Origin of the sequence: Serratia ficaria (assembly GCF_900187015.1) — a bacterium.
GTDB classification, from domain to species: Bacteria; Pseudomonadota; Gammaproteobacteria; order Enterobacterales; family Enterobacteriaceae; genus Serratia; species Serratia ficaria.
This window is the reverse complement of record NZ_LT906479.1, coordinates 1,642,936-1,873,621: the sequence shown is the minus strand read 5'-3', so window position 1 is coordinate 1,873,621 and position 230,686 is coordinate 1,642,936. Positions and strand designations below refer to the sequence as shown.

Here is a 230,686-nt window from a genome sequence, read left to right as displayed (position 1 = left end):
TGAATCTCAGGGCACCGAAGGCACCAAGACTCGTCTGGGCTTCGCGGGTCTGAAATTCGCTGACTACGGCTCATTCGACTACGGCCGCAACTACGGCGTACTGTACGACGTGGAAGGCTGGACCGATATGCTGCCAGAGTTCGGTGGCGATACCTACACCATCACCGACAACTACATGACCGGCCGTACCAACGGCGTTGCGACCTACCGTAACAACAACTTCTTCGGTCTGGTTGACGGTTTGAACTTCGCCGTTCAGTACCAGGGTAAAAACGAGAACGACAGCCGCGCTCTGAAGAAACAAAACGGCGACGGTTGGGGTATCTCTTCAACTTATGACATCGGCGAAGGCGTAAGCTTCGGTGCCGCATACGCGTCTTCCGACCGTACCGACGATCAGACTAATCTGTCTACCGCCAAAGGCGACAAGGCCGACGCATGGACCGTGGGCGCGAAATACGACGCCAACAACGTCTACCTGGCCGCCATGTATGCCGAAACCCGCAACATGACCCCATACGGCGAAGCTGATAACACCATCGCCAACAAAACTCAGAACTTCGAACTGACCGCACAGTATCAGTTCGACTTCGGTCTGCGCCCAGAAGTGTCTTACCTGCAGTCGAAAGGTAAAGACCTGGCTGGCCGCACCGCTAACGGCTCTCGCTTCGCCGGCGGCGACGCTGACCTGGTTAAATACGTTTCTGTTGGTACTACCTACTACTTCAACAAAAACATGTCCACCTACGTTGATTACAAAATCAACCTGCTGGACGAGAACGAATTCACCAAGGCTAACAAAATCGCTACCGACGACATCGTTGGTGTAGGCCTGGTTTACCAGTTCTAAGCTGTCGCTTAACGGCGGCTCACCGTCGGACAAGTTAAAAAAACAGGGCTTCGGCCCTGTTTTTGTTTTTACGCCATGCGTGAATTTTTATCCTGCCGATTTGCCCTTCCCCATCATTTTTCCTGCCTAATGCGCCGCCTTCGCAACATCGCGGTGTTTTTGTCGCAAACGGTTGGCAAAGCCGAAAACTGGCGCTACCCTGATGCCTCTGTCTGCTTAACTCCGAGATTTGGAAGCACCTGACATGTTTGAAAAAATCACTGCCGCACCCGCCGACCCGATCCTGGGCCTGACCGACATTTTCCGCGCCGACGCCCGCCCAAATAAAATCAACTTAGGGATTGGCGTTTATAAAGATGAAACCGGCAAAACCCCGGTGCTGACCAGCGTAAAAAAAGCTGAACAGTATCTGCTGGAAAATGAGACCACCAAGAATTATCTCGGCATTGAGGGCATCCCGGCTTTCGCCAGCTGCACGCAAGAGCTGTTGTTCGGCAAACAGAGCCCGATCGTCGCCGACAAGCGCGCACGCACCGCGCAAACGCCTGGCGGCACCGGCGGGCTGCGCGTAGCGGCTGACTTTATCGCCAACCAGACCAGCGCCAAGCGCATTTGGATCAGCAACCCAAGCTGGCCGAACCATAAAAACGTCTTCGGCGCAGTCGGCCTGGAAGTGCTGGAATACGCCTACTATGACGCCGCCAACCACGCGCTGGACTTCGACGGCCTGCTCAATAGCCTGAAACAGGCGCAGGCGGGCGACGTGGTGCTGTTCCACGGCTGCTGCCATAACCCGACCGGCATCGACCCTACCGCCGAGCAGTGGGCCCAGCTGGCTGAGCTCTCCGTGGCCAACGGCTGGCTGCCGCTGTTCGACTTCGCCTATCAGGGCTTCGCCAAGGGCCTGGAAGAAGATGCCGAAGGGCTGCGCATTTTCGCCGCCAAGCATCAGGAACTGATCGTCGCCAGCTCGTACTCGAAGAACTTCGGCCTGTACAATGAGCGCGTCGGCGCCTGCACCATCGTGGCCGCCGATGCGGAAACCGCTGACCGCGCGTTCAGCCAGGTGAAGGCGGCGATCCGCGCCAACTACTCTAACCCGCCGTCTCATGGCGCAGCGGTGGTCGCCACCATCCTGAGCAACGACGCGCTGCGCGCGCTGTGGGAGCAGGAACTGACCGATATGCGTCAGCGCATCCACCGCATGCGGCAGCTGTTTGTGAACACGCTGCAAGAGAAAGGCGCACAGCAAGACTTCGGCTTTATCATCAACCAGAACGGCATGTTTTCGTTCAGCGGCCTGACCAAAGAACAGGTGCTGCGCCTGCGTGAAGAGTTCGGCGTCTACGCCGTAAACTCCGGCCGCGTCAACGTTGCCGGCATGACGCCGGACAACATGGCGCCGCTGTGTGAAGCCATCGTCGCCGTGCTCTGACAATCGCCGCGCGGCAGCCAAGAAAAGGGGCGCTCAATGCGCCCCTCGTTATTTCTGCCGGGAAATAACCGTTACCAAACCGGCGGTTCTTCCTGCAGGAACGGGTTGGTCTGGCGCTCATGGCCGAAGGTCGACATCGGGCCATGGCCCGGAATAAAGGCCATGTCGTCGCCCTGCGGCAACAGCTTGGTGCGAATGGAGTCGATCAGCGCCTGATGGTCGCCGCGCGGGAAGTCGCTGCGGCCGACGCCGCCGTTAAACAGCACATCGCCCACCAGCGCCAGCCGCGCCTGCTCATTGATGAAGACAATGTGACCCGGGGTATGGCCAGGGCAATGCAGCACCTTGAAATGCATCTCGCCGACCTGCACCTCATCGCCTTCGGCCAGCCAGCGGTTGGGCGCCAGCGGCGCGCACTCTTCCAGGCCAAACATTCGGCTCTGCGCCGGCAGGCCATCCAGCCAAAAGGCGTCTTCCTTATCCGGCCCGTAGATCGGCACCTGATAGTGTTCGGCCAGCTCAGCGGCGGCGCCAACGTGATCGAGATGGCCGTGAGTCAGCAAGATCTGCGAAATTGTCACGCCCTGCTTCGCCACTTCAGCTTTGATTTTTTCCGCTTCGCCGCCGGGATCGACCAGCGCCGCCTGTTGGCTATGCTCGCACCAGATCAGGCTGCAGTTCTGGCTGAAGGCGGTAACGGGAATAATGTGGTATTTCATAAGGCTCCAACAACGACAACGGCGCCATACCCCACGGGCTGGCGCTGTTCACCTATCGGCACAGGCGATTACCAGGTCCGTACCGGGCCGGTATCGATGTGTACAAAGTTGCTACGTGGGTAATATCCTACACCACCGGCGCGCATTTTTAACGCCGCTTTGCGGATATTGCTCAGCTGGACGCCTTCAATATGGAAGTCCATCGCCTGGCCCTTGGTGTGGTAGCTGTGCTTCGCCACGCCGCGGCTATGCGCGCGCAGTTCATTATTGGTGTCCAGAGAGCGGTAACCGGAAATCAGCTGCACCGGCTTGCTGGTGCCCAGCAGCCCCTGCAGGCGGTAAAGATGGTCAAAGAGGCGAGGATCGATCGATTTAACCTTATTGGCGCGATAATCGCGGAACAGATGATTAAGCCGCACCAGCTCTTCTTTATTGTAACCTTTGCCGTCGAAAAACTCGGCTTTAATAGATTCACCGGTATGCAGGTTATTCAATACCAAAATACGCGGACGAGCGGTAGAAAGACTGGCGAACGCCTGCCCAGGGAGCAGCGCTATGCCCATAGCTGCGCCGCCTAGCGCCAGCCATTTACGGCGATGATGATCAATTTTGTCCATGACTCTGTTAAACCCGGCAAGAATGTCAAAAAATATGCACAAGAAAGCGCACTGTCCGAACCATAACCGCCTGCGTATGCTGAGTCAACCCGCGATACGCCTAGGTTTACGGGCCCCCGCGTAAGGGGGCCTGTGGTATAGCCAAACATTCTGACCGTTATTTATTTATAATTACTGCATTTATTGCATTAATTTTTCGGCCTGGGCCAAAATTTGTGCGCCCGATCTCACCGTATTATCATAATTGTAAATATCTGTACGGAATTGCGGCTGGCCGTCGTCAGAAACCCAAGCCGTCAGATAATACAATTTAACCGGAATACGCTGGCGAATATTCACGTAAGTGGTATTCCCCTCTTTCAGCGTGGAAGAAACGCGATTGTTGTTCCAGCCGGCGTCCTGCAGCAGCATATTCGCCAAATCAGACGCTTTGTTCACCCGCACGCAGCCGGAGCTGAGCGCGCGAATGTCTTTCTGGAACAGGCTGTGGTTCGGCGTATCGTGCAGATAGATGGCGTCCGAGCTTGGCATGTTGAATTTGAAGCGCCCCAGCGAGTTGGTAGCGCCCGGCGCCTGGCGCACCCGGTACGGGAAGTTGCGCGCGGAAACCATGCTCCAGTCGATCATCGCCGGGTTAATCACCTCGGCGTCGTTGCTCCAGCCGGAAAGCACGGTATAGCCGTGTTTCTGGAAGTAGTTGCCGTCGCGCATCGCCTTCGGCACGATATCCTCGCGCACCAGCGTAGTCGGCACGTTCCACGGCGGGTTGACCACCACGTTGTTCAGCGCGCTGCTCATCAGCGGCGTTTTACGGCTCGGCCGCCCCACGATCACCCGTGAAGACAGCACCTCGTTGCCGTTTTGGTAGTAGGTCAGCGAATAATTGGGAATGTTCACCATAATCCCGGTGCCGACGTGCCCCGGCAGGATGCGCAGGCGCTGGATATTCAACGCCAGCAGCGCGGCGCGGGTTTTCGGTGAAACATTCAGCCATTCGCGGGTGCGCGCGCCGATCACGCCGTCGGCGCTCAGCCCTTGCCATTTCTGGAAGCGCTTGACCCCTTCCACCAATTCGTCGGTGTACAGGTTATCGCTGACCGTCGCGGGCGCCGTCGGCTGCGTAATCAGCGCGGAGTTGGGCGAGGTGCTGAGATCCTGCACCGGCGCCGCCGCCGGGCTGACCGCCGCCTGGCTTTCGCGGTTTTTCTCTTCATCGACCGACAGACCGCCGTCATCGGGCTCATTGCGCGTCGCCAGCACCACCGCCGGCTCCGGCTGCGCTTCCGGCGCGGCATCGGTCAGCATGCCGGTGCGCTTGAGGATTTCGCGCAGCGCCGGAATGTCATTGCTCAGCTGGCCGGGGCGCAGGCTCGGGCCGTTGGCGACCTGCGGCCACGGCCGGTTATTGGCCAGCATGTCGCGCAGCGCTTGATGCATCTTGGCGTACTGCGGATGCTGCGGCGCCAGCGAATTGACGTAGCCCAGGGTTCTGCCCTGGCGCACCGCCAGTTGCCACTGGTTGATCACCGCGTTCGGCGGCAGACCGAGCTTGTAGGGAATATTGCTGTAGAGCCAGCTGTTGCCGTTGGCGCCGATGGCGGAAACGAACTGCAGATAGCCGAGCATGGCGTCGGACAACACAATGTCGCGCCCCACGTCGTTAATCGCCTGATCGGTGAGCATTTTCACCCATTGGGTGAACTGCGGCTGCACGCCGGACATCGCCAACTCGGCCAACTGCTGTTGAAACTGCTGCACCGCCTCGCGATCCTGCCACATCGGCTGCATATGATTCGCCGCGTAGAGAGGAGCCAAGGTTGAAAGGTAGTGCGGCGCCATGCCTCGCGGCAAGGCGGCCAACAGTTCCGAACGGCTTTGCGCAACGGACATGCCGGATGACGCCACCGGAAACGCCGGCACGGTTGCCCATGCGGGTAACGACGACGCAAGACCACATGCGATAGCGCAACTCAGCGCCAGACGCCGTATTGAGTTTCCATTTTTAAGCAACATCCCTTGCCCCCTGTATGCTCACAAAAAATACATCAAAAACTGCTTATGGTTTCAGTATACAAACAGAAAGGCCATTTCGCCCCGCAGAGCGCCGAATAACTGTTTATTTCATTAAGCTACCCGGTTTTCACCGGATAAAAAAGCAGGTCTATCATCCACGCGCACAAAAAAATAGCCACCCCGGGGCGGCTATTTTCAGAATATTAGCGCGTTTTTTTACGCTAAGGGGTTTCTACCGGCGCATTTCCCAACGCCGGCGGCTCGCTGGCGAAGCCGCGCAGCCCCACGACATGCACATGCTCATGGTTCTGGAACACCTTGCGCACCAGCTTGTAGGTGGTGCCTTTTTCCGGGCTGATGTTCTCCGGCGCCGCGATGATCAGCTGCATTTCCAGACGGTCGCACAGCTCGAACAGCGTAGCGATGGACTTGGCGTCCAGACGCGCCGCCTCATCGAGGAACAGCAGACGGCAAGGCGAGATGTCTTTGCCGCGCAGGCGACGCGACTCTTCTTCCCAGCTCTGTACCACCATCACCAGGATCGACATCCCGGTACCTATGGCTTCCCCGGTCGACAAGGCGCCGCTTTCGGCGCGCAGCCAGCCGTCGGAGCCGCGGAACACCTCCACCTCCAGCTCGAGGTAGTTGCGGTAATCCAGCAGCTCCTCGCCGATGGTTTGCGGCGTGCGCTGCCCCATGTCGATCTGCGGGTTCAGGCGCTGATACAGCTTGGCCAGGGCCTCGGAGAAGGTCAGGCGGTTGCTGTTGAACAGATCCTGATGCTGCTCCTGCTGCTCGGAGAGCACGTCCAGCAGCGTGGCGTGCGCTTCACGCACGTTGACGTTCAGCCGCACGCTCTTCACCTGGCCGAAGGAAACCGCCTGCAGGCCCTGGTTGAGCATACGGATGCGGTTCTGCTCGCGCTGAATGGTCTTGCGAATGATGTTGGCCACGCTGCGGGAACTGATCGCCAGCTTCTGTTCGCGGGCGGTCAGCTCTTCGGTCAGACGGCCCAGCTCGATCTCCATCTGTTCGATGGCTTCGACCGGATCGTCGGTGCGGATAATATCCTGGCGGATACGCTCGCGCAGGTGTTGGTAGACCGCAATGTAGAACTGGATCTTGCGCTCCGGCCGCTTCGGATCTTCCGACAGACGCAGCACGTCGCGCAGGTGTTCGTTATCCGCTACCGCCAGGCGCAGCGCGCCGAGCGCCTTGTCCGACATCGAGCGCAGCTCGTCGCCGTCCATATACGCCAGCTCGCGGCGGTGCAGGCGGCGCTCTACGCCGTTGTCTTTCACCATGCGCATCACGGCGCACCAGCCCGCCTTGGCGGTCACCACCTGCTCACGCAGCTGATAATAATCGCGTTCCAGCTTGCGCAGCTTCTTCTGCAGGCTGTCCATTTCCGCTTCGCAGAAGGTCAGCTGTTTTTCCAGCTGGTTGCGGCGCGCACGGTTGTTGCTCAGCGCCGCGTGCAGTTCGTCGCGGCGCTGACGCGCACGCGCTTCGGCATTGGCGTCGGCCTGCACGCCGATATCCACCAGCTCCTGGCTCAGCTCTTTCAGCATGTCGCGCTTGGCGTCATAGGAGCTCTTCAGCGAGGCCAGCACCTGGCTGTACTGGGTGAACTGGCTCTGGTATTGGCGCAGCTGTTCGCGCGCGCGCGCGCGTTCCGCCTCCGCCTGCTCCAGACGCTGACGCAGCTTGTCGTTGAGATCGTTGTTGGCGTTCTGCATACCGGCGGAATCGGTATAGCTGAAGTGCGCGCGGCGCTGCACCACTTCGGTGAGCGCAAACGCCTGCTGCTTGGCCTGACGCTGCACGCTTTGCGCCTGCGCATAGTCCTGCTGCAGCTGTTCGTGTTGCTGCGGGTCGCTCTGCAGCACCGACAACAGCGGCTCCAGCTTGGTCAGGGAAACGCCGTGTTGCTGAATGTGACGCGCGGCGTCCTGCGCCTCTTCCAGCTCTTCGCGGATTTCTTCCACCCGATCCTGCAGGGTTTCGTCGTTCAACAGCGAAACCAGCGGCGTCAGGCGGTTCAGCGCGGAAATGCCCTCTTTGGCCTGATCGTACTGCTGGCGCTGCTGCTGGTTCTGCGCCTCATGGTTGTTCAGCGCGCGTTCGATCTCGCCGCGGCGGCCGTTCAGGCTGCGGATTTCCGCTTCCGGATCGGCGTCGAACGCCACCGCCAGATGGGTGCCGATAAAGCGGCTGAAGGCCTGATGCGAACGCTGGGTTTTCTGTACGTCGAACGACAGCGTGGCGTAGCGCTCCGCCAAGGTTTCGCGCTCGGCGTGCAGCACTTCCAGGCGGTTTTCGCGCGCGGCGCGGCCGAACAGCGGCACCTCAGGATAACGCGAGTAACGCCACTGGCGGTCGGCGGTTTTCACCAATACCGCCCGCTCCTGCTCTTCGACGGCGAATACGCTGTCGTCGAACGACTGCGGGTCCCCTTCGATCAGGTAGAGATCTTCCGGGCAGTCTTCCAACCCTTCCAGCATCTCGCGCACCAGCGACAGATCCGGCACCACGATGGCGTGGCGCGAAGGACCGTACAGCGCCGAGAAGTACGGCGCGTCGTCGATGGTGACATCGTCGTAGATTTCAGACAGCAACACGCCGCCAAAGCGTTCAGCCAGGGTAACCAACCGTTGATCTTCGGCGCCGCCAGGCTGGCTGAGGCGTTCGATCTGCGCTTCGACTTGGCGTTTGCGCGCCGCCACTTCGTCGCGTTCGACGGTGGTTTCACGCTCGCGCTCCAGCAGCTGCTGCATGTACTCGGTGACCTGCTGGCTGCTTTCCAGCGCTTCGCCGCTTTGTTCACTGAGCTGGCTCAGGGAATCCTGCGCCGCCAGCCATACCGGCGCGCGCGCCGTCAGTTCGCGGATGCGCTGCTGAAGCTGCTCCAGCTCCTGACGCATTTCCATCCGGCGTTCGCCGGCTTCGCTAACGCTCTGCGACAGCGATTCCAGACGCTCTTCCAGCTCCTGCTGCAGCGCGTCGAGATCGTCCGGCTGATATTCCTGGCCGTGGCGCTTGCAGAACTCCTGCAGCAAGCGTTCGGCGTCTTGCTGGGAGCGCAAACGCTGTTCCAGCTCACTCAGGCGCAGGCGCAGCGGCTGCACGCGCTCGGCGAGGTGCTGCTGCGAAGGCCAGTCGCGCAGCAATTCGCGCGCGCACTGCCAGGCTTCGCTGCGGCTGACCTGGCCGGCGATTTTACCCACCAACTGATAGGCCTGTTCAAACTGACCGTGCGCGGCGTCGGCCACGCTCAGCTTTTGTTCCAGCATCAGCAGGGCTTCGGTCGCTTCCTGCTCGCGCGCCTGGAAGGTGTCCAGCCAGTGTTCGGCGTTGTCGGCGGTCAGCTCCGGCAGTTGGCACAACCCGCGGGCGCGCTCCAGCGCCTGCAGCGCCTGCTGGTACTGAATGGCGCGGGTCTGCTGCACGTCGAGCGCCTGCTGGTAGTCGGCGAGCTGGCTTTTCAGCTCATCCACTTCCAGCTCGGCCGCCTCGGCGCGCGCTTCGTTCTCGGCCTGCTGTTCGCCGGCTTCGGCCACCACCTCGTTCTGCTCTTCCAGACGGTAGGTCAGCTCTTCCAGATCGCCCTCATAGCGTTCGATCTTCTCCTGCTGCCGCATCGCCGTCTGCACCAGATTCAGGTGATCGCTGGCGGCCTGGTAGTCGGTTTCCAGATCGGATTCGGCGCCGCTCTGCTCCGCCAGCTCGCGCGCCATCTCTACGTGGCGATACTGCTCGGCGGCCAGCTGTTTGCGGCTGCCCAGCAGATCGCTGCGCAGCGCCAGCGCGCCGTCCAGGTGGATGCGGCGTTCGTTGGCGTGGCGCATGTAGTCCGCCGCCACATAGGAGGTGGCTTCGGAAATCAAATGCTTGAACAGGTCGCGGTCCGACTGGGTCACGCGGATCGCTTCCAGCGTCATGCGGTTTTCGCGCAGCGCGGCTTCCATATCCTGGAACGCCTTGCGCACGCCGCTGTTTTCCGGCAACAGGTAGTCGCGCAGCGAGCGGGTGATGGCGCTGGAGATGCCGCCGTACAGCGAGGCTTCGATCAGGCGGTAGAACTTGCTGCGGTCCGCGGAGGAGCGCAGGCGTTTAGGGATCACGCCCAGATCGAACATCAGGGAGTGGTAATCGGTGATGGAGTTGAACTGCTTGAACTGCACCCCTTCCATCTCTTCAACCCGCTCTTTCAGCTCCTGCAGCGACAGCACGCGCGCCTGACGCTCGCCCACCGTCTGGGTCAGGAGTTCGGTCGGCTGCACCGCGGTCGGCAGGCCCTGAATGGTGAACGGCTTGATGTCGACCTTGCGATCGCGCCCGGCCACCTGCTGCAGACGCACGCCCACCACCACGCGCTGGTGGCGCGAGTTGATCACGTCGAGCGTCGAATAACAGACGCCGGCGCGCAGCTTGCCGTGCAGGCCTTTATCGCGCGAACCGCTGGTGGCGCCCGCCTCGGTGGTGTTGCGGAAGTGCAACAGCGTCAAATCGGGGATCAATGCGGTGACGAAGGCCGCCATGGTGGTGGATTTCCCCGCCCCGTTGCCGCCGGACAGCGTGGTCACCAACTCGTCCAGATCAAAGGTGCGGGCGAAGAAGCCGTTCCAGTTAACCAGCGTCAGCGAGCGAAATTTACCGCGTTCAATCATTCCTGTTCATCCTCTGCACCGTCGGGAGCGTTATCGACCTGCTGATCCTCAGCGTCATTCTCATCGTTCAGCAGCAGGCTGTTCTCTACCGGCATCGCCTCGCCGTCGCGGATCATGCGCAGCTGCGCCTCGCGCGGATCGTCGCCGCTGCGCACATCGGCGCCAAAGCGGAACACCGCCTCGGTGATGCGGAACTTGCTGCTGTCGTTGCCCATGAAATAGACCATGCCCAAACGACGCAGACGGTTCAGCGAGGTGCGCACCTTTTCGTGCAGCTTCTGGCGATCGAGATCCGAGCCGGTGGAACGCTGGTTGACGAACTTCAGCAATTTGCTCTCGTCCGCCAGGCTCAGCAGCTCATCGTACAGCTCCTGATGGCTGAATATGCCCTCGTGCGCCAGGCGTTCCGGGCTGAGATAGAGGTAGCACAGGATCTTGCCGACCATCATGTCCAGCTCGGACAACACCGAGCGCGGGATCAGGGTGGTGGAGCGCGGGCGCAGATAGAAGAATCCTTCCGGCGCCCGGATCAGCTCAACGCTGTAACGGTTGTAAAACTCTTCCAGTTCATCCTGGAAGTCCATTAAGAAGGCATGGTTGTCCAGCTCATCGATACCGATGTGACGACCCGCGCGCAGTTGGCTATCCAGCGCCGGGAACAGCGCGTTGGACAGTGCCTTGGCCAGCTTGACTGGCATTACTTGTTCAATATTTGTCGATGACATGGGCCTGGACCTTGGCTCCGTAATCATTGATTGCCTGCCATTCGGCCGGCAACCCGGAGAAATCTGCTTCAGCCACACCGAGGCGCACCGCCTGGTCGACCACTAAACGCGCCACGTCGAAATGACGGGCACGCGGATATTGCGCCAGATAATCGCGCATCACCGCACCAAGATTGAGCGGCATCTGTTGTTCCTGATAAATCTTCAGCGCCTGTTCGATCATCGCCGCCAGCTGTTCGCGGATTTCGCTGAACTCTTCGAACTCCAAATCCGCCGGCAGTTCCCCGGTCACTTCCTCACTGCGCAGCGCCAGCTCTTCGTCACGCATATCCAGCAGACGGTCGGCGTTGGCGTGGGTCAGCGTCCACGGGTTGTCGAAATAGTTTTGCACCGACTGGCGCAGGCGCTGGGCGAACACGCGGTTTTTATCCATATCGATGGCGGTACGGATAAACTTGTGCACGTGGCGGTCATAGCCGATCCACAGGTCGATCGCCTGTTGGCCCCAGCTGATGATGCGGTCCAGCTTGCTCTGCAGATCGAACACCAGCTTGTCGACGAAGCCCAGCTCCGCGCCGCCCAGCGTCGCGTCCTGAATGCGCAGCAGGTTGGCCTGCAGCTTGTCGCCCGCCGCTTCCAGCGTATCCTGCAGCTCGCGCAGGGTGCCGGAGGTTTCAGACAGCAGCATCTCACAGCTGGAGATCGCCGCGCGCCAGTCCTGGTTCAGCAGCGCCGCGATGTCGTCCTTCACGCCCTGCTGCTGTTCGTCCATCACCCGTTGGGTCATGTCGATGCTGTCGAAGATCTCGGCCACCGAATATTTCAACGGCGCAAACACGTTGCGGTGCCAATGGAAATCATCCCCGCCCTCTTCGGCGGCGTCGGCGGCGCGCTTCAGCTCCTGCGCCACGATCGACAGCTGCATCGACAGCCGCAGCGTGGAAAATTCGCGCTGGCGAATATAGTAATCGGTAATGCCGATACCCAGCGGCGTCAGACGGTAGATCGCGTTGCCGTCCGCCAGTTCGCTGGTAAAGCGGTTCAACAGGCGCTGGCGCACCATGTCGTTGATCGCATTGTTGGCGCGGATGGCGACCGTTTCATGCGTCTGTTCGAAACCTTTGCTGACATGGCGAAATGCATCAACCAGCTCACCTTCGCTCATCTCGCCGTCCAGCCGCTCGCCGTTCAGGGTGGCGATAGCGAGCAGAAATGCGAGACGCTCCGTAGGGAGCGAAATAGAGAAATCATTTTTCCGTGCCCAGGCGACCAGTTCGGGTACTGTCTGGGAAAATTCACTCATAGTTCGTCCTTCAGGTTTGGTTTATGCGCCATGACGTGAATATAGCGCCCCAAACTCACGTACGGCTCCTGCCGGCAGTAGTGCTGTTCAAGCGCCAATAACTCTTCAAATTTTTGTGTCTGCAGCTGCCTGCTCTGCAGATAATCATGGAACACCCGCACGCCGGTTTTCCCGCCGATGCGCATGCCCATTCGCTCCAGCCAGCCGTACACCTGCGGCGGACTGTGCGGATACTGCGGCGACAGTGAACGTTTTCTGCGCCTTCTGACCTCGGGATCCACCAGTTGGAAATTACCCAACACCACGTTGCGCATCAAGAGGCCATTGGCGTTAAAGAACATCAGCGACAGCGCGCCCCCCGGCAGCAGACTGTCGAATAACGCCTGGAGCGCGGCTTCGGGTTCGGCGATCCATTCAAGCACTGCATGAAACAATATCAGATCGACCGGCTGTTCCAAATGTTGAGCGATATCCTGCGCCGAACTTTGTATGAATTGCATGTTCTGGCTCACACCTTTCTGCTCGGCCAGCTGCGAGGCGCGTTGGATCATCTCACCAGAAAGATCGCACAACAACACCTGATGTCCTAATTCTGCCAGTTGGCAGGCCATATGGCCTTCGCCGCCGCCGGCATCCAGAATGCGCAGCGGGCGCTGCGGCAACTGCGCCAGCAACGCGGTCAGATCCTGCCAAACCACGGCCTGACGGATCTTCCCTTTGGTGGTGCCGTAAATGTTACGCGCAAACTTTTCAGCAATATCGTCAAAATTGCGATCCTGCATGGACTACGGCTCCGCTGATCTTATCCTGCTGGGGGCAAAGCGCCAGCCCATTCAAACCTGCTATTTTGGCACAGACTGGCTTAGAATGTATCTTCTTGCGGCCTGTTTATGCCCGGATGCCGTTTTTTCACCCAAAAGGATCTGATTTCCGATGCTGTTCAACCTGAAAAAGTTCATCGGCGCCCTGTTAATGCCGTTACCCGCCCTGATGCTGTTGATGGGGTTGGCGTTGCTGCTGCTGTGGTTTACCCGCTGGCAAAGAAGCGGCAAGACGATTTTAACGTTGAGTTGGCTGTTTTTGCTGCTTTTCAGCCTGCAGCCGGTGGCCGATCGGCTGCTGCGGCCGATCGAATCCGAATACCGGACCTATCGCGGCAATGACCCGGTCGACTTTATCGTGGTGCTGGGGGGCGGTTATACCTACAACCCGGACTGGGCGCCGAGTTCGAACCTGATCGGCAACAGCCTGCCGCGGGTAACCGAAGGAGTCAGGCTCTATCTCGCGCATCCGGGCGCCAAAATGGTGTTTACCGGCGCCCGCGGCGCGAATACGCTCAGCAACGCCGCCACCGCCGCGCGCGTGGCGGAAAGCCTGGGCGTGCCGGCGCAGGACATCGTGATCCTGGATCGCCCGCTGGATACCGAACAGGAAGCCGGACAAGTGGCGGCGCTGGTCGGCGCGCAGCCGTTCATTTTAGTGACGTCGGCCAACCATATGCCGCGGGCGATGCGCTTCTTCGTCGCCAAGGGGCTGCACCCTATTCCCGCGCCGGCCAATCAGTTGGCGATCGCCTCGCCGCTGAATATCTGGGACCGCATCATGCCGTCCTCGATGTTCCTCGGCCACAGCGAACGCGCATGGTATGAAACGCTGGGCAGCCTGTGGCAGCGCCTGAAAGGCGCCGGCGAAACCGGCGCCGATTAGCGGACTCAGCCGGCCAGCCAGGGCAACAGCTGCCGCGACGCATAATCAAACGGCTGCCGCTCCAGCTTGCCGGTATGAATCAGGCGCCCCACCGCCTCCCACACCACATACAGCCAGCGCCGCGCCAGGAAGGACTCCGCCACCGGCGCGCGCTGCAGATAATGGAACAGCAGCTGGTTCGGCATTCCCGGCTCGCACAGCCGGAACAGATCGTATTCGCGCGGCGCCCACAGCACCATGCCGGGATTGAGCATCGCCAACAGCTGATCGCTTTTGGCATCCTTCAACATGCTGCGCAACGACAGGTTGCCGTGCACCAGCACGCAGGGATCGTCAAAACCGATAAAGAAATGGGTCAACGATTCGCGGGTGCGGTACAGCAAACGGCGATCGGCCATGGTCAACTGCGGAGTGTGAAGATTGACGATCGTCGACCACAGCACTTCGACCCGCTGCTGGTACCAGCAGAACCAGTCATTTTCCTGGGTGCTGTCGACGCTGCCGACGCTGCCGTGGCTGTCGATGCGGTGCCAGGTCAATATCCCGTCGACGATCTGTTCCATCAGCATCTGCCAGCGATCCGGCGTGCGCGTCGGCGCTTCGGCCGATACGCCGCGCAGCCGCTCAATCAGCAGAATTTCTTTATAGGGCGCCTGGTGGGTGTAGACCACGCCATAGACCGTCGGCAAACGGATATCCCCTTCGCGCGCCAGCATCGACAGCTTATAGGCCTCCTGCTGGGCGATGCCCTGGCAGACAAAGCTTTTCGCCATCAGGGGGATAGCGTTGCCCTGCCGATCGTACAGCGAGTACATGTGCGCGTAAGGCTGCTCGCTAATCCGTTCCAACCGGCTGATCGACTCACCCAGCACGATGCTCAGTTCAGCGCGTAACTGCTCCATAAGGCCATAACCTCAGGTTAAAAGGGGACGCGTAACATCATCGAACGGTGAGCGGAAAAATACTTCAACGCAGATCAACAAAACGGGGATCAGGCAGGGGCATTTCGCCGGCGCGCTGCGTGACGCGCCGGCGGTCAATCAAAGGCTCAAGGTTTGATGCTGTCGCGCACGCGCTGCAGATCTTCCGGCGTATCGACACCCACGGTCGGGATCGCCTTGGCGACCGCTACGTGGATCTTCTCGCCGTACCACAGCACCCGCAGCTGTTCCAACAGCTCGATCTGTTCCAGCCGGCTCGGCTCCCAGCTGACGTAACGGCGTACGAAGCCGGCGCGGTAGGCGTAAATGCCGATGTGGCGCAGCAGGCTGTCGCCGACGGTCTCTTGCGATTTGGCGAAACGCTCGCGATCCCAGGGTATGGTGGCGCGCGAGAAATACAGCGCGTAACCCTGGGCGTCCATCACCACTTTAACCGCATTCGGATTGAACGCTTCTTCCGCGCTGTCGATCGGCACCGCCAGCGTCGCCATGCCGGCGCTGCTGCCGGCCAGGTTCTCCGCCACCTGACGCACGATCACCGGTGGGATCATCGGTTCGTCGCCCTGCAGGTTAACGATGATTTGGTCATCGGCGAAACCGTAATGTTCAATGACTTCCGCCAGGCGCTCGGTGCCGGAATGGTGATCCGGGCTGGTCATGCACACTTCACCGCCCGCGGCTTCCACCGCTTTGGCGACGTCCGGGTGGTCGGTCGCCACGATCACGCGGCTGGCGCCGGATTCGCGTGCGCGCTCCATCACGTGCACCACCATCGGCTTGCCGTGGATGTCGGCCAGCGGTTTACCCGGTAAACGGGTCGACGCGTAACGAGCTGGAATAATAGCGATGAAACTCATGCGTGTTTCTCATCCACTGACAGCGCGCGCGCTTCGTTCTCCAACAATACCGGAATGCCGTCGCGCAGCGGATAGGCCAGGCCATCCACTTTGCAGACCAGTTCCTGGTTTTCTTTATTGAAATAGAGCTTACCGTTGCAGACTGGGCAGGCAACGATTTCGAGTAAACGGTGGTCCATGTTTCCTCCAGGGTGGAGATACGTCATCGGGAAAGTGGATGAGGATACCATAACGGCGGGCCGCAGGTTAATCACCGGCTGTTGCGGCCCGCCGATATTTGCCCGCGGCATTGACGAGAGAGCTTGAATCAGACGGCGCGGCGGCGTAGAATTTTGTGATGCACATCACACAAAAGACCCTCTGACATGATCAAACGTCTGCACAAAATCATCGCCCTGTTCGCTAATTTCAGCCACTGAGGCCAGACAATAACGAGCGGCGCTGCAATCCGTTTTACCCCCCGCTGGCAACGCCGTTCGTTACCCGAGCTCCCAACCCTCCCCCCACTCGCCGGCCAGCGCCGCCGGAACGTCGCCCAGCGCGACACGCTGCGCGCCATGCCATTTTGCGCTGCGGGTAATCGCCTGCCGGATGTCCTGCGCCCGCAGCTTGCCAAGCCGTACCTGCGGTTCGGGATGGAAACTGATGATTTCAAACACCTTCTGCCGGCGATGCATTTTCGCGTCGATACGCCCCACCAGCTCGCCGCGCTGCAAAACAGGCAGGGTGAAGTAGCCATAGCGGCGCTTCTCTTTTGGCGTGTAGCATTCCAGACGATAATCGAAATTAAACAGCTCCAGCGCCCGCCGGCGATCCCAAACCACCGGATCGAAGGGCGACAGCAGGCTGGTTACGCTGGACCTGAGCTCGCCCTGCTCGGCCTGCTGCAGCGCCGCCGTCAGCGAACGATGGACATAAAACTGCGCGTCCAGCCCCTCGACCCGCACCGGCAAGATGTCGCCCTGCTGCCGCAGCGACGCCAGCAGCGCCTTCGGCGCCACGCGCTTGAGCCGGTAATAATCCGCCAGCCATTCGGCCCGAAAAATGCCCAGATAACGGCAGCTGCGGCTCAGCATTTCCCGCCGCGCGGGCTCTTCCGCCAGGGTATGACGCCGGTCATCCCACTGCGGCAACAGGCGCTCGGTCAGGTCGTAGACGCGGTGGAAATTACGCCGTTCGGCCACCATCAGCTTGCCGGCGGTGAACAGGGTCTCGAGGTGACGCTTTTCCGGCTTCCAGTCCCACCAGCCGCTGCTGCCCTTTCCGTTCGCGTTGAAGTCGGCCGAGCGCACCGCTCCCTGCTCGGCGATATGCCGGAGCAGGTCATCCATCGCCGTTTGATGCTCGCGCACCCAGTCGATGGAATATTTCCAGCCCATGCCCTGCGGCTGCAGCATGCGATGGCGCAGCAGGCCAAAATCCTCAATCGGTAAAAAACAGGCTTCGTGCGCCCAATATTCAAACAGCCTGCGGCCGGCCAGCGCCTGTTCCAGCCATTCCGGCCGGTAATCTCCCAGGCGACTGAACAGCACCAGATAAGGACTGCGGGCCACCACGCTGATGGTGTCGATCTGCAGCAGCCCCATACGTTGAATGGCGGTGACTACGTCGTCGGGTCTGGCCTGGCGTTTGAGCGGAGAGAGCAGCCCCTGGGCGGCGAGATGCAGCGCGCGGGCGGAAGCGAGGGAAATAACCGGGGTATTCATCCTGACATCCATAGTGACCAAACAATCGCTTGATAATAGTGGATATCGAAAGATTTATCTTCGCCAGTGCCTGGGGTGGCGGCACCCGCACTGGCGAGGAAGGGGGATCAGAACGCGATAACGTCTGCTGCAGACAGCCCGTGAGAGCTGCGATAGATCGAGAACTCGACGTTCTGACCTTCGTTCAACGATTTATTCTTGGTATTGGCGATGGCATGACGGTTTACATAGATTTCGTCGCTGCCGTCTACCGGTGAAATAAAACCATAGCCTTCAGCCTGATTAAACCATTTCACACGGCCCATTTTTAACATAGTATTTTTAAACATAACTTATATCCTTTTACTTGAGCATCCGTAACAACGTCATTTTTATTATTGTTTGGACGCTACCAGCCCATCCTAAAGTTTTTCGTAACAAACCTCTCATGAGCAAAAAATAAAAAAACCCGCACTATGGCGGGCTTGTTGAACTTAATATCTTCCGCAATGAATCGGCTCGGCGCCTCTTCATGGTTGTATCAAGTTCTCTCTACGCGTTCCCTGTTTACTTACAGAGCAACTACGTTGGCGGCAGCCGGCCCGCGCGGGCTGTCCTGGATGCTGTACTCGACACGCTGGCCTTCAGCCAGGGTCTTGAAACCGTCGGTCGCGATAGCGGAGAAATGCACGAATACATCTTTGCCGCCGTCGTTCTGCTCAATGAAACCAAAACCTTTGCTTTCGTTGAACCACTTAACCTGACCCGTCTTCTTAGACATTACATTTACCTTTTAAATATATTTACAAAACCTGCCATAAGAGGCAATCGTGGCCGTTTTCAGAAACATTACTTATGGGAGGTACTTAGAAGGTTCGTCTTTGAAGCGGAATCGGATGATAACGTTTTTGGAGGAACTGCTTAACTCTAAACTCGAACATAAATAGGTCTGTATCACAGGCCGACTTTCATTTACTCATAAAACTGGTGAATGCACAAGAGCTTTGTCGAGTAAATTTCGTCAGCCCAGCGAATTAATTTTTATGTCCCTGATTGTGCATGAATTAATTTCCAAATTTTCGCTCGCCGCCGGCGGGATTTTTCTCGGCAAAACGGGGGTTCCTGGCTGCCGGGCGGCTGCAAATGAGAGCTAACGCATAAAAACCTAATATGCTTGCCCCACCTATAACAAATCCCAGGCGAGATGGCTAAACTTGAGGTGAAAACAAGGCGGATGGCCTTTAGGCCAGCACTTTTGCCGCCAAAAAAACAATTTTTCAGATTATGCTGAATCAAGGAGCTATGCGCATGACCGCCCAGCAGTTCGTCTCACCGAATGAAATTCGCGCCAGATTCTCCCATGCCATGTCAGACATGTACCAGAAAGAGGTACCCCTGTATGGCGATTTGCTGGAGCTGGTGGCGGAAACCAACCGACAGGTCCTGCGCGAAGACGCCGCATTGGCTCATCAGCTGCAAATTACCGGCGAAATCGAGCGGCTGGCCATGGAGCGCCACGGCGCAATCCGGGTAGGCACCCCTGCCGAGCTGGCCACGCTGCGGCGTTTGTTCCGGGTGATGGGCATGGAGCCGGTCGGCTATTACGATCTGGCCGTGGCCGGCGTTCCGGTACATTCCACCGCCTTTCGCGCGGTGCACGAGGATGCGCTGCAGATCAGCCCATTTCGAGTCTTTACCTCCTTGCTGCGTCTGGAGCTGATCGAGGATCCCGCACTGCGTGAGCTGGCGCAGCAGTTGCTGGCCCGCCGCCGCATCTTTACCGAACGGGCGCTGGAACTGATTGTCCTGCAGGAAGCGCAGGGGGGGCTGGACGAGGCGCAGGCGCAGGAGTTCGTCGAGCAAGCGCTGGAAACCTTCCGCTGGCACAGCCGGGCGACGGTCAGCGCCGCCGAATACCAGCGGCTGCACGATCAGCATCGCCTGATCGCCGACGTCGTGGCGTTCAAAGGGCCGCACATCAATCACCTGACGCCGCGCACGCTGGATATTGACCGCGTACAGCGCGCGATGCCCGGCCGCGGCATCACGCCGAAAGCGGTGGTTGAAGGCCCGCCGCCGCGCCGCCGCCCTATCCTGCTGCGCCAGACCAGTTTCAAGGCGCTGGAAGAAAGCGTCGACTTTATTGAGCCTGACGGCCACGCCGTCGCCGGCCATCATACCGCCCGCTTCGGCGAGATTGAACAACGCGGCGTCGCCCTGACGCCCAAAGGGCGAGCGCTCTATGACCGCCTGCTGCAGGCCACCAACGATGCGCTGCAGGCGCCGCCGAGCGAAAAAAACGCCGAGTGCTACAACCAACTGCTGGCGGAAAACTTCCAGGCGTTTCCGGACGACTACGCCACGCTGCGCGACCAGCAGCTGGCCTGGTTCCGTTATTACCCGACCGAATGCGGGCTGGCGGCCAAAGAGTCGCTGGATAAGCACAGCACGCTGGAGCAGCTGATCGCCCAGGAATATATTCGCTTCCAACCGTTGGTATACGAAGATTTCCTGCCGGTCAGCGCGGCGGGCATTTTCCAATCCAACCTGGGTGACAGCCGGCACGCGCAGTACAACGCGGCCTCAAGCAGAGCGGCGTTTGAACAGGCGCTGGGCGCGGAAGTGATCGATGAACTGACGCTGTATCAGCAAACGCAACAGCGCTCGCTGGAAGCCTGCGCGCAAGCCCTGGGACTTGGCGCGCTGGCGGAGTGAGGAGGATTATTTAGTCAGCAGTTTTTCAATTTTTTGCAGCAATTGCTCAGCCTGATCGGAGGGCAGTACCGCATCAACCGGCAGGTACCACCAGTTGGGCTGGGCAAAAGCGCGGCATTTCACCGCATCTTTTTCCGTCATCAGCAGGGTTTGCCCGGCGGACGTCAACGCCGCCAGCGTTGACAGCTGGTATTCCTGATGGTCGGCAAACGCCACTTCCTGCTCCACGGCGACGCCCAGTTTTTCCAGCGTGGCGAAAAAACGCGGCGGATGGCCGATGCCCGCCATCGCCACCACCTGCGGCAACGCTGCCGCCGGGCGGCGCTCGCCGCTGAGCAAGTTTACCGCCTCGCGCGCCTGCAAACGCATGGCGATCTCCCCCGCCTGCGCCACGCCGCCGTTGGCGACGCACGCGTCGACGCTGTTAAGGCGCGCGGCGCGCTCGCGCATCGGGCCGGCGGGCAGCCACCAGCCGTTGCCGAAGCGCCGCACCCCGTCGATCACCACCAGCTCGAAGTCGCGCTGCAGCGCATAATGCTGCAGGCCGTCATCGGTGATCACCAGATCCAGCGGCTGTTGCTGCAGCAACGCCTGCACCGCCTCGGAACGATTGGGTGAAATGGCCACCGGCGCCCCGGTGCGTTGATAGATCAGCACCGGCTCATCGCCCGCTTCGCGGGTGGTGGTATCCGGCCCCAATACCCGCGGATAAACCGCCGATTTGCCGCCGTAGCCGCGCGACACCACGCCGACCCGGTAGCCACGCTGCTGCAGTTGCTCCACCAGCCAGATCACCATCGGCGTCTTGCCATTGCCGCCGGCGGTGAGGTTACCCACCACCACCACCGGCACCGGCGCGCGCCAGCTCTTGCGCAGGCCGCAACGATAGCTGAGGCGGATCAGCGCGCTGACCAATCCATACAGCCAGGACAGCGGCAGCAGCGCCAAGTAAAGCAGCGAGCCGCCGGACCAGATGCGCTCAATCATTATTGACCAAACTGCATACGGTGCAGTTGGGCATAGGCGCCCTTGTGCTCGAGCAATTCGGCATGCCCGCCGCGCTCGACGATGCGGCCGTCTTCCACCACCAGAATTTCATCCGCTTTCTCGATGGTCGACAACCGGTGAGCGATCACCAGCGAAGTGCGGTTTTTCTGCAGTTCGTCCAGCGCCGCCTGGATAGCGCGCTCAGACTCGGTGTCCAGCGCCGAGGTGGCTTCGTCGAGGATCAGGATCGGGCAGTCGCGCAGCAGGGCGCGCGCAATGGCGATACGCTGGCGTTGGCCGCCGGACAGCATCACGCCGTTCTCGCCGATCACCGTATCCAGTCCGTTATCCATCTTTTCGATGAAGTCCATCGCGTAGGCCATGCGCGCCGCCTGTTCGATCTCTTCGCGGCTGTAGCGCTCTTCGCGGGCGTAAGCTATGTTGTTGGCGATAGTGTCGTTGAACAGATGAACGTTTTGCGATACCAGCGCCACCTGATCGCGCAGCGACGCCAGGGTATATTCACGCAGGTCATGACCGTCCATCAGGATCTCACCTTCCTGGATGTCATAGAAACGGGTCAGCAGGTTGGCGATGGTAGATTTGCCTGAGCCGGAACGGCCGACCAGCGCCACCGTTTTGCCTTCCGAAATGCTCAGGTTGATATCACGCAGCGCCGGCGTTTCTTTGCCCGGATAGTAGAAGGTGACGTTACGGAATTCGATATCGCCTTTCGCGCGCGCAACTTCACGGGTGCCGGTGTCTTTCTCTTGCTCCATGTCCAAAATCGAGAACAGCGTCTGGCAGGCCGCCATGCCGCGCTGGAATTGGGCATTGACGTTAGTCAGCGACTTCAGCGGGCGCATCAGCGCGATCATGGAAGAGAACACCACGGTAATGGTACCGGCGGTCAGGGTTTCCATCACGCTCGGGAAGCTGGCGGCAAACAGCACGAAGGCCAGCGCCAGAGAAGCGATCAGCTGAATGATCGGGTCGGAAATGGAAGACGCGGAGACCAGCTTCATGCCCTGCTGACGCATGCGGTTGCTGACCGAGTTGAAGCGTTCGGTTTCCACCTGCTGGCCGCCGAAGATCAGCACTTCTTTATGGCCCTTCAGCATTTGCTCGGCGCTGGTGGTCACCTGCCCCATGGTGTTCTGCATATTTTTGCTGATGTTGCGGAAACGTTTGGAAACCATACGGATGGCGATGGACACGATCGGCGCCAGCACGATCAGGATCACCGACAGCTGCCAGCTGTAGTAAAACATCATGATGAACAGGCCAATGATCGAGGCCCCTTCACGCACCACGGTAACCAGCGCGCTGGAAGAAGAGGACGCTACCTGCTCGGAATCATAGGTAATGCGTGACAACAGCGTGCCGGTGGACTGCTGGTCAAAGAAGGAAACCGGCATTCTCATCATATGGCCGAACAGGCGGCGGCGCATGTGCATCACCACCATGCCGGAAGCCCAGGAGATGCAGTAGCTTGAAATAAAACTGGTTACGCCGCGCATCAGCATCAGGCCGATAACCACCAGCGGCATCCAAATCAGCACGCTGCTGTCGGTTTTACCAAACCCATCGTCCAACAGTGGTTTAAGCAAGGACAGCATCAGCGCGTCCCCAGCAGCGTTCAAAACCAACGCAATGGCGGCCACAATCAGCCCGGTCTTAAAAGGAGCGATCATCGGCCAGAGGCGACGGAACGTCTGCAAGGTCGAGAGATCTTTATCATTCATCATGCAAATACCAGCATCGGAAGAAATAGCGGCCCATTTTACTCATTATCACCCTCTACGCCAAACCGCTGATGGTACCAACGGGGCATTAATTGTTCACGAAAGCCTTTAATTTGCCAATCGTTGTCGAAAAAGAGCACGGATAACTGCCCCGAGCGCGAAGTATCGCGCCATATGATGTCATTTGCCAGATATCTGGCGACAACTTTAACCGCCGGTAATCGCCATTTGTTGTAACGAGATGCGGAGGCCAGAGCCGCTTGAGGAGCAACCGCACGCAAAAACGGCGGCGTCGAGGACGTTTTGCTGCCGTGGTGCGGAACCTGCAGCACCGTGGCGGCCAACTGCCCGCGCCTCAGCCGCAGCAATTGCGCTTCCGCCTTCTTTTCCACGTCGCCGGTCAGCAGCAGGCTGTAGCGGCCATCATCGACGCGGACCACGCAGGAATCGTCATTGACCGGCCTTTTGAGCGCCTTCGGCGGCCACAGCACCTGGAATTGCAGCGATTGCCATTGCCAGCGCTCACCGGCAACGCAGGGTAAATGACCGCGGTCAAGCATCGGGCTGCGCACGCTGGCCTGCGGAAACGCCTGCCTTACCTCGGCCAATCCGCCGGTGTGATCCTGATGGTCGTGGCTGATGATAATCTGTTCGATAGCGATCCCGCGCCAGTTCAGCATCGGCAAAATATGGCGCTCAGCCGCGCTGCCCGTCGCCCAGCGATCGCCGGTGTCGAACAGGACTCCTTTGCCGTTTCGTTCGATGACGACCGCCAGACCATGCCCGACGTCCAGCATGTCGACCCGCCAGCGATAAGCGGGTTCCTTTTCCCGCCACAGCACGCAGCATATCGCCAGCGTCACCATTCCCGGCGCATAGCGCAGCCACCAATGAAAACGCCAGCAGATCACCAACAGCCAACCGGCGGCGCTGACCAGCAGCGAGGCGGCGCCCAGATCGACCCAGCCGCGCTGCAGATAATGCAGCGGCGTAAAAACCCACAGCAGCGTCATATCGGCCAGCCACCACAGCCCACTGCTCAGCGGCGGCAGCGCGCCGCACATCACCGCCAGCAAAATTAGCGGCACCGTCACCAGCGAGACCACCGGCACCGCCCACAGATTGGCCGGCAGCGAGCTCAGCGTCAGCCCGAGAAACAACGCGGCCTGCATCGGCACCAGCAACAGCGTGATGCCGAACTGCAAATGCAGCCAGCGCATCGGCGCCCAATACCAGGCCGCGCGAAAACGCGCGCTGAGCGGAGCCCATTCGAACCAAAAAATCAGGCAGGCGACCGCCAGCACCGAAAGCCAGAAGCTGTCCGACAGCACCGCCAGCGGGTCGCAAGCCACAATCAAGCCCACGCACCACAGCCAGACTTGCCAGGAGGTGCAATGTACGCCGCGCAGCCGCAACAGCATCCACAAGGTTAACCCCAGGGCGGTGCGCACCGCCGGCGGTTGTGCGCCGGCCAGCCAGACATACGCCAGGGTGCCGAGCCAGCTGACGACCAGGGGGAAGCGGTAACCTATCCAGTGGGCGGGGAAGAACAACTGCAGCGCGCGCAGCGAAGCCCAAATCAGGATGGCCGCCATCGCCACGTGCAGGCCAGAAATCGCCATCAGATGGGCAATGCCGGTTTTCAGCATCAGCGTGCGCAGCGCCGGTTCCAACGCGGTTCTTTCGCCAAACGCCAGGGCCAGCAACACCGATCGGTAACGCAGATCGCCCATGTGGCTTTCGGCATGGCTGATAATGCGTTGCCGCCAGCCGCAGCCGCCGTCCAGCAAGATGGCGTTTTTGACCAGCGCGGTCAGCGGCTGCCGCTGCGCCATTGCCCAGCGCTGGCTGTCAAAACCGCCTTCGTTCAGTTTGCCGTGCACCGGACGCAGCCGCAACCGCAGCTGCCAGCGCTGCCCGGCGCACAATTGCGTGTTATCCGTTTGCCAGACCGTGGTGAAGGCGATTGACGGCGCCAGCCAGCGGCCGTTGATCCTTTCGATACGCATCAGCGTTTGCTTGCCGGCCGCGGGCGTTAGGGTCACGCTGACAACCTGCACCACCGCCGTCACCTCCGGCCCGCGGCTCAGCCGCTCGACCTGCCCCGCCAGGCTGCCGGCGCAGAACACCGCCCACAGAAAACCCAGGGCGCCCCAACCGATGAATTGGCAAGCCGCTGGCCGAAAACGCAGCAGCAGGCAGACGGGCAACGCCACCAGCAGGGTCGTTAACCCGTCGGGCAGCTGCGGCAACACCAGCAACGGCAAAATACCGCAAACGACGGCGGCGACCGCCAGATCCAGTGAGGTTTTGATCGGCCTTCTCCCGTGCCTCCCAATCAGAGAGCGGATTGTTCACCCGCCGCCAGGCGGCCGCCAGCGTCCTTTTCATGCTATGCGCCGAAGGCTGCAGGTTAACGCTTCTGGTTTCACAGGGGGATGCTGAACTGCGGCACGGCGCACAGAGCAGGAAGGCGGCGTCAAACGAGGGCCAAAAAAAAACGGCGCCCTGAGGCACCGTTTTATATTCTTTACAAGCAACAACCCTATGGGCAGTCAGCGACTAGCCATAGATATTGGCGCGGTCACGCAACTCTTTGCCTGGCTTGAAGTGAGGAACGTACTTGCCGTCCAGCTCGACTTTATCGCCGGTTTTCGGGTTGCGACCCACACGCGGAGCACGGTAGTGAAGAGAAAAACTGCCGAATCCGCGGATCTCGATGCGTTCGCCATCGGCCAATGTGGCAGCCATATGTTCGAGCATCTCTTTCACTGCATCCTCAACGGCCTTCGCCGGAATATGAGATTGCTGGCCAGCAAGTCTTTCAATAAGTTCAGACTTGGTCATAGTTCCTCCAAGCTTTGCAGCTAAACTACCGTATCGGGGCGGTCAGGAACCGCCCCCCGTCATTACTCGCCTTTAGCCGCTTTGAAAGCTTCAGCCATTGCGTTAGAGAAGTTGCCTTCTTCCTGTTTGTTGTTAACAGTAGCGATGGCGTCTTTCTCGTCAGCTTCGTCCTTAGCACGTACGGACAGGCTTACAACGCGGTTCTTACGGTCAACGCCGGTGAATTTAGCTTCAACTTCGTCACCAACGTTCAGAACCAGAGTTGCATCTTCAATGCGGTCGCGAGAGGCTTCAGATGCACGCAGGTAACCTTCTACGCCGCCTGCCAATTCAACTGTAGCACCTTTGGCGTCAACTGCAGTGACTTTACCAGTAACAATAGTACCTTTCTTGTTCATAGACAGGTAGTTATTGAACGGATCTTCAGCCAGCTGCTTCACGCCCAGGGAGATACGCTCGCGCTCTGCGTCAACCTGCAGAACAACCGCTGCGATTTCGTCGCCTTTCTTGTATTCACGCACTGCTTCTTCGCCTGCAACGTTCCAGGAGATGTCAGACAGGTGAACCAGGCCGTCGATGCCGCCGTCCAGGCCGATGAAGATACCGAAGTCAGTGATAGACTTGATTTTACCTTCAACGCGGTCGCCCTTGTTGTGGGTTTCTGCGAATTGCTGCCATGGGTTGTTTTTGCACTGTTTCAGGCCCAGGGAGATACGACGACGTTCTTCATCGATGTCCAGAACCATAACTTCCACTACGTCGCCCACGTTAACAACTTTGGACGGATGGATGTTTTTGTTGGTCCAATCCATTTCAGAAACGTGTACCAGACCTTCAACGCCTTCTTCGATTTCCACGAAGCAGCCGTAATCAGTCAGGTTGGTTACACGGCCAGTCAGCTTGGTGCCTTCTGGGTAACGTTTCGCGATAGCAACCCATGGATCTTCGCCCAGCTGTTTCAGGCCCAGGGAAACACGAGTACGCTCGCGGTCGAACTTCAGCACTTTAACAGTGATTTCATCGCCAACGTTGACGATTTCGCTTGGGTGCTTAACGCGTTTCCAAGCCATGTCAGTGATGTGCAGCAGGCCGTCTACGCCGCCCAGATCAACGAATGCACCGTAGTCAGTGAGGTTCTTAACGATACCTTTAACTTCCATGCCTTCCTGCAGGTTTTCCAGCAGTTGATCGCGCTCTGCGCTGTTCTCGGATTCGATAACCGCACGGCGAGAAACGACAACGTTGTTGCGTTTCTGGTCCAGCTTGATGACTTTGAACTCAAGCTCTTTGCCTTCCAGGTGCAGAGTGTCACGTACCGGACGCACGTCAACCAGGGAACCTGGCAGGAACGCGCGGATGCCGTTCAGCTCGACGGTGAAGCCACCCTTCACTTTGCCGTTGATAACACCGGTTACAGTCTCAGCGTCTTCGTATGCTTTTTCCAGCGTGATCCAAGCTTCGTGACGCTTAGCTTTCTCACGGGACAGCAGAGTTTCACCGAAGCCGTCTTCAACAGCATCCAGAGCAACGTCAACTTCGTCACCAACCTGGATTTCCAGCTCGCCCTGTGCGTTTTTGAATTGCTCAGCCGGGATGGCAGACTCGGACTTCAGACCGGCGTCAACCAGTACGATGTCTTTGTCGATGGCAACTACTACGCCGCGAACGATGGAACCCGGGCGGGTTTCGATTTCTTTTAAGGATTCTTCAAAGAGTTGAGCGAAAGATTCAGTCATGTTGTTAATCTTCAGGGTTCTTTAGTTTAACGTCCATTTAGCGTCCCGCCGAATGGGGTTGTTTCACATACCCCGCCATTGGCTCCATGCCGACAGGGTTTAGGTTACAGGGGTAAAATTTTACCCGATATATTGCGATACTTCTATGACAAATATGACAAAAAGCCAATAACGCCGCCGCGCTTATTGCTGCGGCAACGCTAAAACTTTCTGTGCATACGTCAGCGCTTGCCGGATAACTTCCTCGATCGACATGCTGGTAGAATCCAGCACGAGGGCGTCAGAAGCGGGCACCAGCGGCGCGATAGCCCGATTACGGTCACGGTCATCCCGTTCCTTTATCTCGGCTAAAAGACGTTCAAAGTTAACATTAAAGCCCTTTTCCTGCAACTGTAGCATACGGCGGTGCGCACGCTCTTGCGAACTGGCGTCGAGGAAAATTTTAACCGGTGCGTCGGGGAACACGACGGTTCCCATATCGCGGCCGTCGGCAATCAGGCCGGGCGCCTCGCGAAACGCGCGCTGGCGGCGCAGCAGCGCCTCACGCACCCGCGGGAACGCCGCCGCCTGCGAAGCGGTGTTGCCGACGGTTTCGGTGCGGATCTCATTGCTGACGTCCTCACCTTCCAAAATCACCTGCAGCTTGCCGTCCTGGGCGATAAAGCGAACATCGAGATGTGCGGCCAGCGGAACCAGCGCGTCCTCAGAAGTGATATCCACCTGATGATGCAACGCCGCCAGCGCCAGCACGCGGTAGATCGCGCCGGAATCCAGCAAACGCCAACCAAGCGACTCGGCCAGCGCTTTACACAGCGTGCCTTTACCTGCGCCACTTGGTCCATCAACGGTTATCACCGGGGCTGTAGCCGTCATTTCTCTCTCCTTCAGGTAGAAAACCTCACAGGGACAACGCCGGCCCTCAGATGGGTGTGAAGGTCTGATTGCCGGCATCCCTGCCGTCTGCCAAATAGGGGGCAGATACGGTGGCGCATTATACGCTGCCACGCGGCGAACTGTTACCCTGGAACCGTCTGGTTGTTGAAAATAAGCGCACAACCGCGAAAAAGTATAGAAGAAACAGCGGGCGCTGAAAGGTAAAAACGATAAAGGCCCGCAAAGGGGCCTTAAAATAAACGATCTGACCGGTTACGCCGGCTGGCTGATCCGCGCCAGCTGCTCGAAATAGTCCGGGAAGGTTTTCGCGGTGCATTTCGGATCGAGGATGGTGACCGGCGTATCCGACAGCGCCACCAGCGAGAAACACATCGCCATGCGGTGATCGTTGTAGGTGCCGATCTCGGCGAACTTCAGCTTGGCCGGCGGCACCACGCGAATGTAGTCCTCGCCTTCGTCAACCTCCGCCCCCACTTTGCGCAGCTCGGTAGCCATCGCCGCCAGGCGGTCGGTCTCTTTCACCCGCCAGTTGTAGATGTTGCGGATGGTGGTCGGGCCTGCGGCAAACAGCGCGGTGGTGGCGATGGTCATCGCCGCATCCGGGATATGGTTCATGTCCATATCGACGCCGCGCAGCTCGCCGCGGCTGCACTCGATAAAATCCTCGCCCCAGGTGATGCGCGCGCCCATTTTCTCCAGCACGTCGGCGAATTTGGTGTCGCCCTGCACGCTCTTGCGGCCAATGCCGGTCACGCGCACGCTGCCGCCCTTGATCGCCGCCGCCGCCAGGAAATAAGAGGCGGAAGAGGCGTCGCCCTCCACCAGGTAATCGCCCGGCGAACGGTAGGTTTGACCGCCCTGAATGTGGAACACCCGGTAGTTGTCGTGGCTCACTTCAACGCCGAAGCTGCGCATCAGGTGCAGCGTGATGTCGATGTACGGCTTGGACACCAGCTCCCCCTTGATGCGGATCTGCGTGGCCTGCGGCGCCAGCGGTGCGGTCATCAGCAACGCGGTCAGGAACTGGCTGGAGACACTGCCGTCGACGGTCACCTCGCCGCCCCGGAAACCGCCGCGCAGTCGCACCGGCGGATAGTCGGTCTGCTCCAGATAATCAATCTGCGCGCCGCCCTGGCGCAAAGCGTCCACCAGGTGACCGATCGGCCGCTCTTTCATGCGCGGTTCGCCGGTCAGCACCACGTCGCCATTGCCCAGGCACAGCGCCGCCGCCAGCGGGCGCATCGCGGTGCCGGCATTGCCGAGAAACAGTTCCAGCGGTTGGTCGGCCACCAGCGGCCCGGCGACGCCCGTCACCTGGCAGGTGGTGCGATCGGCGGAAAGCTGATAGCTCACGCCCAGCGCCTGCAGCGCATTCAGCATGTGACGCACGTCGTCGCTGTCCAGCAGGTTGGTCAGCGTGGTCGTTCCCTCCGCCAGCGCCGCCAGCAGCAGAGCACGGTTGGATACGCTCTTGGAGCCGGGTAAGTTGACGGTGCCATTGACCAGGGCGACCGGTTGTAACGTCAGGGAATCCACCATGTGAACAAAACTCTCCAAATTCTGATAAACGAAACGGCCCCGGGGATAATGCCGGAGCCGCTTTAATGCAAAAGGACAACAGCGGTGGCGGCCCGCGCAATGCGGGCGCCTGGGCTTAACCGTGGCGGCGCTCGAAGTCGGTCATAAACCCGGTCAGCGCCTGCACGCCGGCCAGCGGCATCGCATTGTAAATAGAAGCGCGCATGCCGCCAACTACCCGGTGGCCTTTCAGCGCCTGCAGGCCGATGGCCTCGGCTTCGCTGAGGAACACCTTGTCCAGCGCCGGATCGGCCAGCTGGAACGGCACGTTCATCCAGGAACGGTTGGCCAGCGCCACCTGGCTGCGGTAGAAATCGGAATTGTCGATGGTGGCGTACAGCAGCTCGGCCTTGGCCTGATTGCGCTTTTGCATCTCCACCAGGCCGCCCTGCTCTTTCAGCCACTTGAACACCAGGCCGGACAGATACCAGGCGAAGGTCGGCGGGGTGTTGAACATCGAGTCGTTCTCGGCCAGCACGGTATAGTCGAGGATGGAAGGCACTTCTCGGCGCGCCTGGCCCAGCAGATCTTCACGCACGATCACCAGCGTCAGGCCGGCCGGGCCGATATTTTTCTGCGCGCCGGCGTAGATCACGCCGAAGCGACTGACGTCCAACGGGCGAGACAGAATGGTCGAGGAGTAGTCGCCGATCACCACCTTGTCGCCGAAGTCCGGCGTTTCATCGATGGCCACGCCGTCGATGGTTTCATTCGGGCAGTAATGCACATAGGCGGCGTCATCGCTCAGCTGCCACTCTTTCATCGGCTTGATGCCGCTCAGGCCGTCAACGCGGGTCTTCACGTCGATGACGTTCGGCGTGCAGTACTTCTGCGCTTCGTTAATCGCGCTGTGCGCCCAATAGCCGCCGTCGATATAGTCTGCGGTGGCTTTGTCGCCCAGCAGGTTCAACGGCAATGCGGCGAACTGCGCGCGGGCGCCGCCGTGGCAGAACAGCACTTTGTAGTTGGAGGGGATTTTCAGCAGGTCGCGCAGATCCTGTTCGGACTGCTGTGCAACGGCGATAAATTCTTTGCTGCGATGGCTGATTTCCATCACTGAAGTACCCAGACCGTGCCAGTTGCACAGTTCCTGTTCCGCACGACGCAACACTTCAACCGGCAGCATTGCCGGGCCAGAGCTAAAATTATAAACCTGAGTCATTTCCCCTCACCACATTCACTATACGCCGCGCTAAGCGGCCTGCCGAAATACGCCCGAAGTTAACTCTCATGTTAACCAACCTATCGGTTTTATCACTCACGTAACGCGGCTGCAATGCTTATTCGCCCGCGGGCGGCAAACTGGCGCGGCGCAGAATAACAGGCTCTGCCAAGGCGAGGTTTTTTTGTGCGATAAAACGCTGTGTCATCGGGGAATTCAGTGGGTTAACGCGGTGTTTTATGCTGTATTCAGTCGGGAAGGCTAGTGGGGGCCTCCCGCCCCCCGGAGAGAACAGCCGGCACTCAGTACTGATTGAACATCTGTTGGATCTGCCCGGCGTCTTTGGTCTGGGTCAGCGCCAACTGCAGCAAAATACGCGCCTTTTGCGGGTTCAGCGTGCCGGCGGCGACGAAGCCGTACTTGGCGTCGTCCACTTCCGCATCCTCGGTAGTGGCGCCGGTCGGCACCCGCGAGGAGCGCACTACCGCCACGCCGTTATGCGCCGCCGTCGCCAGGGTGTCGAACACCGTCTTGTACAGATTGCCGTTGCCGACGCCGGCGCTGACGATGCCCTGATACCCCTCGGCGATCAGCGCCTTGGCCGGCGCGTCGGAAGCGTTGGCGTAGTTGTAGACGATACCCACCTTCGGCAGCTCGCTCAGCTTGCCGACGTCAAACGGCGTATCGGTGGTGTGCTTGCGGTGCGGCGAGCGCTGATAGTCGACCTTGCCGTTATGAATGTAGCCAAGCGGGCCGAAGTTCGGCGACTGGAAGGTCTGCACCGAGGTGGTGTTGGTTTTGGTCACGTCGCGCGCGTCCAGCACGCTGTCGTTCATCGCCACCAGCACCCCGCGGTTGGCCGACTGCGGATCGGCCGCCGTCACCACCGCATTATACAGATTGAACGGGCCGTCGGCGCTCATCGCCGTCGCCGGGCGCATCGCCCCGACGATCACCACCGGCTTGTCGCATTTGACCGTCAGATCGAGGAAATAAGCAGTTTCCTCCAGGGTGTCGGTGCCGTGGGTGATGACAAAACCGTCGGTTTTGCCGCAGTCGCCGTTGATTTTTTTCGCCAGCGTCAGCCACACCTGGTCGTTCATATCCTGCGAGCCGATATTCACCACCTGTTCGCCCTGCACATTGGCGATGTTTTTCAGTTCCGGCACTGCGTTGACCAACGCCTCGACGCCCAGTTTGCCGGCGGTGTAATTGGACTGAGTGGCCGAAGACCCGCCGCCGGCGATGGTGCCGCCGGTCGCCAGCAGGGTAACGTTGGGCAAGGCCAGCGCCGAGCCGCTGCCCCCCGCCAGAAAGAGGGCCAAAACGCTGAGTTTCACTGATTTCATTAGATTTCTCCGTGACAGATAACTCGCTGAATTATGGCCCTTATCCGCAAAAAAACTGTGACTTTGCCACCGCTTTAGGAATACGTGGAGCTTGGGCGCAAAACCCCGTATCATTGCGCGTTTTTAGTACGCTCAAAAAGTGAAGACAATGACGCAAACTTTTATCCCCGGCAAAGACGCCGCACTGGAAGACTCCATCGCCCGTTTCCAACAGAAGCTGAGCGATCTCGGTTTTAATATCGAAGAGGCCTCATGGCTGAACCCGGTGCCGCACGTGTGGTCGGTTCACATCCGCGATCGCGATTGCCCGCTGTGCTTCACCAACGGTAAAGGCGCCAGCAAAAAAGCCGCGCTGGCTTCCGCTTTGGGCGAATATTTCGAACGTCTGTCCACCAACTATTTCTTCGCCGACTTCTATCTGGGCAAGCAAATCGCCGAAGGCGACTTCGTGCATTACCCGAATGAAAAATGGTTCCCGATCCCGGCGGACGACACGCTGCCGGCCGGCATTCTCGACGACCGCCTGCGCGCGTTTTACGATCCGGAGCAGGAGCTGAGCGCCGGCGATCTGATCGACCTGCAGTCCGGCAACGGCGATCGCGGCATCTGCGCCCTGCCGTTTGCCCGCCAGTCTGACCAGCAAACCGTGTATATCCCGATGAACATCATCGGCAACCTGTACGTTTCCAACGGCATGTCCGCCGGCAACACCGCCAACGAAGCCCGCGTTCAGGGGCTGTCCGAGGTGTTCGAACGCTACGTGAAGAACCGCATCATCGCCGAATCAATCAGCCTGCCGGCGATCCCGGCCGAGGTGTTGAACCGCTACCCGGGCGTGGTGGAAGCCATCGCCAAGCTGGAAGAAGAAGGCTTCCCGATCCTGTCGTATGACGCTTCGCTGGGCGGCAACTACCCGGTTATCTGCGTGGTGTTGTTCAACCCGGCCAACGGCACCTGCTTCGCCTCGTTCGGCGCGCACCCGGACTTCGGCGTGGCGCTGGAGCGCACCGTGACCGAACTGCTGCAGGGCCGCAGCCTGAAAGACCTCGACGTGTTCACCGCCCCGACCTTCGACGACGAAGAAGTGGCCGAGCACACCAACCTGGAAACCCACTTCATCGATTCCAGCGGTCTGATCTCCTGGGACATGTTCAAACAGGATGCGGATTATCCGTTCGTCGACTGGAGCTTCAGCGGCAGCACGCAGGAAGAGTTCGCCACCCTGATGAACATCTTCGACAAAGAAGGCGCGGAAGTTTACATCGCCGACTACGAGCATCTGGACGTGTACGCCTGCCGCATCATCGTGCCCGGCATGTCCGATATCTATCCGGCGGAGGACCTGCTGTTGGCCAACAACAGCATGGGTGCGCACCTGCGCGACACCCTGCTGGCCCTGCCGGGCAGCGAGTGGCAGCCCGAGGAATATCTGGCGCTGATCCAACGGCTGGACGACGAAGGGCTGGACGACTTCACCCGCGTGCGCGAGCTGCTGGGTATCGCCAGCGGCAAAGACAACGCCTGGTACACCCTGCGCGTGGGCGAACTGAAGTCGATGCTGGCGTTGGCGGGCGGCGATCTGGATCAGGCGCTGATTTGGGCAGAATGGACGCAGGACTTCAACTCTTCGGTGTTGAGCCCGGCGCGCAGCAACTACTACCGTTGCCTGCAGACCCTGCTGCTGTTGACGCAGGAGCCTGAGCGCGATCCGGCGCAGTACTACGGCGCCTTCGTGAAGATGTACGGCCAGGAAGCGGTCGACGCCGCCTCTGCCGCCATCAGCGGCGAAGAGCGTTTCAACGGGCTGTTCGCCGTTGACGGCAGCCTGAAAGCGCTGCCGGCCCACCAGGCGCTGCTGGCGGCCTACGAAAAACTGCAAAACGCCAAACGCCGCCACTGGGCGCAGGCGTAACCCCGCATTACCCACGCCGGCGGCGCGTCCGCCGGCGTTACTCCTAAAGAAGTATTCGATTGAATTTCCCCGCCGCCGCTATTATTTTGTCGCTTCATTCGCCGTATTTTTTACCCTGAATAACGCACTTAAACGCCAGAAATACAAATAAAACGGCAATTGTTACCGGGCGGTGAAATAATAATTAACCGACAATTAAACTTTAACCGCCAAATAGCGACAACAAGCCTGAAAATTTAACCTTTCCGCCGGCGGCGAGGTCACCACTTTCAAAATTTTTTGTAAACATTAAAAAATAGTTTTTCCATAAAAATCATAAAATTAAACCATAAAACCTTGTTTTTTATACGGCTTTTACCCGCTTTACTTCCCCGCCTTATGATCCAAATCAAATTTTACCCTATACTGCTTTGCTAGTATCTCATTGCGTTGTTTTAACCCTTAAGAGCGAGAGTTAGTGTGAAAACTGACAACCCCTTCGATCTGATACTACCTGCGGCAACGGCGAAAATCGCCGAAGATGCAGGTGTTTATAAAGCCACCAAGCATCCGCTGAAAACTTTTTATTTGGCGATCACCGCCGGTGTCTTCATTTCTATCGCGTTTGTCTTTTACATCACCGCGACTACCGGCACCGCCGGCGTGCCTTTCGGCCTGGCTAAACTGGTCGGCGGCATCTGCTTCTCTCTGGGGTTAATGCTGGTGGTGGTCTCGGGCGCAGACCTGTTCACCTCCACCGTGCTGATCGTGATCGCCAAGGCCAGCGGCCGCATCAGCTGGTGCCAGCTGGGGGTTAACTGGCTGAACGTGTATATCGGCAACCTGGTCGGCGCGCTGTTCTTCGTGGCGCTGATTTGGTTCTCCGGCGAATACATGGTCGATAACGGCCTGTGGGGCCTGAACGTGCTGCAAACGGCGGATCACAAACTGCACCACACCTTTATCGAAGCCGTCTGCCTGGGCATTCTGGCTAACCTGATGGTCTGTCTGGCGGTATGGATGAGCTACTCCGGCCGCAGCCTGATGGACAAAATGTTCGCCATGATCCTGCCGGTCGGCATGTTTGTCGCCAGCGGTTTCGAACACAGCATCGCCAACATGTTTATGATCCCTATGGGTATCGTGGTTAAACACTTCGCCACGCCGGAATTCTGGCAAGCCGTAGGGGCAACACCCGAGCAATTTGCTCATCTGACCGTAAGCAACTTCATCATCGACAACCTGATCCCGGTGACCATTGGCAACATCATTGGCGGCGGCCTGCTGGTTGGGTTGACTTACTGGGTAATTTATCTGCGCGGTGGTGAGCAACAGCACTAAGCTGTTAGTTACCGCGCGCCGGGTTTACAAAGAAATCCACATTAGAAGGTAGGTGTACAATGACCGAACTTAACGAAAAGTTAGCCAAAGCTTGGGAAGGTTTCAGCAAAGGTGACTGGCAGAATGAAGTCAACGTTCGTGACTTTATCCAGAAAAACTACACTCCTTACGAGGGTGATGAATCCTTCCTGGCGGGCGCGACTGAAGCCACCACCACCTTGTGGGACAAGGTTATGGAAGGGATCAAACTGGAGAACCGCACCCATGCGCCAGTTGATTTCGACACCAACGTCGCCGCGACCATCACTTCTCACGACGCAGGCTACATCGCCAAAGAGCTGGAAACCATCGTCGGCCTGCAAACCGACGCACCGCTGAAACGCGCCCTGATCCCCTTCGGCGGCATCAAGATGGTGGAAGGTTCCTGTAAAGTCTACGGCCGCGAGCTGGATCCGCAGCTGAAGAAAGTGTTCACCGAGTACCGTAAAACCCACAACCAGGGCGTATTCGACGTTTACACCAAAGACATCCTGAACTGCCGTAAATCCGGCGTGCTGACCGGTCTGCCGGATGCCTACGGCCGCGGCCGCATCATCGGCGACTACCGCCGCGTCGCGCTGTACGGCATCGATTTCCTGATGGCCGACAAGCTGAACCAGTTCAAATCGCTGCAGACCAAGCTGGAAAACGGCGAAGACCTGGAAATGACCATCCAGCTGCGCGAAGAAATCGCCGAACAGCACCGCGCTCTGGGCCAGATCAAAGAAATGGCCGCCAAATACGGCTACGACATCTCCGGCCCGGCCACCAACGCGCAAGAAGCGGTGCAGTGGACCTACTTCGGCTACCTGGCCGCGGTGAAATCCCAGAACGGCGCCGCCATGTCCTTCGGCCGCGTTTCCACCTTCCTGGACGTGTTCATCGAGCGCGACATCAAAGAAGGCAAACTGACGGAAGAGCAGGCGCAAGAGCTGATTGACCACCTGGTGATGAAGCTGCGCATGGTGCGCTTCCTGCGTACCCCGGAGTACGACGAGCTGTTCTCCGGCGACCCAATCTGGGCGACCGAATCCCTGGCGGGCATGGGCGTTGACGGCCGTACCCTGGTGACCAAAAACAGTTTCCGTTTCCTGAACACCCTGTACACCATGGGTCCGTCGCCGGAACCGAACATGACCATCCTGTGGTCTGAAAAACTGCCGTTGAACTTCAAAAAATACGCCGCGAAAGTGTCTATCGACACCTCCTCCGTACAGTATGAAAACGACGACCTGATGCGCCCTGACTTCAACAACGACGATTACGCCATCGCCTGTTGCGTCAGCCCGATGATCGTCGGCAAACAGATGCAGTTCTTCGGCGCGCGCGCCAACCTGGCGAAAACCATGCTGTACGCCATCAACGGCGGCGTGGATGAAAAACTGAAAATGCAGGTTGGCCCGAAAGAAGCGCCAATGATGGACGAAGTGCTGGACTATGACAAAGTCATGGAACGCATGGACCACTTTATGGACTGGCTGGCCAAGCAGTACGTGACCGCGCTGAACATCATTCACTACATGCACGACAAGTACAGCTACGAAGCCGCGCTGATGGCGCTGCACGACCGCGACGTTTACCGCACCATGGCCTGCGGCATCGCCGGTCTGTCGGTCGCGGCAGACTCCCTGTCCGCCATCAAGTACGCCAAAGTCACCACCATCCGTGACGAAGACGGCCTGGCGACCGACTTCAAAATCGAAGGCGAATATCCGCAGTTCGGTAACAACGATGCCCGCGTCGATGACATCGCCTGTGACCTGGTGGAACGTTTCATGAAGAAAATTCAGAAACTGCGCACCTACCGCAATGCGGTGCCGACCCAGTCGGTGCTGACCATCACTTCCAACGTGGTGTACGGCAAGAAAACCGGTAATACCCCAGATGGTCGCCGCGCAGGCGCTCCATTCGGTCCGGGCGCCAACCCGATGCACGGCCGTGACCAGAAAGGCGCAGTAGCCTCCCTGACTTCCGTAGCCAAACTGCCGTTTGCCTACGCCAAAGACGGGATCTCCTACACCTTCTCCATCGTGCCGAACGCCCTGGGCAAAGACGACGACGTGCGCAAAGCCAACCTGGCGGGCCTGATGGACGGTTACTTCCACCATGAAGCCGCCATCGAAGGCGGTCAGCACCTGAACGTCAACGTGATGAACCGCGAAATGCTGCTGGAGGCGATGGAAAACCCTGAGAAATACCCTCAGCTGACCATCCGCGTATCCGGTTACGCCGTGCGCTTCAACTCGCTGACCAAAGAGCAACAGCAGGACGTAATTACCCGTACTTTCACCCAGTCGATGTAATTGCCCCTCCCGGGCGGGATTTCCCGCCCGGCACCAACGTCGGGGCCGGTTCTTCCGGCCCTTTTATTCAACCGCACTCCCCTCTGACTCTCCGCGAGTCTGTTTTGCCGGACATCTATACTGAATGGATATCCGGCAAAACAGTTATCCGGCTACTGGCCGGCCGACAGGCATCGTTCCACCCCGGCGGCGGGTTCTTCTCCCACCGCTGCATCGCAGATACCTGGCCGGCGGCTACGCGCCTATTTTTAGACTGCGTTTGACAGTCAATATTGGAGAAAACCCCGCAATGTCAGTGAAAGGTCGCATCCACTCTTTCGAATCCTGCGGCACCGTCGATGGTCCCGGGATCCGTTTTATCGTCTTCTTCCAGGGCTGCCTGATGCGCTGCCTGTATTGCCATAACCGCGACACCTGGGATACGCACGGCGGCAAAGAAGTCACCGTGGAAGAGCTGATGAAAGACACCGTCTCTTACCGTCACTTTATGAACGCTTCCGGCGGCGGCGTTACCGCCTCCGGCGGCGAAGCCATTCTGCAGGCCGAGTTCGTGCGCGACTGGTTCCGCGCCTGCCATCAAGAAGGCATCAACACCTGCCTGGACACCAACGGCTTTGTCCGCCGTTACGATCCGGTGATCGATGAGCTGCTGGACACCACCGATCTGGTGATGCTGGATTTGAAACAGATGAACGACGACATTCATCAAAACCTGGTCGGCGTTTCCAACCACCGCACGCTGGAGTTCGCCCGCTACCTGGCGAAGCGCAATCAGCGCACCTGGATCCGCTATGTGGTGGTGCCGGGCTGGTCGGACGACGACCAGTCGGCGCACATGCTGGGCGAATTCACCAAGGATATGACCAACATCGAGAAAATCGAGCTGCTGCCTTATCACGAACTGGGCAAGCACAAATGGGTGGCGATGGGGGAAGAGTACCGGCTGGACGGCGTTCATCCGCCGAAGGCCGAGACCATGGATCGCGTCAAAGGCATCCTGGAGAGCTACGGCCACAAGGTGATGTACTGATCGACCTCAGCACGATAAAAAACCGGCGCGATTGGCCGGTTTTTTTTATCGTCAGGCTGCGGCGAACGGCGTGTGGTGGCGGTCCGGCTTTTGCTTTTTCAGCAGCATCACCAGATACACCATGGCCACGGCGGCAATCATCACGAACAGCACGCGATCGGAATAGTTCTGCATCAGCAGCGCCGTCATCGACGGGCCGAGCAGGCTGCCGATAGTGTAGCTCATCAGCAGCGCCTGGTTCATCGCCACCAGCTCGTGCGGCAGCGCCTTTTCGCAGGCCCAGGACATCGCCACCGGGTACAGCGTAAAGCCGGCGCAGCCGAGGATAAACAGCGACGGCGCCATGGCGTAGTTGCCCAGCATCGCCACGCTGGCGAGGATCACCACGAACACCTGGATGCGCAGCACCAGCAGCCGGCCATAGCGATCCGCCAGCCGCCCGACCGGCCACTGGCCGACGATGCCGGAACTCACCAGCAGCGCCATCCAGTAACCGACGTTGGCGTCGCTCATGCCCTGATGGGACAAATACAGCGGCATCAGGCCGTACAACGATCCCAGCACGATGCCGGAGATAATGCAGCCGTTGATGCCCAGCCGCGCGCTGCGGCGTTTCAGCATCGGCCATACCGCCGCCTGCTGGGGTTCGTCATGCTGGCTGTTTACCCGGGCGAACAGCATCGGCAGCATGGCGCAGATCACGACGCTGGTTACCCAGGGCACCACGTTCAGCAGTTCGGTAGACACCATGCTCAACAGCAGCTGGCCGGTTACCGTGCCTAGGTAATAGACCATCATGTAGGCCGCCAACAGCTGGCCGCGATTGCTGAGGTTGCCGCTGCGCAACAGCGCGCTTTCCACGATCACCCAGATCCAGGCGCAGCCGACGCCGGCGAAGAAACGCCAGCCCAGCCAGCTCCAGAAATCGAGCGACAGCGCCATGCCGGCGGTCGCCGCGGCGAACACCACGCAGGAGAGATGGTAGCTGCGGGTAAAGCCGATGCGCTGGATCAGTTTTCCCGCAATCAGCGTGCCCGCCAGGTTGCCGGTAAAGTAAGAGGAACTTACCATTCCCACCTGCCAGGTTGACAGCTGAGCATGGCTTAACCACAGCGGGACCAACGTATTCAATACGGCGATGGAGACCGTAAGCAACAACAAGCCGCAGAGCAACAGGAGCACTGGGCGGGAGTATGCGGACATAGTGAAATTGAAACCGAACGCGCAAGAGAGAGTGCGCGCATCATGCCACTGGCGATAAAAAAGTCAATCGGCACTTATCGATGGATAGCACGATTTGTTGGCCGGCCATCGCAGAGCCCGTATCGAGGCAAAAAAAAAGCGCCCGCGGGCGCTTTTTTCAACGTTTGTCCGTTCAGCCGATGTATTCCAGGCCGCCCATATAAGGACGCAGCGCCTCAGGCACCTGAATGCGGCCGTCGGCCTGTTGATAGTTTTCCAGCACCGCCACCAGCGTGCGGCCAACCGCCAGCCCGGAACCGTTCAGCGTATGCACCAGGCGCGGCTTCTTCTCGGTTTTGCTGCGGCAGCGCGCCTGCATGCGACGCGCCTGGAAATCCCACATGTTGGAGCAGGAGGAGATTTCACGGTAGGTGTTCTGCGCCGGCAGCCACACCTCCAGATCGTAGGTTTTGCAAGCGCCGAAGCCCATGTCGCCGGTGCACAGCAGCACTTTGCGGTAAGGCAGCGCCAGCAACTGCAGCACTTTTTCCGCGTGGCCGGTCAGTTCTTCCAGCGCCGCCATGGAATCTTCCGGGCGAACGATCTGCACCATTTCAACCTTGTCGAACTGGTGCATGCGGATCAAACCGCGGGTGTCGCGGCCATAAGAGCCGGCTTCCGCACGGAAGCATGGCGTATGCGCGGTCATCTTCAGCGGCAGGGATTCTTCTTCCAGGATCTCGTCGCGCACCAGGTTGGTCAGCGGCACTTCCGCCGTTGGGATCAACGCGTAGTTGCTGCTGTCGGATTCCTCTTCCAGCGGCTTGGTATGGAACAGATCTTCACCGAACTTCGGCAACTGACCGGTGCCGTACAGCGTAGCGTGGTTGACCAGGTAAGGTACGTAGGCTTCCAGGTAGCCGTGCTGTTCGGTGTGCAGGTCCAGCATGAACTGAGACAGCGCGCGGTGCATGCGGGCGATCTGCCCTTTCATCACCACAAAACGCGAACCGGTCAGTTTGACCGCCGCGGCGAAATCCAGGCCGCCGGCCATTTCACCGAGATCGACGTGATCGCGCACCGCGAAATCGTACTGGCGCGGTTCGCCCCAGCGGCTGATTTCCTGGTTTTCGCTGTCGTCTTTACCGTTCGGCACAGAATCGTCAGGCAGGTTCGGCAACGCCAGCGCGTAGTCGCGGATTTGCGCCTGCAGCGCGTCCAGCTCGGCCTTGGCGGCGTCCAGCTTGTCACCCAGCTCATTCACTTCGCGGCGCAGTGGCTCGATGTCTTCCCCGCGCGCTTTGGCCGCACCGATGGATTTCGATCGGGAGTTGCGTTCTGCCTGCAGCGTTTCAGTTTCTACCTGCAGAACTTTGCGGCGCTCTTCTTGCGAACGCAGCAGATCCAGATCGAGTTTAAAGCCTCGGCGAGCCAGTTTGACGGCGACTGCGTCTAGCTCATTACGCAGCAGATTGGGATCGAGCATGCTAATCCTGTGCTTGTTGTTATTGAAAGAATATTTGTTGTCTTATGCGGCTGATTTATAGCCGTATAAAAGGAAGAGTGATACCCGCTAACCTTACCGCAACGGCAACGCTAGCGGTAGCGTTTTGTCTGGCTATTTTGATCCTGCTCAGCCAGCCATGCCAACTTTTCGCCGATTTTGCCTTCCAGCCCGCGCGAGGTGGGCTGATAGTAACGCGTATTGGCCATTTCAGGCGGGAAGTACTGCTCGCCGGCGGCGTAGGCGTTGGGTTCGTCGTGCGCGTAGCGGTATTCCGCCCCCAGCCCCATTTCCTTCATCAGCTTGGTCGGCGCGTTGCGCAGGTGTTCCGGCACGTCGTAATCGGCCCGCTCTCTGGCGTCGCGCATCGCCGCTTTGAAAGCGGTATACACCGCATTGCTCTTCGGCGCGCAGGCCAGATAAACGATCGCCTGCGCGATGGCGCGCTCGCCCTCCGCCGGCCCCACGCGGGTAAAACAGTCCCAGGCGGCAATCGCCACCTGCATGCCGCGCGGATCGGCGTTGCCGACGTCTTCCGAGGCGATCGCCAACAGGCGGCGCGCCACGTACAGCGGATCGCCGCCGGCGGTGATGATACGGGCATACCAGTACAGCGCGGCGTCCGGCGCCGAGCCGCGCACCGATTTATGCAGGGCGGAAATCAGATCGTAATAGCGGTCGCCCTTGTTGTCGAAGCGCGCGCTGCGCTCGCCCGACACCTCTTTCAGCAGCTCCGGCGTCAATACCCGCACGCCTTTGGCGTCGATTTCGGCCATGTCCGCCATCATTTCCAGGCTGTTCAGCGCCCGGCGCGCGTCGCCGCCCACCAGTTCCGACAACATGCGGCGCGTCTCTTCCGGCAGCTCGATGTTCTGGCCGCCGAAACCGCGGCCGCTGTCGTTCATCGCCTGGTCCAGCACCTGGCTGATGTCTTCGGCGGTCAGCGCCTTCAGCAAATAGACCCGGGCGCGGGACAGCAACGCCGAGTTGAGCTCAAACGAAGGGTTCTCGGTGGTGGCGCCGATAAAGGTGATGGTGCCGTCTTCGATATGCGGCAGAAAGGCGTCCTGCTGGCTTTTATTGAAGCGGTGCACCTCATCGACGAACAGGATGGTGCGCCGGCCGGCGTCGCGGTTTTGCCGCGCGCGCTCGATAGCCTCGCGGATCTCTTTGATGCCGGAGGTCACCGCCGAAATGCGCTCCACGTCCGCCTGGCCGTAACGGCCGATCAATTCTGCCAGCGTCGTCTTCCCGGTGCCCGGCGGCCCCCATAAAATCATCGAGTGCAGTTGCCCGGCCTCTATGGCGCGCGGCAACGGCTTGCCGGCGGCCAGCAGATGCTGCTGGCCGATGTACTGCGCCAGCGTGGTCGGCCGCATACGCGCGGCCAACGGCTGGAACTCGTTCTGGGAAAAATCGAGCGACATATTACTCACGGGTACCTCACTGGCGCTGGTCGTCCAGCGTCACCCCCTTCGGCGGGGTAAATTTGAATTTGGCGGGATCGGCAGCGACGTTCTGCTGGCTTTTCAGCGCATACGAGCTGCGTTGGCCGTCCTGCTCTACCGCGGCGAAGCTGCGGATGGTGCCGCTGTTGGTCACGGTAATGGCGAACTGTTTCAGGTTGCCGCTGGCGGATTTTGGCGTCAGCTCAAAATCGTCGCCCTTCTGCTTGACGTTGTACTGTTTCCAGTCGCTGGCGTTGTTGCGGGTGATCAGCATGAACGGCGTATTGCCGGTGGCGTTCTTCAGCCAGGTCGCCGTCACCTGCTCAACGAACGGGTTGTAGAACCACAGGGTCTGGCCGTCGGAAACCAGCACGCTCTCATCCGGGGAAGTCATGTGCCAGTTGAACAGGTTCGGACGCTTGACCCACAGCTCGCCTTCACCCTGCTGCACCGCAGCGCCGTCGCCGCTGGTGACGGTCTGAGAGAAGCTGGCGTGGAAACTGTTCACTTTCGCCAGACGACTTTGCAAATCCTGCGCGGCGTCGGCCAGCACCGAGGTGGACGCGAATCCCGAAAGCAGACAACAGGCAACTAACAGTTTTTTCATTATTCCAGATACCTTATGAAATGCGTTAACCGCAAGGCGGCGCCGTGCGGGTCAAATTAACCCTTAACAACCGTTACTCTACCCGAAGGCGACGGCCGTCAGATAGGCCAATGTTCCGAGAAGAAACGGCTTTACGCTTCTTTGCACAAGGGCCGCTAAGCGGCCCTTTATGAGTGAATAACAGCGGTTAAACCAACGTCAATCATGCCGCGGCGGCGCCAGCACCTCACGGTTGCCGTTGTGCCCCTGCTCGCTGACGATGCCCTGCGCTTCCATCTGTTCGATGATGCGCGCGGCGCGGTTATAGCCGATGCGGAACTGACGCTGAACGCCGGAGATAGAGGCGCGGCGTTTATCCACCACGAACTCCACCGCCTGGTCAAACAGCGGATCCAGCTCTTCATCGCCTTCCATGCCGCCGCCTGCACCGCCCTCGCCGTCTTCTCCGCCGCTGAGGATCCCCTCTTTATATTGGGGCCGTTCGCGCGCTTTCCAATCCTTGACCACCGCGTGCACTTCCTGATCGCGCACAAAGGCGCCATGCACACGCACCGGGATCGAAGAGTTCGGCGCCAGATACAGCATGTCGCCCATCCCCAGCAGCGATTCCGCGCCGCCCTGATCGAGGATGGTACGCGAGTCAATCTTGCTGGATACGGTAAAGGCGATCCGGGTCGGGATGTTGGCCTTGATCAGGCCGGTGATCACATCCACCGACGGACGCTGGGTCGCCAGCACCAGGTGAATACCCGCCGCACGCGCTTTTTGCGCCAGACGGGCGATCAGCTCTTCGACCTTTTTGCCGACCGTCATGATCAGGTCGGCGAACTCGTCGACCATCACCACGATATACGGCTCTTTCTCCAGCACCGGCGGCGTGATGTCCATGCTGTCGGTCGGTTTCCAGAACGGATCCGGGATCGGTCGGCCCATGGCTTCAGCCTGATCGACGCGCTCGTTGTAGCCGGCCAGGTTACGCACGCCCAATGCAGACATCAGCTTGTAGCGGCGCTCCATCTCGCCCACGCACCAACGCAGCGCGTTGGCGGCGTCTTTCATGTCGGTCACCACGTCGGTCAACAGGTGCGGAATGCCCTCGTAGACCGAGAGCTCCAGCATTTTCGGGTCGATCATGATAAAGCGCACTTCTTTCGGCGTGGCCTTATACAGGATGCTCAGGATCATGGCGTTGACCCCGACCGACTTACCGGAACCGGTAGTACCGGCGACCAGCAGGTGCGGCATTTTGCCCAAATCGGCCACCACCGGCTCGCCGGAGATGTCTTTACCCAACACGATCGACAGCGGCGACGGATTGTCGCGGAAGGCCGGGCAATCCAGCACTTCGCGCAGGTACACCGTTTGGCGTTTGACGTTCGGCAATTCCAGCCCGACGTAAGGCTTGCCGGGGATCACTTCCACCACGCGCACCGCCGAGGTCGACAATGAACGCGCCAGATCGCGCGACAGGTTGGAAATGCGCGCCGCCTTGACGCCCGGCGCCAGATCCAGCTCGAAGCGGGTGATCACCGGCCCCGGCAGAATATCCACCACGTCGGCTTTAACCCGATAATCGGCCAGGCTGGCCTCCACCAGACGCGCCTTTTGCTCCAGCGCGAAGGTATCCACCGGCTCCACCTCTTTCGGGGCTTCGGTCAGCAGATCCAGCGTCGGCAGCGGCGTGGTCGGCTTCTGCAGCGGCTGATCGTTACGCATCAGGAACGGGTGGATCAGGCTGTCCATCGCCGGCTGCTGCGGTGCGGCCGGGGCCGGTTGCGCTGCAGGCTGCTGATAGGATGGCGGCTGAGCCGGCTGCTGAGGCTGTTGATACGGTTGCTGCTGCGGCTGAGCCGGTTGTTGATAGGCTTGCTGTGCCGGCGGCGTTTGAGGCTGCGGCGGCTGATAGGCCGGCGCTGCGGGTTCAAACTGGCCGAACGGCACGTCGTCTTCCCGTTCGCTTTGCTGCTCGATGCGCTCTTCCAGCTGCGGCGACAGCGTGAACAGCGGCTCGCCAGGGCCGTCGTCCACCAGGTCGTCCATCGGCGAGAAGCTGAACGCATTGCGGGTGTCTACCGAGCTGGCCGCCGGGGTCTGAACCCGGGGTTCAGGCTCGGGCTGCTGGCCGTAACGCGCCTGCTGCTGTTCGGCGAACGCCTGACGCAGCGCGGCTTCCTGCAGCGCCTCTTCATCGTCCTGCTGGTAATCCTCACCGTAGCGCTGATTTTGCTGCTCGGCGAACGCCTGGCGCAGCGCCGCTTCCTGCATGGCTTCTTCATCCTGCGGATTTGCGCCGATCGGCGGCTGCGGTTCTGCCTCGACCTGACGTTGATCCTGCTCGGCGGCGCGCTGCGAAGGCAGTTTGATGCCGTAGGAAGCCAGCTCGCGTCGGGTAGGAATGCGCACCGGATTCGGCCGCGGCAATTCAGGGCCAATACCCTGTTTCACCTGCGGGTTGCCGTCGCTGGTGGCGGTAAAGGCCGGCATAAAGGTAGTGGCTGCGGCGCCGGCAGCAGCGGCCGCCGCGGCGGTGTCCAGCTGAGGCCTGGCGTTGCCGAACGGCGTTGCCGCGGCATCGGCGGCGTCGAAACCGGACGAACCGCTGACGTCGACCTGGTCGCTCTGGGCGGCAGAGAAGTCAAACGGCGAATGGTCGCGCGGCTGCGGCGCGGCAGGCGCCTGCCAGTTGCCGAGCCGCGGTTCATCGTCGTCCTGATAAGGGTCTACCGGGCGCGTTACCTTCGGCGCCGGCGTTTCTTCAGGGATCTCGAACGAATACAACGGCGGCGCGGCGTTTTCCGCCGGCGCGCTCATCGGATGCTGGCTGACCTTGGCCGGGGCCGCGGGCGCCACGGTGACCGACGGCGCCTGGGCGACAACGGGCGCCGCGGTGACAGCTTCGTTAACCGGCGCAGGCGCAGGGGCCGGCGTTGCCGCAGCCGCGTCAATATCGTCGTCATCGCTGGCGCGCAGCCCGCTGAGCAGCGGGTCTTCGGCGTCTTCCGCCGCCGATTTGGCGGTTTCGGCTACCGAAGGCGCGGAGAACAGCACGTCGTCATCCGCTGCAGCGGCGGTCGCTGCGGTAGCGGCAACCGCCGTCGCGCCCTTCTCTGCCAATCCCGGTTCGTCGTCGAGGTAGCGCTCGTCGTCGTGATAGCGGTCTTCGCGGCGCGAACGGTTGGTCATAAAGGTCGCCACGCCCAGCACCGCGCCGCCGATCTTCTCGGCGATCACCAGCCAGGACCAGCCGGTGAACAGCGTCAACCCCGCAGCCCAAACGCACAGCAGCGCCAACGTGGCGCCAATGCCGTTGAACCACGGCAGCATGGCGTTGCTCAGCAGGCTGCCGATCACGCCGCCGGAGGCGAAGTAATAGAGATCGTCGACGTTCAGCGCAGCCAGGCCACAGGAGGTGAGCACCAGCGCCAACGTGCCGATCAGGCGCAGCGACAGCGCAAAATAGTCGATATATTCGCCGCTGCCGCGCTGGCGGTAGGCCGCCCAGCACAGCACCAGCATGATCGGCGGTATCGCGTAAGCGAGCACCCCGAAGGTGAAGAACAGCGTATCGGCCATCCAGGCGCCGACGCCACCGCCAAGGTTATGAATAGGCTCATGCCACGCGGTCTGCGACCAGCTGGGGTCAGATGGATTGAAACTGACCAGCGCAGCCATGAGGTAAACGGCAAAAATCGCCACCACGATCAACACAGCCTCCAGCAAACGCCGGCCACTGCTGAGTTTTCTCAGGGTAACTTCTTTATCTTCTGTATATTCCTGGCTCAAGAAAGGCTCTCCAGGTTCCTGTTAGCTGACATAGCAACAGCGCCGAGAAGCTTCCCCGGCGCCGAAACTGTATGAATAAACAGGAGTGTAACCAATTTAATCAGGTTTTGCACCTGCACCTTACCGTGTTTTGATAACCAGACGGTTACTCTGTTTTACTTCTTCCATGACTACGTAGGTACGGGTGTCGTTAACCCCCGGCAAACGCAGCAGGGTTTCGCCCAGCAGCTTGCGGTAAGCCGACATGTCCGGCACGCGGGTTTTCAACAGGTAGTCGAAATCACCGGAAACCAGATGACACTCCTGAATTTCTTCGAGCTTCTGAACTGCCGAGTTGAATTGCTCAAACACATCCGGCGCGCCGCGGTTCAGCGTGATTTCCACGAAAACCAGCAGGGATGCATCCAGATAATGCGGGTTAAGCAATGCGGTATAGCCATGAATGAAACCCTGGCGCTCCAAGCGGCGCACGCGTTCCAAACACGGAGTTGGGGATAACCCCACGCGCTTCGAAAGCTCAACGTTCGAAATACGCCCATCCTTCTGTAACTCGTTCAGGATATTGCGGTCGATACGGTCGAGATCTTTACCCGGGCGTTTCTTGTTGTCTGCCATTATTATTGTCTCTCTTATGTTCTTCCTTGCACTTGCCACACCCTAGCCAACGTCAATGTGTAAGGGTTCGTTCCAAGCGAAGACCCGATGCCTGTCATGTGCTTCTTCACTACCATCATTCGACGTTGCGCAGTCTGTCTGTCCAACCCTGCGCACCGCGTGCAATGACGTTAAGGTGAAGAAAAAATCTGCAAACGCTTGCGCGCCGCTCCCCTCACCCGCCGCGCGACGTTGCCGCCGCGGCGCGAATACGTACGATTTGCTGGCGTTGCGGGGATAATTTCTTCTTCCTATGATGTTTTCGCAAATGCGCAGCGGATTGTCAAAGTAAAAGAAGCAAAATCAGAAGAACGTACCGTCATGAAAAGTCAGCACCCCATTTTTAGTTATGAATCGCTGGCTGGAAAACCCTGTCGCCATGGGCTAAAGACGGCAAGCGCGCGGTTTTCGACCGCCCCCGCTTTGCGGGCGGCAATCAGGCTTCCATAAGTTAAATTGCTGTATCCGGCGCTCACTTTATCCGCAGGCGGCGCATTAATAGGCGCCAACTATCATACAAATCGTTAACAACGTCGCCTGACGCTTTTTTTACTGCGCCGTTTTCCCTACAATCGGTTTCATTGTCCGCCATTGTGGGAAAAGAGGTTATTCATGGGCACGGCTAAACATAGCAAATTATTGATCCTGGGTTCCGGCCCGGCCGGCTACACCGCCGCCGTTTACGCGGCGCGCGCCAACCTGAGCCCGGTGCTGATTACCGGTATGGAACAAGGCGGTCAATTGACCACCACCACCGAAGTGGAAAACTGGCCGGGCGACGCCGAAGACCTGACCGGCCCGGCGCTGATGGAACGCATGCGTCAGCACGCGGAAAAGTTCGATACCGAGATCGTTTTCGATCACGTCAACAGCGTCGATCTGCAGCAGCGCCCGTTCCGCCTGTTCGGCGACAGCGCTGAATACACCTGCGACGCGCTGATCATCGCCACCGGCGCCTCCGCCCGTTATCTGGGCCTGCCTTCCGAAGAGGCCTTCAAGGGCAAAGGCGTTTCCGCCTGCGCGACCTGCGACGGTTTCTTCTACCGCAACCAGAAAGTCGCCGTGGTCGGCGGCGGCAACACCGCGGTGGAAGAAGCGCTGTACCTGTCCAACATCGCCTCCGAAGTTCACCTGATCCACCGCCGCGACAGCTTCCGCTCAGAGAAGATCCTGATCAACCGGCTGATGGAAAAAGTGAAAAGCGGCAACATAGTGCTGCACACCGACCATACCCTGGACGAAGTGCTGGGCGATGAAATGGGCGTCACCGGCGTGCGCATCCGCAGCACCAAGGCCGAGAACGAGACCCGCGAACTGGAACTGGCCGGCGTGTTCATCGCCATCGGCCACAGCCCGAACACCGGCATCTTCGGCGGCCAGCTGGAGCTGGAAAACGGCTACATCAAGGTGCAGTCCGGCATTCACGGCAACGCCACCCAGACCACCATCCCCGGCGTATTTGCCGCCGGCGACGTGATGGACCACATCTACCGCCAGGCGATCACCTCGGCCGGCACCGGCTGCATGGCGGCGCTGGACGCGGAACGCTATCTGGACGGCATCGCCGACGCGGAAGTCTGCTAACCCGGTCTTGTCCCCTCACGACGAAAAGCGGCTGCCACAGCCGCTTTTTTTATCCCCCACGCTCGGCGGACGAACGCCCGACGCAGAATCTTCTTCACTGGCGGCCAGGGCGGACAGTCCGGCGGTAAAATAACCTCGTTGAATGTCTGTTATAGCAAGATTTGGCCGCTTTATTATTTTCAGTCTGCCGGGTGACGAGGTAACATTAGCCTTCGCTTGTTCGCCTCAGATTGAGGCAAACACTTTTTTTAACAGTACGTTAACCTTGCCTGTAACAAACAGGCGCCGGCGACGCAGACGTAAATCTGATGAAAAAAACCAGACAGCAACAGTTAACCCGTTGGCTCAAAACCCAGAGCTCGTTGGCGCAGCGTTGGCTGCGCCTTTCCATGCTGTTGGGGCTGATAAGCGGCATGTTGATCGTCGCGCAGGCCTGGCTGCTGGCCGCCCTGCTGCACGCACTGATTATCGAACATACCCCGCGTGAACAGCTGATCCCGAGCTTCGTCGGGCTGGCCGCCACCTTCGCGCTGCGCGCCGTGCTGAGCTGGCTGCGGGAGCGCGTCGGTTTCCTCTGCGGCCAGGTGATCCGCCAACGCATGCGCCAACGGGTGCTGGACAAGCTGCAGCAGCTCGGCCCGGCCTGGATCCAGGGCAAACCGGCGGGCAGCTGGGCCAGCGTCATCGTCGAGCAGATTGAAGACATGCAGGATTATTACTCCCGCTACCTGCCGCAAATGTACCTGGCGGTGTTTATTCCGCTGCTGATCCTGATCACTATCTTCCCGATCAACTGGGCCGCCGGCATTATTCTGCTGGCCACCGCCCCGCTGATCCCGCTGTTTATGGCGCTGGTCGGCATGGGCGCCGCCGACGCCAACCGCCGCAACTTCGTGGCGCTGGCGCGGCTGAGCGGCAACTTCCTCGACCGCCTGCGCGGGCTGGACACGCTGCGGCTGTTCCATCGCGCGGAAGCGGAAACCGCGCAGATCGCCGACTCCTCCGAAGACTTCCGCAGCCGCACCATGGAAGTGCTGCGCCTGGCCTTCCTGTCTTCGGCGGTGCTGGAATTTTTCGCCTCGATTTCCATCGCCGTGGTGGCGGTCTACTTTGGTTTCTCCTATTTGGGTGAACTCAACTTCGGCAGCTACGGCCTCGGCGTCACGCTGTTTTCCGGCTTCCTGGTGCTGATCCTGGCGCCGGAATTCTTCCAGCCGCTGCGCGATCTCGGCGCCTTCTACCATGCCAAGGCGCAGGCGGTCGGCGCGGCGGAAGCGCTGGAAACCTTCCTCGACGCCGAAGGCGAACAAATGGGCCACGGCGCGCAGACGCTGCCCGCCGATGCGCCGCTGGCGCTGCAGGCGCGCGATCTGGAGATCCTGTCGCCCAACGGCGCGCTGCTGGCCGGCCCGCTGAGCTTTAGGCTGCAACCCGGCCAACGCATCGCGCTGGTCGGGTTGAGCGGCGCCGGTAAAAGCTCGTTGCTGAACCTGTTGCTCGGCTTCCTGCCCTATCGCGGCTCGCTGCAGATAAACGGCATCGAACTGCGCGAGCTGGCCGCCGAAGACTGGCGCCGCCAGCTGAGCTGGGTCGGGCAAAATCCGCACCTGCCGGCGCAAACGCTGCGCGCCAATATTCTGCTGGGCCACCCGCAGGCCAGCGAAGCGCAGCTGCAACAGGCGGTGGAACAGTCTTACGTCAGCGAACTGCTGCCGCTCCTGCCGCAGGGGCTGGAGACCGAGATCGGCGACAACGCCGCGCGCCTGTCGGTCGGCCAGGCGCAGCGCGTGGCGGTGGCGCGCGCGCTGATCGGCCCGCGCCGGCTGCTGTTGCTCGATGAGCCGGCCGCCAGCCTGGACGCCCACAGCGAACGGCGGGTGATGCAGGCGCTGAACGCCGCCTCGCACCGGCAAACCACCCTGCTGGTGACGCATCAGCTGGAAGATACCGAAGACTACGACCAGATTTGGGTGATGGACGGCGGGCGCATCGTGCAGCAGGGCGATTACGCCTCGCTCAGCGGCCAGCCGGGCCTGTTCGCCAACCTGATCGCCCACCGCCGCGGGGAGCTCTGATCATGCGCGTTTTGCTGCCGTTCCTGGCGTTGTATCGCCGCCACAGCCTGTTGATCTGCCTGGGCATCATTCTGGCGATCGTCACCCTGCTGGCCAGCATCGGCCTGCTGGCGCTGTCCGGTTGGTTCCTGGCCGCCTCGGCGCTGGCCGGGCTGGCGGGCCTGTTTACCTTCAACTACATGCTGCCGGCCGCCGGCGTGCGCGGCGCGGCGATTTTCCGCACCGCCGGGCGCTACGCCGAACGCGTGGTCAGCCACGACGCCACCTTCCGCGTGCTGTCCCATCTGCGGGTGTTCACCTTCAGCAAGATCCTGCCGCTGACGCCGGGCGGCATCGCCCGCTTTCGCCAGGCCGAACTGCTCAACCGACTAGTGGCGGACGTCGACACGCTGGATCACCTGTATCTGCGGGTGATCTCGCCGCTGGTCAGCGCGGCGGTGGTGATCCTGGCAGTCACCTACGGCCTGAGCTGGCTGGATCCCGCGCTCGCCCTGACGCTGGGCGCCATTCTGTTGGCGCTGTTACTGCTGGTGCCGCCGGTGTTCTACCGCGCCGGCAAACCGATCGGCGGCCAGCTGACCGCCCTGCGCGGCCAGTACCGCACCGATCTGACCGCCTGGCTGCAGGGCCAGGCGGAGCTGGTGGTGTTCGGCGCGGTCGAAGAATTCCGCGCCGGCCTCAATGCCGTCGAGCGGCGGTGGCAGCGCCGCCAATGGCAACAGGCCTCGCTGGGCGGCATGGCGCAGGCGCTGATGATCCTCGCCAGCGGCCTGACGGTCACCCTGTTGCTGTGGCTGACCGCCGCCGGCATCGGCGGCGACAGCCGGCCCGGCGCGCTGATTGCGCTGTTCGTCTTCGCGGCGCTGGCGGCTTTTGAAGCGATGATGCCGGTTGCCGGCGCCTTCCAGCACCTCGGCCAGGTCATCGCCTCCGCGACGCGGGTCAAGCAAATCATCGATCGGCAGCCGGAGGTCAGCTTCCCCGCCGCCGGCCCGGCCGCCGCCGAACGCGCGGCGCTGAGCCTGCAGCAGCTGGCCTTCACCTACCCGGGCCAACCGCTGCCGGTGCTGCGCGGCATATCGCTGGAGGTGGCGGCCGGTGAACATATCGCCCTGCTGGGCCGCACCGGCTGCGGCAAATCCACCCTGCTGCAGCTGCTGACCCGCGCCTGGAACGCCGACCACGGCAAAATACTGCTCAACGGCCAGCCGCTGCAGGCCTATGATGAAGCCACGCTGCGCCAGATGACCACGGTGGTGAGCCAACGGGTGCATGTCTTCAGCAATACGCTGCGGGAAAACCTGCGCCTCGCCGCGCCTGACGCCGGCGACGCGCGGCTGAGCGAGGTGCTGCAGCAGGTCGGGCTGGCCAGGCTGCTGGAGAACGAAGGATTGAACGCCTGGCTGGGCGACGGCGGCCGGCAGCTTTCCGGCGGCGAACAGCGCCGCCTGGGCATCGCCCGCGCGCTGCTGCACCCGGCGCCGCTGCTGCTGCTGGATGAGCCGACCGAAGGGCTGGACGCCGAAACCGAGCGGCAGATCCTGGCGCTGCTGCGCCGCCACGGCCAGGGCAAGACGCTGATTATGGTGACGCACCGTCTGTACGGGCTGGAGCATCTGGATCGCATCTGCGTGATGGACGACGGCCAGATTGTCGAGCAGGGCGACCACGCCACCCTGATGCGCCGGCAGGGGCGGTACGCCCGTTTCCATCGCCGCATCGGCGGCATAGCGCCGTAAATGGCCTGTAGAGGACGCTGAGACCTTATATGCGCATTGTTAAGCTGTCACCGCAGTCGCTGGCCTTCCCCTCGCCTGAGAGCGCCCTGCGCGATCCTAACGGGCTGCTGGCGATTGGCGGCGACCTGACGGCGCCGCGTTTGCTGGCGGCCTATGAACGCGGCATCTTCCCCTGGTATTCGCCCGGCGAAGCCATTCTGTGGTGGTCACCCGATCCGCGGGCGGTGCTGTTTCCGGCCGAATACCACCTCAGTCGCAGCCTGAAACGCTTTCTGCGCGACGAGCCGTTCCGCATCACCCTCAACCATGACTTCGCCGCGGTCATCGCCGCCTGCGCCGACCGGCCGCAAGAAGGCACCTGGATAGGCCCGGAGGTACAGCGCGCCTATTTGCAGCTGCATCGCCTCGGCAGCGCCCATTCGGTGGAGGTCTGGCAGGGCGGGCGGTTGGTCGGCGGCATGTACGGCGTGGCGCAGGGCGCGCTGTTCTGCGGTGAATCGATGTTCAGCCGCGTCACCAACGCCTCCAAGTGCGCGCTGATGGCCTTTTGCCGCCATTTTGCCGCTTATGGCGGAGAATTGATTGACTGTCAGGTGCTTAACGCTCACACTGCCCGGCTTGGAGCGAGAGAAATCCCCCGCCGCCAATTTTTGCAGCAGCTCAGCAACCTTCAGCGCAGGCCGTTAGCGCCGGAATGCTGGGCGCCACAAGTTATACTCCCACAGCAGGTTGAACCACCCTCCCCAACAAACTAATTTGCGGAAACGGTGCAATGTTCACCGACACTTCTTTACATAATGTGGGTTTTTCGGCATTATCTTGCCGGTTAAAAACTAAGGTAGTTAGACCTAGAGGATTCGATGGCCAAAGAAGACAATATTGAAATGCAGGGCACCGTTCTTGATACGCTGCCGAACACCATGTTCCGCGTTGAATTGGAAAACGGGCACGTGGTTACCGCACATATCTCCGGTAAAATGCGTAAAAACTATATCCGCATCCTGACGGGCGACAAAGTCACTGTTGAGCTGACCCCGTACGACCTGAGCAAAGGCCGCATTGTCTTCCGTAGCCGTTAATCGGCTCACCGGTCGCCAGACGCTGGCGGCATCGAGGATGTAATATCCCTCCGGAGCCCTTTCCGTTTACCCCCGTCGCAACGTTCAACACCGAGTTGCAGGTGCGCAGGTAAACTGAGAGGGCTCACTCATTTCTGTTTGCGGTGAATTTCACCCATAAAAAAAGCGATGCCGATGCATCGCTTTTTCTTTATCCGACCGCGGCCTTAGTGCACCGCGCCCTCGTCCGCTTTGCGCTTCTGCGCGCTGAGGAAGTGGTAGGTCAGCTGTTTCTTGTCTTTATCCAGCTCGACCTTCACCGAGCCGCCGTCCACCAGCGAGCCGAACAGCAGTTCGTTGGCCAACGGTTTCTTCAGGTTTTCCTGCATCACGCGCGCCATCGGGCGAGCGCCCATCGCACGGTCGTAGCCTTTCACCGACAGCCAGTCGCGCGCTTCGTCGCTGACTTCCAGCGAGACGCCCTTCGCATCCAGCTGCGCCTGCAGTTCGACGATGAACTTGTCGACCACCTGCTGGATCACCTCGGTAGACAGATGGTTGAACCAGATGATGTTGTCCAGACGGTTGCGGAACTCCGGCGTAAACACCTTCTTGATCTCTTCCATCGCGTCGGTGCTGTTGTCCTGCTGCACCAAACCGATCGATTTGCGTTCGGTTTCGCGCACCCCGGCGTTGGTGGTCATCACCAGGATCACGTTGCGGAAGTCCGCCTTGCGGCCGTTGTTATCGGTCAGGGTACCGTTGTCCATCACCTGCAGCAGCAGGTTGAACACGTCCGGGTGCGCCTTCTCGATCTCATCCAGCAGCACCACCGAGTGCGGATGCTTGATCACCGCGTCGGTGAGCAGGCCGCCCTGATCGTAACCGACATAGCCCGGAGGCGCGCCGATCAGGCGGCTGACGGTATGGCGTTCCATATATTCGGACATGTCGAAACGCAGCAGCTCGATGTCCATCGCCTTGGCCAGCTGTACGGTGACCTCGGTTTTCCCGACCCCGGTCGGCCCGGCGAACAGGAACGATCCCACCGGCTTGCGATCGTGGCCCAGGCCGGCGCGGCTCATCTTGATCGCCTCGGTCAGGGCTTCGATCGCCTGATCCTGCCCGAACACCAGCATTTTCAGCCGGTCGCCCAGGCTTCTCAGCACGTCGCGATCGCTGGCGGATACGGTTTTTTCCGGGATACGCGCAATGCGCGCCACCACCGATTCAATGTCCGCCACGTTGACGGTTTTCTTGCGCTTGCTGACCGGCATCAACCGGCTGCGGGCGCCCGCCTCGTCGATCACGTCGATCGCCTTGTCCGGCAGATGGCGGTCGTTGATGTACTTCACCGACAGCTCCACCGCGGCGCGGATCGCCTTGGCGGTGTAGCGCACGTCGTGATGCGCTTCGTATTTGGTCTTCAGGCCGTTGATTATCTGAACGGTCTCTTCCGGCGTCGGTTCGGTAATGTCGATTTTCTGGAAGCGACGCGCCAGCGCGCGGTCTTTCTCGAAAATGTTGCTGAACTCCTGATAGGTGGTCGAACCGATCACCCGGATCTTGCCGCTGGACAGCAGCGGTTTGATCAGGTTGGCGGCATCCACCTGCCCACCGGAAGCCGCACCGGCGCCGATGATGGTGTGAATTTCATCGATAAACAGGATGCTGTTCTGATCCTGCTCCAGCTGTTTCAGCAGCGCCTTGAAGCGTTTTTCGAAGTCGCCGCGGTATTTGGTGCCGGCCAGCAGCGAGCCGATATCCAGCGAATACAGCGTGCAGTCCGCCATCACTTCCGGCACGTCGCCCTGCACGATGCGCCAGGCCAGGCCTTCGGCGATCGCGGTCTTGCCCACGCCGGACTCGCCCACCAGCAGCGGGTTGTTTTTGCGGCGGCGGCACAGCACCTGAATGGCGCGCTCCAGTTCAGGATCGCGGCCAATCAGCGGATCGATGCCGCCCACGCGGGCCAACTGATTGAGGTTGGTGGTGAAGTTTTCCATACGGTCTTCCCCTCCGGACTGCTCTTCGTTCACCGGGTTTTCCGCATTCGGCGCTTGGCCCGGCTCGTCTTTACGTGTGCCATGTGAAATGAAGTTCACCACGTCGAGACGGCTGACGTCGTGTTTGCGCAGCAGGTAAGCCGCCTGCGACTCCTGCTCGCTGAAAATCGCCACCAGCACGTTGGCGCCGGAAACCTCGCTGCGGCCGGAAGATTGCACGTGGAATACCGCGCGCTGCAGCACGCGCTGGAAGCTGAGCGTCGGTTGGGTGTCGCGCTCTTCTTCGCTGGCGGGCAGCGTCGGCGTGGTTTGTTCGATGAAGGCCTCCAGCTCCTGGCGCAATGCGGCCAGATCCACCGTACATGCCTCAAGCGCTTCCCGCGCGGCAGGGTTGCTGAGCAGTGCCAGCAACAGGTGCTCCACGGTCATAAACTCGTGTCTGTGCTCACGCGCCCTGGCGAAAGCCATGTTGAGACTGAGTTCCAGTTCTTGATTGAGCATAAGCACCTCCCCAATAGATTGCCTTAATCAGGCTTTTTCCAGCGTACAAAGCAACGGATGCTCGTTCTCCCTTGCATAGCGGTTCACATGGACGACTTTGGTTTCCGCCACCTCGGCGGTAAAAACACCGCATATCGCCTTGCCTTCATAGTGGACCCGGAGCATCAGTTGCGTTGCGCGTTCAATATCATAAGAAAAGAACTTTTGCAGAACGTCAATCACAAATTCCATCGGCGTGTAATCGTCGTTGTTAAGTATAACTTTATACATAGACGGCGGTTTTACCGCATCGATTTGTTTTTCTTCGGCTAAATGTTCGAAATTCAACCAGTCGTTGTTATTGCCCATTGCTGCTCATCTTCTCTGCTCTGCCCTGTTATATGGGGGCAGGTTTCGGTTATTCAAAGTGGGGGATAGTTACTATTTTATCATCTTCGGCGTCATCCCGCCGCACTGTAACGTGCGCAAAAAACGCGAACGAATTGTTACCAAACAATGTCAATAGCGTTACCTGCTTCAAACTTTGGCGAACTGCTCCCCGCCGACAAAAGCCGATCCCTTGACGTGATGATCATTTGCTCTAGAGTGTAAATTCGTGAGCTGGTGGTCTTTTAACCGCCCTCTGCCCACCTGCTGCCCGCCTCTGGCGGGTGCGAAATCAGTTATTCATCTCACTTAAAATAGCGTTGCGAGGGATGTAAAAGCATGGAGACGGGTACTGTTAAATGGTTCAACAACGCCAAGGGCTTCGGGTTTATCTGCCCTGAAGGCGGCGGCGAAGATATTTTCGCTCATTACTCGACCATCAAGATGGATGGTTACAGGACGCTGAAGGCCGGCCAGCAGGTCAGCTTTGACGTGCACCAAGGGCCGAAAGGGAACCATGCGAGTCTTATTGTGCCGCTGGAAAGCGAGGCACTGGCCTAAACGCTTCCCGCAGAGCCGCTCTGCAATAATACGCCGCTAAAAATGCCAGCCGCAGTGTGACTGGCATTTTTTATTTTCGGTAGCTTTACTCGCGCGCCAGGGCGTCTATCGGGTTCAGCCGCGCGGCGTTGCGCGCCGGCAGGTAGCCGAACACCACGCCGATGCCGGTTGAGCAGATAAACGCGCTCAGCAGCGCCGCCGGCGGGAAGCTGATCTGCCAGCCCGGCAACACCAGCTGCACCAGCAGGCCGATGGCGAACGACAGCGCAATCCCCAGCGCGCCGCCGACCAGGCACACCAGTATCGCCTCGATCAGGAACTGCTGCAGCACGTCGCCGGAACGGGCGCCCACCGCCATGCGGATGCCTATCTCGCGCGTGCGCTCGGTGACCGACACCAGCATGATGTTCATCACCCCGATGCCGCCGACCACCAGCGAGATCACCGCCACCAGCGTCAGGAACAGCTGCAGCGTGCGGGTGGTTTTCTCCGCGGTCTGCACCAGGCTGTCCATGTTATAGGTGAAGAAATCCTTCTTGCCGTGGCGCAGCGTCAGCAGGCGCGTCAGCTGCTGCTCCGCCTCCCGGCTGCTGTAGCCGTCGCGGATGCGCACGGTGATCGAGTCGAAATAGGCGTTGCCCATCAGCCGGTTCGCCATGGTGCTGTACGGCACCCACACGCTGAGCGTCTTGCTGCTGCCGAACATCGACTGCTTCTCTTTGGCCACGCCCACCACCGTCGCCGGCATGTTGCCCACCAGGATCACCTCGCCCACCACGTTTTTCTGATGCGGGAACAGCCGGCGCTGGGTATTGGCGTCGATCACCACCGTCTGCGCCTGCGACTGCACCTGCAGCGGGTCGATGCCGGTGCCCTGCGTGAAGGTCATGCCATAGACGCGGAAGAACTGTTCGCTGACGCCGCTGACGTTGGCCGCCACGTCGACGTTGCCCAGCCGCAGCCGCATGCTGCTGCCGATCGACGGCGACAGCGCGCCGACGTAAGGCTGTTCGCGCAGCGCATCGAGATCCTCGTATTTCAGCGACTGGCGAAAAGTCGGATCGTCGTCGCCGAAGTCCTTGCCGGGGTAAATGTCGACGGTGTTGGTGCCGATCGACTTGATATCCGCCAGCACCATTTGCTTGGCGGCGTCGCCGATCACCAGGATCGACACCACCGAGGCGATGCCGATGATAATGCCCAACATGGTCAGCGCGGTGCGCATCTTGTTGGCGGCCATCGCCCGCCAGGCCATCACCAGCGCCTCGCGGAAGCGGCCCGTCATCTGCTGCCAGGACGGGGCGGCCGTCGCCAGCTCCAGCGGTTTGCCCTGCGGATTGTCCTGCCGCGCCGCGCGCGAGTCGGCGATGATCTCGCCGTCGCGGATCTCGATGATCCGCTCCGCCTGCTGCGCCACCGCCGGATCGTGGGTGACGATAATCACCGTATGCCCCTGCGCGCGCAGCTGCTTGAGGATGGCCATCACCTCTTCGCCGGAGTGGCTGTCGAGCGCGCCGGTCGGTTCGTCCGCCAGGATCACCTGGCCGCCGTTCATCAGCGCCCGCGCGATGCTGACGCGCTGCTGCTGCCCGCCTGAAAGCTGGCTCGGCCGATAGCCGACGCGTTCGCCCAACCCCAACCGCTGCAGCAGCGCCACCGCCCGCTCGCGCCGCGCCGCCTTGCCCAGCCCGGCGTAGACCGCCGGCACCTCGACGTTATGCGCGGCGCTCAGATGCGGCAGCAGATGGTAACGCTGGAAGATAAAACCGAAATGCTCGCGGCGCAGCTGGGCCAGCGCATCGCCGTTCAGCGTCGCCACGTCCTGCCCGGCCACCCGATACACGCCGGCGCTCGGTTTATCCAGGCAGCCGAGAATGTTCATCAGCGTCGATTTGCCGGAGCCGGAGGCGCCCATGATGGCCACCATCTCGCCGGCCTCGATGCTCAGACTGACGCCCTTCAGCACGTCCACCGTCTGATCGCCCGACCGATAGCTGCGGCGAATGCCGCTCAGTTGCAACAGCGCCGCCATCAGCCCGCCTCCGCGCCGCCGCGGCTGACGATCACTTCATCCCCCAGCCGCAGGCCGCTGAGGATCTGCACGTCGATATTGTTGCGCATGCCGATGGTCACTTCGCGTTGCTCTTCTTTGCCCTGCTTCAGCACCGCAACATGGTAGCGGTTGTCGGCGATCTGATCGCCCAGCGCCGCCAGCGGGATCACCTGCGCCTGCTGAACGCCCGCCAGCTGAATGTGCACCTGCGCAGTCATCTGCAGGCGCAGCAGCCCTTCCGGGTTAGGCACTTCGAAGCGCGCGTAGTAGAAGATGGCGTTGTTGACCTTTTCCGGCGTCGGCTGAATGTCTTTCAGCACGCCGTCGAAGCGCCGGGTGGGATCGCCCAGCACGGTAAACCAGGCTTTCTGGCCCGGTTTGAGGTTGATGACGTCGGCCTCCGATACCTGCGCCTTCACCAGCATGGTGCTGAGGTCCGCCAGCGTCAGAATGTTCGGCGCCTGCTGCGCGGCGATCACCGTCTGGCCCTGCAGGGTGGTGATCTGCACCACGTCGCCATCCATCGGCGCCTCGATGCGGGTATAGGCCAGGTTGATCTTGGCGGTATCCAGGCTGGCCTGATTTCTGGCGATCTGCGCATTGATGGTGCCCACCTGCGCCTTTTTGACCGCCAGCTGCGTCGCCGCCTGATCCAGATCCTGGCGTGAGACCGCCTGCAGCTTGGCCAGCGCCTGGTTGCGCTGCAGCGTCACCGCCGCCAGCCGTTGCTCCGCCTGCGCCTGCAGCAGCTGAGCGTGCAGCTCGCGCAGCGTCGCCTCCCCTTCGCGGATGCTGTTCTTCGCCTGCTGCGGGTCGATCACCCCCAGCAGCTGGCCTTTCTTGACCTTGTCGCCGATCTCGACATCCAGGCTTTCCAACTGCCCGCTGACCTGGGCGCCGACGTCAACCTTGCGCACCGCGTCCAGCTGGCCGGTCGCCAACACGTTTTGCTGAAGGTCGCGCTTAGCCACCTTCACCGTTTTAAAGTCGGTCGGCGCCGGATGGCGAAAATGCCAGACTGCCGCCGCGGCGATAACCGCGACGGCCACCAGAATGAAGGTCCAGCGTCGTCTATGTCCTTTAAACCACGTCAAAATGGATTCCTGCCTGTTGTGCTTGTTAATGGGGGCCGCCCAACGCGGCGGCGAGGTAAATTATCACGCGACCGGCGAAATAACTAAACCTTAGCTCAACACAGTGTGGAGGGCCTCGGGGTTACAGTTCGGCATTGAACTCTCGTTTAGCGAACCCTTGATGAAATAACGCCATTCAACACAGCCAAGGATTTCATCATGTCACAGCTCAGCTATCCACTCGTATCCGCCCGGCCGCTCAACGGCTGGCAACTGATGACGGCGCTGATTAATGGCGATAAGGCGCCGAGCAACGCCTGGAAAAAAACCTCGTTTCGCCTGAAGTTTCTCAGCCGTTCGCTGCTGAACTGGCGCACCACCCGCGGCCTGCTCAGCACCCTGGCCGCCAATCCGCTGCTGGACGAGATCCTGCGCGCGCAGCCTAACCTGCCGTGCAAGCTGCATCGCCCGTATCTGGCGGCGAACATGAACAAAATCGAGTGCCTGTTCGCGCTGCGCGATCATTACGATCTGCTGGTCCAGCGCATGCCGCTGAAGATGCGCCTCGGCCATCTCGGCCGGCAGCCGTTCGTGCTGGCCAGCGCGCAGGGCAAAAGCGGCGCGCCGGTCACGCTGGAACTGGCGGCGATCGACACGCTGAATAAGGAAGGGGAAGCGACCCTGCTGCTGCGCAACGCCAATGGCGTGATGCTGGCGGAGATCACCTTTGCGCTGATGCACTATCGGCAGCAGCCGACGCTGTTCATCGGCGGGCTGCAGGGCGCCAATCACCAGGTGCCGCACGCCGAGATCCAGCAAACCACCAAGGAATGCCACGGGCTGTTTCCGAAACGGCTGGTGCTGGAAGGCATCGGCACGCTGGCGCGCCACCTGGGCATCCGCCAGATCGTGGCGGTTGGCAACGCCACGCACATTTATCAGAACTGGCGTTATCAGAGCAAGAAGAAAGATCAGCTGCACGCCGATTACGATCAGTTTTGGATTTCAATGGGCGGCAAACCGCTCGACAGCGGCTATTTTCTGCTGCCGGAGCGCATCGCCCGCAAGCCGATTGATGAGGTCGTCAGCAAGAAACGCGCCGAATACCGCCGCCGTTATCAACTGCTCGATGAGCTGGAGCACGGGCTGGCGGCGCACTTCGGCGCCCGGTAACGCCGCGCGGGCGCTTAGTCCGCCCGGCCGCGCGCCAGCCAGATCACCCGCGAGAACATTTTCTTCAGCAGCGGCGGCACCGCATCCGTGCCCCATTCGCCGGCCTGCATCGCCACCTCGATCGCCAGATCGGGCTTCGACGAGTGATGCACCGCCTTCAGGATCACCTTGCGCATCGGCATCTGCGCGTTGATCGGCACCGACGCCACCCGATGGTAGACGGCGCTGAAGCCTTCGCGGAACATAAAATGCTCCATGTCCGGCGCCGGCAACGCCGTCAGCCGATCGCGTTCGTTGTCTTCGTGATTGTCCAGCAGGCTGCGCACGGTATTGGCGTATTTTTTACCCGCCTCGTCGCCGTCCACCAGCGCATGCCACTCAATGCCCATGCGCCGGGCGAATCTCAGCAACGGCTTCAGGCCGCACTGGGCGAACTCGATCACCCGCACCCCTTCCGCTTCGAAATGGTAGCCGCACTGGCGCGCCAGCTCGTTCAACAGCCAGACTTCGGTCTCGCCCTCCACCAGCAGCCAACAGCGGGCGAACAGCGACGATGGCCGGTTGAAGCGGATATGAAACGCGATGCGCCGCCCATCTTCGGCGCCCAGCCCGCGAGGCCCGAGACGGTAGGTCGCCACTCGCCCCGACTCGCGCACCAGGCGGCAGACGTGCTCCACCGGCACCAGCGACACCAGCTCGCTGGAATTGGTGGTGGTGATGCGCTGCAGCGGCAGCTGGTTGAGCAGCCCCCAGGCCACCGACAGCATGATCGGGTGCAAACGGGTTTCCGGGTCTTCCACCAGCAGCAGCGGCCGGGCGTGGGGATCCAGTTTGACGTTGCCCTTGGCCTGCAACAGGGTGGAAAACATCCCCAGCAGCACCAAACGCATGCTGCGGCTGTTCGGCTCGGCCACCATACGGTTGATGCCGTCCAGCGCGCGCCACGCATCCTGCTCGGGTTCCTGGCCGCGCCGCCGCGGCCGCGCCACCTGCGACCCCTGCTCGGCAAAGTAATGCTCCAGCAGTTGCTGCATGGCGGCCAGCCCTTGCCGCAGCTCGCCGTTGGTCAGCTTTTGCGGGTTGCGCACCAGTTCGCGCATCAGTTGATCCAGCTGCTGCGCCAGCGCCTGGTGGTCCGCCGGGTTTTCGTCGGTCAGGCTGCTGGGGCGCAGGCGGCGGATGAAACGCGCGTCGCGCAGGCGCAACACCGGGTGAATGCGGATAATGGCATGCGCCAGCTGCTCAATGTGGTGCAGCTGCATCGGGTTGCCGTCGACGTCGAGAAAGCCGCGCCAGGTGCACACCGTGCCGTCATCGGCCAGCTCCCCTTCGCAGCGGTAGTGAATGCGGCTCAGGCTATCGTCGCCCTTGACCCACAGCGGCGTCAAATGCCGATAGCGCGGCAGGTGCGCATGGCCGATGTCTTTTTCGCAAAAGGTGAACACCACCTGCAGATGGCGCTCTTTGGCCGACTCTTCGCCCGGCGGGTAGTGAAAATCCTGCGCCTCGAAGCGGTACAGCTTCTGCTCCGGCGCCAGCAGCAGCGTCAGCGCATCCAGCAGGCTGGACTTGCCCCAGGCGTTTTCACCGAGCAGCAGCGTGTTGTCGTCCAACGTCAGCGACAACCGGTTAATGCCGCGAAAACCTACAATCTCGATACGCTCCAAGAACATCAGCCGCCTCCCGTGCGCGCCGTCACCGTCGTCAATGAGGTGACCTTCACAGAGCATGGTCAAAAAACCCCTTGCAGGTCAAGCGGCCAAGGTCAAATCTGCCGCTTTACTCCGGCGCGGCTTTTGGTTAGCGTGTGGGCCTCGCCGGATCTCCGCGCCCCCGAACAAAGGACGTAAGCTTCACCATGTATTCAGGACTGCTGATTATTCTGTTACCGCTGATTGCCGGTTACCTTATCCCTTTACACAGCCGCCGGCTGCTGCAGCTGATCAACCGGCTGTTAAGCTGGATGGTGTACGTGATCCTGTTCTTTATGGGCATCAGCCTGGCGTTTATGGAAGATCTCAGCAGCAATCTGCTGTTGATCTTCCAGTACGCCGCGGCGTTTTTCCTGTGCATCCTCTGCGCCAACCTGCTGCTGCTGGCGTTGCTGGAGCGCCGCATGCCGTGGCGCAACAGCCATAAACAGGAGAGGCTGCCCTCGCGCCTGCACATGGCGCTGGACTCGCTCAAGCTGTGCGGCGTGGTGCTCGGCGGTTTCCTGCTCGGGCTGACGCAATGGCAATGGCTGCAGTTCGCCGGCAAGGGCAGCGAATACGCGCTGATCTTCCTGCTGCTGCTGGTCGGCATCCAGCTGCGCAACAGCGGCATGACGCTGCGCCAAATCGTCTTGAACCGCCGCGGCACCCTAGTGGCGTTGGCGGTGGCCGTCGCCTCGCTGGCCGGCGGCGCGCTGGCGGCGCAGCTGATGGGCCTGCCGCTGAAGACCGGGCTGGCGATGGCCTCGGGCTTTGGCTGGTATTCGCTGTCCGGCATTTTGATCACCGACGCCTACGGCCCGGTGCTGGGCAGCGCCGCCTTCTTCAACGATCTGGCCCGCGAGCTGGTGGCGATCATGCTGATCCCGACGCTGGTGCGCCGCAGCCGCTCCTCGGCCCTCGGCCTGTGCGGCGCCACCTCGATGGACTTTACCCTGCCGGTGCTGCAACGCAGCGGCGGGCTGGAAATGGTGCCGCCGGCCATCGTGCACGGTTTCCTGCTGAGCCTGCTGGCGCCGGTGCTGATCGCCCTGTTCTCCTGATCCCTGCCCGGGGGCCTGCCGGCCCCCGAAAGCGTAACAATTCCCATCCGCACGGCAAAATTGCGCTAAATCAACGTTGCCCGCGATAGTCGCACAAAAGCCTTTTTCATCCCCGGTCGCCGATCTATGCTTTTAAACAAGCATTATAAATGCAACTTTAAAAAGGAAGCGATTATGTTCTGTGTGCAGTGCGAACAAACTATCCGTACCCCGGCAGGCAACGGCTGCTCTTATGCCCAGGGCATGTGCGGCAAAACCGCCGAAACCTCCGACCTGCAGGACCTGCTGGTGGCGGCGTTGCAGGGGCTGTCCGCCTGGGCGCTGCAGGCGCGATCGCTCGGCATCGTCGATCACGATATCGACAGCTTTGCTCCGCGCGCCTTCTTCTCCACCCTGACCAACGTCAACTTCGATTCCGAACGCATCATCGGCTATGCGCGGGAAACCCTGATGCTGCGCGATTCGCTGGCCGCCCGTTGCCGGCTGCTGGACGCCGGGGTGCGCGTCGATCATCCGCTGGCGGCGCTGCAGCTGGCGGGAAGCGATATGCCGTCGCTGTTGCAGCAGGCGGCGCAGTTCGCCCTCAACAGCGACCAGGCCGAGGTGGGCGACGACGTGCACGGCCTGCGCATGCTGTGCCTGTACGGTCTGAAAGGCGCGGCGGCCTACATGGAGCACGCCCACGTGCTGGGCCAGTTCGACCCGCAGATCTACGCCGACTACCACGCCTTTATGGCCTGGCTCGGCACCCAGCCGCGCGACGTCGATACCCTGTTGAACAACGCCATGGGCATCGGCAAGATGAACTTCAACGTGATGGCGATCCTCGATCGCGGCGAAACCCAAGCCTACGGCGATCCGCAGCCCAGCGCGGTTAACGTGCGCCCGGTGGTCGGCAAGGCCATTCTGATCTCCGGCCACGATCTGAAAGATCTGCAGATGCTGCTGGAGCAGACCGAGGGCCAGAACGTCAACGTCTACACCCACGGCGAAATGCTGCCGGCGCACGGTTATCCGCAGCTGAAGAAATTCAAGCACCTGGTGGGCAACTACGGCAGCGGCTGGCAGAACCAGCAGGTCGAGTTCGCCAGGTTCCCCGGCCCGATCGTGATGACTTCCAACTGCATTATCGATCCCAACGTCGGCAATTACGGCGACCGCATCTGGACGCGCAGCATCGTCGGCTGGCCGGGCGTCAACCACCTGGAAGGCGACGACTTCGGCGCGATTATCCGCCAGGCCCAGGGCATGAACGGCTTCCCTTACACCGAGATCGAGCACCTGATCACCGTCGGCTTCGGCCGCCAGACGCTGCTGAACGCCGCCGACACGGTGATCGGCCTGGTGGCGCAGAAAAAACTGCGCCATGTGTTCCTGGTCGGCGGTTGCGACGGCAGCCGCGACGAACGCAGCTATTTCACCGACTTCGCCCGCAGCGTGCCGCAGGACTGCCTGATCATGACGCTGGCCTGCGGCAAGTACCGTTTCAACAAGCTGGACTTCGGCACGCTGGAGGGCCTGCCGCGCCTGCTGGACGTCGGCCAGTGCAACGACGCCTATTCCGCCATCATGCTGGCGGTCAAGCTGGCCGATACGCTCGGCTGCAGCGTCAATGAGCTACCGCTCAGCCTGGTGTTGTCCTGGTTCGAGCAAAAGGCGATCGTCATTCTGCTGACGCTGCTGTCGCTGGGGGTGAAGAATATCGTCACCGGCCCGACCGCGCCGGGCTTCCTGACCGAAAACCTGATGGCGGTCCTCAACGAGAAGTTCGGCCTGCGCCCGATCACCACCGTTGAGCAGGATCTGTCCGCCCTGCTCGGCTGATGCCGTTACCTGACGGGGCCGCCTGCGCCGGCCCCCTTGCTTTTGAGGTGTCTGATGACCCAACCCAGCCCGCTGTGCCCCAACCGCGTGCAGGTGCACTCCATTCAGCGGGAAACCGCCGACGTCTGGACGCTGAACCTGATCTGCGACGTCTTTTATCCCTACCAGCCCGGCCAATTCGCGCTGATCGGTATCCGCAACAGCGAAGAAACGCTGCGCGCCTATACGCTGTCGTCGTCTCCCGGCCAGAGCCGCTTCCTCAGCGTCAGCGTGCGCCGCCTGCCGAACGGCGTCGGTTCGCGCTGGCTGACGCAGGAGGTGCAGCCCGGCAACACCCTGTGGCTGTCCGACGCGCAGGGCGATTTCAGCTGCCAGCGCTATCCGGCCGATAGCTACCTGATGCTGGCCGCCGGCTGCGGCGTAACGCCGATCATATCGATGTGCCGCTGGCTGGTGGCCAACCGCCCGTCCTGCGACATCGCCGTCATTTTCAACGTGCGCACCCCGGCCGATATGATTTTCGCCGACCAATGGCACGCCCTGTGCGCCGCGCACCCGCAGCTGAGGTTAACGCTGATGGCCGAACGGGATCCTCTGCCGGGCAGCCTCAGCGGCCGTCTCGATGAGCGGGCGCTGCGCCAGGTGGCGCCGGACGTCGCCGATCGCCGGGTGATGGCCTGCGGCCCGGCGCCCTATATGGATCTGGCGCAGCGGCTGTGCCGGCAACTCGGCGTACCCGCCGACCGTTTCCATAAGGAACAGTTCCATACGCCGGAGGCCGCGGCCCAAGCCGGCGATGGGCTAACGCTGCGCGCCGCTCGCCCGCTGCGCGAGTTTCGCGTGCCGGTCGGCAGCACCCTGCTGGCGGCGATGGAAGCCAACGCGCTGCCGGTCAACGCCGCCTGCCGCGCCGGGGTGTGCGGCTCATGCAAAACCCGCATCCTCGACGGCGACTACACCACCACCAGCAGCATGACGCTGACGGCGGAAGAGATAGCCCAGGGTTACGTGCTGGCCTGCAGCTGCCAACTGCAGGGCGACGTCACCCTGGCCTGACGCCCGGCCGCCCCATCGGCCCGATGGGGCATTTATCGGCAAGCGTAGTTTTCAACTCGCTTCTACACTTCCTCTGTTCCATGCGTATCAATGATTTCATCAGCAAATACTCAAAACGATGCCCAATAGATTTCAAGCCGCAGCCGAGGCGGCGTGAAAGATGCAGGGGATCTTTACCGTGCTTGGGGGAACTATGAAGCAAACCGTAGCCACACTGGTCGCCAAAACTCTGGAACAGGCCGGCGTGAAACGCATCTGGGGCGTCACCGGCGATTCGCTCAACGGCCTCAGCGACAGCCTGCACCGCATGGGCACCATCGAATGGCTGGGCACCCGCCATGAAGAAGTCGCCGCCTTCGCCGCCGGCGCCGAAGCCCAGCTTACCGGCCGGCTGGCGGTTTGCGCCGGATCCTGCGGCCCCGGCAACCTGCACCTGATCAACGGCCTGTTCGACTGCCACCGCAACCATGTGCCGGTGCTGGCGATCGCCGCGCATATCCCCTCCAGCGAAATCGGCAGCGGCTATTTCCAGGAAACCCATCCGCAGGAACTGTTCCGCGAATGCAGCCACTACTGCGAGCTGGTCTCCAACCCGGAACAGCTGCCGCGGGTGCTGGAGATAGCCATGCGCAAGGCGATCCTCAATCGCGGCGTCTCGGTGATCGTGCTGCCGGGCGACGTGGCGCTGCGCATGGCGCCGGAAGACGCCGCCATGGTGTGGCACACCCCGGCGCTGCCGCTGGTGCAACCGCCGATGAGCGAACTCAACCAACTGGCGGAAACGCTGAACAAGGCGAAGAACATCACCCTGATGTGCGGCAGCGGCTGCACCGGGGCGCACGACCAGGTGGTCAAGCTGGCCGAGCTGCTGCAGGCGCCGGTGGTGCATGCGCTGCGCGGCAAGGAGCACATCGAATGGGATAACCCTTACAGCGTCGGCATGACCGGCCTGATCGGCTTCTCTTCCGGCTACCATGCGATGATGAACGCCGACACCCTGGTGCTGCTCGGCACCCAGTTCCCCTACCGCGCCTTTTACCCGACCAACGCCAACATCATTCAAATCGACATCAATCCCGGCAGCATCGGCGCGCACTGCCCGGTGAATATGGCGCTGGTGGGCGATATCCACACCACCCTGTCCGCCCTGCTGCCGCAGCTCGAAGCGAAAAGCGACCGGGCGTTCCTCGACAAGGCGCTGGAGCACTACCGCAACGCGCGCCAGGATCTCGACGGGCTGGCGACCGCCAATGACGATCAGCCGATCCACCCGCAGTACCTGGCGCAGCAGCTCAGCCACTACGCCAGCGACGACGCGGTGTTCACCTGCGACGTCGGCACGCCGACGGTGTGGGCCGCCCGCTACCTGAAAATGAACGGCAAGCGCCGGTTGCTCGGTTCGTTCAACCACGGCTCGATGGCCAACGCCATGCCGCAGGCGATCGGCGCGCAGGCCACCGAACCGGGCAAACAGGTGATAGCCCTGTGCGGCGACGGCGGTTTCACCATGCTGATGGGGGACTTTCTGTCGCTGGTTCAGCTGAAGCTGCCGGTGAAGATCGTGATATTCAACAACAGCGTGCTGGGCTTTGTGGCGATGGAGATGAAGGCCGGCGGCTACCTGACCGACGGCACCGATCTGCACAACCCGGACTTCGCGGCGATCGCCAACGCCGCCGGCATCAAGGGCATCCGCGTGGAAAAGGCCTCGGATCTGGACGGCGCGCTGCAGGAAATGCTGGCGCACCCCGGCCCGGCGCTGCTGGACGTGGTCACCGCCAAACAGGAGCTGGCGATGCCGCCGCAGATCAAGTTCGAGCAGGCCAAGGGGTTCAGCCTGTACATGTTGCGCGCCATCATCAACGGCCGCGGCGACGAAGTGGTCGAGCTGGCGAAAACCAACTGGCTGCGTTAATAATCGTATCCTCTTTCCCATCACTTATAACTATCCCCAATAGATTTCACGTTGCAGCCAACAACGCTGCGGCTTGAAAGATAAAGGGGATAAAGGAATTGTATGCTTATCGATTTACGCAGCGACACCGTGACCCGCCCCAGCGCCGCCATGCGCGAGGCGATGGCCCGCGCCGAAGTCGGCGACGACGTCTACGGCGATGACCCGACGGTCAACGCATTGCAGGCGGAGGCGGTCCGCCTGTCGGGCAAGGAAGCCGCGCTGTTCCTGCCCAGCGGCACCCAGGCCAACCTGGTGGCGCTGCTCAGCCACTGCCAGCGCGGCGATGAATATCTGGTCGGCCAGCAGGCGCACAACTACAAGTACGAAGCCGGCGGCGCCGCGGTATTGGGCAGCATCCAGCCGCAGCCGATCGAGGCCGATGCCGACGGTACGCTGCCGCTGGCCAAGCTGGCCGCCGCCATCAAACCCGACGACATTCACTTCGCCCGCACCCGGCTGCTGAGCCTGGAAAACACCCTCGGCGGCCGCGTGTTGCCGCAGGCGTATCTGCAGCAGGCCTGGCGATTCACCCGCGAGCACGGCCTGGCGCTGCATATCGACGGCGCACGCATCTTCAACGCCGCGGTGGCGCTGGATGTGCCGCTGAAAGAGATTGTGCAGTATTGCGATACCTTCACTATCTGCCTGTCGAAAGGGCTGGGCGCGCCGGTCGGCTCCCTGCTGTGCGGCAGCGAGGCGTTCATTCAGCGCGCGCTGCGCTGGCGCAAAATGACCGGCGGCGGCCTGCGCCAGGCGGGCATTCTGGCGGCGGCCGGTCTGTATGCGCTGGAACACAACGTCGCCCGCCTGCGGGACGATCACGACAACGCCAAATGGCTGGAACAGCAGTTGCAAAGCCTCGGCGTGGAGATCGCCGAACCGGGCGCCCAGACCAACGTGCTGTACCTGCGCCAACCTGCCGAACTGGCGGCCAGGCTGGGCCCGTGGATGCGCGAGCGCGGGGTGCTGATCAGCAGCGGCCCGCTGACGCGCATCCTGACCCATCTCGACGTCAACCGACAGGATCTGCAGAAGGTGGTCAGTCTGTGGCGGACGTTCCTGCAACAGCATGCCTGAGCATGCTCCCCGCGCTGGCTCCGCCGGCGCGGGGCTAAGCGTTGCCGATGGCGGCCACAAAGCGCCGGGTGATCTGCTGTGGACGGGTGATGGCACCGCCCACCACCACCGCATGCGCCCCCAGCGCCAGGCAGCGCGCCGCCATTTCCGGCGTCTCTACATTCCCCTCGGCGATCACCGGCAGGCTGACCGCCGCCAGCACCTGACGCAAAAAGTGAAAATCGTCCCGCGCCAGCCGCTCGCCCCGCGTTTCGGCGGTATAGCCGTGCAGCGTGGTGCCCACGCAGTCGAAGCCGAGCCGCGCGGCATCGACCGCCTCTTGGCAGGTGGCGATATCGGCCATCAGCAGCAGGCCGGGGTATCTGGCGCGCACCGCAGCAACCAGCTGCGCCAACGGCAGCGCGCCCGGCCGCCGATGCCCGGTGGCGTCCAGCGCGATCATCTGCGGCGCCACCGTCATCAACTCATCAATCTCCCGCAGGGTCGGGGTGATGTAAACCTCACTGTCCGCATAGTCGCGTTTGATGATGCCGATCACCGGCAGCGCCACCGCGCCCAGGATGGCTTTAACGTCATCGACGCCGTTGGCGCGGATCGCCGCCGCCCCGCCTTGCTCGGCGGCCACCGCCATGCGCGACATAATAAAATCGCTGTGCAGCGGTTCATCGTCCAATGCCTGGCAGGAGACCACCAGCCGGCCCTCAATGTGCTGCAAAATGGAAAGCGTCATAAATCCAACAACTCCTCAACCTCGTTTTTAATGATGGTGACGTGCGGGCCGTAAATCACCTGAACGCCGTTGCCGCGCACGATTACCGCCCGCGCGCCGCTGGTCTGCAGCCCGCTTTCGTCCAACAGCCGGCTCTGTTTCACCGTTACCCGCAGCCGGGTGGCGCAGCAGTCCAGCTCGACGATATTCTCCTTGCCGCCCAGCGCGGCCAGCACCCGCTGCGAACGCGGCGTACCCTCCGCCGCGACGCCCGCCGGCGCATCGGCCCCGCGCCCCGGCGTGTTGAAATTGAAACGCACAATCAGGAAACGAAAGCTGAAGTAGTACAACAAGAACCAGGGCACGCCCACCAGCGGCACATACATCCAGTGAGTTTTGGCTTCTCCCTGCAGTACGCCAAACAGCATGAAATCGATAAATCCGCCGGAAAACGTCTGGCCGATGGTGATATGCAGCAGGTGGGCGATCATGAACGCCAAACCGTCGAACAACGCATGCACCACGTACAGCGCCGGCGCAATAAACAGAAACGAGAACTCGATCGGTTCGGTGATGCCGGTGAGGAACGAGGTCAGCGCCGCCGACAACAGCAGGCCGCCGACGCGTTTGCGGTTCTCCGGACGCGCAGTGCGGTACATCGCCAGACAGGCGCCGATCAGGCCGAACATCATGGTGATAAAGCGGCCGGACATAAAACGCGCCGTGCCGATCGTGAACTGCTGCGTATGCGGATCGGCCAGCTGAGCGAAGAAAATGCGCTGCGCGCCTTCGACCAATTGGCCGTTGACCATTTCGCTGCCGCCGAGTGCGGTGGTCCAGAACGGCAAATAAAAAATATGATGCAGGCCAAACGGCCCGAGCATCCGCAGCACAAAGCCGTAGATGAAGGTGCCGAGATAGCCGCTGGCGTCCACCAGCCCACCCATGCTGAAAATCAGCCGTTGAAAGTGCGGCCAGATCACGGTCATCAGGGCGCCGATCGCCATCGCCGCCAGCGAGCAGACGATCGGCACGAAGCGCGAGCCGCCGAAAAAACCCAAAAACTGCGGCAGCGCCATCTTGTTGTAACGAGCGTGCAGATACCAGGTCGCCAGGCCGATAATCACCCCGCCGAACACCCCGGTTTCCAATGTCTGTATGCCGAGGAGGGTCCCTTGCCCCACCGCGCCGGGATTTTCCGTCGCCAGCGAGCCGTTGATTTTCAGCAGCGCATTGATGGTGGCGTTCATCACCAGATAGGCGATCAGCGACGCCAGGCCCGCGGTGCCTTTATCGCTTTTGGCCAACCCCACCGCCACGCCGACCGCAAACAGCACCGCCAGATTGGCGAATACCGTGGCGCCGGCGCTGGCCATCACGGTAAATGTGCCCTGCAGCCAGCCGACGTCGAGGAACGGATAGGCTTCGACGGTGTTGGGGTTGGACAGCGCGCCGCCGATCCCCAGCAACAACCCCGCAGCCGGCAGCACGGCGATCGGCAGCATGAAGGACTTGCCGAACAGCTGGGCCTTTTCAAACCAGCCGCCGGACTGAATTTCCCCGGACGTTGACATAAATTATCCTCACCATCATTTATTGTGATAAAATTTTTTACCATAATAAAAGTCAGATGTTGAAAATTTTATTCACAACGATGATCGGCTTCACAATAAGCGGATTTAGCTGGCGGGCGGCGGCGACTTTCCGCCACAATAGGCAAGGAGACAATCAGAAAGGTAACGTGATGAATACTGGAAACTTGTTATTGCGGCTGCGGCAGGATCTGACGGGTTATAGCCCGACGCTGCAAAAACTCGGCGGCTATGTCCTCGAAGCGCCCTCCAGAGCCGTTTACTTTACCATCACCGAACTGGCCCGCGAGAGCGGCACCAGCGAAGCCAGCGTCACCCGGCTGTGCCGCCATCTGGGCTGCAAAGGTTATACCGAGTTTAAAATGGCGCTGGCGCTGAGCCTGCAACAGAACCAGCCGGAAACGGCGGCTCGCCACAGCGCCGGCGAAACAGTGCTGGAAGACAGCGTGCAGGCGCTGCGGGACACCGGCGCGCTGTTGGACCGCCGGGCGCTGCAGCTGGCGGCGGAAAGCCTGCATCAGTGCGCGTCGGCGCAAATTTACGGCGTGGCCGCCAGCGCCATCATCGGCGACTTCCTGCACTACAAGCTGCTGCGTCTCGGCAAACCGGCGCAGCTGTTCAGCGATATGCACCTGGCGGCGATGAACGCCGCCGCCCTGGGAGCGCACGACCTGCTGATCGTCATCTCCAGTTCAGGCTCGACCAAAGACGTGCTGCACGCGGTCGCGTTGGCCAAACAGCGCGGCGCGCGCATCATCGCTCTCAGCAATACGCAGCGCAGTCCGCTGGCCAAATTGGCCGATGTCCTGTTGGTGGCGGCCAAGCCGGAAGGCCCGCTGAACGCCGGCGCCCTGCCCGCCAAGGTCGGCGCGATGCTGCTGGTGGAGCTGATGGTGGCCGAGCTGATCCTGCGCGATCCCGCCTATGTGCAGGCGGTGCAGGACACCGCAAGCGCCACCCTGCCGCTGTTGTTGTGAATCAGACTATCCAGCGGCCATACATCCAGTACCACAGCCCCAGCGTCGCCGCCAGATTGAGCGCCACGCTGAGGATAAACCAGGTCTTGAACGGCTGTTTCCGGGTTTTATGGCGAAACAACTGCTGCGCCGCCAGCGCGCCCAACCAGCCGCCCAGCACGCCGAACAGCAACAGCGTGGCCTCGGGTACCCGCCGCCACCCCTTGCGCGCCGCCAGTTTATCCCCGGCGTAAATCATCAGGGTCAACAGGTTGATCAACAGCAGCCACATCCAGACCGGATGCAGGAAAAACAGGCTGGCGACCAACGCCAGGCCCAGCAGAGCGTAACAAAACACATTGAGTTTCATGGCATCCGGTTTTCGAACGATAAAAAGGGCGCGTAGTGTGACCTTGCGTCACCTGTGATGCAACCGAGATATATCCATACAAACAGTGCATTTAAATCGTCGATTTGGCATCCTGTGGCGATGCCCATACTGACTTTCACCGCATAAGGCGGCGCTGATGACACCTCAACGCGTGCTGGTTCTCGGAGCCAGCGGCTATATCGGCCAAAACCTGATCCCCCATTTGATCGCGCAAGGGCATCAAATCACCGCCGCCGCGCGGCGTATCGACTGGCTGCAGGAGCAGAACTGGCCGCAGGTCCGCTGCCTGTACGCCGACCTTTACCGGCCGGAAACCCTGAGCGCGGCGCTGTGGGACATCGATACGCTTTACTATCTGGTGCACGCGATGGGCGACGGCGATGACTTTGTCGAGAAAGAGCGCCAGGCGGCGGAAAACCTGCGCGATGCGCTGCGCGGCGCCGGCGTCAGGCAGGTGGTGTTTCTCGGCGCGCTGCAGCCGGCCGACGACAGCTCGCCGCACTTGGTGGCGCGCAGGCTGACCGGCGAAATTTTGCGCCAGAGCGGCGTTCCGGTGACCGAACTGCGCGCCGGCATCGTCATCGGGCCCGGCTCGGCGGCGTTCGAAGTGATGCGCGATATGGTCTATAACCTGCCGGTGCTGACGCCGCCGCGCTGGGTGCGGTCCAAATCCTCGCCGGTGGCGCTGGCGAATCTGCTGGTTTATCTGGCCGATTTGCTGGAACACCCGGCGCAGGAGAACCGCATTTTCGACGTCGCCGGGCCGGAATACATCAGCTACCAGACGATGTTCGAACGCTTCATCGCCATCAGCGGCAAACGGCGCTGGCTGATCCCGCTCCCGCTGCCGACGCGCCTGATCTCGGTGTGGTTCATCAGCCTGATCACTTCGGTGCCCACCTCCATCGCCCGCGCGCTGATCCAGGGGCTGAAACACGATCTGCCCGCCGACGGCCGGCCGCTGCAGACGCTGATCCCGCAGCGGCTGCAGACCTTCGATCAGGCGGTGGCCGCGACGCTGCAACGCGAACGCGAGGTGGTCGACTCGGCCGACTGGGGTTACGATCCGGCGGCGCGCGCCCGTTGGCGGCCCGGCTACGGCTACTACCCCAAACAGGCCGGCTGCACGCTGGAAACTCAGGCCTCCAGCGAGGCGCTGTGGCAGGTGGTGCAACGGCTGGGCGGCGAGGAAGGCTATTTTTACGCCAACATCCTGTGGAAGATCCGCGCCCGCATGGACGACATGATCGGCAACGGCGTGGTCTACGGCCGCCCGGCGCGCGATGCGCTGGCGCTGGGCGATCGGGTCGACGGCTGGCAGGTGATCACACTCGTTCCCCAACGCCAACTGGCGCTGCTGTTCGGCATGAAGGCCCCGGGGCTGGGGCGTCTGAGCTTCACCATCAAGGATCACGGCGACCGCCGCAGCCTGGACGTCCGCGCCTGGTGGCATCCGGCCGGCTTCAGCGGCTTGCTGTACTGGTTCGCCATGATGCCGGCGCACCTGTTCATTTTCCGCGGCATGGCGAAACGCATCGCCCGGCTGGCGGAGCGGCAGGATCGCCATCAGCCGTAACCGCCGGTCATTTGTCGATCAACCGCACAGTTTGCCGCTGTGGTTAGTCCCTTTCCGATTGCATAGCGCACGAAATCACGGAAGAATGGCATCTTATTTGCTGGGGCGTCGCCAACGGCCCCCGGCATTCTAATTTTTGGTGAGAATAGAGTCCGTTATGAAGGTATTGGTCACCGGTGCAACCAGTGGGTTAGGCCGTAACGCCGTTGAATATCTCCGCCGCCAGGGCATAAAAGTGCGCGCCACCGGCCGCAACCGGGCGATGGGCAGCCTGCTGGAAAAAATGGGCGCGGAGTTCATTCATGCCGACCTCACCAACCTGATCTCTTCTCAGGCCAAAGCGATGCTGACGGATGTCGACGTGCTGTGGCACTGTTCCAGCTTTACCTCGCCGTGGGGCACCGAAGAGGCTTTCGAGCTGGCCAACGTGCGCGCTACGCGTCGCCTGGGCGAATGGGCGGCCGCCTACGGCGTCGCGCAGTTTATCCACATCTCTTCACCGGCGATTTACTTCGACTACCACCATCACCGCAACGTCAACGAGGATTTTCGCCCGGCGCGCTACGCCAATGAGTTTGCGCGCAGCAAGGCGGCCGGCGAGCAGGTGATCCAACAGCTGGCGCTGTCCAACCCGCAGACCCACTTCACCATCCTGCGCCCGCAGGGGCTGTTCGGACCGCACGACAAGGTGATGCTGCCGCGGCTGCTGCAGATGATCAAAAGCTACGGCAACCTGCTGCTGCCGCGCGGCGGCGCGGCGCTGGTCGACATGACCTATCTGGAAAATGCGGTGCACGCCATGTGGCTGGCGACGCAAAAAGAAGACACGCCGTCCGGCCGCGCCTATAACATCACCAACCAGGAGCCGCGCCAGCTGCGCAGCGTGGTGCAGCGACTGATCGACGATCTGGGCATGAAGTGCCGCATACGTTCAGTGCCTTACCCGATGCTCGACATGATGGCGCGCGGCATGGAACGGCTGGGCAGCAAAAGCGAAAAGGAGCCGGTGCTGACCCACTACGGCGTCGCCAAGCTCAATTTCGATCTGACGCTCGACACCACCCGCGCTCGGCAGGAACTGGGCTATCACCCCATCGTTTCGCTGGATGAAGGCATCGCCCGCACCGCCCGCTGGCTGAAAGAACACGGCAAGCTGCACGGCCTGTAATCAGCGCGCCGCGCCATACTTCAGCAACAGCGCATCCACGATCGCCTCACTCTCCGCATCCGGCTCGCCGCGAAAATCGCCGGGCCGGAAATGCATTTGAAACGCCGCCAGCACGTTGCGCTGCTGGCGGGCGTTCCATGTCGGATCTATCGCATAACCGTAGCGCGCCAGCCTGGCGAGCAGCGGCGCCATCGGCACCGGCGCCTGCCGGTCGCGCCCGGCCAGCAGGCGCTGCACGTCGCGTTCGTTCGGCCAGGCGCCGACGCCGGCCTCGGCCAGGGCGTGCCAGGGGAACAAAGGGCCGGGATCCTGCTTGCGCTGCGGCGCGATATCGCTGTGCCCCACCACGTCCTGCGGCTGAATGCCGTAACGGTTGATAATGTCGCGGCTCAGCGGGATCAGCAGCGCAATTTGCTCCGCCGTATAGGGCTGCCAACGGGTGTACAGCATGCTGCGGGTGAACCCGCGGTTGACTATCTCGATGCCTATCGAGGTGTCGTTCAGGTTGCTGCGGCCGCGCCAGCCGCTGGCCCCGGCGTGCCAGGCGCGCATCTCCTCCGGCACCAGTTGAAAGGCCGTCGGCTTGCCGTGCTCAAGCTGCGGGTGCGCCGGCAACAGATAGTGCGCGCTGACGTGTTCGTCGGTCAGCGTCTTCAGCGAAGAATGGAAATCTTCCGCGGTATAGTGCATCACCAGAAAGCGAATGCGCCGATCGGCGCCCTGCGCCTGATGCAGGGTTTCCAACCGGTAATTGCCGCGGTCGACGGTGGTGCCCTGCTGAGGATGTTGGCATCCCGCCAGCAGCGCGGCGGCGAATATCCCTGGCCAAATTTTCACTTATCCCCCTGTGGTTTGACGGCCCGACATAGCGCTAACGTTAATCAATAATCGTCGCGGACGCCATCGACGGCGGCACAAAACAAAACGCCCCGGCGCGGGCCGGGGCGTTTTGGGCGGGGTTAGCGGCTGACTTTCACCGCGGTGCCGCTGACGGTCACCATCAGCATGCTGCCGTCTTTACCGACGGTTTCGTAGTCGATATCGATGCCGACCACCGCGTTGGCGCCCAGCTCCTTCGCCTGCTCTTCCAACTCCTTGAAGGCGATCAGGCGCGCCTTGCGCAGCTCTTTCTCATAGGCGCCGGAACGGCCGCCGACGATGTCGCGCACGCCGGCGAAGAAATCGCGAAAAATATTGGCGCCGAGGATCGCTTCGCCGGTGACAACGCCGCAGTATTCGGTAATGGTAAACCCTTCCAGGGTCGGGGTGGTTGAAAGCTGCATCAGGGGTCCTTGTTTGATTAATTCAACACATCTATGACCAGCAATTTGGCATTATGTTCGGTGCAACAATGGCACGCAGTACGAATGCAAGGCCAAAAAACGCATTTATACTGTAAGCTATCGGTCTTCATGGTAGAGACTTTCACATAAGGTAATAAGATGAAAACAAAAACTATTGCGGCTGTTTTTCCTTTAGCGCTGTTGCTGAGTGCCTGCACCACCGTAGAGCCGGCATTCAAGGATATTGGCACCCGCAGCGGCAGCTGTGTGGAAGGCGGCCCGGATGCGGTCGCACAGAAGTTCTATGACCTGCGCATTCAGCAGGGTTCCGCCACCAGCCTGCCGGACAGCAACCGCCTGGCGCAGCTGCAGCCTTACCTGAGCCAGGTGCTGTATCAGGATCTGGTCAGCGCCGGCCAGAATCCGGCTAAACATCAGGTGACCGGCGACCTGTTCTCCGGCAATGCCCAGGGGCCGACCAGCGCATCCGTCGCCAGCGCCTCTACCATTCCCAATACCGATGCGAAAAACATCCCTCTGCGGGTGGCGCTGAGCTACCAGAAAGACGGCGGCAGCGCGGTCAACTGGCAGGATGAAGTCTTGATGGTGCGCGAAGGCACCTGCTGGGTGGTGGACGACGTCCGTTACCTGAACGTGCCGCCGCACGCCGCCAGCGGCAGCCTGCGCCAGGTGCTGGAAAACCAGTAATTCCACTGCGCATACCGGCGCCGCTCTGGCGCCGGTTTTCGTCAAACGCCTTGATTGCGCTCAAAGTTTGCTCTGTTTGAGAAATTTCGCTACGCATCTCACAGCCTGCGCCACAAATCCCCCCTTCCGCTCTGAGTCGCGGTATCTTGTGCTATTCTTTTACTGTCCCGCCGCACAGTCATAAATTTTAACGCACAAAGATTGCATAAGTATTCTGTGGAAGTTAACATTCGCGGCATCAATGTCTATTCAATTCTGGCGCATGAGTATTCAACTTAACGGTATCAACTGCTATTACGGCGCGCATCAGGCGCTGTTTGACATCACGCTGGATTGCCCAGCGGGGGAAACCCTGGTGCTGCTCGGTCCAAGCGGCGCCGGGAAAAGCTCATTGCTGCGGGTGCTGAACCTGCTGGAAATGCCGCGTTCGGGCCAGCTGCAGATCGCCGGCAACCGGTTCGACTTCAAGCAGGCGCCGGGTGAAAAATCCATCCGCGAACTGCGCCAGAACGTCGGCATGGTGTTCCAGCAATATAACCTGTGGCCCCACCTCACCGTGGTGCAAAACCTGATCGAGGCCCCCTGCCGCGTGCTGGGCCTGACCAAGGCCCAGGCGATGGAGCGCGCCGACAAGCTGCTGAAGCGTTTGCGCCTCACCGACTTCGCCGACCGTTTCCCGCTGCACCTGTCCGGCGGCCAGCAGCAGCGCGTGGCGATCGCCCGTGCGCTGATGATGGAACCGCAGGTGCTGCTGTTTGACGAACCGACGGCGGCGCTGGATCCGGAAATCACCGCTCAGATCGTCAGCATCATTCGCGAACTGGCCGGCACCGGCATCACCCAGGTGATCGTGACCCACGAAGTGGAAGTGGCGCGCAAAACCGCCAGCCGCGTGGTGTATATGGAAAACGGCCGCGTGGTGGAACAGGGCGACAACAGCCACTTCACCCAGCCGCGGACCACCGAGTTTGCCAATTACTTATCACACTAAAAATTTAACTTGCTGTAATTTGGGGAGTTTGCGATGAAAAAACTAATAATCGCCGCCGTTCTGGCTGGCATCAGCGTTTCCGCCTCCGCAGCCGAAACTATCCGTTTCGCTACCGAAGCCTCCTATCCTCCGTTTGAATTTATTGACGCCGGCAACAAGATCCAGGGGTTTGACGTCGATTTGGCCAACGCGCTGTGCAAAGAAATGCAGGCCGAGTGCACCTTCACCAACCAGGCGTTCGACAGCCTGATCCCCAGCCTGAAGTTCAAGCGCTTCGATGCGGTGATGGCCGGCATGGACATCACGCCAGAGCGTGAAAAACAGGTATTGTTCACCAAGCCGTACTATGACAATTCGGCGCTGTTTGTCGCCCAGAAAGGCAAAGTGGCCGACGCGGCGGCGCTGAAAGGCAAGAAAGTGGGCGTGCAGAACGGCACCACTCACCAGAAATACCTGACCGACAAGCACCCGGAAATCACCACCGTGCCTTATGACAGCTACCAGAACGCCATTCTGGATCTGAAAAACGGCCGCGTGGATGCGGTATTCGGCGACACCGCGGTGGTCAACGAATGGCTGAAACAAAATGCCGCGCTGGCGACGGTGGGCGACAAGGTTACCGATAAAGACTACTTCGGCACCGGCCTGGGCATTGCGGTGCGTCAGAAAAATACCGAGCTGCAGGGCAAATTCAACGCCGCTCTGGACAAGATCAAGCAGGATGGGACCTATGAGACCATCTACAAAAAATGGTTCCAGCAGTAATACGCCCCGATGAATGAATTTCAACCTCTCGCAAGCGCCGCCGGCATGACCGTCGGCCTTGCCGTTTGCGCCCTGATCCTCGGGTTGATCCTGGCGATGCTGTTCGCCGTATGGGAATCATCCCGCTGGAAACTGGTTAGCTGGCTGGGCACCGCCTGGGTGACCCTGCTGCGCGGCCTGCCGGAAATTCTGGTGGTGCTGTTTATCTATTTCGGTTCGTCGCAGCTGCTGCTGATGCTGTCGGACGGCTTTACCCTCAATCTGGGCCTGTTCCAGCTGCCGATCCAGCTGGCGATCGATAACTTCGAAGTCAGCCCGTTCCTGTGCGGCGTGATAGCCCTGGCCCTGCTCTACTCCGCCTACGCCTCGCAAACGCTGCGCGGCGCGCTGAAAGCGGTGCCGCAGGGGCAGTGGGAATCCGGCCAGGCGCTGGGGATGGGCAAGGCGGCGATCTTCTTCCGCCTGATCATGCCGCAGATGTGGCGCCATGCGCTGCCCGGCCTCGGCAACCAGTGGCTGGTGTTGTTGAAAGACACCGCGCTGGTGTCGTTGATCAGCGTGAACGACCTGATGCTGCAGACCAAGAGCATCGCCACCCGCACCCAGGAACCTTTTACCTGGTACGTGATTGCCGCGGCGATCTACCTGCTGGTCACCCTGCTCAGCCAGTACGTCATCAAACGCATCGAGCTGCGTACCACGCGCTTTGAACGAGGGCCGGCCTGATGCTTGAATACTTGCCGGAAATCATCAAAGGGCTGCATACCAGCCTGACGCTGACCGTGACCGCGCTGATCGTGGCGCTGGTGCTGTCGCTGCTGCTGACGGTGATCCTGACGCTGAAAACGCCGATCCTGACGCCGCTGGTGAAAATCTACATCACGCTGTTTACCGGCACGCCACTGCTGGTGCAGATCTTCCTGATCTACTACGGCCCCGGCCAGTTCCCGGCGATCCGCGACTATCCGTGGCTGTGGAACCTGCTGTCGCAGCCGTGGCTGTGCGCGATGATCGCACTGGCGCTGAACAGCGCGGCTTACACCACCCAGCTGTTCTATGGCGCGGTGCGGGCGATCCCCGCCGGGCAATGGCAGTCCTGCGAGGCGCTGGGCATGTCCCGCCGCCAGACGCTGCGCATCCTGCTGCCGTTCGCCTTCAAACGCGCGCTGTCGTCCTATTCCAACGAAGTGGTGCTGGTGTTCAAAAGCACCTCGCTGGCCTACACCATTACGCTGATGGAGGTAATGGGTTACAGCCAGCTGATGTACGGCCGCACCTACGACGTGATGGTGTTTGGCGCCGCCGGCCTGGTGTACCTGTGCGTCAACGGCCTGCTGACGCTGCTGATGCGGCTGGTCGAGCGCCGCGCGCTGGCGTTCGAACACCGCAACTGACGGCCAAACGCGCCTGTCGAAGCCCCGTCTCAGCACGGGGCTTTTTTATGCTCGACCGCAATTTTTAATCATTTACATTGCATATCAATTCACTCGATGGCATGGTTATCTTCCGGCACATTCGCGAAAACCCTCTGGTTATTATCAGTAAAATCAAGCGATGGCGAGATAACGACATTCTGAATTCAGACAGGAGCACTACGCATGAAAAAATTACTGCTGGCCGCGACGGTATTGGCGGGGATCGCCTTTAACGCCGGCGCCGCCGACACCATTCGCTTCGCCTCTTCCGCCACCTATCCGCCGTTCGAATCGCTGGACGCCGGCAACCAGATCGTCGGCTTTGATATCGACCTGGCCAATGCGCTGTGCAAACAGATGAAGGCAGAGTGCACCTTCACCAATCAGGCGTTCGACAGCCTGATCGCCGCGCTGAAATTCAAAAAATACGATGCGGTGATCTCGGGTATGGACATCACGCCGGAGCGCAGCAAGCAGGTTTCCTTCACCCAGCCGTATTACGCCAACTCGGCGATCGTCATCGCTCAGAAAGGCAAGTTCAGTTCGCTGGCGGACCTGAAGGGCAAGAAAGTCGGCATGGAAAACGGCACTACCCACCAGAAATACATGCAGGACAAGCATCCGGAAATTAACACCGTTTCCTACGACAGCTACCAGAACGCCATTCTGGAGCTGAAAAACGGCCGTATCGACGGCGTGTTCGGCGATACCGCGGTGGTGAATGAGTGGCTGAAGAGCAACCCCGGCCTGGCGCCGGTCGGCGAACACGTCACCGACGCCCAGTACTTCGGCACCGGCCTGGGCATCGCGGTGCGCCCGGACAACCAGGCGTTGCTGGCCAGGCTGAACGCCGCGCTGGACGCCATCAAGGCCGACGGCACCTACAAAGCCATCAACGACAAGTGGTTCCCGCAGTAAGTCTCGCAAATCATCAGGCCCGTTCAAGCGGGCCTTATTTCACTCAGTTTCGCACCAGCAGCGTCAGCACTTCATAGTGCGCGGTATGCGGGAACATGTCGAACAGCTGTACCCGCTCGATGCGGTAATCCGGCAGCATTGCGATGTCTTTCGCCATGCTCTCGGCGTTGCAGCTGGAATACAGGATGTAGCCCGGCGCCATCCGATTCAGATAATCGCACAGCGCCTGGCCGATGCCGCGGCGCGGCGGATTGACCAGCACCAGCTGCGGCACATGGCCTTCGGCGGTGGCGAAACGCGTCGAGTCCAGCGCCTGAAAATCGACCTGCCGCAGGCCCAGCCGCTGCGCCGACTGGCGCGCGCAGGCAATCGCCTCGGCGCTGATTTCGATGCCGGTAAGGCGGGTTTGCGGCTGCGCGCAGTGCAGGCCAAAACCGCCGACGCCGCAGAACAGATCCCACATGCTGTCGATGCCCAGCGCCCGCACCCAATCACGGGCGGTAGCGTACAGGCTGGCGGCCACCTGCGGGTTGGTCTGGAAAAAGCTCTGCGGGCGGATATACAGCGGCACCTGATTAAACCGTTCCTCCAGCGCCTGCCGGTCGGTCAGCGCGATCTCGCGCTCCCCTTCCATGATGGCCATGTGCACCGGCTGAATATTGGCGGAGATCACCCGGAGCTGCGGCAATTGCTGCTGCAGCCACGGCAGCGCGGCGCGCAGCTGCGCCAGCTTGGTTTCCGAACGCAGCACGAAACGCAGCATCACGCCGCCGCCATGGGTGCTTTCGGTCAACAGCAGGTATTTCAGCTCGCCGCGTTTGCGCGCCACGTTATAGGGCGTCAGGCCGGCGCGGGCGATAAAGCTTTTCAGCGCCGCAAACATCGGCGCGAAGCTGGCGGGATACAGCGGGCAGGCGCTGAGATCGGCCGGCGTGCCGTCGCGGTGCAGCATACCGAGCAGCGGGCGTTCAACGCTGCCGCTGACCACCATCTTGGCTTTATTGCGAAACGCGCTTTGCTCCCCCGCCACCGGCGCCCGCCATTGCGCGACGTCGCGCTCGGCCAGCAGCGATTGCAGATGTTGCTGTTTGTCAGTCAGTTGCTGCGGGTACGGCTTGTCCAGCCACTGACAGGAACGGCAGGTGCCCGCCGTATACAAAGCGCAATGCATGAAGAATACTCTGAGTTCAGGATGAAGAATTAAGGGCGCAGATTCTAGCACCCTGCGCCGCTATACCCTATAGCTTTCACCTTGCCAACGGATGAGCTTGCGCGGGCGAGTGGCCGGGATGAGCGAGCGCCGCCGACGGCGCGGCGGCGATATAAGCCTCAGTGGCGCGCGGCGAAGAATCGGCGGCTGGCGGCGGGAACGAATAACAGCGCCAGGATGACCACGTCGGGGATCTTTTGCAGGATCAGCACGTGCAGGATCTGGCTGCTGGTTTCCCCTTCCACGGTGAACACCTCCGGCAGCACGCTGCCGATGGTGGCCAGCAACAGATAGCCCACCACCACGCACTGGCAGGCAACGTAGCCCCAACGCCCCCAGTTGCGGCCGCGCATCACCGCGAAGCCGCAGCTGATTTGCAGGCACAGCAGCAGCAAACCGGCCAGGAAAATAAAGGTGGAATCCCAGGCCTGAGCGCTGGTGCTGACGAATTCCTGCGCGCCGTCGACGCCCAGTTCCCCCAGCAGCAACAGCACGCTGACGCATTTGATAGCCACCATAGCCGTACCGGCCACCATCACCGGCACCGGCGCATCCGAAGTCGATCCCATTCCCTGCCTGCTTTTCAGCATGTCTGACATATCCGTGTTCCGCAACAAAGCGCCACCAATTCAGGTGGCACATATAAAATCAGCTAACTAGTTGCAATACCAATGATTTCAAAAATAGCAGGTTTGTTGCCGATCAGCTACGGGCGGCTCTTTGTAATTCACGCGATCGTTGCTTTTCCGAGCGCGCCATAAACCACCAGGCGATCAGACCGAGCAGGCCCACCACCAGCAGGATCAGACTGGCCAGGGCGTTGATTTCCGGGTTCACCCCCATGCGCACGCTGGAGAAGACCAGCATCGGCAGCGTGGTCGCCCCCGGGCCGGAGACGAAGCTGGCGATCACCAGGTCGTCCAGCGACAGCGTAAACGCCAGCATCCAGCCGGAGATCAGCGCCGGCGCGATCATCGGCAAGGTGATGACAAAGAACACTTTCAGCGGCGTCGCCCCCAGATCCATCGCCGCCTCTTCGATCGAGCGGTCCACTTCGCGCAGGCGCGAAGCGATCACCACCGCCACGTAAGCGGTACAGAAGGTGACGTGCGCCAGCCAGATGGTGAACATGCCGCGCTCCGCCGGCCAGCCGAAGGCGTGGCCCATCGCCACGAACAGCAGCAGCAGCGACAGGCCGGTAATGACGTCCGGCATGACCAGCGGCGCGGTCAGCATAAAGGCGAAGCCGGTCGAGCCGCGGAAACGGCCGAAACGCACCATCACCACGGCGGCAATGGCGCCGAGCACCACCGCGGCGGTAGCCGAAGCGGCGGCGATGGTCAGGCTGAGGCCAACCGCACCGATCATCGCCGAATCGTGGAACAGTTCGGTATACCAGCGGGTGGACCAGCCGGCCCACACCGTCACCAGCTTGGAGCTGTTGAACGAATAAATCACCAGCATCAGCATTGGCGCATACAGGAAGGTGAAGCCCATCACCAGAATCGCGATGCGCCACGGCGAGCGCACTACCGGCAAGTTGTTCATCCCTGCCCCCCCATTTCCTTGTTCTGGTGCTTGTGGAACCACAGGATCGGCACGATCAGCAACAGCAGCATGATGGTGGCGACCGCCGAGGCCACCGGCCAGTCGCGGTTGTTAAAGAATTCCTGCCACAGCACGCGGCCGATCATGATGCTGTCCGGCCCGCCCAGCAGTTCCGGGATCACGAATTCGCCCACCGCCGGAATAAACACCAGCATCGAACCGGCGATGATGCCGCCGCGCGTCAGCGGCACGATCACGCTGAAGAAGGTTTTCAGCGGCCGGGCGCCCAGATCCAGCGACGCCTCCACCAGCGAGTAATCCAACCGGATCAGCGCGGTGTAAATCGGCAGCACCATAAACGGCAGGTAGGAGTAAACGATGCCGATATACACCGCCAGGTTGGTATGCAGGATCACCAGCGGCTGATCGATAACCCCCAGCCACAGTAAAAAGTTGTTCAGGATGCCGTTGTTTTTCAGGATCCCCATCCAGGCGTACACGCGGATCAGGAACGAGGTCCAGGACGGCAGGATCACCAGCAGCAGCAGAATATTGCGGGTCGAGGCCTTGCTGTGCGCCACCGCCCAGGCCAGCGGATAGCCGATGATCAGGCAGCACAGCGTCGACACCGCCGCCACGCGCAGCGACTGCAGGTAAGCGTCGATATACAGCGGATCGTCGGTCAACTGCAGGTAGTTGGCGAAGTTGAGCGCGATGTCCAACTTGCCGTCGGCCCAGCTCATCAGGTCGGTATAAGGCGGCACCGCCAGCGCCAGCTCCGCCAGGCTGATCTTGAACACGATCAGGAACGGCAGCATAAACAGCAGCATCAGCCACAGGTAGGGCAGCGCGATCACCAGCTTGCGGCCGTGGGCCATCTGCAGGCGATGGAACAGCGCCTTGAGCGCGCCGGGCGTTTTGGCCGGCGGCGTGCGTTCGGAAAGCATTGTCATTCGGGTTGCTCCTCAGCCTCTCAACTACACCGTCAACACAACGCAGCTGTCGGTTTCCCAGCACAGACGCACTTCGTCGCCCCAGGTCGGCATGCCCTTGCGGAAACGATGGCCGTTTTGCAGCTGGGCGCTGATGATCTGCCCGCTGTGCAGCTTCACGTGGTAGATGGACAGGTCGCCCAGGTAGGCGATATGCGCCACCTCGCCCACCGCGAAGTTGCAGCCGTCCGCCGGCACATCCTCACACAACATGATTTTTTCCGGCCGCAGCGCCACCTGGATCGGCACGCCGTCCACCACCGAGGCGTCGGGATCGACCTTGATCGCATGGCGCAGGCCAGGGCTTTGCAGGATCAGCGCATCGTCGTGGCGCGCCTGCAGCACGCAGTCAAACACGTTGACCGAGCCGATGAACTCGGCGCTGAAGCGGCTGTTCGGGTGTTCGTAGATCTCTTCCGGCTCACCGATCTGCACGAACTTGCCGCGGTTCATGATGGCGATACGCCCCGCCATGGTCATCGCCTCTTCCTGATCGTGGGTCACCATCACGCAGGTCACGCCGACGCGCTCCAGAATGTCGGTGACCTCCAGCTGCATGCGGTCGCGCAGCTTTTTATCCAACGCGCCCATCGGTTCGTCCAGCAGCAGCAGCTTGGGCCGCTTGGCCAGGCTGCGCGCCAGCGCCACCCGCTGCCGCTGGCCGCCGGACAGCTGGTGCGGCTTGCGTTTGGCGTACTCCTGCATGTGCACCAGCGCCAGCATTTCGGCCACCCGGGCGGCGATTTCCGCCCGCGGCATTTTGTCCTGCTTCAGTCCGAAGGCGATGTTTTGCTCCACCGTCATGTGCGGGAACAGCGCGTAGGACTGGAACATCATGTTGATCGGCCGCTGATAGGGCGGCACATGCGACATGTCCTGCCCGTCGAGCACGATCTGGCCCTCCGTCGGCTGTTCGAAGCCGGCCAGCATGCGCAACAGCGTCGACTTGCCGCAGCCGGACGGCCCCAGCAGCGCGAAGATCTCGCCCTTGTAAATCGTCAGGCTGACGTCTTCGACCGCGTTCTGGCCATCGAAGGTTTTAGTGAGGTTACGGATTTCCAGCAGAGGGGTGAAAACCTTCTGCGACTTGGCTTGAGGACGAGGGATGGCGTCGTTCAATCGGGGTGCTCTCCGGCGTAAAGCAGTACAAAAAACCACGGCGATTGCCATGGCCCAAAATGGCAATGCAGGCGGGGAGCGCCCGCCTGCCGGTCAAATCGACAGCGATAAGCGGGCCCGGCGCGCCGGGCCCCTGCGCATTACCTTCCGCTTTTAACTTTAGTCCAGGCGCGGGTAATCACACGGTCCAGCTTCGGCGACTGCACGTTGAGCGTGAACAGCTTGGCGCGCAGATCGGCCGGCGGATAGACGTTCGGGTTGTTGCGCACTTCGGCATTCACCAGCGGCGTAGAATCCTTCACCGCGTTGGCGTAATACACGTAGTTGCTGATGCCCGCCATCACGTCCGGCTTCATCAGGAAGTTCAGGAACTGGTAAGCGGCGTCTTTGTTTTTGGCGTCCGCCGGCATGGCGAACATGTCAAAGTAGGTCAACGCCCCTTCTTTCGGGATCGCATAGGCCACGTTCACGCCGTTCTTCGCCTCTTTGGCGCGGTTGGCCGCCTGCATCACGTCGCCGGACCAGCCGATCGCCACGCAGATGTCGCCGTTCGCCAGATCGTTGATGTACTGGGAAGAATGGAAGTAACGGATGTTCGGCCGCAGCTTCAGCAGCAGATCGTTGGCCGCGCCGGTGTAATCCGCCGCGTTGGTGCTGTTGGGATCTTTGCCGAGATAATGCAGCACGGTGGCGTAAACCTCGCTGGGCGCGTCGAGGAACGAAACGCCGCAGCTCTTCAGCTTTTCGAGATTTTCCGGCTTGAGGATCAGATCCCAGCTGTCGACCGGCGCGTCTTTGCCCAGCGCCGCCTTCACCTTGTCGACGTTGTAGCCGATGCCGGTGGTCACCATCAGGTAAGGGATGCCGTACTTGTTGTCCTTGTCGTTGTGCGCCACCAGCTGCAGCATTTCCGGATCGAGGTTTTTGTAGTTCGGCATTTTGCTCTTGTCGAGCGGTTCGAAGATGCCCGCCCTGGACTGGCGCTCGAGGAAGTTGGATGAAGGCACCACCAGATCATAACCGGTACTGCCCGCCATCAGTTTGCCTTCCAGCACTTCGTTGGAGTCAAAGACGTCGTACACCACTTTAATGCCGGTTTCTTTCTGGAATTTGGCTAAGGTGTCCGGCGCGATATAGTCGGACCAGTTATAGACGTGCAGCGTTTTTTCCTCGGCTGACGCTGTGACGGACGCGGCCATCAGCAGGCCGGCAACAACACCCGATAACCACTTTTTACGTTGGGTGACCATCCGTAACTTCCTCCAAAACAGGGGTGAATCATAGAATTGAACTTGTATCCGAAATGATACAAAACCTTTCCTGATTGAGCGCAATCGTTGCAACCGCGGATTGAATGGCTATGCAGTTGATTGCATACGCCTTTTTCAGCTGCCCAGCCCGCGTGGTCACAAGGGGAATCGCAAGCCCTTAGCAGAATCAGCAGCATAACCGCTGCGGCCGAAACCCGCCAGCCTCCAGGGTAAAAAACGCCTTTTATCGATTTTTTATGCAGTTTTTCTCTATGTGATACGCCATTAACGGCGCAAAAGACGAGAAATATCTGGCAACAGAGGGCAAAGTGCAGAATATATTATTGCGGAGGGGAATAACGGCGGCATGCCGCCGGCGCAGCGGCATGCATCATGTACAGCGGGGATCAGTGCAGCATTGGCTGACGCTCGGCGCCAGCGGGGTTCTCTTCTTCGTCACCCATAAACAGCAGATCGTTCGCCCGCGCCTCGAGGATCACCATCGAGATCTGCTCTTCGCCCTGCTGCATGAAGTGAACGAACTGCTCCAGCGTCACGCCAACGGCGATGCTCAGCGACTGGCAGACGATCAGCTTCGGCAGGTTGTCGTCCTGAATGTCGACAAACGCCTTGATGGTCAGCGAGCTGGCGTTGATCTGGCTCAGATCGGCCACCAGCGGGATCAGCGCGGTCGGTTTCACCTCGGCCAGCGCCGAGAACAGGATCACGTTGTCCACCAGGTCAATCTTGGCGTCGAACACGCCGTCGAAATTTTGCATGTGCGGCAGGTGCAGCGCCTGACAAGAATCGCACTCAAAGAAAGAAATGCCCGATTGATCCAGCCAGCGCCGCAACAGCGCCAAATCAGGGACAATGAGTGAATCCATATAACCAGCCTCACAATATTCAAAACGCGAAAAGGCGCATAGCTTACGGAATATTCACCCGATGCGCCACGATCAATACGGCTTAATTCACTAAAAGGATAATTATCGGCGAGAAAAAGTCGCGCCGCCGGGCGGCTTATCCGCCCGACTTCAACCTGAATCCCGGCCGCGCCCGCTGCTCGATGTATTCGATCATCATGCCGGCGATATCCAGCCCGGTAGTGGTTTCCACCCCCTCCAGCCCCGGCGAGGCGTTGACCTCCATCACCAGCGGGCCGCGCGCCGCGCGCAGGATGTCGACCCCGGCGATGTCCAGCCCCAGCGTGGCGGCCGCTTTCGCCGCGATCGCCCGCTCCCGGGCGGTGATGCTCACCTTGCGGGCGGTGCCGCCGCGGTGCAGGTTGGAACGAAACTCCCCGGCCTTGGCCTGGCGCTCGATGGCCGCCACCACCCGGCCGCCCACCACCAGGCAGCGCACGTCGCTGCCCTGCGCCTCGCGGATGTATTCCTGCACCAGAATGTGCGCGTTCAGGCCGCGAAAGGCGTCGATCACGCTCTCCGCCGCCTGGCGGGTTTCCGCCAGCACCACGCCGATGCCCTGGGTGCCCTCCACCAGCTTGACCACCAGCGGCGCACCGCCGACCAGCTCAATCAGGTCGCCGGTGTCGTCCGGCGAATGGGCGAAGCCGGTGATCGGCAGATCGATGCCCTGCCGCGCCAGCAGCTGCAGCGAACGCAGCTTGTCGCGCGCCCGGGTGATGGAGACCGATTCGTTCAGCGGATAGCTGCCGAGCAGCTCGAACTGACGCAGCACCGCGGTGCCGTAAAAGGTGATGGCGGAGCCGATGCGCGGGATCACCGCGTCGTAACGGTCCAGCTGGCGGCCGCGATAGTGGATGGTCGGCGCCGCCGGGTTGATGTTCATATAGCAGGAAAGCGGATCGATGACATCGATGCTGTGCCCGCGATCCTCCGCCGCTTCCCGCAGCCGCTTGCATGAGTACAGCGTTCCGTCGCGCGAAAGAATGGCAATTTTCACTCGTCACCCCAAAAAGCCGACGCCTGCCGGGCAGGCGGGTTAACGGCCGCGGCGCTCAGGCGCGCGGATCGCGGTCCCGATGATGGTTCGATTTGTCGCCGTCCTGCGGCTTATGGCGATCGTGCTCCGGCGGCAGGCCGCCGCGCATCAGCGGGCCAAACCCCTGCACCACGCGCCACACCAGAAACGCCGCCGCCGGCACCATCATCGCCACGCCGAGGAAGATCATGCCGACCGCCGCCTGCTGCGACGCCAGCCAGCCCGGCAGCTGCAGGTGGCCGTGAATGCTGAGATAGGCCAGCACCAGCAGCACCATGCCCAGCCCTTCCAACACCAGTACCGTGCGCGGTAAGTCACCGAATGAACGCATATTTTTCTTCTCCAGAGGCTCTGCCCCCAGTGTAGTGAATTCCCGCCGGCCACGACAGCCCCAGCAGGCTAATTGGTTATATGAATCAGATTAACAGGTAATTCCTGCTTTTTTTTCATCAGCTCAACGGGCATAGTAAACGGCATTAACGCAGGCGATGGGCAGGTTCGGGTCTTTTGGGGCTGACAGAATGTCGTTGCAATTGCGAGTAATTCATCGAATATCAAATTAAGGAGCGTTGCATGTTTGCAGTAATCTTCGGGCGTCCGGGTTGTCCTTATTGTGTCCGTGCTAAAGAGTTGGCGGAAAAATTGACTGCAGAGCGCGACGATTTCAACTTCCGCTATGTGGATATCCACGCCGAAGGCATCACCAAGGCCGACCTGGAAAAAACCGTCGGCAAGCCGGTGGAAACCGTGCCGCAGATCTTCCTGGATGAGAAACACATTGGCGGCTGCACTGATTTCGAAGCCTACGCCAAAGAAAATCTGAATCTGTTCCAGTAAGCCGCAGGCTGAACGACAAACAGGCGCTTAGGGCGCCTTTTTTTATGGCCGCTCGCCGCGGTGCAGCTGCTGCAGCGCCTGCAGCAACGCGTGGGCGCACAGCATCAGCATCGCGCCGAATACGCACCAGAACACCGCGCTGGTGGCGTAGGCCAGTTCCTGCCAGAACGAAGAGGACGGCGTCAGCCAGAAATGACGGATCACCAGGCACAGCGGCAGCGCGTACAGCGCGCCCAGCAGCGGGCACAGCAGGCGTTTGCGGCTAGACAGGTAGCTGGCGATGGCGCCGGGAATGACGAACAGCAGCAGCCCGGGATCGCCGTGATGCTCATGATCGGTGCTGCCGAACATGCCGCTCTGCTGGCCGAGGAACACCAGGCTGAACAGCAGAAAACAGCTTGAAATGCCCAGCCAATATCGATAACCCGCCATGCGAAATCTCCCCCTTGCCAAATCACCACATCAATAGAAATCAGCCTTGTCACCATGAGTGACGCCTCGCCGTCCACCGGCAACGCTGAACTGAACTTTTTCCTTGGTCAAAAGAGAGTTAAATGCGGCCGACGGCGCAGGAAATCAGCTTTATATGCTGGCTGTCACGCGTCAGAGCGACTAGAATAAACGCCGCCGATCGATGGTTCGAATCGCCTTCCGCTGGTGAGTTATTTATGAAGTCATTTTATGGCTGAATTTATATCTTATAGTTATCCAAATCAAGCACTTACTGGTAAACAATAAGTTATCCTCCGTGAACATAAACGTCGCTAGTTTGTTAAACGGTAACTACATTCTGTTACTGTTCGTGGTACTCGCACTGGGGCTGTGCCTCGGTAAGGTCCGTCTGGGTTCCGTTCAACTCGGTAATTCCATTGGCGTTTTGGTGGTTTCGCTGCTGCTCGGCCAGCAACACTTCGCCATTAACACCGAAGCGCTGAATCTCGGCTTTATGCTGTTTATTTTCTGCGTAGGGGTGGAAGCCGGCCCTAACTTTTTCTCTATTTTCTTCCGCGACGGCAAAAATTATTTGATGCTGGCGCTGGTGATGGTCGGCTCGGCGATGGTGATCGCCATCGGCCTCGGCAAACTGTTCCACTGGGACATCGGCCTGACCGCCGGCATGCTGGCCGGTTCGATGACCTCGACCCCGGTATTGGTGGGCGCCGGCGATACGCTGCGCAATACCATCGTCAACGGCCCGGCGCTGCTGGCGGCCCAGGACCATCTGAGCCTCGGTTACGCCCTCACCTATCTGATTGGCCTGGTCAGCCTGATCTTCGGCGCGCGCTATCTGCCGAAGCTGCAGCACCAGGACCTGTCGACCTCCGCCCAGCAAATCGCCCGCGAACGAGGCCTGGACACCGACAGCCAGCGCAAGGTATACCTGCCGGTGATCCGCGCCTATCGCGTCGGCCCGGAGCTGGTGGCCTGGGCCGACGGCAAGAACCTGCGCGAGCTGGGTATCTATCGCCAGACCGGCTGCTACATTGAACGCATCCGCCGCAACGGCATTCTGGCCAACCCCGACGGCGACGCGGTGCTGCAGGTGGGCGACGAGATCTCGCTGGTCGGCTACCCGGATGCCCATGCCCGCCTGGATCCGAGCTTCCGCAACGGCAAGGAAGTGTTCGACCGCGACCTGCTCGACATGCGCATCGTCACCGAAGAGATCGTGGTAAAGAACAGCAACGCGGTGAACAAACGCCTGAGCCAGCTGAAGCTGACCGACCACGGCTGCTTCCTCAACCGGGTGATCCGCAGCCAGATTGAAATGCCCATCGACGACAGCATCGTGCTCAACAAGGGCGACGTGCTGCAGGTGAGCGGCGACGCGCGCCGAGTGAAGAGCGTGGCGGAGAAGATCGGCTTTATCTCGATCCACAGCCAGGTCACCGACCTGCTGGCGTTCTGCGCCTTCTTCATCATCGGCCTGCTGATTGGCCAGATCACCATTCAGTTCAGCAACTTTTCGTTCGGCATCGGCAACGCCGCCGGCCTGCTGATGGCCGGCATCATGCTCGGCTTCCTGCGCGCCAACCACCCGACCTTCGGCTATATCCCGCAGGGCGCGCTGAACATGGTGAAAGAATTCGGCCTGATGGTGTTTATGGCCGGGGTAGGCCTGAGCGCCGGCGCCGGCATCGGCCACAGCCTGGGTGCGGTCGGCGGCCAGATGCTGATCGCCGGGCTGATCGTCAGCCTGGTGCCGGTGATCATCTGTTTCCTGTTCGGCGCCTACGTGCTGCGCATGAACCGCGCCCTGCTGTTCGGCGCCATCATGGGCGCCCGCACCTGCGCGCCGGCGATGGAGATCATCAGCGACACCGCGCGCAGCAACATCCCGGCGCTGGGCTACGCCGGCACCTATGCCATCGCTAACGTATTGTTAACCCTCGCGGGTTCGCTGATCGTGGTGCTGTGGCCGGGGATAGCGGGATAACCGATAAGCAGCGGCGATGATTTGGCGCTAAAAATATTTTGATTTTTTTGTCGCCGCCGAGAACTTTCGTTGTCGGGGGCAGTCTGAATTAGTGCCACTGCTTTTCTTTGATGTCCCCAATTTGTGGAGCCCGATAATCCCGCCTTTTAGGTTCAAGATTATCGGGTTTTTTGTTGCCATGAAAAAATATCATTATGAAACAATGAATTAAAAACAGTAAAATCACTCTATGGCGACAAAGTGGCGACAGCCATTTTACAGGCATAAAAAAACCTGCTTTCGCAGGCTTCTTGTTAAATCCAAAGTGTTCCCTGATTGCTTCGCGTTGGGTGTGGCGGAGCGATATCAACTTTGCCCGGTGATACGATCTGCCGCTGAATAGATTCCAGCGTCACAAAAGTACAACTGCAGTTTATGTTTTGACATTGATGATAACGCTCCTTAGTGTTCTCACTAAGATAGCGGCTTGTGCGGGCATGGGCGGCAGTTCGGCAAAGCGGGCAATGCATCATGTTGATATTCCCTTCTCAATCTCTCATTGTCGCGATAATACTCTGCCCGATCGAGAACAAAACCACCTTTAAGTGAGTTTACAAAAAATTCACATTACGATAATCAAGAATAACACTACGCAGTGGATATTCATACATAAGTAAAAGAACAATAGAGATCCTATTATTTTAGAGTAAAATTGGGGGAGTTTTACTCATTAACAAGGAAACTTAGATGCTTTCACACTCTTTCGAGGACCTAGCTCAAGCATTTCGAGTACTCATGGAATCGGAATGGTCTTTTCGTAGATTATTGAATATTGACCGTGCTGAGGCTATTGGCAATTTAGAATCGGGTTTAAATACACAACTTAACGCATTCCACAATCTATATGACAACATGTCTCACAATCAGATACCCCCTGATTGGTATCTTATTCCTCAACTACTAACGATATTAATAATTAGGAATGCAAGACACCACAATAAAGCCAATAGAATCAGGACGCTTTATAACTGCCACAGACAACTAATAGCTAACCCTACACATTCTAAAAATTATTTCTACGTAAAATTCCCTAGTTTTTCGGAGAGCGAAGGGCACGGCTTTTTCAACGTTCCTATTTCATGGAGCGATCTTGATTTAATGCTTTCTTTACCAAGGCAAGAATCAAGGTTGAAACCCGAAGCTAGAAATCGTGTTAGGGATTATTTAAATGCAGATAAATTTGAGGCTGAAGCTGTTAGCCGCGGATTTACCAAAGCAGATATATTTATAAACTATATACCCCTATCTATGAATGCTGCGATTACTCTTTTCCCGTATATCAATTCGCATGTATCTCCCCTTGAAGATTCTATCGAAGCAGAAGCTTTCCTTAGTTTATTCGAACACACTGAGCAAGCATCAACCCATGTACATGGATACGAAGTATTACCATTCTCATTCCCTAAGTAAGCGTTAGTCTGTCTCATGTAGAAAATCTGCATTTGCAGATTTTCTACATGAAAGATAAATCATAATTCCGATTGGAAAAAAAACTTCAAACTCCAGCACCTTCGTAAAACCTCCGTTACTCAAATTGTGCGTGACTTTGCTCACTATCCAGTCTTGCGCATCGATCGCCGCTTTAAACCCGCTGACGCGTACCGGCGTTTCCGGGATGATGTTGGCCCGACCCATCGCGAGCGACAGTGAGAACTCAGCCACACCGCTCTGAAGCTTTTCCTGTAAGTACACCCGTTTTAGTTCCACGCACTTTTTGAGATTTCCGGGGTTTCAGCCATCAGCCGGTATTCTTCCGGCGTCAGGTTATTCAGGGATTCATGAGGGCGCTCGCTGTTATATTCTGCCAGCCAGCGCTTTGTAATTTCCCGTGCTTCATTCAGCGTTCTGAACAGATAAAAATCCAGTATTTCTGTCCTGTACGTCCGGTTGAACCGTTCGATAAAGGCATTCTACGTGGGCTTGCCGGGCCTAATAAATTCCAGCATCACACCATGCTCTTCTGCCCATTGTGCCAGCGTCAGCGAGATCAGCTCCGGACCGTTATCCATCCGCATTTTCAGCGGATATCCGCGGTTTGCCACGATCCTGTCCAGCACTCTCACGACCCGCTGCGCGGGGATATTCAGGTCAATTTCGATCGCCAGTGCTTCGCGGTTAAAATCATCCACCACGTTGAAGGTCCGGAAGCGCCTGCCGCACACCAGCGCATAGTGCATAAAATCGATGGACCAGCTCTGGTTCATCACCTCTGGCGTCGCCAGCGGAGCCGGATAACGCACAGGCAGGCGCTGTTTTCCCTTGCGGCGAAAATTCAGTTTCAGCAGGCAGTAAATACGGTGAACTCTTTTATGGTTCCAGGTATTGCCCTGCCTGCGCAGCACCTGAAAAAGCTTTTTAAATCCGTATCGCGAATAGCGTTCAGCCGCCACGGTCAGCGCCATAATCACCGGCTCATCACGTCGCGTATCCGGCTGATAACGAAATACCGTCCTGCTCAGCGACAATGCCCTGCATGCCTGATGTAAGCTCATGGCAAACTGCGCGGTCAGATAGCTGACCAGCTCACGCTTTATCGCTGGTTTTAAAGCTTTTTTTCAATAACGTCTTTCAGGGCGCGGCACTCGAGACTCAGGTCCGCAAACATCTGTTTCAGCCGGCGGTTTTCATCCTCAAGGTCCTTCATCTTTTTGATATCAGAGGATTCCATGCCGCCGAACTTCGCTTTCCAGTTGTAGTACGAGGCCTCAGAGATCCCGGCCTCGCGGCAGACATCCTTAACGGTGCGTCCGGCTTCGACGGACTTCAGAACGGCGATGATCTGGTGTTCGGTGAATCGTGCTTTGCGCATGGCGATCTCCTCCGGGGACATAGTCAGTATGCCGGAAGATCTCTGAAAGTGAATGGTCCGGTTTACCGGGATGCTTACAGATTATCTGGTATTTGGTAACGCCTTTTTAGAGGTCAGGAAAAACCGACTTGGAGAACCGTTACGACTAAAGTGTTCACCGGCGAAATACACCCGCCGAGGTGTTGATCCTGATACGTATTGGTTTGTGCAGGACTGGAAAGTGCCGCACCAGTTCATTCCGGGTAGCGTGTTTCATTTGATTGAGCCGGATATTAACCAAGAGCTGTACGGGCTGCCGGAATACCTGAGCGCGCTTAATTCAGCATGGCTGAACGAGACAGCGACCTTGTTCCGCCGGAAGTATTATCAAAATGGGGCGCACGCCGGTTACATCTTATATATGACCGACGCAGCACAGAGTACCAGTGACGTTGATAGAATGCGTCAAGCCATGTGTGATACCAAGGGCTTGGGGAAATTCCGCAATTTGTTCATGTACGCCCCGGACGGCATAAAAATACTGCCTCTGAGTGAAGTCGCTACCAAAGATGATTTCTTCAATATTAAGAATGCTACCCGGGATGATTTGTTGAGTGCTCATCGCGTGCCACCTCAGATGATGGGGATCGTTCCGAATAATACTGGGGGGTTTGGGGATGTAGAGAAAGCTAGTCAGGTGTTTGTGAGGAATGAATTGATACCACTACAAGAAAGAATGCAAGCAATAAACTCGCATTTCAATTGCAACGTGATTAATTTTAAAAAATATACACTATAAAATAATTTTAAAATTAAGGCTGCAACAATAGCAGCCTTACCAAATTATTTTGCGGTTGGTGTTATACCGCCTTTTTTCAACATCTTAGCTGCAACCCTGAATAAATCAGGGATATCAAAGCGGCCATCAGCTCTAATTTCAAACAAGCCAATCTTAGCCATTGAGTCGGCTAATGCTGATAATTTTGCCTCACCCTTCAACTTCTTGTAGAGGGGATAGGGGTATGGTGGCAAGAAACCACCACTATCAGACTGAGAAGCATTCATAATAACTTCTATGGTATTACTATCTTCCCAACGGGAAAGTATATCCTCTTCCGTACATGGCACACGCAATCCAGCCAAAGGTGCCAAAGCCCTCTTAACCCATTGATATTCAACAACTAACTGTTCAACCCTTACTTTTGAAGCCTCACGTAAACCATGTCGAATACCTTCCGCGGAGATAGCCCTATCTTGTAATAAGGATCCAAACTTACCAGCTTCTGAAAATAGCTTCAAGAAGCTCCGAGGTGTAACATCCCCATTAGCGTCAGCCAAATGTTTATAAGGCCAATCATATGTTCCACCTTTTTTAAAGTTCTTCCCCATATAAGGGCCAGCAAGAGCAGTCATCATGTCTTTTTGAATTTTTTTATCACTAACAAGATTCCAATTTCTTCTTTGCTTATGAGGTAAAGGCTTAAATGGAGCGCCTATCGACTTTGCAACTTTAAGAAATTCATCTGCATTTTTAGACGGATCATAACCTAAGCGAGAAAACAAAAGCCCATAAAGCTCGATCTGTGTCCACTCTAGTTCAACTCGAGAACTTCTCAATTTTGGTATTTCTACAAACTTTAAAGAATCATCATTGAATTGCTCAGGACGTATAAATATTTTTGCACGAATACGCTTTCTGATTCTCAAGTCCCATACAACTTCAAACAAAGAATCCAGTAATAAATTTGAACGGCTCCAGTCTTTAGACAACTTATCCAAGGCATCAAATGTTATTAAAACTGTCGTTTCATCCTCTTCAAGCTTATCATCAAGATCAGAAAGATATAGATCTGCATCTTCAGGATCTGAGTATCTCTTTATATAGTCAGATAATTTTTCTTTAAATTTAACGCCCCTTTCTTCAGCAATCATCCGATCGATAGCCATTATTATGGACGCTTGCCAAAATTCGTAAGATTTTTTACTCTCCTGTCCCTCAGGCACTAACTCCTGCAGTATTCTTGTCGATAGAAAACCATTATAACCTTCCGCAACCAATAGCTTTTCAAGGCCTAAATTAGGATACGACTGAGCCGCAACATCTCGAGTATCCTTTTGCGCTAGTACACCAGCCCAAAAGCTCTTCCCTGTACCTCTAGCACCTACAACTATTGTCGTATAAGGATCTAAGGCATTAGCATGTTGCTGTGGCGCAAATATCTCATCTACTGTTGGTTTATACTCTCCACTAGCATCATGATCAGAAGGCAACGAAGCTAAGGCCTCTGATATTTTGGAGTAATTAATGGTATTCATATCTCCTCCCCCTCCAAAGACTCCTCTAGGATTGATCTCACCCTCTCCAAAAGAAGTTTAAATGTAACATCATAAAAATTACTTGTTAGTATATCCCTATTCGAAATAGGATCAAAATCACTGAACCTGCTATCATCTAAAATACTTATTATCGGATTAATAACATCAATCTCTTCGGTTATAAGCTCTACTGATTCAGTATCATCCCATTCTACTTCAAATGTGTCCTTAAGGGATGCCACATTAATATCATCATCAGCCTCTTTTTTTGAGAAATATGAAGCTATTTTAGCTTCCATTTTTTGGGCAAAAAGATCTCGTTTATCTTGTCCGTCAGAAGCTTTAGCCTGAACAAAATTAAATCTATTTAACCATGAAGGATCAATATTATTGAATATAGATAAATGTGAAAACAACAGATCATACCCAGCAAAAGTTTGAGGCTGATCCACACCGAAACAAAATATATTTGCCCCCAAGCCGACCATTGCAGACGCTGTCGTTTCATGCAAACCGGAACGAGCATCAATTAAAATAACATCATATCTAGTGGGATCAGAAAATTTATCTACCAAGATATCCATATAATCAATGAAAGAGAAGTTATTACCAGCACAATCAGTTGTAGAAAGATAAGATCGAGCAATCTTCCCTAAGACATTTTCTGGATTATTGAATGAACTTTCACCAAGAGCAGGAATTACATCAACACGCCCCTTCCCTGATGAAATCCATGAAGAGCTGACCATGTCAATATAACTAGAACCATTAACTTTACTGACATTTTTTTCAACAAAAAAGTCTAAAAGACCATATTTTGGCAAAGTTTTTTCAGTTAAAAGCATGTTGCCAAGCCCAGGAGCTTCTAAATCCATGTCTATTGCTAATACTCTTTTTCCTTCTTGGGCTAACGCACTAGCAACAACACACAAGGCTGTCGAACGACCCACCCCCCCCTTAATACTTGAAAAAACAATTCTCACTGGATTGTTAGTTTCTTGTTTTGTTTTTTTCAACCAATCAGAACCTATTATTCGCCTTTCAAATAAAAATACATTCCCGCTATAAAAGCTAGAGGACAAGGTTATTTTAGAAGCAATGCCAATATCTTTTAACGACTCATCAAAGAGCTCATCAGGAGTAGAGAAGACAAAATCATTATCATCGACATAATCACCCAAGTAATCTTTAGCTTTAGTTGCAAGTCGCGTTCTATTTTCCTTGTCAATTTTATCATCTAAAACAATTACGGAGAGTCGACCTTCCGCATCACGCAAAAAATAATTATTTTCGAGAGCTGCAACGCCCAGCTCCTCACTTACAAACTTTGCAAAAATAGGCAGCGAGTCATCAAAATATATTTTCTTATTCATTTTCTTACTTTTAACCCCGCAGCAGAAATTAATCTAACTGTATCTCTAATCCAAGAATCTAGAACAGCCGAGTTAACTGTACCATCAACATAGTATCTATAATTAACATCCCACCCAGCTAAAATCGGATTGGAAAGAAGCTTAAAGACAGACATATGTGCTCTAGAATTCAATCTTTTTTTCGCAATATTAACAAAATCAGGAAAATGTCCTCGTGGTCTATCCATATCTGGAGAGATAGTGCTTATTTTATATTTTAAAGCGCATTCTGCAGCAAATCCGACAAGGTGCCCTGCATTATCAATTGAGCCACTACCCTTTAACTTTTCGGCATCTATATAATGCCTAATTGCAGCGCTGGCATAGTCTTCCATTTACCTACCTCTCTACGGCTGAATTTCAAGATCCACTTTTAAGAGTGATCGTCAAAGATACATAGTAATCGAACAAAAACAATCGATCTACCCAGTTTGCGCGCAATGCTATCCCTGCCTCGCCTGCCCGCTTCATGTGTCGCTTTTCATGCAGGTACATGATCCGGCGCGATCCGTGCAAGGGTGAAACTCGCACCGGATCATCATGCAAATTCATGCACCTAATGCATGAGGACAGAGCAACACAAAGTATTAATGACTAATCATTAAAGCAAGCCGGTTATCCGCAGCCACGAGCTCGTTATACCATACTGAAAACTATAGATAATTAGCTGTTCCCGCAACGCCCCCCCTTATGCCACAAAAGACATCCCGACCAACGCCAGAAATACCGCGATCAACCCCCCATATCCGGCGCTGTACACCCTCATCCATCCTAACGCTTCAGCAGGTTGACTGCGGAAGAACGCATAGCAGGCCTCAGGTAAATATTCACCCGGCGCCGTTTTAACGTTCTTCTCCGCCATAATTTGTCTAAAAAAGAACACCACGGGAAAGCTGCCGAAAAAACCGGTGCGAGTAAGAAATTGGAGGTAGCCCGGCATAAACAGCCCGGCGTCAAGATAGCGTTCGACAATCTGCCGGTAGCAAATTTCATGCTTAATAAACATCATGATGCAGGCTAAAAACAGCAGGATAAATACGATGCCAAGCGCCACAAAGGCTTTTGTGAATAACAGTTCCATCTACTGGCTCTCTGGTGGATCCCGAGACCTATAAAAAACTGAAAACGCCGCTGTTGCAACCGCGGAAACGGATAAGGAAGGCGTATTGTGAAGCCGGGCGATCCCCGGCCTCACCGGAGGTTTACTTCTGCTCTGCCTGCTTGATGGTGTCTTCCGCTTTCCACACGCGGTATTTCACTTCCACGTCTTTCGGCGCGTAAACCACGATCGGCAGGCGGCTGTTGTAGCGCTGCATGGCGGCGTCGCCCAGGTTGGCGGCGATGAATTTCTGCGTTTTGGTGTTGTCCGGGCAGGCCATCATGGTGGAAGCCGGTTCAGACAGCTTCTCCAGCACCAGATAGTCGTAGCCCCAGCCGGAGAGAGTTTTGCTTTCCAGCGTGCCGCCGATCATGTGGCGGTTGCAGTCCACTTCCAGGGTTTTGCCGATCAGCAGCTCAACCTGGTAGTTTTCTTCGTTGTCTTGCTTCGGCAGGTAGATCACCTGGCGATTCATGCCCTTCTCGGCTTTCGGGTAAGGCGCGACCTTTTCCAGCGGTTGTTTGCTGATGTCGGCGTCGTCTGCAGAGGTAGCCGCAATGGCGCTGGCGGAAACGGCCATCAGCAGGCCGGAAAATACAACGGATGCCTTGTTCATGTTTTATCCCTACGATTTATCAAATAATCCGCCTATAAACTAATACACTACAGCCAGCCCTGCCATAGGTTTAATCTTCTTTACAATTGGCTATAATCAGTGACAATCGCCTGATATTGCCGATTGGCTGGAGCAATGGGTTATTTGGCGGCCGCGCGGGCGACATAAGCCTTCACTACCTGATAGACATAATCCTGGCACGCCAGCCCGGTCTGCGGATCGTATTTGCCCTGGTTGGTGATGTTATTCGACAGCACGCGAATGCCGACGAACGGAATATTGAACGCGGCGGCGATCTGCGCTGCGGAGGCGGTCTCCATCTCTTCAACCGAGGTATGGTAGCTGTCGCGGAAGTAGCGAATGCGGTCCAGTTCGCTGTTCCACACGTCTGCCGAGCCGATCACCCCTTCCACCACCCGGCCCTGCTTATAGCGGCCCTTCACGCTTTCCGCGATCGCCAGCAACGGCCCGTCCGCCGGGAACTGGCGAATGCTGTGGGCGTTCTTGTCCTCGCCGGCGCTGCCTTTAGAGGCCAGCAGGTCCATCGGCCGCCACTGGCGCGAATCGCTGCCCTCTCCCTGCGCCTTGGCCGGGGTTTTAAACGCCCCCAGGTTAACCGAGTACTTGCCCAGCACGATGTCGTAAACCTTCAGCGCCGGATCGTGGCCACCGGCGGTGCCCTGGTTGATGATCGCCACCGGGTGAAAGCGGGTGGCGGCGATCGCCGTAGCCGCCGCCGCGTTAGACATGCCCTTCAGGGTTTCGGAAACCACCACCGGGTAGCCGTCGACGGTGCCATGCCAGAAGCGCCAGCCGCCAACTTGCTCTTCGCGCGGATTTTCCAACCGTTGGGCGAAACGTTCGGCCTCGACCGGCATCGCCCCCTGCACCACAATCGGCCCGGCGGCCCGCTGCTGCCCAAAGCTCAGGGGAGAAAAGACGGCGCCGCTGGCGGCCAACAGCAAAACGATCGTTTTATTCTTCATCACCACATCATCCCGATAAAAAGCAAACGATTACCTTAGCCGAAAGCCGCTGCCGCGGATATGCCTTTCTCTGGCCGACGGCGGCGGCGGATTAAGGTTTTCTTAAGGCGCAATGATTACAGTAGCCGGATTCAACTCTGCCAGCGAGCCCGCACGTGGATCCAAAACCTTCATTAAATCAATCCTCAACGACACCGCAAATTAAGACAACTGCCCTTTACTCCTTACCGGCATCCTTTTACCGTTGGCACGTTTTCGGCCTGTTGGTCAGCGGGTTGCTGTTCCTCTGGCTGTCGCGCAGCGAGCAGTTGGACTGGGCTATCAGCAATGACTGGTTTGACCCCGCCAGCGGGCATTTTCCCTGGCAGAACAATTATTGGCTGGATCTGATCAACCACCGCCTGCTGAAGCAGCTGGTGATCGCCGGCGCGGTGCCGGCGCTGCTGTGGGGCATCTACCGTCGCAGCCCGCGGCTGATCGTCAGCATGCTGCTGATCGGCATCGGCCCGCTGGTGGTCGGCATTCTCAAGGCCACCAGCGCGCATTCGTGCCCCTGGGATCTGATCGAATACGGCGGCAAAGCGATGTCTTACCCGCTGTTCGGCACGGTGCCGGCAATGCCGGGGCCCGGCCGCTGCTTCCCCGGCGGCCACGCCTCCAGCGGTTTTGCGGTGATGGCGCTGTTCTTCCTGTTTTATCCGCAGCGCCCGCGCCTGGCTTACTGGTGCTGGTTCGGCGGCGTCGCGCTCGGCATGCTGATGGGCTTTGGCCAGGTGATGCGCGGGGCACATTTTCTTACCCATAACCTGTGGGCGGGTTGGTGGGTTTGGTTGAGCCAGTTGGCTATTTATTGGACGGTTAGCGGCTATTTCCACCGCAAGACGAGGTAACGGTTATGGAGCAGTTGAATTATCTTCTTTTCGCCTGGATCAATGCGACCCCGGCGTCCCCCGAGTGGTTGATCGACTTCGCCACCTTTCTGGCGCGCGATCTGATCGCCATCGTGCCGCTGTTGATCGTCGGCCTGTGGCTGTGGGGGCCGCAAAGCCAGCTGGTTTCGCAACGCGAAGTGGTGGCCAAGACGACAATCGCTCTGCTGTTCGCCATGCTGGCCTCCTCCACGATCGGCATGCTGCTGCCGCACGAGCGGCCGTTCGTCGCCGGCGTCGGCTATACCTTCCTGGCGCACGCGCCGGACAGCTCCTTTCCCAGCGATCACGGCACCGCCATCTTTACCTTTGCGCTGGCGTTCCTGTTCTGGCACCGGGTATGGTCCGGCGTGTTGCTGATGATCGTCGCGGCGGGCATCGCCTGGTCACGCGTCTATCTCGGGGTGCACTGGCCGCTGGACATGGTCGGCGGTTTCCTGCTCGGCCTGGTCGGCTGCCTGTTCGCCCAGCTGGTATGGAACCTGTTCGGCGATGCCATCGCCGAACGGCTGGCGCGCCTGTACCGTTTCCTGTTCGCCTTCGCCATCCGCAAAGGCTGGGTAAAAGAATAACCCTCGCAGGCCACAGGGGCGTTGCCGCCCCTGTGCTTCACACCACGCCGGTGGTGACGCAAAACTCTCGCGTTTCCCCCGCCGCCAGCATCAGCAGGCTTCCCGCACGTTTCGCCGCCAGATACCCTTCCGGCCGGCAGGTTGCCGGCAAGATAAAAGCCGCCACTTTCTGATCGCCGTTGTGCAATATCCAGCGCGTGCCGTAGTTGAACTGCGCGGTGGAAAAACGCGTCACGAAACGGTGGCCCTGCGGCGCCAGCATAAAGAACTCCGCCTGATCGACGTACTGCGACAGCTCGTCGGCGAAAAACACGATCTCCGGATCGTAACATTCCGGCTCGTTCAGTTCGCACAGGCCGTGGCCCCGCTCCGCCAGCTTCCGGGTGTACGCCAGCCACTGCGGCGTCGGCTGCACGTGCGCCGGCACGCTTTCCCGCAGCTGCAGCGCCGATCCCGGCAGGTTCTGCCGAAAGGTGGCGCCCGGCACATAGGCATAGTTCATATGGCACATGTACTGCAGCGGCATCGCCACGCTGGCCAGGTTGGTTACCCGCATCTCGATGCCGAACTGCCCGCTGCCCGCCGTCAGCCGCACCCGCGGCTGCGCCAGATAATGGTCGCCGAAGCCTTTCACATACTCCACGCTGCCGCCGATCGCCAGCGTATCGCCCTCTACCTCCAGCCAGGCGCGGTCCATCGCCGCGCAGGGCATCTCGCCGTGCAGCGGGTGATCGTCATCCGGCGCCGGGCAGCCGTTGCGCCGCAACCCGGAATGGAAGGCGAAGCAGCCGTAGCTGTCGATGATGCTCTCCCCCCGGCGCGGCTGGCTGAACATGTTTTCCATCTTCAGTTGATGGCCGTCGAACTCGGCGTCCCACACCATCTGGCCGTAATAGGGCAGCACCGTCAGATGCCCGCGGCCGTTGGCCAGCTTCAGCGCGGCGATGCCGCTGTCATAGCGAAACGCGGTCACGCGAAACTCGCCGCAGCGGTACAGCTCGCGCGGCTGTGCGCCGAACTGCTCGGGGATCAGGGCGATAATCGCTTTCATCACAGCCCCCCCATCGATTCGCTGTCGGCCAGCGGCTGGCGCGCATCGCGCCGTTTATGCCGCAGCTCTCCCCAGAAATAGAAGCCGACGTAGGCGAAGCACAGCAGCGACACGCCGAACGCCCGCTGCATCGAGCCCAGGTGATCGGAGACATAGCCCTGCAGCGCCGGCACGAAGGCCGCGCCGACGATCGACATCACGATGATCGCCCCGGCCACCTCGGTGTATTTGTTGTCCACCGTGTCCAGCGTGCCGGCGTAGATGGTGGCCCAGCAGGGCCCGAACAGCACGCTGACGAACACCGCGGCGTAAACGGCGGTGAAGCTCGGCACCAGCACCACGTAGGCCAGCGTCGCTACGCCAAGCAGCGAATAGGCGATAAGCACCTTTTCCGCGCGAAACCGCGTCATCAGGAAATTGGCGACGAACTTGCCGATAAAGAAGCAGATGAAGCTGTAGATCATAAAGTTGGCGGCATCGCGCTCGTTGGATGCGCCCAGGTTGAGCGCCAGCCGGATGGTGAAGGACCACACCGCCACCTGCATGCCGACATACAGAAACTGCGCGGCGATGCCCTTGCGAAAGCGCGCGTTGCCGGCCAGGTATCTGAGGGTTTCACCCAGCGCCGGCCCCGCCGCCCGCTCGCCGCGCTCGTTCTGCGGTTTGCAGTGCGGGTAGCGGGTGAGCAGAAACAGCAGCATCACCAACAGCAGCACCATGATCAGGTACTTGTACGGTTCCAGCGTATGCTCCAGCATCGTCAAACGGAACTGGTGAATTTGCTCCGGCGACATGCCCGCCATCTGCGCCTGCAGGCTGTCCCCCTCCTGAAACACCAGGTATTTGCCCAGCACGATGCCCATCAGCGCGCCCACCGGGTAGAAGGTCTGGCTGACGTTAAGCCGCAGCGTGGCGTAGTCGCGATGGCCGATCATCGAGCTGTAGGTGTTGGCGGCGGTTTCGAGGAAGCTCAGGCCGATGGCGATGGCGAAGATCGCCGCCAGGAACATGGTGTAGGTCGCCATATGCGACGCCGGATAAAACAGCATGCAACCGACGATATACAGCGTCAGGCCGATCAGGATCGCCGCCTTGTAGCTGCTTTTCTTGATCACCAGCGAAGCCGGAATGGCGATCAGGAAGTAGCCGCCGTAAAACGCGCTCTGCACCAACGCGCTGGCGAAGTCGCTCAGTTCGAACACGCTTTTGAACTGGGTGATCAGAATGTCGTTCAGGCTGGCGGCGCACCCCCACAGCGGGAACAGGCAGGAAAGCAAAATAAACTGAAACAGCGGCGTTCTGTCGAGATAGCCGTCGGATTGCTGAACGGTATGATGGCGCATGTCATTTTCCTTGCTGCTGGGCGGTTATAAAATCGAGAAACTGCGATGCATCGGGATAGGAACGCTGGGTCCCCTTGCCGGTAACGCTGTAGGCGGCATAGGCCGAAGCCTGGCGCATCGCCTGCAGCACCTCGCCGTGGCGCACGTATTCGTGGGCGAAACAGCCGATGAAGGCGTCGCCGGCGCCGCTGGTATCCACCGCCTTCACCGGCAGCGACGCAACATGCTCCACCCGATCGCCGGTCAGCCACAGCGCGCCGCGCTGGCCGAGGGTGACGATCAGGTTGCGCAGCCCTTTCTCCAGCAGCGTGCGGCCGGCGCGCAGGATATTTTCTTCGCTGTCCACCGGCATGCCGGTCAGGATCTCCAGCTCGGTTTCGTTCGGTATAAAGAAGTCGCACTGGCAGGCATAGGCGATATCCAGCTCGCGCGACGCCGGCGCCGGGTTAAGGATCACCGCAATGCGCTGCCGGCGGGCGAAGTCGATCGCCGCATACACCGTTTCCAGCGGGATCTCGAGCTGCAGGATCATCAAGCGGCACGCCTGCAACGCCGGGGCGGCACGTTCGATATCCGCCGGCAGCAGCCGGTCGTTGGCGCCTTTGACGATCAGAATGCGGTTTTGCGAGGCGCTGTCGACGAAGATCGGCGCCACGCCGCTGGAAACGCCCGTCACTTTTTTCACATGGCGGGTATCCACGCCGGCCTGCTGCAGATTGCGCACGGTGTTGTCGGCGAACACATCGTCCCCTACGCAGGTCACCATCATTACGCTGGCGCCGAGTTTGGCGGCGGCCACCGCCTGGTTGGCGCCCTTGCCGCCGCAGCCGATTTCAAACGCCGGCGCCTCCAGCGTTTCGCCGGCGTTCGGCATCCGGTCAATGTAGGTAATCAAATCCACCATGTTCGAGCCGATTACTGCGATATCCATGCTGCTTTCCCCTGTTGTCTTTTTGAACATCTAATGTTAGTTAAATAACATTATCAACCGCCGCATGTGATAGCTGTGACATCGATCCCAACAATGCCCACGCCGTTGCACGGTAAAACAAGCTATGTTTGCGCGACGATGAATGTTATTATTCTCACATCAATCACAACCTGATGGGTCTACACCTCACTAAGGAACCGAGATGACTACCGAAAACATTGATTACGCAAGCTATGTCGATCACACCCTGCTGGCGATGGACGCCACCGAAACGCAAATCGCCAAGCTGTGTGAAGAAGCGCAGCAGCACAATTTCTATGCGGTATGCGTCAACTCCGGCTATGTGCCGCTGGCGGCGCACCTGCTGCAGGAAAGCGCGGTGAAAGTGTGCTCGGTGATCGGCTTCCCGCTGGGTGCCGGCCTGACCGTCGCCAAGGCGTTCGAAGCCAAGGCGGCGATCGCCGCAGGCGCGCAGGAAATCGACATGGTGATCAACGTCGGCTGGCTGAAAAGCGGCCTGCTGGACGAAGTGAAAGCCGACATCGCCGCAGTGCGTGAGGTTTGCGCGGCGATCCCGTTGAAGGTAATATTGGAAACCTGCCTGCTCAGCGATGCGCAGATCGTTCAGGTTTGTGAAATGTGTCGCGAACTCGATGTGGCCTTCGTCAAAACCTCTACCGGCTTCAGCACCGGCGGCGCTCGTGAAGAGCACGTCAAACTGATGCGCGCCACCGTGGGCAGCGAGATGGGCGTGAAAGCCTCCGGCGCCGTGCGCGATCGCGCGACCGCCGAGAAGATGATCAACGCGGGCGCCACGCGTATCGGCACCAGCTCAGGCGTGGCCATCGTTTCTGGCGACCGGGCGGCGGCAGGCAGCTACTGATAGCCTGAAGCGCGCCGAGATAATCTGATGCGGGACAATACGGGCGGCGCAGGCGGCCCGATATTGCCCCGCATCGTTGCATATAGCCCCGAATAACGGCAGCACGCACTCTTTTTATCTCTTAAACCTGTGGGAAGACGGACAGATGGAAACGCGGCGCGAAGAACGTATCAACCGGTTAGTGCAGGCGTTAAAACGCGCCGACAAGATCCACCTCAAGGAAGCCGCCGCGTTGTTGGGCGTATCGGAAATGACCATCCGCCGCGATCTCAGCGCCGAGCCGGCGGCCGTGGTGCTGCTCGGCGGCTATGTGGTGACCGACCCGCGCAGCAATGGGGTAACCAACTACTTCGTCTCCGATCAGAAGGCCAAACAGGTCACGGAAAAACGCCGCATCGGCCTGCTGGCCGCCCCGTTGATCAACGAAAACGACACGGTGTTTTTCGACTGCGGCACCACCACCCCGGCGATCATCGACGCCATCGCCGACGAGCTGTCCTTCACCGCGGTATGCCACTCGCTGAATACCTTTCTGGCGCTGCAGGACAAACCCAACTGCAAGGTGATCCTGTGCGGCGGCGAGTTCAAGCCGAACAACTATATCTTCACCGGCGTCGGCCAGCACAACGAGCTGGACCACATCTGCCCGAACATCGCCTTTATCTCCGCCGCCGGCCTCAGCCTGCAGCACGGCGCCACCTGCTTTAACTTCGACGAGCTGGAGATGAAGCACCGCGCCATGGCGATGGCGCAGCAAAAGATCCTGGTGGCCGATCACAGCAAGTTCGGCAAAACCAAGCCGGCCTGCATCGGCCCGCTGACTCGGTTCGATCGGGTGATTACCGATCGCCAACCGGATGCCGAATTCGCGGCGTTTTTCAGCGAAAACGCCATCGCCATTCGATTCTGACTCCCGCCGCCGTCGGCGTTCGACGGCGATGCCCCCACCTTTTCCCCCTCAGTACCCGGCAATATTGTGCAAATAATGCGCAGTCGGTTCGCCGTTTTGGTTTATCCGCACGCAACATCAGGTTAATAAAATGCAACAGCTTCCCCAGGTTATTATTCGCACTGCGGGCAAACCGGCGTTTATTTGCCTGAATTAACCGCTGCGGCCGGCTGTTATATGATCAATGGCGCCGAGCGGCGCGGGGTTAATCTCAACAGAGGTTTAACCTGCCGGCATCAAATAGCGCCAAATCATCTTATTCATATGATGAATGGTTAAGCATTTTTATCCGCTTAAGTACGAATTAGTTTACCTGCGTTATTAAGCGAGATTTAAAATAAAACCATTAAAAAACATAACATTAGATATTATTTGAGTTAAAACAACAATGTGATCTACATCACTAAAACTGCTTAATCCGGGTTTTTAGCTAGATCCCAAACCACGCATAAAATATATTGCTCGGCTTGTTGCTGAGCATAGCGTTTTGTCTGGTTATTTATTGAACACGCCGGATAAACCCAATAGCCGTCGCCAGAGCGATTTCAGCACAAAATCTTACACAAATGCGCAACATATGCGTGGAAAATCGATAAAAAAGCAGATAACTGCACAGATTACGCATTTGAGAGCAGGATCACGGTTGTTTCTACTGTAAATCGTTATCTTGCCGCCAACAAAAATCGGCGGGCAAAGACCCATCGGCAGCAGTAACGACTTTTTCGCAAAGGTCTTTTTAGTGCGTTATCCGGCGCTGTGCCAAGGATGACCCACGCCAAACAACCAGGGGGACGCCAACTATCCCCGCAAGCAACACCCGATTCTTACCGCTGGACGCCTTCTGAATATCGCGTTGGGCGGTTTTAACCTTAAGCTTTGTTTTTATTTTAAATTATCGTGTTCACTTCGGAGATATTTATGGACACTACACAGACCGGCACTATTGCCTCTGCGGCTTCTGGCTCCACCAGTACCTGGCGTAAAACGGACACCATGTGGATGCTGGGCCTGTACGGCACCGCCATCGGCGCTGGCGTGCTGTTCCTGCCGATCAACGCCGGCATCGGCGGTTTGATTCCCCTGATCATCATGGCCATCATCGCCTTCCCGATGACCTTCTTCGCCCACCGCGGCCTGTGCCGCTTCGTTCTGTCCGGCAAAAATCCCGGCGAAGACATCACCGAAGTCGTGGAAGAACATTTCGGCATCAGCGCCGGCAAACTGATTACCCTGTTGTACTTCTTCGCCATCTACCCGATTTTGCTGGTGTACAGCGTGGCGATCACCAACACCGTCGACAGCTTCATTACCCACCAGTTGGGCATGACCTCACCGCCGCGCGCCATCCTGTCGCTGATCCTGATCGTCGGCCTGATGACCATCGTGCGCTTCGGCGAGCAAGCCATCGTGAAGACCATGAGCATCCTGGTGTTCCCGTTCGTCGCGGTGCTGATGCTGCTGGCCCTGTACCTGATCCCGAACTGGACCGGCGCCATCTTCGAAAACGTCTCCCTGTCAGGTTCCGGCACCGGCATGGGCCATGGCCTGATCATGACCCTGTGGCTGGCGATCCCGGTCATGGTGTTCTCCTTCAACCACTCGCCGATCATCTCCGCCTTCGCCGTCGCCAAGCGTGAAGAATACGGCCCGGACGCCGAGAAGAAATGTTCGCGCATTCTGGCTTACGCCCACATCATGATGGTGCTGACCGTGATGTTCTTCGTGTTCAGCTGCGTGCTGAGCCTGTCGCCGGAAAACCTGGCGGAAGCCAAGGCGCAGAACATCTCGATCCTGTCTTACCTGGCCAACCACTTTAACAACCCGATGATCGAGTACATCGCGCCGGTCATCGCCTTCGTCGCCATCACCAAATCCTTCCTGGGCCACTACCTGGGCGCCCGTGAAGGCTTCAACGGCCTGGTGGCCAAGTCGATGAAGAGCCGCGGCAAAACCGTCAGCACCGACAAGCTGAACCGCATGACCGCCATCTTCATGCTGGTGACCACCTGGATCGTCGCCACCCTGAACCCAAGCATCCTGGGCATGATCGAAACCCTGGGCGGCCCAATCATCGCCATGCTGCTGTTCCTGATGCCGATGTACGCCATCCGTAAAGTGCCCGCCATGCGCAAGTACAGCGGCCACATCAGCAACCTGTTCGTGGTGGTGATGGGCCTGATCGCCATCTCCGCTATCGTGTTCAGCCTGATCGGCTAATCGCGCCCGGCCGGCGCCCCCGTGCGCCGGCCCTCCCGCACCGCCCCATTTCCCGTATTAACCGCCTGACACCTGAAGAAGGAGGCGAGACTATGGTCAGCGTTTTCGATATTTTCAAAATTGGCATCGGCCCATCCAGTTCCCACACCGTCGGCCCGATGAAAGCCGGCAAACAGTTCATCGACGATTTGATCGCTCACCAACAGCTGATGGACGCCACCCGCGTGGTGGTCGACGTCTACGGCTCGCTGTCGCTGACCGGCAAGGGCCACCACACCGATATCGCCATTATCATGGGCCTGGCGGGCAACCTGCCGCACGACGTGGACATCGACAGCATCCCGGGCTTTATCCGCGACGTTGAACAGCGCGGCCGCCTGCCGCTGGCCAACGGCTGCCACGAAGTGGATTTCCCGCCGCAGGGCGGCATGAATTTCCACCGCGACAATCTGCCGCTGCATGAAAACGGCATGCGCATCCGCGCCTTCGCCGGCGAACGCCTGCTGCACAGCAAGACCTATTATTCCACCGGCGGCGGCTTCATCGTCGATGAAGAGCATTTCGGCCAGACCGCCGGCAATGCGAAGCCGGTGCCCTATCCGTTCGCATCGGCTCGCGATCTGCAGCAGCACTGCAAGGACGCCGGCCTGTCGTTGTCCGGCCTGGTGATGCAAAACGAGCTGGCGCTGCGCAGCAAGGCCGAGATAGACGCCCACTTCGCCGACGTCTGGCAGGTGATGCGCGCCGGCATCGAACGCGGCATGAATACCGAGGGCCTGCTGCCCGGCCCGATGAAGGTGCAGCGCCGCGCCGCGGCCCTGCGGCGCATTCTGGTGACCGGCGACAAGAACAACATCGATCCGATGAACGTGGTCGACTGGATCAACATGTTCGCCTTCGCGGTCAACGAAGAGAACGCCGCCGGCGGCCGCGTGGTGACCGCGCCCACCAACGGCGCCTGCGGCATCATCCCGGCGGTGCTGGCCTACTACGACCAGTTTATCCGCCCGGTTAACCCCAACTCTTACAGCCGCTATTTCCTGGCGTCCGGGGTGATCGGCGCGCTGTACAAGATGAACGCCTCCATTTCCGGCGCCGAAGTGGGCTGCCAGGGCGAGGTGGGCGTCGCCTGTTCGATGGCGGCCGCCGGCCTGGCGGAGCTGATGGGCGGCAGCCCGGCGCAGGTGTGCATCGCGGCGGAGATCGCCATGGAGCACCATCTGGGGTTGACCTGCGATCCGCTGGCCGGCCAGGTTCAGGTGCCCTGTATCGAACGCAACGCGATTTCCGCCGTGAAGGCGGTCAATGCCGCGCGCATGGCGCTGCGCCGCACCAGCGAGCCGCGGGTGTGTCTGGATAAGGTGATCGAAACCATGTACGAGACCGGCAAGGACATGAACGCCAAATACCGCGAGACCTCGCAGGGCGGGCTGGCGATCAAGGTGGTGGCCTGCAACTGACAACAAGGGCGCCGCGGGGCGCCCTTTTCATTCTGCATTAACCGAGTGGTTAACCGAAGATGCCGCCGAACCACTGGGTCAGCTTCATCATCACCATGTCCCAAATGCGGCTGAAGAAGTTACCCTCTTTCACTTCCTGCATCACCACCAGCGGGTGCTGTTCGATGGTTTTGCCATCCAGCTGGAAATCGATGGTGCCGACCACCTGATTCTTGGCCAGCGGCGCCTCCAGCGCCGGTTGGTTCAGCTTGTAGCTGGCCTTCAGGTTTTTCATCTGCCCTTTCGGAATGGTGACCGAGGCGTCTTTGGCGACGCCCAGCGGCACTTCACCGACGTCGCCGAACCACACCTTCTGGGTGACGAACGGCTTGTCGGCCTTGATTGGCGTGGCGGTTTCATAGAAGCGGAAACCCCAGGTCAGCAGCTTTTCGCTTTCGCTAAAGCGGATGCGGTCGCTCGGCGCGCCCAGCACCACCGAAATCAGGCGCATCGGGCCATCGGTGGCCGAAGCCACCAAGTTATGCCCGGCGCCGCTGGTGTAGCCGGTTTTGATGCCGTCGACGTTGAGGTTCGAGCTCCACAGCAGGCGGTTGCGGTTCACCTGGCGGATCTTGTTGAAGGTGAACTCTTTCTCTTTATGCAGTGCGTATTCTTCCGGCACGTCGCGGATCAGCGCCTGGCTCAGCAGCGCCATGTCGCGCGCGGTGCTGTATTGCCCTTCGGCATCCAGACCGTGCACCGTCAGGAAATGCGTGTTCTGCAGCCCCAGCGATTTGGCGTAGTTGTTCATCAGGCCGACGAACGAATCCTGGCTGCCCGCCACGTAGTCCGCCAACGCGATGCTGGCGTCGTTGCCCGATTGGATCACGATGCCCTTATTCAGCTCCAGCACCGGCACCTGATCGCCCGGCTTGACAAACATCAGCGAGGAGCCGCGCAGCGCCGGATTGCCGGGCGCCCAGGCGTCTTTGCCGACGGTCACCAAATCTTCCGGTTTGATCTTGCCGGCCTTGATCGCCTGGCCGATCACGTAGCTGGACATGATCTTGGTCAGGCTGGCGGGATCGAGACGGGTGTCCGGATTGCCTTCGGTCAGGATCTTGCCGCTGTTGTAGTCCATCAGCACAAAGGCTTTGGCGTCTACCTGCGGCGGTGCCGGCGGTTCCGCCGCGCGTACGGCGGGTGCGGCCAACAACAGGATGCCAACGCTGAAGGTCAGTTTTTTAAGGGAGGTGGATAAGTTTTTTTTCATCATGACGTCGCCAGAGTGTCCATTCAAATCATTGAAATAGCGTTAACTTTCAAACATGTTCACGTTTTCAGCCAACCAGCGAGAGTGGCCCGATGCGCTTGTGCCCACCGCGAATTCCCTGCGGCGCCCGTAACGGGTGAACAGCGCACCGAAAATGCCCTTGCTGTGAGTTTATGTGATTTATCTTATTTTTGCAGGGTTTAGCGTGAATTTTCAGCATTTTTACATAACTGTACGCTGGCTCCCAGATCTGGCTTAAAAAAGCGCCTTAACGGACATTTCTTATACCGCTCACGGCTAAACGGCCACACTTCCGCACCGCCAAACATCCATGCTTCTTTACGTCCAAACCAGCTTAATATATTCCAAAAATGCATATATGACGGTTATTTGTTCTTTTTGATGCGCTCATTCACAGAGTTATCATCCATACAACGGTTTTTAAACCGAATTATCCTGGAGATGAGTCATGGCAATCCCCCTTTCCGTCATCGATATGATCGGCAACACCCCGATGCTGGAGCTGACCCAGTTCGATACCGGCCCGTGCCGGCTGTTCGTCAAACTGGAAAACCAGAATCCCGGCGGTTCGATCAAGGATCGCGTGGCGCTGTCGATGATCGAGCAGGCCGAACGCGACGGCCGCCTGCAACCGGGCGGCACCATCATTGAGGCCACCGCCGGCAACACCGGCCTGGGGTTGGCGCTGGTGGCGGCGCTGAAAGGCTACAAGCTGCTGCTGGTGGTGCCGGACAAAATGAGCCGCGAGAAGATCTTCCACCTGCGCGCGCTGGGCGTGGAGGTGCTGCTGACCCGTTCGGACGTCGGCAAGGGCCATCCGGCCTATTATCAGGATTACGCCAAACGCCTGGCGGATGAGATCCCCGGCGCCTTTTATATCGACCAGTTCAACAACCCGGCCAACCCGGCGGCCCATGCCAACACCACCGCACCGGAACTGTGGCGGCAGATGGACCATCGGGTGGACGCCATCGCGGTCGGCGTCGGCTCCGGCGGCACGCTGGGCGGGCTGAGCCAGTATTTCGCCGAGGTTTCCCCGCAAACCGAGTTCGTGCTGGCCGATCCCGCCGGCTCGATCCTGGCGGACTACCTGGACAACGGCCAGATTGGCGAAGCCGGCAGTTGGTTGGTGGAAGGCATCGGTGAGGACTTCGTCCCGCCGCTGAGCGACTTCGGCCAGGTGCGTAACGCTTACCGCATCGGCGACGCTGAAGCCTTCACCACCGCGCGCGACCTGCTGCGCAAGGAAGGCGTATTGGCGGGTTCTTCCACCGGCACCCTGCTGGCCGCCGCGCTGCGCTATTGCCGCGCGCAGACCGAACCCAAGCGGGTGGTGACCTTCGTCTGCGACAGCGGCAACAAATACCTGTCTAAAATGTATAACGACCACTGGATGTTGGAGCAGGGGCTGCTGAGCAAGCCGCAGCACGGCGATCTGCGCGATCTGATCGCCTACCGCCACGACGAAGGCGCCGCGGTATCCGTCTCGCCGGAAGACACGCTGGCGATCGTGCACGCCCGCATGCGGCTGTACGACATCTCGCAGCTGCCGGTGCTGGAGGGCGACCGGGTGGTCGGCCTGATCGACGAATGGGATCTGCTGAACGCCGTGCAGGCGGACGCCGCCCACTTCAGCCTGCCTGCCAGCAGCGCCATGACCCAACAGGTCGACACGCTGCAAAAAGAGGCCGGCTATCGGGACCTGCAGGCCACTTTCAACCACGGCCATGTCGCGGTAGTGCTCGACGGCGAGCGCTTCCTCGGCCTGATCACCCGCACAGACGTGCTTAACGCCTGGCGCCAAAAATTACGTTAATAAGGATCCGTTATGGCCAAGTTTGATACGTTGACCGTTCACGCAGGTTACACCCCCGACGCCACCGGCGCCGTGATGCCGGCGATTTACGCCACCTCCACCTACGCCCAACCGGCGCCGGGCGAGCATACCGGCTATGAATATTCGCGCAGCGCCAACCCGACGCGCACCGCGCTGGAAAGCGCCATCGCCGCACTGGAGGGCGGCAGCCGCGGCTACGCCTTCGCCTCTGGCCTGGCGGCCTGCTCGACGGTGCTGGAGCTGCTCGATCAGGGCAGCCATCTGGTGGCGGTCGACGATCTGTACGGCGGTACCTATCGCCTGCTGGAAAAGGTGCGCAGCCGCACCGCCGGCCTGCGCGTCACCTACGTTGCGCCGGCGGACATCGCCGCGCTGGAGCAGGCGATCGAGCCGGACACCAAAATGATCTGGGTGGAAACCCCCACCAACCCGCTGCTCAAGCTGGCCGATCTGCGCGCCATCGCGGCGATCGCCAAACGGCGCGGGCTGATCAGCGTAGCGGACAACACCTTCGCCTCGCCGTATATTCAGCGCCCGCTGGAGCTCGGTTTTGACCTGGTGGTGCACTCCGCCACCAAATACCTCAACGGCCATTCCGACGTGGTGGCCGGGGTGGCGGCGGTGGGCGACAACCCGGCGCTGGCGGAGCAGCTTGGCTTCCTGCAGAACGCGGTGGGCGGCATCCTCGATCCGTTCAGCAGCTTCCTGACGCTGCGCGGCATGCGCACGCTGGCGCTGCGCATGGAGCGCCACAGCAACAGCGCGCTGCGCATCGCCCAGTGGCTGGAAAGCCAGCCGCAGGTGGAAAACGTTTACTACCCGGGCCTGCCGAGCCATCCGCAGCATGCGCTGGCGGCGCGGCAGATGAGCCGCTTCGGCGGCATGATCTCGGTGCGCTTGCAAGGCGACGACGCCTATGCGCGCCGGGTGATTAAACGTTCGAAGCTGTTCACCCTGGCGGAGAGCCTGGGCGGCGTGGAGAGCCTGATCGGCCAGCCGTTCAGCATGACCCATGCCTCGATCCCGCTGGAGCAGCGGCTGAAGACCGGCATTACCCCGCAGCTGCTGCGGCTGTCGGTGGGGATCGAGGATGCGGAAGACCTGATTGCCGATTTGCAACAGGCGCTGGCGGAGTAACCCGCAGGCGAAAGATGCGCAAGCCCGGCGCAGTGCCGGGCTCTGTTATCTCTGGGCGCCGATAACGTCCCGATAGTAGCGCTGCGCGACGTCCGGATGGGAGCGGATGCGCCCTTTCAGGTAGTTGTAGCCGACGTCGCGAAACAGCGGATTGTGCGGATCGCTGGCCGGGCCCCGGGCCTCGGCCGCCAGATGCGCCGGCAGCCGATACAGCGGTACCACCGCGTCCAGCCGCGCACCGAGGAAAAAGGCGATCGACAGCCGCTCGCTGCCCGCCGGCGGCGTCTCCACCCGATGCATCGTGGCGCGCAGATAGCCGTTGCTCGCCAGCTCCAGCAGCTCGCCGATGTTCACCACGAACGTGTCCTCGCGCGGTTCGGCATCGATCCAGCGCCCTTCGCTCACCTCCACCTGCAGGCCTTTCTGCCGGTCCTGCAGCAGGAAGCTGAGAAAGCCGGAATCCTTGTGCGCCCCGACGCCCTGCCCGCTTCCCGTGGCTTCACGCCCCGGATAGCGGATCAGCTTGATGTGTTCGTTCGGCTTGTCGCCGTACAGCGGATCAAACGCCCGTTCCGGCAGCGCCAGCGCCAGGGCGAAAGCCCGCAGCAGCCGCAGCGACATGGCGGTCATCGCCCGTTGCCACTGCAGCAGCAGCGGCTTCAGCTCCGGCAGCGCGCTAGGCCACTGATTCGGGCCCTGCAGCCGCGCCCAGCGCGGGCTGTCCTCGTTCAATGACAGCGCCGGCCGTTCGGCGCCGATGTCAAACTGTTCGCGCCAGTCCGGCTGGCCGCGGGTCAGCTCCGCCGCCGCGCGGTTATAGCCGCGAAAATGCGGCGAATGCACCATCTGCACCGCCAGCTTGTCGGCCTCCGGCAGCGCGAAAAACCGCCGCGCGCACTGCTGCAGCCCGGCGTTCAGCGCCGGATCGACGCCGTGTCCGCGCAGATAGAAGAATCCGACGTCGCGCGCCGCCGCCCGCAGGCCGTCGAGAAACGCCCGCCGTTGCCGCGCTTCGCCGTCAAGCCGCGAAAGATCCAGCAGCGGCAGCGTCTTCAGCGTCAGTGGTGTGGTCATCATCCGGTTCCTCATCTTCCCCGATCAGGATCGGGCCGCTATAAAGGCGAATTATCAACATCGTCTGCTCCAGAGGGCTGCGCTCGTTGCCCCATAGTTATCACTGCCGCCGCCGGGCGAGCCAATATTGTTGCGTTCTAAGTTATGCAAAGCTTCAACAAAGTGTCGCAGAACTGTCATCAATGTTTCTTATGCTCTGCGCAATTTCACCGACGCCGCTGGCTGGCGGCGTACGGTATCCGCTATTATTCATGCGCCCCCATTCCCTGCCTGCCGGAGAAATACTGATGGATTTAGCCTTATTCGACCTGGATGAAACCCTGATTGATGATGATAGCGCCAGCCTGTGGATCCGCTGGCTGGTCGCTCAGGGGTTCGCGCCGGCGGAGCTGGAACTGCAGGAACAGCAGCTGATGCAGCTTTACTATCAGGGCAAGCTGTCGATGGAGGATTACATGCAGGCCACGCTGGCGCCGCTGGCCGGCCTGAGCACCCGAACGGTGGCCGGCTGGGTGCAGCGCTATATTCGCCGCGATATCCTGCCGCGCGTATACCCCGCCGCCCGTGAACGCCTGCAGTGGCACCGCGAGCGCGGCGACTGCATCCTGGTGATCTCCGCCACCGGCGAACACCTGGTGGCGCCGATCGCCGAACAGCTCGGCGCCGACGGCGCGCTGGCGATCGGCGTCGAAGTGGTCGATGACCGCTTTACCGGCAACACCTACGGCACCATGACCTATCAGCAGGGCAAGGTCATCCGCCTGCAGCAGTGGCTGGCGCAGCGCCCGGAGCTGAAGTTCGAACACAGCCACGGCTACAGCGACTCGCTCAACGACGCACCGATGCTGCACTACGTCGACAGCGCGACGGTGATCAACCCCGACAGCGATCTGAGCGCGCTGGCGGCGGAACGGGGTTGGGAAGTGTGCCGCTGGGAACGCTGAGCGGCCGGCAAAAAATGCCTTTCGGTGTGACAAACATCATTTTATGGCGTAGGAATAAAGGCTTAGGTTCGTTAACCCGCTAAATAGAGGCATGACATGCTGACCATCTGGGGCCGTGAAAACTCGAACAACGTCAGGAAAGTGCTGTGGTGCGCCGCAGAGCTGGATCTGAACTACACCCACATCAACGCCGGCGGCGCATTCGGCAAGGTGAACGAGGAACGCTACCGTTCACTGAACCCCAACGGCCTGGTGCCGCTGCTGCAGGACGACGACTTCACGCTGTGGGAGTCCAACGCCATCGTGCGCTATCTGGCGGCCAAGTTTGGCGACGCGTCGTTTTATCCGCAGGATCTGCAGGCGCGCGCCAGCGCCGAAAAATGGATGGACTGGACCACATCGACCCTGGTCGCCCCCTTCTCCATCGTATTTTGGGGCCTGGTGCGCACCCCGCCGGAACAGCGCGACATGGACAAGATCACGGCGGCGATCGCCACGCTGGAAAAACACTTCGACATCGTGGAACAAACGCTGGAACGCCAGCCCTATCTTTCCGGCGAGTCATTCGGCTTCGGCGATATCCCGCTCGGCAGCTTTATCTACGCCTGGTTCGAAATGCCGATCGCCCGCCGCCCGCGCCCGAATCTGGAACGCTGGTACCAGCAGCTGCGCGCCCGCCCGGCCTATCAGCGCGGCGTGATGAGCGAACTGACCTGATTTTCCCCGGGGCGTCACGACGCCCCCACCTTCAGCAGCTTGCCGTCGCTTTCATCGGTCAGCAGATAAAGATAGCCGTCCGGCCCGCTGCGCACTTCGCGGATGCGTTCGCCGCGATCGCCCAGCAGCCGCTCCTCCGCCACCACCTTGTCTCCGTCCAGCGTCAGGCGGATCAGCTCTTTCTGCGCCAGCGCGCCGATAAACAGCGAATGCCGCCAGGCCGGGAAGCGTTGCGCATCATAAAACGCCATGCCGCTGATGCCGGGCGATACCTGCCAGTAATGCAGCGGCGGTTCGGTGCCCGCCGCCCGTTGGCCTTTGGCCTCCGGGATCGGCTGGCCGGAATAGTTGATGCCGTGGGTGGCCAGCGGCCAGCCGTAGTTTTTGCCCGCCTGCGGGATGTTGATCTCGTCGCCGCCGCGCGGCCCGTGTTCGTGTTCCCAGATAACCCCGCTCCACGGATTCAACGCCAGCCCCTGCGGGTTGCGATGGCCATAAGACCACACTTCCGGCCGCTTGCCGGCCTGGCCGACCCAGGGATTATCCGGCGGCACCGCGCCGTCGGCGGTCAGCCGCACCAGCTTGCCCTGCAGCTTATCGGCGTCCTGCGCCGTCGGCCGCTGGTTGTTTTCCCCCAGCGCGATAAACAGATACCCCTGCCGGTCGAACGCCAGCTTGCCGCCGAAGTGGTTGCCGACCGACAGCTTGGGCTGCTGGCGGAAGATCACCTTGAAATTATCCAGCCGCCCGCCGTCGTCGCTCAGGCGCCCATAGCCCACCGCGGTGCCCGCCTTGCCGTCATCCCCCGGTTCGGCGAAGCTGAGATAAACCCGGCGGCTGGCGGCGAAATCCGGCGCAGGCAGCACTTCCAACAGCCCGCCCTGCCCCTCGGCATAGACCTTGGGCACGCCGGCTATCGGCGCCGACAGCCCCCGATCCTGCTGCCACAACCGCAGCCTGCCGGGCCGTTCGGTGATCAGCACGCCCTGTTCCGCCGGCAAAAAGGCCAGCGACCAGGGGTGCTCCAATCCGTCCTGCAGCTGAGTGACCGTCGGCGCGGCCTGCAGCAGGCCGCTGCACAACAGCAGGCCGGCCATTAGGGTAAGTCGGGGCATAACGTCCTCCTGAGCGTAAAATGTCCCATTCAGTGTAGCCCAATCGCCCGGCGCGATCGTTTGCATTAAATTTCAACGGGTTGCCTTTTGGCCGTGCTGTGCTTAAGTTAACGGATAACCGAGGAGGAAAGATGAACATTACCGTTGCGGATACGTTGGACGAACATACTCTCGATGCCATCCGCCAGGGCCTGCGCGCCCATAACCAACCCTATATTGACGGCGGCCTGCGCCGCTCCCTCAACGCCTATGCGCGGGACGCCGACGGGCGAGTGGTGGCCGGGCTGACCGCCGTCACCTGGGGCAACTGGCTGAGCATCGACTGGCTGTGGGTGGACGCTCCCCAGCGCGGCAGCGGTCTGGGCCGCCAGGTGATGCAGGCCGCCGAACGAGCAGCGCTGGCGCGCGGCTGCCGCTATTCCCGTTTGGATACCTTCAGCTTTCAGGCGCGGCCGTTCTACGAGAAACTCGGTTATCAGCTGCAAATGACGCTGAAAGATTACCCGGTTGAACATGAATGTTATTTTATGACCAAAACTCTGACTGAATGACGGGCGGCCCGATGGACAGCAAAAGCATGGTGGTGAACAGCGTGGCCTACAAGGCCGGCAAACGGCTGGGCGAAGTGACCATCGACGATATCAGCGAAGTGGTCAAACAACCGGACACTTTCGTCTGGCTGGGGCTGTGGCAGCCGGAGCCGGCGTTTATGCGCAAGGTGCAGGAGGAGTTCGGGCTGCACGATCTGGCGATCGAGGACGCGCTGTGCGCGCACCAGCGCCCCAAGCTGGAAAGCTACGGCGATTCGCTGTTTATCGTGGTGAAAACCGCGCAATGGGGCGACAACGAGGAAGTCGAATACGGAGAAACCCACTTCTTCGTCGGCAAGAATTTTTTGGTGACGGTGCGCCACGGCGCCTCGCCCAGCTACGCGCCGATCCGCGCCAAAGCCGAAGAAAACCATAAGCAAATGTGCCACGGCCCCGGCTTTGCGCTCTATTCGGTGCTGGACTTCGTGGTGGACAACTACCGCAGCGTGGTGGCCAAATTCGAGGCGACCATCGAAGGCATCGAAGCCAACATGTTCAAATCCGAGTTCGATCAGGCGGCGATCGAAAACGTCTACACCCTGCGCCGCCACCTGCTGGCGCTGCGCAACGCCGCGCTGCCGATGGACGAAATCTGCACCCAACTGATCCGCCTGCACGAAGAGGTGATCCCCAAAGAGCTGCGCGCCTACGTGCGCGACGTGCAGGACCATGCCCGGCAGGTGGCCAGTAACATCGACGACATGCGCGAAATGCTCACCAACGCCATGCACGTCAATCTGGCGCTGGTGACGGTGAAGCAAAACGAAGTGGTGAAGCGGTTGGCCGGCTGGGGGGCGATTTTGGCCATTCCGACGGTGATCTTCAGCCTGTACGGGATGAACTTCGCCGACATGCCGGAGCTGAAGTTCCCCTGGGCCTACCACGCCACCCTCGGGGTGACCGTCGCCGGCTGCTTCTTGCTGTATCAAAAGCTGAAGAAGTCGGGCTGGCTGTAGGCGCAGCGCCGCCTGGACATCAACGGCGCCTGCGGCGGTTGCCTCTGGCGTCGCGGCGCTCAGCGCTCGGTCAAAGTCTGCAACTGCGGCGCCGGCCGGCTCAGCAGGCTGCCCAGCACGAAGGCCGCGCCGCCGCCCAGCAATCCGCCGTAGATCGGGCTGTTGGCGTCGATGCCCTGCCAGAACATCAATCCCACGACGCACAGGCTGCCGGTCAGCATGCTGGCGATGGCGCCGAGGCTGGTGGCGCGCCGCCAGAAAATCGCCCCCACCAGCGGGATCAGCATGCCGCCCACCAGCAGGTTATAGGCCAGCGTCAGCGCCGCCAGCACGTCGCGCACCAGAAACGCCAGCCCCAGCATGATCATGCCCATGATCAGAGTGGTGAAACGCCCGGCGGCCAGCCCGCCCGACGGCCGCCGCCGGATCGCCGGCAGCACGTCCTCCAGCGCGATGGTCGACGACGCCAGCAGGCAGGCGCTGGCGGTGGACATCAGCGCCGCCAACGCCGCGGCGGCCACCAGTCCGCTGATGCCGGCCGGCAATACCGCCTGGGCGATGGCGGCAAAGGCGCCGTCGGTGCTGGCCAACTGCGGCAACAGGATTTTGCCGGCCATGCCGATCAGCGCGCCGGTCACGCCATACAGCACGCAATAAACGCCCGCGCCCAGCCCGGCATAGCGCGCCACGTCGACGCTGCGGGCGGTGAACACCCGCTGCCAGATATCCTGGCCGATCAGAATGCCGAAGAAGTAAATCAGGAAAAACACCAGAATGGTGTCCAGACCGATCGACGACAGCCGGTAGTAGCTGTCGGGCAACAGGCTGCCGAACGCTTCCCAGCCGCCGGCCTTGACGATGCTCATCGGCATCAGCACCAGCATCATGCCGACGGTCATGATGATGAACTGGAGGATGTCGGTCAGCGTCAGCGACCACATGCCGCCCAGCGTCGAATACAGCACCACCAACCCGCCGCCGAGCAGGATCGAGGTGGGGAACGACAGCGCGAACATCACCTGCATCACGCTGCCGATGGCGATGATCGAGGTCACCGCCACCATCAGGTCGTAGGCCAGCATGATGGCGCCGCTGGTCACCCTGGCCGCCGGATGGTAGCGGCGCGACAGCACCTGGCTGACGGTATACAGCTTAAGCTGCAGCAGCGGCTTGGCCAGCACCGTGCTCAACACCACGATGCCCAGGCCCAGCGCGCCGCACAGCCAGACGCCGGAAATGCCGTAGGTATAACCGAGTTTGACGGTGCCGATGGTCGAGGCGCCGCCGAGCACCACCGCCGACAGCGTGCCCAGATACAGCCCCGGACCCAAGTTGCGCCCGGCCACCAGGTATGCCTCCTTGGAGTTGGCGCGGCGTATGCCCATCCACCCCACCGCGCCTATCACCAGGAAATAAAACACCACGACCAGCAGATCGAGATTCATAAACACCTCCATACCTTGGTTATCGTTATCAGGAGGCCGGACGCAACCGCTCCGCCGGCAGGGTTTGGCGTGCCCTCAGCGGGCCGGCAGCACGCACAGCATTTCAAACAGCAGGTTGGCCGCCAACAACGCGGTGTTGCCGGTGCGATCGTACGGCGGCGACACCTCCACCACGTCGGCGCCGGCCAGGTTCAGCCCGCGGCAGCCGCGCACGATCTCCAGCCCCTGCCAGACCGACAGCCCGCCGACCTCCGGCGTGCCGGTGCCCGGCGCGAAGGCCGGATCCAGCCCGTCGATGTCGAAGCTGAGATACACCGGCGCATCGCCCATCTGCTGGCGAATTTCCGCCATCAGCGGCGTCAGCGATCGGTGCCAGCACGCTTCCGCCGGCACCACGCGAAAGCCCTGACGGCGCGACCAGTCGAAATCATCCGCCGCATAGCCGCTGCCACGCAGGCCAATCTGCACCACCCTTTCCGGCGCCAGCAGCCCCTCCTCAAAAGCGCGGCGGAAGGTGGTGCCGTGCGCCAGCCGTTCCCCGAACATCTCTTCGTTGGTATCGGAATGGGCGTCGACGTGGATCAGACCGACCGGGCCATGCCGGCGGGCGACGGCGCGCAGCACCGGCAGCGTCAGGGTGTGGTCGCCGCCCAGCGTCAGCGGAGTGCAACGATGCTCCAGAATGCCGTGGTAAGCCTGTTCGATGCGCCGCACGCTGTCCGCCAGGCTGTAGGGATTGATGGCGACGTCGCCGAGATCGGCCACCTGCAGGCGTTCGAAGGGCGCCGAGCCGGTGCCCATGTTGTAAGGGCGGATCATCACCGACTCCTGACGGATCTGCCGCGGGCCGTAGCGGGTCCCGCTGCGGTTCGAGGTGCCGATATCCAGCGGAATGCCGACGAAGGCCGCATCCAACCCGCGCGCATCTTCGGCCGCGGGCAGGCGCATCATGGTGGGGATGCCGGCGAAACGCGGCATGTCGTTGCCGCTTTGAGGTTGATTCAGCATGGCGTTTCCTTGTTTTGGGGAGTCGGTATTTTCAACATTTGAATAACATTCACAGGCTACCCCGCGGCTTCGTCTGGCTACCATTCCCGCTTTCGCATGTAAGCATTGAAAAAGACGATGTTTACTAAGCCGTTGAACTATTGATTTTTATTTGACATCCATGCCATAAGGAAGGACAAATCACACTCGCCAACGCCCTCTTCTTCGATGTTAAAAACGGGTTAACGGCCAGATACTTTCCGTGGAGGGACAGATGCTCACCAACCTAAGCGATATCGATCTCAAACTGCTGCGGGTGTTCGTCGCGGTGGCGGAGGCGCAGGGCGTCAGCGCCGCTCAGGAGCCGCTGATGATGAATCAGTCCACCATCAGCACCCATCTCGCCTCGCTGGAGACCCGGTTGGGATTTCGCCTGTGCCAGCGCGGCCGCTCCGGTTTCATGCTCACCCCGAAAGGCGAACGCATGCTGATCGCCTGCCGCACGCTGTTCAACGCCGCACGCGACTTTACCCGCATCAGCCAGTCGCTGAACGGCCTGCTGACCGGCGATCTGCAGCTTGGCCTGGTGGACAACCTGGTGTCGCTGCCGGGCAATCCTTTCAGCCAGGCGATCAAAGGGTTCCAACGCCGGCACCAGGACGTGCAGTTGCAGTGCCGCATTTGCTCGCCGACGGAAATTGAACAGGGATTGCTGAACCAGCAGCTCGATCTGGGCATCGGCTATTTTGGCCAGCAGCTGGAGGATTTGCGCTATCAGCCGTGGCTGGAGGAGACCCAGGCGATCTACTGCAGCGCCGACCATCCGCTGTTTGCCGCCGAGCGGCCGGGCCGCGAGCAGATTGAAAACGCCCGCTGGGTCAAACGCGGTTATCTGCTGGCGCAGCGGCTGTGCCCGATCGCGCCGAACAACCTGGCCGCCGTCGCCCACCACATGGAAAGCGTGGCGCATCTGGTGCTCAGCGGGGAATATCTCGGCTACCTGCCCACCCATTACGCCGCGCGCTGGGTGGAGCAAGGCATGTTGAAGCGGCTGGGCGGCGAGGCGCTGTCTTATCGGGCGACGCTGTGCCTGGTCACCCACCCGGCGCCGCCCAAAGAGGCGCTGACGGCGCTGCGGGAAGACCTGCTGCGGGCGATAAAAAAAGCCCCGCAGGCGGCGGGGCTTCAGGCAATCAATTGACCGGCATGCGCGCCGGATCGGGGTACTGGTATTCGAACCCCAGCTCGTTGCAGATGCGGTTGCCGTCGACCAGCCGCCCGTCCTGCTCCGCCTCGTCGGCGAACTGCGGCGGCGCCAGCTGCAGCTGCTCGGCCAGCGCCGGGTAGAACTCGCGCTTGGTGGGGTGGCTCGGCGCGCACAGGTTGTAGAGATGGCCGCCTTTCGGCAGCTTCAGCAGCAGCTGTATCGCCGCGATCACGTCATCCTGATGCACCAGGTTGACCCCCTGCGAGCCGCCCTTGACGTCGACCTTGCCCGCCAGGAAACGGCCGGGGTGACGATCGGCGCCCACCAGCCCCGCCAGCCGCAGGATGTCCACCGAGGTGTTCGGCAGCTCGTGCAGCCAACGCTCCAGCTCGGCCAGCACCCGCCCCGACGGCGTGATCGGCCGCAGCGGCGAGTCCTCGCGCAGCGTGCCGGCGGTTTCGCCGTACACCGAGGTGGAACTGGTGAACAACACCCGCGGCACGCCGAAGGCCATCGCGCTGTCCACCAGCATGCGCACCGCATTAAAGTAGTTTTCGCTGCCTTCGACGGTGCGCCGGGCCGGCAGGGTCACCACCAGCGCATCCACCCGCAGCAGCTGTTCCAGATCCTCAGGATCGCACAAGAGATCCGGCGTCAGCTCCAGCCGATAGCATTCAATGCCGCTCATGCGCGCGGCCTCAACGCCGTCCGGCGTGGTTTTGCTGCCCACCACGTCATATCCGCGGCTCATCAACGACAGGGCCAGCGGCATGCCCAGCCAGCCCAGACCAATAATGGCTACCTTTTTCATCGTCTCCCTCTCCTGAAGATCGCAGCGCTCTGCCCATTAAGGCTACGCCACTCCGTACGGCGATACAATCCGCCGCCGCTTAAGCTTGGGTAAAACCGTGTTTAGCTAATAACCCAACCGGTTTCAATAAATTAAATTTATGACGTTAAAAAAGGGTTGCGCGACGAGCGGCGGATAGTTTAGGTTAATTAGCAATTCGGCTAGTACCGACCTTTACAGAGAAAACACCCATGATCAGCGTTCAGTTCAACCACCATCATCACCATCACCCTGACTAGTCTTTCAGGCGATGAGTGCTGGAAGACGGTTTTTTAATCTTCCAGTGGCGCGCAGAACGCAAGAGAGAGCCCTCGGAAGATTTCTTCCGAGGGTTTTTTTTTGGCTCCGGACAGACAGAAAATAAAGTTTTTACAATAAATTCATAAAATTACAGATTAAACAGAGGTTACCATGCTGGACAAAACACGTTTACGGATAGCAATGCAGAAATCGGGCCGCCTGAGCGACGAATCCCAGGAGCTGCTGGCGCGCTGCGGCATCAAAATCAACCTGCAACAGCAACGCCTGATCGCCTTTGCGGAAAATATGCCGATCGATATCCTGCGCGTGCGTGACGACGATATCCCGGGCCTGGTGATGGACGGCGTGGTCGATCTGGGCATCATCGGTGAGAACGTGCTGGAAGAAGAGCTGCTCACCCGCCGCGCTCAGGGCGAAGACCCGCGCTACTTCACCCTGCGCCGCCTGGACTTCGGCGGCTGCCGCCTGTCGCTGGCCACCCCGCTCGACGCCGAATACGCCGGCCCGCAAAGCCTGCAGGACGCCCGCATCGCCACCTCTTACCCGCACCTGCTGAAGCAGTACCTCGACAAACAGGGCGTGCGCTTCAAATCCTGCCTGCTGAACGGCTCGGTGGAGGTGGCGCCGCGCGCCGGCCTGGCCGACGCCATCTGCGACCTGGTCTCCACCGGCGCCACGCTGGAAGCCAACGGCCTGCGTGAAGTGGAAGTGATCTACCGCTCCAAGGCCTGCCTGATCCAGCGCGACGGAGAAATGCCGGAAGCCAAGCAACGGCTGATCGACCGCCTGATGACCCGCATTCAGGGCGTGATCCAGGCGCGTGAATCCAAATACATCATGCTGCACGCGCCGAGCGAGCGTTTGGACGAAATCGTCGCGCTGCTGCCGGGCGCCGAACGCCCGACCATTCTGCCGCTGGCCGGCGCGCAGAACCGCGTGGCGATGCACATGGTCAGCAGCGAAACCCTGTTCTGGGAAACCATGGAAAAACTGAAAGCGCTCGGCGCCAGCTCGATCCTGGTGTTGCCAATTGAGAAGATGATGGAGTAACGCCATGTCGAACTTCAACACCCTGATCAACTGGGCGGACTGCAGCGCCGAACAACGCGCCGCGCTGCTGATGCGCCCGGCGATTTCCGCCTCCGACAGCATTACCCGCACGGTGCGCGAGATCCTCGACAGCGTAAAGGCCAACGGCGACCAGGCGCTGCGCGACTACAGCGCGCGCTTTGACCAAACCGAGGTTGGCGCGCTGCGCGTCAGCGCCGAGCAAATCGCCGCCGCCGGCGCGCGGCTCGGCGACGAGATCAAACAGGCGATGGCGGTGGCCGTCGCCAACGTGGAAACCTTCCACAATGCGCAACGGCTGCCGCCGGTCGACGTCGAAACCCAGCCCGGCGTGCGCTGCCAGCAGATAACTCGCCCGATCGATTCGGTCGGCCTGTACATTCCCGGCGGTTCGGCGCCGCTGTTCTCCACCGTGCTGATGCTGGCGACGCCGGCGCGCATCGCCGGCTGCCGCCGGGTGGTGTTGTGCTCGCCGCCGCCGATCGCCGATGAAATCCTCTACGCCGCGCAGCTGTGCGGCGTAGAGGAGGTGTTTCAGGTCGGCGGCGCGCAGGCGATCGCCGCCATGGCCTTCGGCACCGATTCCGTGCCGCGGGTGGCGAAGATCTTCGGCCCGGGCAACGCCTTCGTCACCGAAGCCAAGCGCCAGGTCAGCCAACGGCTGGACGGCGCGGCCATCGACATGCCGGCCGGCCCCTCCGAAGTGCTGGTGATCGCCGACGCCGGCGCCACCCCGGCGTTCGTCGCCTCCGATCTGTTGTCGCAGGCCGAACACGGCCCGGACTCGCAGGTGATCCTGCTGACCCCGGACGCCGCGATGGCGCAGGCGGTGGCCGAAGCGGTAGAGCGACAGTTGGCCGAGCTGCCGCGTGCGGAAACCGCCCGCCAGGCGCTGGCCAGCAGCCGCCTGATCGTGGCGCGCGACCTGGAAGAGTGCGTGGCGATCAGCAACCGGTATGGCCCGGAACACCTGATCATTCAGACCCGCAGCGCCCGCGACCTGGTCGACGGCATCACCAGCGCCGGTTCGGTGTTTCTCGGCGACTGGTCGCCGGAATCCGCCGGCGACTACGCCTCCGGCACCAACCACGTGCTGCCGACCTACGGCTACACCGCCACCTGCTCCAGCCTGGGGTTGGCGGACTTCCAGAAGCGCATGACGGTGCAGGAGCTGACGCCGCAGGGCTTTATGAATCTGGCCGCCACCATCGAAACGCTGGCCGCCGCCGAGCAGCTGATCGCCCACAAAAACGCCGTGACCCTGCGCGTCGCCGCCCTGAAGGAGCAAGCATGAGCATTGAAAACCTGGCGCGCGCCAACGTTCGCGAGCTGACCCCTTACCAGTCGGCGCGCCGCCTCGGCGGCAACGGCGACGTGTGGCTGAACGCCAACGAATACCCGATCGCGCCGGAATTCCAGCTGACCGCCCAGACCTTCAACCGCTACCCGGAGTGCCAGCCGGCGCAGGTGATCGAGCGCTACGCCGCTTACGCCGGGGTGCAGAAAGAGCAGGTGCTGGTCAGCCGCGGCGCCGATGAGGGCATCGAACTGCTGATCCGCGCCTTCTGCGAACCGGGTAAGGACGCCATTCTGTTCTGCCCGCCGACCTACGGCATGTACGCCGTCAGCGCCGAGACCTTCGGCGTGGAGCGCCGCACCGTGGCGGCCAGGGAAGATTGGCAGCTGGATCTGCCGGCCATCGCCGACAGCCTGGACAACGTCAAGCTGATCTACGTCTGCAGCCCGAACAACCCGACCGGCAATCTGATCGACCCAGACTCTCTGCGCAGCCTGCTGGAAATGGCCAAGGGCAAGGCGATCGTCGCGGTTGACGAGGCCTATATCGAGTTTTGCCCGCAGGCGAGCGTGGCCGGTTGGCTGAGCGATTATCCGCACCTGGCGATCCTGCGCACCCTGTCGAAAGCCTTCGCGCTGGCCGGCCTGCGCTGCGGTTTTACCCTGGGCAACGAGGATCTGATCGCCCTGCTGCTGAAGGTGATCGCGCCTTATCCGCTGTCGACGCCGGTGGCCGACATCGCCGCCCAGGCGCTCAGCGCCGAAGGCATCCGCGTGATGCGGCAACGGGTTGGCGAGATTGCCGCCAACCGCAGTTGGCTGCGGCAGGCGCTGCAAAACTGCGCCTGCGTCGAGCAGGTTTTCGCCAGCGACAGCAATTACCTGCTGGTGCGCTTCACCGCCTCAAGTAATGTATTTAAAAGCTTGTGGGATCAGGGCATTATCTTAAGAGACCAAAATAAACAGCCCGGGTTGTCCGGCTGCCTGCGCATCACCATAGGCACCCGTGACGAATGCCGCCGCGTGGTTGACGCGCTGGCCGCCCTGCCCGGCGCCAACGAGACTCGCCAGGAGCCAATGTGAGCCAAAAAATCCTCTTTATTGACCGTGACGGCACGCTGATTGCCGAGCCGCCGGAAGACTTCCAGGTCGACCGTCTGGACAAGCTGGCGCTGGAGCCGGACGTGATCCCTTCGCTGCTGACCCTGCAGCAGGCGGGTTATCAACTGGTGATGATCACCAATCAGGATGGGCTCGGCACCGCCAGTTTCCCGCAGGAAACTTTCGATCCGCCGCACAACCTGATGATGCAGATCCTCAGCTCGCAGGGCGTTCACTTCGCCGATATCCTGATCTGCCCGCACCTGCCGGCGGACAACTGCGACTGCCGCAAGCCGAAAACCGCGCTGGTGAAGGGGTATCTGGAGGCCGGCGCCATGGATACCGCGCACAGTTACGTGATCGGCGATCGCCCGACCGACGTGCAGCTGGCGGAAAACATGGGCATTCACGGGCTGCGCTACCAGCGCGCGACCCTGGGCTGGAAAGAGATCGCTCGCCAGCTGACCCAGCGCGATCGCCATGCGCGGGTTAACCGCGTAACCAAAGAGACGCAGATCGACGTCAACGTCTGGCTGGATCGCGAAGGCGGCAGCAAGATCAAGACCGGCGTCGGTTTCTTCGACCACATGCTGGATCAGATCGCCACCCACGGCGGCTTCCGCATGGACATCGACGTCAAAGGCGACCTGTATATCGATGACCACCACACGGTGGAGGACACCGGGCTGGCGCTCGGCGAAGCGCTGAACAAGGCGCTGGGCGACAAGCGCGGCATCGCCCGCTTCGGCTTCGTGCTGCCGATGGACGAATGCCTGGCGCGCTGCGCGCTGGATATCTCCGGCCGGCCGCACCTGGAATACAAGGCCGAGTTCAACTACCAGCGCGTCGGCGATCTCAGCACCGAAATGGTCGAGCACTTCTTCCGCTCGCTGTCTTACACCATGGGCTGCACGCTGCATCTGAAAACCAAGGGCAAAAACGACCATCACCGGGTCGAGAGCCTGTTCAAGGTGTTTGGCCGCACGCTGCGCCAGGCGATCCGCGTTGAAGGCAATACCCTGCCGAGCTCGAAAGGAGTGCTGTGATGAACGTGGTGATTCTGGATACCGGCTGCGCCAACCTGGCCTCCGTCACCTACGCGGTGCAGCGTCTGGGTTATCAGCCGGACGTTAGCCGCGACCCGGAGATCGTGCTGCGTGCCGACAAGCTGTTCCTGCCGGGCGTCGGCACCGCCCAGGCGGCGATGGACCAGCTGAAGGAGCGCGAGCTGATCGAGCTGATCAAGGCCTGCACCCAGCCGGTGCTGGGCATCTGCCTCGGCATGCAGCTGCTGGCGGAAAGCAGCGAGGAGAACGGCGGCATCAGCACGCTGGGCATCATCGATACCCCGGTGAAGCAAATGACCGACTTCGGCCTGCCGCTGCCGCACATGGGATGGAACCAGGTCTCCGCGCTGGCGGGCCACCACCTGTTCCGGGGCATCGAAGACGAGGCCTACTTCTATTTCGTTCACAGCTATGCGATGCCAATATGCCCAAACACCATCGCCCAGGCGAACTACGGCGAGCCCTTCACCGCCGCCGTGCAAAAAGACAACTTCTTCGGCGTGCAGTTTCATCCAGAACGTTCTGGAGCGGCCGGTGCGCAACTGTTGAAAAACTTTCTGGAGATGTAGGCAGCATGATTATTCCGGCTTTGGATTTGATCGACGGCAACGTGGTGCGCCTGCATCAGGGCGATTATGGCCAGCAGCGCGACTACGGCAACGATCCGCACTCGCGGCTGCAGGATTATCAACGACAGGGCGCGCAGGTGCTGCACCTGGTCGACCTGACCGGCGCCAAGGATCCGGCGGCGCGCCAGATCCCGCTGCTGCGCAAGCTGCTGGCCGGGGTTAACGTGCCGGTGCAGGTCGGCGGCGGCATTCGCAACGAGCAGGACGTGGTCGCCCTGCTGGACGCCGGCGCCACCCGCGTGGTGATCGGCTCCACCGCGGTGAAGCAGCCCCGGCTGGTGCAGAGCTGGTTCGAGCGCTACGGCGCCGACGCCCTGGTGCTGGCGCTGGACGTGCGCATCGACGCGCAAGGCGCCAAACGCGTGGCGATCAGCGGCTGGCAGGAGAACTCCGACGCTACGTTGGAACAGGTGGTGGAGCAGTTCCTGCCCTACGGCCTGAAGCACGTGCTGTGCACCGACATTTCGCGCGACGGCACCCTGGCCGGCTCCAACGTGGCGCTGTATCAGGAAATCACCCGCCGTTACCCGCAGGTCGCCTTCCAGGCCTCCGGCGGTATCGGCAACCTGGACGACATCGCCCAGCTGCGCGGCAGCGGCGTTGAAGGGGTGATCGTGGGGCGCGCCCTGCTGGAAGGTAAATTCAACGTAGAGGAGGCGATCGCATGCTGGCAAAACGGATAATCCCGTGCCTGGATGTCAAAGACGGGCAGGTAGTGAAAGGCGTGCAGTTCCGCAACCATGAAATCATCGGCGATATCGTGCCGCTGGCGCAGCGTTATGCGCAGGAAGGCGCGGACGAGTTGGTGTTCTACGATATCACCGCCTCGTCCGACGGCCGGGTGGTGGATAAGAGCTGGGTGTCGCGCGTGGCGGAAGTGATCGATATCCCGTTCTGCGTCGCCGGCGGCATCAAAAGCGCCGAGGACGCCAGCCAGATCCTGTCTTTCGGCGCCGACAAGATCTCCGTCAACTCGCCGGCGCTGGCCGATCCCGAGCTGATTAGCCGCCTGGCAGACCGTTTCGGCGTGCAGTGCATCGTGGTGGGCATCGATACCTGGTTCGAAGCCGAAACCGGCAAGTATCACGTCAACCAATATACCGGCGACGAGAGCCGCACCCGCGTCACCCAGTGGGAAACCCTCGACTGGGTGCAGGAAGTGCAGCGCCGCGGCGCCGGCGAAATCGTGCTGAACATGATGAATCAGGACGGCGTGCGCAACGGCTACGATCTGCAGCAGCTGCGCTTGGTGCGCGAGCTGTGCAAGGTGCCGTTGATCGCCTCCGGCGGCGCCGGCACCATGGCGCATTTCCTGGAAGCGTTCCGCGATGCGGACGTCGACGGTGCTCTGGCGGCTTCGGTGTTCCACAAACAAATCATTAATATCGGCGAACTGAAAAGGTTCCTGGTCGAACAAGGCGTGGAGATTCGCGTGTGTTAACAGAACAACAGAGAAACCAGCTGGACTGGGAAAAAACCGACAACCTGATGCCGGCTATCGTGCAACACGCCGTCTCCGGCGAGGTGCTGATGCTGGGCTATATGAATCAGGAGGCGCTGGCGAAAACCGAGCAAAGCGGCAAGGTCACCTTCTTCTCGCGCACCAAACAGCGGCTGTGGACCAAGGGCGAAAGCTCCGGCCATTTCCTCAACGTGGTCAGCATTACCCCGGACTGCGATAACGACACGCTGTTGGTGCTGGTCAATCCGATCGGCCCGACCTGCCACCTGGGCAACAGCAGCTGCTTCCACCCCGCCGCCAGCGACTGGGGCTTCCTGTACCGGTTGGAACAGCTGCTGGCGGAGCGCAAGACCGCCAGCCCGGACAGCTCGTACACCGCCAGCCTGTACGCCAGCGGCACCAAGCGCATCGCGCAGAAGGTCGGGGAAGAAGGCGTGGAAACCGCGCTGGCCGCCACGGTCAACGACCGCGAAGAGCTGACCAACGAAGCCTCGGACCTGATTTACCACCTGCTGGTGCTGCTGCAGGATCAGGATCTGGACTTGAGCAAGGTGATCGGCCGCCTGCGCGAACGGCATCAGAAGTGATCCTGGATTGCAGGCAATAAAAAAGCCGCCGGGCGTTAACCTCGGCGGCTTTTTTTATCGCTCAACGGGCGGGATTATTCCATCCATTCGGTATGGAACACGCCTTCTTTGTCGATGCGTTTGTAGGTGTGAGCACCGAAGTAGTCACGCTGCGCCTGGATCAGGTTGGCCGGCAGCACCGCTGAACGGTAGCTGTCGTAGTAAGCGATGGCCGCAGAGAAGGTCGGCGTCGGGATGCCGTTCTGTACTGCATAGGACACCACGTCGCGCAGCGCCTGCTGGTATTCGTCGGCGATTTGCTTGAAGTATGGCGCCAGCAGCAGGTTGGCGATGTCCGCGTCTGCAGCGTAAGCGTCGGTGATCTTCTGCAGGAACTGGGCGCGGATGATGCAGCCGGCGCGGAAGATCTTGGCGATTTCACCGTAGTGCAGATCCCAGTTGTTTTCTTTGGAAGCCGCTTTCAGCTGAGAGAAGCCCTGCGCATAAGAAACGATTTTGCCCAGGTACAGCGCGCGGCGCACTTTCTCGATGAATTCGGCCTGGTCGCCGCTTACCGGCGTCGCTTTAGGACCGGTCAGCACCTTAGAGGCGGCAACGCGCTGCTCTTTCAGTGAGGACAGGTAGCGCGCGAACACCGATTCGGTGATCAGCGACAGCGGCTCGCCCAGATCCAGAGAGCTCTGGCTGGTCCATTTGCCGGTGCCTTTGTTGGCGGCTTCGTCCAGGATCACATCAACCAGGTATTTACCCTCTTCGTCTTTCTTGGTGAAGATGTCTTTGGTGATGTCGATCAGGTAGCTGTTCAGTTCGCCTTTGTTCCACTCGGCGAAGGTTTCGGCCAGCTGTTCGTTGCTCAGGTTCAGCGCCTGCTTCAGCAGCGAGTAAGCTTCTGCAATCAGCTGCATGTCGCCGTATTCGATGCCGTTGTGCACCATTTTCACATAGTGGCCGGCGCCGTCAGCGCCGATATAGGCCACGCAAGGCTCGCCTTCCGCTACCGCAGCGATTTTTTCCAGGATTGGCGCCACCAGCTCGTAAGCTTCTTTCTGGCCGCCAGGCATGATGGAAGGCCCTTTCAGCGCGCCCTCTTCACCGCCGGACACGCCGGTGCCGATGAAGTTGAAGCCCTGGTCAGACAGTTCGCGGTTACGGCGGATTGTATCCTGATAGTAGGTGTTGCCACCGTCGATCAGGATATCGCCTTTATCCAGGTGCGGCGTCAGAGAGGCAATGGTTTTGTCCGTAGCTTCGCCCGCTTTCACCATCAGCAGGATGCGGCGCGGTTTTTCCAACGATTCGACAAACTCTTCGACGCTGTAGTACGGCGCCAGGTTTTTACCTGGGTTCTCAGCGATAACTTCGTCAGTCTTGTCGGCTGAACGGTTAAAGATGGAAACGGTATAACCACGGCTTTCGATGTTCAGTGCCAGATTGCGGCCCATTACCGCCATGCCGACAACGCCGATTTGTTGCTTGGACATTAGGAACTCCTGTCTGAGGATGACACCTGTTAACGGCCTACGGCCAACAGGTTTTTGATGTGGCAAACATGTTAACTCAGGATTGATACGTGTGGGTAGTGATTGGTGCGATAGGTCACATATCTCGTTTAAATTTTCAGTAACTGGCTGACGGAGCTCACAAAACAAGCAACCGCTTCAAGCCGACAGGGCACCGGCCGGCCGGCTTCAGCCGGGCTCATTTTGGCGTGCCAGCAGCGACCTGTAGATTTTCGTATACTCCTCAACCATTTGCTTTGAAGTAAACATTTCCTCGTAGCGTTCATACGCCTTATTGCCGAACTGCTCTGCCAACCGAGGGTTGCCCCACAGCTTATCCATGGCTTTTCGCAAGGCGGAGGGATCCGACGGAGGGATCACCAATCCGGTCTGGTTATCGATATTGATGAAGGTGGTACCGGTGCCGATTTCACTGGAAATCATGGGTTTTCGGTACATGGCGCCTTCCAGCAGCGATATGCCAAACGCTTCGGAACGCAAATGTGAAGGAAACACAATGCCGTAGCACAGCATCAATAGTGCCGTTTTATCCTCATCCGGCAACGCCCCAAGAAAATGAACGTTTTTCAGCCCCAAATTTTGGGCCTGCTCGCGCAACTCACTTTCTATCGGCCCGGCGCCGACAATCACGATCGGGTAGTCTGCACCGATGGCAGCCTCAAGCAGGATATGCAAACCTTTGTAATAGCGCAGCGTACCGATAAACAGGAAGAACGGCTGACCGATCTGCCGTTGCCATTTATCCAGCCGGCTCTGTTCCGGTACGGGATACGTCGCTTTGTCCAGGCCTATCGGGATTACGGTGACCTTGTCTTTAAAGGTCTCCAATACGTCACTGGTGGCCACATAGTTCGGCGATGTCGCAACAATGCAATCTACCTTGCGCAAAAACAGGTGCATCAACGGTTTATAAAGCCGCAGCAGGTTTTTTTGTCTAATTATATCAGAGTGATAACTAACCACCGTCGGCTTCTTGACCCCCGAAAGGAAGTGCACGAGGTCCATGTAAGGCCATGGGAAATGGTAGTGAATGATATCCGCTTGTTCGCTGAGCTCTTTAAACTTCTTTATGACGCGAAGCGAGAAAGGGTTAGACGCAATGCTAAAATCTTGTCTGACTTTATGGGCAGTATGCTGTGAAATAACTTCGCAACTATCCTTATCCGCAGGCGTCACGGACAGGACATCCGTCGAGACGCCTTTCTCGACACCGCCTTCAGCAAGCTGATATATCACTTGCTCGATGCCGCCGAAAGAGTCTGGATAATAAGTTTTATAGAAATGGAGTACTTTAATCATTATTGGCCAGTTTTTGATAAACGTCTAAAGTTTGGCGAGTGCAACTTTGCCAGGAAAACGTTGCTGCATTTGACAACCCTAGTTCGACAGCCTCTTTGCGCCACTGTTCATCCGTCAGGCCCCTGGTGATGAGCTCCGTTAATAAACTGACATCCTCCGGGGCATGGGCCATCGCCGCGCCGCCCACCACCTCCGGCAACGAGGAGCTGTTAGAACAGATTACCGGGGTTCCTGAGCTCATGGCTTCCAGCACCGGCAGCCCGAAGCCTTCATAGTGCGAAGGGAAAACAAACAGGCTGGCGGCAGAGTACAACAGCGGTAATTCCTCCGCGGCGGCAAATCCCAGGTATTTGAGCCAGCCTTCACGCTGCCCTCGTTCGATTTCCTGCATGATGTCATCATTGCGCCATCCCTTATAGCCAGAGAGAACTAACGGATAACGAGTGCGTAGCTCACCCGGAAGGTTTCTATAGGCGTGGATTAAAGAAAGGATGTTCTTTCTCGGTTCAATGGTACCAACAAATAAGGTGAAGCCTTTATAGGCTAAGCCAAATTTTTTTAAAATGCTGGATACCTGCTCCGCCTTGCGCGGGTAAAAATCGGGAGAGCTGGCCAAATGGACCGTGTGAATCTTTTCAAGCGGGTAGTCAAAATACTCATGAATCTCGTTACGGATATAGTTCGATACCGTTATAAGACCATTAGCCCGGGACAATGCGCTTAACATTTCTTTCTGGGTAAAACGGTTCCTTTTGGGATCGAAGCAGTGTTCCCATTTAAACGGAGAAAGATCATGAAACGTTGCGACGGAGGGGCCATCAAAGGGAGGGAGAAAAAAGTTAGGGCCATGGAAAAGGCAACGTTCATAGCCACGCAGCGCCTTCTTTTTGAGGCGCGGCATCAGCAATCTATAGGCCTCAATCGCCAGAGAGTTGCTCTGCACAATTTTTTTTAACCGGTGACTCCCATCAGATGTATTTTTTGCTGTGGGAATATCTGATAAAAAGTGAGTGCCGGAAAAAAAATGAAGCTCTTCAATTTCGTTGCTGCTTTGCAAGCCCTTTGCCAACTCATAGGTATAACGCCCTATGCCCGTTAGCGGAAACTTGATTGGCTCAACAGAAAGAATTATTTTCATCTAGGGTCATATTCCATGGAATATTTATGCTTTCAGCATATAGATACAATGCAGCAGGGCAAAACGGCGCCTGCTGCATTGAAAGGGCTAAAACCCAGGGGCTACTTGAAGTGCTTGGCTCTTAACAAACCCGTACACATATTTTCAAGCCTTCTGGCGACGGCATGGTAATCATGCTGTTCGCACCATGCATCCGCACGGCGCTGTGTTTCAACTGCACTCGCCGAGTTTTTAGCGATATCAGAGATAATTTCGGCAATGCCCTCGGCCACCTCCGTTGCCGAGGCGCCCTCGAATTTGAAGACGGCATCGCCGAGATCGTCAAAGATGGCTAACGGCGTCACAGCCACGGGCTTATGCGTCGCCATGCCGTAGCGTACCGCACCACTGGCTGACTCGCCGGTGTTTTGATAAGCGAAGACCAGCAGATCGGCATCAGAGAGCAAACGCAGACTTTCTTTGTCATCCAGAAAATCGTTATGCATCTCGACCAGATCTTCAACCTTCAGATTAGCCGCCGTCGCTTTAAGCTCGCGCACCAGGGCGGCGGATTCACTGACGGGATATTCCGCATTAACCAACCTTAAGCGGATAGGTTTACCCGCCTTTTTAAGGTAGGCCACCGCTTCGATGAGCTCTTTCAACCCTTTGTGAGGCAAGCAAAAACCGTAGCTCGCCACCAGCGGCAGCGCATTGCGTTTGGCGGCCACCGGCGCCTTGGCGGGATAATTAATCACCCCGTGCGGGAAGAGGGTCACATTATTGACCAGACCCAGCTGTTTCAGGCGGTTGATGTCGGTAATAGAGTGCACCAGCAAACGATCGCACATTTTCAGCGCGTCGACCATTTCTGACAACCGGAAGTTCCAGTGCGGCTCTTTTTCCAGCGGATCGACCGTCGAATGCATGGCCATAACGATAACCCTGCCCGCCTGGTGGTGCCTTTCGATGAAGGCCGATAGCTCGCGGTGGTTAAAGAACCCGTAGTTGAACTGGATAACGAGCGTATTCAAACGCAGCGTTTCGATCTGCGCATCCAGGGCATCAAGATAGTTGTTTTCTTTGCCAACCACCCAGCTCCGCAGAACGTTGCTTTCATCCGCATGAACCAGATCATTCGCTGTCGGTGCGAAAATCACGATCTGATCGCTCGGCATGTCAGCGACCAGATGTTGCGAGTAGGTGGCAATGCCGCATTTGGTATTCCAGGTCGAAAGCCAACCAATGCGGGCGCCCTCTTGCGCGACGTCGAAATGCTTACGCAACGCGCCGACCGCCGCGGCCGATCGCTGGGCGACATCGTCCCAGGTAAACTGACGGAGAATAAGCTCGCGGCCTTTTGCCGCCATAGCGGATAGCTGCGTCTTGTCGGTAGCGGCGGCCTGTTTCATCGCCTCTGCCAGATTCTCGACGTCGGCGCCGACCCATGACGAAGAGAACAGGCCAAAGTGTGTCTTCGCGCGCTCAAAACGGTAATCGACCAGCCACGAGTTTTCTGGCGTGCAAAAATCAAGCTGCCCGCTCCAATCGGTGGTGATCGCCGGCAAGCCGCTCAGCATAGCTTCCGCAATCGGCAAGCCGAACCCTTCGGCGCAGCTTGGCGCCACCAACACATCGCAATACTCGTAGAGCGCCTTCAGCTCCTGCTCCGGCATATCCTGTTCGATGATAATGACGTCAGGATAGCTGGCATGCTGCTTCTGGGCCTGCTTCAGCCAAGCCTGCACTTCATTGTGCGGATTAGCGAAGGTTTTAATGATCAGGGAAACGTCATCCTGGGCGGTGAATGCGGCGCCATAAGCCGCCAGCATCGCCTGAACGCCCTTGCGCGGGAAACACGAAGAAACATGCAGGAACCTGAATGTCTTGGCGTTCAGCTGCGGTTGCTGCGCGGACTGAATGCGTTCCCAATGCTCGCACCCGTTCCCTACGTTAAACACGGGAACCTTGGTGCCATTATCGATCAATACTTTACGTACATGTTCGGAGGTGCAAAGGATCGCATCCAGCTCACGGTTGAAGTTGTTGATCCAACCTTGCGGAAAACCGCTTTCTTCCCAGGCATAGCAATGCAGGAGCTTCACATCGGCCTTCATGTCACTGACGCGTGGCGGATAGAGGTTGCGGCTCAATACGTTAACCGGCCTATCGCTCCGTTGCTGAACCCGTTGATGATATGCTTTCAGATCCGCGTTGTTCTCATCATTCAGGAAGGCTTCACTCGGAGCAAAGTCGCCCGGCCCTTCCGTTGAGTGCAATAAAACCTCAACATTATCCCGACTGAGCGCCCGCGCGAATTCTCTATTCACCAGAGCCAAGCTGTAGGAGCTGTCATAAGGCCCTTCGACACGCCAGGACAACGCAGCCAAATCAATCCCCTGCAGTTCCAACCGTTTGGCATTGCGGTCCATCGCTTCGGCGGTGGAGCGTAAATCGTTATCTGTAGGTTCTTCGCGGCATGCGATCGCGGAGATGGCGGCAATCAATTGCGATGATGTTACCGTCTCGGGCATCACTTCTCCGCCATCGGAAACCAATTGTTCAAAGCGCGCCAAGGCGGTAATTCCCGCCTTGTCCCACGAGAACTTGCCGGCCTGCTCCATCGCGTGCTGCTTAAGCTTGCCGAGGAAAACCTCATCACTCAACGCCTGATGAAGCTTCTCTTTAATTGATTCCACTGAATAAGGATCAAACAAGGCGTCGGCGTAGCCTATCACTTCCGGAATACTGGTTACGTTAGAGCCGATAGTCGCCGCGCCGCACGTCATGGCCTCCAAAATCGGCAGACCAAACCCCTCATGCAGCGAAGCGAAAACAAACAGCTTGGCCAACTGATAAAAAACGACCAAATCTTGTTCCGACACATACCCGGTCAGGATCATCTCGTCTTCACGCAGCTGAACGTTTTGAGCAATAGACCTCAGGTAGCTGCGATCGCTTTCCGACAGCTTACTGACGATGACCAACTGGTTTTTTTCACGCAATGCCGGCGCCAATTTGCTATAGGCTTCAACCAAACGTTTGAAGTTTTTACGGGAATCGAAACCGCCCGGAGCATACAGCACGACATCGCGGGTAATGCCGTATCGCTGTTTTAAAGCGGAAAATTCATCGTCTGATGCCTCGCTGATAACAAAATGCTCCTCTGTCGCAGCAGAGATCGTGCACACCTTGTCTGCGGGGACATCCAACCATTCCATCACCTCGGCAGAGGTGTAGTCCGAGTTGGTGAGCAGCAGGTCGGCTTTCTTCAGCCAATTGACTTTCTTAAGGTAGTATTCTTTATAAACTTCATCCTGAAGGTATACGTCCGATTGCACCAATGGGATCAGGTCATGATGCAACACCGCCACTTTTGTTTTAGGCGTGAATTTGGCGATCGAGGTCACCGCGTTATCCACATGCCCTTCAAACAAACTGGTGATAAACACAACATCAGGTTCAAGATTGTGTAAAAAGGCTTCGCGAACATACTCCGCGCATTCGCCCCGCCAGGCATTGTGCCTCTCCATCGCTCGCACCGGGCCAGGCGCATACCAAACCACGATATTTTCGGCCGGAACCAGGCGACTAAACTGCGCCTTCAGGTCGGCGATGGTTTCCGGGAATAATGAGGACAAAGCGATAAAGATTTCGTGTTGGCTGTTGTTGCGGATAATCGCCTTGGCGATCGAAATAGTATAGCGACCAATCCCACGAAAGCGGCTTTCCGTTTGTGCCCCTTGCAGGTCAATAACAATGCGCATTATGACTCTCCGTGCTTCTTATTATTTGCGTTCTTTAACTGTTCATACAGATCAATGGCCCTGGTCGTCATATTCTCCTGATAAACAACATGACGTTCATTCGCCATAAGATCGGCGTGATAGTTAGGCGCGGAATTCAAAACGCGTCGGAAAACAGATTGCAGCAACCGGTATACGCCCAGCTTTCTAGCGCTGGAGAGCACAAAGCCTTTGAACTTTGGATGCTCATGGAACAGGCCGAGAGTCGTATTGATCGTTTTTCTCAAAACCTTTTTGACCGCCTTGCGGCCCCGGGCTTTGATGCCTTCATCCCGAACAGCCTGCAGCTGACAAGAAACCCACCGTAATGGATAAGTCACACGCCAAGAATTACTGGCATGCACATCAATGAGTTGTTGCTGCAAGCTTTGATTGTGGGCATGTACCGCCATCAGTTCCTGATGCGATTTATCCCATTGGTGCCGGACGCGCTCCAATTGATTGCCCATGTCGTGAAGTTTCGCCGCCTGCGCACGCTGCGCCTTATCCACTCGCTTAAATTGACTCTGCAAGCGTTGGTCATAGCGATCGCTCAGGCCATCGAGAGTAATCCCATATTCTTTATCGAAATAAGAATCTAACTCGCGGACAATCGACTCGTCGGCCTCTTTCTGGGCAATCAGGCTATAATCGGGGCTGACGCCTTTCAACACGTCGACCAAATAAACCGACGAGTCCGAGTCTCTCAACGCGGATTTTTCCTGCAGGCGCAGTATCTTGGTTCTCAGAAAGCCGTAATAGTTTGGAATGAACTCAAGCAGCGCGGGGGGCAGCGGATGGTTGTGGGTGGGATCCATATAAAAAGAGCAGGTTCCGACGCTCACGTTTTCAGGATTCGGCGTCTCCAGAATCAGCAGGCCGCCAGGTTTTAACACTCGCAGAGCCTCTTTGACCAATGACTGTAAAACCTCAAAGGGCAGATGTTCGGCAATATGAAAACCGGTAATGGCCAGCAGGCTGGCGTCTGCCTGCTGTTGGAGAAAGTCCAGGCAATCCATCTTCTTCACGTTCAGGCCGACCTGCAAGGCGCGTTCGAGCATGCCATCATCCAGATCGACCCCCATGGCCGGAATAGCATTGTCCCTTAAGGTTTCGAGCCACTCTCCACGCCCACAGCCCACATCGACAACTTCAGCTGAAGGGTAAATTTTTGCCAACGCCGTGATGAAAGGAAGGTACACGGATAAGCGTTGTTTGATGTCCTGTACGCTACCCCGATGCTTTTCCTCAAAAACGCGATAGAAATCATCACTCATTCAAAAATCTCCAACTTAGGAGGCAACCAGGCTACTCCAATAAATTCTTTCTCGTCTGAATTCACCACGTTGAAAACGACCGCTAAATCGCGCCATTCGTAATTTTTGCCAACGTGAGTTCCAGACGTGTGTAAAGCGACCGCAACCGAGTAGGATCCAACGCCCAAGTTGGCTGAAAAAGCAAATGAAAAGGTTCTAGAATCATTCTCTTTCAGCTCAAACAGCGGCTGCCCCAGGTGATGGGTATTGGTGCCAAAAACCGGCTGTCCTAATCGGTCTTTAATCATATACCCCACAACCAGTTCGGGAAGTGCCTCATTGATATGCACTTTAACCTGCAGATTAACAGGCTGCCCCACTGTCGCCACCTCGATGCTTTCACCCTCATCGTTCAACAGACGAATATCGGTGATGCTCGCTTCACCCGAGCCGGAACGGGTCTGTAACTTTCCGTTATTTTCAACCTGGCGAATAGACAAGTTCTGCTTGTCGGCGAGCAACGCATTATAATAATCCATTACGGATTCCGGCTCACCCTCCATCTCTATCCTGCCTTTATTCAGCAAAATAGCCCTGTCGCATATGCTTTGGATCGCCTGCTTGTCATGTGAAACCAGCAGAAGCGTAGTGCCTAGCTTGCGAAACTCGCGTATCCGCTCGAAACTTTTGTGTTGGAAATAGGCGTCGCCGACGGACAATGCCTCATCGACAATCAGAATATCCGGCCGAATCGCCGTTGCAACGCTGAATGCCAGTCGCACCTGCATACCGCTTGAATAAACACGGACTGGCTGATCGATATAATCGCCGATTTCGGCGAACTCTTCGATTTCCGGCATCAGTTCCGTAATTTTTTCGACGGAAATACCCAGCAACTGCCCGGACATATAAACATTCTGGCGGCCAGTAAAGTCAGAATGGAAGCCCATCCCGAGCTCCAGCAGCGCGGCCACACGGCCAGAAAGAGCAATGTCGCCGCAGGTGGGTTTGGCAGTGCCGGTAATCAACTTCAATAATGTGCTTTTACCTGCGCCGTTGATCCCAATAATACCCAGCGCTTCGCCAGGCTCAACGTTAAAACTGATGTCCTGCAGGATCCACTTCAGCTTATGCTTGACGGTATTAAATGGCGAAATCCATTCAACCAGGCGCCCGGTTTTAGAGGTGTACTGTTTGTATGCTTTGCCAACATTATGTACTTTGATATAACTCATTATAACTCGTCCACCATATCTGCAGCATGCTTCCTGAACAGTCTCATCCCAAACGCGCAGAATATTATTGCCAGTACCAATACCGGCCATAATGAGTACCAGTTAGGTTGCTGATGATAGGCAAATATCGACTGGTATGACTGCATTACCCGAGCCATTGGGTTATACATCAGTGATTTTCTTGCCCATTCCGGCAGCGAATTCAATACGTAGACGATAGGTGTAAACCAGAACCAGAACTGCAGCAAGACGCCTACAAACTGCCCGACGTCGCGGAAGAATACGTTCATCACCCCCAATGTCATTCCCAGCCCGACGGTGAACAGGACCTGCAGTGCCAAAACCGGCAGCACGGAGAAGAATAAAACCCCTGGGAAATTACCGGTAAAAACAAGGAAGACCAAAAACAAACTGAATATGATGGCGAAGTTTAAAATCGCCGATGCGGTAACGATGACCGGCAAACATATTTTCGGGAAGCTGAGTTTTTTGATTAAGTTGGCATTGGTGATAAATACACTTTGACTCTTATCAAGAATCTCGGTAAATAGACCCCACGTCAGCACCCCGGAACACAGATAAATACTGTAAGCAAAAGGACCAGAGTTATCAGGCATCCTGGCCTTCATCACCTCGGAAAATACCAGCGTATAAACCAAAATCATGGCTAACGGCTGCAATACCAACCACAGCGCCCCCAACATGCTGGTCTGATAACGGGACTGAAAGTCCCGTTTAATACTGCTCCAAATGAAACCCCGATAACCGTAGATGGCTAATAACATCTCTTTCATTGTTATTCTCCGCCTAAGAGTGCCAGAATCTCTTTAGTTTTCTTCTGCATCAGTTCAACGTTCCCCTTTGATTCAACGTTCAAACGCACGACAGGCTCGGTATTTGAGGTGCGCAAATTAAAACGCCATTCATCAAACTCAAGACTAATACCGTCAGTCATATCAAAAACCAGAGCATCATTTTTATAGACGTTCAAAACGCGATCAATGGCAGTCTTGGCATCAAGCAGCTTGCGGTTAATCTCGCCGGATGCCGGATAGGCGCGCATGCGATCCTTCACCAATGCACTCAGCGCTTTGCCTTTGGCTGAAAGCAGGCTGGCGACCAGCAGCCATGGGATCATCCCGCTGTCGCAATACGCGAAATCGCGGAAATAATGATGCGCGCTCATCTCGCCGCCGTAGATAGCGTCTTCCTTGCGCATGCGTTCTTTGATAAAGGCATGCCCGGTTTTCGACATAACCGGTACGCCGCCGGCCTGATTGACAATGTCAATCGTGTTCCAGGAAAGGCGAGGGTCGTGAATGATCTTGGCACCGGGGTGAGTCTGAAGGAAAGCCTCGGCCAGCAGGCCAACGATGTAGTAGCCTTCAATGAAGGTGGCTTTTTCATCAAACAGGAAACAACGGTCAAAATCGCCGTCGAAGGCGATGCCCATATCCGCCCGATGCTCAACTACCGCTTTGGCGGTGTCGGCGCGGCACTCTGGTAACAGCGGGTTGGGAATGCCATTAGGGAAATGGCCATCAGGCTGGTGGTGAACCTTGACGAAAGAGACCGGGATATTATCACGTTTGAACCGACGCTCGATCTCATCGATAACGTGGCCGGCAGCGCCATTACCTGAGTTGATGACCAGTTTCATCGGTTTCAACTCAGCCACATCAATATAGCTCAGCAAATGATCCACATACTCATTCAGGACAGAAAGAGTCTGGTAACTGCCACGCCGGCTTTCATCAACCGGCGCGAAATTGTTGTCTTCCGCCAGTTGCTTGATATTCAATAGGCCCGTATCACCGCTAATCGGCTGGGCATTGGCTTTAACTAACTTCATACCGTTGTAATTCATTGGGTTATGGCTAGCCGTAACCTCAATGCCACCATCCATACCCAGATGGAAAGTGGCGAAATACACTTCTTCTGTTCCACTCATGCCGATATCGTATACATCGGCACCGGCATCCCGCAGCCCGTTAGCCAAAGCCAGCTTCAGCGCCTCGCTCGTCAGGCGCACATCCCCGCCCACAATCACGCGCTGGGGTTTCAGGTATTCGCCATAGGCGCGGCCGATACGGTAGGCAATGTCTTCATTCAGCTCTTCGCCAAGCTGCCCACGAATATCATATGCTTTAAAACAAGTTAAGGTACTCATTAAAACCTCAAAAATTAGCAACGACCGTAATGATCTTTAATACGGATAATGTCATCATCCCCTAAATAAGAGCCCGATTGGATTTCGATCAGCTCCAAGGGGATATTCCCTGGGTTTTCTAAACGGTGAATGACCCCGATAGGAATGAATGTTGACTGATTTTCAGTAAGCAAGAACGTTTTATCCCCGGTTGTTACCTTTGCCGTACCAGAAAGTACGACCCAGTGCTCTGTACGGTGATGATGCATTTGCAGAGAGAACGCCTCTCCCGGATTCACGGTAATGCGATTCACATTAAAGCGTTTTTCCGCCACCAAAATGTCGCAAATGCCCCATGGGCGATAAACTTCGCGGTGTCTTCTGTATTCGCTTCTTTTTTGTTTCTTCAGATGTTCTACAACTTTCTTAACATCCTGAACTTTCGATTTATCAACAACCAACACCGCATCTTTAGTGTTAACGATCACCAGGTTGTCCACCCCCACGGCAGCCACCAGCTTTTCGTCGGTGTTGATATAGCAATCGTGGGTGTTGTGCAGGAAGGTATCACCGGTCAATGCGTTACCCGCATCGTCTTTTTGGCTCACCTCCCATAATGCAGACCATGAGCCGACATCGCTCCAGCCGGCATCAAGCGGGATCACTACGGCATCGTGGGTTTTCTCCATCACCGCATAGTCAACCGACTCATCCGGGCAAGCGGCAAAAGCGTCTCGATTGACGTTGATGAAGTTTTTATCGCATTCGGTCTCATTCAGAGAATGACGGCAGGCTTCGAGAATGTCCGGACGGAACTTCTCCAGCTCTTCCAGGTAGCGTTTGGCGCGGAACATGAACATGCCGCTGTTCCATAAATATTCACCGGAATCCACATAGCTTTGGGCAGTGGCAAGATTGGGTTTTTCAACAAAGCGTTTTACGCCCGCCGCCACCGAGTCTTCACCGCAGGGTTCGCCGCGCTGAATATAGCCATAACCCGTTTCCGGGCCGGTCGGCACAATGCCGAAGGTGACGAGGCTTTGCTTCGCCGCGAAAGGCATCGCCGCCTCGATGGCGCGATGGAATGTCTTGTTGTCTTTGATGATGTGGTCTGCAGCCAACACCAACATGATGGGATCTTGCCCCTGAGCAACGGCATTCAGGGCCGCCAAGGCGATAGCCGGCGCCGTATTGCGGCCAATAGGCTCCAAAATGATATTATGGGACAACATGTCGATTTGACGCAGTTGCTCAGCCACCATAAAACGGTGGTCTTCGTTACAGATTACGACAGGCTCACCGATTTCCACCCCATCAAGTCGTTTTAACGTTTCCTGCAACATCGAGTGCAAGCTGTGCAAACGCAAAAACTGTTTAGGGTGAAGTTCACGGGACATCGGCCATAAGCGGCTACCAGTGCCGCCTGCCATAATTACGGGTAGTAACATTTTTTATCCTTTATAACGCTCAGCTAGATAGCTCCAGCAATACAACCACTTAAGCCAATACATCACGTTCAATTGCTGCGCTTACTATTGTCTTTTCAATTCACCGGCTAAAAGCCAGCAGAACGACTCATCACTATCGTTACAGTTTCAACACCTGCACAGGTGATAAACCCAGCTGTCATCGGCGCCAGCGAAAAGCACGCTACCGCCCTTGGCTCAACAGCTACCAACTGACTGATATTAAATAAAATTTCCCATACAAGCCCGTTGCGATGGCCCCCTGTATGGCACGCGGTGTCACACATTTGTCATCCTGACGGGGTATATAGGCTAACAGCATAAATATTTTTGCTGCGTATGCTATCACCTTACCTATCAAAACACCTGTACATTATCTGTTCTTTCAGGCTTATCTGAAAATGAACGTTCATTAAACATGCAGAAAAAAATTCATTACATACAAAATCATTATCAATCAAATAGTTATTATAATTGTCATTTTATCGATGATAGCAAATGAGGATATATCTTATAGGATACATGACTGCAGTCTTCTGACCGCAATCATGCATTTGAGGGATCGGGAAACGTTACTTGCGGTAGCCTTGCGGGTTTTTGCTTTGCCAATTCCAGGTATCGCGCATCATTTCATCAACGCCGCGTCTAACTTCCCAGCCCAGCTCGTTTTTCGCCAGGTTGGCATCGGCCCAGAATGCCGGCAGATCGCCGTCGCGGCGCGGCAATATCTGATAGGGGATAGCGACGCCTGACGCTTTTTCAAACGCCTGCACCATCTCCAGCACGGAATACCCTACCCCGGCGCCCAGGTTGTACGCCTTGATCCCTTCAATATTATTTAAGTGATCCATCGCCATCAGGTGGCCTTCCGCCAGATCCATCACATGGATGTAATCGCGAACGCCGGTGCCGTCCTTGGTGGGGTAATCGCCGCCAAAGATGCCCAGTTTTTCCAGCTTGCCAATCGCCACCTGAGAGATATACGGCAAAAGATTGTTGGGAATGCCGTTAGGATCTTCGCCAATCATGCCCGACTCATGGGCGCCCACCGGATTGAAATAACGCAAGGCGATGATGGAGAACTGCGGCTCGGCTTTAGCAAAATCCTGCAGGACCTGTTCCACCATCAGCTTGGAGGTGCCATAAGGACTGGTGGTGCCGCCGATTGGCGTGGTTTCCACATAAGGCACCGGAGAGTTGGCACCATACACGGTGGCTGAAGAGCTGAAGATAAAGCGGTGTACTCCGGCCCGGCGCATCGCATCCAGCAACACCAAAGTGCCGGCTACGTTGTTTTGATAATACTCGAGCGGCTTACGCGTCGATTCGCCGACCGCCTTCAATCCCGCGAAGTGGATCACTGCGGTGATGTCATGATCGCTGAAGATGCCATTCAGACATGCGGCATCCTGAATATCCCCCTGATAGAACGCAGCGGATTTGCCCGTCAATTTTGCCACGCGAGACAAGGATTCCTCTGACGAATTCGACAGATTATCCAACACCACCACCTCTTCACCACGCGCCAGCAAGGCCAGTACCGTGTGAGAACCAATATAACCGGCACCGCCAGTGACTAAAATCGCCATAACAACTCCCTACGCGCTCCCATAGCGCTGAAATTATGATTTATACTCCATTCTGACCAGCAAGTCAGTCAGAAGCTTCCTGATCGAAGGCGCTGCGCCAACCGAGGCTGACAACCCGTTTCAAGTCAAACGGTTATCGGGGAAATTCGCCTTCACTCCTCCGCTCAGCCGCAATAAAAAAGAGCAGCGCAACGCTGCTCTTTCTGTCGCGCATGGCGCGGGCTAGCGCGAACGCGCGAAATATTGCGCTACGCGTTTCACGTCGTTTTCATCCAGCGTTCCCGAGTCGCTCAGCAGAGTGATCCACGATTTGATGTAAGTGTATTTCGCCGAGGCCAGATCCTTTTGCGCGCTGTACAGCTGCTGTTCGGCATTGAGCACGTCAACGTTAACGCGCTGCCCAGCCAGCACGCTTTGCCGCGTTGCCGTCACCTGCGTGGTCGCAGATTTCACCGCCAGTTCATAAGCCGCCAGCTTGGCGCGGCTGCTGATGCACAGATTGAACTGCTTGCGTAAATCGTTCAGCGTAGTGCCGGTCTGCGCATCCATCTCATACATCGCCTGGCCGTATCGCGCCGCAGCCTGGCGGGTCGACGCCGAAACCCCACCGCCGGAATAGATAGGCATGCTGACCTGCACGCCGATGCTGTCGGTACGGTATTTCTGGTTTACCGTGTTATCGCTGCTGGAATCGTTCTCCGAGTGCGAAGCGTAGAGCTGCACCTGCGGCATAAAGCCGGCCCGGTTTCTCTCCACGTCATATTTCGCCGCATCAACGCCGTGACGGGACGCCGCCAGCGCGGGGTTATTCTCCAAAGCAATCTTTTGCCATTCGTCAAATTTTGACGGGATAAGCGGCGCCACCTGGAATTTCCCCGGGCGCAATACCTGCAGCTCATCGACCTGATCCAACGGCATGCCAATAATCACTTCCAGCTCACGCTGGGCCGAATCCAACGCATCACGCGCTTCGATCACCTGGGCTTCCGCCAGGCTATAGCGCGCCTGGGTTTCCGAAACGTCGGTAATGGTGCCTTCGCCCGCACTCATCAAGCGATCGTTCAACGTCAGCTGCTCTTTGTAAGCCGCCTTTTGCGCTTCGGCCAAGGCGATTTGATCCTTGGAATAGGCCACTTCGACATAGGCGCTGATCACTCTCACCGCCAGATCCAGCAATTTCCCGCGGTAACGCTCATCCGACATCAAGGTTTGGGCGACGCCGGCCTTATAGCGCGCGTAGGCTTCATAATCGAACAGCGGCTGCGTCAACGTTACCGAGCTGGAGTAACTGCGGTATTGCTGGCGCTTGGTCGTCTCTGAGACGTTGCCAAAAAAATCGCTTTGCGGATACTTTTGCGTCTGCCAGTTACGCGGCGAATTCTGGTAATTGAGCGACACCTTCGGCAGCAGCCCCGCCCTGCCGATATTTTCGTTTTCGTCCCCCGCCTCTTTCTCTTTTATCGCCGCCCTGAAGGTCGGATCTTTCTCAAGTGCCAGCGAATATGCGTCTAAAATCCCTATTGAATATACCGGCGCAGAAATCGCAAACAATAGGGTGCTAATGGCAAGACCAGCAGCCTGTCGTTTTAATCGAATCAAAATTATTCCTCAGTCAATGAAGTATGAGCGCGATCCAAAATAGGTTTGAACAAATAACTCAGCAGCGAGCGCGACCCCGTTTTAACAAACACCTCGACCGGCATGCCTGGCTTGATCTCTTCCGCATTCAGCATCTTCATGCCTTCCGGCGTAACGGTAGCCTGCATTTGGTAATACGGCTCGCCATTGGCCTTATCCACCAGGCGGTCAGCGGAAATCAACGTCACCGTACCCGGGATCTTCGGGGTTTTATTTTGATTGAAAGCGGTAAACATCAGGTCGACCGGTAACCCGTTATAAACCTTGTCGATCAGTTCAACTTTCAAGCGAGCATCGACAACCAGGTTCGCCTGGCTTGGAACAACATCCAGCAGGTGATCCCCCGCCGCGACGACGCCCCCTTGGGTAAAGATGCTCAACCCAACCACCGTACCGGTGACCGGCGCCGTAATGGCGGTATTGCCCAGGTCAAAGTTCGCCATTTCGAGTTTGTTGCGGTATTCACTGGATTCCATCTGCGTCTGCGCCAGTTGCGTTCTGACCTCGCGCTGATAGTCCGCCATACGCTGTTCGATTTTTTGTTGAGTTTCCAGCAGCTGTTTTTGCAATTGGCCGATACGCCCCTGGCTTTCATCCATGCTGCCGTTAACTTCGGCAAATTGGCGCTGAATTTCCAAATAGCGGTTTCGCGGCAAATACCCGTCGGCAGCCAGCGACTTCATGCTGTTCATTTGCTCACGCAAGGTTGATAGCTGGATCTTCTTATTGACCAGCGAGTCCTGTGAACCTTTCAGTTGAAAACGGATCCCATCCATGGCTTGCCTGTAACCATCGATCTCGCTTTGCAGCCCCTGGCGCCGGGAAACAAACAGCTGATTTTGCAGGGCCAGTATTTCAGCGACACGCGGCTGCGTCTGGATTGCCTGGAGCACCGGGGAAAAAGTAACGCTTTTCAGACCGTCGCGCTCCGCCAACAGTCGTCCGCTCGACGCCAAGGTGGTGTAATATTGGTCGCGCAATGAATCGACCTGCGCCTGAACCTGCGTCTGGCTTAGCTGCACCAATATCTGGCCGGCTTTAACCTTTTCGCCCTCTTTCACAAGAATATTGTTAATGATGCCGCTCGCCGGCGCCTGCACCGTTTTACGATTGCCGGATACAATCACCGAGCCGGATGATGCAACCCCTTTATCCAGTGGTGCGAATGCAGCCCATGCCAGAAAACCAATAAACCCAATCAGGATGACCAGCCATCCCATACGGGTATAGCGCCTTTCATCCAGAGGCATTTCGCTAATATATGAGCCCTTTGCCTCATTAATCTGCGTAGACATTACTGCTCCTTTGACCGCTGCCGACAAAACGTCGAAATAAAACTCATGTTAATGGGTTTGTGTTTTTGGCAAATTTTCCTGCTCAAGCTCACTGTTCACCGCTTGGGCCACCGGCTGCTGCGCCGGCGCTTTTTGTGCCTGTGACAGCGCCTGTATAACCTGCTGCGTAGTGCCAAATGCATTTACCTGACCGTTAGTCAGCACCAGCAGCTTGTTGGTCATCGAGAGCAAATTGGTGCGATGCGTGATCAACACCACCGTCGTTTTACGTTGGTGCAGCGTCTGTATGGCGATATTGAGCGCGCGTTCCCCAATGTCATCAAGGTTGGAGTTGGGTTCATCCAACACCACCAGAGACGGGGAACCATAAAGGGCGCGCGCCAAACCGATCCTTTGCTTTTGCCCGCCGGAAAGCCCGGCGCCGCCATTGCCAATGACCGAGTCGTAGCCGTTGGGAAAGCGCAGGATCATTTCATGCACGCCCGCCAGCTGGGCGGCCTCGATGACTTTCTCCGAGTCGATGTCATTAAAGCGGGCGATATTCTCGGCGATTGTGCCGGCAAATAACTCGATGTCTTGCGGCAGGTAGCCGATATAAGGACCCAGTTCATCCTTATTCCACTGATAAATGTCGGCGCCATCGAGCCGGACTATGCCTGCAGAGACGGGCCAGATCCCTACCAACAGCCGAGCAAGCGTTGACTTTCCCGAAGCGCTCGGGCCGATAATGCCCAACACGTCCCCCGCCTGCAGCGCAAAACTGACGTTGTGCAGCACGGCATTCGCTTGCGAGCCCGGCGGCGTTGCCGTCACGTTCTCAACGGACAACGCGCCCTGAGGACGCGGCAATGACATCCCCTCCCCGCGCTGCGGATACGCATTTAATAATTGAACCAGGCGGTTATATGAGAGTTTGGAAGAGCTGTAGCTTTTCCAAACGTTAATGACTTGTTCGATAGGCGCCAGCGTGCGCCCCATCAGAATAGAGCCGGCGATCATCATGCCGGGCGTGATCAGCCCATCAATCGCTAACCAGCCGCCCAGCCCCAGCACCAGGGACTGTAAAGAAAGCCGCACAAACTTGGTTATGGAGGTCACGCGCGCCGAGCGCTCGCTGGCGATTCGCTGGTTATTGAGGAATCTTTTATGCAGGTTGAACCAACGCCGCTTTAAATTCGGCAACATCCCCAACGCTTCGATCACTTCCGCATTACGCAAGTTGGTGCTCGCCAGGCTGCTGGACATAATTGACAGCTTACTCGCTTCGCCTAGCGGCTTGCGCGACAGCCATTCGTTCAACACCGCCAACCCGACCAGCAACAGCGAGCCGACCAACGCGAAAAGGCCCAGCCACGGGTTAAACAGGAAGATAACCAGCAAATAGATCGGGAACCACGGGGCGTCAAAGAAGGCGAACAACGCGCTGCCGGTCAAAAACTGCCGTACGTTGGTGAGGTCGTTCAGCATTTGCCCGGCATCTGAAGAACCGTTTTTCAGATTAGCCTCAAAGGCTGCGGTATAAATTCGCGTGTTGAGCTGCATATCCAATTGGCTGCCAATGCGAATGACCACCATGCTGCGCACATACTCCAGCAATGCCATTACGCCAAACATGGACAGCATAATAAGCGTCAACATCAACAGGGTAATTTCATTCCGCGAGGGGAGCGCGCGATCATAGACCTGCAGCATATAAATCGACGGGACCAACATAAGCAGGTTGATTAACGCAGTAAAAATACCCAAGGTCCAGAACACCTTGCTGCGAGCGCGCACGACGGCTGCAATTTCATTATAGGGTAACGTTGGGGTCACACTAATCCCTCTTAAACCTATGGTTTACTGTTTACAGTTAATGGCTTAACCCGGCAAAATCCCTCTCAACAGGTTATAAAACAATCTGCTGAAACGGAGTGCTAGAACTGGAATTAACTATGGTAGAGGGTTTGAGATTAGGCAAGGTCGGGAGGGAAGAAAGACAAAAAAATTATAACGTTACATGGTTAATGATTAACCCGGGATACCGTCGAAAAATAAGAAAGGGCTTGACTGCGGGGCAACGCTTAAAAAATAAAAAAAGGGCAGAGTTTTACTCTGCCCTCGTTAGGTCAACAGCTAAAAATTTTTCACTTGCGTTTTACATCAAAAATTCTCGGTCACGTAATTTATTTGTCATTTGGCATCGGGGAGCGACTGACGGCCATGGCCGGCAACTTGGCAGCAAATGATGACTTATTGACCGTTTGCCAATCCGGTTTTTCGTCGGTATAGATGGCAATGGGTTTATCGTCTACTTTAATTCCCTGCGAAATATCCGCCTTATTCTCAACATCCAGGTTCCACTGTTCGATAGAGACATTGCCTCTAATCCCGGTAACCGTAGCCGGCGTTACGCGCGCATTTTTGGGCGGGTTTTTCCACATGAGAATCGTGTATTTTTTACCCTTGGTGTTAGGGTTGGCTTGTAAAACATAGGCCTCAACGTCTTTCTGCGGGCTAGCCATATAGAGCAAGTGCTTCCCTTTCATTGCGTCGACTGCCATGGCATAAGCCAGTAAGCGTAATTTAGGCTTCCAGTTCTCGTCAAACAAACCGAAGTAGTACAGCTTGCCGTTCAAGAATCGATCCTGAGCCAAATAATAATCGACTCTTTTCATATCATAGAAATAGAAACCGCGTGCAAATAGCTTCACCAGGTCATACGGATTTGACTGATATCGACCCGTCGAGGCCGTATCGAGCTGTTCCGTATCCAGGATAGGTTTGTTGCCGCCCCCGTATTTGTTCGCCATATCCCGCATATAGCCAGGCAAATTATCCGCGCCGAAAACATAGTGGTGAATAGAGTAAGCATCCGCATACTTATCTATACCGAGCTTAAAGCTTTTATCGACAAATCTCCGGCCGCCGTCTAACCCACCTTTAAACTCTGAACGTGAGTATGTCGCTGCAAAAGCCACCGTTTTAATATTTTGCCCTGAGGCCTGAATGGCTTCTTTGAGCATTTTCATCTCATTGACATACATCGCCGGGGTCGATTTAATCCACCAAACGCTCGGCGCATCCACCTCATTGCCTAACTCAGCATATTTGACATCATAACCTTCAAGATGTTTTAAGGTGACATTGAGGTAATTCTTATATTTGTCATAATACTTGGGATCAACAGCAGAAAGTTTATTATGAGAAACTGTGTATTTTGCTGGTGGGTAACCGAAAAGGAAATTATGACTCATGCCATACTTTTTAGCTTCCTTCAGTTGGAAATCGACCTCTTTAAAATTAGTAGGGTCCCCATTAGCATCAGCGACTCGGTGCCACGCGGTTTCTGCACTGCGTAAACTATTTACCCCGGTACGAGATAGAAGTTCAAATGCCTTATCGATCGCTTTCAAATCACCCGTCGATTTAACCGCGGGTATTTCCATCCCGTGTACACCAAAATCTACACCATCATTGTCCGAACTGCGTGAAAGCTCACGTTTCATAAGCTTATTATAGACATATGTTGAAGTGTCATCACTTAGGTCTTCACGGGTTTTCTTCATCTCTGCATAATATTGAGCTTGAGTCGCAGCCGCTTTTGCACACATTGGCAGTGAACTCACGATAAAAAACAAGCAGGAAAGACTATAAGCGCCAACATTTGCAGTAGGATATAATTTCATGTTACCTCCAAAATAAATATAAAAAGCTGAGCATCCTGAGGTCAATGACAAAAGAGATTAAATCCTTTTTTGTGAATTTAAAAGCCCTTACATTATTAATAAGGGCTAAACCTGAAATGGTACTTCTTAGGCTTAGGCGTAGATTGGCCTGGTTAACCTACGTTTGATTAAATAAAACAATCTATAAACACGAGGGTTTAGTTTAGCCAGATAAATCAACACACTCTTGTTTCTTTCTTTAATTCCGACAAGTTTAACATTAAGATCATCAGTAAGAGATATGTGACCACATTCAATAATATTTGAGATGGTGATAATGTTAGTATAAATTCTATCGCTAAGATGTTTTTTTGTCTTTTTGCTTTCACTTGCGCTTCGTAGCAACTCTAATGCATTAATACTCTCAATATAACCAATCACATTTTTCTCATTGCGATTGCTTTGCATAATAGAGCCAGCTCGCACTCTGCGCTTAAACAGGATTTTATTTGATGCTGTGACCTTCCCAGCCTTGAAGAACAACCGAGGCGTGAACTCTTCATCTTCATGGATTATAGGCTTAAATCTTAGATCATGCTTAGAAAGTAAATTAGAACGAAAAACATACATCCAGGCATTAGGATAGAATGTGCCATACGCCGACAAGGTGTTGAACGCGGCAACACCATCAGGAAAATCTTTATCCATCTTTCTCGTATAGAACGGCAATGGCTGATTGGAGTTGTTCGGCGTATCAAAAAAGGAGTCTGCCGAGAAACAGAAGATATCCAGGTCAGAATTACGCTGATATGCCAGCATAAATTCTTCCAACAATGTCGGAACCGCGATATCGTCCGAGTCGAAGTAATAGGTAAACTCACCGGTCACATGACGGCTGCCCTCATTACGCGCCTCACCTAAACCATGGTTTGTCGTATGAACGATCTTGACAACCTCAAGATGACCATAGAGTTCTTCAAGCAAGTCGCCGGAACCATCGGTAGAACCATCATCTACAATGATGACCTCATAGGGGGCCACAGACTGGGCAAGAATAGAGTCTACCGCCTGTTTTACATATTTCTTGACATTATAAACAGGTATAACTACCGAGATTTTTACGGAATCGTTGGATATCATCATATTTTAATCAGCTCACAACCAGGAACACCCTTCGTCCAGGACTCATAGTAACCAGAGTTCTTGCCATAAGAGTTATCGATAAGCTGGGTATGCATTTTCAATAAACAGCACAGGATGTGACCATGCATACGTGAAGTGACGACTGACTCATGAGACATGAAAAGAGAGTTAACACGAGCAACTAATTTATCCGTATACCAATACCAAAGGGTATTAGCTGGGAAGAGATTTCCTGGAATTCGTTTGTTCAATTTTTCGAACAGGTGCATAGTCTTCATAAAACGACGGTCGCCGTCTGAACAAATATCGTACCAGTCTACGAACTCATTGGGATCGGCATTTTCACCCAGAACAGAGAGATCGGTTTTTTCGATGTCTCGTCTGATCATCCACATGGTTTTCTTTTTTACATCACCCTCTTTTTGTTGAGGGAAAATGTTCCACAGTGATTGCGCCATGTCAGGGCAGAGGAACACATTATCGCAGAAGTGTTTTTTAAGGATCTCCTGGCTATTGGTGTCTCGACAAAAAATCGTCAGATTAGGGTGCTGTTTAAATATCTCACCCGACTTTATCAGGTTGCTGCTCTCTTTGAAATGGACAGTTTGCGGTAAGATAACCACTTTATTTTTCTTGTATTTTTTAACAACGGCTTCGCGAAGCCTCTGATGCGCTGGATAAAGATCGCCAAAGTTCCCACCGCCGTGAAGGACGATAATAACATTTTCCGGAATAGAATCAGTCTGCTCGACAAAATGCATGCTGGTATGGTCAGAGTGACGAGAAATGACCTTATAATTATTCTCTTTAAAGAATTGCTCTGCCCCTTTGAGAATCAATAAATCACCAACATTCAAATGCAAGGGATAATCAAGATAAATTATTTCGCTACCTTTAGGTATAACCTTTTCAATAACGGACAAGTTATCTTTTAAAGTTTGCATTCTTTCCATCTTTAACATTCCACCCTGAAAATTTTACGTAATTTTTCACTTTTAATTAGCTGCAACTTCACTTCATTAATCAACGGCGCCTTAGTGAAGTAAATTGTTATAGCAAAAGCAAAAAGACCAAGAAATATTTGCATAAATAAACTAACGGCATTCGATACCTGAGGAGGCATAAAATACCCAACACACCAACTGACAACTATGGTCGGCACCGTTAATTTAAATGGCAACCATAGACTATCAATGTACTGACGATAACTGGGGCCAAGCACTGGTTTAATCAATATGAAATAGCTAAGGTAAGTATTGATAACCTGGACGATTAAAAATGCCAGTGCAACCCCTATAGCGCCACCTAACTTAACGCCAAGCAACATGCTAGGGATAAAAAGCAATGTTTTGAACACATTGAACTTAAAACTAATGTCAACCCTGGCCTTGGCCATCAGCAAAGAGCCTATTGGATTGCCAATAGAACGAAGAAGACCGACGACACAAAGAATTTGCAAAATAGGAGTAATGAACAGCCAGCGCTCGCCAAAAACAAACAACACAAAACTATGAGAAACCACCATCAAGCCAAGCAATGCCGGAAAGTTGATGATACCAACCAGAGAAATCAGTTTGTAGAAAGAGTCTTTCAACTTGGCACTGTCATCCTGAATTTTTGCAAACGCAGGGAATAAGACACGCGTGATAATGGGGTTTAACTTGGTCGGCGGCATAACCGCGACATTATAAGCCAGGTTATAGCCCCCGGTGACAACCGTACCTAATGTCCGTGCCAAAATAGCTGTTGAAACGTTGGTATTGAGGAAATTGACAAGACTGTCAGCGGTCAGATAAGCGCCAAACTTGATGTTAGATTTCACCTCGAAAAATGAAAACTTCATGCTGGGGCGATAAATACTGCGGCCGAAATAAGCGAACAATAACGTTCTTACCAAAGCGTTAATTAAATACCCGTAGATCGCAACAATGGCGAAAGGGTAGATAGTGGCAAAGCCGAGAGAAAACGCGAAGCCCAAGAAATAGGAAAATGACTCGATTTTACCGATAGTAGCAAAATCAAGCTCCTTTTGCATCAAAGCGCGGAACTGTTGCCCATGCGGGATAAGCAAAAAGGCAATGGAGATTATTTTAACCAATGGCTCTAACCCTGGTGCATTTAAGGCATCAGCAATCAAGCCGCTGGTTAAAAACGTGACAACGCTAACCGTAAATCCAATCCCGACGTTTAACCAATATAGCGTGGTTAATTGAGACTCTGTAATGTCTTTTTTCTGAACAATTGAATTTGATATACCGAAGTCTGAAATAGTGTCAGCAAGTGCGATCACGACCATGGCTATGGTCAGAAGGCCAAACTCACTTCGCTCAATCATACGTGAAAGCAATGTCAATTGTAAAAAACTGAGGCCTATAATGATCACGGTGGAAATTGCAGACCATTTAGCTCCCCGCACCGTTTTTTCTCGTAGACTCATAATTATTTAATGACCTATAAAAATTGCCCACTTTCCTTCATCAATTAAACAATTGCAATCAGAAAGTGCTGAGAGAGGGTGTATGTAACCCAAGAAATTCCCAATATCAGATAATAGTATGATGACCAGTTAGCCAAGATACGGCGGGTTAGCTTCATTCATATCAATCAATTATTTGATAATTTTCCTGGGATAATCTCTCAACAAGCTTCTTTTTAGAAGCGGGGTCAGGTGAAACCAAATAGGTGAACTTGCAAGCGTTGATTAATGGAAAATCATCATAATGATCGGTAAACAAAAAATCTGGATTTGAAGAGAAAACTTTCAACACGGCTTTCTTTTTCTCTTCATTGAGAGTTTCTATGAATGTATTATCAGATACAAAATGAGAGTAAATCACCGTATCAAAAACACCTGCTTTCTGTGAAAACGGAATGACATAGATATCCGGAGCAGCCGTAGCAAGACAACGGATTGCATCTTTATGCAACGCTAATAGATCTCGCCGCAGAGAAAAGATTGCCAAATAGTTACCATATAATTTCCCCACCTTTTTCCAGAAAGGTGAACCAACCTGAATAGCCAAGACCGCCGCCTTAAAACCTACGCGATCCAGCTTTCGTTGTTTTCGAAGACGGACGAATCCTATAAATCTCTTCAAAAAAGAGAATCGGAAAAAAACAAACGATAATAAGAATGACAAAATAATCCATACTTTAAAAGTATTGAATTTAACCAAGGTTCCATCTAGATCGTATGCAATATATTTCATTTCGCCGGAGCCACATCGTTAGCCCAAGGACAACGCAGCAGAATGTCTTCATACATGCAGAAGTCCGGTTTTACAACAGGATTGGAAAAGGTCACATTAAGTGCAGCAGTTCTGACTGCTGCACCCTCGCCTACTTGATTTTTGATATATTTAATACAATCAACAAATGTTCCACCGCTATCTACGGAATCATCAACCAAGACAATATTCTGGCATTCTTTAAGCAGTCTCAAATCGCCCTCTTTGAAAATGACCTCACCAGAACTTACCGCTCGTCCATTACGATTAAACCGCCATTCATTATACTTAATTTCAGCAATCCTAAGGGAGTTATTTATAAACACTGGCAATAAAGGTAGCACTTTCGCTATCTTGAATTTTTTCTTATGTTTAGTTGAAGCTCTCTGCCGCTTGATAATTACAGTGGGTAAATTCAACCTCTCTGCAATCTTTTTTGCAACAAACTCGCCTCCAGTGGCGATACCAACGATTAGGTCCGGTGAGTAACCTGCATTGATCTTATCAGCAAGCTGAAAACACAAATTATCAAAATCAGAATTTAGTACAGTAATGACTTTCATAAACACTCCACGACCTATTTTTTTTCAACAAACTTAACCCAAGCAAGCTTGCTCAACGCCAAGGGTAATGCACGCCATTTATATTTCTTTGCTACATCGACATCATTTATCGCAGAATGCCATTTTGCCCAATATGGAACAGCTTTTCTCGAGGCATTCCACCCACGACAATGGAATGCGGTACATTCATTGTAGATACCTAAACGCCAGCCTGCCTTGACAAGTCGCTGAGATATTTCAATGTCTTCCTTGTACATATAATAAGTACGTTCGAAACCTGGCAACCCCTTCGAATCAACGCATTGAGTTAGCGCAGAGACTCGAGTCAACATAAAAGCACCGCAGATAGCTTCTGCAGGCGTAAAAGTCTCTTCAATATCTATTTGTGGTTCGTTCGCCTTAATATCTTGCCAACGTCCATAATAGTTACAGGCTATTCCAACCGAATCAAAAACATTCAACGACTTATTAGCATGAATATCATACCGAACCAATGGAACCGTAAGCATCCCAACATTATTTTGTTCCGGTAATGCTGCGAAACTCAACAGTTTTTCCAGGCAGCCGCTTTCAATACGTGCATCAGGATTCAAAAATAGAACCCAATCAAATTTATCAAGGTCGTATAGCGCTTTATTATTGCCCGCAACAAAACCAATATTTTCTTCTTTGATAACGCTAAGCTTATTAGTCGATATCAAATGATCTAAATACTCGGTATCTTTAGAACCTGAATCTACAATTCTGATTTCCAGATCACTGTTTATGTTATCGAGACCACTAACGCACCACTGAATATGTTTTTCACTATTATACGTAACTACGATAACCAAGCATTTATTACTCATACCATTTTCCATGTAATCTTCATATTAAGTTTTTATAGTAAACCACTTGACTATCATTTTTCTTTGTAGAAATCATCAACGAAATGGAATCTCGAGAAGAAGAATATAATAATCCCGCCTGAAGCACCGAATAAAAACGGGTTCACAGAACCAGATAATAACCAGATAGCAAAACACACTAATGGCATAATTAAATTCTTAACTCGTTTTTTACCATTGACATTTATAGCATTGGATAGACATGTAAATAAGAAAATCAAAAACAGAGTGCTGACACCTATTATTCCAAAATCCATAACCAATGACAAGGTTTGACTTTCATACAAATATGGCGTAGACGTTGACCGCAGTGCATTTGGTATATAATATCCCATTCCATGGCCGAGAAGAGGATGAGAAGATATTGCATTTAACAATGCATTGTTTTGGAATATACGCTCCTTGTCAGAAGCAGCATTTAAACTCTGATTATTCAGTCGGGAATCTATAAGTGCAAATATTACATCACCAAGCGGGGTAAAGAATAGTATTATTACGATGCCAACTATAGATAAAATCGATATCTTGACAATTTTTGAAAATGTAGCTTCTAATAATATAGCCAAGCCAATGAACAGAACACCTTGAGCCCAGAAAGATCTTGATAAGGTTAAAGCGAGAGAGATAACTAATAATATGAAAACGATCTTAGTATTAACCCCCCCCCTCCCAAGAATCATATCTTTCGTTATGAAATAAAGCATAAATGGAACTAGTGAATCCATGGGGATTTGTAGACGAGTGATGAATGTATCGCCGACACCCAACTTCATCATATTAATGTCCCAGACTTCTGTAATCCAGGTAATGATATCTAGCGAGCTAATCCCTGTGATCACAGAAAATATTATGATGAATATTTTCCCACATGCAATTAAGGAAAGACATATCTTTAAAGAATTATATATTATTTCCCTATTACTAATATCATAACGCCCACACTCAACCAAAAACAAGGCAACAATAACCGCAAGAAGAATATCCCTACCCTGACCCGATATATTTGCCAAATCATTATTCATTTGCATTGAATAAAGAGCCGCGACAACCAAGAATATTAAAAAAGGGATAATGGTTATAGTGAACTTGGCAAATATTTTCTTATGTGAAAACAAATAGCAGAGTATAGAAACAATAATTAATGGACTGCGTAGAACGAGCAAATATATTGTAGTTTTTATAAAGAAACTAGATTTTATTTTAGACATGGTTGCCATCATTAGGTTAACTCAAGAAGTATTATTTATTAGATGCCAAATATTAATAACAAAAACATTTATATATAATTATAACACTTCTTGATTCAGTTAGCACTGCCTTATCTGTTTATTAATTTCTTAACAATAAACTTCGGATTGAATTTTATAAAACTCCAGTAAGCAGCTCTTGGAATACCTACTTTTTTATCACTCATATCGATAAGAAATTGCATAAAATCTCTATCACTCCCCTGATACATGCTCTTATTTCTGTTTAACAAGTCCGTCAAAGAACGACTGAGGGGGTAACTTTTTGACACTCGCTCTTCGTTAATTGTATGATCATGATGCATTATATACTTCGATTCTTTCTTACGTAAAAAACCACCGTATTTATTCGCCAACCGTAACCAAGTATCCCAGTCTTGCAAGCGCTTAACTTCAGGATTGAAGCCACCAATGTCTCTTAATCGAGAGGTCAATGTAAATATCTGATTTGAAGCAACATTTTCGAAAAGAATCGATCTAAAATCGCTAAAGTATATATCCTTTTTTTTATTATAAAAGTTCTTTTGCTTCCCGTCTGCAAACCTCTCGATAAAATCACAACAAATGAATGAGTATTTATCATTCCAGCTATCTACTAAAAATCTTATTCTATCCGGTGTAAATTCATCATCGTCATCTAGCCCTGTAATAAAGTGCCCTGTAGCCTTGAATATACCCAAATTCCTTGTTGCACAGGCGCCTTTATTTTCCTCATTACGCAGATAGATAATATCCGAATCACTTTCTGCCAGACTTTCCATAAAACTTTTCGTTTCATCCGTAGAAGCATCATCGCAAACAATCAGTTCTATATTTTTATAATCTTGTTCTTTTACAGAACGAATAGCTCGCTTAAGTCGCTCTAACCGATTGAACGTCGAAATATAAACACTCACCTTTGGCAAATTATCCATAAAACTCCCATTTTTATCACGATTGCCCATACCCACCCCAAGACATACCATTTACTCAAAAGAAATTATTTATTCTTAATTTCATTTAAAACATATCTCAGACTATCAGAAACACTAACGCTACGAATGCCCTGTTCAGATATCTTGCTCTTTGATAAAATTGAATACTTTGGCCTTGCCGCTGGTGTTTTATAATCTTCAGTAGTGATTTTTTTCACTACAATATTCTTATCAATTAGCTTGGCATCGTTCGCATACTCGAATATTCTTTCTGCGAAATCCGCCCAGTTCATTTCATCTGATCCGCAATAATGATAAATACCACCTTTGACGTTCGCCGATAGCAAGCTAATAATTGCAGATGCAATATCTCCGGCATAGGTCGGGCAACCGTACTGGTCGGCAACCACCCCCAAGGTGTCGCGATCATTAGCCAACCGCAGCATGGTTTTCACAAAGTTATTGCCATACTCACTGAATACCCAAGCGGTGCGAATAATGATGGCTTCGGGCTGTACACCGGCGACGGCAATCTCACCATCCAGCTTGGTTTTACCGTAAACGCCCAGCGGGTTCGTTGCATCGGTTTCAACATAAGGCGTCGTCGCCGTGCCGTCGAAAACATAGTCAGTCGACACATGCACCAGGCGCGCGCCAACGTCGTTGGCTGCCAACGCCAAATTTTTGGGGCCAGTCTCGTTGATCAGAGCCGCCAATTCGCGGTCACTCTCTGCTTTATCTACTGCGGTATATGCAGCGGCGTTAACGATAACGTTCGGTTCAAATTGCGCGACCGCCTGTTTAACTTTGGCTAAATCGGTAATATCGAGCACGTCCGAGTCCGTAGCCCAGACTTCCCAACCCTGCGGCAAACGATCCTGGAAGCAGCTGCCCAGCTGCCCTTTAGAGCCCGTCAGCAATACCTTCATTTGGCCAACTCCTTAAACAACTTACCGACTTTATCTTTCTCAGAAAGCAGTGGATTATCAATTGGCCATTCGATACCAACTTCAGGATCGTTCCACAGCAGACAACCTTCATGCGCCGGGTTGTAGTAATCCGTGCATTTATATTCGAAATCGGCAATATCGGAAAGAACCACGAAACCATGTGCCAAGCCTGGCGGGACCCAAAATTGCGTCTTGTTCTCTTCCGACAGAATGACGCCTTCCCAGGCGCCGTAGGTCGGTGAATCCGGACGAATATCGACGGCCACATCGAAAACTTCGCCGCGGACTACGCGAACCAGCTTACCTTGCGGATTTACTTTTTGAAAATGCAAGCCGCGCAACACGCCTTTGGCGGAACGCGAATGGTTGTCCTGAACAAAATCAAGATCGATATTCAGCATTTCTTGGTAGCGTTTTTTCTCGAAGGTTTCCAGGAAGAAACCGCGCGCATCACCGAAGACCTTAGGCTGAATAATTTTTACGCCTTCAATTTTTGTGTCGATAACCTGCATATCACTTGTCCCCGATCAAATGAGCAAGATACTGCCCATAAAGTGTCTTACTGAGCAATTTTGCTTCTTCCGCTACCTGTTCACGCGAAAGCCACCCTTTGCGGAATGCAATCTCTTCCAGGCACGCCACTTTGAAACCCTGACGTTTCTCAATGGTATGAATGAATTGCGATGCTTCAATCAGGCTGTCGTGTGTCCCGGTATCCAGCCAGGCAAAACCGCGCCCCAGCAGTTCTACATTCAAATTACCTTGATCCAGATACATCTGGTTCAACGTGGTAATTTCCAGCTCACCGCGGTGGGAAGGCTTAACCTGCTTGGCCATATCCACGACATTGTTGTCATAGAAGTACAGGCCGGTAACCGCCCAGTTGGACTTGGGCACCTTAGGTTTTTCTTCAAGAGATAAGGCCCGGAATTGCTCGTCAAACTCAACAACACCAAACCGTTCAGGATCCATAACCTGATAACCGAAAACGGTAGCACCTTCATTACGGGCTACTACGCTTTCCAATTTTGCACCGAAACTTTGGCCAAAATAGATATTGTCACCCAGAACCAGAGCGCAGCGCTCACCGTTGATAAACTCTTCGCCAATCAGGAAAGCTTGAGCCAGCCCATCTGGACTTGGTTGGATTTCATAGCTCAGTCTGATGCCAAAACGGCTGCCATCTCCAAGTAAGCGCTGGAAAGAGGGCATATCCTCTGGCGTTGAGATAACCAGAATGTCCCGAATGCCGGCTAACATCAGCACCGAAATTGGATAATAAACCATCGGTTTATCATAAATAGGCAGCAATTGTTTAGATACACCACGAGTGATTGGGTATAAACGTGTGCCGGAGCCCCCCGCTAATACAATACCTTTCATTTTCTACTCCTAACTTAATATTAACGGGCCTGACCTAAGCGCTCACCAGCATATGAACCATCTTTAACTCGGCTCCACCACTCTTCATTCGCCAGATACCATTCTACCGTTTTTTTAATACCGCTCTCAAACGTCTCTTGAGGCTTCCAACCCAGCTCTCGCTCAATTTTTGAAGCATCAATCGCGTAACGAATATCGTGGCCAGGACGGTCAGTGACATAGGTAATCAAGTCTTCATATTGCCCCACGCCTGCCGGTTTGTTTGGCACCAACTCATCCAACAAGCGGCAAATTGTTTGCACCACTTCGATATTTTTACGCTCGTTATGGCCACCGATGTTGTAGGTCTCCCCCACTTCCCCCTCTGTGACAACTTTATATAGCGCACGGGCATGGTCTTCTACATACAGCCAATCACGAATTTGTGCGCCATTGCCATAAACCGGTAAGGATTTGCCATCCAGTGCGTTAAGGATGATCAGCGGGATCAATTTTTCCGGGAAATGATAAGGACCATAGTTGTTGGAACAGTTGGTGACTATGGTTGGGAAACCGTAGGTACGCAGCCACGCGCGAACCAGATGGTCGCTGGACGCTTTAGAAGCGGAATACGGGCTGCTTGGGGCATACGGCGTGGTCTCGGTAAACAGGTCATCGGTACCATGCAAGTCGCCATAGACTTCATCGGTAGAAATATGATGGAAACGGAATGCCTTTTTCCCGTCCGCATCCAGCGTATTCCAATATTGACGCGCCGCTTCCAGGAGAGTGTAAGTACCCACAATATTGGTTTCAATAAATGCGGCGGGGCCATCAATAGAACGGTCTACGTGGCTTTCTGCAGCCAGATGCATCACTGCATCTGGTTTAAATTCACTAAAGATGCGGTCCAGTTCTGCACGATTGCAAATATCGGCATGTTCAAATGTATAACGCTCGCTGTCTGCAATCGTTTTTAACGACTCGAGATTCCCTGCATAGGTCAGGCTATCCAGAACCAAGATCTCATCCGCGGTATCGTTAATAATATGGCGAGCCACAGCAGACCCAATAAACCCGGCACCGCCGGTAACGATAATTTTCATAGCACCCTCAATATCCATTATATTATTTAATATGCGCCATCTCTTTTTAATACCACATTGATGGTTTTGAAAAGAATTGCAATATCATTCCATAGGGACCAATTTTTAACATACCATGCATCAAAATATACACGGGTATCATAGTCCACATCGTTTCTTCCGCTGACCTGCCAAAGACCTGTCATTCCAGGTTTTGCCATCAGGTAGTAATCAACATCGCCGGCATAGCGCTCTAATTCTTTTTCGATTACCGGACGCGGCCCCACCAAACTCATTTCGCCCTTCAGTACGTTAAAGAGTTGCGGTAACTCATCTAAACTGGTTTTTCGAATGAATTTACCGACTCTGGTAATGCGAGGGTCATTTTTGAGTTTAAAATCTTTGTCCCATTCGGCTCGCGCTTCAGGATCATTTTCTAATAGTTGCTTGAGTACTTCTTGCGAATTCATCACCATAGAACGAAACTTTAAGCATTTGAACTTATTACCGTCACGGCCGACACGTTCATGACCATAGATCGCCTTACCACCATCTTTAGAAACCAGATAAGCCAGAATGGCCAAAATTGGGGACAGTAAAAGTATAATGGATACCGAGCCGATAATATCGAATGTTCTTTTCAAAAAACGCGAGGTTCTTTTGGCCAGGCTATTACTCACTCGCAGTATCATTACTTCATGACTAAAAATGAACGACATGTCCGTTCCATATAATGGAACGCCGCGAAGTGTTGGGATAACGGAAACCGAACGGCAGTGATGCTTTGCAAGTTTTTTAAGCCACTCATCACGCAATGCATGCTCATCGAACTCCAATGCCACGATGAACTGAGTCGTTTCAGGATCGCTCTGCTGCCACAATTCTTTCTCATCACAGATAACGGGTTTTCCCAGCAATTCTTTTTCGCACTGTTTACCACTGGAGAAGAAACCGCAAATTGCGAATCCTAAAACTTCTTCGCTCTGCAAGGCCGCGTAAGCATCGCAAGCATTCTTGCCGGAACCGATGATAATCGTATGTTTCTGCCACATCCCGAGTTTGTTTAGCAGGCGTTTTGTTATTGCCCGCGCCAACGGTACCAATATCAGGGCCAGGGTCCAGGTCAATATCCAGACGTAACGCGAAAACTGCCATTTAGAGAACGCCACTAAAGCAAGATCGCATACCGCAAATATCAATAAGGTGCGAAATATTTCTTTTAATTCAAACCAAAAAGGCTTTCGATATGTGTAATGGCGTAACCTGACCCAAAACCATCCGACACATAACACGGCCAGCATGACATGGGTCAGAAAACGAGCTGACATCTCTGATTCAGGAATGAATTCATCGATGTTAGCACCAAACAATCCGATTAACTTTACGGCAATAACTAAAGACAGCGTAAAAAACACAAAGTCAGATAATGCCAATATAAGTTTTACAATATTCGTTTTTTTTGAGTAACTGAGCGCACTCATAGAATTATCCTTTATTAGTAGGACTGTTAATCCGAGACACTATCCCGATATCTTAATATGTATGCTTAGCTTACACATCCACCTGTCTGGAGTTCTTAAATTTCGGCCAAATAACATCCCACTATCTTAGTAAAGTTATTAATTTATTCGAAAAGTCTGAATAATGGGTCCACATAAGAATACTCTCACACTTCTCCCGCGCATGTAAAAACACAGGTTTGAAATATTTATTTAATTAACTGAAGTACCTTTTACCAGAAACAATATCTAAATTAACTCCAGTAAACAATACAATCACAATCAATGTTAATTATTGGAATAACCATATAGTTACTCACTCTAATTTCTATGCGGTTATGGTTTATTTTGCAAAGAGTACTAGTCAAAAGTCATATGATTTTGCGAGGGATTTTTTGCAGGAAACCAACTTTATCAAAGCGGCTTATCATTCCAGATAAGCCGCTAAAATAAGGTTATATTTTATTCTTTTGATTTATAGCTATATTCATAGTAATCATAGCCATAGCTGTAATAATTAGATGCCTTTCTCACCACAGCATTGAGTATCACGCCTTTAATATCAATGCCATTCTGCTCAAACCTGCGAACGCTCACCTCGACTTCTTTCGGGCTGTTCAACTCGAACCTGGCCACCAACAACGAGGTGCCCGCAAGTTTGCCGATGATCGCCGCATCGGTCACCGCCAGAATTGGTGGGGTATCGACCAATACCAAATCGTAATGTTCAGATGCCCAGGCCAACGCCTCTTCAAAACGTCTATGCATTAACAGCTCTGACGGGTTTGGCGGGATTTGCCCACGAGAAATAAAGTCAAAAACGTTGTTATCAGTATTCTGTATAGCCTCATTAATGGCCATCTTCCCGGATAATACGTCTGAGAGCCCTCTTTTCCCGTCTGCACCGAGTAACTCATGCGCATAACCTTTACGCATATCGCTGTCGATCAGCAGCACCCGTTGGCCCGTTTGTGCCACAACGGCTGCCAGGTTGGCACTAATGAATGTTTTACCGATGCCCGGGCTGGCGCCAGAGATCATTAACACATTATTCTTAGCTTCCATCATGGCGAAATGCAGGCTGGTGCGCAGGCTACGAATTGCTTCTACCGCCAGATCGGCAGGGTTGCCAAAGGCCAGCAATGAATTGGCGTCAGCGTTTCGCTTCTTGCCACCCATTTTAGACTGCAGTTCAATATCCTGTTTACGCTGCCATTCTGAAAGTGGCACGCTCGCATAAACGTTGATACCCAATGCTTCCAGCTGTTCAGGACTTTCAATACCACGATGCAGATAAGTCCGTGCCAACACGTAACCGCAGGACACCAAACCACCCAAGACCAGGCTCAGGAACAGAATGACCGCTTTACGCGGCTGCACAGGTTTATCAGCTGTCATTGAACGGTCGACGATGCGCACGTTACCAATGGTACTGGCTTTGGAAATATTCAGCTCCTGCTCACGATTAAGCAATTGCATATAGACTTCTTTGCCAGAATCCACGTCTCGACTCAAACGTACAACTTCCTGTTGAGTTTCAGGCATGGTGTTCACCCGCTTGTTTAAACGTTCCCTTTCTTCTTCAAGCGTTTTACGCTTTTCGAGCAAAGAACGATACGCAGGGTGTTCCTTGGTATACAACTTAGAAATGTCGGCTTCTTTGAAGGTCAACTCATTCAACTGACCTTCTACGGAAACAATACTGTCGAGTATCGATTTGGCTTCCATCGACAGGTCAACAGAGTCTTTCTGCTGACGATAGCGACTCAATTTATCTTCGGCTGTATCCAAAGCCTCACGAACTTTCGGCAACTGCATCCGCAGGAATACCAGACTTTTGGCATCCTCTTCTGACTTGCGTTCAATGTTTTGCTCAAGATAGTTACGCGTAATGCTGTCTAAAATCTTTTGGATCAGAACCGGGTCATCCCCTGTCAGGGTCAAACCTAAAACGCCGGTATCTTTACCTTGGTCAACAACGTCATACTGTTGAGTCAGCTGATTAACGACTGACAAGAAGGTTCTGGCCGTAATGGTGAAGTCGGTGCCAGGTTCAGCAACAATGTCACTGACCAGAATTGAGACGCCCTTGTTCTCGGCAAATACGCCAACCTTGCCTTTAAACAGCTCGTCACCATCTTTGCTGATAGTGTAATCAGTCGGGCTGTCTACCGTCAGGGTCAACGAAGGGGAATCCCAACTTTTCGGTACGCTAAACTTGGTTACCGCCAATTTTCCCGGGTCGTTATGCATCAAACGCGCTAAACCGCGGCCGAAGATGGGGAAGTAATTCTGTTGGATTTCCGTCGTCAAGTTCAAATCTTCTATTGTCTTCCCGAGAATCATTCGGGACTTCAATAATTCAATTTCCGGCGCTGACTGCGGCTGACCCGAAGGCAACATCTGGTTGATGTTGCTTAATAGCTTGTTGCCTACGTTTTGCTCAACCTGAACAATCGCATTCGCACTGTAGATCGGCGTTGCGAACAGGCAATATATAATGCCGAAGGTAAGAAAAATTGCCGTAACACCAATAATCAACCAGCGATTGTCAATCAGCTCTCCGACTAAACGACCGATATCCAGTTCATCCGAACTGTCACCCTGCGACACACTTACTCTATTCTTATCTGCCATTGGTAATCCTGATTGACTTAGCGGCTTAAAGCTTGAGCCCATTTTTGGGCTGATTTATCAAGAAGCTCATATACAAACTCGAAGGCTTCGCGGGATTTCCTGTAGGGGTCGGCAATTTCTCGCTGCGCGAGCCAATGCCCATACAGCATGGTTTTTCCCCTGACCTCAGGCGCCAAACGGCAGACGGAATCAATATGCTCTTTCTCCATCACCAGAATCAGATCGTACTCGCGACACATTTTTGCCGTCAGCTGTTGCGCCTGGTGCCCGTCGAGTGAGGTTCCTCGCTCTATCGCGACCTCAGCTGCGGTTGCATCTGCCGGCTTATCGACCAAAGCACCCAATCCCGCCGAAGAGATTTTTTTGTTTGGCAGCAAATTCTTCAATAAACGCTCCCCCGTAGGGGAGCGACAGATATTGCCAACACAAACAACCAATATCGAATTAAACATATAGTTACCTATCTACACCTACGGCCAATTGCGGATACGCAATGTACCTTCACTGAGATTATTGAAACCATTGATTGTCGGCACCAGTTGGCTGATGACACGGTTCCAACGAACGACAGGTGCAGTTGTTACATAAACGATATCGTATGGTTGCAGATGGAACTCCGTGCCCATAACCATGGCTGCCGCATCTGAGGCATTGAGCTGATAAATGTTCGCCAGTTTGCTGCCTTCGGTACCGTGTAACGGACGAATAACAAAGACGCCCGTCGCATCGGAGGCCAATTGATCGATACCCTCCGCATTGCCCAAGGCCTCGGTCAACGTCATGCCGCTGCGGTCCATTTTCAGGGTGGTCTGTTTCTTAACTTCCCCCATAACGAACACTTTCAGATCGTCGTTACGCGGGATATAAAGGATATCACCGGGGTACAGCAGCTGGTTCTGCGTCAGATCGCCTTTTTGCATCAGCGCCTGCAAAGAAATGCGTCGTTCCTTGCCGTTGTGCGTCAACACCACGTTGCGCCAATCTGCATTTTCAGACAGGCCACCGGCGGCGTTGATGGCATCCATCACGGTAAGGGGCACGTTGGTGATTGATTGCTGGCCCGATTTCGACACCTCACCGGTGACATAGGCTTTTTGCGAGCGGAATGCCGCCACGCTGACATCAACCTGCGGGCTTTCGATAAACTGCGCCAAGCGGTTGGAAATCTCACTGCGTACCTGCGACAAGGTCTTCCCGGCCACTCTCACCTTACCGATGTAAGGGTAGAATATCGTGCCGTCGGAGTTAACCCAGTTGCCGGTATCGCTGGCGCTGCGGTACTGGCCGGCTGGCGTCGTCAATTCGGGGTGATCCCAAACGGTCACCATCAGCACGTCGCCAATGCCGATCCGGTACTCGTAATTCTGTAACTCACGTTCCAACGCAGGGTTGGCCTGGGCCACAACGGCATCAGGTCGCATTTTGTCAACCAGGCTTGGCGTCAGCGGATAAATATTTACCAACTTATCGAGATCGTAATCACTATCCTGTTGCTTGACAACGTCTTTTCCACTGGTTGAAAGGTGGGTGCCAGGGATGATCGTACAACCGCTGATCACACTAATCGATACCAAGAGTGGTATCAGTTTCCATTGTTTTTTTGCCATCGAGTTATCATCACTTTCAAAGTAAATATGTTTGCTGTGCCAAGTCCTCTGCCAACCATGGCGCTATCGCAGCACTCAGCAAAAAATTGAGCGTCCGTAAAAGCTTCACAAATGCGTTGTCAACGTATTTCATTTAGCATCCATTGAGACCAGACTTGCTATCGTATAGTGCCGTTATGTATACGACTTCGCTTCGCACACAGCATCCCCCTATAATAGCCCGAGGTGATGGCGATATGCGAACTCGTTAAATCAATGCCAACCTGGCCATAACTATAAAGCTTATTCCCTATTATGTCAGAATAAACTTATTACAACGCCAGCCTTTCGGCCCACTCGCGGAATGCTTTACCTTGGGTTGGGTGGCGTAAACCATAAGTGACAAACGCTCGCAAATAACCCATTTTTTCGCCGCAGTTAAAGGACTCCCCCACCAATTCAGTCGCGTCAACCGGCTGCTGCTTGAGCAGTTCGGCGATCGCATCCGTCAGCTGGATGCGTCCCCATGCGCCTGGCTCTATTTTTTCCAGAATCGGCCAGATATCCGCAGAGAGGACATAGCGTCCCACGGCGGAAAAATTGGATTTGAGCTGAATCTCACGACCGGGTTTCTCAATAATTGAAGTCATACGCGAGCTCTCGCCCGGCTGCAGCGAAGGGTTTTCGCACTCCACTACGGAGTAATCGTGAAGTACATTTTCGTCTGCGGTCTGAACCAGCACCTGACTCTGCCCGGTTTGTTCGAAGCGAGCAATCATATGAGGAAGGTTATCCTTTCTCAAGTCGGCTTTCGCATCATCCAGTAAAACATCCGGTAACACCACCACAAATGGCGAATCGCCCACCAGCGGTTTAGCGCAGAGTACCGCATGTCCCAGGCCTTTGGGTTGGCCCTGGCGAATATGCATCAGCGTCACGCCTTTTGGCGTAATCGACTGCACTTCCTCCAGCAATTGGCGCTTCACTCGCGCCTCGAGCATCGCTTCGAGCTCAAAAGAGGTATCAAAGTGGTTTTCGATGGCATTCTTGGATGAATGCGTCACCAGAATGATCTCTTTGATCCCCGCAGCGACGCACTCATTGACAATGTACTGAATCAACGGCTTATCGACGATCGGCAACATTTCTTTTGGAATAGCCTTGGTTGCCGGCAACATACGCATGCCTAAACCGGCAACAGGGATGACCGCTTTCAACTTCGTCATGGTAGTCCTCATTCAATCTTGTGATCGTTTTAAGCCGTAATAGCCTAACTTACTTGCTCAGTGTCTGCTTCAGCCACTGGCTGAAACCTTCACCTTCAGAGCTGTGGCGCAATCCATATTGCACAAAGGCTTTCATATAGCCAAGCTTGTCGCCACAGTCATGGGATTTACCGCTCATATGGAATGCTTCAACCGTTTCTTCATCCATCAGCATGGCGATGGCGTCGGTGAGCTGGATTTCGTCGCCCGCACCCGGCGGGGTTTTCTCGAGCAGCGGCCAGATATCGGCGGAAAGCACATAGCGGCCGACCACGGCCAGATTGGAAGGCGCATCTTCACGCGCCGGTTTTTCAACCACGGCGGTCATGGAGGTGCTTTCACCCGCGGCAAGCGGCACGCCACCGCAGTCCACCACGCCGTATTTGGAAACGTCCTGCTCCGGCACCGGCTCAACCATAATCTGGCTGTAACCCGTTTCACCAAAGCGTTGGATCATCTTGGCCAGGTTCTCTTTACGCAAATCCGCCGTTGAATCATCCAGCAGCACGTCCGGCAGCAGCACCACAAAAGGTTCATCGCCGACCATCGGCTTGGCGCACAGCACCGCATGCCCCAACCCTTTCGCCTGGCCCTGCCGCACCTGCATCACCGTCACGTCCGGTGGGCAAATGCTTTGCACTTCCGCCAGCAGCTGGCGTTTAACGCGCGACTCAAGCACCGCTTCCAACTCAAAGGAGGTGTCAAAGTGGTTCTCGATCGCATTTTTCGACGAGTGGGTGACCAACACGATGTCTTTGATGCCGGCCGCGACGCATTCGCTGACGATGTACTGAATGAGCGGTTTATCGACCACCGGCAACATTTCTTTAGGGATTGCCTTGGTTGCAGGCAACATGCGGGTTCCCAACCCCGCTACAGGGATCACAGCCTTAAGTCTTTTCTGCATTTTTCCATCCACAAGCAAATTACTGATGATGCAGCTGCGCCAATTCAGGGCAGGTTCGCGATGTGCATGAGAATGCATCGGACACGCTACCGCCCTTGGCTTGCAGCTACCAAAGCACTGTTAGTGACTTTCCTGTGCGCAATCGTATGAATTTCAATCACGCCGTTATGTAAACTGCAGCTCGTACCACAACACATCTGATGTATCGGTCACAAAACAATAAAAAAAACTGTGTCTTTATAACCAAACGATGTTAGTTGTTACCGTTTATATGGCTAAGATTCTTATACTATTGGCCTATCGATACAAGCCTTAGATACCCGTGGCTGGCTGTTTTCAGAATAAGACTACTAACGCTTACGGCTTATACTCATGGTAGCATAGCAAATAATATGCAACTTATTGATTTTATTGGTTTTTGCCTTTCCGCTTCTTTTGTGAACGCCGTAATGTCCTTCGCCTGACTTGTCTTTTTTCCGGCATATCTAGCTAATTTACGCGTGTTATTATGCTGATTTGAAGTGTCTTTCCGCGCCCCTCGCTTCCCGCAGCCCGCCTATAAAAGTTGAATTTTCCCGCCGCAGCACCCATCATTCCTGAGCGGCATAAGCCGTCGAACTTACAGGTGAAATTGGGCGTATGGAATGGATCGCAGATCCAACAATTTGGGCCGGCCTGGCCACTCTGGTCGTGCTGGAAATCGTTCTGGGTATAGACAACCTTATCTTCATCGCCATCCTGGCGGAAAAATTACCTAAACAACAAAGAGATAAGGCCCGTGTCGTCGGCCTGTTGCTGGCATTGCTGATGCGGCTGGTGCTGCTGGCGTCCATTTCCTGGCTGGCCACGCTCACCAAACCCTGGTTCATCGTCGCCGAACACCCGTTCAGCGGCCGCGATCTCATTATGCTGGTCGGCGGGGTATTCCTGCTGTTCAAGGCCACCATGGAGTTGAACGAACGGCTGGAAGGCAAGGATGAAGAGCAGCAGGGGCCGCGCAAAGGCGCCCGGTTCTGGCCGGTGGTGGCGCAGATCGTGGTGCTGGATGCCGTCTTCTCGCTCGACTCGGTGATCACCGCGGTCGGCATGGTCGATCATTTGGCGGTGATGATGATCGCGGTCTGTATCGCCATCGGTCTGATGCTGCTGGCCAGCAAGCCCTTGACCCGCTTCGTTAACGGCCACCCCACCATCGTCATCCTGTGCCTGAGCTTCCTGCTGATGATCGGCTTCAGCCTGGTCGCCGAAGGCTTCGGCTACCACATACCCAAGGGCTACCTGTACGCGGCGATTGGCTTCTCGGTGATGATCGAAGCGCTGAACCAGCTGGCGCAGTTTAATCGCCGGCGCTTCCTGTCCAAGGTGCGGCCGCTGCGCGAACGCACCGCCGAGGCGGTGCTGCGCATGCTGAGCGGCAAGCATGAAGAGGCGGAAGTGGACAGCCACTCCGCCAATCTGCTGGCCGACAGCGCCAACGAAAGCGGCGAAATTTTCAATCAGCAGGAACGGCATATGATCGAGCGCGTGTTGGGCATGGCGCAGCGCACGGTCAGCAGCATCATGACCTCGCGTCACGATGTGGAATATCTCGAGCTGAACGATCCGCAGGAAAAGCTGACGCAGCTGCTGGAGAAAAACCAGCATACGCGCATCGTGGTGGTGGAAAACAGCGCCAGCGACGAGCCGCTGGGGGTTATCCATACCATTGACGTGCTCAAGCAACAGCTGGCGCAGGCGCCGCTGGATTTGCGCGCGCTGGTGCGTCAACCGCTGATCTTCCCCGAACAGTTGACGCTGCTGAGCGCGCTGGAACAGTTCCGCCAGGCGCAGACGCACTTCGCGTTCGTGGTGGACGAGTTCGGTTCAGTCGAGGGCATAGTGACCTTGACCGACGTCATGGAGACCATCGCCGGCAACCTGCCGGAAGCCGGCGAGGAGGTCGACGCGCGGCATGACATTCAGCAGAACGAAGACGGCAGCTGGACCGCCAACGGCTATATGCCGCTGGAAGATCTGGTGCTGTATCTGCCTCTGCCGTTGGAAGAGAAACGGGAATATCATACGCTGGCCGGCCTGTTGATGGAGCACAGCCAGCGCATCCCGCAGGAGGGGGAGCAGCTGCGGATCGGCGACTACCTGTTCGAACCCCTGGAGGTCAGCAGCCACCGCATCCAGAAGGTGAAAATCACCCCGCTGTCGCGGCCGGCCGCCGATTACGAAGTCTGACAGGTGCCGGGCATCGCCCGGCCGCCATTACGGATGCTGCGGAACCAGCAGCTCCGTCGCCACAATCACCACGATCAAACCGACTATCACCGGCACCGACGTGCGTTTCACCACCTCAAAGGGTGAAATTTTCGCCATGCCGGACACCGCCACCACCACGCCGGAAACCGGCGACAGCGTGCGCCCCAGGTTGGAAGCCTGCAGCATCGGGATCACCAGATAAGCCGGGTTGACGCCCATTTGCGCCGCCAGTTTGGGGATCAGCTCCACAAAGGCGTAGAAAGGGGCATTGCCGGAACCGGTCGTCATCGCCGCCAGCATGGTAATCACCACCAGCACCAGCATCATAATCAGGCCGCCGGTGCCAAACGACTGGGCCAGGCCGATCAGGCCGCTGATAAAGCCGACGGTGCTCAACCCCTGGGCGAATACGCCCGCCGCCACCAGCAGCATCACCACGCTGGCGAAGGCATCCGCCATGCCGCGGTAGGCCACTTCCAATCCGCTGAATACCTGTTTGGCGCTGAAGCTGCGCGCGAACTCGATCAGCGCCGCCAGCAGCATGCAGCCGACCAGCACCGTAATGATATGCAGCTCCGGCCCCCACTTGCCGTCGAATACCAGCACGCCGAGGATCGGGGTAAACGGCAAAATGGCGTAGAAGCCCGGCGCATGCGTGGTGATTTCGCTGACGTCCATGATGTGATGCTGTTCATCGTTCTTTCTGTCGAGGTGGCGCTGCCAGAAATAATGCGCGACCGCCATGCAGACGATGGCCGCAATCGAGATCGGCAAGGTGGTTTTAAAGGCGAAATCGACCAGCGGCATCTCCGCCGCCTTGGCGGCCAGCACCACGTCGCCCGAGGTGGGCGCCAGAATAATGGCGGCCGGTGAGGCGCAAATGGCGGCCGCGGCGCCGCGGCTGATGCCGACGTTAACCATCAGCGGGAACAGCGTCGCCATCAGCAGCACCCCCAGTCCGGTGGCGGAAGACACCGCCAACGACATCAGGCAGGCGACAAAGTAGGCCGCCACCATCAGCAGATAGGGGGAGTTGATCATCTGCAGCGGCCGCGAAGCCAGCTTCACCACCACGTCGTTGGCGCCGATATGCGTCATGTACGCGGCGAATCCGCACAGCATCATGATCATCATGCCAAGGTCGCCGCCGCGGCTCATCAGCAGGATTTTGACGTACTCGATGATATCGGTGGCGCTCCAGCCGGTCGAGGTCGCGCCGGCCGGCAGCAGCCTTTTCCCCATCAGGGCGCTGATGGCCAGCAACAGCAGGCCGCCCACCAGCAGAACCCCGGTCGCCGAATAGCCTTTGATGATATAGCGGCCAACGCCGGCCGCCACTGCGGCGCCAATCAGAAGTTCTATCATATTTCCTCAGCTTGTTCGTTCTTTCGCGCGTGAGCGCATCATGAGGCGCTACTCTGCACAATCTCGGCGCGGGCGGTCATGACCTTCATCAAGGTAACGTCAGGAAATTATTGGCGGGCGACCCCCAGGCGATGCGGGCCGCAAAGGCCCGCATCCGGGCGGTTAAAGCTTATCGAGCAGTTTTTTCAGGTCCTGGCCTTCGCGCGATTCCTTGTTCTTTTCGGCCCATTTGTTCAACGCATCCTTGGCCCGGTTCTGCAGCGTCTTGCGCAGCACCTGATCGACCTGCAGCTGATAGTTAAGCTGGTTCCATGGGCCATATACCCGTAACGGGATCGGCGTTTTCTGCAGCTGCTCGATCAGTTCGCCGCGCCCCTGCCAACCGCCGGTCACCCGTACGTTGAGCGCCATGTCGCACTGCTTGCCCGGCATATCGACGGTGCCGCCGCCGTTCAGATTCAGCAGCGAAGACTCCGCGTTCATCTCGCTGATTTTGACCGTCCCCTGCGCCAGGCTGGCCTGCGCCGCCAGCTGTTTAACCTCGGTATAACGCGGATATTGGTCCTGCCCGCGCACGCTGGCGTCGTTGCGCGCCACCGCCTGCTGAATCAGCTGCTGAATATTCAGGCCGTGCAGCTGCGCGTCCTGCATCGCCAAGCGGGCGGTGCCGCGCCAACGATGTTCAAAAGACTGCGCCGTCAGGCGATCGCCGGTCAGCTCCCCTTGCAGGCTGAACTTGCCGGTCATCACCTGCGGCATGTCAAAGGCCTTGAGCACCGTGCCCAGTTCAACCTGCTTCACCACCGGCTGCACCGCGATAACCGGTTTGGCGCCGCGCGCATCCAGCGAGCCGGGCAGAGAGAAATCCCCGCCGGCCACCTGGCCCGAAAGTTTATGCAGCGTCAACAGCCCATGCTGGTTGTCGGCCTGAACGTCTAGTTGGGCGATGCTCAGGCCGCGATAGGTCAGTTGGGCGGCCTGCAGATTGAGCTGCGCATTGAAATCGTGCAGCGCGTCGAGATTTTGTTGCCGATCGTCCGCCTGGCTGGCGATCACCGGCGCGAAGGTCATCGTCTGGCGCTGTTCCGGCGAGCCGGCGCTGGACTGCCAGCCGGAGAGCGCATCGAGATCGAGATGGGACGACGTCAGATTCAGCACGTAGGTGGGGATGTCATCCAGGCTGGCGCTGACATCGCCGGCAAACTGGCTGTCATTGGCGCTGACGTTCAGTTGGTTGAGCGCGATTTTCCGCGGCGTTTGCTGATAGGCCACCTCGGCGCTGCCCTCGCCTTTGATGCCGCCGTTCAGGATGTCGGCGCCCGCCAGCTGGTAATTGAACCGGGTCACCTTAGCGCCGATCTGGCGTGGGTATTGCTGCAGATCGATATCGGCCGCCAGGGTGAAGGTCAAATCGCGCTGATCGCGATTCACCCGGCTGGACAGCTCCATCTGCGCCTGACGCTTGTCATTTTGCTGCAGGCTGAGGTTGATGTCCCTGACGTTGATCTGCTCGTTATCGGCCCGCTGCCAAATCAGCAGGCTGTCCACCACCCGCAGATTATCGATGTCGAATTTCCACGGCGTGTCCACGGACTCGCCGCCTTTGCCGGCCGGCGCGATGGGCGCGTCGACGTTGGATTGCTCTTCGCTGTCCGGGGTGAGGCGAACGACGGCGTTCTTCAGCATCACCTGTTTGACAAACAGCTGGTGCGACAACAGCGGCAACAGCTTGACGTCGAGGCGCATGTTGTCAGCGCTCACCACCGGCGCCTGGGCGCCCGGCGCAGTCAGCGTCATACGGCCGGCCAAAATGCTCAACTGCGGCCAGATGTGCCAGCGCAGGTCGCCTTCGAGCGTCAGCTGATAACCGCTTTTCTGCTCGACCTTCTTGACCATATAAGCGCGAAAATCATTCGGATTCACCAACAGCACCAGCGCGGACATTCCCGCAACCAACACAACCAGCAAAATCACCAATGTCGTCAGTAGTCTTCTCATGCCACCCTCTTGTCAGCGCCACAGCGGCCGTGCTTGCGGCGCCGTTAGTCCTTGTCGATTCGACTGGCCACTGCACCCTGCTGATCGCGGTATTTGGCATCCTGCCGGCTGTTGTATGGCCTGTCGGCCGGTCCGGACAAGGGTTCAAAACTCAACGCGCCGATCAACATGCCCGGGCGTAACGCCAGCGGCAACTTACCTGAATTATAGAACTCCAGCACGATACGGCCCTGCCAGCCGGGATCGATGCGGTGTGCGGTGACGTGCACCATCAGCCCCAGGCGCGCCAGCGAAGAGCGGCCGTCCAGCCAGCCGACCAAATCGTTCGGCAGCGTCACGGACTCGAGCGTAACCGCCAACGCCAATTCCCCCGGGTGCAGGAAGAAAGCCTCGCCTTCCGGCAGCACGATTTCATCGCTCATCACGCGGTCCAGCGCGGCGCTGACTTCGTCTTTTGGCCCGCTAAGATCGATAAAGGCGGCGGTATGGCCGCGAAACACGCGGAACTGGTTGCCCAAACGGACATCCACTGTGGCCCCGTTAATGCGCTCAATCGGCGGACGCGGTGAAATCACCAGTTTTTCGCTATCCAGCCAGGCTTCTATATCGCGGTCGCACAGTCTCATTTCTTTTCTCCATCAAAGCAAAGCGCGTAACTACACAAAAATTGCCACACAACGGGCGAAAGGTCTACGCCGGGGCGCAAATAGTTGGCCGCAGGCCGGAAATACGGGTTTTCCGGCCATGAAGCGGCTTTATTCAAAGAATTGACTGATTTTGGCTTTCAGAATATCGATCGCAATGCGGTTCTTGCCGCCGCGCGGCACGATAATGTCGGCATACTGCTTGGAAGGTTCAATAAACTGCAGGAACATTGGACGCACGGTTTTCTGATATTGAGCCATCACCGAATCCATCGAACGGCCGCGTTCATTCACGTCGCGCTTCATGCGGCGCATCAGGCAAATATCCAGCGGGGTATCGACGAAGATCGAGAAGTTCATCTCCTGACGCAGACGGATATCCGTCAACAGCAGGATCCCTTCCAGAATAATCACCTTTTTTGGCTCCAGGTGAACGGTCTCTTTTTTGCGCGTATGTTCGGTATAGCTGTACAGCGGCAGTTCTATCGCCTTGCCTGATTTCAGCATTTGCAGGTGCTGGAACAGCAGGTTGTGGTCCATGGCGCTCGGGTGATCGTAGTTGGTTTTGACCCGTTCTTCCATGGTCAGATGCGTTTGGTCTTTGTAATAACTGTCTTCTGGTATCACGCCGATATGTTCATCGCCGACCTGGTCGCGGAGTTCGCGATATAACGTACTGGCAATGAGGCTTTTTCCGGAGGCAGATGCGCCAGCTATACCAATAATGACGCACTGATGCGGCTTGTCAGTCATAAAATTAAAGACCTGATTTCGTAGTGTGAAGGGGGGGAACTAAAACGCGACAATTATAGGGAGTCAGCCGGCTTTGCGCCACTCTATATTATCGGCTGCACGCCTATTTAGCCCTGGCCGGCGCGACAAAGTTTAAGATTACTGCGCCTATGGCGATCTACGCGAGCAGGTTACACTGCTGCGCTGGCTCGGGCCCCAATTTTGGGCGTTACCCTCGTTCACCGGAGATTGATGTGCTGGATTGGTATTTTCTGACTTTTTTTGGCGACAGCATGCTGCTGCTGCCGTGCTCGCTGATTCTTTTTGCCGTGTTGGCCATTCCTCGCGCCACCCGAACCGCCGGCTGGCAATGGGCGCTGATCTTCGGCTGCGCCGGCGGGATAGTCTGCCTGTCAAAATTGGCCTTTATGGGCTGGGGCATCGGCAGCGAACGTTATGATTTCACCGGCTTCAGCGGGCATTCGGCGCTTGCCGCCAGCATCTGGCCCCCGTTGCTGTGGGCGCTGACCGGGCGCTTCACCCATCCGCTGCGCAGCCTGGCTCTGGTCGCCGGTTTGCTCTTGCCCCTCACTATCGGGATGTCGCGGCTGGCTATCCACGTGCACTCCCCTTCTGAAGTGATCAGCGGACTGATTTTAGGCTATCTGGCCAGCACGCTGTTTCTGTGGCTGCAGCGCGGCAAACCTCGCCCGCAGCTCTCCTGGCCGCAGATCGCCGTTACGCTGGCGGTGCCGCTGGCCTTGATGGGCCAACGGCAGCCGGCGCCGACGCAGGGCCTGCTGGAACATATCGCCACCGCGCTGGCGCATATCGAGCGCCCCTATACTCGGGCGGATCTGCATCGGCAGACGCCGCAGCTCTAATAAAAAACCGGCCAACTGGCCGGTTTTTGCTTTCGGCGCCTTACAGCGCGCGGAACGAAATCTCCGTCGGGATCGCATCCCCTTGCCAGTACATCTGCGCGGCGACGCGGCCGGCGAGCTGGCGATACATCTCGGCGAACTCGCTGTCCGGGCGGCTGATCACCGTCGGCGCGCCGCGATCCAAATCTTCACGCAGCGAGATATGCAGCGGCATTTGCCCCAGCAGGCGGCTGTTGTATTTCTTCACCAGCTTTTCCGCCCCGCCGGTGCCGAAGACCGGTTCGTGGTGACCGCAGTTGCTGCAAATATGCACGCTCATGTTCTCCACGATGCCCAATACCGGCACATGCACCTTTTCGAACATCACGATGCCCTTGGCGGCGTCCAGCAGCGCGATGTCCTGCGGGGTGGTCACCACCAGCGCGCCGGTCACCGGAATGTTTTGCGACAGCGTCAGCTGGATATCGCCGGTGCCCGGCGGCATGTCCAGCACCAGGTAATCCAGATCCGGCCACAGCGTGTCCTGCAGCAGCTGCATCAGCGCCTTGCTGGCCATCGGGCCGCGCCACACCATGGCGTTATCGTCGGTGACCAGGTAGCCGATGGAGTTGGTCGCCAGGCCGTGCGCCATGATCGGCGCCATGTGCTGGCCGTCCGGCGACGTCGGGCGCTCGTGTTCGGTGCCCAGCATGTTGGGGATCGACGGGCCATAGATGTCGGCGTCCAGGATGCCGACCTTGGCGCCTTCGGCGGCCAGCGCCAGCGCCAGGTTAACGGCGGTGCTGGATTTCCCCACCCCGCCCTTGCCGGAGCTGACGGCGATGATGTTGCGCACGCCCTTGATGCCGGGCTGATCGTTGGCGCGCTTGAGGGTGACGATATCCTGCTTCAGCTTCCAGTCGATGGCGCCGGCGCCGGTCACGCGCAGCAGCTCGGCGCTGACGCGCTCTTGCAGCGCCTCAAAGCCGCTCTGCCAGGCGAACGGCATGGTCAGTTCGATATGCAGCACGTCGTCCAGCAGCGCGCAGTGATGGATGGCCTTCAGCGCGGTCAGGTTATTTTTCAACGTCGGGTGTTCAAAGGCGGCCAGTACTCCGGTCACCAGGGCACGCAGAACTTCGGGGTTGGTCTGCTCGGGGGATTTAGCGTTCATCCCGGCTCCTTGATTTTGAATGGGTAGCTTCCGGCTAAGCATATCAGAACTGCCGGGCGGCTGGCGCGTACAACCTGCAAGAAACCGCCCTAGCAGCGAGGGGCGCGATCGGTTAACATCGAAGGCCCTTTTATTTATTACAGAAAGCAAGTTCTCACTATGGCTCAAGTCGCGAAAAAATTATTGGTGACGTGCGCGCTACCGTACGCAAATGGTTCCATCCATCTCGGCCACATGCTCGAGCACATCCAGGCGGATATCTGGGTTCGTTACCAACGAATGCGCGGCCACGAAGTTCATTTCATCTGTGCGGACGACGCGCACGGCACGCCGATCATGCTGAAAGCGCAGCAGCTGGGCGTGAAGCCGGAAGAAATGATCGCGGAAATGAGCCGGGAGCACCAACAGGACTTCGCCGGGTTTGGCATCAGCTATGACAACTATCATTCGACCCACAGCGATGAAAACCGCGAGCTGTCTAACCTGATCTACGGTCGCCTGAAAGAAAACGGCTTTATCAAGAACCGCACCATCTCCCAGCTGTACGATCCGGAGAAAGGCATGTTCCTGCCCGACCGTTTCGTGAAGGGCACCTGTCCGAAGTGCAAGTCGCCGGATCAATACGGCGATAACTGCGAAGTGTGCGGCGCGACCTACAGCCCGACCGAGCTTATCGATCCGAAATCCGTGGTGTCCGGCGCCACGCCGGTGATGCGCGACTCCGAACACTTCTTCTTCGATCTGCCGTCGTTCAGCGAAATGCTGCAGGCCTGGACCCGTTCCGGCGCGCTGCAGGAGCAGGTGGCGAACAAGATGCAGGAGTGGTTCGAGTCCGGCCTGCAGCAGTGGGACATCTCCCGCGATGCGCCTTACTTCGGCTTTGAAATCCCGGACGCGCCGGGCAAATACTTCTACGTCTGGCTGGATGCGCCTATCGGCTACATGGGCTCGTTCAAGAACCTGTGCGACAAGCGCGGCGATCTGGACTTCGACGAATTCTGGCGCAAAGACTCCAGCACCGAGCTGTATCACTTTATCGGCAAGGATATCGTCTACTTCCACAGCCTGTTCTGGCCGGCGATGCTGGAAGGCAGCAATTTCCGCAAGCCGACCAACCTGTTCGTGCACGGTTACGTCACGGTGAACGGCGCCAAGATGTCCAAATCGCGCGGCACCTTTATCAAGGCCGGCACCTACCTGCAGCACCTGGATGCCGACTGCCTGCGCTATTACTACGCCGCCAAGCTGTCTTCGCGCATCGACGATATCGACCTTAACCTGGAAGACTTCGTGCAGCGCGTGAACGCCGACATCGTCAACAAGGTGGTTAACCTGGCTTCGCGCAACGCCGGCTTTATCAGCAAGCGTTTCGGCGGCCAGCTGGCCGACAAACTGGCCGATCCGGCGCTGTACCAGACCTTCGTCGACGCGGCGGAAAGCATCGCAGACGCCTACGCCAGCCGCGAGTCCAGCCGCGCGATCCGCGAAATCATGGCGCTGGCCGATCTGGCCAACCGCTACGTGGACGAACAGGCACCGTGGGTGGTGGCGAAGCAAGAAGGCCGCGACGCCGATCTGCAGGCCATCTGCTCGATGGGCATCAACCTGTTCCGCGTGCTGATGACCTACCTGAAGCCGGTGCTGCCGGCGCTGACCGAGCGCGCCGAGGCCTTCCTCAACAGCGAACTGAGCTGGGACGCCATCCCGCAGCCGCTGCTGGGTCACCAGGTCAACGCGTTCAAGGCCCTGTTCAACCGTATCGATCTGGACAAGGTCAACGAAATGGTCGGCGCGTCGAAAGAAGACATGATCGCCGCCACACCGGCGACCGGCCCGCTGGCCGACGATCCTATCCAGGACACCATCAGCTTCGACGATTTCGCCAAGGTGGACATGCGCATCGCGTTGATCAAGAGCGCCGATTTTGTCGAAGGCTCCGACAAGCTGCTGAAGCTGCAGCTGGATCTGGGCGGCGAGTCGCGCCAGATCTTCTCCGGCATTCGCTCGGCCTATCCGGACCCGAAAGCGCTGGAAGGCCGTTTGACCATCATGGTGGCCAACCTGGCGCCGCGTAAAATGCGCTTCGGCATCTCTGAAGGCATGGTGATGGCGGCCGGCCCGGGCGGGAAAGAAATCTTCCTGCTCAGCCCGGACAGCGGCGCACAGCCGGGCATGCAGGTGAAATAACCGCATTATGCCTCTCTTCAAGGGTCGAGCTTGCTCGGCCCTTTTTATTGCCTGCCAAACCAACGGCTATAAGCGCCGACAAAAAGTCATAACCGGCCGATTCCTTATTCGCGCGCAACTGGTTATGATGCTCCGACCCAACAAATAGACGTCCAGACAGCAAGACCGCTATACGTTCGCCTGCTTGGAGCCGCACCCCGGGATCGTTCTCACCTGCTTTTTGGAGCCAATAATAATGAAAAACCTCAAGACTTCACTGCTGGCCCTCAGCCTGTTGGCCGCCCTGCCGCTGGCCGCCGCGGAAAACGCCGCGCCGGTGCCGGCCGCCATCGCTCAACATCAGGGGCCGGTACGCATTGCGGTGATCCGCAACCTGGGTTCCGACGACAACACCACCCAGTTTCTGGCCGGCGCCATTCAGGAAGGCCGCAAGCTGGGCTTCAAGGTGGACACCTTCCTCAGCAACGGCGACGACGCGCGCTTCCAGGACTTCGTCAATCAGGCCATCAGCCAGAAATACGACGGCATTATCCTCTCGCAGGGCCGCGCCCCTTATTCCACCGATTTGGTAAAACGCATTGCGGCGGCCGGCATTGCCGTCTCGGCGTTCGATACCGACGTCAGCGCCAGCATTCCCGGCGTGACAGTTTCGCAGCAGGACGACGCTTCGCTGGCCAACGAATCTTTCGGCCAGTTGGTCAAGGACTTCAACGGCAAGGCCAACATCATCAAGCTGTGGGTGGCCGGTTTCCCGCCGATGGAGCGCCGTCAGGCCGCCTATCGGCAGCTGCTGAAACAGAACCCGGGCATCCATGAGCTGGAGTCGATCGGCGCCGTATCGTCCGACGTGCAGGGCGACACCGCCAACAAGGTCGGCGCGGTGTTGGCGAAATACCCGAAAGGCAAGATTGACGCCATTTGGGGCACCTGGGACGCCTTTGCCCAGGGCGCCTACAAAGCGCTGAAGGAAAATGGCCGCACCGAGATCAAGCTATACAGCATCGACATCTCCAATCAGGATCTGCAGCTGATGCGCGAAGCCAACAGCCCGTGGCGGGTCAGCGTGGCGGTCGATCCGAAGCTTATCGGCGCGGTCAATCTGCGGCTGGTGGCCAACAAGATCGCCGGCGACGCGACGCCGGCCACCTACCAGTTCAAGGCCGCCGCCATTCCGCAGGCGCTGCTGGTCGCGCAGCCGGGGCCGGTCAACGTCGCCGGGCTGGCGAAGATCATCCCCGGCTGGGGCACCAGCAGCGACTTCATCCAGCCGTGGTTCGCCACGCTGCAGGCCAAACACAGCCAATAATCCCGTTTTTTGCGAGGCTGCCGACGCAGCCTCTTTTTTCAAATAATTATTCCTCTTCCCCCTTCCCTGCCGAGCAAAATGCGCTACTGTTATCAGCATCGCCAATAACTGTATGCATAAACAGGTCCGACATGAAGGGATTCCCACCGCTGATCAACGCGCTGCTGGCCAGCTCGCTGGTGCTGACCATCGGCCGCGGCGTTACGCTGCCGTTCATTACCATCTACCTTACCGAGCACTTCCGGCTGCTGCCGAACAGCGTGGGCGTCATATTGGGCATCAGCCTGACCATCGGCATTCTCGCCAGCCTGTACGGCGGCTATCTGGTGGACAAATTCAGCAAGAACCGGCTGATTTTGCTGTCCATCCTGCTGTTCGCCCTGAGCTTCTTCGCCATCCCCTGGATCCCGCGCCCCGGCGGCGCCATCCTGGTGCTGGCCATTCTGCATACCTGCTATTCGGTGTTGAGCATCACCATCAAGGCCTGCTTCGCCGAGTGGCTGCCGGTGGAGCAGCGCATCAAGGCTTTCTCAATCAATTACACGCTGGTCAACGTCGGCTGGGCGGTCGGCTCTTCGCTCGGGGTGATGGTGGCCGGATTCAGCCCGCTGCTGCCGTTCTACCTTTCCGGCGGCCTGGCGCTGTTGACGGTAGCGGCGCTGAGCCTGCGCCTGCGCCGGCAGCAACCCGCAGTCGCGGCCCCTGCGGCAGAGGCCGCCGCCCTGCCTGACTTCCGCCAGACGCTGGCCATTCTGCGCAACGATCGGCGGCTGATTTACTTCACCCTGGGCAGCACGCTGGGCGCGGTGGTATTCGGCCAGTTTACCGGCTACCTGTCGCAATACCTGATCACCGTATCCAGCGCGCAATTCGCCTATAAAATCATCGGGCTGGTGATGATCGTCAACGCCTGCATCGTTATCGCCCTGCAGTACCTGCTCAGCCGCGGCATGCGCCAGGAAAACATGCTGCGCTGGCTGGTGCTGGGCACCCTGTTCTTTATCGTCGGGCTGCTCGGCTTTATGCTGGCCGGGCAGTCGCTCTGGCTGTGGGTGGTCGCCATGGCGATATTTACCCTGGGGGAGATCGTCGTTATTCCGGTGGAATACATGTTTATCGACTTTATCGCCCCGCAGCACCTGAAGGGCAGCTACTACGGCGTGCAAAACCTCAGCGCGCTGGGCGGCGCCGTCAATCCGGTGATCTGCGGCCTGCTGCTCAGCTATGCCGCACCGCAGCTGATGTTCGTGATGTTGATTGGCGCCGCGCTGCTGAGCCTGCTGTTCTTTTTCCTCGGCCACCGCCTGGCGCAGCGGCCTGCGGCCGTCGCCGGGGGCGCGGAATGAGCGGGCAGGCTACACTTAAAACCGACTGTCAACCCGCCTGACAGGCATGACGGGCATAGCGAGAATTCATGGTGCGATCTGTGGCATGGCTCACAGTTTAATTGTATGATGAATACATCAATTAAGCGGGAAAGGGTGATGGCCAACGTGTTCACTGTCTGCTGGAAATACCTGAGGGCGCTCGTCCTCATCTACCTCTGTTTGTTCGTAGGCAATGCCCTGGCGGCGCTGCTGCCCATCGCCATTCCCGGCAGCATCATCGGCATGCTGCTGCTGTTCGCCCTGCTTGCGACGCAGATCCTGCCGGCCAAATGGGTCAAACCCGGCTGCCATCTGCTGATCCGCTATATGGTGCTGCTGTTCGTGCCGATCGGCGTGGGGGTGATGAAATACTATGGCCAGATCGTCGAACACCTAGGCCCGCTGGTGGTTTCCTGCCTTATCAGCACCCTGATGGTGCTGGTGGTGGTCGGCTATAGCTCGCACTATTTCCATCGCGAGCGCCGCATTATCGGCAAGCCGGAGGACGAACAATGATCCATGAAATCTGGTGGTCCCTGCCGTTGACGCTGGCGGTCTACTTCGCCGCCCGCCGGCTGGCGCAGTGGCTGAACATGCCGCTGCTGAATCCCCTGCTGGTTTCCATGGCGGTGATTATTCCGCTGCTGCTGCTGACCGGCATTCCCTACGCGCGTTATTTTCAGGGCAGCAAAATTCTCAACGACCTGCTGCAGCCGGCGGTGGTGGCGCTGGCCTTCCCGCTGTACGAACAGCTGCACCAGATCCGCGCCCGCTGGAAGTCGATTATTGCGGTGTGCCTTATCGGCAGCATCACCGCGATGATCAGCGGCGGCGCCATCGCGCTGTGGATGGGCGCCACGCCGGAGATCGCCGCGTCGATCATGCCTAAATCGGTCACCACGCCGATCGCCATGGCGGTGGCGCAATCGCTCGGCGGCATCCCGGCGATCAGCGCGGTGTGCGTGATCTTCGTCGGCATTCTCGGCGCGGTGTTCGGCCATGCGCTGTTCAACCTGTTGCGCATTACTACCCGCTCGGCGCGCGGGCTGGCGATGGGCACCGCCTCGCATGCGTTGGGTACCGCGCGCTGCGCGGAGCTGGATTACCAGGAAGGCGCCTTCGGCTCGCTGGCGCTGGTGATCTGCGGGATTATCACCTCATTGCTGGCGCCGTTCCTGTTCCCGGTGCTGCTGCACCTGTTCGCCTGAGCCGGTAAAGCTTGCGATACATCTCGCATTTATATGTTTCATTGCATTGATTTCATCAATAAAGAGAGATGAATCACACTTTAATTTGGCCGGGCTGCCTAGAATGTTACCCCGTTAACCTGTAGAGAGACTTTCTATGCACCCGCGTTTTCACACCGCCTTCAGCGAACTGTCCGCGACACTGCAATCCGCCCTGCTGCCTTATCTCGATGCGCCTGACTTTCCGGCGATGTTCACGGCGGAGCAGGCAGAGGCGATCCGGCAGCGCAGCGGGCTGGATGATGATGCCCTGGCATTTGCCCTGCTGCCTTTGGCGGCGGCCTGCTCGTTAACGCCGATATCGCATTTTCACGTCGGCGCCATCGCCCGCGGGCAGAGCGGCAACCTGTACTTTGGCGCCAATATGGAATTCAGCGGCGCGCCGATGCAGCAAACGGTGCACGCCGAGCAGTGCGCGGTGACGCACGCCTGGCTGCGCGGCGAAGCGGCGCTGGCCTCCATCACCGTCAACTACACGCCGTGCGGCCACTGCCGGCAGTTTATGAATGAGCTGAACAGCGGCGCCAGCCTGCAGATCCGCCTGCCGGGCCGCGCGCCGGCGACGCTGGCGGATTACCTGCCGGACGCCTTCGGCCCGAAAGATCTGGATATCGCCACGCTGCTGATGGACCAGGTCGACCACGGCTATCAATTGGCGCTGACCGAACCGTTGGCGCAGGCCGCATTGGCGGCGGCCAACCAGAGCCACGCGCCTTACAGCCACGCCCACAGCGGCGTGGCGCTGGAAGCCGAAGACGGCACGCTGTATGCCGGCCGCTATGCCGAGAACGCCGCCTTCAACCCGAGCCTGCCGCCGCTGCAGGCTGCGCTGATCCTGTTGAACGTCTCGGGCGGCGACTGCCTGAAGATCCGCCGCGCCGTGCTGGCCGAACCGCAGGGCGCCATTTTCAGCCAGTGGGACGCCACCCGCGCCACGCTGGCGGCGCTGGGCTGCCAGCAGGTCAGCCGCGTCGCTTTCTAATGTAGGGCGCAGCAAGATGGCGGAGCCGCCCGGCGCCGCCATTAACAGCCCGGCCCGCCAAATACAATGCCATTCATCTTCCAAAACACTTTCTTTAGTTAAAAAATCATTTGATTGTCGATAATTGCGCCAACCTGGTTCATCATTTGGCAACAAATGCTGTACATATTCTCCCTATCTTTTAGGATCGGCAGCAATAAAGTTATCTGATACGTAAAGAGTAAAACTGATGGAACTAGAATACGAAAGCAAACGCCCTCTCTACATCCCTTACGCCGGCCCGATTTTGCTGGAATTTCCGCTGCTGAACAAAGGCAGCGCCTTCACCGAGGAAGAACGCAGCCACTTCAACCTGCACGGCCTGCTGCCGGAAGCGGTGGAAACCATCGAAGAACAGGTTGAACGCGCCTATCGTCAGTACCAGGATTTCAAGAACGACAACGACAAGCACATCTACCTGCGCAACATTCAGGACACCAACGAAACCCTGTTCTACCGCCTGCTGGACTCGCACCTGAGCGAGATGATGCCGATCATCTATACCCCGACGGTCGGTGAAGCCTGCGAGCATTTCTCCGATATCTACCGCCGCGCGCGCGGGCTGTTCATCTCCTACCCGAACCGCGACCGCATCGACGACATGCTGCAAAACGCCACCAAGCAAAACGTCAAGGTGATCGTCGTCACCGACGGCGAGCGCATTCTGGGCCTCGGCGACCAGGGCATCGGCGGCATGGGCATTCCTATCGGCAAGCTGTCGCTGTACACCGCCTGCGGCGGTATCAGCCCGGCTTACACCCTGCCGGTGGTGCTGGACGTCGGCACCAACAACCCGCAGCGCCTCAACGATCCGCTGTATATGGGCTGGCGCCATCCGCGCATCTCCGGCGACGAATACCACGCCTTTGTCGAAGAGTTCATCCAGGCGGTCAAGCGCCGCTGGCCGAACGTACTGCTGCAGTTCGAAGATTTCGCGCAGAACAACGCCACCCCGCTGCTGAACCGCTATCGCGATGAAATCTGCTGCTTCAACGATGACATTCAGGGCACCGCCGCCGTCACCCTCGGCAGCCTGATCGCCGCCAGCCGCGCCGCCGGCAGCCAGCTGCGCGACCAGACCGTCACCTTCCTGGGCGCCGGTTCGGCGGGCTGCGGCATCGCCGAACAGATCATCGCGCAGATGAAGTCCGAAGGGTTGAGCGAAGACGAAGCGCGCGCCCGCGTATTCATGGTCGACCGTTTCGGCCTGTTGACCGACAAGCTGCCCAACCTGCTCGATTTCCAGGGCAAGCTGGTGCAGAAGAGCGAAAACCTGGCCGCCTGGCGGACCGACAGCGACGCCATCTCGCTGCTGGACGTGGTGCGCAACGCCAAACCGACCATTTTGATCGGCGTATCCGGCCAGCCGGGCCTGTTCACCGAAGAGCTGATCCGCGAAATGCATCAGCACTGCCCGCGCCCGATCGTGATGCCGCTGTCCAACCCGACCTCCCGCGTGGAAGCCCGTCCGGAAGACATCATCAACTGGACCGAAGGCGCCGCGCTGGTCGCCACCGGCAGCCCGTTCGCGCCGGTGACCTATAAAGAGCAGCTGTTCCCGATCGCCCAGTGCAACAACTCCTATATCTTCCCGGGCATCGGTCTTGGGGTGCTGGCCTCCGGCGCCACTCGCGTGACCGACGCCATGCTGATGGCCGCCAGCCGCGCGCTGGCCGACTGCTCGCCGCTGGCCACCGACGGCCACGGCGCGCTGCTGCCGAACATCGATGACATTCAGGGCGTCTCGAAATGCATCGCCATGGAAGTGGGCAAGGCGGCGCAGCTGCAGGGCGTGGCGATGGTCACCTCCGAAGAGGCGCTGTCTAAGGCGATTGAGCACAACTTCTGGCGGCCGCAGTACCGCAGCTACAAGCGCACCTCGTTCTGATTTGCGCGTTCAAAAAACCAGGTCCGGCGAGCCGGGCCTTTTTTTATGCCTAAAACCGCCGAAAAATGCGGCACCGCACGTGCTTCAGGCGGTGGACAGCTTGCGTCGGCCAGTCAGGTAAAGTAGCCTTGATCCATCTTTTTAGCCCCCCCAGCGCGTAAGGCAACAACATGTGGAAACGCCTGATAATCAGCCTGTTCATCATCATTGCGATGTTGATGCTCTCGGCGATCGCGCTCGACCGTTGGATCAGCTGGAAAACCGCGCCCTACGTCTATGACGAACTGCAGGGGCTGCCTCATCGCCAGGTCGGCGTGGTGCTCGGCACCGCCAAATATTACCGCACCGGGGTGATTAACCAGTATTACCGCTACCGCATTCAGGGGGCGATCAACGCCTACAACAGCGGCAAGGTAAAATACCTGCTGCTGAGCGGCGACAACGCCCAGCAAAGCTACAACGAGCCGATGACCATGCGTCGCGATCTGATCGCCGCCGGCGTGGCGCCGAGCGACATCGTGCTGGATTACGCCGGCTTCCGCACCCTGGATTCCATCGTGCGCACCCGCAAGGTGTTCGACGCCAACGACTTTATCATCATCACCCAGCGCTTCCACTGCGAGCGGGCGCTGTTTATCGCCCTGCATATGGGCATCCAGGCTCAGTGCTACGCGGTGCCTTCGCCGAAAGACATGATGACGGTGCGCGTTCGCGAGATCTTCGCCCGCCTCGGCGCCCTGACCGACCTGTACATCCTCAAGCGCGAACCGCGCTTCCTCGGCCCGCTGATCCCGATTTCCGCCATGCACACCGTGCCGGAAGACGCCCAGGGCTATCCGGCGGTTTCGCCGGAGCAGCTGGTCGAACTGGAACACAAGCTGGCGGAAGAGAAACAAAAAGCCAGGAAGCCCTGACCCGGCGAGCGGATAAAAAACGGCCAGCAATGAATGCTGGCCGTGGTGTTTTCTGGCGCCGAGGCTTATTTCTTCTTGGCGTATTTCAACGAGTCCAACGCCACCGCGAAGATAATGATGCTGCCCTTGATGATGTACTGCCAATAAGGGTTGATGCCGATATAGGTCAGGCCGTAGTTGATGACGGTGAAAATAATCACCCCGGTCACCACCCCCAGCACCGTCCCCACCCCGCCGGCGAAGGACACGCCCCCCACCACGCAGGCGGCGATCGCATCCAGCTCATACATAAAGCCGAGGTTGTTGGTGGCGCTGCCGATGCGCCCCGCTTCCAGCAGGCCGCCGAAGGCGTAGAACACGCCGGACAGCGCATAGATCATGATCAGGTTCAACGGCACGTTGACGCCGGAGACCTTGGCCGCTTCCGGATTGCCGCCGATGGCGAAGATATTCTTGCCGAAGCGGGTCTTGTTCCACAGGATCCACACGAACACGATGGCTATCACCGCATAGAAGGTAATGTACGACAGCTTGAAGTCGCCGAAGCGCAGGAAGCCCTGGGCGAAGGTCGAGAACTTCGGATCGAAGCCGGCGACCGGCGAAGCGCCGACCGAGTCGTAGTACAGCGAGTTGATGCCGTACACGATGATCATGGTGCCCAGCGTGGTAATGAACGGCGTCACGTTGAGATAGGCGATGATCAGGCCGTTCACCAGACCGATCACCGCGCCCACCGCGCACACCAGCAGGATCACCAGCGGAATCGACCAGGTTTCCATGTGCGGAAACACCTTGTTGACGTTGTCCATCGACTGCAGCAGCGTCGCCGCCACCACCGCCGCCAGGCCGACCTGGCGCCCAGCGGACAGGTCGGTGCCCTGGGTGACGATCAGCCCGGCCACGCCCAGCGCGATGATGATGCGCACCGAGGACTGGGTCAGGATGTTGCTCAGGTTCATCAGGCTGAGGAAGGTCGGGTCCTGGATAATAATGATCGCCAGCAGCACCAGCAATACCACGTAAATGCCACCTTCCTTGAAGTAGGTGAACAAGGTTTTTTTATTCAGCGCGTTCATAATTCTGATCCTTAAAGGTGCAGGGATGCGAGACGTAAGATTTCATTTTGCGAGGTCTGTTTGGTGTTGACGATGCCCGCAACCTGACCATTACTCATCACCAGTATTCTGTCGGTAATTCCCAAAAGCTCCGGCATTTCGGACGAGACAATAATGATCCCTTTGCCCTTTTTCGCCAGCTCGGTCATCAGCTGATAAATCTCGAACTTGGCCCCCACGTCGATGCCGCGCGTCGGCTCGTCCAGCATCAGAATTTCCGGTTGGGTCAGCAGCCAGCGGCCGATGATCACCTTCTGCTGGTTGCCGCCGGACAGCGAGCCGATATGGGTGTGATGCCCCGGGGTTTTGACCCGCATGGCGTCGATCACCCACTGGGTGTCGCTCTTCATCCGGGCGTTGTCCAGCAGGCCAATCTTGTTTTTGTAATTGCGGATATTGGAGATCAGCGAGTTGAAACCCACGTCCAGATAGGCGTAGATCCCGGTGGAGCGGCGCTCCTCGGTAACCAGCGCAAAGCCGTGGTTGATCGCTTCATTGGCCGAGTGGTTGTTGATCGGTTTGCCGTGCAGCTTGATGGTGCCCGCCACCTTTTCGCGGATGCCGAACAGGGTTTCCACGATGTCGGTGCGCTTGGCGCCCACCAGCCCGGCGATGCCGAGGATTTCCCCCTTGTGCAGATCGAAAGACACGTCGCGGATCGACGGCTGGCGCAACGAGGTCAAATTTTTCACCTCCAGGATCACCTCTTCCGGCGTGTTCTGGCGATCGGGGAAACGCTGGCTGAGCGATCGCCCGACCATCATGGCGATGATCTTGTCCATATCCAGCCCTTCCAGCGGCTGGGTGGCGATCCACTGGCCGTCGCGCAGGATGGTGATCTCGTCGCACAGCTGGAAGATCTCTTCCATCTTGTGCGAGATATACACTATGCCGCAGCCGCGCTCTTTCAGCTTGCGGATAATGGTGAACAGGTGGTTCACCTCTTTCTCCGTCAGCGAAGAGGTCGGTTCGTCCATGATCACAATCTTGGCGTCGTAGGAAAACGCCTTGGCGATTTCGATCATCTGCATCTGCGATACCGACAAGGTGCCCACCTTGTCGCGCGGGTTGATATCGATATCCAGCTCGTCGAAGATCGCCTGGGTATCTTTGAGCATCTTGTCCTGATCGACGAACATGCCCTTGGTCGGGTAACGCCCCAGCCACATGTTGTCCATCACGGTGCGCTGCAACACCAGGTTCAGCTCCTGATGCACCATGGAAACGCCGTGTTCCAAGGCCTCTTTCGAGCTTTTGAAGTCCACCTCCCGGCCCTGGAAAATGATGCTGCCGCTGTCTTTTTTATAAATGCCAAACAGGCATTTCAATAACGTCGATTTCCCCGCGCCGTTTTCCCCCATTAATGCATGAATGGAGTGCGGACGAACGCGCAGGTTCACATTATCCAATGCCTTGACGCCGGGAAACGACTTGTTGATATCCGCCATTTCCAGCAGAAACTCGCGTGGGCTGTCGGCCATAAATACACCTGGCTTATCGGTCTTTTAATCGTAAATTTCCCCGTCCGCGGCTTTCCTGGTGTTGGCGGCCGCGGGCGGGGTCATTGCGGGTTATCTCAGCGCTTATTTCACAAACTGAGACAGGTTGTCTTTATCTACGCCAACGTAAGGAATGCGCACGACTTTGTTTTCGATCTTGTATTGCGTGCCGTCGGCGGCCGGTTTGCCGGCGGCCAGGTTTTTCGCCAGTTCGAAGGTGGCTTTCGCCTGGTTGTCGGCGTCGTTCAGCACCGTGCCGGCCATCGCGCCGGATTTCACCAGCGCCAGCGCTTCAGGCAGCGCATCCACGCCAAACACCGGAATGCTGGATTTGTTGTGGGCCTTCAGCGCTTCCACCGCGCCCATCGCCATGGCGTCGTTGTTGGCGATCACCACTTCAATCTTGTTGGCGTTAGGGCCGGACAGCCAGGCGTCCATTTTGTCTTTCGCCTGCGCGGTGTCCCACATCGCGGTATCCATCTGCAGCTGCTGGGTTTTGAAGCCCTTCTCATTCAGCGTTTTCACCACGTAGGTGGTGCGCGCTTCGGCATCCGGATGGCCCGGTTCGCCCTTCAGCAACACGTATTGGATCTGGCCGTCTTTGTTCAGGTCCCAGGCCGGGTTGGCTTGCCAGTGCTTGGCGATCAGCTCGCCCTGGATCACGCCGGATTCCTTGGAATCGGTACCGACGTAATAGGCTTTGTCATAGCTGTCCAGCGCCTTGCGGGACGGTTCTTTGTTGTAAAACACGATAGGGATATCGTTTGCGCGCGCCTTGTCGATCACCACCGGCGCGGCGGCCGGGTCGACCAGGTTGATCGCCAGCGCCTTGACGCCCTTGGCCAACAGCACGTCAATCTGATCGTTCTGCTTGGACTGGTCGTTTTGCGAGTCATTCATCAGCAGGGTGATGTCCGGAGAAGCTTTGGCGTCCTTCTCAATCGCTTTGCGCACCACCGACATAAAGTTGTCGTCGTATTTATAAATCGTGACGCCAATACGGGTATCTGCATGGGCTGCGGCGCCGAACATCATCGCGGCGGCCGTTGCGGCCAGGGTGAAAACCTTCTTATTCATTGTCTGTCTCCGGTTCTGTGTAGGGTCTTACTCATTATTGCGCCAAGGGGCGCCGGCGGTGCGCGCGCCCCAGGCCTGGCGTTTTGCCAATAAAAACCTGTCGTCCGTGGATATTGTTATTCCCGAGAAAATGCTGTGTCAGCGCGAGGTAAAAACTGCAGCGGCAAGTGCCTTTGCGCCGGAAAACGCCTAGAGCATAGACGGCGCGATGTTAATAATCTGTGAATTTTCTCACAGATTGAAAACGGTTACACAAGATTAAATGTTCAGAGAGTGACCGTCGCCTCACTTTGCCAGGGGGCGACGGAATGGCGCCGCACCAGCGTCGGCATGAACAAATGCGTGGCCTGAGGCTCCGCCAGCCCTGCTGCGCCCTGCAGCGCCAACTCGGTAGCCAGGGTGGCCATCGAGACGATCGGGTAGCGCACCGTGGTGAGCTTGGGGCTGGTGTAACGCGCAATCGGGATATCATCGAAGCCCACCAGCGAGAAATGTTGCGGCACCGTGATACCGTTTTCTTTCAGCACCGCCATGGCGCCGGCGGCCATCGCATCGTTATAGGCGAATACCGCGCTCAAGTGCAGGTTGCGCCCCAGCAGCTCGACCATCGCCGCCTCTCCGCCCTGCAGATCCGGGGAGCCGTAGGCGCGCCAGCTGTCGGGCGTCGCCAGCCCCGCGGCGGCCATCGCCTGCGCATAGCCCTGCTGGCGCAGCGGCCCGTCTTCGATAGGATGATTGGAGCCGAGATAACCGATGCGCCGGTGCCCCTGCGACAGCAGCAACCGCAGCGCCATTTCCGCGCCGCAGACGTTAGCCAGCCCGACGCAGCGCTGTTCGTAGCCGGCGATGATGCGGTTGATCAGCACCATGCCCGGCACCTGGTCGAGAAAGCCGATAAGTTCGGCGTCGCTCAGGGCTTTTGCATGGACGATCAACGCGTTGCAGCGTTGCCGAATCAAGACTTCGATGGCGTGGCGTTCTTTGTCCGCCTGATGGTAGCTGTTGCCGATCAGCAGGTATTTGTGGTGTTTTTGCGCCACGGTGTCTACCGCTTTCACCAGCGCGCCAAAGAACGGGTCGGAGACGTCCATCACCACCACGCCGAGCGTGTCGCTGCTCTGGGTGGCCAGCGCCTGGGCATTGGCGTTGGGCCGATAACCCAGCTCCGCCACCGCCTGCAGCACCTGTTCACGCGTCTCCTTGCTGGTCAGGGCGCTGTGGTTCAGCACGCGAGAAACGGTCGCCACGGACACGCCGGCGCGTTTCGCCACGTCGCGGATGGTGATCGGGTGAGCTGGAGGCATGCGGGATCCTGAGGTCGGGGTAGTGGCCAGTGGCGCTATCCTACCCCGTTTGTCATCCTCCCCAGCGTGAATTGCGTCACAGGAAAGAAAACGTTTACATACATTTTTTTAACCTGCCGGCGTCGGATCTCAATTCTGCGTTTTTGCCGCCGGCCTGTCGGCCGCCATCAGCGTCAGCCTGCGCCACAGCCACTCCGCCGGGCCCTGGGAAAAGTATCGCAGCCACAGCGTCGAGAACAGCAGGTTCGCCAGCCACACCAGCGGCACAAACGCCAGCAGCTGCAGCCGGTCGAACTGCTGATACAGGCCGAACCGGTAAAACAGCGTGGTGCAAATCAGCGTCTGCAGCAGATAGTTGCTCAACGCCATGCGCCCGATCTGCGTCAACCCATGGGCGATGCGCAGGCGCGACAGCGTCGGCCAGAAGCCGTAACACAGCGCCAGATAGCCCATGGCCTGCAACGGCGCGCCCAGCTCGCGCGGCACCTGCAGTAAAAATCCGCTCCAGCGGTAGTCCCAGTGCAGATGCCACTGCAGCGCCACCGCCGGCAGCTGGATCAGCAATGAAAGCGGTATCAGCCAGGCCGCCTGCCGGCGGTAATAACCCGGCGCATAGGCGCCGCGCAGCCAGCCGCTGCGCATCAACCCGGCGCCGAACAGCATCAGCCCCGCCAGCTCCCAACCGTACTGCGCGCCGATGGCCAGCAGGCTGGAGGACAACAGGTCGGCGCGGCTGCGCCAGGCTTCGAAGCCGCCCTGCAGCTTCCAGAATTTCTCGTACTGCAGCTCGGCCACCCCGGGTTGCCAGAACCCGCCCGGTTCGCCATGCGAAATAAAGCCCAGCAGCAGCAGCACCGCCACGCCGATCAGGTACAGCACCACGCCGGTTTTCAACAGCTGGAAGGTGTCTTTGGCTTCGCGGATCATCCGCCAGCACACCAGGCCGATCAGGCCGTAAGCCAGCAGAATATCGCCGTCCCACAGGAAAATCGCGTGGCCGAGGCCGAACAACACCAACCACGACAAGCGGGCACGTATCCAGCTTTTGCCGCGCCGCAGCAGCATGTGCAATCCGGCGCCGAACAGCAGCGCGAACATCGCCAGGAATTTGGCCTGGGCGAAAATATCCAGCAGCGCCCAGGTCCAGGCGTCGCGCGCGGTCGGCATCCCCAGATAGGCCGGATTAAGGTAGGCCGCCTTCGGCAGGCCAAAGGCGCTGATGTTCAGCAATAAAATGCCGAGAATGGCGATACCGCGCACGCAGTCCAGCGTGGCGATACGCGGCAGTGGATGATTGTTCATTTTTTACCGCTGTATTCCGCTCAATAAAAAGGCGCCCGCAGGCGCCTGTTACCGGAGTGTTCGCCCATCACTGATGATGGCGCACCGCGCGCAGGAATTCCTGGCGGGTATTCTGGCTGGACTTGAACAGCCCCCCCAGCGAGGTGGTGGTGGTGGCGCTGGTCGCGTCACGGATCCCGCGAGCCTTAACACAATAATGGACCGCATCAATAGATACCGCCACGTTGTTGGTGCCCAACAGGGTCTGCAGCGCCACCAGGATCTGCTGGGTCAGACGTTCCTGCACCTGCGGACGCTGCGAGAAGAACTGTACGATGCGGTTGATCTTCGACAGGCCGATCACCGAGTCTTTCGGGATATAGGCCACGGTCGCCTTGCCGTCGATGGTCACGAAGTGGTGTTCGCAGGTGCTGGTCAGCGTAATGTCGCGCACCGTCACCATCTCGTCCACCTTCATCTTGTTTTCGATGACGGTGATTTTCGGGAAGTTAGCGTAATCCAGGCCGGAAAAAATCTCATCGACATACATTTTAGCGATGCGGTGCGGGGTTTCCGCCAGGCTGTCGTCGGACAGATCAAGATTAAGCAGCTGCATGATTTCGGTCATGTGCTCTTTAATCCGACGTTTACGCGTTTCACGATCCAGCACTTCCCCACGCAATGGGGTTTCCAGACCACGCTCTTCCAGCGCCGCATGAACCAGCGCAGCTTCTTTACTTAATGATGTCATTTATTGTTCTCCAACGGACCTGAACCCGCCGATACGCCCCTTGCGGCGCGCGGCAGACGGATTTCTTGCTCTCCTGACGGCAGAGTTTCCGTAGCTGATAACGGGATCCCGGTCAAGATTTTGCCCCCACTGTAGAGGAGAGCGCGGCGATTATCCAGTGATTGTGCTTCATCCGCAGGTGAAATATCCGCATTTAGCACAATCAGGCGGGCTGCGGGTATTCCACTTTTTTTGTACGGAATTTAATCACCGGCCGCCGTTTTCCGCACTCGCTGACGCGCCGGCGTATTCACCACCAGCAGGCCCGCCACCAGCAACGCCGCCACCGCCACATACAGCGCCGGCTCCAGACGGTGGGTCAAGGCGGTCGACAGCGCCGACAGCATCGGCCCGACCAGTTGGCCGATGGCGTAGCCGGTGGTCAACAGGCCGGCCATATAGCGCGCATGGTTCGGCGCCAGTTCTCGCCCATGCTGGATAGCAAGCTGCACCACGCTGAGGAAACCGCCGCCGGTCAGCATGGCCCCCAACGCCAGCCCGGCGACGCCCGGCACCACCTCGGCGCACAGCACCCCGAGCGCCTGCACCCACAGGGTGATCGCCAGGCGGCTCTGGGTGGTGAGGCGGTGGCGGGTCAGAATGCCGATGACAATCCCCAGCACCGCGGCGCCGCCGAATACCGGCCAGACAAACTGCCCGAACAGGCTGGCGGGAAAACGCGCCGCCGCCATCTGCGACAGGAAGGTGGCCGGCAGGATATAGCCGAAGCCGGCGAGGCTGTAGCTCAACACCAGGCGCTTCAGCGCCGGGGTCAGCCGCAAGGGCTCCGGCGCGACGTTCGGCCGATGCAGCTCCCCCGCCCGCGGCAGGTTAACGCCGATCGCCGCCACCAACGCCAGCGCCAGCACGCCATAGACCAGCCAGGCCTGCGCGGCGGTCAGCGCCAGGCTGTGAATGCCCACCGCCAACATGCCGCTGATGAAAATGCCGGCGCCCGGCCCGGCGAACACCGCCGCGCTCAGCGCCGGGCGGCCATAGTGCGCCAGCCGCTCGTTGGTCCAGGCGGCCACCAGCACCATCGCCCAGCCGCTGGCCCAGCCGATGACAAAGCGCAGCGCGCCGTGCAGCCATTCGCCCTGCGCCAGCGCCGACAGCAGCGTCAGCGCCACTGCGCCCCATACCCCGAGCCAGAGCCGCCGCTCGACGTGGCGGCCGGCGCGCATCGCATCGTAGGCGCCGCACAGGTAGCCCAGGTAATTGATCGCCGCCACCAGCCCGGCGCCGGTCAGGCTGAACTGGTGCTCGGCGATCATCAGCGGCACCTGGGGCGTAAAGGCGAAGCGGCCGATGCCCATCGCGACGATCAGGGCAATAAAACCGCTCAGGGCAATGCGTAAGGCCATCTCGGTTATCCAACAGGTTAAAAGAAAGTTGCGAGTATCATGCAGCAGTATTAAACTCACAAAAACTGAATAATACTCACCAAGTTCATCACGAAAAGAGAACAAAATGGATCTGACCCAGCTTCGCATGTTCTGCAGCGTCGCCGAAACCGGCTCCGTCGCCCGCGCCGCCGAGCAGCTGCACCGCGTGCCGTCGAATCTGACCACCCGTTTGCGCCAGCTCGAACAGGAGCTGGGCACCGATCTTTTTATCCGTGAAAAACAGCGCCTGCGCCTGTCGCCGATGGGCCACAACTTCCTGTGTTACGCCAACCGCATACTGGCGCTGAGCGAAGAGGCGATGAGCATCACCCACGCCGGGGAGCCGGCCGGCAATTTCGCCATCGGCTCGATGGAAAGCACCGCCGCCACCCGCCTGCCCTCGCTGCTGGCGGCTTACCACCAGCGTTTCTCCCAGGTGTCGCTGTCATTGAGCACCGGCACCTCCGGCGAGATCGCCGAACGGGTGCGCGCCGGCACGCTGGCGGCCGCGCTGGTCGACGGGCCGGTGCAGTACGACGAACTGAACGGCTGCATCGCCTTCCCCGAACACATGGTGGTGATCTCCTGCCTGGATCATGCGCCCATCCATAGCGCCAAAGACGCCAAGGGGGAAACGCTGTTCGCCTTCCGCGCCAGCTGTTCCTACCGCCTGCGGCTGGAATCCTGGTTCAGGCGCGAAGGCGCGCTGCCGGGGCAGATTATGGAAATCCAGTCCTACCACGCCATGCTGGCCTGCGTCGCCAGCGGCGCCGGGCTGGCGATGATCCCGCATTCGGTGCTCAGCCTGCTGCCGGGCCACCAACGGGTCAAGGTGCACGCCCTGCCGCCGGAAGTGGCCGAAACCGCCACCTGGCTGCTGTGGCGGCGCGATGCGTTCGGGCCGAACGTGCGCGCGCTGAAAGAACTGATTATTGAACAGACGGAAACCGCCGTCGTTGAAGACAACACCCCACAGGATTTATCAGACGCTGTCGATATCGCCTGATTTAAAAAATAGACCACTGAGGAGACTATGATGGAAATGATCAAAACCCGCGCCGCCGTTGCCTGGGGCCCGAATCAGCCGCTGAAGATTGAAGAAGTCGAGCTGATGCCACCGCAGAAAGGCGAAGTGCTGGTGCGGATCGTCGCCACCGGCGTCTGCCACACCGACGCCTACACCCTGTCGGGCAAGGATCCGGAAGGCGTGTTCCCGGCGATCCTCGGCCATGAAGGCGGCGGCGTGGTGGAAGCGGTCGGCGAAGGCGTGACCAGCGTGGCGGTCGGCGATCACGTGATCCCGCTGTACACCCCCGAATGCGGCGAATGCAAATTCTGCAAATCCGGCAAAACCAACCTGTGCCAGGCGATCCGCGCCACCCAGGGCAAGGGCCTGATGCCGGACGGCACCACCCGCTTCTTCAAGGACGGCCAGCCGATCTTCCACTACATGGGCACCTCCACCTTCTCCGAGTACACCGTAGTGCCGGAGATCTCGCTGGCGAAAATCAACAAGGAAGCGCCGCTGGAAGAGGTTTGCCTGTTGGGCTGCGGCGTGACCACCGGCATGGGCGCGGTGATGAACACCGCCAAGGTGCAGCCGGGCGATACCGTGGCGATCTTCGGCCTGGGCGGCATAGGCCTGTCGGCGATCATCGGCGCGCAGATGGCCGGCGCCGGCCGCATCATCGGCGTCGACATCAACACCAGCAAGTTCGATCTGGCGCGCAAGCTGGGCGCCACCGATCTGATCAACCCGAAAGACTATGACAAACCGATTCAGGAAGTGATCGTCGAGCTGACCGACGGCGGGGTCGATTTCTCCTTCGAATGCATCGGCAACGTCAACGTGATGCGCTCCGCGCTGGAATGCTGCCACAAAGGCTGGGGCGAATCGGTGATCATCGGCGTGGCCGGCGCCGGCGAAGAAATCTCCACCCGACCGTTCCAGCTGGTGACCGGCCGCGTATGGCGCGGTTCCGCCTTCGGCGGCGTCAAAGGCCGCTCACAGCTGCCGGGCATCGTCGAACGTTATCTGGACGGCGAATTCGCGCTGAATGACTTTATCACCCACACCATGGGGCTGGAGCAGATCAACGAAGCGTTCGATTTGATGCATGAAGGCAAATCGATCCGTTCCGTTATTCACTTCGATAAATAAGCCAGGAGGCGGAGATGACCCTGTCATTAGAACTTCTCGAAGAGCATCGCATGTTCGGCGGCTGGCAACAGCGTTATCGCCATGCGGCGCAGAGCCTGAATTGCAATATGACTTTCAGCATCTATCTGCCGCCGCCGCGCGATGATAACCCGCCGCCGGTGCTGTACTGGCTGTCGGGGCTGACCTGCAACGATGAGAACTTCACGCTGAAGGCCGGCGCGCAACGCATCGCCGCCGATCTGGGGCTGGTGCTGGTGATGCCGGACACCAGCCCGCGCGGCGACGAGGTGCCGAACGACGAAGGCTACGATCTGGGCCAGGGGGCGGGGTTCTACCTGAACGCCACCCAGGCGCCCTGGGATCGTCACTTCCGCATGTATGACTACATCAGTGACGAACTGCCGGCGCTGATTGGCCAACACTTCAGCGTCAGCGAACGTCAGTCGATCTTCGGTCATTCGATGGGCGGCCACGGCGCGCTGATGATGGCGTTCCGCAATCCGCAGCGCTTTCGTTCGGTGTCGGCGTTCGCGCCGATCGTCAACCCCTGCCAGGTGCCCTGGGGCCGCAAGGCCTTCGCCGCCTATCTGGGGGATGACGAAAGCCAGTGGCTGCAGTACGACAGTTGCCACCTGCTGGCCAACGGCGCGGAGAAAATGCCGGTGTTGGTGGATCAGGGCGACGACGACCAGTTCCTGGCCGATCAGCTGCAGCCGGCCAAGCTGGCCGAACTGGCGCGCCAGCGCGACTGGCCGCTGCAGCTGCGCATTCAGCCGGGGTACGATCACAGCTACTTCACCATCGCCACCTTTATCGAAGACCACCTGCGCTTCCACGCCGAACACCTGTTCCGCTGATAAAAAAATCCGGGCGGCTTCACCCGCCCGGATCCTTTCCCTGCCCTTACCCCTTCAGCTTCGGATCCAGCGCGTCGCGCAGCCCATCGCCCAACAGGTTGAACGCCAGCACGGTAAAGAATATCGCCAGGCTGGGGAAAACGGCCACGTGCGGCGCAATCACCATATCGGCGCGCGCCTCGTTGAGCATCGCCCCCCACTCCGGCGTCGGCGGCTGCGCCCCCAGGCCAAGGAACGACAGGCTGGCGGCGGTGATGATCGAGGTGCCGATGCGCAGGGTGAAATACACCACGATGGACGAAATGGTGCCCGGCAGAACATGCCGCATGATGATGGTCCAGTCCGAAGCGCCGATGCTGCGCGCCGACTCGATATAGGTCTGATGCTTCAGCACCAGCGTATTGCCGCGCACCAGCCGGGCGAAGGCCGGAATGCTGAAGATAGCCACCGCGACGATCACGTTGGCCATGCCGCTGCCCATCACCGCCACCACGCCGATCGCCAGCAGAATGCCGGGAAAGGCGAACAGCACGTCGCAAACGCGCATGGTGAGGCGATCCCACCAGCCCTCGTAATACCCGGCCAGCAGCCCCAGCAGGGTGCCGATCAGCCCGCCGGCCAGCACCGAAAATACCCCGGCCGCCAGCGAAATGCGCGTGCCCATCAGAATGCGGCTGAAAATATCCCGCCCCAGGGAATCGACGCCCAACCAGTGCACCAGCGAAGGGCCTTCGTTCAGCCGATCATAATCGAAGTAATTTTCCGCATCGTACGGCGCCAGATAAGGCGCCAGCAGGGCCGCCGCAATCAGCAACAGCACGAACAGCCCCGCTATCGCCGCCACCCGCTGGCGGCGGAAACGCCGCCAGAACTCGTGCCACGGCGTGCGCACCGCATTGGGATCGATGACCGGCATCGCTTTCAGTGCGGCGTTGCGCCGCCAATGCTTAATCATGCCGCATCCTCATTTGTAGCGTATCGCCGGGTTAATCGCCGCATACAGCATATCCACCAGCAGGTTGATCAGAATGAACTCCAGCGAAAACAGCAGCACCTCGGCCTGGATCACCGGGTAGTCGCGCATCTCCACCGAATCGACCAGCAAGCGCCCCAACCCCGGCCAGTTGAACACCTTTTCCACCACGATCGAGCCGCCGAGCAGGAAGCCGAACTGCAGCCCCATCATGGTCGCCACCGGGATCATCGCGTTGCGCAGCCCGTGCTTCATCACCACCCGACTTTCCCGCACGCCCTTGGCGCGCGCGGTGCGCATGTAATCTTCCTGCAGCACCTCGACGAACGACGCGCGGGTAAAGCGCGCCATCACCGCCGCCACCGCCGCTCCCAGGGTGATGGAGGGCAGGATATAGTGCCGCCAGCCGTCGGCGCCGACCGTCGGCAGCCAGCCGAGGTTGACCGAAAACACCTGCATCAGCAGCATGCCGAGCGCGAAAGCCGGAAACGAAATCCCCGACACCGCCAGCGTCATGCCGAGTCGGTCCGGCCAGCGATTGCGCCAGACCGCCGAAACCACGCCGATCGCCAGGCCGAACGCCACCGCCCACAGCATGCTGGTGAGGGTCAGCCAGAAGGTCGGCATAAAACGCGAGGCGATCTCTTCGCTCACCGGGCGTTTGGACACCATCGAGGTGCCGAAATCCCCCTGCAGCGCATTGACGAAAAAGCGCGCGAACTGCTGCGGCAGCGGCCTGTCCAGCCCCAGATCCTTGCGCACCAGCTGCACCACCGACTCGTCGGCCTCCGGCCCCGCCGCCAGCCGCGCCGGATCGCCGGGCAGCATATGCACGAACAGGAACACCAGCACCGCCACAATCAGCAGCGTCGGGATCAGGCCCAGCAGCCGTTTCAGAAAATAGTTAAGCATCTCGGGACAGTCCCCTCGCTCCGCCCGCCCCTGAGCCGGGGCGAACGGAGATTGGCGCCTTATTTAAGGTCGGCATTATCGAAGTTGAACGAGGTGTCCGGCATCACGTAGAAACCGCTCAGCTGTTTGCTGTTGGCCGACAACAGGCGCTCGGTCGCCAGGAAGATCCAGGGCGCGTCGGCCCAGATGCGATCCTGCGCGTCTTTATACAGCGCCTGTTTCTCGGTGCGATCGGTGGTCGCCAGCGCATCGGTCAGATCCTTGTCGACCTGCGGATTGCTGTAGAACGCGGTGTTGAACTGCTTCGGCGGCGCGGCCTGGGTGGAGAACAGCGGCGACAGCGCCCAGTCGGCCTCGCCGGTCGATGCCGACCAGCCGGTATAGAACATGCGCACGCCGGTGTCTTTCACCCCGACGCTTTCCACCTGCGCGGCGCGCTGCCCGGCGTCCATCGCGGTCACCGTCACTTTCACCCCCACCTGCGCCAGCTGTTGCTGGGCGAACTGCAGCACTTTCTGCGCGGTGCTGTGATTATGCGAAGACCACAGGCTGGTGGTGAAACCGTTCGGGTAGCCCGCTTCTTTCAGCAGCGCGCGCGCCTTGGCCGGATCGTACGGCCAGGGCTGGTAGCGGGTGGCGAAGTCGATCGCCGGCGGCACCGGCCCTTCCGCCGGCACCGCGTAGCCGGAGAACGCCACCTTGATCAGCGCGTCCTTGTTGATGGCGTAGTTCAGCGCCTGGCGCACTTTCGGATTATCGAACGGCTTCTGGGTCACGTTCATGCTGATGTAGCGCTGCAGGATCGAGGGCGCCGCCACCACGTCGAGCTTGGCGTTGCCTTCCAGCACCTTGGCCTGCTCATAGGGGATCGGGAAGGCGAAGGTCGCCTCGCCGGTCTGCAGCATCGCCGCGCGGGTGTTGTTGTCGACCACCGGCCGCCAGGTGATGCTGTCGAGCTTCGGCAGCCCCTGCTTCCAGTAGCCGTCGAATTTTTTCACCTTGACGAAGTCGGTCTGATTCCAGGTAACGAACTGATACGGCCCGGTGCCGACCGGGTGGAAGCCGATCTCCTTGCCGTACTGCTTCAGCGCCGCCGGTGAAATGATCGCCGCCGCCGGGTGCGCCAGGTTGTTGATGAACGCCGAGAACGGCGCCTTCAGCACAATCTTCACCGTATTGGCGTCCACCACTTCGGTTTTGTCGATCATCTTGAACAGGTTGTAGCGCTTCAGGTGGCTGTCCGGATTGCTGGCGCGATCCAGATTGGCCTTCACCGCTTCGGCGTCGAACGCGGTGCCGTCGTGGAATTTGACGCCCGGATGCAGCTTGAGGGTGTAGGTCAGGCCGTCCTTGCTGACCTCGTAGCTGTCCGCCAGCACGTTCACCAGCTTCATGTCCTTGTCGAAACCGAACAGCCCCTGGTAGAACGACTTGGCGACCGCCTGCGACAGGGTGTCGTTGGCGTCGTAGGGATCGAGCGTGGTGAAGTTGGAAGCCACGGCGATCACCGCGTCCTTCGCCGCCCAGGCCGGGCCGGCTCCCGCCGCCAGCAGCACGGCCGCCACTAACGCATTACGTTGGAATCTGTGCTTCATGTCGCTTGTCTCTCCTGAGGTGTTTAAAAGGCGCCGGCAATCGGATGGCGGGCGACAAAGTGCCCGGGGCCAACCTGCACGAGCGGTGCGGTAACGGGTTCATCGCCCAGCGCGCGGATCGGGCTGGGGATGTCATCCATCAGCAGCGGCTGACGTTGGTGCGCATGGGCGGGATCGGCGACCGGCACCGCCGCCATCAGCTTGCGGGTGTAGGCATGCTGCGGCTGGTCGAACACCGCCTGTCGCGGGCCGATCTCCACGATCTGCCCGAGGTACATCACCGCCACGCGATGGCAGACGCGCTCCACCACCGCCATGTCATGCGAGATAAACAGGAAGGCGATGCCGAACTCGCGCTGCAGGTCGAGCAGCAGGTTGACGATCTGCGCCTGGATCGACACGTCGAGCGCCGACACCGCCTCGTCGGCGATCACCACTTTCGGATTCAGCGCCAGCGCGCGCGCAATGCAGATGCGCTGGCGCTGGCCGCCGGAAAATTCGTGCGGATAACGCCGCGCATGCTCCGGCTGCAGCCCGACGCGCTCCAGCAGCCAGGCCACCCGGCGCTCGGCCGCTTTGCCGCGCGCCACGTCGTGCACCAGCAGCGGCTCCATGATGGAAAAGCCGACCGTCAGGCGCGGATCGAGCGAGGCATAAGGGTCCTGGAAGATAAACTGAATGTCGCGCCGCAGGTGCTGCAGCGCCGCGCCTTGCAGCCGGTTGATCTGGCGGCCGTCGAAGGTGATGGTGCCGCGCTGGCTGTCCACCAGCTTCAGCAGCGAACGGCCGGTGGTGGATTTGCCGCAGCCGGATTCGCCCACCAGCCCCAGGGTTTCGCCGGGGTAAAGATCGAAGCTGACGTTTTCCACCGCGTGCACCCGGCGGGTGACGCGGTTCAGAATGCCGCCGCGCAGGTCAAAACGGGTAACCAGGTTCTCCACCCGCAGGATCGGCGCGGCATCGGCCGGCACGGTATCCTGCGGCGCGCCGCTATCGCCGCCGCCCGGCAACGGGAACCTGGCGGGCAAGGGGGTATCCGCCATCGATCCCAGCTTCGGCACCGCCGCCAACAGCGCCTGGGTGTAGGGCTGCCGCGGCGCGGCGAACAGCGCCCGCACGGTGTTTTGTTCCACCGGCTCACCGCGATGCATCACCAGCACCCGATCGGCAATCTCCGCCACCACGCCCATGTCGTGGGTGATGAAGATCACCCCCATCCGCATTTCCTGCTGCAGCACGCGGATCAGCTGCAGGATCTGCGCCTGAATGGTGACGTCCAATGCGGTGGTCGGTTCGTCGGCGATCAACAACGCCGGTTTGCAAGACAGCGCCATGGCGATCATCACCCGCTGGCGCATGCCGCCCGACAGCTGGTGCGGGTAGCGGCCCAGCACCTCTTTGGCCTCCGGGATGCGCACCAGATCGAGCATGCGCAGGGCTTCTTGCCTGGCGCTGCGATGATCCATGCCCTGGTGCAACCGCAGCGATTCGGCGATCTGTTCACCGACCGGGAAGACCGGATTGAGCGAGGTCATCGGCTCCTGGAAAATCATCGCCATATCGGCGCCGCGCACCCGCCGCAGCTGGCTTTGCGGCGTTTGCGCCAGATCGAGCAGCTGGCCGTTGCGCCGGCGGAACGGCATGGCGCCGCTGACGATGCGCCCGCCGCCCTGCTCCACCAGGCGCATCAGCGCCAGCGAGGTGACGGATTTGCCGGATCCGGATTCGCCGACGATCGCCAGCGTTTCGCCGCGATCGACCTCAAAGGACAGGTTGCGCACCGCCTCGACGGTATCGCCCTGCTGCTGAAAATTGACGCTCAGATTGCGTACCGCCAGCACGCGCTGCGGCGGCAGCTGCAGCCCGCCGTCGAACACGGGCCGGGTTGAAGTTTCGGTCATGCAGCCTCCTGGCTAACGGTTAGCGATATATCCCTACGGAAGGCGCATCGCCGACATAACCAAACCCGCGGTACATCCCTTCGCTGTTGAACGGCAGCGCGATATTGCCGTCGCGATCGACGGCGATCATCCCGCCGCTGCCGCCCATCGCCGGCAGCTTTTCCATCACCACCCGATCGGTGGCCTGCTGCAGGCTGAGGCCGGCGTATTCGATCAGCGCGGAAACGTCGTAGGCCGCCACGCCGCGCATAAACACCTCGCCGGTACCGGTGCTGGACACCGCCACCGTGGCGTTATTGGCGTAACAGCCGGCGCCGATAATCGGCGTATCGCCCACCCGGCCGGCCTGTTTGTTGGTCATGCCGCCGGTGGAGGTGGCGGCGGCCAGGTTGCCCAGCGCGTCCAGCGCCACCGCGCCGACGGTGCCGAACTTGCGATCGGGATCCAGCGGATCGTCGGCCTGCGCCGCGCCGTCGTGATCGAGCAGCACCCGGCCGAGCTCCGCCTGTGCGCGATGCAGTTGATCGAACCGCGCCTGGGTAAAGAAGAAATCGGGGTCGACCATTTCCAGACCGTGAGAGGCGGCGAATTTCTCGGCGCCTTCGCCGGCGAACAGCACATGCTGGCTGTTTTCCAACACCGTCCGGGCGGCCAAAACCGGGTTGCGGATGCGGCTGACCCCGGCGACGGCGCCGGCGTCGCAGGTGCGGCCGTCCATGACGCAGGCGTCCAGCTCATGCGTGCCCTGATGGGTGAAGACCGAGCCTTTGCCGGCGTTGAACAGCGGGCACTCTTCCAACAGCCTGACCGCTTCGGTCACCGCGTCCAGCGCGCTGCCGCCTTCGGCCAGGATCGTCTGGCCGACGGCGACGATGCCGGACAGCGCCTGAATATATTCACGTTCCTTTTCAGCACTCAGCGCCGCGCGGGTAATCGCGCCCGCGCCGCCGTGAATGGCAATCACTGGTTTGCTCATTTGCCTGACACCCTGTGTTAAGCCCAACGTTGCAGAACGAATTCGCTGCGCGCGGTATATTATTATTCAGTCTTTTTTTGACTATATTTAGCCTGCAAGAGGAAGTAAAGCATAACGTCAGCGCCCTGATTTTAGCGTAGCGCGCTTAGAACGTTTCGCACATTGAAATAGCTTAATGGAATAAAAACAGAGGGTTATGCGGGATCTTCCGCCGCGGAAATAATTGCCGGTTTCTTTGTTAACAATACAATGCGGATGTGCGGCGATCTGCCGCCGAAATAAGCGATAGCTCTGTCGAAATAAGCCACCTGCGCTCGGCCTGCTGTTTTTATGCCGGCAAAGCGCAGATGATAAATAATCAGAACCCCGAACCCGGCTGCTGCAAAAACGTTTCCTCTTCCGGCGTGCACGCCCGGCCCAATATGGCATTGCGGTGCGGATAGCGGCCGAAACGATCGATAATCGCCTTATGGCGCAATTCAAATTCCAGCTGATCGCCGTTATTCAATTCCGTATACAGCTGCAGCGCCTGCCGGTGAATCAACGCCGACTCCGAATGCATGAAGGGCAAATAGAGGAAACCGCGCTGTTCGCGGCTGAGCCGTTCGCACTCGCCGCTGCGAATCGCCCCCTGCGCCAGGACCAGCGCCATGCCGTCGCAGGAAAAGGAACGCGGGGTACCGCGAAACAGATTGCGGCTGAACTGATCGAGCACGATCACCTCCGCCAGCCGCCCTTCGATGGTTTCCCGCCAGCCCGCCAACTCTCCCGCCGCGGCCGCCTGCCAGACGTGGCCAAAGCGGGTGTGCAGCAGGCGATCAAAATCGTCATCCTTTTTGAACCACATCACCGGTTCTATTTCACCGAACCAAAAATCCAGTATCTGAGCGTGCATCTCTGTCTCCTGTTTTACTTCAGCATAGCATCCTTCATAATAACGCGACTTTGCCGCGTTGTTTCGCGCATCCCGATTACGGAGTTCCTTTTATGGATCATTGCCATACTTCCGATCTTATCTCCCTGGAGCAGGCGCTGGAGAAAATGCTCGACCAGCTGGTACCTCTGCAGCAGACCGAAACCCTCGCCCTGACCGCCGCCGCCGGCCGCATTACCGCCGCGCCGGTGATTTCGCCCATCGACGTGCCGCCGTTCGCCAACTCGGCGATGGACGGATACGCGGTGCGCATTGCCGAACTGCATGACAACGCGCCGCTGCCGGTCGCCGGCAAGGCCTTCGCCGGCGCACCGTTCAACGGCGATTGGCCGGCCAACAGCTGCGTACGCATCATGACCGGCGCGCCTATTCCGGCCGGCGCCGACGCGGTGATCATGCAGGAACAGGCCGAAGTCAGCGACCAGGGCGTGCGCTTTAACGCCGTGGTGCATGCCGGGCAAAACATCCGGCTGGCGGGCGAAGACATCCGCCAGGGCGCGGGCGTGCTGCCGGCCGGCGTGAAGCTGGGCGCCGCGCAGCTGCCGCTGCTGGCTTCGCTCGGCGTCGCCGAGGTGCAGGTGATGCGCAAACTGAAAGTCGCCGTTTTCTCCACCGGCGACGAACTGCAACCGGTGGGCCAGCCGCTGCAGGCCGGCCAGATCTACGACACCAACCGTTTCGCGGTGCGCCTGATGCTGGAACAGCTGGGCTGCGAGGTGATCGACCTGGGCATTATCCGCGACAATCAAGCAGCGCTGCGCGCCGCCTTCGTGCAGGCGGACAGCCAGGCCGACCTGGTTGTCAGTAGCGGCGGCGTCTCGGTGGGCGAAGCCGACTACACCAAGCAGATGCTGGATGAGTTGGGTCAGGTCAGCTTCTGGAAGCTGGCTATCAAACCCGGCAAACCTTTCGCCTTCGGCAAATTGAAGAACGCCTGGTTCTGCGGCCTGCCGGGCAACCCGGTTTCCGCGGCGCTGACCTTCTATCAGCTGGTGCAGCCGCTGCTGGCCAAGCTGGCGGGGCACAGCGACTGGCGCCTGCCGCCGCGCCTGCGCGCCCGCGCGCTGACCCCGCTGAAGAAGGCGCCGGGCCGCCTCGATTTCCAGCGCGGCGTATTCGGCAGCAACGCCGACGGCGAACTGGAGGTCAGCACCACCGGCCACCAGGGCTCGCACGTGTTCAGTTCCTACAGCCAGGGTAACTGCTTTATCGTGCTGGAACGCGAGCGCGGCTCGGTGGCCGCCGGTGAAACGGTCGAGATCGAGCCATTCAACGCCCTGCTGAGGAGCTGAGCATGCTGCCGGAATTAACCGATGCCGAAGCGCTGCGCTACAACCGCCAGATAATCCTGCGCGGTTTCGATTTCGACGGCCAGGAAAAGCTGAAGGCGGCGCGGGTGTTGATCGTCGGTCTCGGCGGGCTCGGCTGCGCGGCGGCGCCCTATCTGGCTGCGGCGGGCGTGGGCCATCTGACGCTGGTTGATTTCGACACCGTCTCGCTCTCCAACCTGCAGCGCCAAATCCTGCACCGCGATGAGCGCATCGGCATGAGCAAGGTTGAATCGGCGCGGCGGGAGCTGAGCGCCATCAATCCGCATATCCGCATCGACGCCGTCGACGGCCAGCTGGACGACGAGCGGATGGCGGCGCAGATCGCCGCCTGCGATGCGGTGCTGGACTGCACCGACAACGTGGCGGCGCGCGACCTGCTTAACCGCCTGTGCCACGCGCAGCGCAAACCGCTGGTTTCCGGCGCGGCGATCCGCATGGAAGGCCAGCTCAGCGTGTTCACCTACCAAGCGGGCGAGCCTTGCTATCGCTGCCTGAGCCGGCTGTTCGGCGAAAACGCCCTCACCTGCGTCGAGGCCGGGGTGATGGCGCCGCTGGTCGGCACCATCGGCAGCCTGCAGGCGATGGAAACCATCAAGCTATTGGCGAACTACGGCCAAACGCTCACCGGCAAGTTGCTGATGTTCGACGCCATGACCCTGCAATTCCGCGAGATGAAGCTGCCGAAAAACCCGCAGTGCGAAGTGTGCGGCGGGGATTGACTGACCAGTCCGGCTCTCTTTGATGATCTGGGCTTGAAATGTCTGATTGGCATCTTCTACGCGATCTTTAAATTGGGAATGGCTGGCGAAGTGTATTTTCCCGGTGCTTATGGATACATAAAACGCCCTTGGCAGAGGTTGAGAATGCCAGGCTTTACTGCAAATCTGAACGTGGCAACAACGTATAAGAGGTAGCGGTCAAATCGCTGGAATAAAAAACAACCACCTCCTTCATTAATTCAGGGAGATCATCAGGTTAACGAATCCCCCAGTATCACTACGCGGTGACTTTCGCTAATCATATTGATGATTGCACCACGAGGACCTTCACGCCAGCAAGCATCAGCATAAAATTGAGCAAGCTGGCTTTCCATTTCTGACGAATTTAGAAATGATCGCACCAGATAATAACTATCGGGATCGTGGAGCGAGTTGCCAAAACGTAATATGTTCACTCCGCTTTTCTGGTGCAGAGGAACGCTCTGATTTTTCATAATATCGTGAAATGCAGCCCCCGAGCCGGGTTTTAAGGTGTATTGGAGCACTTCGATTACTCTACTCATGCGATTCTATCCTTACTGTCTGTGCTATCATCACCAGCAAAATACTACAAATTACGATCACTGATATGACGTGTTTTCTCCTGCTTGCGTAACACTATACCGCAGAGCATCCCCTCCCCAGCAGATTATTTCATTTCCTAAGTGAATATATACCATATTGCTCATAATAATAAAGAATACCAATTTTATTTTTTTGGTTAAATATTTCTTTCAAAGCTGTTGATGCATACCGATTACTCGGTCAAAAAAGAATATCCCGAATGTTAATCCAAACATGCCATTTGTAGCTTGATGTGTATTGTTAGTTGAATTTTACAATGTTAATTTCTGCTTGGCAGTATAAGAAATAGGAATTGAAAAGTAATATATTAGCTACCTAAGTAATCCACAAGGGAAATAATATAGTATTCATCAGCAATGAGTAATTCTGAACTTGCTATAAACAAAATGGATTTAGGAACATTTCATGCAACACACCGACCTTTTAATGATTGGCTGCGGCCCGTCCAATCTCGCTGTGAGTGTCGCCCTTGAAGAATGCGCAGAAACTCACAATATCACCTCTTCTTTCATTCTGGAAAAAGACTCCTCTGTTTGTTGGCATCGTGGGATGTTATTTCCCGAAGCGCAATCTCAGGTTTCCTTTCTGAAAGATCTGGTCACGCAGCGCGATCCGACCAGCCGGTTCAGCTTTCTCAATTTCCTGCACAAAACGAAACGCCTGGATAGCTTTGTCAATCTGCAGACGTTTAATCCCTACCGTAAAGAAATCTCAGATTATTTGCAGTGGGTAGCAGACAGTCTGGAGAAAACGCAGGTTGTCTACAACAAAGTGACGGCGGTGAGGCCTGAGCTTACGCCGGAAGGGAAAATTACCGGCTGGCAGATCCTCGTTGAAAACGGCGACAGTTACCGTGCAAATCGCCTTATTTTCGGGGCCGGTCGCGACCTCAATGTGCCGGCCGTTTTTGAGCATGTCTCGCCGGATAATGTGATCCACAGTACCAATTTCCTGACGGCCCTTGAACACATGAATAGTTCCAGAGTTAAAAGCATCGCGGTGATCGGCGGCGCGCAAAGCAGTGCTGAAATGTATCAATCCTGCATCGAACATTTCCCGACGGCCAATATCACCATGATCATGCGCTCCATCGGACTGGTGAATTATGAGGGAAGTCAATTCACCAACACCTTATTCCAGAATGACTATATCAACACGTATTTCAATTGCGACAATGCGACCCGCGAAAAGACCCTGGCGGCCATGCATACCACCAATTATTCCGGTGTGGCGCCATCGACCTTGTCAGGGCTCTACCGTTTCCATTATTTGCAGGATTTGCGCGGTGAAAACAGGGCGGCAATGCTGACGCAATGCGATCTTTTACAAGCGGTAGATAATGACGGAGGCGTGCTGATCACCTGGAAAGATAACAAGACAGGCCACACACACTCTGCACGTTTTGACGTGGTGTTGCTGGGCACCGGATATAAGAATAAAACACCGACACTATTCGAAAGTTTGTCAAATCAACTCGATATCGAACAGATCCGTGTCGACCGCAATTATCGTGCTGTCTTGCCATATGCCCCCGGAGTTTCTCTGCATCTGCAAGGGGTTAACGAAAACACGCATGGCATTGCGGATTCTTTGCTGAGCGTCCTGGCTTTTCGTTCAAAAGAAATTCTTGACGACATCACGGCATAATTTTAGGAAATGACATGCATTCCTTTAAACCACTTGATCGCACCAAAATGCGGTTCGAGAACAACCTACACGCCCAACGTCTGATGCCGTGGCCCGAGCTGAACGCGCCTTTTGAAAGCTCATGGTGCGTTATCGCGGCAGGCACAGCATCCACGCCGCATGAACATCACGAGTACGAGATATTCGTCGCCATTAAAGGTGAGGCCTTTATCGTGTGCGAAGGTGAAAAAACGCGCTTTAAAGCCGGCGATACCGTTCAATTCCCGCCGTTCACCCGGCATTGCGTGCTCAATGAAAGCCTTGAGCCGTTCGAAATGTACAGCATTTGGTGGGATGCGGAGATGTCCTCGCATTTTGCTCAACGTCACCAACAAAAAAATCAGGTGTCAGACCATGTCTAAAACTCTCGTTATTGCTCCGCCGCCCACACCCAATGGCGATCTGCACGTTGGCCACATGGCTGGGCCCTATTTAGCCGGCGATATTTACGCTCGCTACCTGCGTTTGACCGGCGAGAGCGTCAATTACGCGACCGGTACTGACGACAGTCAAACCTATGTTATCACCAGCGCCTACAAACTGGGCACGTCACCGGAAAATTTGTGCCGTCGGGCCGCCGCCGACATCAGACGCAGCCTGAATGACTGGGGAGTCGCGCTGGATGGCTATGCCCCGTTCGACGACGACTATAAAAAAATGGTGTACGCCTTTTTGTCTCCATTGCATGAGCAGGGTAAGTTCCGACTTAAAACCGTCAGACTTCCGTACTCGACACACCGCAATACGTTTATGGTGGAGTCGTTCGTGTCCGGTGAATGCCCGGCCTGTCTGGCGCAGTCCCGCGGTGGGTTGTGTGAAAATTGCGGGCACCCCAACAATTTTGACGGATTAAAAAACCCGGTGGCGACGCTGCCCCCCTACGAGTCACTGGAGTACAGAGAAACGGAGATCCTGGTGTTCCCGGTGGAAGAATATAGGGCTGAGCTGGAGCGTTATTACACTGCAAAAAAAGGCAGCTGGCGCCCGCACATTCTTCAACTGATGACGGAACTGTTCAGCCGCGAGATGATCGATTTCCCGATCACTTACCCCATCACCTGGGGACTGCCATCACATTTCCCTGGCACAGAGGGGCAAGTGATCAACGCCTGGGCAGAGGGAATGCCGGCATCGATGTATTGCAACGCCTGCGGCGAAAGCGACGCGACGCCGGCGGATGCGGCCTGGCGTGCAGAAACCGGCAATCGCCTGGCGTATTTCCTCGGCTTCGACAACGCCTATTTTTGGGGAGTCACGCATCTTGCCTTGCTGATGGCACATGAGGGTAAGTATTTGTTGCCTGATGTCATCGTGCCAAATGAGTTTTACGAACTGGAAAACGCCAAGTTTTCGACCAGTCGCGGCCATTTGATCTGGGCCCGCGATCTGGTCAAAACCCTGCCTCGCGACTATGCCCGTTTCTATCTTTGCCTGACCAGCCCGGAGCACAACCGGAGCAACTTCAGCCGGGATGCCCTCAGACAGATCCTCAATGAACGGCTGATTGCAGCATGGAATGCGCTTGCCCGTTCATACGACACGCAGCGCTGGGAATTGCGTCTGAATGACGATGAGGGCAATACCCCCCTGCTGGTCGACACCATGCATCAGCGTTTGGCCCTGACCTGCCGTCTCGAGACGTTCAGTCAAAGCCGGCTGGCCGACTGGTGCCTACACCATATTGGCCGCCTGCAAGAGCTGGTCGCGGAAGAAAGCGATATCAGCCTGAAGGCGATCAATCAACAGTTGCGAGTGCTCGTCGACGGACTGGGGCTGATCATGATTGATCTGCACTACGCTATCGTGAATGCCAACCCGCTGAACGGCAGAGAACAATGGGCCTTACCTGAACTGCCGCCGATCGCCACCTTCACCAACAGTGGGTCATATGCGTCCTAACATCGCCATCATCGGGGCCGGTATTACCGGCGTCATGACCGCGCTGGCTTGCGCCCGTAAGGGCGCAAGCGTTGAGCTGTATGATGCCGCGGCAATTCCGAACGTCGCCAATCTGTCGTGGGCGCATGGTCGCCTGTGGAAGCACGCTCACGAAAACAATGCCGCGTTGCAACCGTTGGCTGTGCACTCGCATGCTTTCTGGCGTCAATTCATCGGCACAGGCAAAGAGACGTTCGGTTGCCAGACACAATCCATCCGCGTGGTTGATGACGCCGACTGTCGTCGTTTGACGCAGCTTTATGACGCCTTGGCGATAGGTTACGACATCCAGGATCCAGTGTTGTCGGTACAGAGCAGCCTGCTACGCTTACCCACCACCAATCGACAGCTCTTCATCGGCCATGACGCCATTCTCCTCGATGCACAAAAGGTGTATGCGCATTTGTGTCAGGCGCTGGCAAACACCGAAAGGATCGTGCTGAAACCGCATACGCACGTGGAGCTCGACACCATTCGGGAGGGGCGACATTTTAGCGTTAACGGTGAGCGTAAAAATTACACGGCAGTGATTTGCACGGCGAGCCGTCCCATCCTCCGACACCTTGGCTGGCCTGGTGCCGCTCCGGCACCGCAATACCAGGTTCATCTTGACGTGCACCTCAATGATGCCCGGGCAGGCTTGTTAAAGCCAGTGCTGACGATGGGAGATGAGCATCGGTCATGGTGTGTGCCGTCGCCGGAGCGCAGGGTGCTGAAAGTGAGCGCCAGCCGATTTTCCTACTCGATGCCACCGGACAGCAACGGTCTGCAGACGTGTAAGCGGTATTTGCTTGACCGGTTGCGCATCAAATACGACCAGGTGGATGTTGTCGTGTCGCCCTACTTTAAATTGCCGACTGAAGAGCGGCAAGACACCGCTTACTGGAGCCGGCACGACATCACCGGATGTATCACCGTTGAAGCGTGCGATGCCTCTATTTTTAAGATCGCCCCGGCGCTATCCGAGCAGATCAGCCAGTATGTCATTCACGGAGTTAACGAATGAGTAATGAAACCATTTTGCTGAACGTCACAACCAGTCAGATCAGCAAAAGAAACGAAAACCTAATCCTTGCCGCATCGCTGGTTTCCACCCTAGGGAGTGGGATACTCACCATCGCCAACGCGCTGATCATTTCACAAAGTATGGGAACGGCGAAAGCCGTGGGCACACTGTTCATCTTGATCGCACTGCCGCAAGCCTTCTTCTCGGTGTTGTTCGGCAAGTTGTCTGATACCTACGACAGAAAGAAGATCTGCATCATCACCAACGTGGTCAACGCGGCCATAGTCATTGGAGTTTTGGCCGGCATCAATACATTCACCGATCCCTCGATAGTCATTTTTGTCTGTAGTTTTATGCTGTCCATGACTATGGCCATGTTCTTTCCGGCCAATAATGCCATCATCAAAGACTCGGTAGAATCAGGCAGAATGGCCGCATTCAATGCCAAACTCGAAATGGCGGTGCAAATCGGCGCCTTAACGTCTGTGGCGATCGGCGGAGTCCTCATCCAACTGATTGGTGTGGATTTCGTGTTTGTGCTGAACGCCATCACCTTCATTGCCAGTGCGGCGCTGTTCTTAATGCTGACACCGCGTAGGCAGGAATCTGATGACGCGCCCGAAGACGGCACCACCTCTGAGGCTGCGCCGGCAGCAACATTGCCCGCAGTGAGAAGACCCTGGCTGATGCTGCTGTATGGCGTCGGCAACATCATTGTGACGGTCAGCAATATGCTGCTGGTGCTGTTGGTCACCAAACACTTCGCCTCCGGCGCCGGCATCTTGGGTGTGGTTGACGCATTGGCCGGCGTAGGGGTGGCTATCGCCGCCGCCATGACACCGTTCCTGCAGAAGCGATTTTCCTTACTGACGATAGTCATGTTCGGCTACGTGGCGAATGCGGCATTTATCGCCCTGCAGCCGCAATTTACGCTGCCGTGGCTGATGGTCTTCTTCCCGCTTGGCGCGGTGTGTTTTGGCCTGGCACGTATCTCGTGCCGCACGTTGATGTTCAACACTATCCCTTCCCATTACACCGGCCGTTTCTTCGGCTTCAGCAACGCAATTGGACTGACGTCAGCCGTCGTACTGACCTACGCCATTGGCGAACTGGTCGATAGCACCGATGTGCTTGCCGGTTATGTGGCGCTGGCGCTGGCAGTAGTCTTCCTGGCGCTACTGGCATCAACCCTGGTCTTTAAAGGAAAAGCAAAATGAAATTATTGGCGATTGAAGTCGGACAATTTGGCGATTACTACAATTCGCGCTACCAACAGGTGGAGCAGTACGACATTGAACTGTATGTGCTGTCCGGGGTGGCCGACAGCGATCACTGGCATGCCGGGCGCTTCTTCATTTCCGACAGCATGGACATCAACGATTTGACCACGCTGGCCACTCAACTGCATCAGAATTTTCACTTTGACGGGGTGTTCACCTTCGCGGAAAACAGCGTGATCGCCGCGGCCATGATCGCCAGCGCACTACAGTTGCCGACCATCTCGGTCGATGCGGCGATAAAAAGCCGCAACAAGATCGCCATGCGCGAATCCCACCGCGCCAGTCAGGCACCTCATCCAGAATTTCGGCTGACACCGACGTTGCCTGAAGCGCTGGATGCGGCGGCTACACTCGGTTACCCGGTGATCCTCAAGCCCACACTGGGCTCGGCCAGCCAGTTTGTCTACCGCGTCGACACGCCTCAGCAAATGGCGGAGTTCTTCTCAAAAGCCCTGATCGGCATCACGGAAATGAGTCAGTTCAAAAATGAAGGGATCACGGATGTACTGGGCCCCAACACGCTGCTAGTCGAATCGTACCTGGATGGACGTGAATTTCTGATCGAGGCCTATTCCTGGGACGGCGTCACTGTGCTGGGATCCATCGTCGATCGTGTCACGCTGGAAGGGAACTCGTTTGATGATGATGTCCATCATACGCCGACCGATCTCGATAGCCTGGATCTGCAGCGCGTACACGAAGCGGTGCATGCCGGTGCCATGGCTCAGGGACTGACGCGTAGCGTGATGCACGCAGAGATCCGGTTCCATCAGGGAAAACCCTACATCGTTGAGATTGCCGCCCGACCCGGCGGCGGCGGCCTCGATTTTATGGCCCGGATCTCCGCCGGCTATTGCCCAATAAAAGCGGTCATTGATATGGCGATTGGCCAGAAACCGAACTATCTGCGTTATGCGCCAACCGGTAAGCACACGTTCGCGCTTTGCCTGATCTCCGCGCCTGGGCGCATCGACACCATCAGAGTCCCCGAACACATTACTCAGGATCCGAGCACCTTCATGCTGAAAATCATTTCGCAGCTCGGCAGCGTCATCAAACGGCCGCCGTTGGGGAACGACATTATCGGCTTCCTGGGCGTTAAGGGCGACAGCAAGCAGGAGACGGAAGAAAAAGCGCTGAGCTATAGTCAGCAAGTGATTGTGACGACACGATGAAAAAGCTCGGACTGGCGATTGCGTTAGGGAAAGATGCCAACAGCCATACGCGAACCTTTATTGAGGCTATCAATTATAGCCTCAAGCATTTCCCGGAATTCAAAAAAAACACGTTGAAAATCGTCAACGATGAAAAATCACCGGCAGGGGGAAAGCGCGCCGCTATTGAGTTAATTGAATGGGGCGCTAAAGTGGTTGTCGGACATTTTTCCAGTTTTGCCGCGTTGGCGGCATTACCGTTATACATCCGGCAATCAATTCCACTGATCCTACCGGCCTCGACAGCGCGTGAGCTTGGCAAATATAACAAGGTTAACAGAACCGAGGTGTTGAAATACCAGAAAGATGACGCCGCCTTGATGGCCTATTGCGTTGATGACAGCATTATTAATTGCCAGGGCGGAAACGTTTATGCGGTGGTACAGGATAACCCTTATGCCAATCACATGATAGAACATCTCCCTTTGCTGGCCGATGTTCGAGTTATCCGGGAACTGCCTGAGCAAGTCGAAAAAGAAGACTCGTTTATTCTCATTGGCTACAGCGATTTTGCATCAGCAATCATCAAGCGACTGTCACAGACACAGATATATCGAATCTTGCTGGTAGATGATTCAGATAGTGTTGAAGTGTACAATTCATGCCTTCTGCGGCCTCAACGCTTGTCACGTGTTCGTTCGGCATCGCATATTTCACGACATGGTATGATACGCCCATACTGGAATGAAACCTTGCTCGCGTTATCGCTGGCCTGCAGCATTGCACCGCAGCCTGAAGCAGCAAGTGGGGATGAATTAAGCTTCAGCACTTATCTTGGGTTACAGTATTTCGATAAGTCTAATTGCTATGGCGATTGCGTATTGGTCTCAGACGACCTGGATTAACCGAGAACTTGAGTGATCAGGCAACATCTGGGCAACTTATCGGGAAACGCGGAGGGGTCGTAAACATGATGCTATTGGGGTCGACCCAATGCTTTTGGCTTACGATAAAAAATGTACGGCCAAACGCTCACCGGCAAGTTGCTGATGTTCGACGCCATGACCCTGCAATTCCGCGAGATGAAGCTGCCGAAAAACCCGCAGTGCGAAGTGTGCGGCGGGGATTGACGGATAAAAAAAGGGCGGGAAAATTCCCGCCCTGCTTATTTTATCGCGTTGCTTACACGATGCCCTGGCTGCGCAGGTAGTCTTCGTAATTGCCGGTAAAGTCGATCACTTTGTTCGGCGTCATTTCCAGCACGCGCGTCGCCAGCGAGCTGACGAACTCACGGTCGTGGGAAACGAAGATCAGCGTGCCTTCGTACATTTCCAACGCCATGTTCAGCGATTCGATCGATTCCATATCCAGGTGGTTGGTTGGTTCATCCATAACCAAAATATTAGGACGCTGCATCATCAGCTTGCCAAACAGCATGCGGCCCTTCTCCCCCCCGGACAGCACCTTCACGCGCTTCTTGATGTCGTCCTGGCTGAACAGCAAGCGGCCCAGCACGCTGCGCACCGCCTGCTCGTCGTCTTTTTCCTGTTTCCACTGGCTCATCCAGTCGAATACCGTCAGGGTTTCATCGAACTCGTATTCGTGATCCTGCGCGTAGTAACCGATTCTGGCGTTTTCCGACCATTTCACGCTGCCGCTGTCCGGCTGCGCGTCGCCCACCAGCGTTTTCAGCAGGGTGGATTTACCGATACCGTTCGGGCCCAGCACCGCCACTTTTTCGCCCACTTCCACCATCAGGTTGAACTTGCTGAACAGCGGACCGTTGTCGAAGCCCTTGGACAGCGCTTCCACTTCCAGCGCATTGCGGAACAGTTTCTTGTCCTGCTCGAAGCGGATGAACGGGTTCTGACGGCTCGACGCCTTCACTTCTTCCAGCTGGATCTTGTCGATCTGGCGGGCGCGCGAGGTGGCCTGCTTGGATTTGGAGGCGTTGGCGCTGAAGCGGCTGACGAACGACTGCAGTTCGTTGATTTGCGCTTTCTTCTTGGCGTTGTCGGCCATCAGACGCTCGCGCGCCTGGGTGGCGGCGGTCATGTATTCGTCGTAGTTGCCCGGGTACACGCGCAGTTCGCCGTAGTCCAGATCCGCCATGTGGGTACACACCATGTTCAGGAAGTGACGGTCGTGCGAAATGATGATCATGGTGCTGTTGCGCTCGTTCAGCACCTGCTCCAGCCAGCGAATGGTATCGATGTCCAGGTTGTTGGTCGGTTCGTCGAGCAGCAGGATTTCCGGATCGGAGAACAGCGCCTGCGCCAGCAACACCCGCAGCTTGAAGCCCGGTGCGATTTCGCTCATCGGGCCATAGTGTTGCTCAACCGGGATGCCGACGCCGAGCAGCAGTTCGCCGGCGCGCGCTTCGGCGGTGTAACCGTCCATCTCGCCGTAGGCCACTTCCAGATCGGCGACCTTATAGCCGTCTTCTTCGCTCATTTCCGCCATGGCGTAAATGCGGTCGCGCTCTTCTTTCACCGCCCACAGTTCGGTGTGGCCCATGATCACGGTGTCGAGCACGCTGTATTGTTCGAAGGCGAACTGATCCTGACGCAGTTTACCCAGGCGTTCGTTCGGGTCGAGGAACACGTTGCCGCCGCTCGGCGCCAGATCGCCGCCGAGGATTTTCATAAAGGTGGACTTGCCGCAGCCGTTGGCCCCGATCAGGCCATAACGGTTACCGCCGCCGAATTTGACGGAGATATTTTCAAACAGCGGCTTACTGCCAAACTGCATGGTGATGTTGTTAGTGCTTAACACAGCGCTCGCTCTTCATATCATAGGGAATGTGATTTGGCGCGCATTATGCCACAACGGGGATAAGAGATCGCGGGAAGTTTCGGCGATATTTTGAGCGGCGAGTTCACACCGTTTACCGGTGGGCATTGGCTTGCGTACAAAAAGTCTGCTAGATTCGCGCTTCATATTGAAAAGGATTTCTATGAAAAAACGCAAAGCAGATAGCCAACGACATGGCGGATGCCGTAAACATTGACAGCAATTTAGTGCGCGGGTTTGCACAAGGTTTTATCAGTGTACCGGTCGATTTCTACTATCTGGGCTACGACTATATTGATACTGAAAACAGATGGTTAAACTCGCAAGATAAAGAGCGATTTATCAGACTTATCAAGTCAGGCCTGGCCAATAAAGCGAGCATCGAAAAAGTGGCTCATATCTTCATCGAAAATTTCGCCAGTAAGGTCAATTTTGAAGATGTTAAGGACATGACCATAAGAACATCAGGCAAACTCATCGGCAAATTCGCCTTTAATCAGCTGGCTACTGCCAACGTCGGTTATGTGTTCTCAAAACAAATCATCCCAAGGCTAATTTCGGGTGTCGCCGTGGGCTCGATTCTCACCGCGGGCGCGAGTATTTCCCGATCTGTCTATACATCACGCGATTTAAAGGTAAGAAACGCCCGGATGTATGATCAACTCAGACGCATGGGAAATCTTGATCTGCTATATTTCCTTTTAGAAAACAAGGTCAGGCCGTTTGAGGATGCCGTTGCGGTTTGGGAACGAGATCGAAAGAAATTCAACCAAATTTGCCAGTATTTTTTTACAAAGGTTAACGCATGAAGAACTTTATGCTGTCTGTTCTATCCCGACTAATTCAAGGGGTGGGATGCGGTATCGTGGCATTATCGCTGTTAGCCATAGCCTGGTTCATAGTCTACTCAGACACTGAATTGAAATATCTATGGGCTCTTATTGCTTCCCTGGGACTTATTCTTGGATATTTCATCTTCAAAATTGCAGTCAAAAAAATATACGATGACGCCCCAGACTAAGAAGTGGGATTTTAAATAGCGCTGTAGATTTCTTAGCATAAACAAGTTTTCAGCGAACGCTGGTCCAGGATATGGAATGGAGCGATGTCCGGATATTTCTGGCGGAACTGCGGGAAATGGGCGCGGCAGGCTGCGTAGTATTGGGCAATCCGCACTACTACGGGCGCTTCGGCTTTGATGCGCAAACGTCGTTAACGCTGCCGGGCGTGCCGCAGGCATATTTCCGCGCAATCACCTTCCGCGGCGCTCTGCCGCAGGCGGAAGTCGCTTTTCACCGCGCGTTCGACGCCATCGAATAAGGAAGCGCTGCGCGGCTGTCAATCGCCGGCGTGATAATTCCGGCTGTCCAGCGGCGCCTCCTGCCGCCGTTCCAGGCCATAATCTCGCCTCACCTCGGCCACCCGCAGCCGGTACTGCGCCAGCACTTCGCGGCGGCCTTGCGCCTGCGCGGCGCGGTGCCGCTCCAGGTTGCGCCATTGCTGCACCGCCGCTTCATCGCGCCAGAACGACAACGACAGCAGGCGCTGCGGATCGGCCAAGCTTTGGAAACGTTCAATCGATATAAACCCGTCGATCTCCGCCAACAGCGGTTTAAGCTCCGCCGCCAGCTGCAGGTAAGTGTCGCGCTGGCCGTCGGCGGCCTGCAGTTCAAAAATAACGGCAATCATGATGACCTCCGGTCAGGAAATATCGGCCATGCTAGCGCTGGACGCACCGCCATACTTCGCCTAACTTCGAAGTATGGATAACATGGATATTGAACATCGTTTGGCGGCGCTGAGCGCCGCTATCGCCGACCGCACCCGGGCGCGCATGCTGTGCCTGCTGATGGACGGCCGCGCCTATACCGCCACCGAGCTCAGCGCGGCGGCCGACGTCGCCGCCTCTACCGCCAGCGGCCATCTGGCGCGCCTGCTGGAACAGCGGCTGATCGCCTGCGTCAGGCAGGGGCGCTATCGCTATTTCCGCCTGGCCGGGCAACCGGTAGCCACCGCGCTCGAGGGGCTGATGGCGTTGGCCGGCGTCGAACGCCCGGTGGTAAAAAGCAGCACGCCGAGCTCGCTGCAGTTTGCCCGCACCTGTTATGACCATATGGCCGGCGAAGTGGCGGTGAAACTGCATGACCGTCTGCATGCCCGGGGCTGGCTGACGGGCGATGAAGACTATCGGCTCAGCGCCGCCGGCGCCGCCGCGTTGGCGCAGCTGGGCGTCGATTGTTCGCCGGCCCCTTCTCGCCGGCGTTTCGCCTGTGGCTGCCTGGACTGGAGCGAGCGCAAGGCCCACCTCGGCGGCGCATTGGGGGCGGCGTTGCTGGCGGCCTTTATCAAACGGGGCTGGCTCCTGCGCCGGTTGGACAGCCGCGAGCTCAGCCTCACCGCCGGCGGTAAAAAAGCGCTGGCAGCACATTTTGACCTCACGCTGTAACACCGCAATACGCTAGTTTTGCTGCAATACTCAAGGGGTACGCTTTGGCGAACCCGCAAACCCGAGGAGTTTCCATGCTCGATCAATCTCAATTCCCGATCACCAGGCTCTGGCCGGCCCAGCACCCGGAGCGGCTGCAGCTGTACTCACTGCCGACGCCGAACGGCGTCAAAGTGTCCATCATGCTGGAAGAGATCGGCCTGCCCTATGAACCGCACCTGATCGATATCGGCAAAAACGAAACCTGGACGCCGGAGTTCCTGTCGCTGAACCCGAACGGCAAGATCCCGGCGATCCTCGATCCCGATGGCCCGGGCGGCAAGCCGCTGGCGCTGTTCGAATCCGGCGCCATCCTGCTGTATCTGGCGGAGAAGAGCGGCAAATTCCTGCCGCAGGATCCCGCCCGGCGCTATGAAACCATTCAATGGGTGTTCTTCCAGATGGCGGCGGTCGGCCCGATGTTTGGCCAGCTCGGCTTCTTCCACAAATTCGCCGGGCGCGAATATGAGGACAAACGGCCGCTGGAGCG

The 230,686-nt window shown here is 57.7% G+C and carries 197 protein-coding genes, 4 pseudogenes and 1 other annotated feature (2 of these 202 running past the window's edge); of the genes and pseudogenes, 82 read left to right on the top strand and 119 right to left on the bottom strand.

Features of this window, described 5'->3' with window-relative positions:
• Positions 1–850: the 3' portion of a porin OmpC gene (gene ompC, locus CKW09_RS08855; RefSeq protein ID WP_061798029.1), read on the top strand. Its footprint begins 260 nt before the window's first position; only the last 850 of its 1,110 coding nucleotides appear in the window; its start codon lies off the left edge, out of view; the stop codon is at positions 848–850.
• Positions 851–1,094: 244 nt separating this feature from the next.
• Entirely contained in the window at positions 1,095–2,285 is a 1,191-nt protein-coding gene (locus CKW09_RS08850; RefSeq protein WP_061798031.1) for an amino acid aminotransferase, read from the top strand.
• 71 nt (positions 2,286–2,356) lie between these two features.
• On the opposite strand, the gene CKW09_RS08845 is transcribed toward CKW09_RS08850, so the two are convergent.
• The 7 genes from CKW09_RS08845 to cmoM all read right to left on the bottom strand — a co-directional run bounded on the left by CKW09_RS08845 (position 2,357) and on the right by cmoM (position 13,114).
• Complete coding sequence (locus tag CKW09_RS08845) at positions 2,357–3,004, bottom strand: MBL fold metallo-hydrolase (protein WP_061798032.1); 648 nt, start codon at positions 3,002–3,004, stop codon at positions 2,357–2,359.
• Between the two features lie 68 nt (positions 3,005–3,072).
• Positions 3,073–3,621 carry a YcbK family protein gene (locus CKW09_RS08840; protein ID WP_095096804.1) on the bottom strand — a complete coding sequence of 183 codons (549 nt, stop codon included), beginning with the start codon at positions 3,619–3,621 and terminating at the stop codon, positions 3,073–3,075.
• A gap of 180 nt (positions 3,622–3,801) precedes the next feature.
• Entirely contained in the window at positions 3,802–5,634 is a 1,833-nt protein-coding gene (gene ldtD / locus CKW09_RS08835; RefSeq protein WP_095096801.1) for a L,D-transpeptidase, read from the bottom strand.
• A 221-nt stretch (positions 5,635–5,855) separates the two neighbouring features.
• Positions 5,856–10,304 (bottom strand): chromosome partition protein MukB, encoded by a 4,449-nt coding sequence (gene mukB, locus CKW09_RS08830; protein ID WP_061798036.1) that lies wholly within the window; start codon positions 10,302–10,304, stop codon positions 5,856–5,858.
• The gene (gene mukE, locus CKW09_RS08825) at positions 10,301–11,029 is read right to left on the bottom strand and encodes a chromosome partition protein MukE (protein WP_061798037.1); all 729 of its coding nucleotides are present in this window, start codon (positions 11,027–11,029) and stop codon (positions 10,301–10,303) included. Before mukE ends, mukB begins: the two co-directional genes overlap by 4 nt.
• A complete protein-coding gene (gene mukF, locus CKW09_RS08820; RefSeq protein WP_095096798.1) occupies positions 11,010–12,332 on the bottom strand; it encodes a chromosome partition protein MukF in 1,323 nt (440 codons plus the stop codon). Before mukF ends, mukE begins: the two co-directional genes overlap by 20 nt.
• Complete coding sequence (gene cmoM / locus CKW09_RS08815) at positions 12,329–13,114, bottom strand: tRNA uridine 5-oxyacetic acid(34) methyltransferase CmoM (protein WP_061798039.1); 786 nt, start codon at positions 13,112–13,114, stop codon at positions 12,329–12,331. The genes mukF and cmoM overlap by 4 nt, the downstream gene beginning before the upstream one ends.
• A 151-nt stretch (positions 13,115–13,265) precedes the next feature.
• Between cmoM and elyC the strand changes: the two genes are divergently transcribed.
• Positions 13,266–14,039 carry an envelope biogenesis factor ElyC gene (gene elyC / locus CKW09_RS08810; RefSeq protein WP_061798041.1) on the top strand — a complete coding sequence of 258 codons (774 nt, stop codon included), beginning with the start codon at positions 13,266–13,268 and terminating at the stop codon, positions 14,037–14,039.
• A gap of 5 nt (positions 14,040–14,044) precedes the next feature.
• Here elyC and CKW09_RS08805 read toward each other — a convergent pair whose 3' ends face one another.
• The 6 genes from CKW09_RS08805 to cspE form a co-directional block, all read right to left on the bottom strand.
• Positions 14,045–14,941 carry a YcbJ family phosphotransferase gene (locus CKW09_RS08805; RefSeq protein ID WP_095096795.1) on the bottom strand — a complete coding sequence of 299 codons (897 nt, stop codon included), beginning with the start codon at positions 14,939–14,941 and terminating at the stop codon, positions 14,045–14,047.
• Positions 14,942–15,087: 146 nt separating this feature from the next.
• Entirely contained in the window at positions 15,088–15,837 is a 750-nt protein-coding gene (gene kdsB / locus CKW09_RS08800) for a 3-deoxy-manno-octulosonate cytidylyltransferase (RefSeq protein WP_061798043.1), read from the bottom strand.
• On the bottom strand, positions 15,834–16,016 hold the full coding sequence (locus tag CKW09_RS08795; protein ID WP_061798044.1) for a Trm112 family protein: 183 nt from the start codon (positions 16,014–16,016) through the stop codon (positions 15,834–15,836). Before CKW09_RS08795 ends, kdsB begins: the two co-directional genes overlap by 4 nt.
• A gap of 300 nt (positions 16,017–16,316) precedes the next feature.
• Complete coding sequence (locus CKW09_RS08790) at positions 16,317–17,543, bottom strand: winged helix-turn-helix domain-containing protein (protein WP_095096792.1); 1,227 nt, start codon at positions 17,541–17,543, stop codon at positions 16,317–16,319.
• 107 nt (positions 17,544–17,650) lie between these two features.
• Positions 17,651–17,872, bottom strand: coding sequence for a cold-shock protein (locus CKW09_RS08785; protein WP_061798050.1), 222 nt, complete (start codon positions 17,870–17,872; stop codon positions 17,651–17,653).
• A 221-nt stretch (positions 17,873–18,093) separates the two neighbouring features.
• A complete protein-coding gene (gene cspE, locus CKW09_RS08780) occupies positions 18,094–18,303 on the bottom strand; it encodes a transcription antiterminator/RNA stability regulator CspE (RefSeq protein WP_004942663.1) in 210 nt (69 codons plus the stop codon).
• A 527-nt stretch (positions 18,304–18,830) separates the two neighbouring features.
• On the opposite strand from cspE, the gene hglS reads away from it, so the two are divergent.
• A complete protein-coding gene (hglS, locus tag CKW09_RS08775; RefSeq protein ID WP_095096789.1) occupies positions 18,831–20,237 on the top strand; it encodes a 2-oxoadipate dioxygenase/decarboxylase HglS in 1,407 nt (468 codons plus the stop codon).
• Between the two features lie 6 nt (positions 20,238–20,243).
• Here the strand turns inward: hglS and lpxK are convergent, their stop codons facing one another.
• From lpxK to ansB, 9 genes are all read right to left on the bottom strand, one after another.
• A complete protein-coding gene (gene lpxK / locus CKW09_RS08770; protein ID WP_095096784.1) occupies positions 20,244–21,224 on the bottom strand; it encodes a tetraacyldisaccharide 4'-kinase in 981 nt (326 codons plus the stop codon).
• The gene (gene msbA / locus CKW09_RS08765) at positions 21,224–22,972 is read right to left on the bottom strand and encodes a lipid A ABC transporter ATP-binding protein/permease MsbA (protein WP_061798053.1); all 1,749 of its coding nucleotides are present in this window, start codon (positions 22,970–22,972) and stop codon (positions 21,224–21,226) included. Before msbA ends, lpxK begins: the two co-directional genes overlap by 1 nt.
• A 35-nt stretch (positions 22,973–23,007) precedes the next feature.
• On the bottom strand, positions 23,008–25,308 hold the full coding sequence (locus CKW09_RS08760) for a ComEC family protein (protein ID WP_371415261.1): 2,301 nt from the start codon (positions 25,306–25,308) through the stop codon (positions 23,008–23,010).
• 223 nt (positions 25,309–25,531) lie between these two features.
• Positions 25,532–25,816 carry an integration host factor subunit beta gene (gene ihfB / locus CKW09_RS08755; protein WP_015671760.1) on the bottom strand — a complete coding sequence of 95 codons (285 nt, stop codon included), beginning with the start codon at positions 25,814–25,816 and terminating at the stop codon, positions 25,532–25,534.
• Positions 25,817–25,878: 62 nt separating this feature from the next.
• Positions 25,879–27,552: a 30S ribosomal protein S1 gene (rpsA, locus tag CKW09_RS08750; protein WP_061798056.1), complete on the bottom strand. Its 1,674-nt coding sequence runs from the start codon at positions 27,550–27,552 to the stop codon at positions 25,879–25,881.
• 183 nt (positions 27,553–27,735) lie between these two features.
• Positions 27,736–28,425, bottom strand: a complete 690-nt coding sequence (gene cmk / locus CKW09_RS08745) for a (d)CMP kinase (RefSeq protein ID WP_061798059.1) — start codon at positions 28,423–28,425, stop codon at positions 27,736–27,738.
• 273 nt (positions 28,426–28,698) lie between these two features.
• Entirely contained in the window at positions 28,699–29,985 is a 1,287-nt protein-coding gene (aroA, locus tag CKW09_RS08740) for a 3-phosphoshikimate 1-carboxyvinyltransferase (RefSeq protein WP_061798061.1), read from the bottom strand.
• A 115-nt stretch (positions 29,986–30,100) separates the two neighbouring features.
• Positions 30,101–31,186, bottom strand: a complete 1,086-nt coding sequence (gene serC, locus CKW09_RS08735; RefSeq protein WP_061798063.1) for a 3-phosphoserine/phosphohydroxythreonine transaminase — start codon at positions 31,184–31,186, stop codon at positions 30,101–30,103.
• A gap of 302 nt (positions 31,187–31,488) precedes the next feature.
• Complete coding sequence (gene ansB / locus CKW09_RS08730) at positions 31,489–32,535, bottom strand: L-asparaginase 2 (protein ID WP_061798065.1); 1,047 nt, start codon at positions 32,533–32,535, stop codon at positions 31,489–31,491.
• Between the two features lie 148 nt (positions 32,536–32,683).
• On the opposite strand from ansB, the gene ycaO reads away from it, so the two are divergent.
• The 4 genes from ycaO to pflA all read left to right on the top strand — a co-directional run bounded on the left by ycaO (position 32,684) and on the right by pflA (position 39,139).
• A complete protein-coding gene (gene ycaO / locus CKW09_RS08725) occupies positions 32,684–34,447 on the top strand; it encodes a 30S ribosomal protein S12 methylthiotransferase accessory factor YcaO (protein WP_095096778.1) in 1,764 nt (587 codons plus the stop codon).
• A gap of 459 nt (positions 34,448–34,906) precedes the next feature.
• A complete protein-coding gene (focA, locus tag CKW09_RS08720; RefSeq protein WP_061798067.1) occupies positions 34,907–35,767 on the top strand; it encodes a formate transporter FocA in 861 nt (286 codons plus the stop codon).
• A 59-nt stretch (positions 35,768–35,826) separates the two neighbouring features.
• Positions 35,827–38,109: a formate C-acetyltransferase gene (gene pflB / locus CKW09_RS08715; protein WP_061798069.1), complete on the top strand. Its 2,283-nt coding sequence runs from the start codon at positions 35,827–35,829 to the stop codon at positions 38,107–38,109.
• Between the two features lie 289 nt (positions 38,110–38,398).
• Positions 38,399–39,139, top strand: coding sequence for a pyruvate formate lyase 1-activating protein (gene pflA, locus CKW09_RS08710; protein WP_061798071.1), 741 nt, complete (start codon positions 38,399–38,401; stop codon positions 39,137–39,139).
• A gap of 51 nt (positions 39,140–39,190) precedes the next feature.
• On the opposite strand, the gene CKW09_RS08705 is transcribed toward pflA, so the two are convergent.
• The 6 genes from CKW09_RS08705 to lrp form a co-directional block, all read right to left on the bottom strand.
• Positions 39,191–40,342 carry an MFS transporter gene (locus CKW09_RS08705; protein WP_061798073.1) on the bottom strand — a complete coding sequence of 384 codons (1,152 nt, stop codon included), beginning with the start codon at positions 40,340–40,342 and terminating at the stop codon, positions 39,191–39,193.
• A gap of 172 nt (positions 40,343–40,514) precedes the next feature.
• The gene (gene serS, locus CKW09_RS08700) at positions 40,515–41,807 is read right to left on the bottom strand and encodes a serine--tRNA ligase (RefSeq protein WP_061798075.1); all 1,293 of its coding nucleotides are present in this window, start codon (positions 41,805–41,807) and stop codon (positions 40,515–40,517) included.
• 110 nt (positions 41,808–41,917) lie between these two features.
• Positions 41,918–43,261, bottom strand: coding sequence for a replication-associated recombination protein A (locus tag CKW09_RS08695; RefSeq protein WP_061798077.1), 1,344 nt, complete (start codon positions 43,259–43,261; stop codon positions 41,918–41,920).
• 7 nt (positions 43,262–43,268) lie between these two features.
• Complete coding sequence (gene lolA, locus CKW09_RS08690) at positions 43,269–43,880, bottom strand: outer membrane lipoprotein chaperone LolA (RefSeq protein ID WP_061798079.1); 612 nt, start codon at positions 43,878–43,880, stop codon at positions 43,269–43,271.
• A 198-nt stretch (positions 43,881–44,078) separates the two neighbouring features.
• Entirely contained in the window at positions 44,079–47,663 is a 3,585-nt protein-coding gene (locus CKW09_RS08685; RefSeq protein WP_095096775.1) for a DNA translocase FtsK 4TM domain-containing protein, read from the bottom strand.
• 120 nt (positions 47,664–47,783) lie between these two features.
• Entirely contained in the window at positions 47,784–48,278 is a 495-nt protein-coding gene (lrp, locus tag CKW09_RS08680) for a leucine-responsive transcriptional regulator Lrp (RefSeq protein WP_004928318.1), read from the bottom strand.
• 651 nt (positions 48,279–48,929) lie between these two features.
• Here lrp and trxB point away from each other — a divergent pair.
• From trxB to infA, 5 genes are all read left to right on the top strand, one after another.
• Positions 48,930–49,901 carry a thioredoxin-disulfide reductase gene (trxB, locus tag CKW09_RS08675; RefSeq protein ID WP_061798083.1) on the top strand — a complete coding sequence of 324 codons (972 nt, stop codon included), beginning with the start codon at positions 48,930–48,932 and terminating at the stop codon, positions 49,899–49,901.
• Between the two features lie 308 nt (positions 49,902–50,209).
• Complete coding sequence (gene cydD / locus CKW09_RS08670) at positions 50,210–51,976, top strand: heme ABC transporter permease/ATP-binding protein CydD (protein WP_095096771.1); 1,767 nt, start codon at positions 50,210–50,212, stop codon at positions 51,974–51,976.
• A 2-nt stretch (positions 51,977–51,978) separates the two neighbouring features.
• Positions 51,979–53,715 (top strand): heme ABC transporter ATP-binding protein/permease CydC, encoded by a 1,737-nt coding sequence (gene cydC, locus CKW09_RS08665; RefSeq protein WP_095096767.1) that lies wholly within the window; start codon positions 51,979–51,981, stop codon positions 53,713–53,715.
• A gap of 29 nt (positions 53,716–53,744) precedes the next feature.
• Positions 53,745–54,470, top strand: a complete 726-nt coding sequence (gene aat, locus CKW09_RS08660) for a leucyl/phenylalanyl-tRNA--protein transferase (protein ID WP_061798089.1) — start codon at positions 53,745–53,747, stop codon at positions 54,468–54,470.
• A 105-nt stretch (positions 54,471–54,575) separates the two neighbouring features.
• Positions 54,576–54,794, top strand: coding sequence for a translation initiation factor IF-1 (gene infA, locus CKW09_RS08655; protein WP_002211347.1), 219 nt, complete (start codon positions 54,576–54,578; stop codon positions 54,792–54,794).
• A 206-nt stretch (positions 54,795–55,000) separates the two neighbouring features.
• Here the strand turns inward: infA and clpA are convergent, their stop codons facing one another.
• Positions 55,001–57,280: an ATP-dependent Clp protease ATP-binding subunit ClpA gene (clpA, locus tag CKW09_RS08650; RefSeq protein ID WP_061798091.1), complete on the bottom strand. Its 2,280-nt coding sequence runs from the start codon at positions 57,278–57,280 to the stop codon at positions 55,001–55,003.
• A 27-nt stretch (positions 57,281–57,307) separates the two neighbouring features.
• On the bottom strand, positions 57,308–57,628 hold the full coding sequence (gene clpS / locus CKW09_RS08645) for an ATP-dependent Clp protease adapter ClpS (RefSeq protein ID WP_095096764.1): 321 nt from the start codon (positions 57,626–57,628) through the stop codon (positions 57,308–57,310).
• A gap of 357 nt (positions 57,629–57,985) precedes the next feature.
• Here clpS and cspD point away from each other — a divergent pair, with 357 nt between their 5' ends.
• Complete coding sequence (cspD, locus tag CKW09_RS08640) at positions 57,986–58,207, top strand: cold shock-like protein CspD (RefSeq protein ID WP_004942590.1); 222 nt, start codon at positions 57,986–57,988, stop codon at positions 58,205–58,207.
• Between the two features lie 85 nt (positions 58,208–58,292).
• Here cspD and macB read toward each other — a convergent pair whose 3' ends face one another.
• Together macB and macA are read right to left on the bottom strand one after the other, a co-directional pair.
• Positions 58,293–60,239, bottom strand: coding sequence for a macrolide ABC transporter ATP-binding protein/permease MacB (macB, locus tag CKW09_RS08635; protein ID WP_095096761.1), 1,947 nt, complete (start codon positions 60,237–60,239; stop codon positions 58,293–58,295).
• The gene (gene macA, locus CKW09_RS08630; RefSeq protein ID WP_095096758.1) at positions 60,239–61,354 is read right to left on the bottom strand and encodes a macrolide transporter subunit MacA; all 1,116 of its coding nucleotides are present in this window, start codon (positions 61,352–61,354) and stop codon (positions 60,239–60,241) included. Before macA ends, macB begins: the two co-directional genes overlap by 1 nt.
• 198 nt (positions 61,355–61,552) lie before the next feature.
• Between macA and CKW09_RS08625 the strand changes: the two genes are divergently transcribed.
• Positions 61,553–62,506, top strand: coding sequence for a VirK/YbjX family protein (locus CKW09_RS08625; RefSeq protein ID WP_061798098.1), 954 nt, complete (start codon positions 61,553–61,555; stop codon positions 62,504–62,506).
• 14 nt (positions 62,507–62,520) lie between these two features.
• Here the strand turns inward: CKW09_RS08625 and CKW09_RS08620 are convergent, their stop codons facing one another.
• Entirely contained in the window at positions 62,521–64,179 is a 1,659-nt protein-coding gene (locus CKW09_RS08620) for an ATP-dependent endonuclease (protein ID WP_095096756.1), read from the bottom strand.
• A gap of 185 nt (positions 64,180–64,364) precedes the next feature.
• On the opposite strand from CKW09_RS08620, the gene CKW09_RS08615 reads away from it, so the two are divergent.
• The 5 genes from CKW09_RS08615 (at position 64,365) to ltaE (ending at position 71,175) form a co-directional block, all read left to right on the top strand.
• On the top strand, positions 64,365–65,261 hold the full coding sequence (locus tag CKW09_RS08615; RefSeq protein WP_061798102.1) for a lysine exporter LysO family protein: 897 nt from the start codon (positions 64,365–64,367) through the stop codon (positions 65,259–65,261).
• Between the two features lie 174 nt (positions 65,262–65,435).
• On the top strand, positions 65,436–67,085 hold the full coding sequence (gene hcp, locus CKW09_RS08610; RefSeq protein ID WP_095100084.1) for a hydroxylamine reductase: 1,650 nt from the start codon (positions 65,436–65,438) through the stop codon (positions 67,083–67,085).
• 54 nt (positions 67,086–67,139) lie between these two features.
• On the top strand, positions 67,140–68,141 hold the full coding sequence (gene hcr / locus CKW09_RS08605; RefSeq protein ID WP_095096752.1) for an NADH oxidoreductase: 1,002 nt from the start codon (positions 67,140–67,142) through the stop codon (positions 68,139–68,141).
• Positions 68,142–68,334: 193 nt separating this feature from the next.
• Positions 68,335–70,056 carry a ubiquinone-dependent pyruvate dehydrogenase gene (gene poxB / locus CKW09_RS08600; protein WP_095096749.1) on the top strand — a complete coding sequence of 574 codons (1,722 nt, stop codon included), beginning with the start codon at positions 68,335–68,337 and terminating at the stop codon, positions 70,054–70,056.
• A 102-nt stretch (positions 70,057–70,158) separates the two neighbouring features.
• Positions 70,159–71,175 carry a low-specificity L-threonine aldolase gene (gene ltaE / locus CKW09_RS08595; protein ID WP_061798108.1) on the top strand — a complete coding sequence of 339 codons (1,017 nt, stop codon included), beginning with the start codon at positions 70,159–70,161 and terminating at the stop codon, positions 71,173–71,175.
• A 34-nt stretch (positions 71,176–71,209) separates the two neighbouring features.
• Here the strand turns inward: ltaE and CKW09_RS08590 are convergent, their stop codons facing one another.
• On the bottom strand, positions 71,210–71,905 hold the full coding sequence (locus CKW09_RS08590) for an N-acetylmannosamine-6-phosphate 2-epimerase (RefSeq protein WP_061798110.1): 696 nt from the start codon (positions 71,903–71,905) through the stop codon (positions 71,210–71,212).
• Positions 71,902–73,458 carry a PTS transporter subunit EIIC gene (locus CKW09_RS08585; RefSeq protein WP_095096746.1) on the bottom strand — a complete coding sequence of 519 codons (1,557 nt, stop codon included), beginning with the start codon at positions 73,456–73,458 and terminating at the stop codon, positions 71,902–71,904. Before CKW09_RS08585 ends, CKW09_RS08590 begins: the two co-directional genes overlap by 4 nt.
• Positions 73,459–73,625: 167 nt before the next feature.
• Here CKW09_RS08585 and CKW09_RS08580 point away from each other — a divergent pair, with 167 nt between their 5' ends.
• Positions 73,626–74,453 (top strand): MurR/RpiR family transcriptional regulator, encoded by an 828-nt coding sequence (locus CKW09_RS08580; RefSeq protein WP_095096743.1) that lies wholly within the window; start codon positions 73,626–73,628, stop codon positions 74,451–74,453.
• Position 74,454: 1 nt separating this feature from the next.
• Here the strand turns inward: CKW09_RS08580 and CKW09_RS08575 are convergent, their stop codons facing one another.
• Entirely contained in the window at positions 74,455–74,802 is a 348-nt protein-coding gene (locus CKW09_RS08575; RefSeq protein ID WP_061798115.1) for a DUF1294 domain-containing protein, read from the bottom strand.
• Between the two features lie 157 nt (positions 74,803–74,959).
• On the opposite strand from CKW09_RS08575, the gene CKW09_RS08570 reads away from it, so the two are divergent.
• Together CKW09_RS08570 and CKW09_RS08565 are read left to right on the top strand one after the other, a co-directional pair.
• Complete coding sequence (locus CKW09_RS08570; protein WP_095096740.1) at positions 74,960–76,399, top strand: DUF2867 domain-containing protein; 1,440 nt, start codon at positions 74,960–74,962, stop codon at positions 76,397–76,399.
• Positions 76,400–76,556: 157 nt separating this feature from the next.
• Entirely contained in the window at positions 76,557–77,567 is a 1,011-nt protein-coding gene (locus tag CKW09_RS08565; protein ID WP_061798119.1) for an NAD-dependent epimerase/dehydratase family protein, read from the top strand.
• On the opposite strand, the gene CKW09_RS08560 is transcribed toward CKW09_RS08565, so the two are convergent.
• Both CKW09_RS08560 and CKW09_RS08555 read right to left on the bottom strand, forming a co-directional pair.
• Complete coding sequence (locus tag CKW09_RS08560; protein ID WP_095096737.1) at positions 77,568–78,404, bottom strand: N-acetylmuramoyl-L-alanine amidase; 837 nt, start codon at positions 78,402–78,404, stop codon at positions 77,568–77,570.
• A gap of 122 nt (positions 78,405–78,526) precedes the next feature.
• Entirely contained in the window at positions 78,527–78,850 is a 324-nt protein-coding gene (locus CKW09_RS08555; RefSeq protein ID WP_061798123.1) for a heavy metal-binding domain-containing protein, read from the bottom strand.
• Between the two features lie 159 nt (positions 78,851–79,009).
• Here CKW09_RS08555 and CKW09_RS08550 point away from each other — a divergent pair, with 159 nt between their 5' ends.
• The 6 genes from CKW09_RS08550 (at position 79,010) to artJ (CKW09_RS08525) (ending at position 83,647) form a co-directional block, all read left to right on the top strand.
• Complete coding sequence (locus CKW09_RS08550; RefSeq protein WP_061798125.1) at positions 79,010–79,558, top strand: lipoprotein; 549 nt, start codon at positions 79,010–79,012, stop codon at positions 79,556–79,558.
• A 262-nt stretch (positions 79,559–79,820) separates the two neighbouring features.
• The gene (gene artP, locus CKW09_RS08545; protein WP_095096733.1) at positions 79,821–80,549 is read left to right on the top strand and encodes an arginine ABC transporter ATP-binding protein ArtP; all 729 of its coding nucleotides are present in this window, start codon (positions 79,821–79,823) and stop codon (positions 80,547–80,549) included.
• A 33-nt stretch (positions 80,550–80,582) separates the two neighbouring features.
• A complete protein-coding gene (gene artJ / locus CKW09_RS08540; protein ID WP_061798130.1) occupies positions 80,583–81,314 on the top strand; it encodes an arginine ABC transporter substrate-binding protein in 732 nt (243 codons plus the stop codon).
• Between the two features lie 9 nt (positions 81,315–81,323).
• On the top strand, positions 81,324–82,040 hold the full coding sequence (gene artQ / locus CKW09_RS08535) for an arginine ABC transporter permease ArtQ (RefSeq protein WP_061798132.1): 717 nt from the start codon (positions 81,324–81,326) through the stop codon (positions 82,038–82,040).
• Complete coding sequence (gene artM, locus CKW09_RS08530) at positions 82,040–82,708, top strand: arginine ABC transporter permease ArtM (protein WP_095096730.1); 669 nt, start codon at positions 82,040–82,042, stop codon at positions 82,706–82,708. Before artQ ends, artM begins: the two co-directional genes overlap by 1 nt.
• 204 nt (positions 82,709–82,912) lie before the next feature.
• The gene (artJ, locus tag CKW09_RS08525; protein WP_061798135.1) at positions 82,913–83,647 is read left to right on the top strand and encodes an arginine ABC transporter substrate-binding protein; all 735 of its coding nucleotides are present in this window, start codon (positions 82,913–82,915) and stop codon (positions 83,645–83,647) included.
• Between the two features lie 43 nt (positions 83,648–83,690).
• Here the strand turns inward: artJ (CKW09_RS08525) and rlmC are convergent, their stop codons facing one another.
• The 9 genes from rlmC to CKW09_RS08480 form a co-directional block, all read right to left on the bottom strand.
• A complete protein-coding gene (gene rlmC, locus CKW09_RS08520; RefSeq protein WP_095096727.1) occupies positions 83,691–84,818 on the bottom strand; it encodes a 23S rRNA (uracil(747)-C(5))-methyltransferase RlmC in 1,128 nt (375 codons plus the stop codon).
• A 158-nt stretch (positions 84,819–84,976) separates the two neighbouring features.
• Positions 84,977–85,456 (bottom strand): YbjO family protein, encoded by a 480-nt coding sequence (locus tag CKW09_RS08515; protein ID WP_061798138.1) that lies wholly within the window; start codon positions 85,454–85,456, stop codon positions 84,977–84,979.
• A 103-nt stretch (positions 85,457–85,559) separates the two neighbouring features.
• A complete protein-coding gene (potI, locus tag CKW09_RS08510) occupies positions 85,560–86,405 on the bottom strand; it encodes a putrescine ABC transporter permease PotI (RefSeq protein WP_061798140.1) in 846 nt (281 codons plus the stop codon).
• Complete coding sequence (gene potH, locus CKW09_RS08505; protein ID WP_061798141.1) at positions 86,402–87,352, bottom strand: putrescine ABC transporter permease PotH; 951 nt, start codon at positions 87,350–87,352, stop codon at positions 86,402–86,404. The genes potI and potH overlap by 4 nt, the downstream gene beginning before the upstream one ends.
• Before the next feature lie 30 nt (positions 87,353–87,382).
• Positions 87,383–88,516, bottom strand: coding sequence for a putrescine ABC transporter ATP-binding subunit PotG (potG, locus tag CKW09_RS08500; protein WP_061798142.1), 1,134 nt, complete (start codon positions 88,514–88,516; stop codon positions 87,383–87,385).
• Positions 88,517–88,656: 140 nt separating this feature from the next.
• Positions 88,657–89,766 carry a spermidine/putrescine ABC transporter substrate-binding protein PotF gene (gene potF / locus CKW09_RS08495; protein ID WP_061798143.1) on the bottom strand — a complete coding sequence of 370 codons (1,110 nt, stop codon included), beginning with the start codon at positions 89,764–89,766 and terminating at the stop codon, positions 88,657–88,659.
• 407 nt (positions 89,767–90,173) lie between these two features.
• Entirely contained in the window at positions 90,174–90,653 is a 480-nt protein-coding gene (locus tag CKW09_RS08490; RefSeq protein WP_061798145.1) for a type III secretion system chaperone family protein, read from the bottom strand.
• A 136-nt stretch (positions 90,654–90,789) separates the two neighbouring features.
• Positions 90,790–91,692 (bottom strand): 30S ribosomal protein S6--L-glutamate ligase, encoded by a 903-nt coding sequence (rimK, locus tag CKW09_RS08485; RefSeq protein WP_061798147.1) that lies wholly within the window; start codon positions 91,690–91,692, stop codon positions 90,790–90,792.
• 55 nt (positions 91,693–91,747) lie between these two features.
• Entirely contained in the window at positions 91,748–92,062 is a 315-nt protein-coding gene (locus CKW09_RS08480) for a YbjC family protein (protein WP_095096721.1), read from the bottom strand.
• Between the two features lie 242 nt (positions 92,063–92,304).
• Here CKW09_RS08480 and CKW09_RS08475 point away from each other — a divergent pair, with 242 nt between their 5' ends.
• A complete protein-coding gene (locus CKW09_RS08475) occupies positions 92,305–92,568 on the top strand; it encodes a GrxA family glutaredoxin (RefSeq protein ID WP_061798151.1) in 264 nt (87 codons plus the stop codon).
• 42 nt (positions 92,569–92,610) lie between these two features.
• On the opposite strand, the gene CKW09_RS08470 is transcribed toward CKW09_RS08475, so the two are convergent.
• Positions 92,611–93,000 carry an inner membrane protein YbjM gene (locus tag CKW09_RS08470; protein ID WP_095096718.1) on the bottom strand — a complete coding sequence of 130 codons (390 nt, stop codon included), beginning with the start codon at positions 92,998–93,000 and terminating at the stop codon, positions 92,611–92,613.
• A gap of 316 nt (positions 93,001–93,316) precedes the next feature.
• On the opposite strand from CKW09_RS08470, the gene CKW09_RS08465 reads away from it, so the two are divergent.
• Positions 93,317–95,005 carry an aspartate:alanine antiporter gene (locus tag CKW09_RS08465; protein ID WP_073970309.1) on the top strand — a complete coding sequence of 563 codons (1,689 nt, stop codon included), beginning with the start codon at positions 93,317–93,319 and terminating at the stop codon, positions 95,003–95,005.
• A 293-nt stretch (positions 95,006–95,298) separates the two neighbouring features.
• Here CKW09_RS08465 and CKW09_RS08460 read toward each other — a convergent pair whose 3' ends face one another.
• Entirely contained in the window at positions 95,299–95,517 is a 219-nt protein-coding gene (locus CKW09_RS08460) for a DNA-binding transcriptional regulator (RefSeq protein WP_072265518.1), read from the bottom strand.
• A 214-nt stretch (positions 95,518–95,731) separates the two neighbouring features.
• Between CKW09_RS08460 and CKW09_RS08455 the strand changes: the two genes are divergently transcribed.
• Positions 95,732–96,454, top strand: coding sequence for a hypothetical protein (locus CKW09_RS08455; RefSeq protein ID WP_095096715.1), 723 nt, complete (start codon positions 95,732–95,734; stop codon positions 96,452–96,454).
• Between the two features lie 3 nt (positions 96,455–96,457).
• On the opposite strand, the pseudogene CKW09_RS08450 reads toward CKW09_RS08455, so the two are convergent.
• Positions 96,458–96,724: pseudogene (locus CKW09_RS08450) on the bottom strand (hypothetical protein); the annotation flags it as partial.
• 17 nt (positions 96,725–96,741) lie between these two features.
• Positions 96,742–97,853, bottom strand: a pseudogene (locus CKW09_RS08445) (IS3 family transposase).
• 76 nt (positions 97,854–97,929) lie between these two features.
• Here CKW09_RS08445 and CKW09_RS08440 point away from each other — a divergent pair.
• Positions 97,930–98,631, top strand: a pseudogene (locus tag CKW09_RS08440) (phage portal protein); the annotation flags it as partial.
• Positions 98,632–98,675: 44 nt separating this feature from the next.
• Here CKW09_RS08440 and CKW09_RS08435 read toward each other — a convergent pair.
• The 6 genes from CKW09_RS08435 to CKW09_RS08415 all read right to left on the bottom strand — a co-directional run bounded on the left by CKW09_RS08435 (position 98,676) and on the right by CKW09_RS08415 (position 104,261).
• A complete protein-coding gene (locus CKW09_RS08435; protein ID WP_095096712.1) occupies positions 98,676–100,148 on the bottom strand; it encodes a hypothetical protein in 1,473 nt (490 codons plus the stop codon).
• Positions 100,145–101,521 carry a KGGVGR-motif variant AAA ATPase gene (locus CKW09_RS08430; RefSeq protein ID WP_095096709.1) on the bottom strand — a complete coding sequence of 459 codons (1,377 nt, stop codon included), beginning with the start codon at positions 101,519–101,521 and terminating at the stop codon, positions 100,145–100,147. The genes CKW09_RS08435 and CKW09_RS08430 overlap by 4 nt, the downstream gene beginning before the upstream one ends.
• Positions 101,518–101,895 (bottom strand): hypothetical protein, encoded by a 378-nt coding sequence (locus tag CKW09_RS24530; RefSeq protein ID WP_145957248.1) that lies wholly within the window; start codon positions 101,893–101,895, stop codon positions 101,518–101,520. The genes CKW09_RS08430 and CKW09_RS24530 overlap by 4 nt, the downstream gene beginning before the upstream one ends.
• Before the next feature lie 353 nt (positions 101,896–102,248).
• A complete protein-coding gene (locus CKW09_RS08425; RefSeq protein WP_095096706.1) occupies positions 102,249–102,641 on the bottom strand; it encodes a hypothetical protein in 393 nt (130 codons plus the stop codon).
• A gap of 121 nt (positions 102,642–102,762) precedes the next feature.
• Complete coding sequence (gene eco, locus CKW09_RS08420; RefSeq protein WP_095096701.1) at positions 102,763–103,275, bottom strand: serine protease inhibitor ecotin; 513 nt, start codon at positions 103,273–103,275, stop codon at positions 102,763–102,765.
• 140 nt (positions 103,276–103,415) lie between these two features.
• Positions 103,416–104,261: a 5'-methylthioadenosine/S-adenosylhomocysteine nucleosidase gene (locus CKW09_RS08415; RefSeq protein WP_061798160.1), complete on the bottom strand. Its 846-nt coding sequence runs from the start codon at positions 104,259–104,261 to the stop codon at positions 103,416–103,418.
• A gap of 155 nt (positions 104,262–104,416) precedes the next feature.
• Between CKW09_RS08415 and CKW09_RS08410 the strand changes: the two genes are divergently transcribed.
• Together CKW09_RS08410 and ybjG are read left to right on the top strand one after the other, a co-directional pair.
• A complete protein-coding gene (locus CKW09_RS08410; protein ID WP_061798161.1) occupies positions 104,417–105,151 on the top strand; it encodes a phosphatase PAP2 family protein in 735 nt (244 codons plus the stop codon).
• Positions 105,152–105,156: 5 nt separating this feature from the next.
• On the top strand, positions 105,157–105,762 hold the full coding sequence (gene ybjG, locus CKW09_RS08405) for an undecaprenyl-diphosphate phosphatase (protein ID WP_061798163.1): 606 nt from the start codon (positions 105,157–105,159) through the stop codon (positions 105,760–105,762).
• Between the two features lie 37 nt (positions 105,763–105,799).
• Here ybjG and CKW09_RS08400 read toward each other — a convergent pair whose 3' ends face one another.
• From CKW09_RS08400 to rbsK, 3 genes are read right to left on the bottom strand one after another with little or no spacing between them, the layout of a single operon-like run.
• Positions 105,800–106,813, bottom strand: coding sequence for an aldose 1-epimerase family protein (locus CKW09_RS08400; RefSeq protein WP_061798164.1), 1,014 nt, complete (start codon positions 106,811–106,813; stop codon positions 105,800–105,802).
• A complete protein-coding gene (gene fucP, locus CKW09_RS08395; protein WP_061798166.1) occupies positions 106,813–108,156 on the bottom strand; it encodes an L-fucose:H+ symporter permease in 1,344 nt (447 codons plus the stop codon). Before fucP ends, CKW09_RS08400 begins: the two co-directional genes overlap by 1 nt.
• A 1-nt stretch (position 108,157) precedes the next feature.
• Positions 108,158–109,087, bottom strand: a complete 930-nt coding sequence (gene rbsK, locus CKW09_RS08390) for a ribokinase (RefSeq protein ID WP_061798169.1) — start codon at positions 109,085–109,087, stop codon at positions 108,158–108,160.
• A 202-nt stretch (positions 109,088–109,289) separates the two neighbouring features.
• Between rbsK and deoC the strand changes: the two genes are divergently transcribed.
• The 4 genes from deoC to CKW09_RS08370 all read left to right on the top strand — a co-directional run bounded on the left by deoC (position 109,290) and on the right by CKW09_RS08370 (position 114,596).
• Entirely contained in the window at positions 109,290–109,970 is a 681-nt protein-coding gene (deoC, locus tag CKW09_RS08385; protein ID WP_095096697.1) for a deoxyribose-phosphate aldolase, read from the top strand.
• Between the two features lie 145 nt (positions 109,971–110,115).
• Entirely contained in the window at positions 110,116–110,880 is a 765-nt protein-coding gene (gene deoR / locus CKW09_RS08380; protein ID WP_061798173.1) for a DNA-binding transcriptional repressor DeoR, read from the top strand.
• 957 nt (positions 110,881–111,837) lie between these two features.
• Positions 111,838–113,136 carry an HAAAP family serine/threonine permease gene (locus CKW09_RS08375; protein ID WP_061798175.1) on the top strand — a complete coding sequence of 433 codons (1,299 nt, stop codon included), beginning with the start codon at positions 111,838–111,840 and terminating at the stop codon, positions 113,134–113,136.
• 92 nt (positions 113,137–113,228) lie between these two features.
• Positions 113,229–114,596: an L-serine ammonia-lyase gene (locus CKW09_RS08370; RefSeq protein WP_061798177.1), complete on the top strand. Its 1,368-nt coding sequence runs from the start codon at positions 113,229–113,231 to the stop codon at positions 114,594–114,596.
• Positions 114,597–114,645: 49 nt separating this feature from the next.
• Here CKW09_RS08370 and CKW09_RS08365 read toward each other — a convergent pair whose 3' ends face one another.
• Positions 114,646–115,851 carry a serine hydrolase gene (locus tag CKW09_RS08365; protein ID WP_061798533.1) on the bottom strand — a complete coding sequence of 402 codons (1,206 nt, stop codon included), beginning with the start codon at positions 115,849–115,851 and terminating at the stop codon, positions 114,646–114,648.
• 466 nt (positions 115,852–116,317) lie between these two features.
• Between CKW09_RS08365 and CKW09_RS08360 the strand changes: the two genes are divergently transcribed.
• Together CKW09_RS08360 and CKW09_RS08355 are read left to right on the top strand one after the other, a co-directional pair.
• Positions 116,318–117,685 (top strand): pyridoxal-phosphate dependent enzyme, encoded by a 1,368-nt coding sequence (locus tag CKW09_RS08360; protein ID WP_095096689.1) that lies wholly within the window; start codon positions 116,318–116,320, stop codon positions 117,683–117,685.
• Positions 117,686–117,697: 12 nt separating this feature from the next.
• Positions 117,698–118,843, top strand: a complete 1,146-nt coding sequence (locus tag CKW09_RS08355; protein ID WP_061798531.1) for a trans-sulfuration enzyme family protein — start codon at positions 117,698–117,700, stop codon at positions 118,841–118,843.
• A gap of 45 nt (positions 118,844–118,888) precedes the next feature.
• On the opposite strand, the gene CKW09_RS08350 is transcribed toward CKW09_RS08355, so the two are convergent.
• Complete coding sequence (locus CKW09_RS08350; RefSeq protein ID WP_061798547.1) at positions 118,889–119,917, bottom strand: isopenicillin N synthase family dioxygenase; 1,029 nt, start codon at positions 119,915–119,917, stop codon at positions 118,889–118,891.
• Between the two features lie 287 nt (positions 119,918–120,204).
• Here CKW09_RS08350 and CKW09_RS08345 point away from each other — a divergent pair, with 287 nt between their 5' ends.
• Both CKW09_RS08345 and CKW09_RS08340 read left to right on the top strand, forming a co-directional pair.
• Positions 120,205–120,861, top strand: a complete 657-nt coding sequence (locus CKW09_RS08345) for an HAD family hydrolase (protein WP_061798529.1) — start codon at positions 120,205–120,207, stop codon at positions 120,859–120,861.
• A gap of 96 nt (positions 120,862–120,957) precedes the next feature.
• Positions 120,958–121,578, top strand: a complete 621-nt coding sequence (locus CKW09_RS08340; RefSeq protein ID WP_061798528.1) for a glutathione S-transferase family protein — start codon at positions 120,958–120,960, stop codon at positions 121,576–121,578.
• Between the two features lie 14 nt (positions 121,579–121,592).
• Here the strand turns inward: CKW09_RS08340 and CKW09_RS08335 are convergent, their stop codons facing one another.
• Positions 121,593–122,693 carry a PQQ-dependent sugar dehydrogenase gene (locus CKW09_RS08335; RefSeq protein ID WP_095096686.1) on the bottom strand — a complete coding sequence of 367 codons (1,101 nt, stop codon included), beginning with the start codon at positions 122,691–122,693 and terminating at the stop codon, positions 121,593–121,595.
• A gap of 131 nt (positions 122,694–122,824) precedes the next feature.
• On the opposite strand from CKW09_RS08335, the gene CKW09_RS08330 reads away from it, so the two are divergent.
• Together CKW09_RS08330 and CKW09_RS08325 are read left to right on the top strand one after the other, a co-directional pair.
• Positions 122,825–123,244: a GNAT family N-acetyltransferase gene (locus CKW09_RS08330; protein WP_095096683.1), complete on the top strand. Its 420-nt coding sequence runs from the start codon at positions 122,825–122,827 to the stop codon at positions 123,242–123,244.
• Positions 123,245–123,255: 11 nt separating this feature from the next.
• The gene (locus CKW09_RS08325; RefSeq protein WP_061798545.1) at positions 123,256–124,239 is read left to right on the top strand and encodes a magnesium and cobalt transport protein CorA; all 984 of its coding nucleotides are present in this window, start codon (positions 123,256–123,258) and stop codon (positions 124,237–124,239) included.
• Between the two features lie 59 nt (positions 124,240–124,298).
• Here the strand turns inward: CKW09_RS08325 and CKW09_RS08320 are convergent, their stop codons facing one another.
• Together CKW09_RS08320 and speB are read right to left on the bottom strand one after the other, a co-directional pair.
• Positions 124,299–125,684, bottom strand: a complete 1,386-nt coding sequence (locus tag CKW09_RS08320) for a sodium:solute symporter (protein WP_095096680.1) — start codon at positions 125,682–125,684, stop codon at positions 124,299–124,301.
• A 75-nt stretch (positions 125,685–125,759) separates the two neighbouring features.
• Positions 125,760–126,692, bottom strand: a complete 933-nt coding sequence (gene speB / locus CKW09_RS08315) for an agmatinase (protein ID WP_061798525.1) — start codon at positions 126,690–126,692, stop codon at positions 125,760–125,762.
• A 253-nt stretch (positions 126,693–126,945) separates the two neighbouring features.
• Here speB and CKW09_RS08310 point away from each other — a divergent pair, with 253 nt between their 5' ends.
• Positions 126,946–127,872 (top strand): LysR family transcriptional regulator, encoded by a 927-nt coding sequence (locus CKW09_RS08310; RefSeq protein ID WP_095096677.1) that lies wholly within the window; start codon positions 126,946–126,948, stop codon positions 127,870–127,872.
• Here CKW09_RS08310 and CKW09_RS08305 read toward each other — a convergent pair.
• Positions 127,865–128,689 carry an SDR family oxidoreductase gene (locus tag CKW09_RS08305; RefSeq protein WP_061798522.1) on the bottom strand — a complete coding sequence of 275 codons (825 nt, stop codon included), beginning with the start codon at positions 128,687–128,689 and terminating at the stop codon, positions 127,865–127,867. The two genes, CKW09_RS08310 and CKW09_RS08305, sit on opposite strands and share 8 nt — an antisense overlap.
• 230 nt (positions 128,690–128,919) lie before the next feature.
• On the opposite strand from CKW09_RS08305, the gene hisL reads away from it, so the two are divergent.
• The 9 genes from hisL (at position 128,920) to hisIE (ending at position 136,199) form a co-directional block, all read left to right on the top strand.
• Positions 128,920–128,967: a his operon leader peptide gene (hisL, locus tag CKW09_RS24525; protein ID WP_115939823.1), complete on the top strand. Its 48-nt coding sequence runs from the start codon at positions 128,920–128,922 to the stop codon at positions 128,965–128,967.
• Positions 128,943–129,069: a sequence feature (His leader region), on the top strand. (Overlaps the previous gene by 25 nt.)
• Positions 129,070–129,139: 70 nt before the next feature.
• Positions 129,140–130,039, top strand: a complete 900-nt coding sequence (hisG, locus tag CKW09_RS08300; protein WP_061798521.1) for an ATP phosphoribosyltransferase — start codon at positions 129,140–129,142, stop codon at positions 130,037–130,039.
• 4 nt (positions 130,040–130,043) lie between these two features.
• Positions 130,044–131,351, top strand: a complete 1,308-nt coding sequence (gene hisD, locus CKW09_RS08295; protein WP_095096674.1) for a histidinol dehydrogenase — start codon at positions 130,044–130,046, stop codon at positions 131,349–131,351.
• Positions 131,348–132,436, top strand: a complete 1,089-nt coding sequence (hisC, locus tag CKW09_RS08290) for a histidinol-phosphate transaminase (RefSeq protein WP_095096670.1) — start codon at positions 131,348–131,350, stop codon at positions 132,434–132,436. The genes hisD and hisC overlap by 4 nt, the downstream gene beginning before the upstream one ends.
• Positions 132,433–133,500 (top strand): bifunctional histidinol-phosphatase/imidazoleglycerol-phosphate dehydratase HisB, encoded by a 1,068-nt coding sequence (hisB, locus tag CKW09_RS08285; protein WP_061798517.1) that lies wholly within the window; start codon positions 132,433–132,435, stop codon positions 133,498–133,500. Before hisC ends, hisB begins: the two co-directional genes overlap by 4 nt.
• Entirely contained in the window at positions 133,500–134,090 is a 591-nt protein-coding gene (hisH, locus tag CKW09_RS08280; protein ID WP_095096667.1) for an imidazole glycerol phosphate synthase subunit HisH, read from the top strand. Before hisB ends, hisH begins: the two co-directional genes overlap by 1 nt.
• 5 nt (positions 134,091–134,095) lie before the next feature.
• Positions 134,096–134,833: a 1-(5-phosphoribosyl)-5-[(5-phosphoribosylamino)methylideneamino]imidazole-4-carboxamide isomerase gene (hisA, locus tag CKW09_RS08275; RefSeq protein ID WP_095096663.1), complete on the top strand. Its 738-nt coding sequence runs from the start codon at positions 134,096–134,098 to the stop codon at positions 134,831–134,833.
• Entirely contained in the window at positions 134,815–135,591 is a 777-nt protein-coding gene (gene hisF, locus CKW09_RS08270) for an imidazole glycerol phosphate synthase subunit HisF (RefSeq protein WP_061798513.1), read from the top strand. Before hisA ends, hisF begins: the two co-directional genes overlap by 19 nt.
• Positions 135,585–136,199 (top strand): bifunctional phosphoribosyl-AMP cyclohydrolase/phosphoribosyl-ATP diphosphatase HisIE, encoded by a 615-nt coding sequence (hisIE, locus tag CKW09_RS08265; protein WP_095096660.1) that lies wholly within the window; start codon positions 135,585–135,587, stop codon positions 136,197–136,199. The genes hisF and hisIE overlap by 7 nt, the downstream gene beginning before the upstream one ends.
• A 74-nt stretch (positions 136,200–136,273) precedes the next feature.
• On the opposite strand, the gene gndA is transcribed toward hisIE, so the two are convergent.
• The 32 genes from gndA to galU all read right to left on the bottom strand — a co-directional run bounded on the left by gndA (position 136,274) and on the right by galU (position 177,467).
• Positions 136,274–137,680, bottom strand: a complete 1,407-nt coding sequence (gene gndA, locus CKW09_RS08260) for an NADP-dependent phosphogluconate dehydrogenase (RefSeq protein WP_095096657.1) — start codon at positions 137,678–137,680, stop codon at positions 136,274–136,276.
• A gap of 207 nt (positions 137,681–137,887) precedes the next feature.
• Positions 137,888–139,018, bottom strand: coding sequence for a glycosyltransferase family 4 protein (locus CKW09_RS08255; RefSeq protein ID WP_095096654.1), 1,131 nt, complete (start codon positions 139,016–139,018; stop codon positions 137,888–137,890).
• Positions 139,011–140,156 carry a glycosyltransferase family 4 protein gene (locus CKW09_RS08250; RefSeq protein WP_095096651.1) on the bottom strand — a complete coding sequence of 382 codons (1,146 nt, stop codon included), beginning with the start codon at positions 140,154–140,156 and terminating at the stop codon, positions 139,011–139,013. Before CKW09_RS08250 ends, CKW09_RS08255 begins: the two co-directional genes overlap by 8 nt.
• Before the next feature lie 101 nt (positions 140,157–140,257).
• Positions 140,258–143,902, bottom strand: a complete 3,645-nt coding sequence (locus CKW09_RS08245; RefSeq protein WP_095096647.1) for a glycosyltransferase — start codon at positions 143,900–143,902, stop codon at positions 140,258–140,260.
• Entirely contained in the window at positions 143,902–145,197 is a 1,296-nt protein-coding gene (locus CKW09_RS08240; protein ID WP_061798504.1) for a class I SAM-dependent methyltransferase, read from the bottom strand. The genes CKW09_RS08245 and CKW09_RS08240 overlap by 1 nt, the downstream gene beginning before the upstream one ends.
• Positions 145,194–146,411 (bottom strand): ABC transporter ATP-binding protein, encoded by a 1,218-nt coding sequence (locus CKW09_RS08235; protein ID WP_061798503.1) that lies wholly within the window; start codon positions 146,409–146,411, stop codon positions 145,194–145,196. The genes CKW09_RS08240 and CKW09_RS08235 overlap by 4 nt, the downstream gene beginning before the upstream one ends.
• Positions 146,411–147,196 carry an ABC transporter permease gene (locus CKW09_RS08230; RefSeq protein WP_061798541.1) on the bottom strand — a complete coding sequence of 262 codons (786 nt, stop codon included), beginning with the start codon at positions 147,194–147,196 and terminating at the stop codon, positions 146,411–146,413. The genes CKW09_RS08235 and CKW09_RS08230 overlap by 1 nt, the downstream gene beginning before the upstream one ends.
• An 11-nt stretch (positions 147,197–147,207) precedes the next feature.
• Positions 147,208–148,581 (bottom strand): phosphomannomutase CpsG, encoded by a 1,374-nt coding sequence (gene cpsG / locus CKW09_RS08225; RefSeq protein ID WP_061798540.1) that lies wholly within the window; start codon positions 148,579–148,581, stop codon positions 147,208–147,210.
• A 14-nt stretch (positions 148,582–148,595) separates the two neighbouring features.
• Positions 148,596–150,008: a mannose-1-phosphate guanylyltransferase/mannose-6-phosphate isomerase gene (locus tag CKW09_RS08220; RefSeq protein WP_061798502.1), complete on the bottom strand. Its 1,413-nt coding sequence runs from the start codon at positions 150,006–150,008 to the stop codon at positions 148,596–148,598.
• 590 nt (positions 150,009–150,598) lie between these two features.
• Positions 150,599–151,615 carry a UDP-glucose 4-epimerase GalE gene (gene galE / locus CKW09_RS08215; RefSeq protein ID WP_095096644.1) on the bottom strand — a complete coding sequence of 339 codons (1,017 nt, stop codon included), beginning with the start codon at positions 151,613–151,615 and terminating at the stop codon, positions 150,599–150,601.
• Positions 151,616–151,837: 222 nt separating this feature from the next.
• A complete protein-coding gene (locus tag CKW09_RS08210; protein ID WP_061798498.1) occupies positions 151,838–153,214 on the bottom strand; it encodes a TolC family outer membrane protein in 1,377 nt (458 codons plus the stop codon).
• Positions 153,215–153,216: 2 nt separating this feature from the next.
• Positions 153,217–154,548 (bottom strand): HlyD family type I secretion periplasmic adaptor subunit, encoded by a 1,332-nt coding sequence (locus CKW09_RS08205; protein WP_061798496.1) that lies wholly within the window; start codon positions 154,546–154,548, stop codon positions 153,217–153,219.
• A 48-nt stretch (positions 154,549–154,596) separates the two neighbouring features.
• Positions 154,597–156,261 carry a type I secretion system permease/ATPase gene (locus tag CKW09_RS08200; protein ID WP_408640538.1) on the bottom strand — a complete coding sequence of 555 codons (1,665 nt, stop codon included), beginning with the start codon at positions 156,259–156,261 and terminating at the stop codon, positions 154,597–154,599.
• 452 nt (positions 156,262–156,713) lie between these two features.
• The gene (locus CKW09_RS08195; RefSeq protein WP_095096641.1) at positions 156,714–158,216 is read right to left on the bottom strand and encodes a hypothetical protein; all 1,503 of its coding nucleotides are present in this window, start codon (positions 158,214–158,216) and stop codon (positions 156,714–156,716) included.
• A 132-nt stretch (positions 158,217–158,348) separates the two neighbouring features.
• Positions 158,349–159,338 (bottom strand): glycosyltransferase family 2 protein, encoded by a 990-nt coding sequence (locus tag CKW09_RS08190; RefSeq protein WP_231922134.1) that lies wholly within the window; start codon positions 159,336–159,338, stop codon positions 158,349–158,351.
• Positions 159,335–160,291, bottom strand: coding sequence for a polysaccharide pyruvyl transferase family protein (locus tag CKW09_RS08185; RefSeq protein WP_095096638.1), 957 nt, complete (start codon positions 160,289–160,291; stop codon positions 159,335–159,337). Before CKW09_RS08185 ends, CKW09_RS08190 begins: the two co-directional genes overlap by 4 nt.
• Positions 160,292–160,293: 2 nt before the next feature.
• The gene (locus CKW09_RS08180) at positions 160,294–161,775 is read right to left on the bottom strand and encodes an MOP flippase family protein (RefSeq protein ID WP_095096635.1); all 1,482 of its coding nucleotides are present in this window, start codon (positions 161,773–161,775) and stop codon (positions 160,294–160,296) included.
• A gap of 163 nt (positions 161,776–161,938) precedes the next feature.
• Positions 161,939–162,547: a haloacid dehalogenase-like hydrolase gene (locus CKW09_RS08175; protein WP_095096632.1), complete on the bottom strand. Its 609-nt coding sequence runs from the start codon at positions 162,545–162,547 to the stop codon at positions 161,939–161,941.
• Entirely contained in the window at positions 162,544–163,128 is a 585-nt protein-coding gene (locus CKW09_RS08170) for a phosphoribosyltransferase (RefSeq protein ID WP_095096629.1), read from the bottom strand. The genes CKW09_RS08175 and CKW09_RS08170 overlap by 4 nt, the downstream gene beginning before the upstream one ends.
• A gap of 14 nt (positions 163,129–163,142) precedes the next feature.
• The gene (locus CKW09_RS08165) at positions 163,143–163,988 is read right to left on the bottom strand and encodes a glycosyltransferase family 2 protein (protein WP_231922133.1); all 846 of its coding nucleotides are present in this window, start codon (positions 163,986–163,988) and stop codon (positions 163,143–163,145) included.
• Between the two features lie 41 nt (positions 163,989–164,029).
• On the bottom strand, positions 164,030–165,223 hold the full coding sequence (locus CKW09_RS08160) for an O-antigen ligase family protein (protein WP_095100078.1): 1,194 nt from the start codon (positions 165,221–165,223) through the stop codon (positions 164,030–164,032).
• Positions 165,224–165,333: 110 nt separating this feature from the next.
• A complete protein-coding gene (locus tag CKW09_RS08155) occupies positions 165,334–166,206 on the bottom strand; it encodes a glycosyltransferase (RefSeq protein ID WP_231922131.1) in 873 nt (290 codons plus the stop codon).
• 35 nt (positions 166,207–166,241) lie between these two features.
• On the bottom strand, positions 166,242–167,105 hold the full coding sequence (rfbD, locus tag CKW09_RS08150; protein ID WP_095096622.1) for a dTDP-4-dehydrorhamnose reductase: 864 nt from the start codon (positions 167,103–167,105) through the stop codon (positions 166,242–166,244).
• Positions 167,102–167,638: a dTDP-4-dehydrorhamnose 3,5-epimerase gene (gene rfbC / locus CKW09_RS08145; RefSeq protein ID WP_061798481.1), complete on the bottom strand. Its 537-nt coding sequence runs from the start codon at positions 167,636–167,638 to the stop codon at positions 167,102–167,104. The genes rfbD and rfbC overlap by 4 nt, the downstream gene beginning before the upstream one ends.
• Position 167,639: 1 nt before the next feature.
• Positions 167,640–168,509, bottom strand: a complete 870-nt coding sequence (gene rfbA, locus CKW09_RS08140) for a glucose-1-phosphate thymidylyltransferase RfbA (RefSeq protein WP_095096619.1) — start codon at positions 168,507–168,509, stop codon at positions 167,640–167,642.
• A 20-nt stretch (positions 168,510–168,529) separates the two neighbouring features.
• Positions 168,530–169,594, bottom strand: a complete 1,065-nt coding sequence (gene rffG / locus CKW09_RS08135; protein ID WP_095100072.1) for a dTDP-glucose 4,6-dehydratase — start codon at positions 169,592–169,594, stop codon at positions 168,530–168,532.
• 26 nt (positions 169,595–169,620) lie between these two features.
• Positions 169,621–171,054, bottom strand: a complete 1,434-nt coding sequence (wbaP, locus tag CKW09_RS08130; protein WP_095096616.1) for an undecaprenyl-phosphate galactose phosphotransferase WbaP — start codon at positions 171,052–171,054, stop codon at positions 169,621–169,623.
• A gap of 480 nt (positions 171,055–171,534) precedes the next feature.
• Positions 171,535–173,709: a tyrosine-protein kinase Wzc gene (gene wzc, locus CKW09_RS08125; protein WP_095096613.1), complete on the bottom strand. Its 2,175-nt coding sequence runs from the start codon at positions 173,707–173,709 to the stop codon at positions 171,535–171,537.
• A 17-nt stretch (positions 173,710–173,726) separates the two neighbouring features.
• Positions 173,727–174,161: an arsenate reductase/protein-tyrosine-phosphatase family protein gene (locus CKW09_RS08120; RefSeq protein ID WP_095096610.1), complete on the bottom strand. Its 435-nt coding sequence runs from the start codon at positions 174,159–174,161 to the stop codon at positions 173,727–173,729.
• 18 nt (positions 174,162–174,179) lie between these two features.
• Positions 174,180–175,316, bottom strand: coding sequence for a polysaccharide export protein (locus tag CKW09_RS08115; protein ID WP_095096607.1), 1,137 nt, complete (start codon positions 175,314–175,316; stop codon positions 174,180–174,182).
• Between the two features lie 311 nt (positions 175,317–175,627).
• Positions 175,628–176,521 (bottom strand): sugar phosphate nucleotidyltransferase, encoded by an 894-nt coding sequence (locus tag CKW09_RS08110; protein ID WP_061798468.1) that lies wholly within the window; start codon positions 176,519–176,521, stop codon positions 175,628–175,630.
• A gap of 49 nt (positions 176,522–176,570) precedes the next feature.
• The gene (gene galU, locus CKW09_RS08105; RefSeq protein WP_061798466.1) at positions 176,571–177,467 is read right to left on the bottom strand and encodes a UTP--glucose-1-phosphate uridylyltransferase GalU; all 897 of its coding nucleotides are present in this window, start codon (positions 177,465–177,467) and stop codon (positions 176,571–176,573) included.
• Positions 177,468–178,106: 639 nt separating this feature from the next.
• Here galU and CKW09_RS08100 point away from each other — a divergent pair.
• A complete protein-coding gene (locus tag CKW09_RS08100) occupies positions 178,107–179,693 on the top strand; it encodes a TerC family protein (RefSeq protein ID WP_061798464.1) in 1,587 nt (528 codons plus the stop codon).
• A gap of 27 nt (positions 179,694–179,720) precedes the next feature.
• Here the strand turns inward: CKW09_RS08100 and dcuC are convergent, their stop codons facing one another.
• The 4 genes from dcuC to udk form a co-directional block, all read right to left on the bottom strand.
• Positions 179,721–181,079 carry an anaerobic C4-dicarboxylate transporter DcuC gene (gene dcuC / locus CKW09_RS08095; RefSeq protein WP_095096603.1) on the bottom strand — a complete coding sequence of 453 codons (1,359 nt, stop codon included), beginning with the start codon at positions 181,077–181,079 and terminating at the stop codon, positions 179,721–179,723.
• A 162-nt stretch (positions 181,080–181,241) separates the two neighbouring features.
• The gene (asmA, locus tag CKW09_RS08090) at positions 181,242–183,077 is read right to left on the bottom strand and encodes an outer membrane assembly protein AsmA (protein ID WP_061798460.1); all 1,836 of its coding nucleotides are present in this window, start codon (positions 183,075–183,077) and stop codon (positions 181,242–181,244) included.
• A 44-nt stretch (positions 183,078–183,121) separates the two neighbouring features.
• Complete coding sequence (gene dcd, locus CKW09_RS08085) at positions 183,122–183,703, bottom strand: dCTP deaminase (protein ID WP_061798459.1); 582 nt, start codon at positions 183,701–183,703, stop codon at positions 183,122–183,124.
• A 129-nt stretch (positions 183,704–183,832) separates the two neighbouring features.
• The gene (gene udk, locus CKW09_RS08080; protein ID WP_061798457.1) at positions 183,833–184,474 is read right to left on the bottom strand and encodes a uridine kinase; all 642 of its coding nucleotides are present in this window, start codon (positions 184,472–184,474) and stop codon (positions 183,833–183,835) included.
• Between the two features lie 233 nt (positions 184,475–184,707).
• Here udk and CKW09_RS08075 point away from each other — a divergent pair, with 233 nt between their 5' ends.
• Positions 184,708–185,337: a phosphatase PAP2 family protein gene (locus tag CKW09_RS08075; protein ID WP_095096600.1), complete on the top strand. Its 630-nt coding sequence runs from the start codon at positions 184,708–184,710 to the stop codon at positions 185,335–185,337.
• 40 nt (positions 185,338–185,377) lie between these two features.
• Here the strand turns inward: CKW09_RS08075 and apbC are convergent, their stop codons facing one another.
• Positions 185,378–186,490, bottom strand: a complete 1,113-nt coding sequence (gene apbC, locus CKW09_RS08070; RefSeq protein ID WP_061798453.1) for an iron-sulfur cluster carrier protein ApbC — start codon at positions 186,488–186,490, stop codon at positions 185,378–185,380.
• Between the two features lie 159 nt (positions 186,491–186,649).
• Between apbC and metG the strand changes: the two genes are divergently transcribed.
• The 8 genes from metG to sanA all read left to right on the top strand — a co-directional run bounded on the left by metG (position 186,650) and on the right by sanA (position 196,420).
• Positions 186,650–188,677, top strand: coding sequence for a methionine--tRNA ligase (gene metG / locus CKW09_RS08065; protein ID WP_061798451.1), 2,028 nt, complete (start codon positions 186,650–186,652; stop codon positions 188,675–188,677).
• Positions 188,678–188,912: 235 nt separating this feature from the next.
• Complete coding sequence (locus CKW09_RS08060) at positions 188,913–189,983, top strand: sugar ABC transporter substrate-binding protein (RefSeq protein ID WP_061798449.1); 1,071 nt, start codon at positions 188,913–188,915, stop codon at positions 189,981–189,983.
• A gap of 131 nt (positions 189,984–190,114) precedes the next feature.
• Positions 190,115–191,329 carry an MFS transporter gene (locus CKW09_RS08055; RefSeq protein WP_061798447.1) on the top strand — a complete coding sequence of 405 codons (1,215 nt, stop codon included), beginning with the start codon at positions 190,115–190,117 and terminating at the stop codon, positions 191,327–191,329.
• 138 nt (positions 191,330–191,467) lie between these two features.
• The gene (locus CKW09_RS08050; protein WP_061798445.1) at positions 191,468–191,866 is read left to right on the top strand and encodes a CidA/LrgA family protein; all 399 of its coding nucleotides are present in this window, start codon (positions 191,468–191,470) and stop codon (positions 191,864–191,866) included.
• Positions 191,863–192,558 (top strand): CidB/LrgB family autolysis modulator, encoded by a 696-nt coding sequence (locus CKW09_RS08045; RefSeq protein WP_061798443.1) that lies wholly within the window; start codon positions 191,863–191,865, stop codon positions 192,556–192,558. Before CKW09_RS08050 ends, CKW09_RS08045 begins: the two co-directional genes overlap by 4 nt.
• 136 nt (positions 192,559–192,694) lie before the next feature.
• Positions 192,695–193,579: a cytidine deaminase gene (gene cdd / locus CKW09_RS08040; protein ID WP_061798440.1), complete on the top strand. Its 885-nt coding sequence runs from the start codon at positions 192,695–192,697 to the stop codon at positions 193,577–193,579.
• Between the two features lie 229 nt (positions 193,580–193,808).
• Positions 193,809–195,506 carry an NAD-dependent malic enzyme gene (locus CKW09_RS08035; protein WP_061798439.1) on the top strand — a complete coding sequence of 566 codons (1,698 nt, stop codon included), beginning with the start codon at positions 193,809–193,811 and terminating at the stop codon, positions 195,504–195,506.
• A gap of 170 nt (positions 195,507–195,676) precedes the next feature.
• A complete protein-coding gene (gene sanA / locus CKW09_RS08030) occupies positions 195,677–196,420 on the top strand; it encodes an outer membrane permeability protein SanA (protein WP_061798437.1) in 744 nt (247 codons plus the stop codon).
• Between the two features lie 65 nt (positions 196,421–196,485).
• Here sanA and mglC read toward each other — a convergent pair whose 3' ends face one another.
• The 7 genes from mglC to CKW09_RS07995 form a co-directional block, all read right to left on the bottom strand.
• On the bottom strand, positions 196,486–197,496 hold the full coding sequence (gene mglC, locus CKW09_RS08025) for a galactose/methyl galactoside ABC transporter permease MglC (protein WP_061798436.1): 1,011 nt from the start codon (positions 197,494–197,496) through the stop codon (positions 196,486–196,488).
• An 11-nt stretch (positions 197,497–197,507) separates the two neighbouring features.
• The gene (mglA, locus tag CKW09_RS08020) at positions 197,508–199,016 is read right to left on the bottom strand and encodes a galactose/methyl galactoside ABC transporter ATP-binding protein MglA (RefSeq protein ID WP_061798435.1); all 1,509 of its coding nucleotides are present in this window, start codon (positions 199,014–199,016) and stop codon (positions 197,508–197,510) included.
• Between the two features lie 102 nt (positions 199,017–199,118).
• Complete coding sequence (mglB, locus tag CKW09_RS08015; protein WP_061798433.1) at positions 199,119–200,111, bottom strand: galactose/glucose ABC transporter substrate-binding protein MglB; 993 nt, start codon at positions 200,109–200,111, stop codon at positions 199,119–199,121.
• Positions 200,112–200,377: 266 nt separating this feature from the next.
• Complete coding sequence (gene galS, locus CKW09_RS08010; protein ID WP_061798431.1) at positions 200,378–201,415, bottom strand: HTH-type transcriptional regulator GalS; 1,038 nt, start codon at positions 201,413–201,415, stop codon at positions 200,378–200,380.
• A 129-nt stretch (positions 201,416–201,544) separates the two neighbouring features.
• Positions 201,545–202,717 carry a DUF418 domain-containing protein YeiB gene (gene yeiB / locus CKW09_RS08005; RefSeq protein ID WP_061798428.1) on the bottom strand — a complete coding sequence of 391 codons (1,173 nt, stop codon included), beginning with the start codon at positions 202,715–202,717 and terminating at the stop codon, positions 201,545–201,547.
• 67 nt (positions 202,718–202,784) lie between these two features.
• Positions 202,785–203,447 (bottom strand): GTP cyclohydrolase I FolE, encoded by a 663-nt coding sequence (gene folE, locus CKW09_RS08000; protein ID WP_061798426.1) that lies wholly within the window; start codon positions 203,445–203,447, stop codon positions 202,785–202,787.
• A 242-nt stretch (positions 203,448–203,689) separates the two neighbouring features.
• Entirely contained in the window at positions 203,690–204,850 is a 1,161-nt protein-coding gene (locus CKW09_RS07995; protein WP_061798424.1) for a YbfB/YjiJ family MFS transporter, read from the bottom strand.
• 106 nt (positions 204,851–204,956) lie between these two features.
• Here CKW09_RS07995 and ptrR point away from each other — a divergent pair, with 106 nt between their 5' ends.
• The 3 genes from ptrR to fghA are packed head-to-tail and all read left to right on the top strand — an operon-like array spanning position 204,957 to position 207,889.
• The gene (ptrR, locus tag CKW09_RS07990) at positions 204,957–205,877 is read left to right on the top strand and encodes a putrescine utilization regulator PtrR (RefSeq protein WP_095096597.1); all 921 of its coding nucleotides are present in this window, start codon (positions 204,957–204,959) and stop codon (positions 205,875–205,877) included.
• A 30-nt stretch (positions 205,878–205,907) separates the two neighbouring features.
• Positions 205,908–207,032, top strand: a complete 1,125-nt coding sequence (locus tag CKW09_RS07985) for an S-(hydroxymethyl)glutathione dehydrogenase/class III alcohol dehydrogenase (protein ID WP_061798536.1) — start codon at positions 205,908–205,910, stop codon at positions 207,030–207,032.
• Between the two features lie 14 nt (positions 207,033–207,046).
• Positions 207,047–207,889 carry an S-formylglutathione hydrolase gene (fghA, locus tag CKW09_RS07980; protein WP_095096594.1) on the top strand — a complete coding sequence of 281 codons (843 nt, stop codon included), beginning with the start codon at positions 207,047–207,049 and terminating at the stop codon, positions 207,887–207,889.
• A 46-nt stretch (positions 207,890–207,935) separates the two neighbouring features.
• On the opposite strand, the gene gsiD is transcribed toward fghA, so the two are convergent.
• From gsiD to CKW09_RS07950, 6 genes are all read right to left on the bottom strand, one after another.
• The gene (gene gsiD, locus CKW09_RS07975) at positions 207,936–208,844 is read right to left on the bottom strand and encodes a glutathione ABC transporter permease GsiD (RefSeq protein ID WP_181907838.1); all 909 of its coding nucleotides are present in this window, start codon (positions 208,842–208,844) and stop codon (positions 207,936–207,938) included.
• A 9-nt stretch (positions 208,845–208,853) separates the two neighbouring features.
• Complete coding sequence (gsiC, locus tag CKW09_RS07970) at positions 208,854–209,774, bottom strand: glutathione ABC transporter permease GsiC (RefSeq protein WP_061798419.1); 921 nt, start codon at positions 209,772–209,774, stop codon at positions 208,854–208,856.
• A 59-nt stretch (positions 209,775–209,833) separates the two neighbouring features.
• Entirely contained in the window at positions 209,834–211,369 is a 1,536-nt protein-coding gene (gene gsiB, locus CKW09_RS07965; RefSeq protein WP_095096591.1) for a glutathione ABC transporter substrate-binding protein GsiB, read from the bottom strand.
• 23 nt (positions 211,370–211,392) lie between these two features.
• A complete protein-coding gene (locus CKW09_RS07960; RefSeq protein WP_095096588.1) occupies positions 211,393–213,270 on the bottom strand; it encodes a dipeptide ABC transporter ATP-binding protein in 1,878 nt (625 codons plus the stop codon).
• 19 nt (positions 213,271–213,289) lie between these two features.
• A complete protein-coding gene (locus CKW09_RS07955; RefSeq protein WP_095096584.1) occupies positions 213,290–214,246 on the bottom strand; it encodes an isoaspartyl peptidase/L-asparaginase family protein in 957 nt (318 codons plus the stop codon).
• Between the two features lie 358 nt (positions 214,247–214,604).
• Positions 214,605–215,141 carry a DUF924 family protein gene (locus CKW09_RS07950; protein WP_095096578.1) on the bottom strand — a complete coding sequence of 179 codons (537 nt, stop codon included), beginning with the start codon at positions 215,139–215,141 and terminating at the stop codon, positions 214,605–214,607.
• A 92-nt stretch (positions 215,142–215,233) separates the two neighbouring features.
• On the opposite strand from CKW09_RS07950, the gene moeA reads away from it, so the two are divergent.
• Positions 215,234–216,472, top strand: a complete 1,239-nt coding sequence (moeA, locus tag CKW09_RS07945; RefSeq protein WP_061798408.1) for a molybdopterin molybdotransferase MoeA — start codon at positions 215,234–215,236, stop codon at positions 216,470–216,472.
• A 2-nt stretch (positions 216,473–216,474) separates the two neighbouring features.
• The gene (gene moeB / locus CKW09_RS07940) at positions 216,475–217,230 is read left to right on the top strand and encodes a molybdopterin-synthase adenylyltransferase MoeB (protein WP_095096572.1); all 756 of its coding nucleotides are present in this window, start codon (positions 216,475–216,477) and stop codon (positions 217,228–217,230) included.
• Positions 217,231–217,481: 251 nt separating this feature from the next.
• On the opposite strand, the gene CKW09_RS07935 is transcribed toward moeB, so the two are convergent.
• Complete coding sequence (locus tag CKW09_RS07935; RefSeq protein WP_095096568.1) at positions 217,482–217,793, bottom strand: NIPSNAP family protein; 312 nt, start codon at positions 217,791–217,793, stop codon at positions 217,482–217,484.
• 466 nt (positions 217,794–218,259) lie between these two features.
• On the opposite strand from CKW09_RS07935, the gene CKW09_RS07930 reads away from it, so the two are divergent.
• From CKW09_RS07930 to CKW09_RS07895, 8 genes and pseudogenes are all read left to right on the top strand, one after another.
• Positions 218,260–219,501 (top strand): SidA/IucD/PvdA family monooxygenase, encoded by a 1,242-nt coding sequence (locus CKW09_RS07930; protein WP_095096560.1) that lies wholly within the window; start codon positions 218,260–218,262, stop codon positions 219,499–219,501.
• A gap of 14 nt (positions 219,502–219,515) precedes the next feature.
• Positions 219,516–219,902, top strand: a complete 387-nt coding sequence (locus CKW09_RS07925; protein ID WP_095096553.1) for a cupin domain-containing protein — start codon at positions 219,516–219,518, stop codon at positions 219,900–219,902.
• A complete protein-coding gene (locus tag CKW09_RS07920) occupies positions 219,895–221,439 on the top strand; it encodes a class I tRNA ligase family protein (RefSeq protein ID WP_095096549.1) in 1,545 nt (514 codons plus the stop codon). Before CKW09_RS07925 ends, CKW09_RS07920 begins: the two co-directional genes overlap by 8 nt.
• Positions 221,429–222,484, top strand: coding sequence for an FAD-dependent oxidoreductase (locus CKW09_RS07915; RefSeq protein ID WP_095096545.1), 1,056 nt, complete (start codon positions 221,429–221,431; stop codon positions 222,482–222,484). Before CKW09_RS07920 ends, CKW09_RS07915 begins: the two co-directional genes overlap by 11 nt.
• On the top strand, positions 222,481–223,701 hold the full coding sequence (locus tag CKW09_RS07910) for an MFS transporter (RefSeq protein WP_095096542.1): 1,221 nt from the start codon (positions 222,481–222,483) through the stop codon (positions 223,699–223,701). The genes CKW09_RS07915 and CKW09_RS07910 overlap by 4 nt, the downstream gene beginning before the upstream one ends.
• Positions 223,698–224,939: an ATP-grasp domain-containing protein gene (locus CKW09_RS07905; protein ID WP_095096540.1), complete on the top strand. Its 1,242-nt coding sequence runs from the start codon at positions 223,698–223,700 to the stop codon at positions 224,937–224,939. The genes CKW09_RS07910 and CKW09_RS07905 overlap by 4 nt, the downstream gene beginning before the upstream one ends.
• Complete coding sequence (locus tag CKW09_RS07900) at positions 224,936–225,823, top strand: ABC transporter substrate-binding protein (RefSeq protein WP_095096536.1); 888 nt, start codon at positions 224,936–224,938, stop codon at positions 225,821–225,823. The genes CKW09_RS07905 and CKW09_RS07900 overlap by 4 nt, the downstream gene beginning before the upstream one ends.
• A 114-nt stretch (positions 225,824–225,937) precedes the next feature.
• Positions 225,938–226,048 (top strand): annotated as a pseudogene (locus CKW09_RS07895) (molybdopterin-synthase adenylyltransferase MoeB); the annotation flags it as partial.
• 52 nt (positions 226,049–226,100) lie between these two features.
• Here CKW09_RS07895 and CKW09_RS07890 read toward each other — a convergent pair.
• Positions 226,101–227,693, bottom strand: a complete 1,593-nt coding sequence (locus tag CKW09_RS07890) for an ABC-F family ATPase (RefSeq protein ID WP_073970322.1) — start codon at positions 227,691–227,693, stop codon at positions 226,101–226,103.
• A gap of 212 nt (positions 227,694–227,905) precedes the next feature.
• Between CKW09_RS07890 and CKW09_RS07885 the strand changes: the two genes are divergently transcribed.
• A complete protein-coding gene (locus CKW09_RS07885) occupies positions 227,906–228,520 on the top strand; it encodes a hypothetical protein (protein ID WP_095096530.1) in 615 nt (204 codons plus the stop codon).
• A 283-nt stretch (positions 228,521–228,803) separates the two neighbouring features.
• On the top strand, positions 228,804–229,031 hold the full coding sequence (locus CKW09_RS07875) for an acetyltransferase (protein WP_231922130.1): 228 nt from the start codon (positions 228,804–228,806) through the stop codon (positions 229,029–229,031).
• Positions 229,032–229,049: 18 nt separating this feature from the next.
• Here the strand turns inward: CKW09_RS07875 and CKW09_RS07870 are convergent, their stop codons facing one another.
• On the bottom strand, positions 229,050–229,400 hold the full coding sequence (locus tag CKW09_RS07870; RefSeq protein ID WP_095096515.1) for an antibiotic biosynthesis monooxygenase family protein: 351 nt from the start codon (positions 229,398–229,400) through the stop codon (positions 229,050–229,052).
• Between the two features lie 73 nt (positions 229,401–229,473).
• On the opposite strand from CKW09_RS07870, the gene CKW09_RS07865 reads away from it, so the two are divergent.
• A complete protein-coding gene (locus CKW09_RS07865; RefSeq protein WP_061798394.1) occupies positions 229,474–230,157 on the top strand; it encodes an ArsR/SmtB family transcription factor in 684 nt (227 codons plus the stop codon).
• 74 nt (positions 230,158–230,231) lie between these two features.
• Positions 230,232–230,686, top strand: the 5' portion of a protein-coding gene (locus CKW09_RS07860) for a glutathione S-transferase N-terminal domain-containing protein (protein WP_061798392.1). The gene runs 253 nt beyond the window's last position; the window shows 455 of its 708 coding nt (coding positions 1–455); it begins with the start codon at positions 230,232–230,234; its stop codon lies off the right edge, out of view.

Coding starts and splice junctions, on each gene's coding strand:
- CKW09_RS08850 (WP_061798031.1), top strand. CDS start 1,095: ATGTTTGAAAAAATCACTGCCGCACCCGCCGACCCGATCCTGGGCCTG.
- CKW09_RS08845 (WP_061798032.1), bottom strand. CDS start 3,004: ATGAAATACCACATTATTCCCGTTACCGCCTTCAGCCAGAACTGCAGC.
- CKW09_RS08840 (WP_095096804.1), bottom strand. CDS start 3,621: ATGGACAAAATTGATCATCATCGCCGTAAATGGCTGGCGCTAGGCGGC.
- ldtD (WP_095096801.1), bottom strand. CDS start 5,634: ATGTTGCTTAAAAATGGAAACTCAATACGGCGTCTGGCGCTGAGTTGC.
- mukB (WP_061798036.1), bottom strand. CDS start 10,304: ATGATTGAACGCGGTAAATTTCGCTCGCTGACGCTGGTTAACTGGAAC.
- mukE (WP_061798037.1), bottom strand. CDS start 11,029: ATGTCATCGACAAATATTGAACAAGTAATGCCAGTCAAGCTGGCCAAG.
- mukF (WP_095096798.1), bottom strand. CDS start 12,332: ATGAGTGAATTTTCCCAGACAGTACCCGAACTGGTCGCCTGGGCACGG.
- cmoM (WP_061798039.1), bottom strand. CDS start 13,114: ATGCAGGATCGCAATTTTGACGATATTGCTGAAAAGTTTGCGCGTAAC.
- elyC (WP_061798041.1), top strand. CDS start 13,266: ATGCTGTTCAACCTGAAAAAGTTCATCGGCGCCCTGTTAATGCCGTTA.
- CKW09_RS08805 (WP_095096795.1), bottom strand. CDS start 14,941: ATGGAGCAGTTACGCGCTGAACTGAGCATCGTGCTGGGTGAGTCGATC.
- kdsB (WP_061798043.1), bottom strand. CDS start 15,837: ATGAGTTTCATCGCTATTATTCCAGCTCGTTACGCGTCGACCCGTTTA.
- CKW09_RS08795 (WP_061798044.1), bottom strand. CDS start 16,016: ATGGACCACCGTTTACTCGAAATCGTTGCCTGCCCAGTCTGCAACGGT.
- CKW09_RS08790 (WP_095096792.1), bottom strand. CDS start 17,543: ATGAATACCCCGGTTATTTCCCTCGCTTCCGCCCGCGCGCTGCATCTC.
- CKW09_RS08785 (WP_061798050.1), bottom strand. CDS start 17,872: ATGTTTAAAAATACTATGTTAAAAATGGGCCGTGTGAAATGGTTTAAT.
- cspE (WP_004942663.1), bottom strand. CDS start 18,303: ATGTCTAAGAAGACGGGTCAGGTTAAGTGGTTCAACGAAAGCAAAGGT.
- hglS (WP_095096789.1), top strand. CDS start 18,831: ATGACCGCCCAGCAGTTCGTCTCACCGAATGAAATTCGCGCCAGATTC.
- lpxK (WP_095096784.1), bottom strand. CDS start 21,224: ATGATTGAGCGCATCTGGTCCGGCGGCTCGCTGCTTTACTTGGCGCTG.
- msbA (WP_061798053.1), bottom strand. CDS start 22,972: ATGATGAATGATAAAGATCTCTCGACCTTGCAGACGTTCCGTCGCCTC.
- ihfB (WP_015671760.1), bottom strand. CDS start 25,816: ATGACCAAGTCTGAACTTATTGAAAGACTTGCTGGCCAGCAATCTCAT.
- rpsA (WP_061798056.1), bottom strand. CDS start 27,552: ATGACTGAATCTTTCGCTCAACTCTTTGAAGAATCCTTAAAAGAAATC.
- cmk (WP_061798059.1), bottom strand. CDS start 28,425: ATGACGGCTACAGCCCCGGTGATAACCGTTGATGGACCAAGTGGCGCA.
- aroA (WP_061798061.1), bottom strand. CDS start 29,985: ATGGTGGATTCCCTGACGTTACAACCGGTCGCCCTGGTCAATGGCACC.
- serC (WP_061798063.1), bottom strand. CDS start 31,186: ATGACTCAGGTTTATAATTTTAGCTCTGGCCCGGCAATGCTGCCGGTT.
- ansB (WP_061798065.1), bottom strand. CDS start 32,535: ATGAAATCAGTGAAACTCAGCGTTTTGGCCCTCTTTCTGGCGGGGGGC.
- ycaO (WP_095096778.1), top strand. CDS start 32,684: ATGACGCAAACTTTTATCCCCGGCAAAGACGCCGCACTGGAAGACTCC.
- pflB (WP_061798069.1), top strand. CDS start 35,827: ATGACCGAACTTAACGAAAAGTTAGCCAAAGCTTGGGAAGGTTTCAGC.
- pflA (WP_061798071.1), top strand. CDS start 38,399: ATGTCAGTGAAAGGTCGCATCCACTCTTTCGAATCCTGCGGCACCGTC.
- CKW09_RS08705 (WP_061798073.1), bottom strand. CDS start 40,342: ATGTCCGCATACTCCCGCCCAGTGCTCCTGTTGCTCTGCGGCTTGTTG.
- serS (WP_061798075.1), bottom strand. CDS start 41,807: ATGCTCGATCCCAATCTGCTGCGTAATGAGCTAGACGCAGTCGCCGTC.
- lolA (WP_061798079.1), bottom strand. CDS start 43,880: ATGAAAAAACTGTTAGTTGCCTGTTGTCTGCTTTCGGGATTCGCGTCC.
- lrp (WP_004928318.1), bottom strand. CDS start 48,278: ATGGCAGACAACAAGAAACGCCCGGGTAAAGATCTCGACCGTATCGAC.
- trxB (WP_061798083.1), top strand. CDS start 48,930: ATGGGCACGGCTAAACATAGCAAATTATTGATCCTGGGTTCCGGCCCG.
- cydD (WP_095096771.1), top strand. CDS start 50,210: ATGAAAAAAACCAGACAGCAACAGTTAACCCGTTGGCTCAAAACCCAG.
- cydC (WP_095096767.1), top strand. CDS start 51,979: ATGCGCGTTTTGCTGCCGTTCCTGGCGTTGTATCGCCGCCACAGCCTG.
- aat (WP_061798089.1), top strand. CDS start 53,745: ATGCGCATTGTTAAGCTGTCACCGCAGTCGCTGGCCTTCCCCTCGCCT.
- infA (WP_002211347.1), top strand. CDS start 54,576: ATGGCCAAAGAAGACAATATTGAAATGCAGGGCACCGTTCTTGATACG.
- clpA (WP_061798091.1), bottom strand. CDS start 57,280: ATGCTCAATCAAGAACTGGAACTCAGTCTCAACATGGCTTTCGCCAGG.
- clpS (WP_095096764.1), bottom strand. CDS start 57,628: ATGGGCAATAACAACGACTGGTTGAATTTCGAACATTTAGCCGAAGAA.
- cspD (WP_004942590.1), top strand. CDS start 57,986: ATGGAGACGGGTACTGTTAAATGGTTCAACAACGCCAAGGGCTTCGGG.
- macB (WP_095096761.1), bottom strand. CDS start 60,239: ATGGCGGCGCTGTTGCAACTGAGCGGCATTCGCCGCAGCTATCGGTCG.
- CKW09_RS08625 (WP_061798098.1), top strand. CDS start 61,553: ATGTCACAGCTCAGCTATCCACTCGTATCCGCCCGGCCGCTCAACGGC.
- CKW09_RS08620 (WP_095096756.1), bottom strand. CDS start 64,179: ATGTTCTTGGAGCGTATCGAGATTGTAGGTTTTCGCGGCATTAACCGG.
- CKW09_RS08615 (WP_061798102.1), top strand. CDS start 64,365: ATGTATTCAGGACTGCTGATTATTCTGTTACCGCTGATTGCCGGTTAC.
- hcp (WP_095100084.1), top strand. CDS start 65,436: ATGTTCTGTGTGCAGTGCGAACAAACTATCCGTACCCCGGCAGGCAAC.
- hcr (WP_095096752.1), top strand. CDS start 67,140: ATGACCCAACCCAGCCCGCTGTGCCCCAACCGCGTGCAGGTGCACTCC.
- poxB (WP_095096749.1), top strand. CDS start 68,335: ATGAAGCAAACCGTAGCCACACTGGTCGCCAAAACTCTGGAACAGGCC.
- ltaE (WP_061798108.1), top strand. CDS start 70,159: ATGCTTATCGATTTACGCAGCGACACCGTGACCCGCCCCAGCGCCGCC.
- CKW09_RS08590 (WP_061798110.1), bottom strand. CDS start 71,905: ATGACGCTTTCCATTTTGCAGCACATTGAGGGCCGGCTGGTGGTCTCC.
- CKW09_RS08585 (WP_095096746.1), bottom strand. CDS start 73,458: ATGTCAACGTCCGGGGAAATTCAGTCCGGCGGCTGGTTTGAAAAGGCC.
- CKW09_RS08575 (WP_061798115.1), bottom strand. CDS start 74,802: ATGAAACTCAATGTGTTTTGTTACGCTCTGCTGGGCCTGGCGTTGGTC.
- CKW09_RS08570 (WP_095096740.1), top strand. CDS start 74,960: ATGACACCTCAACGCGTGCTGGTTCTCGGAGCCAGCGGCTATATCGGC.
- CKW09_RS08565 (WP_061798119.1), top strand. CDS start 76,557: ATGAAGGTATTGGTCACCGGTGCAACCAGTGGGTTAGGCCGTAACGCC.
- CKW09_RS08555 (WP_061798123.1), bottom strand. CDS start 78,850: ATGCAGCTTTCAACCACCCCGACCCTGGAAGGGTTTACCATTACCGAA.
- CKW09_RS08550 (WP_061798125.1), top strand. CDS start 79,010: ATGAAAACAAAAACTATTGCGGCTGTTTTTCCTTTAGCGCTGTTGCTG.
- artP (WP_095096733.1), top strand. CDS start 79,821: ATGAGTATTCAACTTAACGGTATCAACTGCTATTACGGCGCGCATCAG.
- artJ (WP_061798130.1), top strand. CDS start 80,583: ATGAAAAAACTAATAATCGCCGCCGTTCTGGCTGGCATCAGCGTTTCC.
- artQ (WP_061798132.1), top strand. CDS start 81,324: ATGAATGAATTTCAACCTCTCGCAAGCGCCGCCGGCATGACCGTCGGC.
- artM (WP_095096730.1), top strand. CDS start 82,040: ATGCTTGAATACTTGCCGGAAATCATCAAAGGGCTGCATACCAGCCTG.
- artJ (WP_061798135.1), top strand. CDS start 82,913: ATGAAAAAATTACTGCTGGCCGCGACGGTATTGGCGGGGATCGCCTTT.
- rlmC (WP_095096727.1), bottom strand. CDS start 84,818: ATGCATTGCGCTTTGTATACGGCGGGCACCTGCCGTTCCTGTCAGTGG.
- CKW09_RS08515 (WP_061798138.1), bottom strand. CDS start 85,456: ATGTCAGACATGCTGAAAAGCAGGCAGGGAATGGGATCGACTTCGGAT.
- potI (WP_061798140.1), bottom strand. CDS start 86,405: ATGAACAACTTGCCGGTAGTGCGCTCGCCGTGGCGCATCGCGATTCTG.
- potH (WP_061798141.1), bottom strand. CDS start 87,352: ATGCTTTCCGAACGCACGCCGCCGGCCAAAACGCCCGGCGCGCTCAAG.
- potF (WP_061798143.1), bottom strand. CDS start 89,766: ATGGTCACCCAACGTAAAAAGTGGTTATCGGGTGTTGTTGCCGGCCTG.
- CKW09_RS08490 (WP_061798145.1), bottom strand. CDS start 90,653: ATGGATTCACTCATTGTCCCTGATTTGGCGCTGTTGCGGCGCTGGCTG.
- CKW09_RS08480 (WP_095096721.1), bottom strand. CDS start 92,062: ATGCGTTCATTCGGTGACTTACCGCGCACGGTACTGGTGTTGGAAGGG.
- CKW09_RS08475 (WP_061798151.1), top strand. CDS start 92,305: ATGTTTGCAGTAATCTTCGGGCGTCCGGGTTGTCCTTATTGTGTCCGT.
- CKW09_RS08470 (WP_095096718.1), bottom strand. CDS start 93,000: ATGGCGGGTTATCGATATTGGCTGGGCATTTCAAGCTGTTTTCTGCTG.
- CKW09_RS08460 (WP_072265518.1), bottom strand. CDS start 95,517: ATGATGCATTGCCCGCTTTGCCGAACTGCCGCCCATGCCCGCACAAGC.
- CKW09_RS08455 (WP_095096715.1), top strand. CDS start 95,732: ATGCTTTCACACTCTTTCGAGGACCTAGCTCAAGCATTTCGAGTACTC.
- CKW09_RS08435 (WP_095096712.1), bottom strand. CDS start 100,148: ATGAATACCATTAATTACTCCAAAATATCAGAGGCCTTAGCTTCGTTG.
- CKW09_RS08430 (WP_095096709.1), bottom strand. CDS start 101,521: ATGAATAAGAAAATATATTTTGATGACTCGCTGCCTATTTTTGCAAAG.
- CKW09_RS24530 (WP_145957248.1), bottom strand. CDS start 101,895: ATGGAAGACTATGCCAGCGCTGCAATTAGGCATTATATAGATGCCGAA.
- CKW09_RS08425 (WP_095096706.1), bottom strand. CDS start 102,641: ATGGAACTGTTATTCACAAAAGCCTTTGTGGCGCTTGGCATCGTATTT.
- eco (WP_095096701.1), bottom strand. CDS start 103,275: ATGAACAAGGCATCCGTTGTATTTTCCGGCCTGCTGATGGCCGTTTCC.
- CKW09_RS08415 (WP_061798160.1), bottom strand. CDS start 104,261: ATGAAGAATAAAACGATCGTTTTGCTGTTGGCCGCCAGCGGCGCCGTC.
- ybjG (WP_061798163.1), top strand. CDS start 105,157: ATGGAGCAGTTGAATTATCTTCTTTTCGCCTGGATCAATGCGACCCCG.
- CKW09_RS08400 (WP_061798164.1), bottom strand. CDS start 106,813: ATGAAAGCGATTATCGCCCTGATCCCCGAGCAGTTCGGCGCACAGCCG.
- fucP (WP_061798166.1), bottom strand. CDS start 108,156: ATGCGCCATCATACCGTTCAGCAATCCGACGGCTATCTCGACAGAACG.
- rbsK (WP_061798169.1), bottom strand. CDS start 109,087: ATGGATATCGCAGTAATCGGCTCGAACATGGTGGATTTGATTACCTAC.
- deoC (WP_095096697.1), top strand. CDS start 109,290: ATGACTACCGAAAACATTGATTACGCAAGCTATGTCGATCACACCCTG.
- deoR (WP_061798173.1), top strand. CDS start 110,116: ATGGAAACGCGGCGCGAAGAACGTATCAACCGGTTAGTGCAGGCGTTA.
- CKW09_RS08375 (WP_061798175.1), top strand. CDS start 111,838: ATGGACACTACACAGACCGGCACTATTGCCTCTGCGGCTTCTGGCTCC.
- CKW09_RS08370 (WP_061798177.1), top strand. CDS start 113,229: ATGGTCAGCGTTTTCGATATTTTCAAAATTGGCATCGGCCCATCCAGT.
- CKW09_RS08365 (WP_061798533.1), bottom strand. CDS start 115,851: ATGATGAAAAAAAACTTATCCACCTCCCTTAAAAAACTGACCTTCAGC.
- CKW09_RS08360 (WP_095096689.1), top strand. CDS start 116,318: ATGGCAATCCCCCTTTCCGTCATCGATATGATCGGCAACACCCCGATG.
- CKW09_RS08355 (WP_061798531.1), top strand. CDS start 117,698: ATGGCCAAGTTTGATACGTTGACCGTTCACGCAGGTTACACCCCCGAC.
- CKW09_RS08350 (WP_061798547.1), bottom strand. CDS start 119,917: ATGACCACACCACTGACGCTGAAGACGCTGCCGCTGCTGGATCTTTCG.
- CKW09_RS08345 (WP_061798529.1), top strand. CDS start 120,205: ATGGATTTAGCCTTATTCGACCTGGATGAAACCCTGATTGATGATGAT.
- CKW09_RS08340 (WP_061798528.1), top strand. CDS start 120,958: ATGCTGACCATCTGGGGCCGTGAAAACTCGAACAACGTCAGGAAAGTG.
- CKW09_RS08335 (WP_095096686.1), bottom strand. CDS start 122,693: ATGCCCCGACTTACCCTAATGGCCGGCCTGCTGTTGTGCAGCGGCCTG.
- CKW09_RS08330 (WP_095096683.1), top strand. CDS start 122,825: ATGAACATTACCGTTGCGGATACGTTGGACGAACATACTCTCGATGCC.
- CKW09_RS08325 (WP_061798545.1), top strand. CDS start 123,256: ATGGACAGCAAAAGCATGGTGGTGAACAGCGTGGCCTACAAGGCCGGC.
- CKW09_RS08320 (WP_095096680.1), bottom strand. CDS start 125,684: ATGAATCTCGATCTGCTGGTCGTGGTGTTTTATTTCCTGGTGATAGGC.
- speB (WP_061798525.1), bottom strand. CDS start 126,692: ATGCTGAATCAACCTCAAAGCGGCAACGACATGCCGCGTTTCGCCGGC.
- CKW09_RS08310 (WP_095096677.1), top strand. CDS start 126,946: ATGCTCACCAACCTAAGCGATATCGATCTCAAACTGCTGCGGGTGTTC.
- CKW09_RS08305 (WP_061798522.1), bottom strand. CDS start 128,689: ATGAAAAAGGTAGCCATTATTGGTCTGGGCTGGCTGGGCATGCCGCTG.
- hisG (WP_061798521.1), top strand. CDS start 129,140: ATGCTGGACAAAACACGTTTACGGATAGCAATGCAGAAATCGGGCCGC.
- hisD (WP_095096674.1), top strand. CDS start 130,044: ATGTCGAACTTCAACACCCTGATCAACTGGGCGGACTGCAGCGCCGAA.
- hisC (WP_095096670.1), top strand. CDS start 131,348: ATGAGCATTGAAAACCTGGCGCGCGCCAACGTTCGCGAGCTGACCCCT.
- hisH (WP_095096667.1), top strand. CDS start 133,500: ATGAACGTGGTGATTCTGGATACCGGCTGCGCCAACCTGGCCTCCGTC.
- hisA (WP_095096663.1), top strand. CDS start 134,096: ATGATTATTCCGGCTTTGGATTTGATCGACGGCAACGTGGTGCGCCTG.
- hisF (WP_061798513.1), top strand. CDS start 134,815: ATGCTGGCAAAACGGATAATCCCGTGCCTGGATGTCAAAGACGGGCAG.
- gndA (WP_095096657.1), bottom strand. CDS start 137,680: ATGTCCAAGCAACAAATCGGCGTTGTCGGCATGGCGGTAATGGGCCGC.
- CKW09_RS08255 (WP_095096654.1), bottom strand. CDS start 139,018: ATGATTAAAGTACTCCATTTCTATAAAACTTATTATCCAGACTCTTTC.
- CKW09_RS08250 (WP_095096651.1), bottom strand. CDS start 140,156: ATGAAAATAATTCTTTCTGTTGAGCCAATCAAGTTTCCGCTAACGGGC.
- CKW09_RS08245 (WP_095096647.1), bottom strand. CDS start 143,902: ATGCGCATTGTTATTGACCTGCAAGGGGCACAAACGGAAAGCCGCTTT.
- CKW09_RS08240 (WP_061798504.1), bottom strand. CDS start 145,197: ATGAGTGATGATTTCTATCGCGTTTTTGAGGAAAAGCATCGGGGTAGC.
- CKW09_RS08235 (WP_061798503.1), bottom strand. CDS start 146,411: ATGAGTTATATCAAAGTACATAATGTTGGCAAAGCATACAAACAGTAC.
- CKW09_RS08230 (WP_061798541.1), bottom strand. CDS start 147,196: ATGTTATTAGCCATCTACGGTTATCGGGGTTTCATTTGGAGCAGTATT.
- cpsG (WP_061798540.1), bottom strand. CDS start 148,581: ATGAGTACCTTAACTTGTTTTAAAGCATATGATATTCGTGGGCAGCTT.
- CKW09_RS08220 (WP_061798502.1), bottom strand. CDS start 150,008: ATGTTACTACCCGTAATTATGGCAGGCGGCACTGGTAGCCGCTTATGG.
- galE (WP_095096644.1), bottom strand. CDS start 151,615: ATGGCGATTTTAGTCACTGGCGGTGCCGGTTATATTGGTTCTCACACG.
- CKW09_RS08205 (WP_061798496.1), bottom strand. CDS start 154,548: ATGTCTACGCAGATTAATGAGGCAAAGGGCTCATATATTAGCGAAATG.
- CKW09_RS08200 (WP_408640538.1), bottom strand. CDS start 156,261: ATGTTGGTCCCGTCGATTTATATGCTGCAGGTCTATGATCGCGCGCTC.
- CKW09_RS08195 (WP_095096641.1), bottom strand. CDS start 158,216: ATGAAATTATATCCTACTGCAAATGTTGGCGCTTATAGTCTTTCCTGC.
- CKW09_RS08190 (WP_231922134.1), bottom strand. CDS start 159,338: ATGATGATATCCAACGATTCCGTAAAAATCTCGGTAGTTATACCTGTT.
- CKW09_RS08185 (WP_095096638.1), bottom strand. CDS start 160,291: ATGGAAAGAATGCAAACTTTAAAAGATAACTTGTCCGTTATTGAAAAG.
- CKW09_RS08180 (WP_095096635.1), bottom strand. CDS start 161,775: ATGAGTCTACGAGAAAAAACGGTGCGGGGAGCTAAATGGTCTGCAATT.
- CKW09_RS08175 (WP_095096632.1), bottom strand. CDS start 162,547: ATGAAATATATTGCATACGATCTAGATGGAACCTTGGTTAAATTCAAT.
- CKW09_RS08170 (WP_095096629.1), bottom strand. CDS start 163,128: ATGAAAGTCATTACTGTACTAAATTCTGATTTTGATAATTTGTGTTTT.
- CKW09_RS08165 (WP_231922133.1), bottom strand. CDS start 163,988: ATGGAAAATGGTATGAGTAATAAATGCTTGGTTATCGTAGTTACGTAT.
- CKW09_RS08160 (WP_095100078.1), bottom strand. CDS start 165,223: ATGTCTAAAATAAAATCTAGTTTCTTTATAAAAACTACAATATATTTG.
- CKW09_RS08155 (WP_231922131.1), bottom strand. CDS start 166,206: ATGGGCAATCGTGATAAAAATGGGAGTTTTATGGATAATTTGCCAAAG.
- rfbD (WP_095096622.1), bottom strand. CDS start 167,105: ATGAAGGTATTGCTGACGGGCTCTAAAGGGCAGCTGGGCAGCTGCTTC.
- rfbC (WP_061798481.1), bottom strand. CDS start 167,638: ATGCAGGTTATCGACACAAAAATTGAAGGCGTAAAAATTATTCAGCCT.
- rfbA (WP_095096619.1), bottom strand. CDS start 168,509: ATGAAAGGTATTGTATTAGCGGGGGGCTCCGGCACACGTTTATACCCA.
- rffG (WP_095100072.1), bottom strand. CDS start 169,594: ATGAAAATTATCGTTACCGGCGGTGCCGGGTTTATTGGGTCTGCTGTG.
- wbaP (WP_095096616.1), bottom strand. CDS start 171,054: ATGAGTGCGCTCAGTTACTCAAAAAAAACGAATATTGTAAAACTTATA.
- wzc (WP_095096613.1), bottom strand. CDS start 173,709: ATGGCAGATAAGAATAGAGTAAGTGTGTCGCAGGGTGACAGTTCGGAT.
- CKW09_RS08120 (WP_095096610.1), bottom strand. CDS start 174,161: ATGTTTAATTCGATATTGGTTGTTTGTGTTGGCAATATCTGTCGCTCC.
- CKW09_RS08115 (WP_095096607.1), bottom strand. CDS start 175,316: ATGGCAAAAAAACAATGGAAACTGATACCACTCTTGGTATCGATTAGT.
- CKW09_RS08110 (WP_061798468.1), bottom strand. CDS start 176,521: ATGACGAAGTTGAAAGCGGTCATCCCTGTTGCCGGTTTAGGCATGCGT.
- galU (WP_061798466.1), bottom strand. CDS start 177,467: ATGCAGAAAAGACTTAAGGCTGTGATCCCTGTAGCGGGGTTGGGAACC.
- CKW09_RS08100 (WP_061798464.1), top strand. CDS start 178,107: ATGGAATGGATCGCAGATCCAACAATTTGGGCCGGCCTGGCCACTCTG.
- dcuC (WP_095096603.1), bottom strand. CDS start 181,079: ATGATAGAACTTCTGATTGGCGCCGCAGTGGCGGCCGGCGTTGGCCGC.
- asmA (WP_061798460.1), bottom strand. CDS start 183,077: ATGAGAAGACTACTGACGACATTGGTGATTTTGCTGGTTGTGTTGGTT.
- dcd (WP_061798459.1), bottom strand. CDS start 183,703: ATGAGACTGTGCGACCGCGATATAGAAGCCTGGCTGGATAGCGAAAAA.
- udk (WP_061798457.1), bottom strand. CDS start 184,474: ATGACTGACAAGCCGCATCAGTGCGTCATTATTGGTATAGCTGGCGCA.
- apbC (WP_061798453.1), bottom strand. CDS start 186,490: ATGAACGCTAAATCCCCCGAGCAGACCAACCCCGAAGTTCTGCGTGCC.
- metG (WP_061798451.1), top strand. CDS start 186,650: ATGGCTCAAGTCGCGAAAAAATTATTGGTGACGTGCGCGCTACCGTAC.
- CKW09_RS08060 (WP_061798449.1), top strand. CDS start 188,913: ATGAAAAACCTCAAGACTTCACTGCTGGCCCTCAGCCTGTTGGCCGCC.
- CKW09_RS08055 (WP_061798447.1), top strand. CDS start 190,115: ATGAAGGGATTCCCACCGCTGATCAACGCGCTGCTGGCCAGCTCGCTG.
- CKW09_RS08050 (WP_061798445.1), top strand. CDS start 191,468: ATGGCCAACGTGTTCACTGTCTGCTGGAAATACCTGAGGGCGCTCGTC.
- CKW09_RS08045 (WP_061798443.1), top strand. CDS start 191,863: ATGATCCATGAAATCTGGTGGTCCCTGCCGTTGACGCTGGCGGTCTAC.
- cdd (WP_061798440.1), top strand. CDS start 192,695: ATGCACCCGCGTTTTCACACCGCCTTCAGCGAACTGTCCGCGACACTG.
- CKW09_RS08035 (WP_061798439.1), top strand. CDS start 193,809: ATGGAACTAGAATACGAAAGCAAACGCCCTCTCTACATCCCTTACGCC.
- sanA (WP_061798437.1), top strand. CDS start 195,677: ATGTGGAAACGCCTGATAATCAGCCTGTTCATCATCATTGCGATGTTG.
- mglC (WP_061798436.1), bottom strand. CDS start 197,496: ATGAACGCGCTGAATAAAAAAACCTTGTTCACCTACTTCAAGGAAGGT.
- mglA (WP_061798435.1), bottom strand. CDS start 199,016: ATGGCCGACAGCCCACGCGAGTTTCTGCTGGAAATGGCGGATATCAAC.
- mglB (WP_061798433.1), bottom strand. CDS start 200,111: ATGAATAAGAAGGTTTTCACCCTGGCCGCAACGGCCGCCGCGATGATG.
- galS (WP_061798431.1), bottom strand. CDS start 201,415: ATGCCTCCAGCTCACCCGATCACCATCCGCGACGTGGCGAAACGCGCC.
- yeiB (WP_061798428.1), bottom strand. CDS start 202,717: ATGAACAATCATCCACTGCCGCGTATCGCCACGCTGGACTGCGTGCGC.
- folE (WP_061798426.1), bottom strand. CDS start 203,447: ATGACATCATTAAGTAAAGAAGCTGCGCTGGTTCATGCGGCGCTGGAA.
- CKW09_RS07995 (WP_061798424.1), bottom strand. CDS start 204,850: ATGGCCTTACGCATTGCCCTGAGCGGTTTTATTGCCCTGATCGTCGCG.
- ptrR (WP_095096597.1), top strand. CDS start 204,957: ATGGATCTGACCCAGCTTCGCATGTTCTGCAGCGTCGCCGAAACCGGC.
- CKW09_RS07985 (WP_061798536.1), top strand. CDS start 205,908: ATGGAAATGATCAAAACCCGCGCCGCCGTTGCCTGGGGCCCGAATCAG.
- fghA (WP_095096594.1), top strand. CDS start 207,047: ATGACCCTGTCATTAGAACTTCTCGAAGAGCATCGCATGTTCGGCGGC.
- gsiD (WP_181907838.1), bottom strand. CDS start 208,844: ATGATTAAGCATTGGCGGCGCAACGCCGCACTGAAAGCGATGCCGGTC.
- gsiC (WP_061798419.1), bottom strand. CDS start 209,774: ATGCTTAACTATTTTCTGAAACGGCTGCTGGGCCTGATCCCGACGCTG.
- gsiB (WP_095096591.1), bottom strand. CDS start 211,369: ATGAAGCACAGATTCCAACGTAATGCGTTAGTGGCGGCCGTGCTGCTG.
- CKW09_RS07960 (WP_095096588.1), bottom strand. CDS start 213,270: ATGACCGAAACTTCAACCCGGCCCGTGTTCGACGGCGGGCTGCAGCTG.
- CKW09_RS07955 (WP_095096584.1), bottom strand. CDS start 214,246: ATGAGCAAACCAGTGATTGCCATTCACGGCGGCGCGGGCGCGATTACC.
- CKW09_RS07950 (WP_095096578.1), bottom strand. CDS start 215,141: ATGCACGCTCAGATACTGGATTTTTGGTTCGGTGAAATAGAACCGGTG.
- moeA (WP_061798408.1), top strand. CDS start 215,234: ATGGATCATTGCCATACTTCCGATCTTATCTCCCTGGAGCAGGCGCTG.
- moeB (WP_095096572.1), top strand. CDS start 216,475: ATGCTGCCGGAATTAACCGATGCCGAAGCGCTGCGCTACAACCGCCAG.
- CKW09_RS07935 (WP_095096568.1), bottom strand. CDS start 217,793: ATGAGTAGAGTAATCGAAGTGCTCCAATACACCTTAAAACCCGGCTCG.
- CKW09_RS07930 (WP_095096560.1), top strand. CDS start 218,260: ATGCAACACACCGACCTTTTAATGATTGGCTGCGGCCCGTCCAATCTC.
- CKW09_RS07925 (WP_095096553.1), top strand. CDS start 219,516: ATGCATTCCTTTAAACCACTTGATCGCACCAAAATGCGGTTCGAGAAC.
- CKW09_RS07920 (WP_095096549.1), top strand. CDS start 219,895: ATGTCTAAAACTCTCGTTATTGCTCCGCCGCCCACACCCAATGGCGAT.
- CKW09_RS07915 (WP_095096545.1), top strand. CDS start 221,429: ATGCGTCCTAACATCGCCATCATCGGGGCCGGTATTACCGGCGTCATG.
- CKW09_RS07910 (WP_095096542.1), top strand. CDS start 222,481: ATGAGTAATGAAACCATTTTGCTGAACGTCACAACCAGTCAGATCAGC.
- CKW09_RS07905 (WP_095096540.1), top strand. CDS start 223,698: ATGAAATTATTGGCGATTGAAGTCGGACAATTTGGCGATTACTACAAT.
- CKW09_RS07900 (WP_095096536.1), top strand. CDS start 224,936: ATGAAAAAGCTCGGACTGGCGATTGCGTTAGGGAAAGATGCCAACAGC.
- CKW09_RS07885 (WP_095096530.1), top strand. CDS start 227,906: ATGGCGGATGCCGTAAACATTGACAGCAATTTAGTGCGCGGGTTTGCA.
- CKW09_RS07875 (WP_231922130.1), top strand. CDS start 228,804: ATGGAATGGAGCGATGTCCGGATATTTCTGGCGGAACTGCGGGAAATG.
- CKW09_RS07870 (WP_095096515.1), bottom strand. CDS start 229,400: ATGATTGCCGTTATTTTTGAACTGCAGGCCGCCGACGGCCAGCGCGAC.
- CKW09_RS07865 (WP_061798394.1), top strand. CDS start 229,474: ATGGATAACATGGATATTGAACATCGTTTGGCGGCGCTGAGCGCCGCT.